Below are 230,686 nucleotides of genomic sequence, written 5' to 3' on the forward strand. Positions count from 1 at the left end.
ACCCACATCCAAAAGACAGCGCCCGGTCCCCCGTAGGCAATCCCCGTTGCCGTCCCAGCGACGTTCCCGACCCCAATGCGGCCGGATAAAGACATCGTTAACGCTTGAAAGGACGAGACCCCCGCGTCAGAGCCCTTCCCGGTCGTCACAAGCCGGATCATCTCTTTCACATGGCGAATTTGCAGGAAACGGGTGCGAATGCTAAAATACAAACCACAACAAACAATAAAACCAATTAAGAAAGGACTCCATAATAACCCGTTCACCGTTTCGACCATTTTTTCAACCAAACAAATCCCTCCTATATTTTTGTTGTATAACACGAGCCCAAATTATATTATAAATATCACAAATTTTTGTTTCAATAATTTTTTATAATAGGTTTTTTATATATTTTCTGGATATATCCCGCACTTCTCACCTCAGCATTACAAGAACAAAGGACATTTTATTTAGTTTTCTAACGTAACTCAGTATGGATATACTCATTTCGTTCTATACGCATAAGAAATATAAGGCATCTTCAAGACACTTTCAACCTCAAAGATGCCTGAACATCGAAGAAAAACAAAATGGATTACTTTTCCTACGCCCCCGCGATCTCTTCGGAATTTCGGTTAATCTCATCGATAATGCGAATAATCTTGCGCGCGTCGTCCATGTTGTCCTGAAACAGTTCAACGATGCTGCCGACGGTTTTAAACGGTTCTTCCTGCAGCACCCGCTTGTCCATGACTCCATTTTTCACAAAGTAATCGACGATCAATTTGACAAAGCGGCTTTGTTGGATGTTCAACCGTTCGCTTGATAAAAATTCGGAAAACGCTTCGTTGGCGGCCTGTGGGTCAAGGCCGACGATTTGGCGGACGAGCTTTGTAATCGGTGTGTCTCCGAATTCTCTTTTATAATCTTCCTGTGTGCCAAGCTCATTCCAAAGAATATGTTCCAACGTTTTTACGTCTTGGACGGTTAGCTTTTTATTATTTCGCAACTTGTAAATGGCCATCTGGTCGCGGTGTTCGTGCAGATAATGTTCCACCTTTTTCCGATAATTTTTCAGATCATTGACAGTAAACATCGGGCCGTTTTCTTTGACCTCTAAGACTTGGTCTTTAAAGTTCGTATAGTAAATTTTTTGCGTTTCTTTTTCAAGGAATTTGACTAAGTCACGCAACGCTTCGCGAACAGCTTCCAATTCGAAAATATCGGCTTCGCTCCAAAACTCTTCCGTCTGCACCTTTTCGATGATGTATTTTTGTTCCATCACTTGAGGAATGGAACCGAGTTTCGACAACGCCTCTGCGGTGCGAATCACACTCCGAATCGGCTTCGTCGCATTTTTCGTTTGCAGCTTCGCCAATTCGATCGTGTACATAAGCAAATCAAAGCGTTTCGCAAATTCATCGTCATTTAACGGGACAATCAACGGCGAAAGATGTTCTTTAATCTCATGAACATCGAGCGCCGTCAAACCATTCCACGCTTCCCTGTTTTGGAACTTGTGCACATACTGGATGTGCTGGCGCACGCGGAAATTTTCTTCATTGAGCTGACGAATTTCCGCCAGCACTTCGTCAATCAACTCATTGCGATGAGCAATATAGTCCTCTTCTTGGTGCTGTAAATGCTGCAATTCGTGAATGATGTCTACCTTCGTGTTAAACAGCCGCTCCGTTAAACTTTCCACCGCTTTTCCTTCGATTCCTTTCGGATTTTCGCGGAAAAACGCAAAGTTGCCGCAATAGTCGAAAATCAAAAAATGCGTTTTATCTTGCCCGGCTCCGAATAAGTCTTTGCATAAACGGGTTCCGCGTCCAATCATTTGCCAAAACTTTGATTTGGAGCGTACTTTCTTGAAGAACACAAGGTTGACGACTTCCGGAATATCCACTCCTGTATCGAGCATATCGACCGATACGGCAATCTGCGGCCATTTGTTACGGTCGGAAAAATCATCGATTAAGGTTTGGTAGTAGTTCACGCTGTAATCAATGACTCGTGCAAAGCCGCCCTTGTATTCAGGGAACAATTGATCAAAGCGCTCCACGATTCGTTCCGCATGGCGATGGTTTTTCGCAAAAATAATCGTTTTGCCGAGTTTGTCTCCGCCTTCGACGCGAATTCCTTTTTCCATTAAATCTCTCAGTACCGTATCAATCGTATCGTCGTTAAACAGCCATTCGTTTAACGCGGCACTGTCAATATCCTCGCCTACTTCATCATCAAATGTTTCTTCATATCGTTCTTTTTCTTCATCCGATAACTCATCGTAATGAATGCCTTCTTCGAGGAACTTTAATTTTGTTTCAATGGTACGATAATCCACTAAATAGCCGTCCTGAACGGCTTGATCTAACTCATAGGCATAGGTCGGCACACCGTTTTCCAGATCAAACACTTCATACGTATTGCGGTCAATTTCATCTTTTGGTGTGGCGGTAAGCCCAAGCAATATTGCGTCAAAATAGTCAAAAATAGCCCGATATTTCTTATAAATACTGCGGTGGGATTCATCGACGATAATTAAATCAAAATGGCCGACGGTAAAGAGGCGTTTGCCGTCTTTTCGTTTCGCTTCGTCAATCGCGTTCATCATTGTCGGGTACGTCGAAAACACCATGCGGCTTTCCTCTGGATTGTCTTTGTTATCGAGCAAATTGCAAAGCGTCAAGTTCGGAAGCAAATGGCTAAAGCTGTTTTTGGCTTGCGTTACCAGCGTTTTGCGGTCCGCTAAAAACAAAATATTTTTTACCCAATTGTGGCGAGTGAGAACATCGACAATCGAAATCGCTGTCCGAGTTTTGCCGCTCCCCGTTGCCATGACAAGCAATGCTTTGCGCCGTTTGTTCTCGAGCGCGTCACATACGGCTAACACCGCTTCTTTTTGGTAATATCGGTTTGTAATATTGTCATTGATTTTTACATTTCGTAACGGCCGCTTCATCGTGCGGCGGTCTATAAGCAAGCTTAATTCTTCCTTATTGTAAAAACCGGAAACCTTCCGCGCCGGATAGTTAAGGTCGTCCCAAATATACGTTTCAAAACCGTTTGTGTAAAAAATAATCGGACGTTGGCCGTGCATTTTCTCAATGCAGTCGGCGTACAATTTCGCCTGTTGCTTTCCTTTGTTCGGGTCAGCGGTTGTCCGTTTCGCTTCGATGACCGCCAGCGGCTTTCCGTTGTCGCCAAAAAGAACGTAATCGACATAGCCGACTCCTTCTTGATTCGGCATGCCAACGACAGGGTATTCAACAATAACGTCCTTTTTAAATTCCCAACCCGCCAGCTTCAAATCTAAATCAATATATTTCTTTCTTGTTTCCCATTCGCTTAGTTCATCGACTTGGAAGTGGTACTCTTTTGTATTCGCTTCCCGTTTGGCGGTGAGAAGAGCGCGGAGCTGTTCATTTTCTTTCATCATTTCCTCAAGACGCTTGTCTTTGGAGCTTAACCGTTCGTATAAATCTTTTAATTCTTCCGGACGCTCGCGCTTTTCCTCTCCGATTGGCAACAACGATTCATCAAAATCCGTAGCCGTATATTCATCTGAATAACAATAATCAATCCAAGACACAAACTGATGAAGATGATGCAGGGAAAGAATCGCTTCTTCCCTCGTAATCATCGAGTTCGTATGAACCGCGACATTTCCCAGTTTGACAATGTAACGCAACAACGGCAACAAGTCTTCATCAATAATGGACAAAAAGACGTTGTCATGAATCAAACTGGAAAGATTATCTTGATACGGAACTTTCAACGCGCTGTCAAAGCTGTACACCCACTTCACCGCGAGTTCCAGCGCACGGCGCGTTAAAATCGCGCACGTCGCTGGACTCACAACCAAACTTTTCTCCGCTTCTAAACACGCATTCGTAAAGCTCTCATAATGAGGCTTGCCTACTAAAAACTGAAAGTTGGATAACAACAATACCCCTCCCTTGATCAGCGCAAATTCCTTTTACATTTGCTTAATCGTTGAATAACTCTCCCTTAAACGCCCGTTGCATGAGGGAGTTGAAGTTTTTTTCTAACTCAACTAATCCTTTTTTAAAAAGTTCTCTTTGAGATTCTATTTTTTGTACAATCTCAGCAAATTGATCTTGGAGTTGTTTAGGAGGTATATATATTTTTATTGATTTTAGTTCCTCAGCATTGATATTTGCCATCCCTACGATATTTTTAGCCATTGAAAATAAAATACTTTTTCCGTACTTCGAGTTTAAGTACGCAGATATAAACTCGGCATTGGCTTTTTCATTAGGAATTACCTTAACTAAATATCCTGCAAAGGCCATTGGTTTTTCAAAGCGATACACAGCTGTTTTTCCTACTAGTTCTTTACTATTTGTTCTATTAAATAAAAGCTCTCCTTTATGAACCAGATATTTTTCAACTTCCTTATCATCTAAATCAACGTATTTAAGATCTGTGAGATCCCAATGTCCTTCATACGTAATATTGTTCATTCTCAATATAGGATATTTCCCTGTATCCTCGCTTGCTTTTTTGCTTGTACCATATTGTGTTTTTAGAGCTAAATCCTTTATAAAACCCATTGGCCATTTCTTAGGATTAGTAGCTGGATCTCCAAACACCTCTAAAAACACACTTTGCGTTAACTGGTCTAACGCTTCAATTTGGGCTTTTCTTTTAAAAATTATTTCTTCTGCTTGTTTAAGTAATTTAGATATTTTTTTTTGAATCGCTTTACTTGGTAGATCAATATCAATCTCACCGATATCACTTAAACGAATACTTGGATAGGATGAATCCAATACTAGACGACTTGGTGGATTAGCACGAAAAAAATAGTATAGATAATCCGGCTCTATCTCGTTAGAACAAATTATAGCTGCTAAGTGATTTACAATATACGCTTCATGAGTAGTTTTATATACTCTATTTTTTAATATACTCATTCCACTTTTTGCAAATAGAATCGTATTTTCCGGGACAAGAACCATTTTCCTATTTTGGGCAACGCTTTCTTCTATTTTTGGTAATTCCATTAAACTTTTTCCGTTACATAGCTCCTCTAAGTGTCCTGCTCTGATAAAAGGTTTTCCGTTATTCTCGCTAAATTCATTATCTTTAGGAGCTGTACTCCCTGATAACACTTTAGCAATTTTTTTTAGTTTTATTTTCATCATCAAGCACCTCTAGAATTTAAGCATATCTTCTAACTCTTTTATACCTTTTATTATTTCTTCTTCTAGCTTCTTTACTTTTTCAATTATTTCTATCGGTTGTTGATACTTCACTTCTTCATACTCAATTTCTTTATACTTGTTAATCGAAAGGTCATAGTCGTTTTCACGAATTTCTTCCACCGGCACGAAGAACGACTGCTCCGTGCGCTTCCGTTCTTTTTCCGCTTCACGGTTATGGAATCGCGCAATGATGTCCGGAATGTCGTTTTCTTCAATCGGAGTACGCTTGTCGTCCAATGAATAGCCGTCCGCTTTCATATCATAAAACCATACTTGATCCGTACCGCCGACTCCCGTTTTCGTGAAAATCATAATCGCTGTCGATACGCCCGCGTATGGTTTAAATACGCCGCTTGGCATCGAAATAATGGCTTCTAATTTATGATTTTCCACAATCTCTTTGCGGATGTCTTTATGCGCCTTCGAGCTGCCGAACAATACCCCGTCCGGCACAATGCACGCGCAACGTCCGCCCGTTTTTAAAATGCGTAAGAATAATGCCAAAAATAAAAGTTCGGTTTTCTTTGTCTTTACAACTTTTAACAAATCATTTGAAACTGCATCATAATCTAATGAACCTTTAAAAGGCGGATTGGCAAGGACAAGGGTGTATTTGTCCTTATCTTTGTTTTGTTCCGACAAGGAGTCGCGATATTCGATATTTGGATTTTCAATGCCATGGAGCATCATGTTCATCGCGCCAATCCGCAGCATCGTGCGGTCCATATCAAAACCGTAGAACATATGGTTATTAAAATGTTCTTTTAAACTTTGCACTAAAAATAAGTCACTGCGATGTTTGCGCAAATATTCGCCCGCTGCGACTAAAAACCCTGCGGAACCTGCGGCCGGGTCGACGATGATGTCTTCCGGCGTCGGTTTCATCAGCTCGACCATCATGTGAATGATATGACGCGGGGTGCGGAATTGGCCGTTCGTGCCTGCGGTGGCGATTTTCGATAACAAATACTCGTACAAATCGCCTTTCGTATCGCGGTCTTTCATCGGAATGCGGTCAATGCCGTCGACGATTTTGACGAGCATTTGCGGCGTCGGGATCATGAAAATGGCGTCGCCCATATATTTTGCATAGGCCGATTCCCGATTGCCGTGCAAGTTTTTGATGAACGGAAACACTTCATTGGACACGACATCGTACATATGGGCGGCTTCAAAATGTTTGAATTTGCTCCAGCGCAAGTGTTGCTTATCGGGAGGAAAGATGCGTTCCGATTCAATGCCGAGCAGCGCATCCTCCTGCTCGCGCTGTGTTTCGACTTCATCCAAGCCTTTGATGAACAATAAGTAGGTAAACTGTTCAATGACCGTCAGCGGGTTCGTAATTCCGCCCGTCCAAAACGTTTCCCATATTTTATCGACTTTATGGCGCAATTCGCCTGTGAGCATGGCTTCTATGTACCTCCTTGTGATTTCCAATCTCCATTATATACGGTTTTCGGTACAAAAGGGGGAAGAAAAATATGTTTTATGCCGGTTGACGCTCAGGAAGACAGAGGGTGACATTTGGGGCAAAGAAACTCCGACTGTGCTTTGCATGAAGCGGGAGTCGTTCACCATAACCGTTCGAGGAACACTTGCAAGTGGTGTGGATTCTCAATAGGATGGATCTCATCCAGCCCCCAGTTTTGCAGGCGGATGAAATCTTTATCATGTCATTCGTGTCGTCATGGCCGTTTGCCCAATTCGACTGCAAACAACAAGGCCGGATCCACCGGCCCGTTGTCTTATCTCAACCGAATTTTCGCCACACACTCCACATGCGCCGTGTGCGGAAACATGTCCACTGGCTGGACTTCGATCGTTTCGTAGCCGCCGTCTTCTAGGATGCGCAAGTCGCGGGCGAGCGTCGCCGGGTTACACGAGACGTAGACGACGCGCGGCGGTTTCATGGCGATGATCGTCTCAAGCAGCGCGGCGTCACAGCCTTTGCGCGGCGGGTCAACGACCAAGCAGTCGGCGCGGATGCCTTCTTCGTACCAACGCGGGATGACGTCTTCGGCGGCGCCGACTTCGAAGGTGACGTTTTGGATGCCGTTGAGTTTGGCGTTGCGCTTGGCGTCTTCGATCGCTTCGGGGACGATTTCGACGCCGTAGACGTGTTTCGCTTTACGCGCCAAAAAGAGCGAGATCGTGCCGATGCCGCAGTAGGCGTCGATCACCGTCTCCCGCCCGGTCAGCTCCACGTATTCGAGCGCTTTGTCATACAGCACTTTCGTCTGTTCGGGGTTGACTTGGTAAAACGAGCGGGCCGAGATGGCGAATTGAATGCCGCCGATGCGGTCGGTGATGAACTCGCTTCCCCATAACACCCGCGTTTTGGCGCCGAAAATGACGTTCGTCCGCTCGGGGTTGACGTTTTGCACGATCGATTTCACGCCCGGAATGGCGCGGACGATGTCACGGACAATGTCCTGTTCGTGGGGCAGATGGTCCGTGCGGGTGACAAGCACGACCATCACCTCGCCTGTTGCCGCGCCGTAGCGGGCGACAATATGGCGAAGAACGCCCTTGTGCGTGGTTTCGTCGTATGGGGGAATACCATAGCGCTCGGCGATGCGCTTCACGGCCTGGACGACGACATCGTTCGCCTCTTGCTGGATGAGGCAGGCGTCCATATCGATGATTTCATGCGTCCGCTCCTTGTAAAAGCCCGCCACCAAGCCCCCTTCGCGCTCGCCAACGGGCACTTGCGCCTTGTTTCGATACCGCCATGGGTTCTTCATCCCGATGACGGGATGGACGGTGACGCCTTCTAGCTTGCCGATGCGGGCGAGCACTTCTTTCACCTGCTTTTCCTTCGCTTTCAGCTGGCCTTCGTAGCTGAGGTGTTGCAGCTGGCAGCCGCCGCATTGGCGATAGACGGGGCACGGCGGCGCAACGCGGTCGGGGCTTGGTTCGTACAGCTCCACGAGGCGGCCGTACCCATACCCTTTTTTCACTTTGATCGCTTTCACCTTCGCCCGCTCGCCGGGAAGCGCGTGTTTCACAAACAACGGAAAGCCGTCGACTTTCGCCACTCCGAGACCGTCGTGGGTCAAATCCGTGAATACGACGTCATAATATTCATTTTTGGCGACTGGTGGTTGCTGCTTCGTCATGTCGTTCTCCTTTCTGCCGTTCCTCTGTATATGTAGCGTGCCCTTTATAGGGGAAAGGCATAAGAAAAGAACAGGCTTATCTTCCTGTTCTCACTTGTTCTGCCTTTTCTTTTGGCATCAATACGTCAATATGGCGGCGCAAATTGACGAACTCCCCTGGAAGCATGCCGCCGAATTCGCCGTCTAAGTTCAGCTGCATCGGCGAGTGCACTTTTACCCGGTTCGCTTTCGTGTAAATGACGTGCGGGTCGTTGATGTGCTCGCCGCGCGCCGCGAGGGTGACAAGGCGGATGAATTCGGCCAAGTTCGTTTTCTTGACGATGATAAAATCGAACAGGCCGTCATTCAATGATGAATCGGGTGCCAGTTTTTCAAACCCGCCGACCGAGTTCGTGAGCGAAACCAAAAACATCATAATCTCGCCTTCGAACAGTTTGCCGTCATACTCGATTTGCGCTTCGGTCGCCTTGATGGACGGCAACATCTCGATCCCTTTCAAGTAATAGGCGAGCTGGCCAAGCATCGTTTTCAGCTTGCTCGGCACTTCGTAGGTGAGCTCGGTCAGGCGCCCGCCGCCCGCGATGTTGATGAAATAGCGCGTTTTGTCTTCGTTCGTCACACAGCCGATGTCAATCGGGACGGGCTCGCCCGTGGCGATCACGTCGCACGCCCCTTCAATCGAACGGGGCACGCCGATGGCGCGGGCGAAATCGTTCGTCGTCCCAACGGGAATGACGCCCAGTGTCGGCCGATGCGGCTGATCGGCGATGCCGTTGACGACTTCATTGATCGTTCCGTCGCCCCCTGCGGCGACAACGAGATCAAATTCCCGCAGGACGGCCTGGCGCGCTGCTTCCGTCGCATCCCCCGGCCCTTCGGTGGCGTGGCACGACGTTTCATAGCCCGCCTTTTCCAACCGCACGAGCACATCAGGCAAATGGCGCTTAAACAGCTCCCGCCCTGATGTCGGGTTATAAATGATTCGAGCTCGTTTCATTATTCTCAACCTACTTCCTTTTTTCCATTCCACCCGTTCCCATCATAACGAAACAACGCTTCATGCGCAACTCCGACGAATGTCGTGAACAAGGCGGCGAGAAACAGCGCCCTCGGGTTCAAGCGAAGGGCGCTGTGGGAGGATAGGCATCATTCTGTTGTCTTCGCCTCTTGGGACGATGCTGGCGCACCGAGCGGCTGGACATGGGCCGCTCCACCCTGGGCGACGCTCTCGAGCAGCTGCTTCACATCGATGCCGGTTGACGCTTTCAACGTCTCCTGCAAGCTCGCCATTAAGTTCGTCGCATAGCCCGTGACGCGGTTGGCGCCGCCCCCCGCTCCTGAGCCGGTGTCGACGATCGTCAGCTTCTCGATGTTCGCAAGCGGGCTCGCCACTTGTTTCGCATACTCCGGAAGCATCTTGATGATCATGTCGAGCACCGCAGCCTGGCCATAGCGCTCGAACGCTTCGGCGATCTTTTGTTTCGCTTCCGCTTCGGCGAGGCCTTTCAGTCGGATGATTTCCGCTTCCGCTTCCCCTTTCGCTTTCTCCGCCTCGGCTTTTGCCAACCCGTCGAGTCGGACGCGCTCCGCTTCCGCTTTCGCCAGCGTTTCGACGCGGTACTTTTGCGCATCGGCTTCGGCGATTTGTTTCGCCTTTTCCGCCGCTGCTTTTTGCTCGATCGCATAGCGCTCGGCATCAGCTTTTTTCTTCACTTCTGAATCGTATTGCCGTTCGCGGCGCAAAATTTCTTTTTCTTCGAGCTCGATTTGTTTTTGCCGCTCGATGATTTTAATTTGCATTTGTTGAGCCGTCACTTCTTGTTTGGCTTTCGCTTCTTCGAGATGGTACGCCTGATCGGCGCGCGCTTTGGCGATATCTTGCTCTTGGCGGAATTCGGCGAGTTTGAGCTGGTTGATTTTTTCCGCCTCGGCGATTTCCGTCAGCCGCTCGAGTTCCGCTTTGCGCGCTTCCTTGTCCGCTTCGGCCCGCTTGATGCGCGTCTCTTTTTCCGCTTCGGCCGTCGCGATATCGGCGTCGCGCTTCACTTGGGCGATGCGCGGCTTCCCGAGCGCGTCAAGGTAGCCGTTTTTGTCGCGCACGTCTTTGATCGTGAACGAGACGATGACAAGCCCCATTTTCGCGAGATCTTGCGAAGCGACACGCTGCACTTCTTGCGAAAATTTATCGCGGTTTTTATAAATTTCTTCAACCGTCATCGACCCGAGGATGGAGCGAAGATGGCCTTCAAGCACTTCACGCGCTTCGTTTTCCATATCTTGGCGCGTTTTGCCTAAAAACTGCTCGGCCGCGGTCGCGATTTCGCTGATCGAACTTCCGACTTTGATGATCGCCACCCCGTCCGCCATGACGGGCACGCCTTGTTCCGTATACACTTCCGGCGTTTGCACATCGAGCTTGATCGACAATAAACTGAGCGGCTCAGCCTGCTGGAAAATCGGCACGACAAACGTGCCGCCGCCGCGGACGATTTTAATTTTGTTTCCCGATTCGTCCACGTGAACGTTTTTGCTTCCTAAGTAGCTGCCCGTCACAATGAGCGCCTCGTCCGGCCCGACGGTGCGGTAGCGGGCGATAAAAATGGCAATAAGTCCGACAAGAAGCAAGACGACGACGCCGATCACGACAAGCCATGGCGCAATAGTCATCACTTTTTCCCCTTTCTCTGTTTAAATCAAAGCATGATACGGATCGCGCTTCGCCACTACAGCGATGCCGTTTTCCATTTGCACGATGACGACTTCTTCCCCCGCAGCGATTTCCTCGCGATGGAGGCTTTTCGCTGGTTTCGCCACCGCCCCGCTTTTGCGGGAGATGAGAATTTCACCAAACCCATCAGGCGGCACCGGGACGATCACTTTGGCGAGCGTTCCCTCCAAATCGGCGTCCGTATATCCAAGTGACGCCTCAGCCGAACGGAGCGGCAAAAAAACGAAAAAGTGCAACAGCAACACAGCAACAAGCGCCGCGCCGATGGCAAGCCACAGAACCAAGCTCGATGCCCAGTCTGTGTACCATTCCGCCAGCAATCCGACCGCGCTGCCAACAATGAAAAACGATAAAACTAGCTGCGGACTGAACAGCGGATGATCGGGCAGATCGAAGATGCCATCAAGCACATCGCTGAAGAAAAAATACAAAACCGTCAACAACGCACTGACGACAAGCACCCATCCGTACACAACTTCAGGCGAATGGCTGAACAACTCCCCTCCCTCCTTTCCCCTTCGCTTATACATACGGCGAAGGCAGCCGTTGGTTTCATCATTTTTCCAATGTCATCAAAATTCGACAATCCTCCCTGATTTCCTTCTTCTAACAGCAGAAAAAATGCAGGGAGACCGGCAGGATTTTGCATAGTGCAAGGCGAATCAAGCTATGCGAATCTAAAAACATATCGGGAGGGAGACCATGTCAGAAACGCGCATTGACCACGATCGGCTGTTTAAAGAGTTGTTGAGCACCTTTTTTGAAGAATTTGTTCTCCTCTTCTTTCCTCACGTACACGAACAGATTGACTTTCACTACCTTTCCTTTTTATCAGAAGAAGTGCTGACCGATGTCACCGCGGGTGAAAAACATCGAGTCGATTTATTGGTCGAGACGAAGCTGAGAGGAGAAGACGGACTGATCGTCATCCACATCGAACATCAAAGCTACATCCAATCCTCGTTTTCAGAGCGAATGTTCATTTATTTCAGCCGCTTGTTTCAAAAACACCGCCGCCGCATTCTTCCGATCGCCATCTTCAGCTATGATGCCATCCGCGATGAACCATCTTCATTCACCGTTTCGTTTCCGTTTTTGACCGTTCTCGATTTCCGTTTTTTGACGGTGGAATTGTCCAAACTCCCATGGCGCACATACATCCGCCATGACAACCCGGTCGCTGCCGCCCTGTTAAGCAAAATGGGGTATAATGAAGAGGAGAAGGTGGAAGTGAAAAAGGAATTTTTGCGCATGCTCACCCGCCTCGAGCTCGATGAGGCGAGACAGCGTCTGTTGTTCGGCTTTTTCGAAACGTATTTGCGGTTATCGGAGGAAGAAGAAGTCCGACTGCGAGATGAGGTGAAGACCATGGAGGAGAAGGAGGCTGCCAAAGTCATGGAACTTATCGTGTCATACGAACAGAAAGGCATGGAAAAAGGAATGGAAAAAGGAATAGAGAAAGGAATGGAGAAAGCAAAGTTGGATGTTGCGAAACGAATGTTGGCAAAAGGATTTGATGCTGACACGATCCATGAACTGACCGGACTGCCGCTGGAAACGATTGAACAATTGAAGCCATGAGAAGGCAAACCCCTTCTCCCTGAATCATTCGGGTTGCCGCCCCCCATTTCTCCAAACTTTGGAACATCTTCAGGGAGAAGGTCTTTTCATCGTTCTTCGCTTTATTCCTCTGAAATCCCCAGCCGCTCCAAATCCCGCCCAAGCTGCCCCGTAAGCATGAGCCCGTACATGCGAAAATCGGCCCGAAGCGACCAAAACGGATGGCCGAAGGTGGCGGGCTTGTTTCCTTCAATGAAAAAGTGGCTGAACCAGGCGAGCGCATAGGCGGCCACTGGAGCGCCGAGCAGCCACCACGCATTCCTCGTCACGATCGCAATGATCACAAACAAAAACACGAAGCTCGTTCCGACAAAATGCCAGCGCCTTGTCGCCCGTTTGCGGTGCTGAGTCAAATAAAATGGCCAAAACTCTTCATAATCGCGGAATTCCATCTCCCTTTCCCCCTTTGATGGATGCGGCGCGCCGCCCACGAATGCCGCGAACGAGCAGCACCCAGTACCCGATCATGTACAGAAACAGCACAAGCGACAGCCACGCCCACCATTGCCCCTCGATGAGGGATTGCTGCCAGTAGGCGAACGGATCGACGCCGACCCTGGCGATCGTGTGAAAATTGTTCAGAAAAAAGAGCGGCACTGCGATCACCGCAACGAGCGAATACAAGCGGCGAACCGTTCCTTTCACTAGCATCGCCACACCGACAATCAAGGTGGCCATGCACATAATGTAGTACAACACGGACATCCATAGCGGCGCACTCGGGCCCATTTCAAATCCCTTTTCATCCGTCATAATGGCCATATTCGATGAGAACCAAAAGAGTTCCTTCCTGTTAGAACGATGTTCCCTTCCACTGTGAGGGAGCGGCTGCTCAAGTTCAACACACATTTGGCCTGCACCCACAAAGCTCCCCTTCATAATGAATTGTGTTTTCAAGTTGCGGGAAAGAGTGTGGGAACACAGAAGGACGTAACTCTTAGAACGGGATCTCCTCCATTTTTGGGATCATGCCCGCTCAGCTGCAGTCAGTTCGCTTTTGTTATGTTTAGCACTTGAGAATCAATACCTAATTTCTATATACATGCAACATGAAGAGTTAACTTCTCAGTCATCCTGCACACCCTAAGCGTTGCAGCACTTCCTGCGGACGTTCGTGGATGTCGTCCGCAAACCGAGCAATGGCCTGGACGATATCGTTTCGATGTTTGTGAAACACATTGGCGATCACGGTGTCTTTCAGCCATTTCCACAAGCTGAATGCGGGCGTGATCCAACACCAAGACGATGAGACGGTCTGGATCGCGCTCTTTGAGCATTCTCAAGAAATTCAAGAACGTCGCGGCATTGGCGCGGCAGTCGTTTGATGAAGCACCGTTTCGCCATCGTGGATGTTGACCGCGCCAAACCGCGATACGTGGGCATGATGGCCGAACGTCGGCACTTGTTTTTGGCGGCCGACTTCTGACCATGTGGACCGCAAGACATGGTAAGAGCGGATATGGGTTTCATCGATGTACAGAAGAACGGCATCTTCTGTGTCCTTGGTGATCAAGTTTTTTGATCAGATCCATTTGCTTTTCCAATTGCTTTTGCTCATCCGGGTTCCCTTTCGCCAGTGTGTACGTCGGTCGTGTCCACGACAGCCCTTTGCGGTGCAGGAGTTTTCGCAGCGCTTCGCGGGAAATGGAAACACCGAATTGCTTTGCGACATAGGATTGCAGGAGTTTGGTGTTCCACGCCGAGGCGACGTCCCAGCCCAGTTCGGCGGGAGTGGTGGTCAACACAAGCTGTTTGATCTTTTCCTGCTGTTCTTCGGTGAGAAACGGCTCTCGCCCGGGGGCGAAATCCCGATGAAGCAGGAGTTCAAGGCCGCCTTCGTTGAACAGCGACACATAATGGGAAACGGTTTGTCGGCACACGTTGACCATGGAGGCCGCTTCTTTGCCCGAATAGCCTTCCATGACGAGGCGAACGGCCATCACCCGTTGGCGAAGAAGGGTGTTTTTGATTTTCCATTCCTGTTTGCGAAGTGTCCGAGGTGTCCATCCGTGATCGTTGGTGATTTTGAGACGTTTCATGCAGAATTCCACTCCTTTTCCATACTTTTCCTTAGGGACAGTATAACCGGAGTGGGCACCGCTTATGCGAAGGTTAACTTTTCAATGAGCATGTATATACAATGAATGGTCAAAACATCAGCAACAATCTGCTGATCCATTCATGCAACGAACATACCAGGACACTGACCGCTCGCTTTCGTAAGCGTAAATCACGAATCATGCGGAAGACAACAACATGAGTCATACAAAAACGGGTCTCTTAATCATACGGTTCCTCTCCTACATGAATGATCGTTATCCGTTACATGTGAGGAAAATATTGTAGGTCATATTCATGTTCCCCAACAAGCGCAGTGGAGTGAAAAAAGAAAAAGATATACAAAACGAACCTGTCCCTGCTATAATGTCAATTGAAAAAAGAACCAATATTGGAGAAAAACGTTCATGAACGTTCAACAACATGCCATTGTCAACCACCTACATGTAGAATGGACGAATTTCGTTACCAATGGGTATTAGTGGATTTACTTAAGTGATAAATAATGACTAGGGGGTTTCTTGCACTTTTTCAACTAGACAGGGGGAGCAACAGATGCCAGATGTGACTATATCGATTTGGACTGCTGCAGTCGGCTTTTTTCTCGGTTTCTTGGCATACTTTTTTAAAAAATGGTGTCCTTCTTTATATGTACATATCCTCACTGCGATACTCGGAATCGGATGGATCGTCTATGTGTTCTTAGATCAAGGGTTTATAAAAACGGTGCCCATTTTTTTTATATTTGGATTTAGCTTTTTTAGCTCTCCGGTACCGGAAAGAAGCAAAACCCAATTGAAAGAGATCATCGATCAACTAAAAGAACAAGGTGCGAGAGAAATAGTCTTGTCTAAAAATAAAGAGCGCCTATTAGCGGATTTGTTATTTTCCGGATTTTTCATCGTCATTGCTGTTCTTTATTTCCTTTTCGGGCCGAATTCCGCGATTACGTTCATCCTTTTATATAGCTTCATCTCTCTTTTTGTTGGGCTGACAAAAAGAGTGGGACTGCTTCGCTCTCTCCGCCTTTTTTACGCAGAACACGAAGAAGCATTATATGCTGTATCTTTGTTTGAAACCAAAAAATATCCATTGAAGGAACTTTCAGAAGTAAGCGTTCAGACAAGGCCGGATGTGTTGCAACTATTCCAGCTTTTTTCTTTGTTCTCTCCTAATATGGACTATACGACCAGCATGGGGAAAACGTGGAAGTTATCTTTTTCCGGTGAAAAAGTTTATCTCACCCCTGATCCATTAGAATCGATGGATTTTCTCCTTAAAGGAGAAATACATAAAATGGAAGAGTTCGAAGTAAAGCCTTTTTATCATCCAAAAAATTGGAAACGACTTTTAGGAAAATGGTATTTTGCAGCAACGGTGAAAGGGGTGGGAGCTTATGCAGCCCTTCTCACACTGTTTACTTTGCTGGGGATCGGGCCGATCGCAACAACCGCTGTTATTATACTATTTTGGATATTCAATCTATGGATTTCGGATCGCGTATTGAAAATCGCTTTAGATATGAGGAAAATAGACGATCCCGATTTGCTGCCCATCATCGAGAAAGTCTTTTCACGTGCCGGCCTTTCTCATGTTGATATTTATGTTACGGAATCGGCCGAATATAACGGTTTTGCGATAGGTGCGAATATTGGTCGATCATTGGTAGCGTTAACTTCAGAAACGCTGAAACTTCCCCATGAAGCCATTGAAGGCATTTTGGCTCATGAGGCGATTCATGTGAAAAAGCGAGATGTCTTGATGGGACAGTTATTGCGATTTGCGTTGATCGGGTTAGTTTTTGCTGGTGTTTTCCTTATCCATGAAGCCTTTCCAAATTGGCTAGAACATAATCAAATCTTTGTTTTTCTCGGCCTATGGCTCTTGATTTTTCTGCTTCCTGCTTTCCAATCTCTATTCACACAGTGGATGGAAGTCCGGGCAGATCATTTAGGAGCAACGCTGTTGGACGGTGGGAATGCTCAAATGGCTAACAGTTTGACGATCCTGTGTGAATATCAAGATCGAGCATTGGAAAAGTCTGTAGGATACCACATTGATTTTAAAAACGAGCAAGAAGCAAATAAAAAGGACAAAAAAATCTCTTCCTTAGAAAGAGATTCTTGGTTTTTTAGATTTTTGGAATTCCAGTTTATGTCCCATCCGCCCATGTATTGGCGTGTTCATGCGCTTCAAACAACAGAAACCGAATGGAGCATCAGGAAAATCAAATTATGGTGGTGCAGCCGCTTCCGAGAGTCGTTGCCCAATTGAAACCGTAGGTGAGCAAACTTACTCATCTCCATGGACAACTGAGATCCCTTCGTGAGACTTCGCTGTTGTACATATGAGGCACGAACGTCCTTGTGGCTCGTAGTAGGCACGCCTATTCTAGCCAAGGAATTCGGTCCTTGTGACAACAGCAAACGAAGCCCTTCCTCCAACATCATTCCGAGCGAAGTGATGATTCGGATCATGGGGCCCCCTGTATTGCGGGCGCACCCACTCTCGGACATGCAACGGCTGCACGTCGTCCTGCCAGCTCTCGCAATATGAGCAGACTCGATACAAAAAGTGCTGACGACACGGAATCAACGTACAGCCGTCTCATTTCGCTTTATACTCCAGCATCATGAGCAAGCGCCGCACACGAAAATGAACATCGCCTCTTTCCAGCCGCTTCGGCTGAAAAGAGGCGATGTCTTCTTATGACTGGCTGCTTTCTCTCGCTTTTAAGGTGACGGATACGGTCGTCTCAAACCCATCGCGATAGATCGTCAGTTTGATGCGATCGCCCACCGATGTTTTCGTATACAAATAGTTGCGCAAGGCGCTGACGCTGTCGATTTTGTCGCCGTTGATGGCGACGATGACGTCTTTTGATTTCAGCCCGGCTTCCGCGGCTGGGGAGAACGGTTCGACGGACGTGACGGCCGCCCCGCTTGTGATGTTCGACGGCAATTTCAATTCATTCGTGCGGACGTCATCGGACAAATCCGCCACATCGACAAGCTGGACGCCAAGGTACGGGCGTTTGATTTTCCCATCTTTCATCAGCTGCTCGACGATCGGTTTGACGTTTTCGCTCGGGATGGCAAAGCCGAGCCCTTCGACGCCCGTTTCCGCGATTTTCATGCTGTTGATGCCGATCACCTGCCCCGCGCTGTTAATGAGCGCTCCGCCGCTGTTGCCCGGGTTGATGGCGGCGTCCGTTTGGATGACGTCGATTTCCCAATCCCCCGCTGACGTTGAGACGGGCATCGTCCGTTTGCCGCTGACGATCCCTTCCGTCACCGTCCGCGACAAATCAAGGCCGAGCGGGTTGCCGATCGCCGCGACAGGCTCGCCGATTTTCACCTTCGACGAGTCGCCGAAACTCGCCACGTTCGTCACCCCTTCAGCAGGGATTTTCAAGACGGCGAGGTCGGTGAGTGCATCCGCGCCGACGATCTCGGCTTTCACTTTTTTCCCGTTCGCGAGCGCCACTTCGACTTTGTTCGCCCCTTCAATGACATGGTTGTTCGTCACAATGTAGGCCGCATCGCCGTCTTTTTTAAAGATGACGCCCGACCCCGTCCCCGCTTCCGTATCTTGCGCTTGTTCGGAGAAAAAGTCGACTTGTTTTTGAATGTTGACGACGCCGACGACCGCATCGGCCACTTTATTAATGGCGGCGATCATGTTCGTGTTGACGTTCCCCGTCGGCTGCAGCGGCAGCGCCTCGCTTTTTGCGGTCGTTTCCGCTGTTTCCGTTTGGGAATTCGTTTCTCCATGCATCCATTTCGGCGCCACATACCACGTCGCCGCGCTCCCAATCACCGCCCCTGCGACGGAAGCGGCGAGCCACGATACGAAGCGGCCGCGGCGTTTCGGTTCTGGCGTTGGGGTTGGTTCAAATGGCATCACGTCCATGGGTCATCTCCTCCTTCATGATCCATGATGGAATATGCAGCATCTTCGAGCGAATGGCCGCCAAGCAGTGAAATGGCGGGCGAAATACGACGATGCCACCGACATCGATCGGCCTTGCATAAAGAGAAGACCAGCGTCGCTGTTTCTTTCGGTTGTTCTGATGCATCGTTTCATCCCTTCCTGCGTACGTTATGTCGTCTCCGGCGCTGGCGTCATCCGCTTCTGCTTCCGCCTCCGTCCCGCTGCGAGCGTGCGGATCGACAGGAAAATCCCCGTCGCGGTCAAGATGATCATCGCCACCGCCGCGACATCAACCGCCCAGCGGATGTCAAGCGAACCGATTCTCCCTTCGTGCAGCTGGCGGACGAACATCATGAGCGACGATCCGCCTCCCTCGGCGCGCGGTGCCATCGGGGCCGTAGATGCCCCCGCTCCCGACGTCTGCCCCGCCCCGAACGCGTTCATTCCTTCCTGCGCGGCGCGGTGCATCTCGCCGCGCTCCGCCTGGCCGATCAGCCACGGCTCGGATAGAAGGAGCCCCGTCACCGCCTCAACAAGCAAAAAGATCGAACTGATCAGCCCAATCCAAAGATGCAAATTCCTCATTTTCCTCATCGCCGTTTGCCTCCTTTTCCTCTTCGTCCATCATGATAGCCAAGGAAGGTGAAAAAATGGTGAAAATTCTTTTTGAGAGAACAGCCTTCTGCGCGGCGAATGGGCTGCGTTTTCACCGTTTTTTCACGAACGATTTGATATGATAAGAAGGAAGAGAGACAGAACGGGAGGAATGGCGATGAAAATTTTGCTGGCCGAGGACGATCTTCACCTAGGGGAGCTGATCGTTCACTTATTGAAAAAGAAAGGCATCGACCATATCGATTGGGTGCAGGAAGGGGAAGATGCGTACGATTACGCCATGGCGGAGTTTTACGATGTCGTCGTGCTCGATTGGATGCTTCCAAACGGCGATGGGGTGGACATTTGTCGACGGTTGAGGCAAAACGGCTACACAGGCGCGATTTTGATGTTGACGGCGAAAGACGCCGTCCATGACCGCGTCACCGGGCTTGAGGCGGGAGCGGACGATTACTTGGTCAAACCGTTTGAAATCGACGAGCTCGTCGCGCGGCTCAAGGCGCTCGCCCGGCGCACGTTCGTCCCGCTTCAAGAGGAAAAAGTGGCGTTTCACGGCTTCACCTTAAACCGGACAAGCCATACGCTCCATCGCGGCGATGAAGAGATTTTCCTCACTCCACGCGAGTTTCAGCTTCTCGATTTGCTCGTGCAAAACCAAGGGCAAGTCGTGCCGCGCGAAACGATATTGGACCGCGTTTGGGGGTGGGATGCCGATGTGTCAATGAAAACGATCGACGCGACAATCAAGCTATTGCGCAAAAAGTTGAAAGACGATGTCATCCAAACCGTTCGAGGAGTGGGGTATAAAATTGAAAAATAACTGGAGGGAATGGCGCGACTGGCTGCGCCGCCTAGGAAGCGCCGACTTGTTCCGCCGCGCCCATTGGCGGTTGACGGCGCTCTACAGCGGCATTTTCACGTTGTTTCTCGCCTTGTTTGTCATGATCGCCGCGGCCTTGTTTTACTGGATCGCTACCTCTGACCAAGAGCGGCGCATCAGCCGCCTCGCCGAGCAAGAGGCGAATACGATCGAACAAGTGCTGCTCAAGCAAAGCAATTTCGACTTGTTTGATGATGAAAATGTCATTTTGTTAAGCGAAGACCAACTCTTTTTTTACGTCATCGGCCCGGACGGGGGCCTGCTCGCCGGGGATGAAGTCCACCCGCGCCTGCGTCCGTATTTTTTAAACGCCTTGTCCCATCTCAAGGCAAATGAGCGCGCTCCCGTCTACATGAGCGTCTCTTTGCCGGAACATATGCCCGGCCTCGCGCGCGAAGCGGCCCGCGACTGGCGCGTGCTCGCCGCCGCCCGTCCGCTCGTCATCCACGGCGATTTCGTGGGCATGCTGTATATCGGCATGGACGTCACGTCGTTTTTCGGCGTGTTCCATTGGCTGCTCATTGTGCTCATCGGCTTGGCCGTTTTGTTTCTTGCCGTCGGCGTGGCGCTCAGCTTCTTTATGTCCAAGCGCGCGCTCGCACCGATTGAAGAGGCGTACGAGCGGCAGCGCCAGTTCGTCGCCGACGCCTCTCATGAGCTGCGGACGCCGCTCAGCGTCGTCTTCTCGTCCGTCGAGGCGCTTTCGCTTGAGGAGGATGTGATGAAAAACGACTTTGCCCGCCGCCTGCTCGACCGCCTGCGTGACGAATTGAAGCGAATCACGAAACTGATGAACGACTTGTTGACGCTCGCCCGCGCGGATGCGAAACACGCCGCGCTGGAGCTTTCAAAACAAACGTTCGATTTCCGCCCGCACGCCGAGCGCACGTTCCAGCTCATGTCGGAACTGGCGGCGAAAAAACAGATTACGATGCATTTTCACGCTCCCGAGCAAGCGCTCGTCACCGCTGACCCGGACAAATTGACGCAGCTGTTGTACATTTTGCTCGACAACGCGATCAAATACACCCCCGAAGGCGGCGAGGTGACGCTGTCGATCCGCACCGAGCCAAAGCACGTGTTCCTTTCCGTCAAAGACACCGGCATCGGCATCCCGCCGGAAGACATCGGCCGCATTTTCGACCGCTTTTACCGCGTCGACAAAGCGCGCTCGCGCCAACAAGGCGGCCACGGCCTCGGGCTGTCGATCGCCAAATGGATCGTCGACGCCCACGGCGGCGCGATCCACGTCCATAGTCAAATCGGGAAAGGAACCGAATTTCTTGTTCGTCTTCCTCGCTAAATCCAGGGGGCAAAACAGTAAGGCGAAGGCTTCCTTCCCCTAACAGAACGTGCCGTTGAGTGAGAAAAACGAAACATCATACTTTGTTGCTGTTGCAAACCGAACATATTCATGTTATGATTCAAAACGTAATGACCAAATTGTCCATTTAGTCAAAAATGAAGGATGAATGCCCATGTCGGATAAAAAACAACAAATTATTGATGCCGCCACTCAATCATTTTCGCTGTTCGGCTACAAAGCAACGACAATGGATCAAGTAGCGAAGATGGCTAATGTCGGCAAAGGAACGATTTATACATTTTTCAAAAGCAAAGAAGAGCTGCTTGACCATATCGTTTCCTCTGTTATATCCGAAATTAAGCATGAAGCGGATGCGGCTATGGATGATCGTTTGCCGTTCAGCGAAAACGTCCAACGCGCCTTGCAGCGTATTTTTACATTCCGTCAAGAACATGAATTAACCATCAAACTTTTGCAAGAAATGCGGGATATTGGCACCGCAGCTGTACAAGATGTGATGAAACGCCTTGATCGCGAAATGATTGCCTATATTCGCGAAAAAATTGAAGAAGCGATGGCAAAAGGGGACATTCGCTCTTGCGATCCAGAGTTAACGGCATTTTTCATGTTTAAAATGTACATCGCATTAAGCATTGAATGGGAAAAAGATCACGAACCATTGTCTCAACAAACCATTGCCGAACTGTTTGATCTGTATTTGCTGAAAGGATTGTCTCCATGATAATCCTTCTCTTTTCGGAGCGAAATGACTAAATGGACAAATCAGTCAGAATTATAAACAAAGGAGGTTCGGGCATGCACGCATTTCAATTATGGTTAAAAGAATGGAAGGCCATTCTGTCCAACCGCAAAGTGCTGATTCCTGTCATAGCTGTATTATTCATCCCTCTTCTATACAGCGGCATGTTTCTATGGGCATTTTGGGATCCATACGATCATTTGGATGAACTTCCCGTCGCTGTAGTCAACCAAGACAAAGGGGCGGTTCTCAACGGCAAAGAGATTCATCTTGGGGAAGATCTTGTCGAAAAGTTAAAAGAGAACAAGCAGTTTGACTGGCATTTTGTAACCGAACATGAAGGGGAAAAAGGGTTAAAAGAACAAAAGTATTATATGCTCATTCAAATCCCTGACGATTTTTCCCGGAATGCGACAACGCTGCAAGACGATCATCCGAAAAAACTGCAGCTCATTTACAAACCGAATGAGGGATTTAACTTTCTATCGGCACAAATCGGCGAAACTGCAGTTGAAAAAATAAAAAACGAAGTAGCGAACGCCATAACAGAAACATATGCCGAAAGCATGTTTGATACGATTCAAACTGTCGCTGACGGATTGACAAACGCGAGCGACGGAGCCGCACAACTGCATGACGGACTCAGCCAAGCACAAGACGGAACAAACCGACTGTATGATGGCATGAAAAAAGCACAAGACGGAACTGAAACGTTATATCACCATTTAGCGACACTCGCGGAAAAATCCGTGAGCTTTACTGACGGACTGCACCAAGCTGCCAGTGGCTCATTGCAAGTTCAAACCGGGTCCGAAGCGCTTTACAACGGGATGAAACAGATGACCGCTGGGCAAGAGAAACTCCTCTCCGGAGCAAAGCAGGCTCAGCAAGGAGCAGCGAATCTTGCTTCAGGGACAAGACGCGTATATGAGGGAATGCAAGCGCTCGACGCCCGCACTCCGCAGCTTTTGCAAGGATCTGAACAATTGAGCGATGGAGCAGCAAAGCTCACAGCTTCATTGGCTCAGTGGCAGGAAGGAGCCGAACAAGTTCACACAGGTGCGGCCCAAATCACAAGCGGTCTTAAGCAGTTGGGCGCGCAGCTGGACGTGCTCATCAAGACAACTCCTCAAGCGCAACAGAGAGCCGTATATGAGCAATTAAAAGAACAAATCATGAAACTATCATCGGGAAGCCAGCAAGTCGAAAACGGCCTTGCGCAGTTAAATAGCGGCGCCCAATCGTTGCACTCTGGAGCCTCTTCTTTGCACGAAGGAGCCCAACAGCTGCATGAAGGGCACATCGCTCTCGATCGCGGAGTCGATGAACTGCTTGCCGGTCAACAACAACTTGTCAATGGCGCAGACGCACTGGCGAATGGCCAAGAACAACTCGTCAGCGGCATGAAAACAATGTATGACAAAATGCAAGAAGCTGCACAAGGAGCAAGCCAGCTTGCCCATGGCAGTGGAACACTTTCTTCAGGCCTGCAAACATTGGCTCAAGGAGCGGATCAGCTTCAAGATGGTACGCGCCAGTTGAGGGACGGTTCACAACAAGTAGCGGCTGGAACGAAGGAATTAACGAACGGGACAAAACATTTGCAAGATGGTGTCAACCAACTGACAGACGGCTCGAAAGAATTGGCGGATAAATTGAAAGAAGGAGCCGAACAAGCAAGCGATGTCAAAGCCAATAAGGCTGTCTACGACATGTTTGCCCAACCAGTGAATCTCCACAAGGAAGAAATCAATAAAGTGCCGAACTACGGAACAGGGTTTACGCCGTACTTCTTATCACTTGGATTGTTTGTCGGAGCGCTGTTGCTTTCCATCGTCTTTCCGCTTCGCGAACCAGCGGAGATTCCGCGTTCACCATTGCATTGGTTTTTGGCTAAATTCGGCGTCTTGATCGGCATCGGGATTTTGCAAGCACTGCTGGCGGATGTCGTGTTGCTGGTTGGACTCGATTTACACGTAAAAAGCGTCCCGCTCTTTATCGTGTTTAGCATTGTCACTAGCATCACATTTTTATCTGTCATTCAATTTCTTGTTACCGTGTTCGGCGATCCAGGAAGATTTATCGCGATTGTCGTGCTGATTTTGCAATTGACAACAAGCGCGGGAACATTCCCGCTCGAACTGATTCCACGCTCGTTGCAACACTTTAACGCATGGCTTCCGATGACGTATTCGGTTTTCGGATTGAAAGCGGTCATCTCAAGCGGTGATTTCTCGTTTATGTGGGAAAACATCGGCAAGCTGCTTCTATTTGTTGTTGCCATGATGATGGGAACACTCGTTTATTTGACTATCCAACATCGCCGCCAATTTGCCACGGCCGTCGAACAAGCTTCTGAAGCGTAATTGCTTCAGAAGCTTGTTTTTTTCTATCGACCCTTGCCATCGTTATCATTCTTTCATGATTTCTCTCTGATGCAAGGGACAATGATGGAGAACAGTTTTTCATGTTCTTCCTCACATTTCAACTAATGATTCTTGAACGGTGAGACAGGCGTTATGAGCCGCTTCAGCGTTTTTTCGCAAACGGAACGTCGCCCTGCTTCAGGCGATGCAACAGGTGGAGGGCGTGGAGAATGCCAAATATATCAACGCATTCACAACCGCGTTGATATACTGCATAACCAAGTCTCCGACATCGCGGATTTCGATCGGAAACAGGCGGATGATGAGGACAGACACCGCGATGATGAGGAACGAACCGATCAGAGTACCGCCGAACCGCGCCTGCGGATGCCATCGAATTCTCGCCAAGCCGACGATCAACGAACCGATGGCAAACCCCAAAAACGAGCCGTACGCATAATATCCAACATAAAACGTCGGAAACAAAAAGGAAAACAACAACACCAACAAAGCGCCGCCCACATCAACCCCATACGACCGAACCACGTCTTCCCCTCCTTCGTCCCCACAATGTCAGAAAAAACAGATGCCCGTCAAAATCATCGTCCATCTCGCGGCGGATCCCCTATTCATGATATACTCAAAAATCCTTCAAAAAAATGTTCGCTTTTCACCTAATTTTCTCCTTCCCCCTCTACAATACAAACCGTAAGCCAGTCCACTGCCGAAAAAAGGAGGTGACGATGTGAAAAAGGCAAAAACGTTCCTATTCATCGCGCTCGCTGCTCTCGTTGGATGGAGCGCGTTTCATGTTCTGACGCCGCATGAAGTGATGGCGCACGGCCGTCCGGGCGTTCCATTTGCCGGCGTGCACGATGGATTCGGACATCACCATCGAGAGTTCGGCATGGGATCGCGCGAAGGCTGGATGATGGCAGGTTTGTTCATGTGGTGGCTCATTCCGTTTTTGCTCGTGGGCGCGGGGGCGATATGGCTCGCCGCGGCGCGGTCGAAGCGCTGGATCGGTTGGGCGCTTGTCGCTTTAGGCGTTGCTGCGATCTTGCCGAAATGGGTGTTGATTTTGCTTGCACTGGCCGCGGTGTACGCCTCGGGGCGGCGTCAAGCGCGCAAACCGTCCGCTGTTGAGGCGTTGATGCCAGCGGCGCCTTCGGTTTCCACCGATTGGCTCGATGAATGGGAAAAATCAATTCAAAAGGAGGATCAATCAAATGGGTATTTTTCGCCGAATGAAGACGATCGTTCTCGCTGAAGTGAACGAACAAATCGACCGCTGGGAAGACCCCGTCGCCATGACGAAACAATATTTGCGTGAACTTGAAAAGCAGCTCGAACGAGGGCGCCAGGCGCTCGCCCAGCAATGGGTCGCCGAGCGGCGCTATGAGACGCTCATCGCCCAAGCGGAGGCGACGATTGAAAAACGGAGCCGCCAAGCGAAACTGGCGCTCGAGCGCAACGAAGAAGCCGTCGCCAAACTCGCCTTGCGCGACAAGCTGTTGTATGAGAAAAAGCTGGAGGCGTACAAACAACAATACGACGCCATCAAAGCGAAAACGGCGGAAGTCGCCAACCGTCTAAACCAACTGCGCGAGCGGTACGACGAGCTCGCAGCTAAGCAGCTGGAGCTCGCTACCCGCGTTAACGCCGCGCAAGCGTTGAAGCAAATCGACTCGGCGCTCGCCTCCTTTTCCGCCGACGAGGCGCTGCGCGGATTCGCCCGCATGGAAGAGCGCGTCATCGCCTTAGAAGCCGAAGCGTCCGCCGCCCGGTTCGGGACGAATGCTGCGTTGTCCCCCGTGCCGTTTGAGGAAGAAGTGGAACGTGAATTAGCGAAATGGAAGGAAGCCCAAGCCAATAACGCCTAATCCCCTCCCCCTTTGACATAGATGACCCCCTTGCCGGGCAGGCAAGGGGGATGGTGTTTGTTCAGGGAAATGGCACCGCTCCCCACCGTCGCACGGCCTGACTCTCGCTTTCCCCCGTTCGGAAGCAAAATCGTTTCCTTTGTTTTTCCATCGTGGTAAAATCATTAGAGAAACGAAATAATACAGGAGATGACCTCCTATGAACTGGAAGCGAAGCGTCCGCGTTCTTTGGCTGTGCAATTTCATGGTTTCTGCCGGGATGACGATGGTCATTCCCTTTTTGTCGCTCTTTTTATGGCAAATGGGCGTCACTGAGCACCACGCCTTGAGCATCTGGACGGGACTTGTGTTTTCCGTCACGTTCCTATCAGCCGCTGTCATGGCGCCGATTTGGGGCATGTTCGCCGACAAGTACGGCCAGCGCGCCAACCTCATCCGCGCGGGGATTGGCATGGGGCTGATCACCAGCTGCATGGCGTTCGCCCATTCGCCGATGGCGCTGCTTGTTCTTCGCTTTTTGGTCGGCTTTTTCTCGGGATTCATCACCGTCTCGTTTTCGTACTTGGCGCGCGTCGTGCCAAAAGACCATAGCGGCGAGGCGCTCGGGACGCTGCAGACGGGAAGCATCGCCGGCAACGTCATCGGGCCGCTCATCGGCGGCGCCTTATCCGATTGGTTCGGCTTCCGCCCGGTGTTTCTCGTGACCGGGTTTTGCATTTTGGCGACATTGCTTCCTGTCGTCTTTTGGCTCGACAAAGACCCCGTCGCGCCGCAGACGCAAGAGCGCCATGCCAGTTTCAAAGAAGTATTCGCCCATCGGCCGCTCGTCATCTTGTTTGTCGCCACCTTTCTCGTGCAAATCGCCGTTCTTGGCGTCAACTCGATGATGACGATTTTCGTCCAGTCGCTCGTCGGCGATTCTCGCAATCTCGCATTTCTATCAGGGCTCGCCTCCTCGATCACCGGAATCGCCACGATCATCGGCGCACCGTATTTAGGCAAGCTCGGCGACCGGATCGGGCAGGAGAAAACACTGCCGATGTTGCTTCTGCTCTCCGGCCTGTTCGCCTTGCCGCAAGTATGGACGGACCATCTTTATGAATTGTACGTCTGGCGCTTCTTGCAAGGGCTTGTCGTCGGCGGGGTATGGCCTGCCCTTCAAGCGCTGATCAACGCGCAATGCCCGCGCCGCATCCAAGGGCGGGTGTTCGGCGTCACAGCCAGCTCCCGCTTTCTCGGCAACTTGACCGGCCCGACCGCCGCCGGCGCGGTCGCTGGGCTGTTTTCCATCGCCTACATGTTCGCGTTGTCCGGCCTCTTGCTCATCGCCACCGGCGCGTTGGTCGGCTACGCCAACCGCCAGGCGGCAGCGGGGGCGCAGTCGTTTGACATAAAAGAAAAACTCGCCGCTTGGAAACACCGCCTCCATAGCCGGCACTAAGCCCGGTCCGTTTCGCAACGCCGGCGAAGAAACGTCGGTTTTGCCAGACCTCTCATTCGAAAAGAGGCAGTGCTCCGCCGTTTTCCACTGATAGACGCCGCCCGGCGAAAAACGGACAGAGCCCGAAAGGCGGATTCCTTTCGGGCTGTTTTGTTGAGCCAACGCCACAAGCAGAGAGCCTTGTCCCCATGCAAACGATGCGATAATCTTGACTTTCATCCCTCTCCATGACCGCCGTCCAGCTGGCAAGACGGCTGTAGCCATTCTCACCACGCCCGTTTCATCCGTTCCAGCAGCGCATACGGAATCGCTTCCCCGATCCGCCCGTTGCGTCCGGTTGTCGTCTCCGCCATCGTGAGCGAATTCCAAATCGCTTCCTCGGTCGCCTCAATCGCCGCTTGGAACAGCTCATTCATAAGCGGCGCATCGTCGCGGATGAGCGGCGGGACCGATTGAAGGGCAGAATCGGAAAAATGCGGGATCGTGTAAGCGTTGGAAAACGCAATCACAATATCACCGCTCCCGTGATGGACGCAGCTTCCCGTCCGCCCGAGCCCCACCGTCGCCCGCCTCGCCAGCCGCTTCAACTGCCGGGCATCGAGCGGCGCATCGGTCGCGATGATCATCATAATCGACCCAGGCGGCACTTCCCGTTCATCGAACGCCGGCGGCACATACGGCACAAACCGCAGCTCCTCGCGCCGGCCGAAATTGCTCACCACCAGCGCCCCGACCGTATACATCCCGCCCGCGATCCGCGATGAACTGCCGACGCCCCCTTTCCAGCCGAAGCACATCATCCCCGTCCCCGCGCCGACCGCTCCTTCTTCCATATCTACCCGCGCTTCGGCAATCGCCTGTTTCGCATGCGCCTTCGTCACCGCCAGCGCCCGCGCCGCATTCAAATAGCTGTCATTGCATTCCCCGACGACAATGTTGGCCGACCCGGTCGTATCTCCGATCTCCGGCGTCATCGCAAGCATATACTCAAGCGTCCCTTGCCAGACAGCGCCGACACTGAACGTATTGGTCAGCATAATCGGCGACTCGATCGTCCCCAGCTCCTCGACTTGCACAAGTCCCGCGGTTTTCCCGAACCCGTTCAGGACAAAGCACGCCGCCGGCACCTTCTCTAAAAACCAATTCCCCCCATGCGGCAACACCGCCGTCACCCCAGTGCGGACCACCGTCCGTTCATCCCGCTCTTCACGAATCGTCACATGCCCGACCCGAACGCCGGACACATCCGTAATTTGATTCCGCTTCCCTGTCGGAAGCGTGCCGATCGAAAACCCGAGATCGCGAAGTTTTTGGCGCATCGATGTGAAGCCTCCTGTCGCGGTGGTTAGCTCTCTAACCTTAAAATAGAAAAACCAAAAATTTATAAAACCGTGATGCACAAAAAAGGGAGTTCCGTTCTTTTCATCACAAATGTTTACAAAGAAACCGGTTGGATGAGCAAACGTAGGTGTCGGTTTTCATTCGTTATAGGTACGATAAAAACAGCCAAAGCCAAAGAAGGCAGCTTGGGGTTTGAGTTATGTTTTAATCCGTCGTAGGTACGATAAAAACCAAAAACCGACTGCAACGACTCGAGTTTCTGATCATCAGTTTCAATCCCTCATAGGTACAATAAAAACCGATCATAGTTCCCTTGAGATTATCGCTGTGGTAGTTTCAATCCCTCATAGGTACGATAAAAACAATGCGCCGAACTATGATGTGCATGTCCGTATCATGTTTCAATCCCTCATAGGTACGATAAAAACTTTCCTAGCGAGTGGCGGGAGGCAGTAGAGTTCGAGTTTCAATCCCTCATAGGTACGATAAAAACCGACAGGCGTTTTCTTATGCTCTGAAAAGATGTTCGTTTCAATCCCTCATAGGTACGATAAAAACCCGGTTGAGCTGCGCCAGGACGATGATCGGGACGTTGTTTCAATCCCTCATAGGTACGATAAAAACTTGAGAAGGTGAAAGGGTATTTGAAGCGGCAGAAGGAGTTTCAATCCCTCATAGGTACGATAAAAACGCTTCTCATCCAATTGGTATCCCGAATTTAGGTGTGTTTCAATCCCTCATAGGTACGATAAAAACTTCATAGTACGATGAAAATGTAAAGCAAATAAAGTCGTTTCAATCCCTCATAGGTACGATAAAAACGCAAACATTCGTTCATGAACTGCTGCACGCCTGTTTGTTTCAATCCCTCATAGGTACGATAAAAACGTGTATGCTCCAAAAGTCGGTAATACAACGCAAGCATAGTTTCAATCCCTCATAGGTACGATAAAAACCCCAAAAAGTGTTGTCATATCAACCTTTTCCCTTCAACGTCATCATCAGAATAACACGTTTCGAAGATTCTGTCAATCAAGTTCAACCATGATGGCTGTAGGGATCAGGCGATCAAAACCAATGTCGTCGACCCCCTAGGGTTTTTGCACGATTGGAGGTCGACGACAATCAGAATGGCTCACTCGCTGATTAACCGAAACATGCCGAATCCTTGGGAATTGCGGCTGCCTAGGCCAACGTGGTATAGAAACGTCAGTTGTTCGGGAGAAGAGGAAAGACGATAATGGCCTAACCAGCCCGTAATATACATATCTTTGAATCGTGTTACCACTCGATGACGGTGGTGGACATGGACAGGCTGGATCACCAATCTCTCTGCTGGCTCGACGCCATAGTACGCTTCGTATTTATGGCGGAAATTCAGCTCCACGAGGTGGGGAAAGACGTCGTCGTCCGGCCCGAAAAAATGCGTTTTCTTTTTGCCATCGATCGTTTCATACGTGCTGTATACGGTCAGCGGGGAGAGCATGGCCACCTCGATGGTGTTTTGGGCAATTTCCACCTTGTCCATCTTCACGCTTTGGACCTCCACCGGCTGATCGTAAAGCCAAATCTCCCGCCGCAGCAACAACTGCTGCCCGAGCTGCTCGGTCAAATCCGGGAGAATCGTGTCGATATGCCATTGGAAATCGTCCAAAAATCGTATCGTTTTCTTTCCCCTATCCACTTCATGCCTTCCAACTAGACGGCTAAACGTAAACAGTTTAAACGATCGCTTCTCATGGCGGAAGCCGATCTCATGCAAAAACGTCGCGAATCGTTCACTTTCTAGCGAACGATACAACAGGCCTTGCAGCAAATGCTGATAATGAAGCGGCAGCGACACGGGGCCTTGCCGCCCGTTCATCGTAATGGTCAGTCTCATGTGAATACCCTGCCTTCTGTAGGTGAACTACCCCCACTTAATTTTCTAGCGAAAATTTGAAGTGGGGGCTTCCAAAGAAGTTTGACTGCTTCAAGCAATCCTTATTCTTTGAGGCGTGTCCACTTCGCCGCTAGAGCATAAGACACTCATAGAAGGCCGGTGAATTAATGGGGCATAGACTTCCCACATGTCGAATTTTGGAGGCCATTCTCCCCGCCGTTTGGCGCCAAAGGATGGGAAGACGAGCAGGACTTCCTGCTCCCAATTCCGGTTTTGCGCACGCCAAAGAGCCGGTCCCCCCTCGTTTTTTTCGAAACCGGCACAATCGCTTCAGATTTTGCACGACGGCGGTCAACAGTGCCTGTTCTTCCATGGCGTAAAGGCCCCGGCTTCGGGCCCGGTCCAGCCCGTGACATTCCTTCCCTTCGGCGAACACATGCTCACAACGCGTGCGAAGGGCTTGAATGGATCGATAGCCGCCCTGTTGTTGAATGAGCCTCGCTTGATTGCGAATCTGAACGTCTCGGACTTTCGCCTGGCGCTTTGCTTCCTGAGCGGGATCCTTCGCCCGGCGCTTCCAGGTTGGAATCTCCTCCATCTCCTTGCGGCGCAACGGCACGAGCGGTGTGATGCCTTGAACGAAGAGCGCTTCCAGATACTCGGTGGTGCCATACGCTTTGTCCGCAGACAAGGTCCGAATCGTAATCGACGGGTGGCGAAACTGAATCGAAGCCAGCTGCTCCAAACTCGTCTCCCGTTCCGCCGTTCCAGTGGCGAGGCTGGCCCGTCTGGATAAAATCACGCGCGACTGGACATCGATGACGTCGTGCACCAGATACCGAGGATACGCTTCCTGCCCTTTGCCTTTCTTGTACAACCGGGCATCCGGATCCGTCACGCTTCGATGGGTCCGGTTGGAAAACGTGGCTCCACGGAAGTTTCCCCGTTCTTCGGCATGGACGCGTTCCCCTGATTTTGGAGACGGAGAGGGTGGGTCGTCATCCGGATCCCGGGCCTCGGTCTGTTCATCTTCCCGGGCAGTGCGGGCCAGATAGTCTTCCAACGTCTCCACCGGAGCGAGCTTGACCTCCCGCAAGCTGTGGATCGAGGCATTCGCCCGCACTTGGGTGCCGTCAGCCGCCGCATGGACATCCGGCGAGACCAACCCCGCCGCGATGCATTGATCCACCACATAGGTCATCAGCCGGTCAAAGATTCCATGTTGGCGCCAGCGTTTCCGTGTTTTGACGAGCGTCGTTCGATCCGGCAGTGTGGGGTGATGAGGATCCGGATGGAGCACGGATTCAAAGTCGAGACCGCAAAACCACAAGTATCCGGCATGCATGGGGAGGATCTCATACAACTCCCGCTCAGAGTGGTCGAACAAATACGAGAGCAGCATTAGGCGAAGCAGCCGTTCCGGATCCGCCGCCGGGCGACCCGTTTTTTCCGTGTACAGGGGAGCCACCCAATCGTGAATGACGGAAAAGTCAACCGCTTCGTTGATTTGGCGCAAGATATGATGTGGAGGAACGAGTTCTTCCATGTCGATGACTTGAAACAGACGAGGCTGAGTCGAAGGGTTTTTGGGGGCTTTCATGATCCGCTCACGCTCCATTCCAACGATTTTTCTTCCTTTTTCGACATAAGCCCCCTAAATCCCTGCCTCAGGGTGTACTTTTTTCACCGGCCTTGTCGAAGGGTTTTTGGGGGCTTTCATGATCCGCTCACGCTCCATTCCAACGATTTTTCTTCCTTTTTCGACATAAGCCCCCTAAATCCCTGCCTCAGGGTGTACTTTTTTCACCGGCCTTCTAGGAAAAAAGACAAATCAAAACTTTGTCAATATTCCTCTCGGTAACATAAAAGAAAAACTAGAATATCTTTGTGAATTTTACGGCATTGAATTCTTGAAACAGGAAGAATCATATACGTCTCAAGCCAGCTTTTTTGACGGCGATGAGATTCCTGAATATAATGCCGACAATCCAAAAGAATATAAAACGCAATATGAATCTAGGAAAAAAGACAAATCAAAACTTTGTCAATATTCCTCTCGGTAACATAAAAGAAAAACTAGAATATCTTTGTGAATTTTACGGCATTGAATTCTTGAAACAGGAAGAATCATATACGTCTCTTTCCTTGTTTGGCAAGACTGATCAAACCAAAGAAAGATTTAAAGGCTTCATTGACCTTTTTTAAAATTTGCTGTGCCATGTTGCTGTTTAACAGCTTATAGTTTTCGTTAGTTTTTGCAAGATGATAGTTTTTCTCATAATTAAGAAATTCCTTGTGTTCAAAATAGTATTGTCTGACATTGTACAATCCGACGTTGTACATGTTCTTGGCAATATGGCACAGTTCTCGAAGAGTCAAGTATTCTTCTTTGGTCAAACCATTTAGCTGTTGTTTGATACAAAAATACATGTTTTCACCTCCCATCTAACTATATGATACTATATTTTACTGAATCTATCCTATTTTCAGCAAAATATAGTTAAGGCGATTCATCTCCCACTTACTCCGCTTCGCTTCGTTGAAGTGGGAGTCTTCTCGCCTAATTAAGATAAATGCCGTTCCTTCTTCATTATAAGATGAACTCATCCCCTCCCTTTTTCAACCCCATTTCTTCTCTTTTCGAGTACTTTTGGGTACGAAACGTGTAAAAAATGACCGAGTCCTCATCAGGATCCATCATTTGGCGCAGTTCCATCTTTAACTTTTCGTAATTCGCCGTTGTGATCTCCCCTTCAAACACCGAGTTTTGCACCCAATGAAGATATTTGCGAGCAATTTTCAACGCTTTGGCCACGCGCTTTTCGTTAAAATCGTACACGAGAATCACAAACATAGTGCTTCCACCTACCAACGAGCTGCATAAGGCTCGTACGTTTTTTCACCGAGAAGATGCTTTTGAACTTTATATAACTCAAGGCGAATGAGACGACGATACGATACAGACTTCCCCAGATGACGATGTTGAACCGTCGTCTGCATTTTCTTCTCCAATTCACTGACAAATAACTTTCTTCCTTCTTCATTTAACAAAATGCCGTCGGTTAATTTCTCAAAATGCTTATGCGACAACATATGTCGATTCACTAAGGTGAAAATCAAGCGATCGACAATGATCGGTTTAAAAATTTCCGCAATATCCAAATTCAATGAAAAGCGGCGAAAGTTCGTGCTATGCAAAAAGCCAATGCGCGGATCTAAATACGTCTTATAAATTTCACTCAAACACATCGTGTACACAATCGAGTTCCCAAAGCTAATCAGTGCGTTCAAACGATTATGCGGCGGCCGTTTGGTCCGCTTTTCAAACACAAAATCTGGATGACGGATGATGGTATCGAACGAAGCATAATACGCTTCACGAATATGACCTTCTGCCGCCATTAACTGCTCCACCGTTTCCGCCTGATTCAACCTCCCTTCTTCCCGTTCGATCGATTGCAGCGCTTTTTCCAATTCCTCCGGTTCAGAAAGGCGGGAACGGTAATACTTGAGCACCCGCTCCATTTGGCGGATGGAGCCTTGAACAAACAGGCGGGCAAGCTCTAATCGTTTGGCCGGATCAATGTAATGCTCCGCTTGCTTTACTATGACATGTCCGGAATTTAAATGTTCTCGCGGATAAAAGGAGCCGACGTAATAGCCATAATGATTAAAGTAATGAACGATGATCTCTTTTTGCGCCGCAAACTCCAAAAACCGTTTCGACACGTCCACTTCCCCGAAAATATAAATATCATTCCAGGCGTGTTGATTATCCAATAAAATCCAAAGGGTATAGAAAAAAGAGCACCTTTCCTGTAGAATGTGAGTAACGACACAAACAAACCCAGGAGGTGCTCTCTATGAACAAGCATACCACACTCCCGAATTTGATGCAAAAACTTGTTTCGGATGAAGAGATTCAACTGATTGCCGAAGCGGTTGGGTATCGTGATTCGTACGAACGTCTCTCTTTCCTTCATTTCGTTCGTTCGCCGTTTTTTCTCTGGGCAGCTTCCTCTCGATTGGAAATCCGGGATGGCCGCTGCTTTGTTTGAGTATGCCCAAATTTATGGAAGGCGTATGTCTAATTTTGGATAATCAACACTCGTGGATTATTTTATTTTCCTGTGAAGTTTGGTTTTCTTTTTTCCACGAATGCTGCTACACCTTCTTTGAAGTCCTCTGTTGTACGGAGCAAACCATATGCTTTTCCTTCAATTTCAAGACCTGCGCTAAGAGGTGTTTCATAGGCGGCATTCAGTACTTGTTTACATACTTTTAGCGCAAGTGGGGAAAACTTCATAAGTTCATCTGCAAGCGCATTGACTTCATTTTCAAGTTCTGCTTTCGGAACCACTTTTGTGATAAGTCCCCATTGATATGCTTCATCGGCTGGTATTCTTCTTGCTCTCATAATCATGTCTTTCGCGCGGGTTAATCCGGCTATTTTTGCTACCCTCTGTGTTCCCCCGCTTCCTGGAATCATGCCGAGATTCATCTCTGGCAGCGCCAGGAGTGTATCATCGGCGGCGATACAGAGATCACAAGCCATCGCAATTTCAAGGCCAACACCAAATGTATAACCTTGCAGTTGGGCGATTACCGGCTTTGGAGAGCGTTCCGGCGCCGCAACATTTACAGCAAGATGTGACAGTTCTTCTTGGTGTACTTCCATAAATTCTGGAATATTTCCACCCGCACTGAATGCCTTAGTGCCTTCTCCTTTAATGATGATGACACGAACGTCATCGTCTTTGTTCAACTCATCGAAAATTTCCGAAAATTGAGATCGTGCAAGCATACTGATATAGTTCATTTTTTCTGGACGGTCGAAAATAATAGTGGCCGTCTTTTTCTCCTTATTTTTTTCCACGCGAATGTGATCATATTGTTTTACTGCTTCCATCATTGCTTCCCCTTTCTTCATCTTAGAGTTATTTATTTTAATTACTGTAGATGAGTATTTTTCATTACAGTAATTTCCATTCCCTAAGAGACAAACAGGGGACCCCTTAGGCGACATGGAGCTGTTTTTTGATCACATCAATGGGAATATCTTGCTTTGCGGCGTCATAGAGGTTCATCACCAAAAGATGTACTTGCACCTGTCATGAAAGTATGTTAGCTGTTTCCAGCCGAACCCGCAGTGCAAAACGCTGGATATTTCGGTATCCGTATCCCCGACGTTTCATCAGCTTGATCTTGTTATTCGTTCCCTCCATCTTCCCATTCGAATAATGGGATAAAATGCACGATATCATTTCGTCTGTTCGTTTGACGAGTGATTTTGCGATGGCACGAACAACGGAACAAGGACAAAACAAATACCGATGAATCCAAGCCTTCAAGCGTCGTTTCGCCTGTTGCTCATCTTTGCTTTTGAACACATAGCGAACATGTTGGAGCGATTGGTAAACAGACTTTAAGTAATCGCTTTCATTACACCATTCTCGTATGATTTGACGTTCTTCCTCCGTCAATTTCTCTGGGCATTGGCTCAATAAACGGCAAACGTAACGAACATTTCCGTGTTTCTTGCCTCCTTTGCCCAAATATTTGCGACAACGTTCTAAAGCATCGGTAAACAGCTGAATGACATGGAAATAGTCGACGACATGTGTCGCCTCTGGGCAAACCCGTTGAATCGCTTTTTTCATCGCTGGAGCCAAGTCACTCACGACATACTGAACGGAACGAGACACATGAGCCAATGCACGCCCAATGGCTTCCTCGTTCTTTCCTGCTTCCATGGCATACACTTCTCCCGTTTCGGCATCCATGATCGCCACTCCATAGTCGTGCCCTTTTCGAAAAGCAAACTCATCGACACAAACCGCCTTTGGTTGGACGTCATTCGATAGGAAGGAAGGGGCATGGGTATAAAACCATCGTTCAACGGTCGTGTAAGGAAGCTTGAGCATACGAGCCACCGCCTGAATGGATGTTCCGATGCAAGATTGCGCGACCCATCGCTGAAAAGCATCCGTCGCCACACTTCGAGGAGAGATGGCTGGATACGACGTGCTGAACGTCACGCCACACGTGCTACAACGTCTGCGCTCGACAGGAAGTTCGATCCAAAAAATTCCGATTCGCTGAGCATAGCCATGCATCCATTGCTTCTTTTTGTCTGTCATTTTGATCGTGCGCTTCAAGCAGACAGGACATAACGGGCATTGTTCGGGTAGAGAAAGTTCGAAAATCCAACGTTCCCCTTCTTTTCGCACCTTTTGAATCAAAACATCTGGTAAATCGATGAGTTCTTTGATAAACTGAGAGTACATGCGAATTTCCCTCCATGGTTTGGTTTGGTCACCTTTACCATACAGGAAAATTCGCATTTTTTGTACCCTCTATGCACACCTACCTTAAATGATCAAGTACAACTTGTGGTGAAGAGCCATTCGACGACCGTCACGGTCGGGAAAAACCGCCTCCCATGGGCGCCGTATCACGGCGAACGCGCCGGAGTGAAGCTGCACGTCGCGTATTCGCCGGAATCCTCGCTGCCGGCAGACGTGGTGGAAACGACCGGACTGCGTCACGATGGCCCGGTGGGAGAACAGTTGACGAACGCTCAACAAGTGCTGGTGGAAGACCGGGCGTATTTCAAAATCGAACGCCTCGATCGATTTGTGGAGCAGCATCAGCTCTTTGTCATTCGAATGAAGGACAACATCGAACTTCATCAGAAAAAAAGCTTGAAACGCCTTTCCAGCACATCTTCATCGGTTCAAGCCGACTTCACGTGCCAGTTGGGGACGAAACAATGCCGATCGACCAAGCGTCACCGGGTAGTGATCTTTCGAGATGCAAATGGCCGCGACATTCGGGTCGTGACGAATCTCTTCCATGCGTCTGCGGAAACCATTGCCGACATGTACCAACAACGTTGGACCGTTGAAGTCTTTTTCCGCTGGGTAAAGCAATATCTGAATGTCCCAACCTTGTTTGGCACGACGGAAAATGCGGTATACAATCAGCTGTTTGGGGCGTTCATTGCGTATGTGTTGCTGCGATGGCTGTATGATCAAACCAAAAAACGGACGAACGTCTCTCTTTCCTTCATTTCGTTTGTTCGCCGTTTTTTCTCTGGGCAGCTTCCTCTCGATTGGAAATCCGGGATGGCCGCTGCTTTGTTTGAGTATGCCCAAATTTATGGAAGGCGTATGTATAATTTTGGATAATCAACACTCGTGATATCATTCGTATTTTCTACCGGTATATAACGTTTACGTCCTTCTGTTTCGAAATACAGGCTATTGTCTTTGCGACGAAGTTCACCATTTTGGAAAATATAAAGCGTCTTTTTCATTTCTATTCCTCCGCCCAACAATATTCACGGTAGGCGCATTTGCCGCAAAATGATATCTTTTTCGGCGGCGGTGGGACAGGCATTCGCACGATGCGACGGATGTCGGCAATGGCACGTTCTAACTCATGCCGCCCTTCCTCGGTCCATTCGACACATTCTTTTTTCCGCTCCTTTGGAAACAACAGTTCCCCTTCCGCGTAGATCCCCGCCTGTCTCAACGTATCTAAATAGTATAACAGCTGCATTCGAGCGCTTTTTAAATAGCTCAATGACTTCTTCACTTCTCCTATAATCAACTGGCCGTCTTCTTGACGGATGCGATCAATGACAATGGAACCTATCGATATTTCTTTCTTGTCTCTCTGGTAAGTTGTTTCAGAAAGAAATCTCCCAATTTCTATCGCTTCATCTTCTTGGTCTGGAGCAATCTGATGCTTCATCAGCCAAACTTCGCGCGGACAAATGTAATAGTACCAAATGTCCGTTCCCGTCACAGGCATTTCATATTCCATCGATCTCACCTACCAAATGAGCCCTTCACTTTTCGTCCGGTACCCGAGCGCCTCATCGTAAAAGTCTGACAGCGAATCGTGTCCCACATACCCGATCCCATGGACAATCGGCGGTTGGTGATCTACCCGCGCTGGAATCGCAATGACATATTGAAAAAAGCGGGTTTTAATATCAGAAAATCTCTTCCTCCGCTCCCACCGATCGCTGATTCGCAAAATGGTCTCATATTCACGAAACACTTCGCTCGCTTCCTCATCCAGCTCAATAAAGACATTGAGTTTTTCCCCTTCTCCTTCAATCAGGTGAAAATGCGACACAGGAAGGCGGTCAACGGTTTCTTCCCCATCAAAGTACAGCGTCATCATCCCTTTTAACAGCCGTTCGGACTCGTTATTGCTCATTCGTGCAGCCAGCGTTTCGAAATAGGCTGTAATCAACTGTAAAAATTCGCTTTCCTCTATTTTCGCTTTTCCTTTTAACAAAGCCTGTGTAATGTCTAAGCGGATCGCATCATAAATATAGCTCGCGTATAATCGCTTTTTGTTGTCTGTTAAGCGAACAATGTGCACCTTCCCTCCTCGCTGTCCGTGGCGGTTGCACCTTCCAGCTGCCTGCTGGATGGAATCCAAGGGGGCAAAGTCTCGGTAGACCACATCAAAATCAATATCAACCCCCGCCTCGATCAACTGCGTGCTAACGACAATCCGATACTCCCCGTTTTTCGCTGCCATGATCCGCCGCAGGCGTTCTTTTGGCGGAATATGAGTAGACAGAAACGTCATGTCCCCCTCATCTATGCCTTCGTCTAGAAAGGCACGGTATAAAGCTTTAGCACTCTCAATCGTATTCAAAATGAATAAGTACGTTTTTTCCCCATCCCACTCGATTTGCCGAGCAAACTCCTCGATCTCTAGCGGTTCGTCGATGTCTGGATGCAAGGTCACCCGGGAAAGCAGTTGAAAATAGGCCGATTCATTGACAAGGGAAACCGCTTCTGGAAACCATTTTGGATCCGTTGCCGAGCTGAAGATAAAATAACAGCCGAGTTCTTCCGCCATCGCAGCAAACAAGCGGCGAACAGCCAACCAATAACGATGAGGAACGGCCTGCACCTCATCGATGAGAATAATGGAATTGGCCAACCGATGAAATTTGCGCAGTGAAGCATTGCGGTGAGAAAAAATCGTTTCGAACAGCTGCACAAAGGTAGTCACAATCAATTCCGAATGCCAACCTTCCACCAACAGTTTCGCTGCCTCATAATCAGCGTCGTAACGCTCCTCATCTTGCCTTGTCACATAACGCATATCAGCCAGATGATGATGCGCAAGCCAAAGCTGGTGATCCTCCTGCATTCCGCTCGCAGCAAAAACGTCTTTTAGAACACTTGCCGTCTGGTCAATGATGCTGAGAAAAGGAAGACTGTAAATGATTCGGGGCGTCACCTGTTGACGGCGTTCGATTTCGTGGCGAAGACGCAAGGCAAAGTGGAGACCGGCTAACGTTTTTCCCATTCCGGTTGGCAAGTTCAACGAATACACATGATGACGCAAATCGATCGGCGCCTGATCCACTTCTTGAAACGCCCGCTCTCTCCATTCATTCAACTTCGTTTTCGGCCACGATTGTTGCTGCTTATAGCGCAGAATCAAATCAGCCGGAATGTCCTTGCGCCCGGAAAACGACCATGACTGCTTTTGCAAAATTCCAACTTCTGACTTATCTGCATCAATGAGCAGAGAGAAGAGAAACAACAGTTGCAAATATGGCACAAGCGAATCATTGCTTCGATTCCATTTCATGATCCAGCGGCGCAACGAGCGAGCTTCGGCAAAAAATCGTTCAATCCACGCTAACCACACTTCTTTCGTCCAAATCGCTTCTTGTCCAACACCCAAACAGGCCATCTGTTTGGATAGTGCGGAAAAGTCTGTTGCTTCAGCTTGACGTTTCAACAACGTCTTGGCCTCGTCCCCCATCCGCTTCAGTTCTTCCAGCCAATCGTCTAAATTCCCATGATGCCGCTTCACGACAAGAAACGCCAACAATCGCCAAAACTCATCCATCCCCTTTTCTTGTAAAAAAACCGCTACGAGGACAGCCGACAAAAGCGCATGGCTTTTTAATGCAGGCGGACCTTGAAAGGAATCCGGTGATTGGATGTATTGCTGGAAGAAGGCATGACTTTTGCCGATATCATGAAAAAGCGCAATCCACCGATTCACTTCCCCCAACTGTCCGGACTCAGCGAGACGGACGGACTTTTCAGACAAAAAGAGGGAGGAAAGCTGTTCCACCCCTCGCAAATGATCCGACAAAAAATAATGGGGATGAGAATACATCCTACTCTCCCTTTCCATTCGAATAGAAAAAGACAATCCGTTCTCCTTGCGCATTCTCCCAATAATAAGGGACCGAAGCGAGGAGCGGACGCGCCCCCGCCTCGAAAATCACTTCTTCATACCGAGAAACTACCCGTGCCGGATCCATCTCCCAAGCCACTCGTTCCTTGCGATACTCTTTTCCCGGCTCTACTTTCAGCGCTTGTATGTCTCTTCCTGGGATGACCGAACAAATAGGCACAGGCTCTTTGTCCATCGCTTCAACCCGATGAAAATCGTCTACAGCGACAAACCGTACATCTGCTAAACATTCACTCAATCCTAGACACGGCGTATAGACGCTTTTGTGCTGCCGAACGAAATCAACAAGCTGCGAAAATCGCTCATGATCGTTCATATATACGTAGCAACGGAAACGAGGAAAACGCAAAAACTCCACGCGAATTTGCGTTCGTGCTCCTTCCCGCCGTTGCTTCGGGACCCATATATTTCCTTTTGTGTTGACATAGTTGATGCCGACTCTCGTTTTTCGTACAGGTTCCATCAGGCGTACAGCCACATTCGTCGTCTCATGGTTAAACACCCGCAAATAGTCATTATCCTCTTTTCCCACTCCAACGATGGCGCCAAGCAAACCAAAAAGAGCCGTTGGGGGAATAAACGAGTGCGTCAGCGGCGAGGAAGTCGAATACATTTGGCGAAAATGGCCAAAATCGGCTCGAACATCAAATACAAGCACATTCATCGCACTCATTCCCTGTTACCGAATATCGACAGTGATTCCTTCTTTGCGCAAGCGCTCAGCCAGATTCTCACTGCACGCAAGCCTTCCGTCCTGACGCAGCTCGATGTTGGCGATGTGTTCTTTCTGTTGAACCAATACTTCAGCCAATCGCGACACATCGAGCACATAATCGCTGACATCCCGAATTTCCTCTTCCGCTTTTTCGGTGTGAAGAGAAATATACTTATCCAACTCTCCGATATGGAAGTACGGCTCTTGATAGACGACGCGAAGAAGCAACCGCGGAACATGTCCAACTTTCGAACGCGAAATTAAGTTTTTCGTACCTTCCCACATCGCTTCCATCAGCAACTCCACATCTTCTTCCGTTAATCCCGTGAAGCGCGCCGCCGCCTCATTGATCATCCCGTAAAAAGCAATGAGGGAATAAGGCAACACATATTCCTCACGGAACGTCTTTTGTGTCATTTGCCCACCTGAGGCAAACGCTCCGGTTCCTTTGATATACTCCATCTTCACCCGATGCAGCGATTGCCCCATTTTAAATTGGACCGGCCCTGTATGGGTAATTGAGCTTTTTTCCTTTTGATTTTTTTCGATCGGCAATGTCACGCCAAACAACCGCACATCAATGCATTGACGCAGCACTTCATCGTTGATGATTTTTTTCATTTCGCGTAAGGTCAGTTTCGATTTATCTAGTTTCTCGCCGTCTTTCACTAAAAAGTCTTCCGCCCGGGCCTTCGCATCTTGAATATACTCATCGTCTTGCGCAATTTCGCGGACAAAAATTTCTTGTTGACGATAGTCATATAAATAATCCCGAATCGTCCGTTTCAGCCGAACATCGGTGACAATATTCTTCCCCGTTTCCTCATCGATGCGCGGCTTGTTCCCGTCAACCGGATCGCCATTCGGGTTTGCCCATTGCACATCATACAAAAAGAGCAGCTCGGAACGGTGCTTGACCATATTATTTCTCCTCCTTGTTCGCTACGATTTCTTTGACCTTCCACGATAAGTTCATCCCGCAGGCGAAATAAAAATTCAATTCATCGACAGATAATTTCCATCTTGGGGAAGAGGATAGGAATAAATGGGAAATTTCTTCCGCCAACTGTCGATGGCTCGCATAGTAAGACTCGTATTCTTCGAGTTTTCCGATGACCTTCGGAAGCAGCCCTTTGATCGCCTTCTGGTCCATCTTCAACCCCATTAATTGCTTCACAAATGGCTTGCTTCCCCGTTTTTGTTGCTGGATGTCAAGCAACATTTGCGTCAATGCCCCCAACAGGAAAACAGCTTGTTTTTCCGGAGACTCCAGCTGTCCCCCGTACGCATCAAACAACTGCGCAAATTTCCCTTGCACCGCCTTCTCTCCTTTCCTGACCAGCACGCCCGCCTGCTCTAAAAAAAGCACAACCGCAAGCGCTTGACGTGTTTTGTTGACAAACGACCAATCGCCAGCCTCATAATCATAAAAATCAGCCCGAAGCTGCTCCATAAAAAAGGGAGCGAAAAACGAGATCGAAAGGGGCTTCTTTTGGAATACATACTCCACCACTTGCAAAAAGTACTTATCATAGACACCCGGCCGAAAAAAGGTGCGAAGAAAGCCAAAGTGAAAAGGATGGTCCCCTTCTCTATACAGAAGAGACTCCGTCGCTTTCTTCGCTTGAAACAATTCACTAATTCGCGACGGCAACACATCTTCAATCAATAACAAAATCCGCTCGGCACTTTGAATCTTCTGCAAGAACAACAGCTGAAGCGACAGGGAATTATCATAGTCTTGCATGAGCCCAAGCAAGTCTTCCTCCGTCGTCATAAAGGAATCTGCCTGCTCTTGATGAACGCGAATGTCTTTCTTTCCGTCTGTCAAATATTGAAGCAATTCATCCAATACATCCTTGCCAGCCGGAATGAGCAATGTCGGAATGACGAAATAAGAAAAACCGTAAAAGCGATAGTGCAAATGGGACTCCACAAACTTTCTTCCTTCTTCAATATGAGCTTTGCAAGATAAACAGACGGGGTAATTTCGCCACGCTTTGGCCTCGTCAAACCCTCCTGTAATAAATCCGGGCTTGTCCAACGTATAAAACCGAAACACGGATAATTTTCCGATGACCGTATCTTTGCGCTCCCCACAAATAGCGCATACTTGATCCCGAGCCGACAACTCCATATCTTTCTCGTGAACTAGATGCAAGAAAGCATCGCGAAACGGCTCACAGTCATATAAATAGGAGCCGTTAATTTTTAGAGAAATAAGGGAACGATCGGTTGAGAGAGAGAGTTTTTCCCTCAACTCCTGCAAGATCGCTTCCTTTTTTTGCACAAGCAATTGCTCAATCGCCCGAAGAACGGGATGATCCATTTTGCGGGTAACCGTTCGAAACCAGCCAATGACTTTTTGTTCATATGTATTTTCAATCGTTGTAATTTTCGCCGTCGGCGAATAGTTGGCTCCGCGAGACGAACCGGAACGAAACAAATATTTTTTGTAATCGCTTCCACATCCCTCAATCTCGCAACCTTCCCAGACAACATTCCCTTCTTCGTCCGCACGCACTGCAACAAGCACACAAGCAGGATAGCCGGGGTTCTCCACCAACTGATCCACCACTGACCCCTCTCCTTGCTTTTCAAGCACTATCTTCCCAATTTGGGCGATCGCTTCGATCAATCTATCACCCCTCCGCATCATGAGAACTAATTCCATTATACCATATTTCAGGAAATATGGTATAAAAATTTATAATATTTAGTGATTATAAATCATCGTTCAAACCACAGACGAAAAAATTGGCACATAGCCCACATAATCGTTATGCATCAAAACTCCGTAACGCTTGCCCAACTCCAAGAGGGGCCCACATAACTCCTGAAAAAATCTGTTTCACGCAAAACATCGATTAAGGAAAAAAAGGCCATGGACAACCTTTTTCCCTCCCCTATAAAAATCACGTGGTACGATTCTCACGGAACAAGCGGCTGAAGTCAAACTTCATGAAAAAAAGGCGGTGGATAACCGCCTTCTTCTTTCCCTCTTACTCATTCAACAGGAAACACCAGGATGAGATCGACCCCCTTTCCCTCTTACTCGCTCAGCAAGCTTCGAACCTCTTCTTCAGAAAGATCAACCAACCGGGCAATCTCGGCGGCCGTCATCCCTTTTTGCGCCATCGTCTCAATGAGCCGCTTCATTCCTTGCTTCATCCCTTGCTCAAGGCCGCGTTTTACCCCTTCTTCCAGCCCCTCTTTCTTCCCTTTTTGCTCGTAGGAGATGATCAGCTCCAACACTTTCTCTCGTTCTTTCGTTTCCATCGCCTTCACCTCGCTTTGCAGCTGTTGTTCCTCTTCCTCCGTCAGCTTCACGTACGTCTCAAAAAACCCAAGCAGCAGCCGCTGCCTTGCCTCATCGAGCTCCAACCGCACCAGCATGCGCAAAAACTCTTTTTTCAGCTCCACCTTCTCTCTTTCAGTATACCCCATTTGACTGAGCAGCGCAGCCGCGACCGGGTTGTCGTGCCGGATGTACTCCCGCCACTGCTTCTTCCGCAACGCCACCGGAAAAAAGCGAAACTGCAGCACTTCCCCAAACGGAAATTCCATCGAAAACACAGACGGTTCCTCGCGGAGAGAATCATAGTGGAAGACGGCGATCGGGACGATGCGGGTCCGGTAGGTTTCATACAAGCGGCTGAAATAGAGGAACATGCGCTCGGCAAACGTCGGCTGGACATACCCTTGCGTTTCCACGTGCACGATGATCAGCCCGTCTTCGCCTTTCAGCTTCGTCTCGACCAGCAGATCAACGCGGTACTTTTCGCCAGCCGTCACATCAGTAAACAGCTCTTCGGATAAAAAGGACAGATGGTGGAAATCGATATGCTCGTGCATGTCGGGGAAAAAGAGGAGCAGAAACTCTTCGAAAAACGTGCGGATCAGCTCTTTGAACAGCCGATCATGGTCAATCGCCATTCAATCACCTCACCTTGATGGTCTCTCTTTTTCTATTCGCCGTCCCCAAGGCGGCATCCTGCTCACAGTGAGAAATTCGTCATAGGTACGATAAAAACGGCAGAAGGAACTCCAATTGTCACGACCGGGATGACGTTTCAATCCCTTTATAGGTACGATAAAAACTTCACATTTTAAGACCGTACATATCCACAAAAAACTGGTACACTTTAGGTTCGCCTAGTTGTAGGATTTCGACCACCGCTTTTTTGACTTCTTCTTTCACCTGTGATGTCCAGACAGACGTTTGAAAGTACCATCGACTGATGATTTCATCCAATTTGTCCATGTTGTCCATGTTTTGAATGTAGCCGATCAAGTCATAGATCGTGATCATGGTTTCTTCACCCCCAGTTCATTCATTGCAACTATATACATGCTCATTGAAAAGTTAACCTTCGTATAAGTGGTTCCCACTCCGGTTATACTGCTCCTAAGGAAAAGTATGGAAAAGGAGCGGAATTCTGCATGAAACGTCTCAAAATCACCAACGATCATGGATGGACACCTCGGACACTTCGCAAACAGGAACGGAAAATCAAAAACACCCTTCTTCGCCAACGGGTGATGGCGGTTCGCCTGGTCATGGAAGGCTATTTGGGCAAAGAGGTGGCCTCCATGGTCAACGTGTGCCGACAAACTGTTTCCCATTATGTGTCGCTGTTCAACGAAGGCGGCCTTGAACTCCTGCTTCATCGGGATTTCGCCCCCGGGCGGGAGCCGTTTCTCACGGAAGAACAGCAAGAAAAGATCAAACAGCTTGTATTGACCACCACTCCCGCGGAACTGGGCTGGGACGTCGCTTCGGCGTGGAACACCAAACTCCTGCAATCCTATGTCGCAAAGCAATTCGGTGTTTCCATTTCCCGCGAAGCGTTGCGAAAACTCCTGCACCGCAAAGGGCTGTCGTGGACACGACCGACGTACACACTGGCGAAAGGAAATCCGGATGAGCAAAAGCAATTTGAAAAACAAATGGATCTGATAAAAAAAAAACTTGATCACCAAGGAGACAGAAGATGCTGTTCTTCTGTACATCGATGAAACCCATATCCGCTCTTACCATGTCTTGCGGTCCACATGGTCGGAAGTCGGCCGCCAAAAACAAGTGCCGACGTTCGGCCATCATGCCCACGTATCGCTGTTTGGCGCGGTCAACATCCACGATGGCGAAACGGTGCTTCATCAAACGACCGCTGCCAATGCCGCGACGTTCTTGGATTTCTTGAGAATGCTCAAACAGCGCTATTTAGACCGTCTCATGGTTTTGGTGTTGGATAACGCCCGCATTCACCATGCCAAAATGGTCAAGGAGTTTTTGCGGGAAGAAGGACAGTGTTTTCACTTTATTTACCTTCCTCCGTATTCTCCGCAACTGAACCCGATCGAACGCTTGTGGAAATGGCTGAAAGACACCGTGATCGCCAATGTGTTTCACAAAAATCGAAACGATATCGTCCAGGCCATTGCTCGGTTTGTCCACTACATCCACGAACGTCCGGAGGAAGTGCTGCAACGCTTAGGGTGTGCAGGATGAGAAGTTAACTCTTTATGTTGCATGTATATAGTAGACACAAGCAGATTTCCCGGTTCGCTGTGCCGAATCTAATCCCGGATTCCAGGCCTTCTTTGATCATCTGCCGAAGTTTCAATCCCTCATAGGTACGATAAAAACTGCGCACTCAACTAGGAGTGCCGCAAGCTGGGCTGCGTTTCAATCCCTCATAGGTACGATAAAAACGAGGTGTTGCGGTGAGCGTTGTTTTGCGGACGAGGCGTTTCAATCCCTCATAGGTACGATAAAAACGTGGAGCTTGGGGAGCTGGCGAACGAAGCAAGGTTCTTGTTTCAATCCCTCATAGGTACGATAAAAACGCCAAACCCTATCACCTGCTTTAGTGAAAGAGGCAATGTTTCAATCCCTCATAGGTACGATAAAAACAAGACGGATCCGCCGCCACTGTTGATATAGATGTTGTTTCAATCCCTCATAGGTACGATAAAAACCACTCCGCCCGACCGTCTCGGACGGAGGATAAAGGGTTTCAATCCCTCATAGGTACGATAAAAACATTGCGCGACGATGAAGCGTTTGTATTCGGTGAAGGTTTCAATCCCTCATAGGTACGATAAAAACCGAATACACTGCCGCCATAGCTGTCAATCCATACGGGTTTCAATCCCTCATAGGTACGATAAAAACAATTGCGCGACGATGAAGCGTTTGTATTCGGTGAAGGTTTCAATCCCTCATAGGTACGATAAAAACGTAGTATCTTTGTATTTGAGCGTCAAACATGTAGGTGTTTCAATCCCTCATAGGTACGATAAAAACGAACGGATATGTTTATATAACTGAACATGATGAGGTGTTTCAATCCCTCATAGGTACGATAAAAACCAATGTCAACGTCTACATATTCGGTATCAAATGTACGGTTTCAATCCCTCATAGGTACGATAAAAACCGACAAACTCATTGAATTGCTCAATGCAGAAACGTGGCGTTTCAATCCCTCATAGGTACGATAAAAACCCCAAAAAGTGTTGTCATATCAACCTTTTCCCTTCAACGTCATCATCAGAATAACACGTTTCGAAGATTCTGTCAATCAAGTCTATCCTTGATGGCTGTAGGGATCAGGCGATCAAAACCAATGTCGTCGACCCCCTGGGGTTTTTGCGTGATTGGAGGTCGACGACAAACGAAAGGCGGTTTGGTTATGAGCCGTTAAGCAGCTGTTGAATGACGTTGATTTTTTCTTTTTGCTTTTTGCTGGCGCTTTTTTCCCATTGGCCGATCCGTTGCCAATACGCAAGCAGCGCTTGAGCGGCCTGTTTGTTTTGTTGTTGGATGACTTGACTATATAGGATGTCTTTGCTGCGCTGCTGATCGGCTTGGCTGTCGGTGAGCTGCTCGATTTCAGCGACAAGCCGTTCTTCTGGGGAAAGCAGGGCAAGTTTTGCTTGCTCTTCTTCCTCGCGCTTCCGCTGTTCCAGCAATGCCTGCTCTTTTTTCCGCTGTTCAAGCCGCATCGTTTCTTTTCGGACAACGGGAAGAAATTCCGTTTCCGTCACATCCTCCACATCGATGAATCGGCCATAGCCCGATGATGTTTTCGATCCAATTCCCCATTCTGTCAGCGCCGCCTTCGTCCATGCCGCGGCTTCCTCCAGCAGACGCTTCGCCTCTTCATCGCTTTGTGCCGAGCGGTTTGCTGTCAAGTAGATCTCCACCTCAGCGGCCGTGACCGTCCAAAACGAAACAGGGACGGGCTTTTGGTCATCGGTCGCTGCCTTTTTCCCTTCGTAATACTCTTTCATATGCACAGCAAGGGCATCGCGGACGAGTTGCAGCCCATCGATGAGAAAAATATCGTGAAATTGAACCATGCCTTTCTTTTCTTGCGTTCCAAACACGTCCCTTCCGATCTTCTGTTCGGAAAGGCTTTTTTCTTCCCCTTGACCGTATGCTTCGATCCACCAGTGGCGGACAAGTCCTTTTACGCTCGAGGCGGGAATGTACGGCAGTCCGTATACGGGATGGATCGTCAATGAGGTCTCGCGGACATGGCCAGCACCAAGGCCATGGATGATTCGACCGGCAAGGCGTGCTTTGAGCTTTTTGACATGCCCGGTTTGCGCCCATGCAGCCATGGCGTGTTCACGCTGCGCCCGCAACTGTTCTCCCACTGCTTTGAGTTCTGGAAGGATCGGAACAGGCTTTAGTCGTTTGGATAACTCCCACACTCTTTTTTTATCGTTCCACTCATGTTCTAAAAAGTAATAGAGATGGTACGCCAAATGGGCCATGGACTTGCTGGCGGCCTGCATGACGTCCCGCGTGTCTTTTGGATGAAAAAGCATGCTCATTCCTCCTTACTCCGCCGTCCCGCCATCGTCCTTCGCCATCCCGTCGGCAAACTTGCGCATCCAATCAAGCAACGCGACCGCCTCCATCGTCCATAGCCGATATTCTGCACTCGATAAATGGACGATGACTTCCACCAACTCTTCATTCCCGCTTGGGAACTGGTCAGGAAACTGCTCTTTCATCCATTTTGCGAGCGTATGATAAATCACTTTATACTCGTTTTGTTTCTTTTTTTGGAAATAAAACGCCAATGTTTGCCCAAGGCCGTTCACTTGAATGAGAGACGGCATTTTTTTCACGTACGAACGATACGTTTCAAAATTCTCCCTTAACTGTTCTTTCGCCCGTTTGACCTCTTGGAACGCGAAAGCGGCGCGTCCATTCTCAATCCCAACCCGTTGCACCGTTTTTTTCATCTTTGTCTCCTCCATTTACAGCCAAATGGTTCTCATCATTCCACGTCCTAGCGTACTGTTTCCGCCCAATTGAAAGACAGACGGAAATTTCCCGCTTTTCACTAAATACTGTTCAATGTCGTTCGCGGTGGTCAGTCCATTGATTCCGTTGCCGCGCGCATGGCCAATATAAAGGAAGCTGTAAAAGAACGTCTCCGGCGGCACATTTTCTTCGTACCAAAGCGCCCCATTGTCCACCGTTCCCGTCTCGTGGGAAATGCGAATACGTGCATTGACTTCCGTCGATAGTTTGACAAAATCGACAAAATCATCGTCAGACAGCACGACAAGACGTTCTGGAAGACGGAGGCGGCTGTATTCGCCAATGAGAGTCGCTAACTGTTCGGCAAGCTGTTGGGCCTCTCGTGAAATCGTGACGTCGAACGTATATTCTTCAAGGACGATGCGTCCATTTACGGCCATCAACCGGTCACTGCTCACCGTATTTGGCGCTGGAACTGGAAGCGGTTGAAAAGCGTTCTCTTTGCTGATTGTTTCTTGGTGAATGCTCATTTCCTGATTCCAGCGTTCAAGTACGTGAGGGCATGTAATCCAAGCAAACACGCCGCGAAGCGATTTGACAGGGAACAATAGCACACGAGCGTCGCTCAATGCAATAGCGCTCGCCTGCGTGACACTTTCCTCCCCTCGGTCAGCTCCAAAAATAAGGTCGAGCTCCTTCTTTTCTTCCGGCAACGCTTGTACCATATGATACCGCACTGCTCCTTTGAGAGAGGAACTCTCAATCTTCGGGAAACCAGTATGTTTCTCACGCTGGATCGGCAAGTCGACAAGCCCAATTTCACTTCCACTTCCCGCGTGGACAGACGTAACCGCATGCAAAACAAACGGACGAACAATGGAATACATTACAACTCCTCCTCACTTTCACTGGCACTGGTTACAATCGCAAAGCCAAAACCTTCTTCGGCTCCTTCATCGGTCAGATGAATGCCGTCAAGGACCGAGAAAATAAGCGGCAGTTCCTCATCACGCTCCACCTTCACGTAAACGACAGAACCGGCCGGAACCATCCATTTCCGTGGTTTTGGGCGATGATGGACGATATCCCACCCACCGTACAGCTCTGGACGGCCAATGGCAGAAGCAAGCCATTCAACGGTTGCGCCATTCGGCCATCTCCAATGCACGCCGTCAAAGGTGGCAGGGCGGGAACCGTTTGAAAAAATGGCAGGGGACAAAAACACGACTTTCGCTAGTTTTGTCCGTTGAATCGTCTGTTCAAGGGTCTTCCTTTCGTCCACGCTCCATAAACGAAACTGCTCCGGCGTTTGCCGAATCGACCAAGGGCGGTTCTCACCGCCAATCCGCGCCCATTTCACGGCAGAAAAGTCCGGCTCATCACTGATGTAAGCAACCAGCGAGGCATCGCCTAAAAAGCGGCTTTTCTCCACCCGGTACAAAAATTTCTCGCGGGCGGTTCGTTTGCTGTCATCCAATTGAATGCCCACTTTCGCTTCGCGCACGATAAATGACGATAAGGATCGAAGCGAGGTGATCGGCTGACTAGCGAGTAACGCGCGTTTCCATTCATCGACAGAAACGTAGCGATGTTGCGAACTTTTTGTTTTCTCCCTCCGTGATGAGGCAAGCCGCCATCCTGGGGACGATGAAGCGGGTTTTCGATCCTTGACTAGCTCCAACGGATACGCTGTGAGCGACTCCCCTTCCTCAACGACTTGATAGTCAAGTGGGAGAGGCAAAAACAGCTGATCCCCATCCGCAAGCCCACAATAATGAAGGCGAAACGCCCCATGTTCGTTCGGCGTGCCCATCCATTGCTTCACATGTTCGTCTGCGCCTCTGGCAAAGTCCTCAAACGAACTGTGTGTGTAAATATACGCCGCCCGCAACGCCCCGTAAATCGTGTTCGGCCGCGGCGGAAACATGGGCTCCATGACGGTCGTTTCCCCTGCTTGTGTGGCATGATGATTTTTGAAAAAAAACGTATCGGTCGGCCTCAATGTCAGCTTGGTCATACGTCGCTCCCCTCGCTCCGTCTAAAAAAGGTCAACATCTTTAACAAATGCAAAAAATCATAGCCGCGTGGCACGGCATCATACAGCGCCATGAGCGCATCCGTATGGCTGCGCAAATCACGTTCCTTCCATTGATTCCCTTCTTTCACTGATCGCTTGAGCAGACGGCGAAGCTCAACGGCCAGCATGTCACGGTTTTCCCATTTCGGGCAGTCCTTTTCGTGCAACAACGGCGCAAACGCTTGGGTAAAGTGGAAAATAAAGTTCGGTGAGATTGAAGTCTTTAACAAGGCAACGAATTGTTCTAACCGGCTTGATGCCATTTTTCCTTTGATCATCCACGGAAGTATGGCTTCGGCAATCTCACCCGACCGAGTATGCACCGCCAGTGCCAAGGCGTCTTTTTGCTGATTCGTCTGTTCGTTACGGTACTGTTTCGCTTTTTGTTCGAGTGCTCTTGCCTCATTTAGCACATGCTGCAGCGGCGCTTTTTTATGGGCAATCACCAATCCGAACGAAGCCGTCGCCCCTTCCCCTAACCCTTGCTGTTCATCACTGAATGCCAAGCGAAGCAGCTCAGCGGCCTTTAACGCCTCATCGACCGGCAAAAAGGCGAGCACATCATCACCGCCTGCATAGACAAGCTCACCATGACATTGTTGTTCGACAATGCGAGGAACGACTTCTTTGGAAAAGCGAGCGAGCTTTTGACTCGTCCGGCTGTATTCTTCTTTCTGTTCTCCGGAAAACCATCTGCCCATGTTATCGCCATCCATCATAAGCACCGCGTAGTAATCGCCCGAACCGATGTCCAGCACAGATGGGAACGGCCGAAATGACGCTCCGAACAAGTCCGTGAAGTAATCACGGGCAACACGCTTCCCTAAACAAATGCCGCATAAAAACTCATTGTCTTTCACGCGGCCAACGCGCCGTTCATCTTCACCGTCTCCATCTCTTCCTTGAAACTTTCCAGCCCTTCTCTTCCACAAATTTGCCGTTTTCCTCTTGATTTCGCCGTAACGATCAAAATCGTCGATTTCTTCTAGACGCAGCGCCTCCCGTTCCTTGCAGACAGAACAAACAAGCCCTTGCTGGGGAACAGAGGCGTAATGTTTCTCATTTTTCAACGCGCCTAATCGGCGTTCAGCCCGTTCACGCACAGTTCGGAATGATGCGGATGGCTCATACGGTTCCGCCACCCAATAAACTTCCAAAAACGATTGCACTTGCTGCTCCACCATCGTTTCAAGCTGTTGCCGCTCATCGTCTGACAGATGCGGGAACATGCGTGAGACCGCTTGAAAACAGAAATCGAGAAACACATTGCGGACGTCTTGTTCGGTTTCCCGCAACCAACCGCAAACGTCAGTTTCTGTACCTTCCATAACCGCTGTTAGGCGGTTGGGGAGCGAAGCAACACGAAGTTCACGAAGCGAGAGCGTGCGCAGTTCCTCTTTTCCAACTAGCGGATAAATCATCTCACAGCCGGCACCATATTGGTAAAAGCGTTTCATCGCCTCTCTTACCAGATGCGACAAAATATAGCTTCCGCTCCAAAAATCTTCTGTTTTGCGGGCCGATGCAATAAACGACTGTACAGGTCCCACCGTAAAAAGAACAATATATCGATTCGTCATACCCTCACCCCAACGATTTCCAAAAACCGCTTCCGGTCTTGTTCGTAACGCGGCTCATTGTACCGCTGTTCATTCGTCCTCACTTCTGAGATGATCGGATAATACCGTCCGCCGATTTTCCTTACTGTGCACCATAATGGCGAAGCGAGCTTATCCCTTCCGTGCACAAAGCCGAGCGTTCCGTACCGATTGGCCTCATGGGACGCTTTTCCAAACCCCTTCAGCACTTCGCTCGCGCTATCTTTTCCTTCCCCGACCCAGACAGCGAATAATATCGGGTGGGGCGTCTTCACAGCTGCGGTTCGCGCTACGATGCAGCCGCGACTTGCGAAGGAAAACGCCGATGCCACCCCGAGATGGCTCAACACGGTATGTAAACTATTGGCGTATTCTTCAACAGTGTTCCACTCGTGTCCTGTCCACTGCACCGCCCCAAATCCGCGGCGCGATCGTTGTCCGATCCCGGCGAGATGAAGCATATACTGGAAATACCATTCATACATCTCCAACTTTGATTCATGCCGTTTCCGCACCGAAACCGTCACTGTCACTTCTTTTCCGGCTGAAAGGGCGGGCACAGTGAAGGAAGACGACTTGTGCGGCAAAATGTTTTCTTTTTTCGCTCCCTGCACCGTCTCTGACATCGATAGATGAACAGGAGACTGCTGCTTCATCACCCTCGTTCCACCAAACATGATTTCCTCTTCCCGAAGCAGGTCATTGACATTCGGCTGATCCTGGAGCGTACGCCAAAAATAGCGCCACACCCCCCGCAGCGACGGGAGGCGAAACTCGGCTTGGGCCCGCGGCTCAGCTCCATGAATGGCCGCTGGCGTCAACAATACAAGCTGATACGGCGATTCGACAACAGCGGTCGCCGTAGCCGATTCATAACGTTCCATCATCTGCTCCCCTTTACTTTGACATCGACTTTGCCAACATCGACATCCGCTCAAAAAATGAAGAAAATTGTTCAAACAGCGCAACCGCCTTCGGCATAAACTTTTCTGCTGGCAGCGGATTGGGACGTGTGCCCGCATGGTTGATATCGTTGCGCAGCTCTTTGATTTGGCCAAACGGCTTCAATTCCTCCCGATAAGAGTCAAGCGCATTCGCCATCCGCTCCACCAACTCGAACGAATGAACCCGCCATTCGTCCCTCGGAATCCGACGCAGCACGATTTGAATGGTCGAATGGATGTCATTCCGCACCTCTTCCTTGCGTTCATCGAGCGAAAACGCCCGGCAAATCGCCGTCACTGTGTTTTCCTCAAGCATCGTTAGCGCTGATTGGATGAGTCCATGATTCAAACACCACCGAACCGCTTGCCAACTGTTGATGATCGGATCATCACTAAAAATGGCATACTTCTTTTCCATTTCGTCAAGCAGCGGAACAAGCGGTTTGACCGCTTCGGTCGGCGCTGAACGGACACGCGCCAGTTGTTCGCGAAATTTCCGCACTTCCTCATCAATGTCCAAACTCCGGCACGTGCGGATCGCTTTTTCTGTCTGATCCAATTGTTTCGCTAACTTGTTTAACGCCGCCACCTCGTTGCGCAGCTCTCGGCTTGCCGTTGGATCACAGAAGACGTGACGGTTTTCCTTTTCCGTCAGCGCCCGAATCAACGCCGCATCCCCCGTACGCAAAAACTGGTCGACGCCATTCGTCCAATCAAGCAAGCTGGCCATGCTCGTCAAATTGACAATCGGCGCCAATCGCTCTTCTGGCGGCAGTTGCTTAACATCCATCGGGCGCCCCAGCACCTCAAACCAGCCATACACAATTGCCCCGATCTCGGCCTTTTTCACCAAGCGGGCATAATTCAACACAATGAGTGCTACAAACGGAATGGAACGAAAACTATGGGTAATATCGAAATAGATCGTATCCCCTTCCCCAATTTCTGACATAACGCGATCAAACAGCCGCCAATTGGTCCGTTCATCCTGACCGTTGTCAATGTCAACCATCTTCACATTCGCTTCAGGGGCGATGCGGCGGAAAGCGGTCATTAGTCCTTCCAGCTGCTCTTCCCCTCTCAAGCGGTCCTCTCCATTTCGCTCCCGCGCTTCTTTTGTCGCAAACACAATGACATCCATCGGTTGCTCGCCGTGCAACAGCTCGTACACCGCCGTCTGAACAAAACGGGTATACGAGGAAGTTTTTCCCTCATACGTATAAAAACAATATTCATAGTCACTTAACCCTAAAAATGACAACAACACATGTCTTCCCATCGTCATGATCCCCCCGTCCCTACCAGTTGCGCCGTCACATCCGAAAATGATGAATCGTCTTCATAAATCCCTTTTCCTCTCACCGCCTCCCGCTCATACCGGTCATGATCGAGCCATAAGTAATTGGCGTACAGGCGGTCTTCCTCTTCGACATACCGATAGGCGAGCCGAAACGCCGTTTGGCCGTTGCTTGCCCCTTTGTATAAGTGATATTTGGCTTTGCGCGGATCAATCGTTTCAAACGATTTTTCATGGTACAAAACCGAAGCGTCGCCTTCACGATATTTTAATTTTTTGACTAGTTCTTGCATCTGTTGGTACACAAATAGCGACTGATGACGATTATGCCGAAGCATATCGGCCACTTGCCGCGATACAAAATAAGACGTTTCAAAAAGATGCTTATACTTTTCATGCTCGAGCAAAAACTGGCCAAACGCGCTCAAACAAACGAACTCTGCATCCCGATAAAATAAGGAAGGGTATTGTTCAATGCATTGCTTTTCTTGATAGGAAAGCTCGTTCATCGCCACCAAATCCATTTGGCACTTGCGAAGCAACTCAAAATAACGGCGCACAAATTGTTCGTCGATGTGAATCGGTACGGGTGGAATTTCATGCAAAACTTGTCCATCCTCGTGCATATAAGCAGTTGGATAGTTTAAGAATGCCCCAACAATATAGCCAAGCGAAGTCATCACTTTATACCCGCCGATCGGCGCAAAACAAGTCGTCGATGGCTCGCCGTGCATCAGGGCATTCGCAACCTTCGACATATACTCTCCCAGCGTTTCTTGCAATCGCCTCCGATGGTTCACATCTACTTCTACATACACAACACGGACATTCGCTTTAAAATCCCGTTCAAGCAAATGGACAAGCATCGCCTCAACGACCCGCCCTCCAACCGTGTCCGTAACAATGAGAACGATCGTCGGTCTCTCTCCTAGTTTTCCTTGTCGATGAAGCTCGTAAATCATCGAATACTCTGCACAAACACGGTTAGGCTGCTGAGCGGCCTCATGAGCAAACTGCCGGGCATGGCGCAACCAACGATCTATCTTGCTTTGTTTTTGTTCATCCACGTCCCGGTCATGAATCCAAGAACGAATCTCCCCTAGCGTCTCGTCTCGATTCACCGAAAAGACATTCCTAGCCCCCGTCAATAACGAAACGCCGCATGTCAATACAATGTGCTGATACAAGCCAATCTCTCTCCTATTCTTCAAATCTCCATCTAGCATGAACAAACCAGGAAAATATATCTATTTCTATACCAATTTTAAACTATTTTCCAAAATTCAAGCAAGTGATTTTATTATTTTCTTAATTCATAACAAATCGGTGAATCCTCTACTGCGGAAAGACATTTTGGAAGGCTGGTGATTTAAGGGAGTAGGCCGCTTCTCAATAACGTTTCTCAAATAATAGAAAAAACTGTAGCATCGTTCCTTCTTTGCACACGTTCACCCATTGATCAAGGGAAACTGCTGTTTTTCACCAGCCTTCTGGAAAACTTCGCATAAAAAATGGGCTGAACTAGCGATTGTGGGTCAAAATTTTTCGAGGAAGATAGGGAAAGAAAAACAGATAGAAAGTGGAGGGATAAGGATCTTTCCGCAAAAATAGTGCGCTGACGTTCCGGTCTCTCATAGGTACGATAAAAACCATTTTGGACTCGGAGGCGGATGTGTTGGATGATCTGTTTCAATCCCTCATAGGTACGATAAAAACCCAAAAACCACCGCAGAAATGCTTCTTATGTACGCGCAGATTTCAATCCCTCATAGGTACGATAAAAACGTATCGCGACAGGACGACGCCAAGCGGCTGCGAAATGAATTTCAATCCCTCATAGGTACGATAAAAACGGCGGGTTAGCCGATTGCCCTCGCTAGAAAACCACGCATTTCAATCCCTCATAGGTACGATAAAAACTGATATTGCTCATCGATAGCACTTAATTTTGTTTCATTTCAATCCCTCATAGGTACGATAAAAACTTGTGAAGAAGTTTGCCGGAGCGAAAGGAAACGCGAAATTTCAATCCCTCATAGGTACGATAAAAACCTATCCACCCGTTTGCAACCCGGCGGACGGGTTATTTATTTCAATCCCTCATAGGTACGATAAAAACGGAAAACATATAGTGACGCTCGTAGGACAGCTCAGAAGCATTTCAATCCCTCATAGGTACGATAAAAACTGGGAACGGGAGAACACTGCTGAACGTGTCAAGGTGTTTCAATCCCTCATAGGTACGATAAAAACGCGATAAAAAAGTAGAGCGTGTTTTGGTGGCTAAAGTTTCAATCCCTCATAGGTACGATAAAAACCTCTGTTCTGAAAGGTGACGGATGAGACCTGGAATGTTTCAATCCCTCATAGGTACGATAAAAACCTCTGTTCTGAAAGGTGACGGATGAGACCTGGAATGTTTCAATCCCTCATAGGTACGATAAAAACTGATGACCTCCCGTTTTAAAAAATGTAGAACAAAAAGTTTCAATCCCTCATAGGTACGATAAAAACTATCGGGTAGTGGCTCGGTCTGTCCTTGTAAACTCGGTTTCAATCCCTCATAGGTACGATAAAAACGCCGATCTGCGTAGTATTCGGATTAGTCAAAAGGGTTTCAATCCCTCATAGGTACGATAAAAACTCATGCTCATAAATATCGTCCTCCTTCGTTATTGAACCGGTTTCAATCCCTCATAGGTACGATAAAAACATAAGGTCAAAATCATTTTTTTGTTCATCTAGCGTGTTTCAATCCCTCATAGGTACGATAAAAACATGATACTATCATGATACTTTTGACGTGTTTTTCCATTGTAGTTTCAATCCCTCATAGGTACGATAAAAACGTGAACGCGAACAGGAAATGTTCCACGACATCTAAGTTTCAATCCCTCATAGGTACGATAAAAACTGATCAAGAAATTGCTCGACACATTCAAATTGTCGCTAAGTTTCAATCCCTCATAGGTACGATAAAAACTGAGTCCAAAGTAGAGCGGTTGAAATCGTACCTGCAAGAAGTTTCAATCCCTCATAGGTACGATAAAAACTGCGATACCACTTTGTTTTATCGATCTTCAAGCTGTGTTTCAATCCCTCATAGGTACGATAAAAACGTGAACGCGAACAGGAAATGTTCCACGACATCTAAGTTTCAATCCCTCATAGGTACGATAAAAACTGATCAAGAAATTGCTCGACACATTCAAATTGTCGCTAAGTTTCAATCCCTCATAGGTACGATAAAAACCTTGTTCTTGTTGCGGTAGCGGGGTTATGACAACACTGTTTCAATCCCTCATAGGTACGATAAAAACGGACAGCTACCCTGCTAAACCGCATTGGGCACCGGAGTTTCAATCCCTCATAGGTACGATAAAAACGCCTGTTTCCTCGGTGTGTGAAAGAACGAATGGATACGGGTTTCAATCCCTCATAGGTACGATAAAAACCCCAAAAAGCGCTGCCATAACAAGCTTTCTCCTGCAACGGCAACTTCAGCATAACACGTTTCGAAGATTCTGTCAATCAAGTCTACCCTTGATGGCTGTAGGGATCAGGCGATCAAAACCAATGTCGTCGACCCCCTGGGGTTTTTGCGTCATTGGAGGTCGACGACAAACGAAGACTGCTTCCTAGCGTTTGGCGTGCCTTGTTTGCCGATTGCTGTTTGCCTAAGCGAGGGCAAGCGCTCGTCATGCGGTGAATAAAACCGGGGCGCCGCCTGCCCATCCATCGCAGGCAAGACGAATACAAACATTGGAATCCCAACACTTGCATGAACAAGGGCGAGTGCTAACTTTTTATGTCTCGAAGCAGTCGGCCGATGATCGCCTCTTGGTATCCCGCTTTTTCCGTTTTCGCCATCGCTTCTTTCACTGGCTGCAGCGGCGCTGACGCTACGGAGGCGAGTTTGGCGAGCCGCTCCGCAGGCAAGTGAACCGATGGGGTGGCGGCGAAGTAGTCATCGACGCTGTAGCGCCAGAGAACAGCCGCCGAGCTGTATCGCTCGAGAAAACGGTCGGCCATTTTCAAACCTTCCGGGTCAAAGTCGCCGGAGTAATGCAACTTGGCGCCTGAAGCTGCGAGCAAATCAAGGAGCCGCATCGTCGCTAAATTCATTTGCCCGTTCGTGCAGACAAGCGGGGCGTGGGTGTCAAGCAAGGTCGAGAAAACGCCCGCGTTTTCGACGACGTATACGATGCCGCCGTTGGCTGGATAGGCGCGAATGAGCGACAACACGTCCCTTAGCGGTGCATTCAATGCGCTGTTGGCTTCGACGGCAGCAGTGAAGACTGGGTGAGGGCCTTTCTTCGTTTCGGCCAACAAGTTGGCGCAGGTGGCAAAGTTCAAAATATCCTCGCGGAGCAGGCCAACGGACTGCAGCAATTCATTGACGCTCTCTACAGAGGTCACATCCCACTCACCTGGCACGGTCGCTTGCAAGGCCGACAGCAACACCTTGCCGGGGAGCGTTGACAGGTCAAAGGCGTGTGGATCGCCGGCGATGCGCTGGGCAAACAATGGGAGCCGCTCATACGAGCCAAGCGGCAAGCGGCGAAGGGCGGCGCCGGCAAGACGGATCGCCGCCGCCAACTCTTCGCGGTTTGCCTCATACGCCGCTTGGATGAACCGTTGGCCACAAATGTCTTCAAGCCAAGGGTGCTCGTGGGCGAGGTGCCCAAAAAACCGCTCCCGCTCCTTTTCGACTGCCTGGCGCTGTTCTTTTTTCGGCACGAGCGGCTCGCCGAAATAGCGCTCGAGCAGCTCGATGAGACCAACGCAGGCAAACCGTGTTCGTTCGAGTTGCTGTTCAAAGGCGGGCAGGGAAACGCGGGAAACGTCTCGGCCGAAAAAGGCGGCGATGACTTCGCGCTCGTTCTCGCTGAACGATGCCAAGGAGACGACGCCGCCAACACGGCCGAGCGACTCGTATTTCCGCTTCATTTCGACAAACAAGCGGCGAAAGCCCGGCTCGGAACGGAAAAAGGCAGCGGCCTCTTCGGCCCGGTTCATGTCTCGATCAACTCCCATTCTTCCTCATTCGCTACTAACTGTTTGATGCGCCCGTTCCAATAATACTGGATGACGGTGACAAACGGTGCATTGCGCGGACGGACGAGCTCGCAAATCGACAGGGCCGGCACGGTGTCGTAGTCACCCCAAAGCGCCTGCGAGTTCATGATGTAATTAAAGCCGAGCTGTTCAACAAGGCCGAACATCATGCGGATGTTGTTTTCATCGACGCCGGCGAACGCTTCATCAAGCGAGATGATGTACGGCGCATCATCGCCTGCTTCTTGATAGCGTGAATACGCCGCCGCAAACAGCGGAATGTACATCGCCAACGCTTTTTCCCCGCCGCTGAACCGATAAAAGCGCTGATTTGTCAGTTCGCGCTTCGGTTCGTGTTCTTTTTCATAGTAGAGGGTAAACGAAAACCATTTCCGATAGTCGAGCACTTCTTTTATAATTTGATGAAGCGTATTGCCTTGGCCGCGTTCCTCAAGCAGTTCGCGGGCGCGGGCGATTTTCGAGCGGAAATGGTTCGTCACCCGCTGCAAATCTTCCTCCTTGAGTAGCCGTGAATCCATCCGCAGCAACCCCACCAGCTCTTTCGTATCGAGCTCGTCTTCCGTCTCCGCCGTTTTCGGCTTCCATTGAATGGATAGAACGAGGCTCGATGACGTATCGATTTCGCTCATCCGCTTGTTCATGTCGTTCACCCATCGCTCCGCGCGTTGGATGCGGCTGCGCAAAATGCGGCCGACCGACTTTAAAATGACTTCCTCGTACAGTTCCCGGTCTTGTTCTTTCATATACTCGTGCTGCAACGCGATTTCCCGCTCAACTTCCGCCAAGACGACAGACGGCGTGGCACGCTGCCCTTTGTAGTCAAGGAAAATGACGTTTCGCTCTTGTTTTTCCCGCCAATCAACTGCTTTCATCGCCATTTCGTCGTCCGGCGCCGCGGTGCTCCATTCTTTCTCCTCGAACGGCAGCGATTCGAACGTCGCCCGGTATTCGGTCAAATTGGATGATTCTTGGAAAAAGATTGTGTTCAGCCGAGCCAGCAGCGAAGAGCGGCTGTCTTTCAATGTTCCCCCATACCGCTGTTTCGCTTCGCTCGCCTGCTCGCGAAGCGGGCGCGAACGGTCCAGCTCCACCAACTTGAGCGCCGCTTCACGGGCAAAGGCCTGCTCCCATGCGGCGGCCAGCTCGCGAGCGAACGTTTCCCGTTTCTCTCCTTGTTCCCGTTCTTCGGCAAGACGCGCAAGGCGCTGCTCGGTCCGCGCCCGCTCGTTGACTAGACGCGGAACTGCCTCGCGCAGGGTGTTAAGCCGCTCCCGCACGCGGGCGATTTCCGCGCGAATGTCATCCGCCCCCATTTGTTGGAGCGTTCGTTCGATCTCGGCCATGCGGAGCGCCAGACGTTCGTCTTCATCGAGCAGGCGATTCCGCTCCCCTTTGGCCTCATCGATGTCGTCGCGAAGCTCCTGCAGCTGCTCGCGCTGCTGGGTGATCATCGCCGCGACATAGAGCGCTTCTCGAACATGCACTTCCAGTTCATGCAAAAAGCGGAGATACGATTTCATCGCCAAGCGGGCTCGATCGCATCCTTCCACGGAAAACGCCACGTCAAGCCCTGCCGATTGCTCGCGCAACGTTTGCTTGAGGTGCTGCCACTCGCGAGCGAGACGGGATACTTTTTCTTGTTGCCGCTGCCAGTCGCGCTCTTTGCTTTCCGCGCGGCGGCGCGCTTCCTCCCGTTCCTCAAACGCCGCGCGCACATCGCGGTCCGATGGAAAGGCGGCAAACCACTCCGCCAATGCGGCTATATGAGCTTCCACCGCTTTGTGTTCCGCCTGCAGGCGGTCAAGCGCTTGCCGCAAGGAAGCGATCTCCTCTTCCAATGAAGCGATCTTCTCCATCCGCCACCGCCGCCTTGCCGCGCGGCCGATGAACATGGCGCGCTCGCGGGCGGGCGCATGACCGAGCACGAGACCAAGCGCATAGCGTCCGGCTTCATTAAGCGTCATGCCACTGTCTTGCGCCTCATCGGCAATGACGATACTGCGAAGCACGGCATCAATTCGCTCCGCAGCGACAGGCACATCTGCATCTGGCTGGAGATAATCGGCCAACGTATGCGCCATATGCACCGGGTTCGGGACGAGCACCCGGTCATACGTCACCGCCATATCGCGGTCAATGATCAGCGCGTCGAGCAGTCCGGCATGGGCGAGCGCCGATTCGATCCGCTCGCGGACAGGCTCGGGCACATGGTCGAAAAATTCGACTGCCGCATACAGCGGAACGGAAACAACTCCTTGTTGCTCCAACTCTGCGCGCATGGCGTCCGTCTGTGGATCGCGTTCCGGTTCTGGGTCTTGTTCCATCTGCCAATGGCGAAGCTCCTGGTCGCGCTCGGCGAGCTGGTCGCCAAGCAAGCGCATTTCGTGTTCAAGCCGCCATTTTTCATCGTTTTTCTTCCCGACGGCATCATAATACGCCGCCGTGAACGGCTGCTTGAGGTCATCGATGGAATATTGATCATACAAGCCGTCCGTCTGTCGCAAAAACGTCTGAATGCGCGCTTCGTCCACCGTGACGCCGCCGCGCTCCAGCCAAACGAGCACCGCTTGTTCCCACCGCTCTTTTTCTTGGTCAAGCAGTTCGTCCCATTTCCGGTATTGATGCCGCCATTCGTCAACTTCCCGCTGCAGTTCGCCCGCTTCTTTGCTTGCTTCTTCATAGCGCGCTTGCAGGCCTTCATGACGCCGCCAAAGGTCGGCGAGCGCTTCGAGTCGTTCCGCATGGCGGTCCGCTTCCTGCTTCCAAACCGTAAACGGAAACTCACGCTGTTGGTGATGATGACGGAAAAAATCGTCTTCATTCACTTCATGGCCGGCAAACGCCCCTTCGTCCGCGTCGGCGCGCAACTGCGCCAGCGTTTCTTCTACCTTCCGTTCCAGCTCATCGAGGCGCGCTTCCGCCTCATCGATTTGATGGCGGCGCTGCCGTTCAAGCCGCTCCTTCTCTTCGATTACCTGCTCTTGCCGCTCCCGCCGCCTCGCTAGGTCGCGCTGCTGTTCCTTTAACTCTTCGTGCTTTTCGGCTTGTTGAAAGACTTCATGGCCCGCAAGCTCCACTTCCCGTTCACGCAACACGTCTTCTTCCCGGCCGAGGCGGGTGATCTCCTCATCCAGCTCATCGAGCCGCTGCCGCGCTTTGTTCTCCTCTTCTGACCTTGCTCGCTGCTCAGCGGCGAGCTGTTCGGCTCGTTGGACCGCTTTCTCGTATTCCACGGCTTTTTCGGCAATCATATATTCATTGTAATGACGGTAATGGTCGCAAAGCCGCTTGAGCGCCCGCGCATCGCGCTCGAGCTGCTCCAGCTGCTGCTTTGCTTGGTCCATATTTTCAATCGTCTCGGACAAATGGCGCAATTCCTCATCGGTTAACGGCGGCAATGCGCTTTCCAAAATTTCGTAAATCACCGTCGGCTTGAAATCTTTCGATAATTTCGGGCTTCGCAATTGAATCAACAGCTCGATCAACTCTTGAAACGCCTCGAGCGATTCGAAGCGAAACACATGCTTATTGACGAGCTCCATATATTCTTTTTGCGTCTCGACCACCGTTCCCCCGGCGCCGAGCGCATCGGCGAGCTCGCGCTTTGTCAAAGGAATTTTCTCGCCCGTTTTTTCTTTTTTGTACAAGTCAACATCATGGCCGATGCGGCGGTTGTCCAAAATGACAAAGCCCCAAAAGTCGAGATTTTTTTGCCGTTTCGCTCGCAAGCCGATGCCGGTCGTGAGATATTGATCGGTTTCGGTCCGCTTATATTCGAGAAACAAATAGCCGGTCCGCTCATCGCGGTTGACGACATCTTTTTCCCCGAGCAAGTAATCTTCCATTCGCCGCGCCCGCGAACCGAACGGATCGAGCCGGTCGGGCGTCTTTTTCCCGTCAAGCAGCACCGGGATCAAGCTTTGCATCGTCACCGATTTGCCCGCTCCATTGCTTCCGCGCAAAAACAACTTTCCGTCAGCAAAATGAAAATATTGTTCATCATAATACCAGAAATTGATCAATCCCGCGCGATGCAACATCCACCGATCCGCCATCATAGTTCCCTCTCTTTCGCTTGAAAATCGTCCGGGTATCGCCCGCACAGCCGCCCAAGGAGCGGGTAGAGGACGACCATGCCCGTCTCGGGATCCGTGTCTGCCATTCGCCATGCTTTCAGCTCCGCCAACACCTCGCGGGCTAACTCCGCAAGCGATGCTTCGCGATGCGTCTTCCCCCATCCAGCTTCGTAGCGACGCTTCGTATCGGCGAGCGATTCAGAAAACTGCGCCGGCGTCAGCCAAAGGCGCCCGTACTCGTCCGGCGGAAAGGACGCCAACCGCTCGCGGACGACGGCGGCAAAATGAAGGATGATGTCAGACGTCCCTTTTAGATCGGGAAAGAGCGTATACGGCGCCTGCCGTTCCGGAATCGTCAACATGGCGACGTTTTTGTACAGCTCATATCGAAACGGCGTATGGGACTCAATATCCTCACGCAGCCGATGCCGGAAGTTGCGCAAGTAATAAAAATCTTGCTCGTCGCCTTCTGTTCGGTGTACAGCCGGTGATAAAAACAGCTTCCGGTACAGACGATGGCGCCGGTAATCTTGCGGCGCTGCTTTCCATTCTTCCGCCAACAGTTCATCAATCGACGTATATTGCAGCAAGTCTTTCGGATATGTGCGCATAAAGTAGCGCGCCAACACCGGCACTTCATAAAGCGCTTCTTCGTCCGCATGTTGCGCGAACGCTTCGATCTCTCCATCCATCCGGCGGATCAGTCCGATTTGTTCCGCTGTTTTCAGCACACGAATGAGCGCGCGCCGCTGCGAATAGTTCGTCCAATCGACCGGCACATCGCCCGGATACATAGCGCGGATTTCCTCGCATACATCGGAAAGCAAAAATTTTTCCTCAACCGCCTTGCTTTCAACATACGCCATCAAGCAGCAAAACAGCGCATAGTCGAGCGGCTCTTGAAACGACGGAATCCCCATCCACGGCTCCGGCTCAGCCGGAATTTTTTCGAGCTTCGCGAAATGCCGGTGCACGATCAAACGGTAGCCGAACTTCTCCTCGACGTATCTTTTGAGCACGTGTTCGCGTTCGCGGACAAGCTGATACCGTTCCGGGTCGGCGTCGCGGACGATCCAAAATTGTTCAAATAGCGCCGCCAACGCTTCTTTTGCTTTGTCATCAAACGCCGTCTCCATCTTCACTTCCTCCTTCCGCCATCACTTCGATTTCGTAGTTGGGCATCACAAGCGTTCCGTCTTCAGCATGAAGGCAAATCGTGTCGTCCCGACGAACAATGCGGATGTTCCAGCCGTTCTCCGTTTTCACGGTTGGCTGTTCTTTCCCCATCGCTTTGGCGATCCAGGCGAGCAACGTCTTCCGTACGTACGGGGTCACTTCGCCGAGTTCGGCCAGCACGATTTTTCCGTCTTTCACCAGCTGTTTCAGTTCGGCTTCCTCGCGTGCCTTCTCCTCCAAATAGCGGCGGCGCGCTTCTTCTTTTTCCCGCTTTTTCTCCTCGATCGCCTGCGGTTTCTTCTTTTCTCCATAATGGCGCACGCGCGGTTTCGTCACCCATTCCATCGGCGCCTCTTCCCAAACATCGCGATACATATCATCTGTCGCCTCATTGTCTGCGATCAGATGTTTCGTATGGAAGCAGCCGAACACGACCGCCGACAAACAGTGCGCCTCTTCGATCGAGGACAGCTTCGAAAACCAGCTCGCCAAGTGCAAATAATCGCCTTTGCGGCTGCGAAAGTGATGATGCCGCTCACCAAGCCGCTGCACGATGCGCGTCAAGCGACGAATCGCTTCGTTCGTCTGATGCTGCAAAAACGCCAGCTCGCTTTCGTGGCCGTCCCGACCTAAAAACCATTCGCGCAAACTGCGCCACGTCTCGCGCTTTTCTTCGATGCATTCGGCGCGCGACGGAGCGCTGTCGACAAAGCGTGGAATCGACCGCTCATAATCGACTACGTACTCAATGAACCGGTTCACCCCTTCGTCTGGAAGGTCTTCCAACAGCCGCTCAATTTGCATCGACGTCTTCTGTAAAGCGACGATAAAATCACGCAAATAGGCGGTAAATTGTTCCTTGTAAACGAGAAACGATTCCGCCGTCATCCGTTCTTCCAAATTTTCGCTATGCAAATAGGCGATATAATCGGCCGAATGGTGAATGATTTTTTTGAAATAATCAAACGTCTCCTCCCACACTTGGTGTATTTCATCTGGTTTTTCTTGGAAATTGGCAGAAATGATCGTTTCCATGCGGGAAAGGGATGCGTACAGACGGTCAAACCGCGTTTTCTCGAGCGAACCGCCGAACGAGTCGCCCAACTGTTCGAGCGTGCGAATCATTCGCTCTATTTCCACTGTGTACGGGCTGCATTGATAGCGAAAGCGTTTTTTCTTAAACTCCTCGATCGTCCGTACATGAGAAGTCTCTTGACGGGCGATCAAATTGTTCCATTTGACAAGCTGATCGAGGTCTTGCTGCAAATCATCCTCAGTATAATCGGCAAATTCGTTATGCTGTTTCAAAAACGCATACACTTCTTCAGGGAACAAATATTGCCGCATCCGTTCGTGCTGAATGTAGAAATACCGCAAAATCGCGCGGTAACGGTGCGCATTTTCCGCCGACAAATACTTTGTTTCGACAATTGGCTTCAACCAAGAAGCATCCATCCTCGTCCACCTTCGCCTCTCCTTTTTCTACTCATTATTGTAAGGTGTGGTTCTTTCTTTTGCTAGTGAAAGCTATTTTCCGAATTTTTCCCGCCATCCATGCGCTTTTTTTGTAAAATAGAGACCAAAAGGAGGTGAATCGACATGGAGGCGCTGTTGCGAAAAATTTTGCATGAGGTGAAAGCAACGCGCACGGCAGCCGAGTCGCTCAAACGGCGAGTCGGCGCTTTAGAGGGACAAGTCGCCCAGCTCAATGAACGAACAAGCGCCCTCGAGACGCAAGTCGCCCAACTCAATGAGCGGACGAGCGCTCTTGAGACGCAAGTCGCCCAGCTCAATGAACGAACGACCGCTCTTGAGACACAAGTCGCCCAGTTGAATGAACGGGCGAGCGCTCTTGAGCAGCAATTCGCCCAATTGAAGGAGCGGACGACCACGCCCGAACAGCGCATCGATTTGCTTTACAAGCGCACGGCGGAAACGAAGGCGGTTGCCGAAGCGCTTCGCCATGGGCAGGAAGGGCTGACCGCGAACTATGAGGCGATGGCTAACGACCTCCACCAAATGAAAGGCGACCTCACCCACGTCACATCGATCCGCGAAGACAAGGTGCTGCCGGCTCTCGCCGAACATGAAGCGGGACTGCACGTCCTCAACGCCCGCGTCTTCAAAACCGAAAGCATTCTTCACCACCTCGTCCATGCGTAAGATGATTCCTCAACAGATCATGAACCCACTCGTTTCGATGGATCCGGCCGCTTACCGCAGCCGGTTTTTTCCTCCTATTCAACCCGAACCTCTCGAATTCGGAGTATTCTGGAGAATTCGAGAGCATTCCCGAGCATTTGTAAGCATCGATGAGGAGAGAACACCTCTCACGGCGAGAGCAGGCGACAGGCGGATAGATCGGCTGATACCAAATTTGCCAGCTGCACCCAAATTGCGTTATCCTCTTTATTGTGACGCTTTTTCATCCCTCTGCGTCGTTTGGCCGCTTTTTCCCCTCTTGTGATATTATCCAAAAAAGGAGGAATCGTTTTGCGTAAATGGTTCATGTTATTGCTCGCTGTCGGGCTTGTGTTCGGACTGGCCGCCTGCAGCGAGAAACGTGATGCGAAAGGGCACATTGTGATTAGCGGAAAAAAATTTACCGAGCAGGTGATTTTGACGCATTTATTGGCTGAGTATGTGAAGGCCAACACCGATTTGGACGTGGAAGTGAGGGACAGTCTAGGCGGCGCCTTTATGCTGCAGCAAGCCATTGAAAACGGAGACGTCGACATGTACGTCGAGTACACGGGAACAGGGTATTTAAACATTTTAAAACAGCCGTACGATCCCGCAAAAACGCCCGAACAAATCTATAATGAAACGAAGAAGTTATATAAGGAAAAATACAACATCGCTTGGCTCAAACCACTCGGATTTAACAATACGTACGCATTGGCGATGCGAAGAGACCTTGCCGAAAAGCTCGGGGTCAAAACGTACTCTGATTTAGTGAATCATTCGTCTTCCCTCACCTTTGGGTCAGACGCCGAGTTTTTTGAGCGAAGCGACGGCTATGACGGGCTTGTCGATACGTACGGATTCCAGTTCAAAAAAACGGTCAACATCGATCCGGACTTGCAATACGAAGCGGCGAAAAACGGGGAGATTGACGTCATCACAGCCTACACGACGGATGCCCGCATCAAAAAATATGATCTCGTCGTGCTCAAAGACGATAAACATTACTTCCCGCCGTACCACGCCGTGCCGATCATCCGTCAAGACGTGTTGGACGCCAACCCAGGACTTGAGGAAGCATTAAACAAATTGGCCAACATCTTAACGGACGAAAAAATGATGGAACTGAACGGCGAAGTGAATTTGGAAGGAAAACGGCCGCGCGAAGTGGCGATAGACTTTTTGAAATCGGAAGGACTGATCGACTAGAAAGCGAGGAATGTGGATGATTCGATTTGAAAACGTCACAAAACAGTATGAGGATGGATTTGTCGCCTTAAAAAATATCAATCTTGAAATCCGTAAAGGCGAGCTTGTCGCCCTCATCGGACCGAGCGGCTGCGGAAAAACGACGACGATGCGAATGATCAACCGGTTGATCGAGCCGACGTCGGGAACCGTATATATCGATGGGCAAGACATTTCTGCGCTTGATCCGGTCGAACTGCGGCGCAACATCGGCTACGTCATCCAGCAAATCGGGTTGTTTCCGCATATGACGATCGCGGAAAACATCGCGCTCGTGCCGAAGCTGAAAAAATGGGAAAAAAGCGCCTATGAAAAGCGGGTCGATGAGTTGCTTGACCTCGTCGGCTTGGATCCATCGACGTTCAAGCACCGCTACCCGTCAGAGCTCAGCGGCGGCCAACAGCAGCGCGTTGGCGTTGTCCGCGCGTTGGCCGCGGAACCGGATATTATTTTGATGGATGAGCCGTTCAGCGCCCTCGACCCGATCAGCCGCGAACAGCTGCAAGATGACATCGTCCGCTTGCAAGAGGAGATTCATAAAACGATCGTCTTTGTCACCCACGATATGGACGAGGCGATTAAAATCTCCGATCGGATCGCGCTGATGAAAGACGGGGAAGTCGTCCAGTTTGCGACGCCGGACCAAATGCTTCGGCGGCCGGCGAACTCCTTTGTCCGCGAGTTTATTGGTGAAGACCGTTTGCTGACCCGCCAGACAGCCGTGCCGACAGCGGAAGATTTAATGTCCGATGCCGTCGCCACGATCGCACCGCGGCGCGGCTTGGCTGAAGCGTTCCGGCTGATGAAGGCGCGAAAGGTCGACAGTTTGGTCGTCGTCGATAAAAAGCAATCGTTTCTTGGCATCGTGACGCTCAAACAAATCGAGCAACGATACAATGAGGAACATTTGCTTGTCGCCGACATCGCCGATTACGATGTGACGACATTACAAAAAGAAGCGGATGTGACAGACGTCGCCGCCTTGTTCCAAGACCCGGACGTGCGCATCATTCCGGTGCTCGATGGCGACCGCCTTGTCGGCGGCATTACGCGCTCCAGCATGATGCGCGCGCTCGCTGAGTGGACGTTCCAGCAGCACGCATAAAGACATCAACCAAGGGCAGAGGGGGGCCGGTTCTCCCCAGAGGCCCGGTGATTTACGGGAGCATGCCGCTTCACAATATCATTTCTCAAATAAAAAACCTTGCAACATCGGTCCTGCTTTTCACATGTTCACTCATCGGCCACGGGAACCAGCTGTTTTTCACCAACCTTCTAGGAGGCTGGGGATTTAATCCTAGATACGGCTTTGCAATGTCATTTCTCAACTAGAAAAACTCTGATGCATCGGTCCTATTTTTCACATGTTCACTCATCGGTCAGGGGAACCAGCTGTTTTTCACCAATCTTCTAGTCTTGTGGACGGATGGAAGACGGCCGCACATCAAAAGCGAATCGGGTGTGATTGGCTCGATAGCCGCTCGTCTGAAAAGCAGGCGATCAGAAACGATTCGCCCGTTGGCAGCTGGTCGGTGTGGACGCAACTTCCCCTTCAGAATACGACGAGGCCCCCATTGGCGGCTGAATTCCGCTGATGACAAGGAGGCGGTTGGCTCGCCGCCTCTTTTTCACCAAAGAGGGATACCATGACAGCGGCGGCCCATCTGTCACCGTTTTTTCAATAAGGAAGACGACGATGAACGGGGCCGCTGCTTTTTCACCAAGGAGGGATACAATGGAATTATTGCGAACGTTTATTGAGCGACGAGAAGAGATTTGGATCGCTTTTCAAGAGCACGTACTGTTATCCGCGATTGCCATGGGCATTGCCATCGCGGTGGCTGTGCCGCTCGGCGTCGCGTTGACACGGTATCGCAAACTCGCCGAGCCAATCATCGGCATCGCCGCCATCATCCAAACGATTCCGAGCTTGGCGCTGCTTGGGTTTATGCTGCCGATTTTCGGCATCGGCAAACTGCCGGCGATCATCGCCTTGACGCTTTATGCCTTGCTTCCGATTTTGCGCAACACGTACACCGGCATTCTTGGCGTCGACCCGGCGCTCGTTGATGCCGGACGAGGGATGGGGATGACATCGCGGCAAATTTTATGGATGGTCGAGCTTCCCCTCTCGCTTCCCGTCATTATGGCCGGCGTGCGCACCGCGACGGTGCTGACGATCGGCGTCGCCGCTTTGGCGACGTTTATCGGCGCCGGCGGGCTTGGCGACTTGATCGACCGCGGCTTGCGCATCGCCGACAAAAACTTGATTTTCGCCGGCGCCATCCCAGCCGCCATATTGGCGATTGCCTTCGACTGGTTGCTGCGAAAAATAGAAAAGAAAGTGACACCCAAAGGGCTGTGATCAGCCCTTTGGCGCCGTCCCAGCAAAAATGCGAACACCGCGCCTCTGCCCTTCCATCTCGGAACGGCCGGAACAGGCTGGCATCAATACTAATGAATCTCTCCCTCAAGCCATGCGAGTAGGGAACGCATATTCGGAGGAAGAACAATCGTCAAACGCTTTCCATATACAACCCCCGCACTTTGAAAGCCACCCGCTCGCCGGGTGGCTTCTTCCTTCCTAACTATTTCACCCCCACCGTCTGGCTTTGGCGAATGGCTTGGCGCAAGTCGTCCAAAATGTCGTCAATCGCTTCGGTGCCGACGGACAGGCGGACAAGGCCCGGGGTGACGCCGGCGGACAGCTGTTCGTCCGGGCTCAGCTGCTCGTGCGTTGTGCTGGCCGGGTGGATGATGAGCGATTTCGAATCGCCGATGTTGGCCAAGTGCGAGAACAGCTTGACCGAGTCGATCAATGTTTTCCCGGCTTCGACGCCGCCTTTGATTTCAAAGGTGACGATCGCTCCTTGCCCGTTTGGCAAATACTTTTTCGCCAGCTCATGCGACGGATGGCTTGGAAGCCCTGGATAGCTGACCGATTCGACAGCCTCTTCCGCTTCCAAAAACTTCGCAACGGCGAGGGCGTTTTCGCTATGGCGCTGCATCCGCAAGTGAAGCGTCTCCAACCCTTGCAACAGCAAAAACGCATTAAACGGCGACAGCGCCGCCCCTAAGTCGCGCAACAGCTGAATGCGCGCTTTCGTGATGTACGCCGCTTCGCCGACGGCATCGACATACACCAGCCCGTGGTAGCTTGGGTCAGGTTCGGTGAACTCCGGAAACTTGCCACTTCCTTTCCAGTCAAACTTGCCGCTGTCCACAATCACGCCGCCGATCGAATTGCCGTGGCCGCCGATAAACTTCGTCGCTGAATGGACGACGATATCGGCGCCGAATTCAATCGGCCGCAGCAAGTACGGGCTGGCGACCGTGTTGTCGACAATGAGCGGAATGGCGTGGCGATGGGCGATGGCGGCGACCGCTTCGATGTCGAGCACATCGTTTTTCGGGTTGCCGATCGTTTCGGCAAACACTGCTTTCGTTTTGTCAGTAATAGCTTTTTCGAAGTTTTCCGGATCGGACGGATCGACAAACTTCACCGTAATGCCAAACTTGCGCAGCGTATGGGCGAACAAGTTGTACGTGCCGCCGTAAATGGACGAAGATGACACGATTTCATCGCCCGCTGAGGCGATGTTGATGAGCGAATAAAACACCGCCGCCTGCCCCGATGAGAGCGCGAGCGCCCCAACGCCACCTTCTAACGCCGCGATTCGCTTTTCAAGCACATCGTTCGTCGGATTCATAATGCGCGTATAAATGTATCCTTCCTCTTTCAATCCAAACAAATTGGCCGCGTGCTCACTGTCGCGGAAGACATACGAACTCGTCTGGTAAATCGGCACGGCCCGCGCGCCCGTTTCCCCATCCGGTTTTTGCCCGGCGTGGATGGCGAGCGTTTCCGGGCGGAATGTGCGTTCATTGCTCATCGTTTTCCTCCCCCTCGGTTTGGTTTCTTCCTCTCCCGCTCCTCTTGGTGTTGATATCCAACTAGTTTTATATAAAAATCTACCATTCCGATCAGGGGATGTCAATCAAGTTTTTTCAAAAGTCTAAAAAATCAATGAACGAAACAAGCCTGCGAATCGCAGGCTTGTCCGATGAGTTACCGCTTGTTGATTTCTTCGATGAGCAGCTTGTTGACAAGCGGCGGGTTGGCTTGTCCTTTCGTTGCTTTCATCACTTGGCCGACGAGGAAGCCAAGCGCGCGGTCTTTGCCGTTTTTGAAGTCTTCCACCGATTGCGGGTTGGCGTCGAGCACTTCGAGCACGATTTTGCGCAGCGCTCCCTCGTCGGAAATTTGCACGAGCCCTTTTTCTTTGACGATTTTCTCCGGGTCGCCGCCTTTTTCAACAAGCTCTTTGAACACTTTTTTCGCGATTTTCGACGAAATCGTGCCGTTTTGGATCAGCTTGATCATCCTAGCCAAGCTTTCCGGCGTCAAGGCGATGTCATGGAGCTCTTTTTGCTCGGCGTTTAAGTAACCAGATACTTCGACCATAAGCCAGTTGGACGCCAGTTTCGGGTCGGCGCCGTTGGCGACGGTCGCTTCAAAGAAGTCGGCCATTTCTTTCGTCAAGGTGAGCACTTTGGCGTCGTATTCCGGCAAGCCCCATTCCTCGATATACCGCTTCCGACGGGCGTCCGGCAGCTCCGGAATCGAGGCGCGGACGCGCTCTTTCCATTCGTCGTCAATATAAAGCATGACCAAGTCCGGCTCCGGGAAGTAGCGATAGTCTTCCGAGCCTTCTTTGACGCGCATGAGGATGGTCGTTTTTGTCGCTTCGTCAAAGCGCCGCGTTTCTTGACGGATGACGCCGCCCGAGAGCAAAATTTTCTCCTGCCGCTTCGCTTCGTACTCGAGCCCCATGCGGACGAAGTTGAACGAGTTTAAGTTTTTCAACTCCGTTTTCGTGCCAAATTGGTCCGATCCGATCGGCCGGAGCGAAATGTTGGCGTCGCAGCGGAGCGATCCTTCTTCCATTTTGCAGTCGGAAACGCCGGTATATTGGATGATCGCTTTTAATTTTTCCAAGTAGGCGTACGCTTCTTCCGGCGAGCGGATGTCTGGCTCGGAGACGATCTCAATGAGCGGCGTCCCTTGACGGTTAAAATCCACGAGCGAATAGCCGTCGCCCGTATGCGTCAGCTTGCCGGCGTCTTCTTCGAGATGGATGCGGGTGATGCCGATTTTTTTCTTTTTTCCGTTTACTTCAATTTCAATCCAGCCATTTCGGCCAAGCGGCTGATCGTATTGCGAAATTTGGTACGCTTTCGGGTTGTCCGGATAAAAGTAGTTTTTGCGGTCGAATTTCGTCTCGGTCGCGATTTCGCAGTTTAACGCCATCGCCGCTTTCATCGCAAACTCGACCGCCTGTCGGTTCAACACCGGCAGCACGCCTGGATACCCTAAGTCAATGACGTTCGTTTGCGTGTTCGGGGGCGCGCCGAACGCGTTCGGGCTGCTGGAGAAAATTTTCGATTTCGTTTTCAGCTCGACGTGCACCTCAAGTCCGATGACCGTTTCAAAGTTCATCACCTAACCCCCCCTTACAACACCGGTTTTTGCTTATGGTAGTCGGTCGCTTGTTCAAAAGCGTGGGCGACGCGGTAGACGGTGCTTTCATCAAAGTGCTTGCCGATAATTTGCAAGCCGACCGGCAAGCCATCGACAAAGCCGCACGGCACGGAAATCGCCGGTACACCCGCAAGGTTGACTGGAATCGTTAAAATGTCGTTCATGTACATCGTCAGCGGATCACTCGTTTTCTCGCCGATTTGAAACGCTGGCGTCGGCGTTGTCGGGCCGATGATGACGTCATATCGTTCAAATACGTTTTCGAAGTCGCGCTTGATCAACGTCCGAACTTTTTGCGCTTTTTTGTAATACGCATCGTAATAGCCCGAGCTTAACGCGAACGTCCCGAGCATAATGCGGCGCTTGACCTCCGCCCCAAACCCTTCGCTTCGCGTCAGTTTATACATATCGATCAAGTTTTTCGCGTTGTCCGTCCGATAGCCGTAGCGGACGCCGTCAAAGCGAGCCAAGTTCGCTGATGCCTCGGACGAAGCGAGCAAATAGTACGTCGCCAAGGCGTATTTTGAATGCGGCAGCGACACTTCTTCCCACGCCGCTCCAAGTTTCTCGAGCACATTGAGCGCAGCAAGCACTGACTGGCGCACGCCTTCATCGACGCCTTCACCTAAATATTCTTTCGGCACAGCGATTTTCAACCCTTTGATATCGCCCGTTAACGCCTCCACATAGTTCGGCACTGGAATGTTCGCTGAAGTCGAATCCATCGGGTCGACGCCCGCGATCGCTTGCAATACATACGCGTTGTCTTCGACCGTGCGCGTAATCGGGCCGATTTGGTCCAGCGACGACGCAAACGCAACAAGCCCGAAGCGCGAGACGCGTCCGTACGTCGGCTTCAAGCCAACAACCCCGCAAAACGCTGCCGGCTGGCGGATCGAACCGCCCGTATCCGAGCCGAGCGCAAACGGCACTTCGCCGGCCGCCACCGCCGCCGCCGAACCGCCGCTGGAACCGCCCGGAACGCGCTCTAAGTCCCACGGGTTGCGCGTCAGCTGAAACCCGGAGTTTTCCGTCGACGAGCCCATGGCGAACTCGTCCATGTTCAACTTCCCGATCGTGATCGTCCCTGCGGCATTCAACCGCTCCATGACAGTGGCGTCGTAAATCGGGTCAAAGTTGTACAAAATTTTGCTGGCGCATGTCGTACGCAGCCCTTTTGTGACGATGTTGTCTTTAATGCCGATCGGCAAGCCGAACAGCGGGTTCGTTTCTTCGCCTTTGGCGAGCTGGTTATCCAACTCTTTCGCTTTCGCCCGCGCCTGTTCTTCATTTAATGTTAAAAACGCTTGCACTTTCTCTTCCACTTCATCGATGCGGCGGTACGATTCGTCGACTAAATCGAAAATCGACACTTCTTTTTTCTTCAGCAACGTATGTAATTCTGACACGGAATGGTCAAAAAGCGACATAAATCCCCCTCCTTACTCTAAAATGGCCGGCACACGGAACTGGCCGTCTTGCTGATCTGGCGCGTTTTTCAACACTTCTTCGCGCGGCAGCCCCGGTTCTGGAATATCCTCGCGCATCACGTTTCTCATATCAAGCACGTGCGATGTCGGCGGTACGTTTTCCGTATCCAGCTCATTCAACTGCTCGGCAAACGTAATGATGGCATCAAGCTGTTTCGTAAACATCTCCGCCTCTTCCTCCGTAATCGCCAACCGCGCTAGGTCGGCGACGTGTTTGACTTGGTCAATGGAAATTCGCGACATAGTTTCACCTCCAACGAGTTCGACCTATCACAATACCATGATGATACCAAACTTTCATCGAATGAAGCAACAGTTGCCGCGTGTTCTGGGCGAGAATCAATCTACATATTCGCGATGCAAATGTTTCACAACTATGAACAAACTGGTGTCAGAGAATACTGGATTGTCGATCCGGTTCATGAGACCGTCGAAAAATATGCCTTGCAAGATCAAAAGTTTCACCAAGTGCAAGTGCACTATAAAGATGAAACGATTCCCCCTATATTTTTCCAAAACTCTTCATCTCATTGCCAAACGTATTTGCTTCCATGTGAACATCTCATATTTTAGATGCTACTGACAAAAACCGGGAGGATTGTTGGGCATCGATATGGAGTAAACCGTTGACAAACAAGGAATATGAAGGAGTTTGTCCGCCATGGATGTTCAAATTTTCTTGATTGACAACCCCGAACGTATGTACTATAATGGCCATAACAGACGAAAAAGGGGGGATCATGACGATGAGTGACGCTTTGCTCGCCCAAGTGCTCGACCGCCTAAGCGCCATGGATGGCACGCTGCAAAAGCTCGTAGAAGGCCAAGAGCGGCTCGAGCGAGAACAAATCGCCATTCGCCACGAACAAGAAGAAATTCGGAAAGAGCAACAAGAAATTCGGAGAGAACAGCAAGAAATCCGAAAAGAACAACAAGAGATCCGAAAAGAACAGCAAGAAATCCGAAAAGAACAGCAGGAAATCCGAAAAGAACAGCAGGAAATCCGAAAAGAACAGCAGGAAATCCGCTTGGAACAACAGCGTCTGAGCCAAGAACAAGATTCGCTTCGCGCCGGGCAAAAGGAATTGAACGGCATCGTGGCCGCTCTTCTCCACCGCCAAGACGAAACAGACGCCAAACTAGAAGCTCTCGCCGCCGATGTCCACCATCTTCACCAAGAATTTGCCTCATTGAAACAAACGGTGGACCGCCTCGAACAGAAAATGGATTCCCGCTATGAGCAATTGGCTGCCCAAATCGAAGACATCAAGCTGGACTTGAATTTTATCGCCCATCGCACCGTCGATAACGAACGCATCATCTACAAGCTTAAAGAAATGCTGTTCCGCTCATCTATTCCCAATACAGAAGGAGTTCGCCGCCATGAACGTCGCGTTTGACCATCTCGTTCATTTAACCGAGCGCCCCGAACAAGCGAAAGCAGCGTTTGAGCAATTAGGGTTTACGACCTCCCATGGCGGCCGCCATGAGGCATGGGGAACGTATAACGCGTTATGCTATTTCGCGCCGCTAAGCTACATCGAATGGATCGGCATCGCCGATGAGCAGACAGCGAACGCCTGCCAAAATCCGCTTATTGCCCAACTTGTCGCTGACCGTCAAGAGGGGAATGGCTTCTCCCAGTTTGCCTTTCGAACGAACGATATCCAACAGCTGGCTGCACAGCTCAAAAGCAAAGGATTCACTCCGATCGGGCCGTTCCCCGGCAGCCGCCAGCGCGATGACGGCAAGTTATTGACGTGGTCGATGCTGTTTATCCGAGACGATGCAGACGGCGCGTGCCGCTACCCGTTTTTCATCCAGTGGGACGAGCGCGATGACGTGCGGATGAACGAGCTGGCGCCGCTCATGCGCCATCCGATCGGATCTCCCTCCCTGTCGTCCATCAGCATCTATACGCTTGATCTCGACCGCGCCGTCAACAGCTACCGTCGGCTGTTTGATTTGCCGGCAGCGAATGTGGGGCGCGATGAGGCGGGGACCTATGCCGAACTAACGGTTGGCGGCGTCAGCCTCCGCTTTTACCAAGCAGACGAACCCCCGTCGACAAGGCCGTTTGCGTGCCGCATCGTCGGCAGCAAGCTGCAGCGCCGCCTCGAGCTGGCCGGAGGGACGTATATCTTTTCCGAATTGTGACCACACCCCACATATCCTCCTTTGCCGCTGAATAGGATGGAATAACCGCAGCTCCATCCAAGGAAGCTGCCCCATGGCAAAGGAGGATGGACACGTGGCGCATCCGTATGTTTCTCCGAGGCTGCCAATGGAGACGATGATCTCGATCATTCGAAACGGATTAAAGAAACCATCCGCTCCGAAAACGGTCGTCATTATCGGCGCCGGCATGGCTGGGCTTGTCGCGGCGTCATTGTTGAAACAGGCAGGCCATCGCATCACCGTTCTTGAAGCGTCTGGGCGGGTCGGCGGCCGAATTTACACGCTCCGCTCCGACTTCCGCGACGATCAGTATCTCGAGGCGGGCGCGATGCGCATCCCGCACACCCATCCATTGACATTGGAATATATCAAAAAATTCAACTTGCCGCTCCACCCGTTTATCAACAGCACCCCGCGCGACATTTTCTATTTTCGCGGCGTCAAAGCGCGCCTGAGCGAATACGAGCGGCATCCCGATCTCTTCGGCTTTCCCGTCGCCCCTCACGAACGGGGCAAAACCGCTTCCGAACTGTTGCAAATGGCCATTCGTCCGGTCATTCAATTCATTGAACAACATCCCGAACGACATTGGCCGATTGTCATCGAACGGCTCGACCGCTATTCGCTGGACGCCTATTTGCGCTACAACCCATTCGGCCCGAGGCTGTCGGTAGGAGCCATCGACATGATCAAAGCCGTTCTCTCGCTTGAAGGCTTCCCGGAATTGTCGTTTCTTGAAGTGTTGCGCGAACTGATGGTCTTGTTTACGCCGAACATTCGCTTTTATGAAATCGCCGGCGGCAATGACCAGCTTCCCAAAGCTTTTTTGCCGCAGCTGAAGGACGAGATTCTCTTTAGTCATAAAGTGCAAAAAATCGTCCAAACCCCAAACAACGTCACCGTCCATGCGACCCATACGAAGATTTTCCAGCCGTTTCAAATCACCGCCGATCGGGTGATCGTCACCATCCCGTTTTCGGTTTTGCAGTTTGTCGACATCGAACCGCGCCATTCGTTTTCCGAGAACAAATGGAAGGCCATTCGCGAATTGCATTATGCCGGCTCAACGAAAACGGGCATCCAGTTTAAAACAAGGTTTTGGGAAAAAGAAGGGATGTTCGGCGGTAAAACCGTGTCGGATCTGCCGATTCGATACACCCAATATCCGAGCCAAGGCATCGGCACGGCAGGGCCTGGCGTCGTCTTAGCGAGCTATACGTGGGAAGACGACACGATCCCGTGGGACAGCTTAAGCGATGAGGAGCGGCTTGAATACACGCTCAAAAACTTAGCCGTCCTCCATGGGGAACAAGTGTACCGCGAATTTGAAACTGGAACAAGCCATAGTTGGGTGCGCAATCCGTACTCGGGCGGCGCCTTTACGATGATGAAACCGAATCAAGTGACAGAACTCTCCCCTTATATCGCTCTCCCTGAAGGAAGGGTCCATTTTGCCGGCGAACATGCGTCCACCCACCACGGCTGGATTCAAGGAGCGATTGAATCCGGCATTTGCGCCGCCTATGAAGTAAACAAGGCACCGGCTTGACGAATCACCGGCAGCCTGCGCCATCGTTTCTATCGGCCATGAGAGATCAAATGGGCCGCCATTGGAGCCTAAAAGATCCGTCATCATCGCTGCCCGCGATGATGACGGAACAGGCTCATCCGCTCATACAGCGTCGGAACATCCTCGGCGCTCACGATCAGTTCCAGATCTTGTGGAGCGGCAAATCCATGCTGCACCGTATGGCGAAGCAAGTCAAGAAGCGGGTCGAAAAAGCCGTCGACATTGAGTAGGCCGATCGGTTTTTGGTGAAGGCCGACGCGCGACCACGAGAGCACTTCAAACAATTCTTCGTACGTTCCGTATCCCCCGGGCAGAGCGATAAACCCGTCGGCCGCCTCGTTCATTTTCGCCTTGCGCGTATGCATCGTATCGACGACCAACAACTCGTTCAGCCGATCATGCGCCACTTCCCGATCTTTCAAAAACTGTGGAATGATCCCGATAACGCGCCCTTGGTGGCTTAGCACGGCCTCAGCCACCTCCCCCATCAGCCCGGCCTTTCCGCCGCCGTAAATGAGCGTAATGCCGCGGCGGGCGAAAAACGCTCCGAGCTCCCGCGCCGCTTCTTTATACTTGCCGTTCTGTCCATAGCTTGATCCACAAAATACACAAATGGCTTTCATTGATATCCACACCTTTACCCGCGTATGTTTGGAACAAACGCCCCCATTTGGATCCCATCATGACAAAGGCAACCGTTCCCATCCGATCTCAAAAAGCTGTCTCTGAACCATCATTTTACCAATCCTTCGTCCGTCAAGCAAAGCGCCGCTTCTACCGATTCGCTCCATGTTAGGCCTCACATTTCGCACCCTAACAAGGTCAAAACAAAGGATTTTTTATTTAGTTTTTCAGAATAACTTTTTGACCAACACGACGAGCGATGGCTATCCTTTTTTTACCATCGCTGGTCGTTCCGTATGACAGACCTTTTTGACTTGAACGTTCATGAGAGAAAAACTCCTTCACTTTCCTTGTGTGTCAAGGATTCATTCGACATCGGAACGAAAAAATCCTCCCGATTTTCGTTGGGAGGGTGCGAAATGTGAGTTAGGCGAAACCGGTACGCAGTGTTATGGATTGCGCATTGATCGAATACAATCACCGCAGCCATGTTCACAGACTTGGAAGGCTCGTGAAAAACAGCGATCGCTCCTGGCTGACGTCGGATGACGTGAAACGAGAAGCTGATCACACAAGGTTTCCCTATTTGAGAAACAGGGCGGTGAAGCAACCTGCTCCTTGAAAAACATCATCGTTTGTCGCCGGCCTTCTAAACGCTTCATATCAGCAAAACATCCTCCCCAGCTGATCTGGAGAGGATGTCGTGCCATGGTTGGTTTGTCATCGATAAATATGCACAAACGGCTCGTTTACTTTCGCTTGACGTACAATAAGACTTTCTGGCTGGCCGGTTGAAGAGATGTAAACGTTGACCGTGATGTAATCCGGGAACTTCTCCATTACTAAGCCGGTGACATATTGCGTAAAACCGATCACTTCCATTTTACCATAAAACGGAATCGTTATGTTGATCGTCAGCTTTTGGAGATGATCGTTGACATACAGCCCTTTGCCGACGATGCCGGTGTAATTCGGGAAAAAGTCCTCAACGTCTGATTTAAAATTATTGAATTTCAGCCAATCGTCGCGGTGATTTTTTTCCGCTTCATCGGACGGGAATAAGTAATATTCCTCGTTCACCGCTTCCCACTTGTCAATCGTGCTGCTCCCTTCATCGACGTGGGTGACCGCGAAAAAATGCCCCGGAGTGACAGACGAGCGCGGCGCTTGCTTGTATAAGGCAATCGTGATCGGTACACTGCCAAGCCCTTTTATATTTCGCAGCCGTTTTAGCACCTCGGCGGCAATCTGTTTTCCTTCCCGTTCAATGACATCATCTTTGATTTTCACCTCGCGCGGGTAGCCTTGCTCAGTCGAGTAATAGTGAACGGAGTTGAGCGCCAATCCAATGGCAACACCGCCGAGTTTCACCTTATCGTTGTCCACTTTCACTAAATAGTCGTGCTCCAAAATGCTCGCCAAATAAATCGGACTTTGCTTGTTTTTTTGCTCGTTCGTTCCCGTATCGCTGATCGGCGGATTTAAGCCGATGTTGTCTTCCGGCTTCATTTTCTCTTCTTTTAGCTGATTGTTCGTCCGCTTCCGGGCGAGCCATTTTCCAACTGTCTCACCGTCCAAATATTGCCCCTCTTGGAACAAGTAATCGTCCGGGGAAAATTGTTCGGAGGCCAAGCGCATGAGCCCGGTCTCAAATTCATCGACATCAAGGCGCGTATTTAAGTCGTTGACGACCTGGCCGCGCGCCCCGGACGGTTTAAACGGCAAGACCACGCGGTAATGCGAATCGGAAATGTTGTATTTTGGAATGACGGCTTCTTGTTCTTTGCTTCCTTTGTTTTGCACAACTTCTTCGCCTTGGTCAAATTTTGGCGCACACGCAGACAACAAACAGAAGGAGGCGAGCCCGAGGACGGCGAGCCGCTTTCGGGCCCGCTTTGTCCAACGGCAGGCAACCAAGCTGCTAATGATTGAGATTCGTTTCATTGTTCCTCCCTGCTTATCTCTTGCAAAAATCGTGTTTCATCCCAAATCTCAATGCCAAGCTGCTGAGCTTTATCGAGCTTTGAACCGGCATCTTCACCGGCGATGACGATGTCGGTGCTGCGGCTGACGCTGCCGGTGACACGACCGCCGAGCCGCTCGATTTGTTCTTTCGCTTCATTTCGTGACATCGACGCAAGTTTGCCGGTCAGGACGACCGTTTTGCCGGCCAGCACCGATGAGGCTGGCGTTTCAGCCGTCCGTTTCCGTCCTTTGTATGCCATATTGACACCATAGGTGCGCAGCTCATTCAACAACTCAACCGCTTCCGGCTGGGAAAAATAAGTGGTAATCGAGTCAGCCATTTTTTCCCCGATCTCCGGCACGGCCATCAATTCGTCTTTTGTCGCTGCCTCGAGACGCTCCATCGTTTCGAAATGTTCGGCCAACAGCTGGGCTGCCTTCGCCCCGACATAACGGATACCAAGGCCGAATAACAGCCGCTCGAGCGAGTTTTGTTTTGACGCTTCAATCGCCGTCAGCAAATTCGCCGCTGATTTTTCGCCCATCCGCTCTAGACTGACAAGCTGTTCTTTCGTCAGCCGGTACAAATCGGCGACATCGCGGACAAGGCCGGCGTTAAACAGCTGGGTGACGACTTTTTCCCCCAGCCCTTCAATGTTCATCGCTGCCCTTGAGGCGAAATGGATGAGCCGTTCGCGCAGCTGGGCCGGACACTTCGGATTTAAGCAGCGGAGCGCCACTTCTCCTTCAAGGCGAACGAGTTCGCTTTTGCATTCCGGACAATGCGTCGGCATCGTAAACGGCACCTCGTCCCCGTCGCGTCGGTCCACGACGACGCCGACGACTTCCGGGATAATGTCGCCCGCCTTTTTAATAATGACAGCATCGCCGATGCGGATATCTTTCTCACGAATAAAATCTTCGTTATGAAGGGTGGCGCGTTGCACGGTCGTTCCGGCGACGCGAACCGGCTCCAGGATCGCCGTCGGGGTGACAACGCCGGTACGGCCGACATTCACCTCAATGCCGATCAGCGTTGTGACCACTTCTTCAGCCGGGAATTTGTAGGCGATCGCCCAGCGCGGGCTTTTCGCCGTCGCCCCGAGCTGCCGCTGTTGGGCAAACGAATCAACTTTAATGACGATGCCGTCGATCTCATATGGCAGCTGCGGCCGTTTTTCGTGCCACTCGTTGACAAACGCGATCACTTCATCGATCGTGGCGCAGCGCCGCCGCTCCGGATTCACTTTGAACCCGAGCGCCTGCAAGTAGCCGAGCGCCGCGCTATGCGAGTCAATGCCCAGCTCTTCGGCATTGGCTAGCCCATAGACGAACAAATCGAGCTGGCGCGAGGCCGCCACTTTCGGATCGAGCTGGCGGAGCGAGCCCGCCGCGGCGTTGCGCGGATTGGCAAACAGCTCTTCCCCGCGCGCTTGACGCTCCTTGTTGAGACGCAAAAACGACGCTTTCGGCATAAACGCCTCGCCCCGCGCCTCAAGCGACACCGGCTCGTTGAGACGCAGCGGCAGCGAGCGGATCGTCTTCAAATTTTCCGTAATGTCTTCCCCTGTCGTTCCGTCGCCGCGCGTCGCCCCCTGGACGAAATAACCGTCTTCATAGCGGACCGAGACGGCAAGGCCATCAATTTTCAATTCGCACACATACGCCGCCTCACCGACTTCTTGGCGGACGCGGCGGTCAAAATCGCGCAAATCGCCTTCGTGAAACGCGTTCGCTAAGCTCATCATCGGGACGCGATGCATCACCTTGCGAAACGCCTCAAGCGGCGGGCCGCCGATGCGCTGAGTCGGCGAATCGCTCGTTTTTAGCTCCGGATACTGTTCCTCAATGGCGATGAGCTCTCGCATCAACCGGTCGTACTCGGCATCCGGGACAGACGGCCGGTCAAGCACATAATATTCATATCCGTAGCGGTTTAACCGTTCGCGCAGCTCGGCCGCGCGCCGTTCGGCTTGTTGGCGGTCCATACGTTCACCCGTTCTCCTTTCTTACACTTTCTCAATCGGTGCAAATTTGGCGAGCAGCCGTTTAATGCCGGTCGGACTCGGGAAGGCGATGTCAAGTTCTTGATCGTCGCCGCCGCCGCGGACGCTGACGACTGTGCCGACTCCCCATTTCCGGTGGTTCGCCCGGTCGCCGACTTTCCAGCCCCCGACGGCGCCGTTTCCATGCGAACGCGAGACGGCCGGACGTGAAGCTGCTGTTTGGCGGCGCGAAGCCGTCTCAAGCAAATGCGCCGGAATTTCATCTAAAAAACGCGACGGCGGGTTCATTTGAATGTTGCCAAACAACGTCCGCATTTGCGCGCTCGACAACACGAGTTCTTCTTCCGCACGGGTGATGCCGACGTACGCCAGCCGCCGCTCTTCCTCCATCTCGTCTTCGTCATCAAGCGAACGGTTGTGCGGGAAAATGCCTTCTTCCATGCCGATCAAAAAGACGACCGGAAACTCGAGTCCTTTAGCAGCATGAAGCGTCATTAACACGACCGCATCCCCTTCTGCCGTTTGGTCGTTGCCGTTTAGCTCGTCCAAATCGGAAATGAGCGCCAAGTCGGTTAAAAAGGCGACGAGCGATTTATCATCGCTCACGTTTTCAAAATGCTTCGTCACCGATAAAAACTCATCAAGGTTCTCGAGCCGGCTTTGCGCTTCAATCGTTCGCTCCGCCTTGAGCATGTCGCGATAGCCGGATTTGTCGAGCACTTCTTCGACGAGTTCGGTAACGGAGACGTATTCCTGCAGCTGTGTCCATTGCTCGAGCTGGCCGCGGAACGCCGCGAGCGCACCGGCCGCCTTCGCGCTCAGGCTGACCATCTCGAGCTCTCCAAGCGCTTCAAACAGCGACAGCTCGTGCTCCGCCGCGTAGCGGACGAGCTTATCGATCGTCGAGGCGCCGATGCCGCGCTTCGGCACATTAATGATGCGAAGCAGGCTTAAATCGTCATCCGGATTGGCAATGACGCGCAAATAGGCAAGAATATCTTTAATTTCTTTCCGGTCATAGAACTTTAAGCCGCCGACAATTTGGTACGGAATGTTCGCTTTTAACAACATTTCCTCAATGACGCGCGACTGGGCGTTCGTCCGGTACAGCACCGCAAAATCGCTGTACCGGCGCGTCCCGCGCTCCACCGCCTCTTGAATGCGGCCGGCGACAAACTGCGCTTCGTCCGCTTCGTTCATCGCTTCGTAATAGATGATCGGCTTCCCTTCCGGATTTTCCGTCCAAAGCCGCTTCGGCTTCCGATTGACGTTATGTTCAATCACTTCGTTCGCCGCCTGCAAAATGCGCTTCGTTGAACGGTAGTTTTGCTCGAGCAAAATGACTTTTGCGTTCGGATAATCGCGCTCAAACGATAAAATGTTTTGGATATCCGCCCCGCGCCAGCGATAAATCGACTGATCGGCGTCGCCGACGGCGCAAATGTTTCGGAACCGCTCGGCCAGCTTTTTGACAAGCGTATATTGAGCGCGGTTCGTATCCTGATACTCATCAATGTGGATGTACTGGAATTTATATTGATAATATTGAAGCACGTCTGGCACGCGGTCAAACAGCTGGATCGTCGTCATGATCAAATCGTCAAAGTCAAGCGAATGGTTGCGGAGAAGACGCTGCTGGTATTCTTGATACACATCGCTGACAATGGTTTCGTAATACGTCGAGGCCCGCTTCGCAAATTGTTCCGGCGCGAGCAAATCGTTTTTCGCTCCGCTGATCGTGCCTAAAATCGTCCGTGGCTCAAATTTTTTCGGATCGATGTTCTTTTCTTTTAAAATCGTTTTGATCACCGAAAGCTGGTCGGTCGGATCGAGGATCGAAAAATTGCGGTTAATGCCGATGCGGTCAATGTCGCGGCGTAAAATGCGGACGCACATCGAATGGAACGTCGAAATCCAGACGTCTTCCGCCGCTCCGCCTAAGAGCGCTTGCACGCGTTCCCGCATTTCGCGCGCCGCCTTATTCGTAAACGTAATGGCCAAAATGTTCCATGGCGCGACATGCTTTTCCGCCATTAAATAGGCGATTCGGTGCGTCAACACGCGCGTTTTCCCGCTCCCCGCCCCGGCCATAATGAGCAGCGGGCCTTCCGTTGTTTTGACCGCCTCTTGCTGCTCCTTGTTTAGATGAGCGAGCAACTTTTCAGACAAAAAATTCATCGTTTCCACCACCAATAAAACATATGTTCTATTTTACACCATTCATCCCATTTTCGCCAGCGATCCGCTTGACCGCCTCCACCGTCGCCAGCGCGCTTTCAAACGAACTGTAAACAGCGTTGCCGACGACGACCGTATCGGCATAGCGGGCCATTTCCGCCGCCTGTTCCGGCGCCGTAATGCCGCCGCCGTAAACGAGCTGCGTTCGGCTGAGCACTCGTTTCACTTTTTCCACTAGCGCCGGATTGCCGTACACGCCGCTATATTCGAGATAAAAGATCGGCAGCTTGTACAGATGCTCAGCGAGGCGGGCATACGCCACGACGTCATCGTCATCGAGCGCTGTATCAGCCTCCGTCAGCTTCGCCGCCTTGCATTCCCGGTTTAAAATGCAATAGCCTTCGGCGAAAATTTCATCCCAATTCATGACGTCGCCATACTGTTTTACCGCCTCATGATGCCGTCCGATCACCCACTCGACATGGCGGCTGTTTAACACCATCGGAATGAAATACGCATCAAATCCCGGCGTCAACGCGTCCATATCGGTCACTTCGAGCGCGCATGGCACCGAGAAGCGACGGATGCGGGCCAATAAATCGAGCACGCCATCGAGCGTCACCCCATCCGTTCCGCCAACGATGACGGCATCCGTTCCGGACTCGCAAAGACGCTCAAGGCGCTCGTCATCGATCGGCTTGTTCGGGTCTAGTTTAAACACATGGCGCCAAGCGCGAATCTCTTCCATGACAAAATCCCTCCACGTCATTACTCCATTGTTTCATTATAACAAATCCACAAAAAGAAAAGGAGTTCCTTTTCAGATGGAAGGAATCTCCTTGCAGCGCTGGACGTTATGCTTCGTTGGCCGTCTCGTGTTCTTCCTCTTTAATGCGGTCAAGCGCCATCGCATAGGCGTCATTGCCGTAATTGAGGCAACGTTTGACACGCGAAATGGTCGCTGTGCTCGCCCCGGTTTCCGTTTCGATTTTATGGTACGTATACCCTTCGCGCAACATGCGCGCCACCTCGAGCCGCTGAGCGAGCGCTTGAATTTCATTCACCGTGCATAAATCGTCGAAAAAGCGGTAGCACTCCTCTACATCACGCAGCGATAAAATGGCTTTAAACAGTTGATCGAGCTCTCTGCCGCGCAGCTTATCAATTTGCATGCCTGTTTCCTCCTTACGTTTAGCGAGAAAATATTCTAATCCGCGGCAGCCATATATGTCTCTCCGAAAGCCGCCTGCGGACATTTTCTATCCACATCACCCCATCGGCCGGCCCCAGCCCTTGGTAAACAAAGCAGGCTGTCCCGTCATTTCCATTGCACGATCGCCAGTTCCGGAACGATGTGGATCCACGTCTTCCCCGGCACGAATCCGATCGGAACCCCGTCGCGGTACGGCAGCAACCGCCCATCGACGTTTTTCCATTCGATCGGCTGGATGACACCGTTTTGTAACAAGTAGCCTTTACCGCCGGACGTTACGTCAATGTCGCGCCGTCCGTAACTGTCGATCACCTGGTGGCGGGCGGCGACGATCATCACGTTTTGCACCGCGACCGGGTCATGCGTATCGTAATCGATCGTTTGCTCACCGCCGCTGTATCGGTAATACCCTTTTTGTTCCGGCGCATATCGGTATTCGACTTGGGCATACGCCCGGTGCGAATAGATAATGCGAACCGTCTCGGCCTTCTCCCCGCTTGGCTCATCGTCGCGAAACGGCAGCGGGGCAATATCAGCTGTCCACGCATATCCGTTTTGCTCGGCTCCTTTTTCAATGTCAGCGAACGTAATGTATGAGTTATGCGGCGCCTTGCGGAATGAGACGCGCTGAAACAGCGTGCCGTCATAGAACAATCCATTCAAATAGTCAGTCCCGCCCCGCTCAAGCCGCGTTCTTGCCTCCGGGCTCCAGCCATGGCAAACGTAAATCGCATGGTAGCCGTCGCTCAAATCAATATAGTAGTCGCGCGCACTCCGCACCGGTCCAACCCGCTCGGGCAGCTCGCTTTGATACAGCGCTAAAAAGCGGGTGATATCTCCCTCGGCGAGCACCTCATACACGATGTCCGCCTGGCGGAGGCCCGACTGCGGACGCGCCTTCGGATGATTGTTGATCATGACGCCGACAACGCGTTGATGAACGTCCCCCTCTGCCGGCAATCCGGTCAGCGGAAACGTTTGTTTTTCCTCTCCCGGGGACTCGGCCGACTGCTCGTGCACCGGATTTGGCTTGGCCGGCTCAGTTCGTTTTGGCCCGCTTTCAGCGGTGCAGCCGCCTAGTAACAGCACCGCGCAACTGATGGCAAACAGCCAGCGTTTCAATGGACACACAACCTTTTTCTTTTTTATTTTACCGCATTATCGAAGGAAAGAGTACCGTTTTGTGCATCACATCATAAATGCCGCGCTGGGTAATGCGCACGTATGGCAAATGAGTTGACTGTAAAAAGAGCAGCGAGTACACCGGATCCTCAAAATGATACCCACGTTCCCGCAAAAGACGGACGAATGTCTTTTCCTCGTTCATCAACGGTTTCATGTCCAAGGTGGACGTCATGCCGCCAAGCGGGAGCGGAAGCTCAAATAAAATGGTTCCGTCCTCAACGAGCACGATGCCGCCGCCGATGTCCTTCATCCGCTGAAAGGCAAGCATCATATCTTCTTTATGTTTGCCGATCAAAATGAAGTCGCCGGTGTTCGAATATGAGCTCGCTAACCCGCCGAGCGCCGATGAAAATCCTTTTAACATCGTATTGACGCGCCAGCGGCCGTTTCGGTCAAGCAGCACTAAAAAGCATTCGTCATGGTCGTGGCCTAACCGGTCGTGCGACGTATCGATCGACACGGAGTACGGCTTTAAAATGACCGCATTTTCCATGCGCAGCCCCATCGGCATCGAAAACTGCAAATCATCCCATTCCAACTCCCATGACAATGAAAGCGGCCGAATGCCAAACTGTTCCCATTTCGGTGCTGGCCATGCGCCTGACGGCTCCCCTTCCCGCTTCACCCATTCGCCTTTGGCAAGCACCTGCACCGGCGTCGGGTCATGGGCCGAGCGCAAGAAGTTGATATGCGCAATCCGGCCGGTAGCGATGCTGCCGTGAAGATGTTCAATGCCGTAATGACGGGCGGCGTTGATCGTCGCCATGGCATACGCATCAATCACCGGCACGCCATGCTCAATGGCGATGCGGAGCAGCTGATCTATGACTCCGTCTTCATAAAAGGCGGGCGGCGAACCATCGGTCGTCAATAAGCATTTGTCATAATACCGGATGCCAAGCGCTTTCATTTCCTCAAGCAGCACCGGCAAATCCGGGCGGATTGACGAATGGCGCAGCGTGACCGTATAGCCGTGCCAAAGGCGCAGGCGCACTTCTTTTCCCGTCATCGCTTCATGGTCTCCGTCTACACCAAAAAGCGCCATTTTCACCAGCGTTTTCTCCGACGCTCCCGGAAAGTGCCCCTCGATTTTACGGCGCCGCCGTTTCGCCTCTTGCATCCAGTAAAGAACGATGTCATCACCGCTGACGAGCCTAGGCCACGATGTCAGCTCACCGCCCTGAAGAACCGTTTCCTGATCCAGCCACCGTTTGATCCGAGCGTTTGACAGCTGCTCATCTTCGCGCTCTAGCTCCGTTTGCCCGTCAAAGCGGCACCACCAATACATCGAGGTTGGAAGCGCATTCATTTCTTGCAAAAATAAAAACGCCTCTTCATCGCCAGCTTGCAAAAGGAAAAATAAGTTATCATTGACCAGCGTCGTCGTCCCGCACGTTGCCGCATAACGGGCAAAGGAATGGGGATTATATAATTGAAATGGATGGACATGCGGCTCAATGTAGCCGGGGACGAGCACATACCCGCGGCAGTCGACAATTTCACATGATTCATCGACACGGTCGGGAAGCCGCTCTCCGGCGTACACAATACGGTCGCCATGTATCCATATATTCCCTTTCACCCACTCGCGGAAATAGGAATGCAAATACGTTGCGTTCGTTAATACTTTTGTCGGCGATTGTTTGCCATCAATCACCGCTGCCTGTTCGCGCAGTTCACTGCTTTTCCATCGGTAGCGTTGTTCGCCCATTGACACCCCGTCCCTTGTTTCCTAATCGTTCCATATAATCATTTTAACGCACGAAAGCGATTTTCACAATAAAAAGATAAGGAGGGACACACCAATGGCGAATATCGGCATTGTCAACGCACTGATCCGCATCACGTTCGGCTTAACCGTCGTCGCATGGGCGACAGCCCGGTTCGCCCGGCGGCCGTGGTGCACGTCGTATTTGTTTGCCATCGTGCTTGGAGCCATGAAAGTTGGCGAAGGGATTACCCGTTTTTGTCCGGTGACGGCCCTGTTTGACAATATGCAGCGCGAACGGCTGCTCGATGAACAAAAGGAAGCCGTTGTCAATCCGACATAAGCATAAACCGCTTCCGCACCTGTCAGGAAACATCGTTGAAACAACGTTGGGATGATCCGTTACGTCTCCGTACGGCTAAGTCGCTTCGTTTCACGCAAGAAAAGGTGTCCCGCGTCCGGGACACCTTCGATACAAAGGAGTGAATGAGGATGTTGCTTGAATATATGACCGATATGTCGTTTGTGTTGGCGACGTTGATCGGCGGCATTATCGCCCTGTCGTACGTGTATTTGCGGCGGAGGCGCGTTCGATAGCGCGCCGGCCGATGTCGCAGCGGTAAAACAGGCCGTCACAGTCAATTGCCGCCAATTGCTCGTATGCTTTTTCCTTCGCCTCAGCGAGCGTCGCCCCCTTGGCCGCCAGCAGCAGGACGCGGCCGCCGTTTGTATAGAGCGTTCCATCTTCCCGCTTCGTGCCGGCATGGAACAACAACGCATCCGGAGCGAGCCGCTCAAGTCCGCGGATGGCCGCCCCGCGTTCGTAAGCGCCTGGATAGCCTTTCGCCGCCAGCACGACGCCAAGCACCGCTTCGTCCGTCCACTCGAGCTCCAGTTCTTTTCCGTCCATCACTACCAAGATCGCCTGAAGCAAATCGGTTTTTAAGCGCGGCAGTACGACTTGCGCCTCCGGATCGCCGAACCGGGCGTTAAATTCAATCACTTTCGGCCCGGCTGGTGTGGCAATCAACCCGGCATACAGGACGCCGGTAAACGGTCGGCCTTCGGCCACTAACGCTTTGGCGGTCGGACGCAAAATCGTCTCCAAGGCGATTTGGACCGTATCGGCGGATATTTGCGGCACGGGCGAATACGCTCCCATCCCCCCAGTGTTCGGTCCCTCGTCCCCGTCATACGCCCGTTTATGGTCTTGGGCGATGGCAAGAGGATACACCTTCTCGCCGTTTACAAACGCCATAAACGAAAATTCTTCGCCTTCCAAATACTCCTCGACCACGACTTGGCTGCCGGCTGCACCGAATTGTCCGTCGACAAGCGCGGCCTTCGCTGCGGCCAGCGCTTCTTCCACTGTTTGGGCGACAGTGACGCCTTTTCCAGCGGCCAACCCGTCCGCTTTAATGACGATCGGCGCTCCTTTTTCCTCAATATACACTTTGGCTTGTTCATATGAGGAAAACGTCGCATGTTCCGCCGTCGGGATGCCGTATGTTTTCATAAGCTCTTTCGCAAACGCTTTGCTTCCTTCAATGAGCGCCGCCGCTTGGCTCGGGCCGAATATGCGCAGCCCTTCCGCCATAAAGCGGTCGGCAATGCCGGCGGCCAGCGGCGCTTCCGGCCCGACAATCGTCAAATCAATCTTGTTTTGTTTCGCAAACTGAACAAGCGCGTCAAGATCGAGTTCATCAATGTCGACGAGCTCTGCTACTTCCCCGATGCCCGGGTTGCCCGGCGCGGCATACAGCTTGCCAACAAGCGGGCTTTGCGCCGCCTTCCAAGCGATGGCATGCTCGCGCCCGCCGCGTCCGACTACGAGAATGTTCATCGTCTTCCTCCCCTTTTGCCGCCGTTTAATGTTTAAAATGGCGCACGCCGGTAAACACCATGGCAATGCCATACTCATCCGCTTTGCGGATCGAATCGGCGTCACGAATCGAGCCGCCCGGCTGGATGATGGCCGTAATGCCGGCTTTTGCCGCCGCTTCAACGGTGTCGTCCATCGGGAAAAAGGCGTCGGAGGCGAGCACCGCGCCTGCCGCCTGCTCCCCGGCTTGTTCAATGGCGATCTTCGCCGCGCCGACCCGGTTCATTTGTCCGGCGCCAACACCAACGGTCATGCCGTTTTTCGCCAGTACAATGGCATTGGATTTGACATGCTTCACAACGTTCCATGCAAAACGAAGCTGTCCGCGCTCTTCTTCGGTCGGCTCGCGCTTCGTAACGACATTCCATTCGGCGTCCTCAAGCGTATACGTATCGGCATCTTGGACGAGCAAGCCGCCGCTGACCGAAACGAGCGTTTTTTCCTTAACGTCGGGCGCCGCGAAATCAAGCGTCAACAGGCGGATATTTTTCTTTTTCATCAAAATGGTGAGCGCCTCGTCACTAAACGATGGCGCGATGACGATTTCCAAAAAGAGATCATGCATCCGCTCTGCCGTTTCTTTGTCCACTTCCCGATTCACCGCGATAATGCCGCCAAAAATGGACACCGGATCGGCCTCGTACGCTTTCGTAAACGCCTCAAGCAACGTCGCGCCGACACCGACGCCGCACGGGTTCATATGTTTGATGGCTGCCACGGCCGGCTCCTGAAACTCGCGAATAAGGTTGATGGCCGCATTGGCATCGTTAATGTTGTTGTACGACAGCTCTTTGCCGTGCAGCTGTACTGCTTTGGCAATCGAGAACGCCGCACCGAGCGGTTTGGCGTAAAACGCCGCTGATTGATGCGGATTTTCGCCATAGCGCAACGATTGTTTTTTCGTATAGGTGACGGTGAGCGATTCCGGGTACTCCTCGCCGGTAAGGTTCGTCAAATACTCGGCGATCATCGCATCATACGCCGCCGTATGACGGAACGCTTTCGCCGCCAATTTTTGCCGCGTTTCCGCTTGGATCGATCCGTTTGCTTTCAGCTCCTCGATGACCGCTCGGTAATCGGCTGGATCGACGACGATGGCGACATCGGCATAGTTTTTCGCTGCGGCGCGCACCATCGTCGGACCGCCGATATCGATGTTTTCAATCGCCTCAGCCAGCGTCACGTCTGGCTTCGCGATCGTTTGCTGGAACGGATACAAGTTGACGACGACCAAATCGATCGGACGGATGCCATGCTCCGCTAGCGCCGCCTGATGGCGCTCATCGCCGCGCACCGCCAAAATGCCGCCGTGAATGGCCGGATGCAGCGTTTTGACGCGCCCGTCTAAAATTTCCGGAAACCCGGTGACATCGGAAATCGAGATGACCGGGACACCAGCCTCCTCAAGCGCCCGTTTCGTCCCGCCTGTCGAAATGATCTCGACGCCGAGTTCGGCGAGCTGTTTGGCAAACGGAATGATCCCTTCTTTATTAGACACGCTGATTAATGCTCGTTTGACTGCCATCGTTCTCGATCCTTTCTTCTTGTTGTTCCGCTTCCCCTAGCAGCATGCGCAATACCGCCGGATATAACTCATGTTCGACCGCATGAATGCGCGCCTCAAGCGCTTCGATCGGCTCGCCGGGCACGATCGGAACAGCGCGCTGGGCGATGACCGGCCCGGTGTCCATCCCTTCATCGACATAATGGACGGTGACGCCCGTTTCCGACACGCCCGCCCGGTACGCCTGGCCGATGGCGTCTTTGCCTGGAAACGCCGGCAACAGCGACGGATGGATGTTGACGATTTTCCCTTCATAAGCGGAAAGCAAGGTCGGCCCGATCAAGCGCATATAGCCGGCTAACGCGATCCATTCAACTTGCCGTTCCTTTAACTTACGCAAAATCTCGTTCTCAAACGCCGCTTTCGACGGGTAGTCTTTCGGGGAAAACACGAACGCCGGCACGTTTTCGCGCCCCGCTCGTTCGATGACCTTGGCGCCCGGCCGATCGCAGACCAGCAGGGCGATGTCAGCCGGCAGCTCGCCGCGCTTCGCCGCATCGACGAGCGCTTGAAAATTCGTTCCGCTTCCGGAGGCAAACACGGCCAACCGCTTCATGCTTTGCCCCCTCCGGTAAACGACACGCCCGCTCCTTTTGCCACTTCGCCAATGATGTAGGCCGGCTCTCCTTGTTCGTCCAACCATTTCACAAGCGGCGCTGCCGTTTCCGGGCTGACGGCGAGCACGAGGCCAATGCCCATATTAAACACGGAAAACATCTCTTCTTCTTCAAGGTTGCCGTTGGCGCGCAAGAAGTCAAAAATCGGCAACACCGGCCACGAGCCGCGCTGAATGCGGGCTTCAAGCCCTTCCGGCAGCATGCGCGGAACGTTTTCGATCAACCCGCCGCCGGTAATATGCGCCATCCCTTTGATCGTAAACCGTTCAAGCACCGAACGCAACCGTTTCGCATAAATGCGCGTCGGCTTCAGCAGTTCCTCACCGAGCGGAACGCTAAGCGGCTCGTAAATTTTATCAAGCGACAGCTTTGCTTGTTCAAACACGATGCGGCGCACAAGCGAGTAGCCGTTGCTATGCAGGCCGCTTGACGGAAGGCCAATCAACACATCGCCTGCCTGGATCGTTTGCCCCGTCACCAATCGTTCTTTTTCGGCAATGCCGACGGCAAACCCGGCCAAATCGTACTCGTCTTCCGCGTACATTCCCGGCATTTCCGCCGTTTCCCCGCCGATCAAGGCGCAGCCGGCTTCGACGCAGCCGTCAGCCACCCCCTTGACGATGGCGGCGATTTTTTCCGGCACCGCTTTGCCACAAGCGATATAGTCAAGGAAAAAGAGCGGTTCCGCCCCTTGGACAACGATGTCATTGACGCACATCGCCACACAGTCGATGCCGATCGTATCGTGCCGGTCAAGCAAAAACGCCAATTTCAGCTTTGTCCCGACGCCATCCGTGCCGGCGATGAGCACCGGCTGGCGGTAGCCAAGCGCCGATAAATCAAACAAACCGCCAAACCCGCCAATTCCGCCCAACACTTCCGGACGCATCGTTTTTTGCACGTGCTGTTTCATGAGGGCGACGGCCTGATAACCGGCCTCAATGTCAACTCCTGCTTGTTTGTATGCTTTTGCCACGCTAAATCCCCCTTTTCTTCGCCCGCTGCATCCGAACGTGCGACAAGCATCTTAACGACCATTGGCTCCGTCCCAATGGAAGCGCGCCCACCTATCCTCGCTATCCGATTCCGGGTTGAAGCGCACTCATCATTTGACGGTCATGCACGGTCGGGCGATTTGGCTGACCCGGGTTGGGTATTGGCCGGTAAAACAGGCCAAACATTGTCCGCGCTGCGGCACACCTTCCGGGCGTCCGATCGCCGCCAGCAGCCCTTCTTGGCTAAGAAACGCCAACGAATCGGCGCCGATTAAGCGGCGGATGTCTTCGACCGTATGTTTCGCTGCAATCAGTTCTTCCTTTGACGACGTATCAATGCCGTAAAAGCAAGGGTGGGTGATCGGCGGCGCACTGATGCGCACATGCACTTCAACCGCCCCCGCTTCGCGGAGCATCGCGACAATGCGGCGGCTCGTCGTTCCGCGCACGATCGAATCGTCGACCATCACGACCCGTTTGCCGGCAACCACGCCGCGCACCGGCGACAGCTTCATTTTGACCCCTTGTTCACGCAACGCCTGTGACGGCTGGATGAACGTCCGGCCGACATAACGGTTTTTAATGAGCCCTAATTCGTATGGAATGCCGGTCGCCTCAGCATAGCCGATGGCAACCGAAATGCTTGAGTCCGGCACACCGGTGACAATATCGGCTTCGGCTGGCGCCTCGAGCGCCAACCGCTTCCCTAAATTTTTCCGCGCCGTGTGGATGTTAATGCCATCAACATGGCTGTCCGGGCGGGCAAAATAAATGTATTCCATGCTGCAAATGGATCGCGGCTGCTCCGGAGCAAACCGTTCCGAACGCACCCCTTCGCCGCTGATGATAAGCAGTTCCCCAGGCGCCACTTCCCGCTCGTACGTCGCCCCGATGACATCAAATGCGCACGTTTCCGAGGCGACGACATATGCCGAGCCGAGCCGGCCGAGCGACAGCGGCCGAAACCCGTGCGGGTCGAGCGCCGCATACAGCGCCGTTTCCGTCAGCAGCAAAAACGCAAACGCCCCTTCAATCTGGCTGAGCGCTTCTTTCATTTGCCCGACAAATGTCGGCGCTTGACTGCGGCGAATGAGGTGGGCGAACACTTCCGTATCCGATGTTGTCTGAAAAATGCTCCCTTGTGCTTCGAGCGCAAGCTTCAGCTCGATGGCATTCGTCAAGTTGCCGTTATGGGCGAGCGCCATCGCGTCGGTTTGCGAGCGGAACAGAAGCGGCTGGACATTCTCATAGCCGCCCCCGCCCGCCGTCGAATAGCGGACATGGCCGATCGCCGCCGAGCCGCAAAGCGCATCGAGCGTGCCGCTTTGAAACACGTCCGTCACCAAGCCAAGCCCTTTATGGCCAGACAAATTCCCACCGCCCGCCACCACGATGCCGGCTCCTTCTTGGCCGCGGTGCTGCAGGCTGTGGAGCCCATAATACGTGAGCCTGGCGGCGTCCTCATGCCCCCAAATGCCGAAAATACCGCACTCTTCGTTCAATCCTTTGATTTCAGCAAGCATGGAATAGCCCCTTTCCAGACGTTTCGCATGTCGTCGACCGAAAGGCGAATGACCGTTTCCCCATGTTCCCCGTTCACTGTCAGTATGCCGTCGTTCGTCACTTCCCCAATCTGTTTCGCTTCCACGAGCTGCTCAAATGCTTCTTGATGTTCTTTTTTCACCGAAACAACGAAGCGCGACTGCGTTTCGCTGAACAGCTCGCTCACTAGATCGCCATTGATCGTCACATTTGCGCCAAACCCGGAAGCGCCGATGACACACTCGGCAAGCGCAACCGCCAATCCACCTTCAGCGATGTCATGCGCGGACACCACGACCCCAGCGCGAATCGCGGTCAACAGCTGACGCTGGCGGCTTGCTTCCACTTTCAAATCAAGTTCCGGCGCTTTTCCAAAAATGCGGCCCTCTAACCATTTTTGCAACTCGCTGCCGCCAAACTCCGGTTTCGCCTCGCCGATCACATAAATCAAGTCACCTGCTTGCTTAAACGGCTGGGTCGTCACATGGGAAAGATCGTCAATGAGCCCAACCATCCCGACGACCGGCGTCGGATAGACCGCTTCACCGTTCGTTTCATTATAAAGGGAGACGTTGCCGCTCACAACCGGCGTTCCGAGCGCCCGGCACGCTTCACTCATCCCATCAACCGCTTTTTCGAGCTGCCAAAAAATGTCCGGCTTTTCCGGGCTGCCGAAGTTGAGGCAGTCCGTTATGGCGAGCGGTTTCGCCCCAGAGCAAACGACGTTGCGCGCCGCCTCGGCAACGGCAATTTTTCCGCCCATTTCCGGATCTAGGTACAAATAGCGCGAGTTGCAGTCCGTTGTGAGCGCGAGCGCCTTATTCGTGCCGCGAATGCGCACGACGGCCGCGTCCGATCCCGGAGCGACGACCGTGTTCGTCCGCACCATGTAGTCGTACTGATCGTACACCCATTCCTTGCTGGCGATCGTCGGCTGGGCGAGCAGCCCGAGCAATGTTTGATTGTAATCTTCAATGTGCGGAATATACGGCGGCATCGCTTGAAATTCGCGGTAATAAGCCGGCTCCACAGATGGTTTATGATATACCGGCGCGTCTTTCGCCAACGCGTCAACCGGAATTTCCGCCACTACTTCACCATGGAAAAACAGGCGGAGCATTCGATCGTCGGTCACTTTCCCGATCGCTTTTGCCTCTAAACCGTATTTCGCAAAAATCGCAGCGATTTCCTCTTCCCGGCCTTGCTCAACAACAAGCAGCATCCGTTCCTGTGATTCGGACAACATCATTTCGTATGGCGCCATGCCTGCCTCGCGCTGCGGAACGAGGTCTAAATTCATTTCGATCCCGAAGCCGCCTTTGCTTGCCATCTCGGCCGAGGAGCTCGTAAGCCCAGCGGCGCCCATATCCTGAATGCCAACTAACGCATCGGACTTAACCGCTTCTAGACACGCTTCCAGCAACAGTTTTTCCATAAACGGGTCGCCGACTTGCACGGCCGGGCGCTTCGCTTCCGATTGCTCGCTTAATTCCTCAGAGGCAAACGTCGCCCCATGGATGCCGTCGCGTCCCGTTTTCGCCCCGACATACATGACCGTATTGCCGACGCCGGTCGCCACGCCGCGTTGAATATCTTCATGGCGGATGATGCCGACGCACATGGCATTCACTAGCGGATTGCCTTCATACGCCGGGTCAAACTGCACTTCACCGCCGACGGTCGGGATGCCGATGCAGTTGCCGTACCCGGCGATGCCGGCGACGACGTGTTCAAACAAATAGTTAACGCGCGGCGACGTCAATTCGCCAAATCGAAGCGAGTTAAGCAGCGCAATCGGCCGCGCCCCCATCGAAAAGACGTCACGGATAATGCCGCCGACCCCGGTCGCCGCCCCTTGGTACGGCTCGATGGCCGACGGATGGTTATGGCTTTCGATTTTAAACGCCACCGCCAGCCCGTCGCCGATGTCGACAATTCCCGCGCCTTCGCCCGGCCCTTGCAGCACATGCGGGCCATCGGTCGGGAATTTTTTCAGCACAGGTTTGGAGTTTTTGTAGCTGCAATGCTCTGACCACATAACGGAAAAAATGCCCGTTTCCGTGTAGTTCGGCAGTCGGCCCAAAATCGCTTCAACGCGGGCAAACTCTTCGTCCGTCAATCCCATTTCACGATACAATTTTTGTTCTTTAATCATCGCCGCGCTCGGCTCAAGCAGTAACGACATGCATCTCCCTCCAATAATTGACGATCGATCGGAATAGTTTCAGTCCGTCCGCGCTGCCGAGCAAAGCGTCGACCGCCCGCTCCGGATGCGGCATCATGCCGAGCACATTGCCGCGCTCGTTGACAATGCCGGCGATATCCGCCAAGCTGCCGTTCGGGTTTTCCCCATGGTAGCGGAAGACGATTTGCCGGTTTTCGACAAGGCGCTGGAGCGTTTGTTCGTCGCAATAATAATTTCCTTCACCATGGGCGATCGGAATGGTAATCACTTCGCCCTTATCATAGGCAGAGGTAAACATCGTTTCATTGTTTTCCACGACAAGCTGCACCGGCCGGCAAATGAATTTCAGCCCTTGGTTGCGGCGCATCGCCCCAGGAAGCAGGCCGGCTTCAAGTAAAATTTGAAACCCGTTGCACACCCCAAGCACCGGTTTTCCGGCTTCCGCGGCTTGTTTCACGGCGGCCATCACCTTGGAAAAACGGGCGATCGCCCCCGAACGCAAGTAATCGCCGTATGAAAAGCCGCCTGGAAGCAAAATGGCGTCGAACCGATCGAGATTTTCTTCATCATGCCAAACGTATTCCACTTCTTCGCCGAGTTCATCGGCGACCGCATGGTACATATCGACATCGCAATTCGATCCCGGAAAGACAATGACGGCAAACTTCATCGGGCGACGGCCTCCTCGATTTCATAACGATAGTCTTCAATGACTGGATTGGACAGCAATTTTTCACACATTTCGCGAACGAGCTCATCGATATCGCGATCGCTATCGTCAATGACAAGCTCCATAAACTTACCGATTCTGACATCTTTCACTTCCGTATACGATAAGCTGTGCAGCGCCCCCTTCACCGCCGTCCCTTGCGGATCCAACACACTCTCACGCAACGTGACATACACTTTTACTTTATACATGCCGATTCTCCCCCTAACCGTTGTAAAATGACCTCATACGCCTCGGTTAAACTGCCAAGATCACGGCGAAATACGTCCTTATCCAGTTTCTCATTCGTCTCGGCGTCCCAAAGCCGGCACGTATCCGGCGACACCTCATCCGCTAAGAGGATCGCGCCGTCCGCCGTGCGGCCGAACTCAAGCTTAAAATCAATTAATCTCACTTTTCGCTCGGCAAAATGAGCGCGCAACACGTCGTTCACTTTCAGCGCTTCGCTTTTCAGCCAGGCGATCTCCTCGCGGCTCGCGAGCTTCAAAATCGCAATGTGGTCTTCCACGAGCAGCGGGTCGCCAAGGTCATCGTTTTTGTAGTAAAACTCGACAAGTGGAGTTTCAAGCGGAGTCCCTTCCGCCAAACCGAGGCGCTTCGCCAAACTCCCGGCCACGACGTTGCGGACGACGACTTCCAGCGGGATGATCGCTACACTTTTCACAAGCTGCTCGGTCGGCGACAATTTTTTCATAAAGTGATTGGGAATGCCTGCTTCTTTCAATTTCGTAAACAACAAACTGGAAATCTCGTTATTGAGCCTCCCTTTGCCGACGATCGTCGCCTTTTTCTCGCCGTTAAATGCCGTGGCGCTGTCTTTGTACTCCACCCAAAGGACATCCCGCTCATCCGTCGCGTAAATTTTTTTCGCTTTCCCTTCATACAACAGCTGCTGTTTTGTCGGCATCATGTAAGCCTCCATTATCCAGAAGATTGAAAATTTTTTGTGTAACCGGCCGGCATGAGGGCCAGCCGGCTTCCACTTACTCTAATCCTAAGCGGGCAAAAATCGTATCGACGTGTTTCAAATGGTGGCGGTAATCAAAGCAATCGTCGAGCTCTTCCTTCGTCAACTGGCTCGTAATCCGCTCATCCGCCTCAAGCAGCGAGCGGAACGGCACTTGTCGCTCCCACGCTTCCATCGCTTTCGGTTGCACCAAATCGTACGCTTCCTCGCGCGCCATCCCTTTGTCAATCAAAGCAAGCAACACGCGTTGCGAGTAAATGAGCCCGAACGTGCGCTCCATATTTTTCTTCATATTTTCCGGATACACCAGCAGGTTTTTCACAATGTTAGCGAACCGGTTCAACATATAGTTCAACGCGATCGTCGCATCCGGCAAAATGATGCGCTCGGCCGACGAATGCGAGATGTCGCGCTCATGCCAAAGCGGCACATTTTCATAAGCCGTCACCATATACCCGCGAATGACGCGCGCCATGCCGGTCATATTTTCCGAACCGATCGGATTGCGCTTATGCGGCATCGCTGACGAACCTTTTTGCCCTTTGGCAAAAAACTCCTCGACTTCACGCACTTCACTTTTTTGCAAGCCGCGAATTTCCACAGCAAATTTTTCAATCGATGTCGCGATGAGCGCGAGCGTCGCCATATAGTAAGCGTGGCGGTCGCGCTGCAGCGTCTGCGTCGAAATCGGCGCCGGCGTCAGTCCGAGCTTCTCGCACACATATTGCTCGACAAACGGGTCAATGTTGGCATACGTGCCGACCGCTCCGGAAATTTTCCCGACTTCCACCATCTTGGCTGCTTGTTCAAACCGCTCCAAATTCCGGAGCATTTCGGCATACCAAAGCGCCAGCTTCAGCCCGAACGTCGTCGGTTCGGCATGAACGCCGTGCGTGCGCCCCATCATGACCGTATATTTATGTTCGCGCGCTTTCTCTTTCAATACTTGAATGAAGTTTTCCAAATCGCGCCGCAAAATCGCGTTCGCCTGCTTTAACAAGTAGCCGAGCGCCGTATCGACGACATCGGTCGACGTGAGACCATAATGCACCCATTTTCGTTCTTCCCCAAGCGTCTCAGAAACGGCGCGGGTGAAGGCGACGACATCGTGGCGCGTTTCTTCTTCGATTTCCTTAATGCGGCGGATGTCAAACGACGCGTGTTCCCGCAAGCGGCGGACGTCCTCTTTCGGAATGACGCCAAGTTCGGCCCACGCTTCGCAGGCAAGCAACTCCACCTCAAGCCACGCCTTAAAGCGGTTTTCCTCCGTCCAAATGGCTCCCATTTCCGGTCTCGTGTAGCGTTCAATCATCTTCGTTCCAGCCTCCGATCTTGCCAAATTTGCCACGACTCGATTCGCCTCAGCGCTTCCTCAACATCGTCCGCCAGTACGGTCACATGGCCCATTTTTCGCTTCGGCTTCGCCTCATGCTTGCCGTATAAATGGAGATAGGCTGCGCCGCCGAGCGCCCCGATCTGCCCGATGGCCGGTCCGACGTGCTCCCCTAAAAGGTTCACCATCACAGCCGGCTTCAACAACTCCGTCGAGCCGAGCGGCCAGTTGCAGACGGCGCGGATGTGCTGGGCGAACTGCGACGTCGCACATGCATTGATTGTATAATGACCCGAGTTGTGCGGTCTAGGGGCCAACTCATTAATATAAATATCCCCGTCCGCCGTCAAAAACATTTCAACGGCCAGCGTCCCAACAAGCGAACACGATGTCGCCAGCGTCTTGGCGTAACGGACCGCCCTCTGCTCGATGTGTTGCGGGATCCGTGCTGGAACGATCGTTTGATGCAAAATGTTCTCGATATGAATGTTTTCCGCCACTGGAAAAACAGCCGTCTCACCATCGAGGTTGCGGGCGACAATGACCGACATTTCCTTCACAAACGGCACCCAGCCTTCCAAAATGCATGGGCCAAGCCCAAGCAAATCAGCCGCTTTGGCTAGATCGCCTTCGCCGCGCAGCACATATTGCCCTTTGCCGTCATAACCGCCGCGCCGCGTTTTCAAGACGCACGGAAAGCCGGTCATGGCAACGGCCTGTTCCAACTCATCCCATCCGTCCACTTCCCTATACGGCGCCACCGGCAACCCGGCTTCGACAATCGCCGCTTTCTCCAACGCCCGGTCTTGCGTCACCGCCAGCAGCCGGCTTCCTTGCGGGACATAGGCGTTTGCCTCCAGCCACTCAAGCGCCTGCGCATCGATATTTTCAAATTCGTACGTAATGACATCGCTCACGCGCGCCAGTTCAGCTATCGCATCCAAATCATGGTACGGCGCGGTGATTTCCACATCGGCCACTTGCCCGCACGGGGAATCAGGCGTCGGATCCAGCACGGCGATGCGAAACCCCATCTCACGCGCCGCGATGGCCATCATCCGGCCAAGTTGCCCTCCGCCAATAATGCCGATCGTCTGTCCTGGAACAATCCGCCGCTTAGTCAAGTTGATCACTGCTTTCCACGACTTGTTTTCGAATCGATTCTCTCCTTGCTTTGAGCACCTCCATATAGCGCGGATCAAACAGCCCGACGATCGACACGGCGAGCAGCCCCGCATTCGTCGCCCCTGCTTTGCCGATCGCCACTGTCGCCACCGGCACGCCGCCTGGCATTTGCACGATCGACAATAACGAATCGAGTCCGTTCAATGCCTTTGACTGCATCGGCACGCCGATGACCGGCAACGTCGTCTTCGCCGCCACCATCCCCGGCAAATGAGCCGCTCCACCGGCCCCCGCGATAATCACCTTAATGCCCCGCTCCTCCGCCGTTTCCGCATACCGGAACATTTCATCCGGCGTCCGGTGCGCCGACACGACTTTTTTCTCAAACGGGACGCCCAGTTCTTCAAGAATCGCACAGGCGTGCTTCATCGTTTCCCAATCTGAACGGCTTCCCATGATCACCCCAACTAGCGGGCTCATACGTTCCACTCCTTACCCTTAATAAACAAAGCCCAGAACATACATTCCCTCTTTTTAGGCGAGGGAAAGCATCGTTCTGGGCTTTCGCATTTGTCGATTAAGAAAAAAAGCCAAAACCGATCCTTTCCCTCATAGTCCAATCATTTACGGTGATTGGGTAGAGACTTTTGGGCCATATTCCCAAAATTATATGAGGGATACGTTTATGCACTATGAAGCTACTTTTATATTAGCAAGGTTTTTAACAAAATGTCAAGTTAAAATCGAACATTTATGATTATAAAAAGATAAATGTTCGTGTTTTTTTAAATCACCAAACGAATAAGAAGGCATATGATGAATGTGCGGAGGAGGGAGACGCCATGGCCAATGAAAACCCGTTTACACCGTTTTCCGATTGGACAAAGCACTGGCAGCAATTTTTCCAAAACGATTTTTGGGGAAGCATCCAACCGCTGTTGCCATCATCCAATAAATCATCTTCAGGAATGAATATCTACAAAAAAGACAACGAACTGCTCGTCGTCATCAGCCTCCCAGGGCTGGAGAAAATCGAAGATGCGGAAGTGTATGTATTACACAAGACGCTGGAAGTGAAGGCGACGATCAATCTCAACTTTAAAGGGTTTGATTTAGTGGAGGAAGGCATTTTCCAAGGCCGGTTTGAAAAAACCGTCCCATTGCCGTTCCCGGTAAAAGAAGACCGCATCGAGGCGACATACCATAACGGCCTGCTCTTCATCCACTTACACCGACTCATTCCCGAAGAGCCAAAAAAGAAAATAGTCATCAAAAAAGGCGAGTAACCGCCAACCGCTGCATAATAAAAAAAAGAGGGTGTCCCATGCCGTGCAGGACACCCTTTCGCGAGTTTCCGTTTCCTATCGCTTTATGAAAAAGGGGGTCTAGGAAACGATGATCACGCTTTACATTTTGGGGGAGAGGATTTAAAATGGCGTCATTAGAAATGACTCATTAAGAAATAGGCAAAAAAATGAGAGAACCAAACAGCTCCCTCATTTTTGCCTGCCTAGCAGCGACCTACTCTTGCAGGGGCGCTGGCCCCAACTACCATCGGCGCTGGAGGGCTTAACTTCCGTGTTCGGGATGGGAACGGGTGTTTCCCCTCCGCTATCACCACTAGGCAAGCGATTCAGTTTTGACATCATTTATTATACTTAAAAAACAAACGATGTCAAGAAGGAAATTCATTCCTTCAAAACTAGATAACCGTTTTGGGAAGAAGCCGCGGCGCTTCCGCTTTTTGTCTAGCTCCGGCCGCCATCGGCTCGCGACGCTTCGGTCCTGCTGCGGCGGCGACACATTGCATACGCTCCTGTGACACCACCCACGCAGAACCAAGCTTTGCTTGGTTCGAGCCTCCTCGCAGGCCCTCCAGCGCGTTTCGCCGATAGGCAGGCGGCCTCTGCTTTTCTAGGTTAAGCCCTCGATCGATTAGTATCCGTCAGCTCCACGTGTCGCCACGCTTCCACCTCGGACCTATCGACCTCGTCATCTTCGAGGGATCTTACTCGCCTAACGCGATGGGAAATCTTCCCATTACGGACAGGGGGTTCCCCCATTCGGACATCTCCGGATCAACGCTTGCTTACAGCTCCCCGGAGCGTTTCGGCGTTTGCCCCGTCCTTCATCGGCTCCTAGTGCCAAGGCATCCACCGTGCGCCCTTTCTAGCTTAACCAACAGCGCTTCTCGGCTTCTTCCTTTTGTGTATCGGTTATCTAGTTTTCAAGGAACGAGACTGCTTCTTGAATTTGCTTCTCTGCGGTCTTGCGTCGAGGAATTCAGCTTCTCTGAATTCGCTTGTAGACGCAGACGCAAATGAAGCAACCCCCTGAACCTGTCAGCAGACGCAGGCACAGGCGCTTTTGAAGGAATCTCTCATTCCCTCAAAACCGAACGAAACGAAAGCGCGGTGTATCGACAGTTGGCCATTACGGCCTTCGCTTTTCTTCATCCTTAGAAAGGAGGTGATCCAGCCGCACCTTCCGGTACGGCTACCTTGTTACGACTTCACCCCAATCACTTGCCCCACCTTCGGCGGCTGGCTCCCTTGCGGGTTACCTCACCGACTTCGGGTGTTGCAAGCTCTCGTGGTGTGACGGGCGGTGTGTACAAGGCCCGGGAACGTATTCACCGCGGCATGCTGATCCGCGATTACTAGCGATTCCGGCTTCATGCAGGCTAGCTTAACCTACAGCGTCTCGGCTTCTTCCTTTTGTGTATCGGTTATCTAGTTTTCAAGGAACGATTCGAAGGAATTCTCATTCCTTCAAAACTGAACGAAACGAAAGCGCGATTTGTTAATGGTCGGTCGTTCGCGGCCTTCCCTTTTCGTATTGTCTAGCTCCAGCGCCTGGCTCTCTTCTGCCAAATAACCTCTCTCTTCTGCCAAATAACCTTCCCCCTCGGGGTGCAAGCACCCCTGCGGGTGAAGAACATTTGGCTTCGAGAGCCGATCGCGGCGCTTCCGCTTTTCGTACTGTCTAGCTCCGGCCGCCATCGGCTCGCGACGCTTCGGCCCTGCTGCGGCGGCATAGCCTCCTCGCAGGCCCTCCAGCACGTTTCGCCGATAGGCGGGCGGCCTTCGCTTTTCCCCTTAGAAAGGAGGTGATCCAGCCGCACCTTCCGGTACGGCTACCTTGTTACGACTTCACCCCAATCACTTGCCCCACCTTCGGCGGCTGGCGGGTTACCTCACCGACTTCGGGTGTTGCAAGCTCTCGTGGTGTGACGGGCGGTGTGTACAAGGCCCGGGAACGTATTCACCGCGGCATGCTGATCCGCGATTACTAGCGATTCCGGCTTCATGCAGGCGAGTTGCAGCCTGCAATCCGAACTGAGAGCGGCTTTTTGGGATTCGCTCCCCCTCGCGGGTTCGCAGCCCTTTGTACCGCCCATTGTAGCACGTGTGTAGCCCAGGTCATAAGGGGCATGATGATTTGACGTCATCCCCACCTTCCTCCGACTTTTCGCCGGCAGTCCCTCTAGAGTGCCCAACTGAATGCTGGCAACTAGAGGCAAGGGTTGCGCTCGTTGCGGGACTTAACCCAACATCTCACGACACGAGCTGACGACAACCATGCACCACCTGTCACCCTGTCCCCCCGAAGGGGGAACGCCCAATCTCTTGGGTTGTCAGGGGATGTCAAGACCTGGTAAGGTTCTTCGCGTTGCTTCGAATTAAACCACATGCTCCACCGCTTGTGCGGGCCCCCGTCAATTCCTTTGAGTTTCAGCCTTGCGGCCGTACTCCCCAGGCGGAGTGCTTATCGCGTTAGCTGCAGCACTAAAGGGTGTGACCCCTCTAACACTTAGCACTCATCGTTTACGGCGTGGACTACCAGGGTATCTAATCCTGTTTGCTCCCCACGCTTTCGCGCCTCAGCGTCAGTTACAGGCCAGAGAGCCGCCTTCGCCACTGGTGTTCCTCCACATCTCTACGCATTTCACCGCTACACGTGGAATTCCGCTCTCCTCTCCTGCACTCAAGTCCCCCAGTTTCCAATGACCCTCCACGGTTGAGCCGTGGGCTTTCACATCAGACTTAAGGAACCGCCTGCGCGCGCTTTACGCCCAATAATTCCGGACAACGCTCGCCCCCTACGTATTACCGCGGCTGCTGGCACGTAGTTAGCCGGGGCTTTCTCGTGAGGTACCGTCACCGCGCCGCCTTGTTCAAACGGCGCTCCTTCGTCCCTCACAACAGAGCTTTACGACCCGAAGGCCTTCTTCGCTCACGCGGCGTCGCTCCGTCAGACTTTCGTCCATTGCGGAAGATTCCCTACTGCTGCCTCCCGTAGGAGTCTGGGCCGTGTCTCAGTCCCAGTGTGGCCGGTCACCCTCTCAGGCCGGCTACGCATCGTCGCCTTGGTGAGCCGTTACCTCACCAACTAGCTAATGCGCCGCGGGCCCATCCGCAAGTGACAGCCAAAGGCCGCCTTTCAACCGAAGACCATGCGGTCTTCGGTGTTATCCGGTATTAGCTCCGGTTTCCCGGAGTTATCCCGGTCTTGCGGGCAGGTTGCCCACGTGTTACTCACCCGTCCGCCGCTGACCAAAGGCCGCCTTTCAACCGAAGACCATGCGGTCTTCGGTGTTATCCGGTATTAGCTCCGGTTTCCCGGAGTTATCCCGGTCTTGCGGGCAGGTTGCCCACGTGTTACTCACCCGTCCGCCGCTGACCAAATCAAGGCAAGCCCTGATCCGGTCCGCTCGACTTGCATGTATTAGGCACGCCGCCAGCGTTCGTCCTGAGCCAGGATCAAACTCTCCAAAAAGAAAGTTGATTGGCTTCATTAGCGTCGACACCGAAGGTGTCGAAACGCTCGCGCTTCGTTTCGTTCAGTTTTCAAGGAACAAACTTATCCCTTCGCTTCAGAAATTCACTTTAATCAAAAGCGACTCTTATAATATATCATTTCTTTTTTCTTATGTCAATATGTTTTTTGTTTTTTTACCGCATTGATGCGGCTTTATTAATATAGCACCTCCTTTTTGATGTGTCAACGGTTGATTCAAGATTTTTTAGGTTACTATGAATAGTGCACACGCATTTCGTGCAACCAAAACGAATCTTGTGTTGATTTCTTTCCACGATGACCCGATCACTACACAGGCCAGTTCGGTTCATACAATTAAGATTCACCAGCGCCATGCGGATGCTCGCTTTCAACTTTATAACGAATCGTTTGCTAAACCTGATAAAACACCTATGCCACGAACACCTCTTGTCTCTCTTCCTTTTAGTTCTTTTTCGAATTCCCGTCAAATCTCCCGTGTGAATCACACTTTTGCTTCCAGAACTACTACACTGCGATATCTCGTGTCACTATTTTTTAAAATTAATATTTATTATCAATATTGAGTAAATATAAATGGCTGTGATAGGATTATTACATCAGCGTAATCCAACCAATCAAGCCAGGGGGAATTGCAGATGATTGTCACAAAAGAAGACTCCAAAGAGAACTTAAACCCGTACGAAGTCGCCAAAAAGCAGATTGAAACCGCAGCGGAAAAACTTGGTTTGGAGCCTCATATCGTTGAAATGTTAAAGCGTCCTATGCGTGTCCTGTCCGTGTCCTTTCCTGTGAAGATGGATGACGGTTCCATTCAAATATTTGAAGGCTACCGTTCCCAACACAACGATGCCTTAGGTCCAACTAAAGGCGGAATCCGATTCCATCCGGATATCACACTAGATGAAGTAAAAGCATTATCGATGTGGATGTCGTTTAAATGTGCGGTTGTCGGCCTTCCTTACGGGGGAGGAAAAGGGGGGGTTATTTGTGATCCGCGAACGCTAAGCACCGGGGAGCTCGAACGAGTCAGCCGCGGATTTATTGAGGCAATTTCGCAAATCATCGGTCCGGATAAGGATATCCCCGCTCCTGATGTATATACAAATCCACAAATCATGGGCTGGATGATGGATACATACAGCCGCATGAATCACGCTTTCTCTCCGGGAGTGATCACCGGAAAACCGCTTATTATTGGTGGTTCAAAAGGTAGAAATGAAGCGACGGCACGCGGCTGTGTCATTACCATTCAGGAAGCGATGAAAAAACTCCATCTGCCATTAAAAGGAGCTACGGTTGCGATCCAGGGATTTGGAAATGCAGGACGCATTGCGGCAAAATTGCTCGCTGAACTCGGATGTAAAATTGTGGCTGTCAGCGATTCAACAGGCGCCATCTATGATCCGGACGGATTAAATCTCGCAACAGTCGAACATGTAAAAGATCACCAAACTTTGCTTGACTATGGTGCCCAATACGAAATCGAGCCATCGCAGTTATTAGAACTCGACGTCGATATTTTAGTTCCAGCCGCCTTGGAAAACGCCATTACCGCTGCCAATGCCGATCGTATCCAGGCAAAAATTATAGCGGAAGCGGCAAACGGGCCAACTTCTCCGGAAGCAGACCAAATTTTGTCGGGCAAAGGCATTATGGTCATTCCCGATATCCTTGCTAATGCGGGCGGCGTCACTGTTTCTTATTTTGAGTGGGTACAAAACTTGATGAACTATTATTGGAGCGAAGAAGAAGTTAATCAGAAACTAGCCGATATCATGGTCCGAAGCTTCCACGCAGTTCACGAAACCGCTGAACAGTACGGGACAGATTTGCGTACTGCTGCTTACATCATTTCAATCAAACGAATGGCAGAAGCTATGAAAGCACGCGGTTGGGTATAACCGTTCTTCCATAAAACAAGGCAGCCTTCCAAGAGCCGGTAACACGGCTTTTGGAAGAACTGCCCTTGATTGTGAATGCCTATTCCCGCAAAAAGACGAAGTAACAAATAAAGACGACAAACAACACATACAACAACGGATGCACTTCTTTTCCGCGGCCTTTCAAAATCATCGTGATCGGATAGAAAATGAAGCCGACGGCGATGCCGGTCGCGATGCTGTAGGAAAGCGGCATCGTAATCAATGTAAAGAACGCCGGTACAGCTACCTCAAACTTCTTCCAATCGATTTCACCGATCGATGAAGCCATCAATACCCCGACGATAATGAGCGCTGGCGCAGTGACCGGCGCGGTAATGACGCTTAACAGCGGCGAGAAGAACAAAGCAAGCAGGAACAAAATCCCCGTCACGACCGCCGAAAACCCGGAGCGCCCTCCAGCAGCGACGCCAGCCGACGATTCGATGTATGACGTCGTCGTCGATGTGCCAAACACCGCTCCGACCATGACAGCCGTCGCGTCAACGAGCAGCGCTTTGCCGGCGCGCGGCAGCTTATTGTTTTTCAACAAACCGGCTTGGTTGGCGACCGCTAGGAGCGTGCCGGTTGCATCAAAAAAGTCAACGATAAAGAACGTCAAGACAACACCGAGCATTTTCCATGAGAAAATGTCCGGCAAGTGTTCGATCGCGACGCCGAACGTCGGTGAAATATCGGGAATGGCGCCGACAATTTGTTTCGGCACTTCAATTAAACCGAAGATCATGCCGACAACAGCGGTAATGACCATTCCATAAAAAACGCCGCCGTTCACTTTTTTCACCATCAAGACGACGGTGATAAACAAACCGAAAATCGCAAGCAGCGTATTGCCATCTTTTAAATCACTCAACCCAACTAACGTCGCGTCGTTGTTCACAATGATGCCGGCGTTTTGCAGGCCGATGAACGTAATGAACAGCCCGATTCCGGCACCAACGGCATATTTCAACTCAACCGGGATGGCATCAATAATTTTTTCCCGGATGCCCGTCAGCGTTAAAATCGTAAAAATGACCCCAGAGACGAAAACTCCTGCAAGCGCTGTTTGCCACGGAATCCCCATATGCAAGACGACCGTAAAGGCGAAAAAGGCGTTTAACCCCATCCCTGGCGCTAGGGCGATTGGATAGCGGGCGAGCACCCCCATCAAAATCGACCCATACGCCGCCGCCAAAGCGGTAGCAACAAATACTGCCCCTTGATCAATGCGCAGTTCATTCGGAAAATCTTTCACTGCGCCAAGCGACAACGTAAACGGGTTGACGAACAAAATGTACGCCATCGACAAAAATGTCGTCACCCCGGCGATGATCTCCGTCCGGTAGTTTGTACCGAGCTCGTCAAATTGAAAATATTTTCTCACGTCTGTCCCCCCTATAAAAAGTAAAAACGCTTCTGCAGCTACCAGAAGCGTTGACTAAGAAGGAATGACGAACATAGAGAGGACGTCGGCTCTCTATTTCACATCCCTCGTAGTCAAGCTATTTACGGTAGCTTGGTAGAAACTCCCGAGCCATATTCCCGGGATTATACGACGGAATTCGACAATATTGATGACTCCACGGCTATTGTATCAGCCTGAAAAGCAGCTGTCAAGAAAAAAGACGAACATTCCTTTGGAAATGTTCGTCTTTCGTTCGTCTTTACTCCCACTCGATCGTAGCTGGCGGTTTGCTTGTAATGTCGTAGACGACGCGGTTGACGTGCGGCACTTCGTTCACGATGCGCGTTGAAATGCGTTCCAGCACATCCCACGGAACGCGGGCCCAATCGGCGGTCATCCCATCGATCGATGTCACGGCGCGAATGGCAACCGTATAATCGTACGTGCGGGCATCCCCCATTACCCCGACGCTGCGGATGTCAGGGAGAACCGTGAAGTATTGCCAAATTTCACGGTCAAGCCCGGCTTTTTTCACTTCTTCCCGCAAAATCGCATCCGATTCACGGACGATTTCCAATTTTTCTTCCGTCACCTCGCCAAGGACGCGGATGCCAAGGCCAGGTCCCGGAAATGGCTGACGCCAGACAATTTCGTCCGGAATTCCTAATTGGGTGCCCAGTGCGCGCACTTCATCTTTAAATAGCGCATTGAGCGGCTCGATCAATTCAAATTTCATATCTTCCGGCAAACCGCCGACGTTATGGTGCGATTTGATCGTTTGCGCCGTCGCCGTGCCGCTTTCAATAATGTCCGTATAAAGCGTGCCTTGCACTAAAAATTCAATGCCTTCGAGTTTGGCTGCTTCATCGTCAAACACATAAATAAATTCGTTGCCGATAATTTTCCGCTTTTGTTCCGGGTCAGCGACCCCTTTTAATTTTGTCAAAAAGCGCTCCTTCGCGTCGACCTTAATAACGTTCATGTGAAACTGCTCGCGGAACGTTTTCATGACGCTTTCCGCTTCGCCTTTGCGAAGAAGGCCGTGGTCAACAAAAATGCATGTGAGCTGATCACCGATGGCGCGATGCACCAATACAGCAGCGACCGATGAATCGACCCCGCCGCTTAAGGCGCACAACACTTTTTTTCCGCCGACTTGCTCACGAATGCGGCGCACTTGCTCGTCAATGAAATTTTCCATCGTCCAGTCGCCGCGGCAGCCACATACATCGAAGACAAACCGCTTCAATACATCATTCCCATAAACGGAATGGCGTACTTCCGGATGGAATTGCACCCCGTACCATTTCCGCCGTTCATCACTCATCGCGGCGATCGGGCAGGAAGGACTTGTCGCATCGACGATAAAACCAGACGGCGGGGCTGTCACTAAATCGCCGTGGCTCATCCAGACAACTTGTTCGTCCGGCAGCCCGCGAAATAGCAGCGAGTCATTTTTCACCTGGATGAGCGCTTTTCCGTATTCGCGGTGTGACGCCTTTTCCACCTTGCCGCCTAAGTGGTGCGCCATCAGTTGCATCCCGTAACAAATCCCTAAAATCGGCAGCCCAAGCTCGAAAATTGCCGGATCGCACGCAAACGCTTGTTCATCATATACACTGTTCGGGCCGCCGGAAAAAATGATCCCTTTGGCGTTCAACGCGCGGATGTCTTCTGCACGAATCGTGTGCGGGTGCAGTTCGCTGTAGACGCCAAATTCACGGATGCGGCGGGTAATCAGTTGGTTATATTGGCTTCCGAAGTCCAATACGACGATCATTTCTTGGTTCATCTTATCCACCCCGTCCAAAAAATAAACGCTGCCATCGCCCAAATAAACATGATGAAGGCAGAATAGCAGCGTCTTCTGCCTTCATAGTCAGGCCGTTTACGGCGGCCCGGTAGAGACACGTGAGCCATATTCCCACGCATATATGAAGGGCTTTTGTTCTGTTCGTATGCAAATTTGAATTCATTCTATCAACTTGCCGGCAGGCGGTCAAGAGATCGTCCTTTTTATTAAATTTTCCCACAATTGGCGCGCCTCACGGATGTCGATCCGGCTGCTGTTTGCCCCGTAGATCGCTTGTTCATACGATTTTGTCAGCCGTTCCATTTCATCGGTTTCAAATAAACGATCCACTTGAATGGCGTACTGCCGCAACGTTTCATCTTCTTTTCGCCTCAGCCCGTAGTCATGCAGCTGACGCAACAACGCCAAGTAAGCAGGGACAAGCCATTCCGACCCGTCAACTTGGCGGCGGCGAAAACGAAGGAGCGTAAGGCGCGGCCACCATTTTCGTCTTGTCGCGTAAATCGTTCCACCCCATGCGGCCAGCATAGCGAACACGCTCAGCACCGCTTTCCATGACCAGATGCCGGCTAGCTTCTCCCACCAATGGGGGTCTTGCTCCGGCGACGATGGTTCAATCAATTGTTCGAGCGGCACGCGCGGCGTTTCCTGCTGTTCCGGTTGCAGTGGCGGCGCCTGTTGCTCTTCATTGGAAGCAGGAAGCGAAAAGGCATACGGGTTGACAAACCCTTGTGTGGGCTCAAACGGCACCCAGCCGACGCCTTCAAAGTATACTTCGACCCAGGAATGCGCGTCGTTGTTTCGCACTTCATAAAGCCCGGCTCCATTTTGCTCCCCGACCCACCGCCCTGATGTATAGCCTTTCACCCAACGCGCGGGGATCCCTAGACTTCGAACGAGCACGACCATTGAGGTGGAAAAGTTGTCGCAATACCCTTGTTTCGTTTCAAACAAAAACTGGTCGACATAGTCTTGATTGGCGCCTGGAACAGCAACATCTGTCGTTTCGTACGCATATCCGTTCATATGGAAGTACTGTTCGATGGCTTTCACTTGATCGTATACCGTCTCTTTTCCTTCGGTGATTTGCCTCGCCAAATCGCGCACCCGCCGCGGAAGCGTATCCGGCAGCTGCGTATAGCGCTTTAGAAAGGCAGCGTCTTGGACTGGGGGCGCGGCCCGCAATGCTTCAATTGGAAAGTCCGGCTCCATGTACGTAAGCATATACCGACGAACAGGAAGCGCGTTCGCATTCACATCGGTCGTATAAATCTTTTCTGTCGCCATATGCATGCGGTAGACAATGTGATCGGACGTTTGCACCTGTTGCAAACCGAGCGGATACACGAGATGGAACGCTTGGTCTTGACGGGTGATTTCCGCTGTCTGTTCCGTTGCATTCACTTTTTCGCTCCACCATTCATACTCCATTGGCATCCCGTTTCTAAACGATTGCACTTGTTCGCTTTGGAACACTTCCCACCCTTTTCCGGTGTAAACATCTTTCGTTTCTACCCGCCAATAATGGCGGCCCTCGTCTTTGGCCATGAACACCACCGTATCATCGGCAATAAACGGTCCGCCGAGGCGCGAGTCATTTTGTCCGTAGCCGATTTTCTTGACGCTAGTCGTTCCTTCCGTATCAAGCTCCTCTCTAGAGTCAGCGGCATAGCTATGAATAAACGCGACTGGGTCCGGCCATTGCGGCGGCAGTTTCGGCCCGATATATCCGGCGGCGACGGCAATGGCGGGAATAGATAGCGCCGCCGCCCGCCATTTTCCAATATGAAAATCTCTGCCTTTTGCCCGCAGCCGCTCTCCATGCAGCCAAGCGAAGGCGAAAAAACCGAGCGCCACAAGGCGAACAACCGCTTTGTTTCCACTGTAAGGGAAAAACGTATCCAACACGGCAATATAGCCAACCGTGAGCGCATAAGGAACAAACCACCGGTTTCGCCGCACGATAAGCCAGTGCCAAACAAACGAAGCCGCCCATAGAAGCACAAAGAAAGCAAGGGTGCGCACTGCAGCGTCCGGCATTGATGATGGCCTGTCACCGACAAGCCAGGCGGCGCCGCTATCCCAAAAGGTGCGCACGATGTTCGGAATCGACTGATCGTCAAACCATTCAGAGAGCGCCCTCCATATAAAGCTGATTTTGCCAAGGACAGAAAGCCAGATGGGAACACGCAGCGCATAAAAGAGAAAACAAATGACCACAAATATCGCGAATGTCCCGATATGCGCCGTGTCCGTCACTGTGCCAAGCGGCCAAAGCCATTCCGTGAGCAGCCAAGCCGCCAAAACGTTCGGCAACGCGGCGGATACCATGTTCTCCGCCTTCTGTTTCATCCGTTTCCCCCTCCTTGCTGAACGGGCTGCAACATCTGCGGGTCAATGCGCGATACATACACCCCGTTACGGCGGAGCCCGTCGGCCCAGCTCTGCTGCTCATGACTCCACTCGCGGCTGACGATATACAGCACAACATGGCGTTTGGAAGCGATCGCGCGCAGTTGCTGCAAAAGCGAAATCGATAACGCAGAAGTTACAATGACGCATCCGGCAGCCGACCGCCAATTCGTTTCTTCCGCCAACGTACGAACAAGCGGGTCTTTGCCCTCGCCGTTGACTTCCGCCAACTCGAGAAGAATGGACGTCCACTGTTCATCATGGCGGCGCGGTGCTAAGAATGAACGCTTTTTGCCGGCAAAGAGCAGCCCTGCCGGTACCCCTTGATCAAGGAGTGCCTTCGATACAGAGGCGGCCAACGTGACAAGTTCCTCAAACACTGGGGATGAGGCGCCGTCAAGCACAACAATCCACCCGTCATTGCGCTGTTCGTCAAACTCTTTTGTCATGAGCTCCTGCCTGCGCGCCGACACTTTCCAATGCACCCACGACATTTTATCGCCGGGCACATACTCGCGGGCACCGGCCGCCACCGCCATGTCGCGGTGAAGCGAAATCGGCCGCGCGGCTTTTCCGTTCGCAAACCATTCATGCACCGCTTCGAACGGCCATTCGATATAGCGCGGGTAGACGATCACCGTGCACGGAGCAGGGAAGGAGGCCGTTTTGTTTACCCATCCGAATGGATCACCCACCTCAAGGATGACCGTTTCCAATTGATGGCGGCCGCGCGGCAACTGAAGCGGCCATGTGCAAGACAGACGCCGGCGAAACGGCCAAGCGACTATCGCACCCACGCGCTTCCGTTCTTCCCCGACAACAGTGAGCGCCGCCAGCGGAATCGGCCACGGCAAATCGATGCGAACAGTAACAGGGACCGGCTCATCTGCATGATAGCGCCGAACCGGCACCGTTCGGCTCACTGCGGCGCGCCGAAGCGGGTATACCACGATCAAGAACGCATATAAACCGAACGGCAAAAAACTGTAAAACAAAAACCAACTGACAAATCCTCCTTGAAACATGGCGTATGAAAACAAGGCAGCCGCCAAAAGCAACAAACCGGCAAAAGCGAACCAATGGCGCCCATTCCGTTTCATCTTCATCGCCGTCCTTGCACCGGCACCGGCGTGCGGGCGATCAGCTGCGCAACGATCGTTTCTGCGTCAAGCTTGTCCCATTTCGCCTCCGGGCGAACGAGCAGACGGTGGGCGAGCACATGAGGGGCGAGTTGCTGTACATCATCGGGGATGACAAAATCGCGGCCGTGGATGAGCGCGTATGCTTGCGCTGCTTTCATCAAGGCGGCTGACCCGCGCGGGCTGACGCCTAAATAGACAGCTTCATGCGCACGGCTTTGCTGGACGAGCCTAACGATGTATCCTTTCACCGTATCGCTCACATGCACATCCGCTACCTTCCGCTGCAGCCCAAGCAATTCATCCAGCGTCATCACCGGGCCAATCTCCGCAAGCGGCTCCGTTTTTTCCAACCGGTTTAACATCTCGATCTCCTCATCAACCGATGGATAGCCCATCTGCAACTTCAGCAAAAACCGATCCAATTGTGCTTCAGGAAGTGGATACGTCCCTTCATATTCAATCGGGTTTTGCGTCGCCATGACAAAAAACGGCTGCGGCAGCACCCGGGTGACGCCATCGACCGTCACGCTCCCTTCTTCCATCGCCTCAAGAAGCGCCGACTGCGTTTTCGGCGACGTCCGGTTGATCTCGTCAGCGAGTACGATATGGGCGACAACCGGTCCGGGTTTATACTCAAACTGCCGCTCTTTCGGGTTATAGACAGAAACGCCAATCACATCGCTCGGCAACAAATCCGGCGTAAATTGAATTCGTTTCAACTCAGCTTGAAATGATTTCGCCAGCGCGCGCACGAGCATCGTCTTGCCAACGCCCGGCACATCTTCAAGCAATACGTGCCCTTTGGCCAACAGCGCTGTTAAACTAAGCACAATCACTTGGCGTTTTCCAACAATGACTTGTTCGACATTGCGAACAACTTGTTCGACGGAGGGAAGCAACGGTTCGTTCATTACATCAAACTCCTTTTATGGTGATCCATGGGACTTTTAGCGGTAGACAATATCTCGTTTAACTATTAATATAATATCGAATATACACAACTTTTGGAATCGATTTGCAACGAAGAGGAGGAGAAAAATGGGGAAATCGAAATGGACGATGATCGGCCCTGGGTTGATCGTCGCCGCCACCGGGGTTGGCGCCGGGGATTTGGTCGCGGCCCTTGTCGCCGGCACAAACTACGGCCTTGTTTTCATGTGGGCGATTATCGTCGGGGCTGTGTTCAAATTTGTGCTGAACGAAGGAGTCGGGCGCTGGCATTTATTAAGCGGAAAAACGATTTTCGAAGGCTGGCAGTCGATGGGGAAATGGGCGTCCGTCTACTTTGGGGTGTATGCGATCATTTGGGGATTTGTTTACGGAGCAGCGGGCACATCATCGTGCGCGCTAGCCATGTCGGCGATGATCCCCTCGATCCCGCTTTGGGCATGGGCGGTCATCCATGGCCTCGCCGGTTTTGCCATCACGTGGTCAGGACGGTTTCAGCTGTTCGAACGGGTAATGAACGTGCTCGTCGGACTGATGTTTGTAACCGTTGTCGGTTCGGCGCTCCTTGTGTTGCCGCAGCTGGACGATCTTTGGCAAACCGCCGTTCCCGAATTGCCCAAAGGTTCGCTTTTGTATGCTCTCGGGTTAATTGGCGGCGTCGGCGGTTCGATTACGATGGCGTCGTACGGCTATTGGCTGCAGGAAAACGGCTGGAAAGGCCGCGCCTACGTATCGCCGATGCGTTACGATTCCGCCGTTGCCTATATCGTAACAGCAATTTTTACATTGTCGCTCCTTATTTTAGGGGCCGCGCTTCTTTACGGAACGAATACGTCGATCAGCGGCGAACAAGGGCTTGTCTCGTTCGCTTCGATCATGGGCAATGAGCTGCACCCGGCCGCCCGTTGGCTCTTTTTGCTCGGCTTTTGGTCGGCATCGTTTACATCGGTCATCGGCGTTTGGAACGGCGTTTCCTATTTGTTTGCCGATTTTGTCCGCAACATGCGCAAAACATCGGTTGGCACTGAGGCACTCAACCAGTCGAAAGCGTTCCGGTTCTACGTCTTTTGGCTCACGTTCCCGCCGATGCTCTTGCATTTCATCGGCAAACCGGTCGGGCTCATTATTGTCTATGGAGCGCTCGGAGCGCTGTTTATGCCGTTTTTGGCTGTCACGCTGCTTTACTTGCTCAACTCCAAAAAAACGCTTCCGGATGAAGGTCGGAACCACTGGCTGTCGAATGCGTTGCTCGCCCTGTGCTTAGCGCTGTTTGCCGTCTTGTCGATTAATGAACTCATTCGCCTGTTTGCCTAACATTTGCCCGATGCAAAGCAGCCAGCTGGCAAGAAGACCGTCGCAACAGGAAAACGCTCATCCCTTGAATCAGGATGAGCGTTTTTGGCCTGCCTATTCGCTCTCGTCTGGTTCCCCGTTGTTTTGTGCCACTAAATCATCTTCTCCGGTCTCACCCATTCTTCGTACTGCTCGGCTGTCACATACCCGGTTTTCAATGCCGCTTCTTTCAGCGTCAATCCTTCGCGATGCGCAAGCTTCGCGATTTCCGCGGATTTGTCATAGCCGATATGCGGGCTCAATGCCGTCACAAGCATTAGCGAGCGGTCCACGTACTCTTTCATTTTCGTTTCGTTCGCCTCCAACCCTTGGGCGCATCGCTCATCAAACGAACGGATCGCATCGCCGAGCAGCTGCACCGACTGAATGGCGTTATAGGCAATGACCGGTTTGAACACGTTTAATTGAAAATTGCCTTGGCTTGCCGCAAAACCGATCGTGGCGTCGTTGCCGAACACTTGAACAGCGACCATCGTCATCGCTTCGCTTTGCGTCGGATTCACTTTCCCCGGCATGATCGAGCTCCCCGGTTCATTGGCTGGAATCGTGATCTCCCCGAGCCCGGAGCGCGGCCCGCTCGCCAGCCAGCGGATGTCGTTGGCGATTTTCATCAAATCCGCAGCCAGCGCCTTCAACGCCCCATGGACATATACGATCTCGTCATGGCTGGTCAGCGCGTGGAATTTGTTTGTTGCTGAACGGAACGGGTAGCCGGTTTGGGCGTGCAGCTGTTTGGCGACTTGTTCCCCAAACGATGGCGGTGCATTGAGCCCTGTGCCAACCGCCGTGCCGCCGATCGCCAAATCGAGCAGCTTGTCGGCCGCTTCGCTGATCATCATTTTGCTTTTCTCCAGCATCGTCCGCCAGCCGGAAATCTCTTGCCCGAATGTGAGCGGCGTCGCATCTTGCAAGTGGGTGCGCCCGATTTTGATCGTCTTCTCATATTGCCGCTCCTTGGCTGCGAACGTGGCGATCAATTCGTCGAGCGCCGGCAGAAGATGCGTTTGAACTTTCGCATAAATGGCGATATGCATCACCGTCGGGAACGTGTCATTTGAGCTTTGCGACATGTTGACGTCATCGTTCGGATGGATGCGTCCCTCGCTGTCACGGAGCAGCTCGTTCGCCCGTCTCGCCACCACTTCATTAACGTTCATATTCGTCTGCGTCCCGCTTCCTGTCTGCCAAACGACAAGCGGAAAATGCACATCCCACTGACCGGCCAAAATTTCGTCGCACGCCGCTACAATCGCCCGTCTTTTCGCTTCGCTCAGCTTTCCAGCCTGATGGTTCACGATCGCCGCCGCCTTTTTCAGCTCGGCATAGGCATAAATGAGTTCAAGCGGCATCGTTTCTTTGCCGATGCGGAAGTTTTGCCGGCTTCGCTCCGTCTGCGCCCCCCAGTATTTATCGGCCGGCACCTTCACCTCGCCGAGCGAGTCGCGTTCAATTCGTTCGTTCATCACGTCAGCCCCCTTTTGTTTAGACACTGTCCTATTACATGTTCATTCCCATTGTGGCCTAAAAGGTCGGCGAAAAAACAACATTCCCTTCTCCCAATAATTTTTATCAACCCAAACCGCCCCCATTTTAAGCGTGAACATAAATGGAAGAACGTTCACTATCCTAGTGTAACGTGCCAAAGGAAAAGACATAAAAGACACGCAGAGACGCCGTCATGTATATTTCCTCCTCACCCCGCCTTCAAACAGACAACCGAGCCAAAACAGTGAAAAAAACCGTTTTTACTGTTATAATAACGATAGACAAAATAGATAACAGCTAAGGGAAAAATTTCCAAAAAACATAAACAAGGAGGAATCTTTGATCATGAATATCCGAGAAAGCGAATTGCCAGGAATCGGGTACAAGTTTGAAATTATTACGCGAAACAAAGATAAGCTTGTCATTGTGATCCATGACGATGGGCGAAGGGAAATTTATCACTTTGACGCAGAGGATTATGATGAAGTCGTTAGCAGCGTGACCTTAAGCGACCAAGAAGCGCGCCAAATTGCAGGAATCATTGGAGGAATGGCATATAAACCAAAGGCGCTCGAAACGATTGAGTTTGCCTTTGACGATCTCATTATCGAGTGGTTTCAAGTGGAGCCAAACGCCCCCGCTGTAAATCAAAAAATTGGTGAACTTGATATTAGGAACCGTTTCGGTGTCACTGTCATCGCTATCAAAAAGAAACATTCACAAAAATCTCATAATCCCGGTCCAAATACATTGATTGAAGCCGGAGATACCTTGATTATGTCTGGAGAAAGACAGCAAATCAAGGAGATCATTAGTCATTTACTATCAAATAAGGAGTGATGGGAATAGATGAACCATTTAGTATTCGAAGTGGGAACAGCACTCGTCCTAGTCGCCATTGGGTCGATCATTGCCAATAAATTAAACTTCTCCATTATCCCGTTTTTGATCGTTATCGGCATGCTCGTTGGGCCCCATGCCCCTACCATCGGGATTATTGACCTCACTTTTATTCAAAGCAATGAAATTATCCAGTTTTTAGGTAGGATCGGGGTACTTTTTTTACTGTTTTATTTAGGGCTTGAATTTTCTGTCGGCAAACTGATTAAATCCGGAAAAAACATTGTGGTCGGTGGAAGCATCTACGTCACAATGAACTTTGTTTTAGGATTGCTTTACGGCAAGGCCGTCGGAATGCCATGGATGGAAACGGTTCTTATTGCTGGACTCCTCAGTGTATCGTCAAGTGCTATCGTAGCCAAAGTTCTTGTTGATTTAAGGAGAACGGCCAATCCTGAAACAGAGCTCATTTTAGGGATGATCCTTTTTGATGACATCTTCCTTGCCCTATTTTTGACGACGATGTCAGGGGTTTTGCTAGCTGGATCCACCTCCTTTTTCGGAATCAGCCTATCTGTTTTAACATCTGTTGCTTATATGTTGCTATTTTTTGTCATCGCTCGTAAAGGTGCCCCTCTGCTCAACAAATGGTTGAATATCAAATCCGATGAAATATTCATCATCGTCATCTTTGCTATTCTCTTTTTTGTTGCCGGCTTTTCCGAAACGATTCACGTTGCTGAAGCCATCGGAGCCTTACTGCTTGGACTTGTCTTTTCAGAAACGGAACACCGTGATCGAATTGAGCATTTAGTTGTTCCATTCCGTGACTTCTTTGGAGCGATTTTCTTCTTTAGCTTCGGTTTGAGTATTGAACCGTCAACGTTAATCGATGCGTTTTGGTTATCATTAGGGGCTGTCATCGTCACTCTAATGGCCAATATCGTGGCGGGAATGATTGCCGGAAGAAAGGCTGGATTGTCCTACAAAGCCTCTACAAATATTGGTTTGACAATCACCGCACGTGGAGAGTTTTCCATCATCGTTGCAAATCTGGGAATTACAGCAGGGTTAAGCCCGATATTGACACCTTTTACCGCACTTTACGTTCTCATGTTGGCCATATTGGGACCACTCTTTGCCAAAGAAAGCAAAAGCATATATAAACTGCTCAACAAAGTATTTAAATGGGAACAGAAGTTAACTAAGGAGAAGCGGAAGGAACGGCTGGAAGTTGCAGAAAAATAAATAACGGCGGCAACGTCCTTCTTTATCGCTCGCTTACCCCAATCCATCTCTCATTTTCTTTTCCCCGAGTGTGCGCTCAGTCACCGAATCAATGGCAACTCGGGGACGTATTCATGCAACGGATCGACCAAAGAAGCGTCTATATTCAAAAAGGGGGATTTTCTATTATGCGGAAACGATGGGCCCCGCTTCTTATTTTGCTTCTATGGCTTTCCGGCTGTTCATTCGGTGATATCAAGCCGCCTGAATTAACGTTGACCATCAACGGTGAAACGGTCGACCACCGGCTCGGGACTTACACGTGGTCAACAGGCCGGCGCGGAATTGTTGCCGATGCCGCCGCCCCACCGCTGCTCGTCAGAGAACTCAAGCCTCATCCCACCGTTTCGGGTGCAAAACTTCGCATCGAGTTTGACTACCGCCCATCAACACTCGAAGCCGGCGTATGGAATGATGATGATGTTGACTGGCAGCCGGTGCAACATGGAACGATCACACTGCCAAAACAACAAGGTTCGTACATCTACGTCATTCACGCTGCTTGGCAAGAGGGAGACGCTATTTACGCATTCCCTATCAACATCCGATAGAAAAACCCTCTCCCAAAAGAAAAGGAACACCGGGAAGTGACCCAGTGTTCCTTTTCTCGTTGTTATGTGGATTACATCATGCCGCCCATATCCGGCATGCCCGGATTGCCGCCTTTGTTTTCTTCCGGTTTGTCGGCGACAACCGCTTCGGTCGTCAATACCATCGCAGCGACAGAGGCAGCGTTTTGCAACGCCGAGCGAGTGACTTTCGTCGGGTCAACGATACCAGCTTCGATCATGTCGACCCATTCGCCCGTTGCAGCGTTGAAGCCGATGCCCGGTTTTTCGTTTTTCAGGCGTTCGACGATGATCGAGCCTTCCAACCCAGCGTTTTGCGCGATTTGGCGAACCGGCTCTTCGATGGCGCGAAGAACGATTTTCACACCCGTTGCTTCATCGCCTTCGGCTTCAATAGCAGCCACTTTGCTGTAGACGTTCATCAATGCCGTACCGCCACCAGCGACGATACCTTCTTCAACCGCCGCACGGGTCGAGTTGAGCGCGTCTTCGATGCGCAGTTTGCGTTCTTTCAACTCGGTTTCTGTCGCCGCACCGACTTTGATCACTGCTACGCCGCCAGCCAATTTTGCCAAACGTTCTTGCAGTTTTTCGCGGTCGAATTCGGACGTCGTTTCTTCAAGCTGCGCACGGATTTGGTTGACGCGTGCTTTAATGCGCTCGGAATCGCCAGCGCCTTCGACGATCGTCGTCGTTTCTTTCGTCACAACAACTTTCGACGCACGGCCAAGCGATGCAATCGTCGTCGATTTCAGTTCACGGCCAAGTTCTTCCGAGATGACTTCGCCGCCTGTTAAAATCGCGATGTCTTCGAGCATGGCTTTGCGACGGTCGCCAAAGCCAGGCGCTTTCACAGCAACGGCGTTAAACGTGCCGCGCAGCTTGTTGACAACGAGCGTTGCCAACGCTTCACCTTCGACATCTTCCGCAATGATCAAGAGCGGACGGCCATGTTGGACGACTTGCTCAAGAACCGGCAACAGTTCTTGAATGCTCGACACTTTTTTGTCCGTAATTAAGATGTACGGATTTTCAAGAACGGCTTCCATTTTTTCCGTATCCGTAATCATGTACGGCGAAACGTAACCGCGGTCGAATTGCATCCCTTCGACAACGTCGAGTTCCGTCGTGAAGCCTTTCGACTCTTCCAGCGTAATGACGCCGTCGTTGCCGACGCGTTCCATCGCTTCAGCGATCAATTGGCCGACTTCTTCGTCAGCAGCCGAGATCGCAGCCACTTGGGCGATCGATTCTTTTCCTTTGATCGGTTTGGAGATGGCTTTTAATTCTTCTACAGCAACCGCTACCGCTTTTTCGATCCCGCGGCGGATGCCCATCGGGTTCGCGCCAGCAGCAACGTTTTTCAATCCTTCACGGATCATCGCTTGCGCTAATACGGTAGCTGTTGTCGTCCCGTCCCCAGCGATGTCGTTCGTTTTGCTGGCGACTTCAGCGACTAACTTCGCGCCCATGTTTTCAAACGGGTCTTCGAGTTCGATTTCTTTCGCGATCGTTACCCCGTCATTCGTGATCAGCGGAGAACCGAATTTTTTCTCCAACACGACGTTGCGGCCTTTCGGGCCTAATGTGACTTTCACTGCGTCTGCGAGTTTGTCCACCCCGCGCAACATCGCACGGCGCGCTTCTTCGCTGAACTTAATTTCTTTTGCCATACCCCGTTACCTCCTTATGAATTGGTTAAACCGCATGCAAATAGGTTAATGATAAACTAGTTAAGTATGTTTTCGGAATGTTTATGTGATGAACGCATACATTAGCCAATGACAGCTAAAATGTCGCTTTCGCGCAAAATTAAGTATTCCTTGCCGTCATATTTGACTTCCGTGCCGGCATATTTCGAAAAGATGATGCGGTCGCCGACTTCGACTTCCGGCGCAACGCGTTGGCCGTTATCGAGCACACGGCCTGTACCGACAGCCACAACGCGGCCTTCTTGCGGTTTTTCTTTGGCCGTATCCGGCAGCACGATACCGCTAGCCGTTTTTTCTTCGGTTTCTACGACTTCAATGACAATGCGATCGCCTAATGGCTTCAACACGGGAAACAACCTCCTTAACGATAGTTTTCGCCGTTCTTATTAGCACTCATCATTATTGAGTGCTAACACACTTATAATATTAATGAACTTCTCTCCGTTTTGCAAGTAGGAAATACAAAAAAATAACTGTTTTTCTTTAATGCGAGAAGAAAGGATAAAATGGGCTGAACAGCTGTCAGTCCCAAGGTCGGCCGGCGCAAAACCCGTTTTCATTATTACACATTTCTAAAATCAATAAACAACGCTCGGCAATTTTTTTGCGGCGGTCGTGCCAACCTCGGCCGGCGCGCTTTTCTTATCATTTCGCCAAACATGTGCTACAATACGGATATATTTGAATAAAGGGGTAAGAAGATTTGAAACGCCATTACTGGTATATCATGATCACGTATATCGCCATGCAGCTGTCCGCCTTTATCGGTGTGCCGCTTCTTCGTGCTCTCGGCGTCGGCCAAGAGGCAGAAACCCGCTTGGAGGCGGCGCAGCTCGCTTCCGGGTATTGGGCGGTCATCAGCTTTCTGGCAGCCTTTGTCATCATTTTATGGCTGCTTCGCGGCGACCGCGATGAACGGGAGATGCGGCAATTGCCCCTCGCTTCGTCATGGATGTGGGCGATCTTTGGCGTTGTTTTGGCGCTTGCCGCCCAAAGCATCGCTGCTAACATCGAATGGCGTCTGCTTGGCATCGAACCAGGTTCGGAGAACACAAGGCAAATCATTAATATCATCCGTCTGACGCCGCTTTTAGTCATCGTCACTTCCGTGATCGGCCCAATTTTGGAAGAACTCATTTTCCGCAAAATCATTTTCGGTTCGCTTTATAAAAAATACAACTTTTGGCCAGCTGCGCTCGTGAGCTCACTTCTTTTTGCCGTCGTCCATATGGAGCTTGAGCATTTGCTTTTGTACACGGCGATGGGGCTGACATTCGCCTTTTTGTATGCGAAAACCGGCCGCATTTTCGTGCCGATTTTCGCCCATGTGGCCATGAATACGTTTGTTGTCACCGTTCAACTCTTGCTGGCTGATGAGTTGGAAAACATGATGCGCCAAGCCGAGCTGCCGCTGGCGGTCTGGAGGTTTTGGCTATGATGCGCCACCCTCGGCTGTTTTCGCTGCCGTACTTCATCCTAGGTGTCTTGTTTACGTATTTGGCGATCGAAAGCGCTCATGAAACGATTTGGAACGCCTCGACGATCGTCTTGGCGGCGCTCGCCGCTTTTGATTTTGGCACCGCCTTTCGCTTGTTGTTCACACCGAAACGATGAAGGGGCTGACCCAAAAGTCCGCCAAAAAGCGGACTTTTGGAGTCAGCCCTCTCTGGTTTTTGTATATTTTACCAAACGGAACAAAATTCCGACTCTGTTCTCCCCCTCATTTACGCCACCAAGGACAATCGCCCTTCTTTCGGTGGTAGTGGTTTTGGTGACTCTATTCTACCAGAAAAAAGGGCGATTCTTCTATATTTGAGGCAAAAAAGTGGGGGCTGATCCCAAAACGCATTCGCGTTTTGGGTCAGCCCCTTTTTGTTTGCTGCCGTCCTAACCGCTCTGTCACCGCTGTCCGCGTCCTTACTCGCCGCTTTCCTGCTCCGCCGCTAATTGCGCTTTTCGGTAGCCAACTTTTGCGACCCAAATGCTCCCTTCATATAAAAGCGTGAGCGGAATCATGACGATCACCTGCGAGAGCATATCGGGCGGTGTAATGACCGCCGCCAAAATCAGCAGCGCCAAATACGCATATTTGCGGATGCGCACGAGAAACTGCGGCGTAATGATCCCTAAGCGGGTGAAAAACAAAACGGCGATCGGCAGCTGAAACACGATGCCAAACGGCAGCACAAGCTGAAGCAAAAACTGAAAATATTCGTTAATGCCGATCATTTGTTGGATGCCGAGCCGATCGGCGAGCTCATTCATAAACCGGACGACGAACGGAAACAAGACAAAGTAGGCAAAGCCTACACCGGCTAAAAAAAGGAAAACCGATGCCGGAATGTAGCTGAGCGTCACCCTCCGCTCTTTTTCATACAACCCCGGGCTGACAAACGCCCAAACTTGGTACAGCAATACCGGAGCAGACAGCACAGCGGCAATGACGAAGGCAAACTGAAAATATACTTTAATCGGATCAGTGAGGCGGAAGGCGTTCATTGTCAACTCTTTCGCCTCGGCCGTTTGCTGTAAATACACAATGACATCATCGACAAAAAAGAAACTGGCGACGAGCGCCGCGGCAAAAAAGAGGAGCACAATGATCAGCCGCTTCCGCAGTTCGCCAAGATGTTCATACACCGACATTTCTTTGTCGTTCATCGTTTCCCCATCCTGCCTTGTCATCGGTCAGTTTTGTTTTCCTCATCATCGGCCAGCCCTTTCGTCGCGTCCTTAAACTCGCGCAGTGACTGGCCGAACGACCGCCCTAACTCCGGCAATTTTTTCGTTCCAAACAGCAACAAAATCACAAGGACAATCAAAATGTATTTCACGCTCTACTCTCTCCTTTATGATGACGATGGATAGTTTTTCAGAAAATAGACGAGCGACTGCAATTCAATAGCCAAATCGATATGATGAACGCGGATATGGTTCGGCACGTTCAACCGCGCGGGGGTGAAGTTTAAAATGCCTTTAATCCCCCGGGCGACAAGGCGGTCGGTCAGCGCTTGAGCGGCGGCGGCCGGCACGGTTAAAATGGCGACCGGAATATCACCGCGAAGCCGCTTCTCGAGTTCATCGAGATGATAAACCGGCACGCCGCCGACCGTCGTTCCCACTTTCCGCTCATCCACATCAAACGCCATCACGATCTTTGTATTGTTGTTTTTTGAAAAATTATAGTTTAAAAAGGCGGTTCCTAAATTTCCCACACCGAACAAGGCGACTTCCGTCACTTCATCCTCTTCAAGCGTCTGGCGGAAAAACGACAATAAATAATTGACGTTATACCCGTACCCTTTTTTGCCGAGCGCGCCAAAATACGAGAAATCGCGGCGGATCGTCGCCGGGTCGACTTTGACCGCTTCGCTCAGTTCGGCTGAGGATACACGCTGTTTTCCCGACGCATGCAAGTTCTTTAAAAACCGGTAGTACAGCGGCAGCCGTTTCGCGGTTGCCTGCGGAATTTTCGGTTGTTCGTTGCTCATAGTTTCATCCCCCAGCTAATCGGTTTTCCGTCGATAATGGCCGGACTTCCCGCCCGTTTTCTCGACCAAATACGTCGGACCGATGATCATCCCTTTATCGAGTGCTTTGCACATGTCATACACCGTCAACGCGCATACCGAGGTGGCCGTCAGCGCTTCCATTTCCACCCCTGTGCTCCCTTTCGTTTTCACTGTTGCGGTGATGACAAGTTTATATACATCCGCTTCGTTTTCCCAAGAAAATGCGATATCAACGCTTTTTAACATAAGCGGATGGCACATCGGAATCAGATCAGCCGTTTTTTTTGCCGCCATCACCCCGGCCACTTGGGCTACAGCCAACACGTCCCCTTTCTCGATGGCGTGATTCGTCATTTTTTTATAAATTTCTTCGCTGACGGTGACACTCGTTTTTGCCACTGCCACTCGTACCGTATCTTCCTTGTTCGTAATATCGACCATTTTCGCGCGTCCTTGTTCATTGAAATGAGTAAACGACGACAAGATAATCTCCTCCACTTATACACTATACACGATTTTTCATCATCTGTCTTTGACCGTTTTGGCGACATACGTTAAACTATTCCGAGAGGTGAAACGACATGATCATTTTGCAAGTGCACCAGCTCACGAAATATTTTGGCGCTGACCTTATTTTATCGAATATAAAACTAGAAATACAGTCCCGCGACCGAGTTGCCCTCGTCGGCCGCAACGGCGCAGGAAAATCGACATTGTTAAAAATCATCGCCGGAGAACTTTCTTACGACAGCGGCGAAATCATCAAGCCGAGCCATATCAAAATGGGCTATTTGGCGCAAAACAGCACGCTTGACTCATCACGCTCCATTTGGGACGAGATGCTTGAGGTGTTCGCACCGCTTCGCGCCATCGAAAAGCAGCTGTCCGAACTCGGCTCCCAGCTTGGCGACCCGGATGTGCTCGCTGACCCCGCCCGCTATGAAAAAACGCTCAAAGCGTATGACGAACTGCAAGAACAGTATAAAGAACAGGGCGGCTATCAATACGAAGCCGACATCCGTTCCGTCTTGCACGGGCTGCAGTTTTCCTCATACGATTATAAAACAATGCCCGTCTCTTCGTTAAGCGGCGGGCAGCGGACGCGTCTGGCCCTCGGAAAACTTCTATTGTCCAAGCCGGATTTGTTGATTTTGGACGAGCCGACCAACCATTTGGACCTTGAAACGCTCTCTTGGCTGGAGCAATATTTGCAGGCATATCCCGGCGCTGTCTTGCTCGTTTCCCATGACCGCTATTTTTTAGATAAAGTCGTCACCGAAGTATACGAGCTGTCCAACACGAAGCTCAAGCGGTATACCGGCAACTACAGCCGTTATTTGGAGCAGCGGGCCGAGCAGTATGAACAAGAGTTAAAGCGATATGAGAAACAGCAGGAAGAAATCGCCCGGCTGCAAGACTTTATCCAGCGCAACATCGCCCGCGCCTCGACGACCAAACGGGCGCAAAGCCGCCGAAAACAACTAGAAAAAATGGAGCGGCTCGAACGACCTGTTGGCGATGAAAAATCAGCTTCCTTTTCCTTCGCCATTGAACGGCCGAGCGGCCACGAGGTGCTCACTGCTGAAGAACTGGCCGTTGGTTACGACGAAGGGGCACCTGTCATCCGCCAAATCAGTTTTCGCATCACGCGGGGAGAAAGCGTCGCCTTAGTCGGACCGAACGGCATCGGCAAATCAACATTGCTAAAGGCGGTCGCACGGCGTCTTCCTGTCCAAGGGGGAAAGCTTCGCTACGGCTCAAACGTCCAAATCGGCTATTATGACCAAAATCAGGCTGACTTGTCATCAAATAAACGAGTGCTTGATGAACTGTGGGATGCCTACCCGGATAAAACCGAGAAGGAAATCCGCACTGTGCTCGGCAATTTCTTATTTTCCGGCGATGACGTCTTAAAACCGGTCTCGGCGTTAAGCGGCGGGGAAAAAGCGCGCCTGGCGCTCGCCAAACTGATGCTGCAAAAGGCGAATGTTCTCATTCTGGACGAGCCGACCAACCATTTGGATCTCGACAGCAAACAGGTGCTTGAGCAAGCGCTCATCGATTATCCGGGCACCATTTTGTTCGTCTCCCACGACCGCTATTTCATTAACCGGATTGCGACGAAGCTGTTTGAGCTATCAAGCGGCGGCCTCACGGAATATTTAGGCGACTACGATTACTACATCGCCAAAAAAGCAGAAATGTGCGAACTCGAGCGTCTCGACGCCCGCTTGGACAAAACGCCGGATGGCACTGAATCGGCCAAATCCGCTTATGAACAAGAAAAAGAAGAGAAAAAACGGCAGCGCCAACGCCAGCGCCGTCTAGATGAAATCGAGGCTGAGATCGAAACGCTTGAGGCGCAAATTGCGGAAGTAGAACAGCAGTTATGCGATCCGTCCGTTTATGGCGATTATGAAACCGTGCAACGATTGTCGCAAGAAAATGAGGAACGAAAACAGCAAGTCGAAACGTTATTGGCTGAGTGGGAACAGCTTTATGCTTCACTGTAACCGATCGCCCGCCCGTTATTTTGGCGGGCTGTTTTAGTTAGTCACACTATCCACAAAAGAATCCACAATTCCACCTATGAAATATAAGTTATTCACTAACTTTTCCACATTATCCACAAACCAAACTTTTCTTTTGTGCCAAAACCGTTGTGTATTGTTTTCCTTATATTTATGGTGTTTTCTCGTCTTTTCCACATTGTCCACAACCTGTGGATAAAAATATGCACAGTTCCTTTTCACTTAACTCAGCCAAAGCTTGTCCCTGTAAACAAAAAAGGCGGTTGCTCTCCTGCCGCAAGCAACCACCCTTCCTTCCTCTTTTGTTTCCTTTTTCAACTAAATGAGCGGCAAGCTCGGATTGGCGTTGAGGGCCAAATCAGATCGTTTGCCTTGCCAATACAACACCGTTCCTGCCGCCGCGATCATCGCTGCGTTATCGGTGCATAACGACAACGGCGGAATGACGAGCTCTACATTCGGAAGCTCCTTCATGTTGTCTTGCAGCGCGGACCGCAGTCCGCGGTTGGCCGCCACCCCGCCGGCCAGCAGCACTTGCCGGACACGGTACTGTTTCGCCGCCTGCACCGTTTTGGTCACCAGCACATCGACGACGCTCTCTTGAAAGCTCGCAGCCATCTGTTTCGGGTCAATCTCCTCGCCGCGCTGTTTTGCGTTATGAAGCGTATTGAGCACCGCCGATTTTAAGCCGCTGAAGCTAAAATCATACGATCCTTCCTCAAGCCACGCCCGCGGCAAATCGATTACTGGTTCTCCTTCATGAGCTAACCGGTCGATATGCGGTCCCCCTGGGTAGGGGAGGCCCAAAGCCCGCGCTACCTTATCATACGCCTCACCGGCGGCATCATCGCGCGTTTCGCCGATCACCGTAAACTTTCCGTGTCCTTCCATGTAGATCAGCTCTGTATGCCCACCAGAAACGACAAGCGCTAATAGCGGAAACTTCATCTCAGTCACTAGCCGATTGGCGTAAATATGTCCGGCAATGTGATGCACTCCGACAAGCGGCAGTCCGTGGGCAAACGCCAGCGCTTTCGCCGCATTCACACCGACAAGGAGCGCCCCGACAAGACCCGGCCCCGCCGTCACGGCCACAGCATCAAGGTCAGAAAACGATACCCCAGCTTGCCGCATCGCTTCCTCGATCACAATCGTAATTTGCTCGACATGATGGCGCGAGGCGATCTCCGGCACGACGCCGCCAAACCGCCGATGGCTTTCCATTTGCGAGGCGACGACATTCGATACAATGTCTTTCCCATTTTTCACAACCGCCGCTGCCGTTTCATCGCAGCTCGTTTCAATGCCTAATACGTATACGTCTTCATTCATATCAGCTTCACCCACATTACTAGCGCGTCTTCAAAATTATCAGGATAATACCGTTTGCGAATGCCGCCGTTGCGAAACCCGAGCTTGCGGTACAACGATTGGGCAACATGGTTGGACACGCGTACCTCAAGCGTCATTGTCACCGCTCCATGCTGTTTTGCGATATCCATGAGACGACGCATGAGCGCTTCGCCAAGTTTTTGCCCGCGAAATTGTGGCAACACGGCTACGTTTGTCACATGCGCTTCGTCGATGACAAGCCACATTCCGCCATATCCGATAATCCGCCCGCGGTGTACCATAACAATATATTTGGCATAACGGTTGTACATCAGCTCGTTGTAGAACGACTCGCGACTCCATGGCGCGGTGAACGATGCCTGTTCCACTTGTACGACCTCGTCAATGTCATGGATGGTCATTGGCCGAAATTGTACATCGATCCCCATCGTTTCTTTCCCCTTTTTGTTTCGCGAGCCATTTCGCCTCCGCTTCCGCAAGGCGGATATAATTCGGCACAAACGTATGAGCGTTCTCGCGTTCTTTTTCTTTGCCGAGCATCACCAGCTCGCTCGGGCGCGGCAACCCCAGCGATGGTGGGGCAACGTGAACCCGCTCGCCTAAATGGTTTCGAAACAATTCGCTATATAACGGCGCATCCGCACCAACGAACAATACATCCTCTCCCCGCTCACTTAACTGCCGAGCCCACTCACTTGCTGCCACAATCCGGTCCGCCTCAAGGCAACGGAGCACGCCGCCTTCATATCGGTAAAGCCCGGTATAAAGTTGTCCGCGCCGCGCGTCAAACAGCGGAACAATCACCCCAGGAAAATAACGGCCATTAGCAGCGAGCACTTCGAGGCTCGAAACACCAGCAATCGGGATGCCTAGCGACCAAGCGAGCGTTTTCGCAATTGTCACTCCGATCCGCACCCCGGTATATGACCCCGGCCCTTTAGCGACAACGATCAAATCGAGCTCGCCCGGGGCAACCTTACACTGCCGAAGCAGCGATTCAATGGCCGGCATCGCTTGGGACGAGTGATCTTTTTTCACATGCGTGATCAGTTCTCCTTTGATGATATCCCCGTCTGCTAAGGCAACGCCCAGCGGCATATTCGATGTGTCAATCCCCAATATTTTCATGACGCAAAAATCTCCTTACACAACTGCTCATAGCGATGTCCTAACGGTTCAAACACTAATTTTCGTTCATTGTCGCCCCGATGAAGCAAATGGATCGTCAATCGTTCGTTTGGCAGCTGGCCCGCAATCAAATGCGCCCACTCAACGACTGTAACGCCATCGCCGGCAAAATATTCGTCAAACCCGAGGTCTTCCCACTCATCTTCAAGCCGATATACATCCATATGGTAAAGCGGGAGTCTCCCCTCGTATTGCTTCATAATCGTAAACGTTGGGCTGTTGACATTTTGCCGAATCCCTAGCCCCTCGGCAAGCCCTTTCGTAAACGTCGTCTTGCCTGCACCCAAGTCTCCTTCCAAAGCGATCACCGTCCCTGGCTCCAGCCGTTCGGCAAGCCGGCGAGCGATCGCCCTCGTCTCTTCAGGAGAATGCACGATAAGTTCAAAGTGCTCCATCGCGTTCCACCTTATTCCATTTTATCATCTTCACTCTCGCTTTTGAAATTGTACCATAACAAAATATTCTGTTGCCACTCTCAACGCCAAAAATGATCATTCTCTGACAAGAACTAATGAGCGTTCCCCTTCTTACGATCACACTTGGAAGCCTCCGCTTCCAAGTGGAAGACGACAAAAAGGACTGTCCTGATCAGGCTGTTTGCTTAGCCCGAAGGACAGTCCTTGTATCATTAGGGTCATAAAAAGAAAAAAGGGAATTAGGCGTGTTGCTACTCCCTGGTGAATGCAATTGCCTAGCAGCGACCTACTCTTGCAGGGGCGCTGGCCCCAACTACCATCGGCGCTGGAGAGCTTAACTTCCGTGTTCGGGATGGGAACGGGTGTTTCCTCTCCGCTATCACCACTAGGCGATATGAAGTTGTGGGATCATTCCCTCAAAACTAGATAACCGTGTGGGGGAAGAAGCCGCGGCGCTTCCGCTTTTTGTCTAGCTCCGGCCGCCATCGGCTCCCGACGCTTCGGTCCTGCTGCGGCGGCGACACATTGCATACGCTCCTGTGACACCACCCACGCAGAACCAAGCTTTGCTTGGTTCGAGCCTCCTCGCAGGCCCTCCAGCGCGTTTCGCCGATAGGCGGGCGGCCTCTGCTTTTCGTACTGTCTAGCTCCGGCCGCCATCGGCTCGCGACGCTTCGGTCCTGCTGCGGCGGCGATAGCCTCCTCGCAGGCCCTCCAGCGCGTTTCGCCGATAGGCAGGCGGCCTCTGCTTTTCTAGGTTAAGCCCTCGATCGATTAGTATCCGTCAGCTCCACGTGTCGCCACGCTTCCACCTCGGACCTATCGACCTCGTCATCTTCGAGGGATCTTACTCGCCTAACGCGATGGGAAATCTCCATTCGGACATCTCCGGATCAACGCTTGCTTACAGCTCCCCGGAGCGTTTCGGCGTTTGCCCCGTCCTTCATCGGCTCCTAGTGCCAAGGCATCCACCGTGCGCCCTTTCTAGCTTAACCTACAGCGTCTCGGCTTCTTCCTTCTAGCTTAACCTACAGCGTCTCGGCTTCTTCCTTTTGTGTATCGGTTATCTAGTTTTCAAGGAACGATTCGAAGGAATTCTCATTCCTTCAAAACTGAACGAAACGAAAGCGCGATTTGTTAATGGTTGGCCGTTAGCGGCCGTCGCTTTTCGTATTGTCTAGCTCCAGCGCCTGGCTCTCTTCTGCCAAATAACCTTCCCCCTCGGGGTGCAAGCACCCCTGCGGGTGAAGAACATTTGACTTCGAGAGCCAATCGCGGCGCTTCCGCTGATCAACGCTTGCTTACAGCTCCCCGGAGCGTTTCGGCGTTTGCCCCGTCCTTCATCGGCTCCTAGTGCCAAGGCATCCACCGTGCGCCCTTTCTAGCTTAACCTACAGCGTCTCGGCTTCTTCCTTTTGTGTATCGGTTATCTAGTTTTCAAGGAACGATTCGAAGGAATTCTCATTCCTTCAAAACTGAACGAAACGAAAGCGCGATTTGTTAATGGTGGCCGCCTTTCAACCGAAGACCATGCGGTCTTCGGTGTTATCCGGTATTAGCTCCGGTTTCCCGGAGTTATCCCGGTCTTGCGGGCAGGTTGCCCACGTGTTACTCACCCGTCCGCCGCTGACCAAATAAGAGCAAGCTCTCATTCGGTCCGCTCGACTTGCATGTATTAGGCACGCCGCCAGCGTTCGTCCTGAGCCAGGATCAAACTCTCCAATAGAAAGTTGATTGGCTTTGTAAGCTTCGGCACCGACACCAAACGTGTCAAGCGGCCTCAGCTTTTCGTATTGTCTAGCTTCGGCCGCCATCGGCTCGCGACGCTTCGGTCCTGCTGCGGCGGCGATAGCCTCCTCGCAGGCCCTCCAGCGCGTTTCGCCGATAGGCAAGCGGCCTCAGCTTTTCGTTGCGCTTCGTTTCGTTCAGTTTTCAAGGAACAAGATTGATAAATCTTCTTTGACAGCTTCTCAGTTCAACTTCTTCATGGAGCGGGTGATGGGAATCGAACCCACGACATCAGCTTGGAAGGCTGAGGTTTTACCACTAAACTACACCCGCATATTATTCTGTTTAATATTCACCACGCACTTTCATGCCTCTTCCTCTGCTGGTCGATTCAAGGAAGTCAAATGCGTTGAGGCAACTCGTGGCCTACTCGATGAAGTTAAGGCTCGTGGCTGAGGTTTTACCACTAAACTACACCCACATATTATTTAAACTATCGGAATCGGGAAGACAGGATTTGAACCTGCGACCCCATGGTCCCAAACCATGTGCTCTACCAAGCTGAGCTACTTCCCGATCATGGCGCGCTCGAGAGGATTCGAACCCCTAACCTTCTGATCCGTAGTCAGATGCTCTATCCAATTGAGCTACGAGCGCAATATTTTTAAGAGCAACAGAATTTATTATAATAACTCAGTTCGTCTTTGTCAATATTTTTTATCCTAATAAAATAAAATGCGGTCGAGAGGACTTGAACCTCCACGGGGTTGCCCCCACTAGGCCCTCAACCTAGCGCGTCTGCCATTCCGCCACGACCGCGTGTTTATCAGTGCGGGTGGAGGGACTTGAACCCCCACGCCGTGAGGCGCCAGATCCTAAGTCTGGTGCGTCTGCCAATTCCGCCACACCCGCGAATATGGTGAGCCATGGAGGACTCGAACCTCCGACCCTCTGATTAAAAGTCAGATGCTCTACCTGCTGAGCTAATGGCTCATAGCGATCATAACACTCTAAGTACTAACGAGCTCTACCTGCCTCTTCCTCTACCAGCTGTTTCGAGGATGCTCGGTGCGTCGAGGCAACTCGCAGCGAATTCAAAGATGCAACGCTCGTTGCTGAGCTAATGGCTCATAGCGATCATAACACTCTAAGTACTAACGAGCTCTACCTGCCTCTTCCTCTACCAGCTGTTTCGAGGATGCTCGGTGCGTCGAGGCAACTCGCAGCGAATTCAAAGATGCAACGCTCGTTGCTGAGCTAATGGCTCATAGCGATCATAACACTCTAAGTACTAACGAGCTCTACCTGCCTCTTCCTCTACCAGCTGTTTCGAGGATGCTCGGTGCGTCGAGGCAACTCGCAGCGAATTCAAAGATGCAACGCTCGTTGCTGAGCTAATGGCTCATGATATGCCCTAAGCTAACAGCTTAGGGATATGTATGAAATAAGAATGGCTGGGCCAGCTGGATTCGAACCAGCGCATCACGGAGTCAAAGTCCGTTGCCTTACCGCTTGGCTATGGCCCAGCGATTGGTGTTATGGCGGTCCCGACGGGACTCGAACCCGCGATCTCCTGCGTGACAGGCAGGCATGTTAACCACTACACTACGGGACCGTGAATTCGCGGGAAGTCCCCGCGCTGTAAGTGACCCGTACGGGATTCGAACCCGTGTTACCGCCGTGAAAGGGCGGTGTCTTAACCACTTGACCAACGGGCCACGCGTATATCGAAAGTGGCGGAGAAGGCGGGATTTGAACCCGCGCGCCGTAAAGACACGACCTAACGGTTTAGCAAACCGTCCCCTTCAGCCACTTGGGTACTTCTCCATAAAATGGCTCCGCAAGTAGGATTCGAACCTACGACCTACCGGTTAACAGCCGGTTGCTCTACCGCTGAGCTATTGCGGAATGATGATGAAGAAAATGCATCCGAAACTTTCCCTGTCCCTTCCTCCACAAGCACATCTAATGATGCGGATGTTCGTCACAACTGACATTGTTTATTATATTGAGCAACCTGTTGTTTGTCAATATGTTTTTTTGTTGTTTGTTTCGCCGTTTGGCGACGGCTTTTATAATTTAGCATATGATTGTTTTGACTGTCAACCTCTTTTTTGTAAAAGGTTCCGCCTTGTTTCATCGTTAGCTGGAAGAGAGTTTGAGCCGGCCGTGGCAATGGCCGCAGACGTAGCGGTCGGTGTTCATTCGTTTTTTACGCTTGTATGTTAAGCCGCACGATGTGCAAATGTATGTATGGATCGCCTTGGGCGTTTTTGTTTTTTGTTCGAGCGGACGGCAATAGCGAGGCGCCCCCACTTTTCTCAACAGCTCGCGAAAGTCACGGTCGCGGTGGCGGTAGCCTTTCCCTTCAAGATGCAGATGGTAATGACATAGCTCATGTTTGATGATGGCAATGAGTTCTTCTTCGCCAAATCGGTCATAATGTTTTTTGTTCAGTTCAATGTTGTGCGTTTGCAGCACGTAGCGCCCGCCGACAGTGCGAAGCCTTGAGTTGAAGGAGGCGGTGTGGCGAAACGGTTTGCCAAATGTGCTTATGGAAATTTGCTCAACGAGTGCTTGCAACTGTTTTTGATCCATGGCAGGCGCCCCCTTTTATGTTTTTGGCACAGGACAATGTGCAGCTACATACATTATATACTACCTTTCCGTTGTTAGGGAGGTGACTGCTTTGCCTACGTGGCTAAAAAATCAGATGAGACGAGCCTATTATGAAAAAAACCGGGATCAAATTAAGCTGTTAAACCAATGTTGGTTTTTTTATCGGAGGAAACACTGTTCGTAGGAGGTTCATTCCTCTCACTGTCATGATCGTTAGAAGCGTCAATCCTTCAAGCAACCCAATGATACCGATGAACCTTTTTTTCCTCCCCTGTACTTTTTGCGATGCATGAATTTGGGCAGTCAGGCAACCGACTGCCCAAGCCTCGCAATGTTTATTGACTTTTGCCATAACGCTCGACGCGAAGCCGGGCCTGTTGAGCGTGACCCGCAAAGTTCTCGATTTCGCAGAGGCGGACGGCGTACTCGCCAATAAAAGCGCTCGCTTCTTTGCTTACTTTTTGGTAAGTGCATGTTTTCAAGAACTTCCCAACCCACAGGCCGCCAGTATAACGGGCTGCTTTTTTCGTCGGCAAAGTGTGGTTTGTGCCGATCACTTTGTCACCGTAAGCGACGTTTGTTTCAGGGCCAAGGAACAAGCTCCCGTAGTTTGTTAAATTCTCTAAGAAGTAATCCGGATTTTTGGTCAAAACTTGAACGTGCTCAAACGCCAGCTTGTCTGCCTCCCGCAAAGCTTCTTCCTCGTCCTCGACGACGATGACGGTACCGTAATCCCGCCACGCTACGCTTGCGACGTCAGCGGTAGGGAGCACCGCTAACTGCCGTTCGACCTCCTCCAACGTCTCCCGGGCTAACTTTTCCGATGTCGTAATCAGCACGCACGGAGAAGTCGGTCCATGCTCGGCCTGTCCCAGCAAGTCCGTGGCGACCATTTCGGCATCAGCGGTTTCGTCCGCGATGATCAATGTTTCGGTCGGACCAGCAAACAAGTCGATGCCTACACGGCCGTACAGTTGCCGTTTCGCTTCAGCTACATACGCGTTTCCTGGGCCGACTAACATATCGACAGGCTCGATCGTTTCCGTGCCGATCGCCATGGCCGCCATGGCTTGAACACCACCCAAAATATAAATTTCATCCGCTCCTGCCAAATGCATGGCGGCGACGGTCGCTGCGGGGATTTCCCCGCGGATAGGCGGCGTGCAGGCAATCACCCGTTTGACCCCTGCCACTTTTGCCGTTAGAACGCTCATATGTGCCGAAGCAACCATCGGGTAGCGCCCCCCAGGTATGTAGCACCCGACGCTGTTGACCGGGATGTTTTTATGGCCGAGGATCACTCCAGGCAGCGTTTCGACTTCAATGTCTTTTAGCGCTTTTCTTTGCTCCTCAGCAAATCGTCTAATGTTGCTTTGCGCGAATTTAATGTCCTCAATCGTTTGCTTCGGAACAGTGCTGATAATATCTAAGATTTGCTCCTCGGTAAGACGAAAACTCAGCGGAGACCAGTTATCAAACTGAAGTGACAGTTCTCGGACTGCCGCATCCCCCTCAAACTCAATTTTCTTAATTATCTGCCGCACAGTTTCCGCCACTTGCGCATCGTGCTGGGCAATTTCTTCTTGCGGCTTTCCTTGTTTTAAAAACATCGTCATTTCCTTTTCCTCCCTTTTTGCATGCGTATGCATTTTAGTAAATAGTTCAACTTTTTAGTATATTGAATACGTATTCAATTTGCGGCACAAGAAGGGGGCTCCCCCTATCTACAGAAATTTCAAATGTTTCCGCGGATTCTGTAAAAATAATAATGTAAAGCGCTTTCTTTTGTCAACTCCTTTTTTTCACACTTCCTCTTTCGACCAATATGCCTGGAAATAAAATCGATGACGGTTTCCCATCTCCTCCGTCTATTTCTACGAACAGTTTTGCCAGCGTCCATTCGATCATCTCATCAACAGGCTGCCTCCATGTTGTTAAACCGTAACTAGGCCAAGACGCCATTGTGATATCGTCAAAACCGATGACCGCCACGTCATCTGGAATCGATAATCCTATCGCTCTGGCGGCATCCATGACCCCTAAGGCCGTGATATCGTTAGCCCCAAAAATCACCTCGGGCCGCTCTCTTTTGCCTAATAGCCGCAAAGCAGCATTATATCCCCCTTCATAAGTAAACTCTCCGTCCTCGATGCAAAGTTCCGCTCCTCTCCCCATCAGAGCCTCACAAAACCCCCGCTCGCGGTCATCATTTGTCGAGGTGTTCTTGCGTCCGCGTATGTATGCCATCCGTCTATATCCGAGCTCGTACAAGTATTCGCCAATTTTTTTGCCCGCGGTATAATTATCGCAGCTCACCGAATGGCAAGGAAGGCCGTCCATGCGGCGGTTAAACAATATGACCGGTATGCCGTTGCTTGAAAGGGAGGCGATGATATTCGGCGATAACGTAGCATCAGTCACAATGACACCTTCGACATTGTATTCAAGAAATTCTGATATTTCATCTTGGTTGATCTCGTCGTTCTCCGTATGAACAAAAAGGACGTGGTAACCGTTGTCGCGCAACGCTTTTGTGAATTTCTCCAATATTTCAGGATAGAACGGATTTTGGATATCCCTCATCGCCAAGCCAATGATATTCGTTTTATTCATGATCAGTCCTCTAGCCAACGCGTTAGGTCGATAGCCAAGCTCCCGCGCCGCTTCAAGCACCCGCTTTCTCGTTTTCGGTGACACGCTCGAACCCGGGGTGAACACGCGAGAAACGGTTGATTGGGATACCCCTGCCTTTTTCGCTACTTCCATGGAATTGACCGGCTTTTTCTTCACCAACACTCCCTCCTCCTTCCAGCTGACTACAGCTGTGATAAGGGCATGCCAGCCTGTCAGAGCGCTCGCATGCCTCTGGGGGTTTGACCTCTCGGCTGAAATCTTAAGAACAAACGCCGCTTACTCTGGAGGCAGCATTGATAATGAAATTCTCCCTTTCGCCACATCGACGTGCTCGACCCATACTTTGACAACATCGCCGACGGAAACAATGTCGAGCGGATGGCGCACGTATTGTTTGCTGAGTTTTGAAATATGTACAAGCCCGTCCTGTTTGACACCGATGTCGACAAAAGCGCCGAAGTCAACGACATTGCGCACTGTGCCTTCAAGCTCCATGCCCGGTTTTAAGTCCTCCATTTTCAAGACGTCTTTGCGAAGCAGCGGTTTGGGCAGCTCGTCGCGCGGGTCGCGCTCCGGACGGCATAAAGCGTCGATGATGTCGCGCAATGTCAGTTCACCGATGCCGAGTTCAGCAGCCGTTGCTTCGATATCGATGGCTTGCAGCGCTTGGCGCAGTTCGCCGCTGCCGATGGCGTCGGTTGTAAATCCTAATGTATGCAATAGCTGCTTCACTTCTGCGTACCGCTCGGGGTGAATCGCCGTGCGGTCAAGCGGCTCCTCCCCGTCGGGAATGCGCAAAAAGCCGATGCATTGCTCGTACGTTTTTGCTCCAAGCCGCGGGATCGTTTTCAGCTCTTCACGGCTGCGGAATTTTCCTTGCTCTTCGCGGCGCTTGACGATGTTTTCCGACACCGTTTTCGTCAGCCCTGACACGTACTGCAACAACGAAACAGAGGCGGTGTTGACGTTGACGCCAACTTGGTTGACGACCGTCTCAACGACGAAACGGAGCGATTCGGCCAGCTTCTTTTGCGAAACATCATGCTGGTACTGGCCGACCCCGACCGATTTTGGGTCGATTTTGACGAGCTCGGCGAGCGGATCTTGAACACGGCGGGCGATGGAAACGGCGCTCCGCTCTTCGACTTGCAAGTCCGGAAACTCGGCGCGTGCAAGGTCGGAAGCGGAGTAGACGCTCGCCCCCGCCTCGTTGACGATGACATAAAAGATGTCACGCGCCACTTGCTTCAGCGTATCGGCGACAAACTGCTCTGTTTCCCGCGATGCCGTTCCGTTGCCGATGGCGATCATGTCCACATGATCGTCTTCAAGCAAGCGCAGAAGCTTTGTTCGCGCTTCCTCTTTCCGCTCCTGAGGCGGGTGCGGGTACATGACGTCGATGCGGAGCAGCTTTCCGGTTTCGTCAACGACGGCGAGTTTGCATCCGGTTCGGTAAGCCGGGTCGATGCCGAGGACCGTTTTTCCTTTTAACGGCGGCTGAAGAAGCAGCTTGCGCAAGTTTTCGGCAAAAATATGGATCGCCCGTTCTTCTGCCTTTTCCGTCAGCTCGTTGCGGATCTCGCGTTCAATGGCAGGCTCCATCAGCCGCTTGTATCCGTCTTCAACCGCTTCCGCCACAAGTGGGGCGGCGGGGGATGATTCATTGGCGATGGTCTTTCGCAGCAAGTAGCGAATGATCTCCTCGACCGGCGGTTTGACCGCTACGCGCAATACCTCTTCCTTTTCACCGCGGTTTAAGGCTAAGACGCGATGGGGGACGATTTTGGCGATCGGCTCTTCATAGTCGTAGTACATTTCGTAAACGTTCTTTTCGTCCTTTTCCGGCGCTTTGGCGGCCGAAGCGATCGTTCCTTTCCGACGCGTTTGTTCGCGCACCCATTGGCGAAGGTTGGCATCGTCAGCCATCCGTTCAGCGATGATGTCTTTCGCCCCTTGCAGCGCCTCGTCAACAGTGGCCACCCCTTTTTCGGCATCGACAAACGCCTCGGCCTGCTCTTCGGGAGCTGGAGCGGCGGGGAAAGAAAGAAGCCAGTCGGCGAGCGGCTCGAGCCCTTTTTCTTTGGCGATCGTCGCTTTCGTGCGCCGTTTTTGTCGGTAAGGGCGATATAGATCTTCGACTTGCTGCAGCTTCGTAGCGCTTATAATCATGTTTTTCAATTCTTCCGTCAATTTCCCTTGCTCATCAATCAACCGAATGACTTCTTCTTTCCGCTGTTCTAAATGCTGCAAATATTCCCATCGTTCGAGCACATCACGAATTTGCACTTCATCGAGCGCCCCCGTCATTTCCTTCCGGTAGCGAGCGATAAACGGGATCGTGTTGCCTTCCCGGTGAAGCGCGATGACATTTTCGACTTGTTTCGCCGCCAACTGTTGCTCGGTGGCGATGATTGAAATGAGCCGCTGTTCGTTCGTCAAGCGTTTCCCTCCCTTATGTATAGCGTCAGCCGAAATTCCTCTCCCGCTGATCGCTGGGCTGCGCCTTTCGCGCGCTTGAGGCTCGGAGTCTTCTTTACGAAACCAAATAAAAATGAAAGGACAGACCGTTATGAGAGCCGATCTGCCCGTCTTTGCCATTGACATAAAAATACCATAATAAAATCCAGCGTCGCACGTTCACCGCCGCTTCACCTATCCGCCCATTTGCCCTTGGCAAACAAAACATCGCTCCCTCCCGCTGTTTGACTCGCTAAGGCAGGGGGCTTCTTCGCACAGTGTCAAAAGTCGATCAAACCCAAGCTGATTTGCAGCGCCTCATCGACCTTATCCATCATTTCATCATCCAAGTGGGTAATTTTATCGGTCAACCGTTGTTTATCAATCGTACGAATTTGCTCAAGCAAAATGACCGAATCGCGCTCAAACCCGTAGCGTTTCGCATCGATTTCGACGTGCGTCGGCAGTTTCGCCTTTTGGATTTGCGCCGTAATCGCCGCGACAATTACCGTCGGACTGAAGCGATTGCCGATATCGTTTTGGATCACCAACACGGGGCGTACGCCGCCCTGCTCTGAGCCAACGACCGGGGAAAGGTCCGCAAAATAAACGTCGCCACGTTTGACAATCAAAGCATTACCCCCCGCTAACTAAGCGTTCAACGGTGTGGTCGGCCTCATATTCAGCATGAAACGCTTCAGAAGCAATAGATAAATTGATTTTGGCCATTTCCATGTAGCCTCGTCTCATCGCCTCGCGAATTTGCCGTTTTTTCCGCTCGCGAATATACATTTTCGTCGCCTGATAAATGAGTTCATTGCGATTGCCATTCTCCTGCTTTACGAGCCCGTCCAGTTCTGTCAGCAGCGACTGCGGCAAACGAACGATGATTTCCGTTGTTGCGCCAGATTCCGACACGAATCATACACCTCCACGAACTGCAGCCATTCATTGCTTCCATTTCATGATACCATTAAACAACGGCGCTGCAAAGTCATTTCTCCATTTTCTATCCTTTGTCTTCTGAAGCAGATTATGCACCGCTTCACCCGTGACAAACAGCATTTCTCACTTCCATTATACGCTTATTTCGGAAAAAAATACGGGGCACCCGATAACTGATTGTGCAAGGCACTTCGTAATTAATCGTTTCCAACTGGCGGGCGACATCATCGACTGAGATGGCTTCATCCCCTTGACGACCAATCAACGTCACCTTCGTGCCGATCGGCAGCGGCCCAGGCAGGCGGATCATGCATTGATCCATGCAAATGCGGCCGACAATCGGCGCCCTTTGCCCGTTCACGAGCACATGAAAATGTTGCAGACGACGGAGCCAGCCGTCCGCATAGCCGATCGGGATCGTGCCGATCCACTCTTCCACTTGCGCGGTATACGTCGCTCCGTAACTGACCTTTTCCCCCGGCTGCAGCTTTTTCACATGCACGAGGCGGCTATGGAGCGAAAACGCCTCCTTGAGTTCGTATGGAAGCAGCGGCTTGATGCTTGGCGACGGAGCGAGCCCGTACATGGAAATGCCGAAGCGGACCATATTGAACGCTCGATCGGGAAAGCGGAGCGCCGCTGCGCTGTTGGCACAATGAACGAGCGGCGGCCGCGACGGCAGCCATTCGAGCATACGCAAAAAGCGGCCATATTGGTAAGAAAGATAGTCTGTATTCACTTCATCAGCCGTCGCAAAATGCGTATATGCCCCTTCAAGGATAAAGGACGGGTGGCGATCAATCAGCGCCATGATGCGCTTTGTCTCCTCTTCGTTTTTCACCCCGAGCCTTCCCATTCCGGTGTCCATTTTCAAATGAAAGTGAACCGGGGCCGAGTCCGTGTAAATGGATGACGCCTCTTCTACCCAATCAGCGCGAAACACGGTTAAGGCAATGCGATGTTGGGCGGCTAGCGTCACATCGGCCGGGCGGGACGCCCCGAGCACTAAAATGGGCGCATTGATGCCTTTTTTCCTTAAGGCGAGCGCCTCGTCCAAAAAGGCGACGGCTAAGTAGGAAGCGCCGGCTTCTAGCGCCGTTTCCGCCACTTGGGCGTCACCATGTCCATAGGCGTTCGCCTTCACGACGGCCATCACCCGCGTTCCATCCGGCAAAAAGCGGCGCAAATTCGCAACGTTGTCGTAAATGGCATCCAAATCAATTTCCGCCCACGTATCGCGGTGAAAGTCGTCCATCCTCTCTCGCTGCCTTTCTCATCACGCAAGTTCGAAAGCGCTTGAATCTGTTTTCGTCCTTTCTTAGTTTACCACGTCTTTGCTGAAGAAGGAATAGGTTGAACGTCAGAAAAGCGCCTGAACGCAGCGGAAATCGAGAAACCTTGCTTCCCCCGCTTTTCATCCCGTTTAGTCCTATGCCGGCTAGAGGCGAGGCCTTTTTCACCGGACCGGACTCTCACGCCATGAAAAAATAAGGCGGCCTCCCGCCCTCAAAGCGGAAAGGCACGCCTTTTCGCAGGCTTCACGGTTATTTTGTTGCTTTTTCTTGCACCGAGCTGGCAACCATCACCATTTCTTCCGGTGTTAGATCATCAGAGGCGAGCGTAAATTCCACCCCGTTGTATGACCATGTCAGCGTTTGATCAGTGAGGGCACCGACCGTAAATCCTAAATCAACCGGATCCCCGTTGACAAGCACTGGCATGCTCGTGGCCGGGAGCACTTCCGCTTTTTCTTGAACGAGCGTAAACGATTTTTTGCCGCCGAATGTCATAATGACCCGCGTGCCGTCTTCACTTTTTACTTCTTTTTCCTCAAGCGCCTGGACGCCTTCCGGGAGCTGGCTCGGGTACATGACCTCCATCACTTGTTCTTTTCCTTCCGCCATCGCTGGCACTTCGAGGCGTGCACCGGTCATGTTTTTCGATGTGTCGAACGCATCATCATCGAATTTTTTGTTAAATTCAACATTGGAAAATTCCACTGTCAACAGCGCTTTTCGGTCTGTATCCATCACTTTGACCGAGACGGGCGCCAAATCTTTTTTGCGCAGTGTAATTTCTTGGGTCGGAACGACTTCGCTATTTGGATAGTTCGTTTTTGTCTCGAATACATAGTGGTCTTTCGTCGCTTTAAACTTCGCCTTTGAGTCACTCAAAATGTCTTTGACGAGCGATTCATACAAATACGCTTGACTGCTGTTTTTCGGCCAGTCGCTGACAAACTTGAAGCTTTTGTTGAGAGCCGGCGTAAAGACAAACACTCCCTCATCGTTGCGCAAAATCATTTGACTTTGCCCTTTGTCGGCGTTTTTCAAGCTGACGCGGTAGTACGACGGCTGCTTATGCCACACTTCCACATGATATACTTGTGGCTTCGCACCGGTGCGGAACGTCATTTTCGCCTCGGCTTGGTAGCCTGTCATGTCGTCCATCTTTTCATTGAGCGCTTGAAGCACTTCCTCCTGCGATTTCGACCCGCACCCAGCTAGAGCAAACAAAAAGATGATGCCGACCAATGCCAAAAGCACCTTTCTGCCCATCGCTTCAACCCCTTTGCCTCATATATCGATTTCTGCCTATGCACTACAATATATGAGACAACTTTCGAGAATATGCAGACTAGCCGTGGCAAGCGTCCGATGGTTCAGTCGGCCCGAAGCGCTCAATGACGACTTGGGCGACCGCATAATCGCGGCTATGGGAGATGGACAGATGAATGATCTCTCCGTCGCGGCGGGCAGCAATACTTGGCTTTCCATACGCATCGGAAACGACCTCGATGTCTTGAAACGATACATGTCGCCCAATCCCTGTCCCGAGCGCTTTAGCGTACGCTTCCTTCGCCGCAAATCGTCCGGCAAGAAATTCCACCTGTCTAGCAGGTGCTAGCCGGTCAAACTGCGCCTTCTCTCGCGGTGTTAACACCCGATCAGGGAGTTTGCGGTTGCGTTCAAGGAGCGACCGAATCCGTTCAAGCTCTACAATATCAATGCCGATACCGACAATCATCACTTTCTCCACCTATCCGTGCGATATAGTCGGACAAATTTTTTGCGCTTTTTGTGCATAAGATGGCTTATAGAAAACGGACATAACCTATCGGCGCATCGCCCCACCTGCAGGGGATGTGATGTTCAGCAAAGAAAGGAGACAAAGCTATGTTTCACCATGTAGGGGATGTCCGCTCACTCTTCCGTCTCTGTCCGGTTGTATCGATCGTGTTGCTAGCCCATATCGGTTTATGGTTTTTGTTCGTCCTTCCCCTCACGGTGCTTGAGCCCATTTGGCAACATGTCATCGGGACGAACGGCGCCATTCGCGACGGAGAGTATTGGCGGTTGGTTAGCCCGCTCGTGCTGCACTACGATTTCAACCATATGGCGGCCAACAGCCTTTCTCTATGGCTGTTCGGCCCGTGGCTGGAGCGTGCGCTCGGAAAAGGGAAATTTTTGCTTCTTTATCTCGGAGGCGGCTTCGGCGCCAATGTCGCCACCGTACTGCTTCTGCCGCCGATGTACAGCCACGTCGGGGCGTCAGGAGCCATTTTCGCCTTATTCGGCATGTATAGCTATCTCGCTCTATTCCGCCGTGACTTAATCGCCCCAAAGCACACCCGGCTGTTGCTGGTCATTGTCGCGATTCATTTGTTGCTTAGTTTGCTGGAACCGAACGGAAATCTCATAGCTCATCTATTCGGCTTCGCCACCGGCGGCTTGTTGGCTCCCTTTTTAGCCATCCGTCCCCAGCTGCCGACATTTCATGTGATCCGGCCATGAAAAAACGGCGCTTAATGCGCCGTAATCCGCCGTTTTTTCGTCCGGCCGCGCGCCGAACCGTCCGGGCGGCCGCCCCGCTTTTTCTCCCGTTTGACCGCTAAAGGCGGTTCTTCCGTCAACTTCACCGGCGTCGTGTCCGGTTCGCGCGTCAACATTTTCAGGCAGGCGGCGACGATCGTCACGGAGTCATGCTCTTCAAGCAATTCCTCAGCCGCTCGTTTGTAAAATGATAAATTTTCCGTTTCTGCCACGTTGAGGAGCTTTTCAATGGCGACGCGCTGTTGGCCTTCGAGCGCCTCATCGAGCGTCGGCGGTTTCATCCGCTCCATTTTCCGCTTCGTCGTCCGCTCAATATGATGGAGCTGGCCGATTTCCCGCGGTGTCACAAACGTCATCGCCATTCCTGTCTTGCCGGCGCGTCCCGTGCGCCCGATCCGGTGGACGTAGCTTTCCGGATCTTGCGGGATGTCAAAGTTATACACGTGCGTCACACCGGAAATGTCCAATCCGCGCGCCGCGACGTCGGTGGCAACTAAAATTTCAATTGACCCTTCTTTAAACTTGCGCAGCACCGACAACCGCTTCGCCTGGCTTAGATCGCCATGGATGCCTTCCGCCGCATAGCCGCGCAAGTTGAGTGCTTCAGCGAGTTCGTCGACGCGCCGTTTCGTGCGGCCAAACACAATCGCCAGCTCCGGCGCCTGGATATCGAGAAGCCGTGTTAAAATGTCAAATTTCTTTTTCTCGTGCACTTCCAAATAATATTGCTGGATATTCGGCACGGTCATTTCCTTTGCCTTCACCTTCACGAGTTCCGGATCGTTCATAAACCGCTCGGCAATGCGGCGGATCGGATCCGGCATCGTCGCCGAGAACAATAACGTCTGCCTTTCGGTCGGCACATGGCGCAAAATCGCCTCAATATCTTCGATAAAGCCCATATTAAGCATCTCATCGGCTTCATCGAGCACGACCGTATGCACATGTTCAAGGCGGAGCGTCCCGCGGTGAATATGGTCGATGATGCGGCCTGGCGTGCCGACGATGACGTGCGGTTGTTTTTTCAAGGCGCGAATTTGCCGCTCAATATCTTGGCCGCCGTAAATCGGCAAGACGCGCACCCGCTTGACCGCACCGATTTTATATAGTTCTTCCGACACTTGAATGGCAAGCTCGCGCGTCGGCGCGACGACGAGCGCCTGAACGGCCCCGTTTTTCACATCCACTTTTTCTACGATCGGGATGCCAAACGCGGCTGTTTTCCCCGTTCCGGTTTGCGCTTGGCCGATCACATCTTTATTTTGCAGGCTGAGCGGGATCGTTTTTGCTTGAATCGGGGTCGTTTCTTCAAATCCCATCCGCTCGACAGCTTTCATTACGTCCTGGCTTAATCCTAATTCTTGAAATGTCGTCAATGTTATCCAAACTCCTTATAAAAAATCGTCCCTTTATTCGTGAGAAAGGTTTGACAGTTATCATACCATGTTATGCCGTCATTTGCAATGAAAGGAGGGGGCGCACAAAAATTTTTCTGCCTCGGCAAACAATACGTGCCGGTCAGCGCCATGGCAGACGTGGTGATACGAATTCGGCAAAAACAGCAGCACTTTTTCTGCCGAACCGATGTTTTCATATAAGTAATAGGCGCTTTTGGGCGGCACAATCCCGTCTTTTTCTCCTTGTACGATGAGTACGGGCGCTTGGACGCGCGGAAGGCGGGGACGCACATGGCGGACGAGCTTGCGAAATTCCCTGACGGCCGAAAACGGAGTCGCCATCATTTTGTTTCGGTAGCGAAGGAACAATGGATGCTCTCGCGCTCCACGCCAGCCGTTGGCAAACATCTCACGGATGTCACGCCATAATTGGCGCGGGTTGACGTAATAAAACGCTGCACTCAACAGCACAAGCCTAGCGACCGGGTATTTTTCCGCCAAATGGACGGCGAGCACCCCACCCATTGAAAACCCGACAACATATACCGTATCGCAGCGGAGGCTAAGCGCCTGGAACGCTTGTTCAGCCGCTTCGACCCATCGGTCATATGTAATCCCTTTGAGCCGCAACTCATCTCCATGTCCCGGCAATATCGGCGTTTTCACAATCCAATCGGTCCGCTCCCGCAAATAGTCAGCTAGCGGCGCCACCTCTTCCGGACTCCCGGTAAATCCATGAATGCATAAACAGCCGATCATCATCCCCACCCCCCGGCTTGAGTGAAAAGCGGCGCCGGTGACGCCGCTTTTAGTTTTTCTCGACCCGTCCGATTTTACACCCAATAACCGAGCAGCTCTTCCAATCTCATGCCGCGCGATGCTTTCAACAGGACGATATCGTCTGCGGAGGCGATAGAAAGCACCGCTTCAGCCAATGCCGCTTTATCGTCAAACGCCTTCACCCGGCCTTGGCCAAAAGACGGCGCAGCGGCCGCAGCAATATGGCGCGCTAACGGTCCGTAGGTCAATACGTAATCCGCCATCTCCGGCCGCAGCATCTCCCCAATCTCTTGGTGGAACGTGACCTCGTTGTCGCCAAGTTCGAGCATATCGCCCAATACCGCGATCTTCTTTCCATAGCCGCCCAATTCTCCGAGCAGCGTCAACGCGGCACGCATCGATGTCGGGCTGGCGTTGTAGGCATCATTAATCACCGTAAAGCCGCGTTTCGTTTTCACGACTTCCGTACGCATGCGCGTCACTTGCAAACGGGAAAGAGCGGCGTCAATCTCCTCCCAACTGACGTCAAAAAAGCGGGCGACTGCGATGGCGGCCAGCGCGTTGTATACGTGGTGTTTCCCCAATACCGGCATAAACAGCATCCGGCCAGGGAGCGCGTTGATGGCAAACGACGTGCCCGCGGCTTCAATGCGCACAGCTGTCGGATAATAATCGTTGCCTTCGCCTTCCCCGAACGTCACAACGTGCCGGGGAAGCGGCAAGTTCGGCACGCGCTCGGCCAAAAGCGGCTCATCGCCGTGGTAGACGAACAAACCGTCACGGTGCAGCCCGGACAAAATTTCTAACTTTGCCTTGGCGATGCCTTCCCGCGACCCGAGCTCTTGCAAGTGCGATTCACCGATGTTGGTGATGACGGCGGCATTCGGCCGAGCGATCGTCGTGAGCCGCTCGATTTCACCAAATCCGCTCATTCCCATTTCCACGACGGCGATGTCTGTCCCTTCCTCGACGGCGAGAAGCGTGAGCGGTACGCCGATATGATTGTTTAAGTTTCCTTCCGTTTTTTGCACGCGATATCGGGTCGCCAAAAGAGCAGCAATGATGTCCTTCGTCGTCGTTTTGCCGTTGCTGCCGGTCACCCCGACGACGTTCAGCCCGAGCTGTTCACGGTAGCGAGCAGCGAGACGCTGCAGCGCCGAAAGCGTATCATCGACGATAATCACTGGAACGCTTTCCGGCGGCGCCCCTTCCGCTTCGGCCCATAGCACGGCTGCCGCCCCTTTTTGCACCGCTTCCTCCACGAAAGCGTGTCCGTTAAACGTCTCTCCAAGCAGCGGAACGTATAAGTTGCCGGCTTGGATCGTCCTTGTGTCGGTCGATACGCCGCTGGCGGAAATATTTTCCCACTCCGGATTCGTGCACCGGCCGCCGGCCATCTCGGCGATTTGCCGCACCGTCCGTTTCATCATTCGCTCCCACCCTCTTTTACTTTTCAAATGTGTACGTAATCATCTGCTTTTCTTGATGCCGTTCCAATGCCAGCGCAATAAGGCGCTCGATCAGCTCCGAGTATGGCACGCCGCTATGCTGCCAAAGGAGCGGGAACATGCTGTACGGCGTAAACCCCGGCATCGTATTAATTTCGTTAATATAAACGGTGCCGTCTTCGGCGAGGAAAAAGTCGGCGCGCACAAGCCCGGACAAGTCGAGCGCTTTAAACGCGGCAATGGCCATCGATTTGATCGTCTCATACTGCTCTTGCGTCACCTTGGCAGGAATAATCAACTCCGTTTGCCCGTCTTCATATTTCGCCTCGTAGTCGTAAAATTCCTTTTTTGGCACAATTTCTCCAACAACGGAACAAATCGGCTCGTCATTCCCGATAACGCCAATCTCAATTTCTCGGCCGACAATGGCCTCCTCGATAATAATTTTCCGATCATACTTAAAGGCCTCAGCAAACGCCGCTTTTAACTCGTCGCGCTGTTTGCATTTGGAAATGCCGACGCTCGAACCGGCGTTGGCCGGTTTGACAAAGCATGGGTAGCCGAGCGCTTGTTCGACCTGGTCATACACCGCTTCTTCGCCTTTTTTCCATTCATATTTCGTCACTGATACATACTTCGCTTGGCGCAGCCCAGCTTGGGCAAACAAGTTTTTCATCACCACTTTATCCATGCCGACGGCAGAAGCGAGCACCCCATTGCCGACGTACGGGAGGTTGAGCATTTCCAGCAGCCCTTGCACCGTTCCGTCTTCGCCGTTTGGCCCATGCAAAAGCGGAAAAATTACATCAATCGTTTCCTTGTCGCCCTCCGTTGCGGCATCTGACGCGGGGACTTGGTTTAACGATACGGGAATCATCGCGGTTGCCGTCGAAGTGAACTGCAACTGCTTTACCTCTTCGATCGGCCCAGTCAATCGTTTTCCTTTAATCCATTGCCCTTCCGGTGTAATATAAATCGGGATGACATCGAATTTATGAGGATCAATGGCGTTCATGACCGCCATCGCCGTCGACAAAGATACTTGGTGTTCCGGCGATTTACCGCCGTATAACACTCCGACTCTCGTTTTCATCATCGTTCCTCCTCTTTCCTTGGCCATCGTTCCTATTGTAACACGTTTCGCGCCCAACGGTCTGATATTTTATATGTACGATGCAGGTTGTTTCGCCACCTGCGCTGCAGCCATTCAGCACAAAAAATGCCATCTAACGTCCGTTAGATGGCTCGTCTACGGGCGAAGAACGCGCCAAGCCATGCGCTGCGGCATCGTTGCCACCATTTCCGCGAGCGCTTCTTGTCCCGTTTTTTCCACCCCGGCAAAATAGTCGGACACGCGGCGGAAAAACCGATTTTTTTCCACGTCATCGGTCAGCAGGCGGAATATGTTCCGTTCGCCATTGTCCGGCCCAGTCAAGTGATAAATTAAGCCGTTCCGCTGCAAATATTGCAAATTGATGCGTTCCTGTCCGGGCAAGCAGTCGATGGTGAAGATCGGAATGCGCTTATGGAGCAGCTCGCTGATGGTCACCCCGCCCGGCTTTGTAATGACCGCGTCAGCTTCATCATACAGTCGGTTCATCTCCTCAGGGTCGGCGATGTACGGAAGCGGGCGGATGTGAGGGAGCTGCCAGCTAGCAATTTCATGGTACAGCTGTTCATTGGCACCGCACAACACCGAATAACGAAACAATGTCGACGTTCGAGCCGCCCGCAAAAATGCCATCATATTGCCGAGCCCCTGGTTTCCGCCGGCGACGAGCACATGGGTTGGCCGCCTTCTCCGCCGGGCTTCCGGCATGTTCATAAATGTGTCATGAACCGGGATGCCGGTGACAATGATGCGCTCTTTATCGATCCCGTGTTTGGTGATCAGTTCCCATTTCGCCTCTTGATGGGGGACAAAATGATAGTCGATAAACCGCTTCCCCCAGATGCTGTTCATAAAAAAGTCCGTATAGACGTTCACAACCGGGACCGCCAACGCTCGTTTCCGCTTCAGCTGCTGCAAAATGCGCGACGGAAACGAATGGGTGCAGACGATTAAATCTGGCTGTTCTTGTTCCACCATCTTTTTCATTTTGCTTTCAAAATAAGGCAGCCACGGCTCAAACGAAACAAACTCAAGCCGCGTTGACTCCTGATACATAAACGTCTTGTACACGCGGTGGTATGAAGCGGGATGCGAGCGAATCCAGCGCAAATAAGCTTCTGACACCATTTTTTCCATCAGCTCATTGCAATAGCTCAAAAAATCGATTTTTTTGCTTTCAACCACCGGAAGCTGACGGCGCAAAAAATCGATCAGCGTGTCGGCTACTTTATGGTGTCCGGTATTCATTTGGAACAACGGCAAAAACAACACTTTCATCATCGATCGCACCCTTTAGCTTTCAAAAGATTTTTTTCGCCTCCGCTGCCCAATCCACGCCGCAAGCAAAAAGAGCAAAAACAACACCAATCCGGCAAGCGGAAAGGAAATGAGGGGGACATGGATATGACGGCCGAGCAATAGCCCGGCCAATGTCAGCGGAACGACCCAGCCCGCTGTCCCAACCATAGCGAACAAAACAAATGTCCGAAACGGGAATCGGCTCACCCCCGCCATATACGGACAGATTTGCCGCACTCCCGGGGCATAGCAGCCGAACAAAATGCCCCCATTTCCCGTAGCGGCGGAACCAATCGCGGGCCCGTTCCCACCGTTCACCTGTAATCCCGACATACTTGCCGTACTTTTGCACAAACGGCGCTCCCCACCATCTTCCGGCGCCATACGCGGCCACCATGCCGGCCATCGTTCCGCCCCAGCACGAGGCGAGCGTCGGCCAAAGCAGCAACTGCTCTTTGGCAACCACCACACCGACGAAAAAAAGCAAACTTTCCTCCGGTGCCGGGATGCCGACGATGCCGCAAAATAAAAACAAAAACAGCATCACATATCCGTATGACTGAACATAAGGCAACCATACGCTCGTATCCATAGCTCCCCCATCACATCGACGAGATTTGTTTGTTAGTTTGCGCGTTTCTCAGTTCTGTAATCGTCACCCAGCGCATCTTTTTCGCCGCTTCATCTTTGAACAGCAGCTCAAGAGCCGACAACATTTGTTCCGGCGCGCGCTTGTTGGCGCCTAACGCATCCCCGTTATCATGAAGCACGATGACCGCCCCGCCGCGCACGGCAGCGCGCAAGCGGCGGAACAACTCCATTGTTCCAATGTTTTCATTCCAATCCCCAAGAATATGCGTCCATAGCACCGTTGTATACCGTCTTTGCACGATGGGCGTCCAAACGTTAAAATGACCCCATGGCGGCCGGTAATAGATCGGGCGTTGATCCGTCGCCCGCTCAATCGCCGCGGCCGCCCGCCGCACTCCCCAATCGAGCCAAAGCGGCGGCAACAGCCAGTTGCTGATATGGCGGTAATTATGAATGCCGACTTCATGACCCTCTTCCACCATCCGCCGCACAATATGAGGATAACGCTCGACTTTCCGGCCGACGACGAAAAACGTTGCCTTTACACCATATTTCTTTAATAAATCCAACAGCCTTGGCGTATAATACGGGTCAGGACCGTCATCAAATGTCAAAGCAAGGCAGTCAGGCGCTGTTCCTTCACGAAACAGAAGAACCCGCTTTTGCGAATGACGATCGTCGGCACAATCCCGTATATCACGATTCCAGCGATCAAACAGCCAACAAGCCATGCCAACATCGTCTTCACCTCTCCGATAGTACTTTATCAATATTTGCTTCCTTTGAAAATAGGAAACTGAATATCTTCTTTGCTTTCATCCCATCCCAAAAGGAATGGGCTTTCTCGCGCGCCATTTGTCAATAAGCTGCTAGACTAATGATGATATATGAATTCGATGAAAAATCAAAAGGAAAATGATGAGAATTTCATGTAACGCCTCGCCTTTTTGACTCCCTTGATGGATACGAAATTTACCGCCGTTCGGTTTCCTCCATAAACGATGGTGAATTTGCTATAATACATAGGTATATGGCGCTTAGGACGTAAAAAGCGGCATGTCGATGGACTTGAAACGCCGCATGCGGCTGCCTCTTGAAAGGCGGCTTAGCAAAGGTGTTCATTAAACATCTTCACTATTGAGAAAAAGACAGGTGATCTGCATTGCGAAAGAAAATCGTCTTAACCGGCGGCGGCACGGCCGGCCACGTGATGGTCAACGTCGCCCTCATTCCGAAACTGAAAGAGCAAGGATGGGACATCGTCTATATCGGCTCCCATCAAGGAATTGAACGGGAGATCATCGGCCGCATCGACGGCGTCCCGTACTATTCGGTGTCAACCGGAAAACTGCGCCGCTATTTCGATTGGAAAAACTTCAAAGATCCGTTTCACGTCTTAAAAGGGATTTGGCAAGCGTACCGCCTGATCCAAAAAGAAAAGCCAGCGGTCGTGTTTTCCAAAGGCGGGTTCGTCTCCGTTCCTGTCATTCTCGGCGCCTGGCTAAACGGCGTGCCGTCAGTCATCCACGAGTCCGACTTGACGCCCGGACTCGCCAACAAAATCGCCATGCCGTTTGCGACGAAAATTTGTCTCACCTTTCCGGAAACAAAAGAGCACGTCCATGCCGACAAAGCGGTCTACGTCGGCGCCGTCGTCCGTGAAGAACTGAAGCACGGACGCGCGGAACAAGGGCGGATGCTTTGCCAGTTTGATGGCAAAAAACCGGTGCTGCTCGCCATGGGCGGCAGCTTAGGCTCAAAAACGATCAACGATACGCTGCGCGCCTGCCTGCCCGCGCTGCTTAGCAAGTTTGACATCATCCACATTTGCGGCAAAGGCAACGTCGATTCAAGCCTTGCTGACCAAAAAGGATACAAACAGTTCGAATACGTTAACGAAGAGCTGCCCCATCTGTTGGCCCTGGCCGATCTCGTCGTCTCCCGCGCCGGTGCGAACGCCATTTTCGAACTGCTCGCCTTGCGCAAGCCGATGCTGCTCATTCCGCTCTCCAAAGCAGCAAGCCGCGGCGACCAAATTTTAAACGCCCGCTCATTTGAAAAAGCGGGCTATGCGGAAGTGCTGATGGAAGAGAACTTGACGAACGAATCGCTGCAAGCGGCCATTCACCGCCTGTACGAAAACAAGGACCGCTACAAGAAAAACATGGAGCGGTCCGGCGGCACCGATCCGCTGCAAACGCTTCTTGCCGTCATTCAAGACACCGCCCGCTGACCAAAATAAGGCGATGCCCAGCGTACGTTCGTGAGGCATCGCCTCGGTTTTTTAGTAAAAACGCCGCCACAAATATGTTTGAAGAAACACTTTCGTTTTCCCTCTTCGTTCTTTCCCACCCGTTTGCCCCCAACTGCTCTGTAAATCAAAACCGCCCGGCGGGACAACCCGACCAGGCGGCACAACTAGAAGTACAGGAAATAAATGACAACTGCGAGCACAATCCGGTACACCGCAAACGGCACGAGGCGGATGCGATTGATGAGCCGCAGGAAAAAGCGGATCGCAAGCAAAGCGAAGACGAAGGCGCTCAAAAAGCCCGCAATGAAAAACGGGATGTCGGCAGCGCTGACATATTGCCAGTTTTTCAAGAGCGACAGCCCGCTTGCCCCGGCCATGATCGGAACAGCCATAATAAACGTGAAATCCGCTGCAGCGCGATGGCTCATGCCGACAAGCACCCCGCCGGCGATCGTCGAGCCGGAGCGGGAAAAGCCCGGCCATAAGGACAAACATTGCACTAACCCGACAAGAAACGCCTGCTTGTACGTGATTTGGTCGACCGTCTGCGCCCGCGCCGCCTTTTTGGCGAATTGGTCGGCAGCAATCATCAACAGCGCGCCAAGCACAAGACCGATGAGCACCGTTTGCGTCGAAAACAAATGTTCATCAATATAGTCTTCAAACAACACACCAAGCACCCCGGCCGGGAGCAGACCGATGATGACGTGAAGCAGCGTCAGCCGCGGCTTCCCGCCGGGATGGCGGCCGCGAACACCTAACAAGTCCAAAAACCGGTCTTTGAACACGACGACAGCGGCTAAAATGGAGCCGAGCTGGATGACGACTTTAAACGTATTGGCCGCGTATTTGCCTAAAAACTCCGTTGATTTCAACCAAAGATCATCGACAATAATCATATGGCCGGTCGAAGAAACGGGGGCAAACTCCGTCAACCCTTCCACCATTCCTAAAATGACAGCCTTTAACAGCTCAATCCAGTGCATTCCCTTCCATCCTTTCTGCGCGGGGTCGTCCTTTTCTATACATATGTATGGGCCAAGCGGCAAAATAGCACGCCTCCTTCGGCCGCGCCTGCTCTATTGTACTATAAATCATTCATTTCTACTACCCGCACTTTGCATTGGATGAACATCCGTTTGGTTATGAAACGGGGGCGGCCCGTTCATGCTGGCTAGGAGGCTGGTGATTTAATAGTATATACCGCTTCCCAGCACTGTTTCTCCAATAGAAAAACCTTGTAGCATCGGTTCTTCTTTTTATACGTTCACTCATCGATCAGGGGAAACTGCTGTTTTTTACCAGCCTCCTAGGAAGACGTCAGCTCCCCGCGCCGCTCCAAGTAATGATACAAGGCGCCGAGCAAGTTCGCGTCGTTTTTAAACTGGCACGCCGCCACAACCGGTCGGACTTTCGCGATCGGGACGAGCGACAACAGCGTTGAAAGCCGCTTGTTAATTTCGTCAACAAAATCAGGGCGGTTGCTAATGGCTCCACCTAAAATGATTTTTTCTGGGTCGTATGCGTATTGCAAGTTAAAAATGCCGTGGGCCAATGAAAAGTAAAACCGGTCGATCGCGTTTTGCGCGGCTTCATCGCCCCCCTCGGCCAACGCAAATACCGTTTCACCATCTAGTTCTGTTTCCGGTCTCCCCTTTTCCCTAGCCACCATCCGAATGAGCGCACTCGTCGCTGCCAGTTCGCTCCACGTTTTGCATTCAATCGTTCCGTTTGTATAGCGAACATCCATCAACATATAACCAAACTCCCCGCCGTGCAAATGCGCGCCCTTATGAATGCGCCCGTCTTTCACAATTGCCCCGCCGATGCCGGTGCCGACAATGACAAATGCGATATCGCGGCAGCCCCGCCCCGCTCCTTTCCAAAGCTCACCGAGCGCGGCGCAATTTGCGTCATTTTCCAGCTCAACCGGCAGTCCCGTCTCCCCGCCGAACACTTCTTTGAAATTGGGACCGTGAATGCAAGGCAAGGCGCTGCTCCCGCCGATGACACCGCTTTCGCTGTCGACGCTGCCTGCAGAACTGATCGCAATGCCGGAAAGTTCATAATGCGCTTGGGCTTGGCGGACGACCTTCAGCAAATCATCTCGAAATTGGCGAAAGGCATGACGTTCCGAACGATAACGCCCTTTTTCTAAAAAATCGCCGTGCTCGTTCATGACGGCATGTTTCACATATGTACCGCCAATATCAAAAACGATAAAGCAACGCATCGTTGACACCCCCGTTATGTATTTTCCTCTCTGCGAACGCCATTAGGCTTCGCTGTTTCCTTGTCTTTATGTATTCGCCGCCAAGGTAGCAGCTCCTCCCTGCCGCAATGACAGAAGCCGCTCCGTTGGCCGGAGCGGCTCGTTTCCATTATCGTTCATATCCCATCGACAACGCCTTTTGGGCGTTTCGGACATCATTGTGAAGAAGCTGGACAAGATCATACGCTGGGTAGTAGTTGCGCTCGTACATGTAATTGAACGCCTTTTCGTGCGTTTCGATCGCCTTTAGCAAATGCTTCACAAACGTTTTACGCAACACCGGGGTCGCCGTTTCCGTAATGGCCGCGGCATAGTTGCGCACAGACGTTTTCGCAAAACCAAGCAAGTCACCCGCATGCAAAGCGCGCTCGCCATCATCAGGATCGCGTGTTTCCTCCATCATTGGAGCAGACGGAATAAAGGCTAGCAGCTCGCGCACGTTCATCTCCAACCCTTGAATCGTCTCGACATACAGCCTTTTCAACTCCGGACAATCGATGTTGCCGACGGCCTTTTTCATTTTCATAAGCGCATTCGCTTGAAAAGCAATGAGTTCATGCAGCTCCAACGTTTCATGCCAAGCTAAATGGCGATGGCCGTGCATATGCCCGTGCATATGGTTCATCACGTTTCCTCCCTCAAAGATGTTTGTTGGCGCATTTCCATTTAATGTATATGTGTGTTGGAAGGAAACGGTCACCATCGTCCAACCCCCCTGCACGGTGAAAAAAGCACCACGCACTAGGCGAGACACCGTTTGACGATGAGATGGTTACAACCAATCGCCGCCGTCAAACCCATCGTCGACACCGATCCTATCCGCAACATCGTCGACCACGTCATCCACCGCATCACCCAGCAGCTCTTCCGCAATCATTCCTGCCAACATCCCAGCCGCAAACCCACCAATGGTCCCCGTCCATCCGTGTCCGCCATGGTGGTAACGAACCATCGGACGGCTGATCGGCAAGTGCATAAGTAATGCCTGCGCTAAAGCTGTCCCCGCTTACACTCAGAGCCAGTAAAATCATCGATCCTCATAACCACATCATCATTCCCCCTCTGCCGTACGATGTGCAAATTCGTACGGCAGAGGGGACTTTTTCACCATTCGACACGCATCGATTTCCGGGGAAATGTTTCTTCTTTTCTCGACATTATTCTCGCAAATGATAAGGCAATGCGGCGATGGCGACATCTTTTTTCATAATTAGGAAAAAGTGAAGAATCACTGCTGTTTGGTTACGCAAAAACGTATGACCTTCGACATTCGTCTATCCAATCATAATTTTCCCCTTCGGATAGCGGAACGGGTCCGGTTGGCGGCGCAGCGTAACCGCGTACGCGATCGTCAGCGGGCCGACCCGGCCGGCAAACATCGTTAAAATGATGGTGATTTTGCCGAAGGGGGACAATTCCGGCGTCAACCCCATCGACAGTCCGACGGTCCCAAACGCCGATGTCGCTTCGAATAAAATCATTAAAAAGTCTTTTCCGCTCTCGGTAATCGTCAGCACCATCGTGACAAACATGACGATAAACAGCCCGCTCATCGTCACCGTCAACGACTTGTACACCATATCATACACAATCCGTTTCCGATACAGAACGACATCTTCTTTCCCGCGCACTTGTGACCAAACCGCACCAAGCAATGTTGCCAACGTCGTCGTTTTAATCCCGCCGCCCGTCGAACCCGGAGAAGCGCCGACAAACATGAGAAAAATGATTAGGAACAAGGTCGGCTGCGTCAAATCAGGGATGTTAAGCGTATTCGAACCTGCCGTTCTCGGGGTGACGGCTTGATAAAAAGCAGACAACAACTTGCCGGATAGCGACAGCGGCGCCATCGTCTTCGGGTTGTTCCACTCGAGCAGCAAAATCAACCCCATGCTGATTAGCAGCAGCCAGGCAGTCGTCATGGCGACCACTTTCGTATGGAGAGAAAAACGACGCGTCTGCCGGTATTCGTACACTTCGTTCATGACGATGAAACCAATCCCGCCCAAAATGATCAACATCGGCACGACAAGGCTGACGACCGGGTCGTCCACGTACCCGGTCAAGCTGCGAAATTCGCCCATTAAATCGAAGCCCGCGTTGTTAAAGTTTGAAATCGCGTGGAAAAAGCCGAAATAGATCGCCCGACCGAGCGGCATGTCAAACGCAAACCGAACAGAAAGCAATATGCCGCCAATGCCTTCAATAATAACGGTGAAAATAAAAATGCGTTTCACCAATCGCACGATGCCTTCAATCGTCAAATTGTTCAGCGCCTCTTGCAGCACGAGCCGCTCTTTTAGTGAAATGCGCTTGCCGAGCAAAAAGGCAAACAACGTGGCAAACGTCATAAACCCGAGTCCGCCGACTTGAATGAGCGTCAAAATGACGAGTTGGCCGAATAACGTAAACGTCGTCCCGGTATCAACGACGACAAGTCCAGTTACACACGTCGCCGATGTCGCCGTAAACAACGCGTCTAAAAACGGCAGCCCCCTTCCATCAACAGTCGCTATGGGAAGCATAAGAAGCAGCGCCCCGGCGAAAATAATGAGCGCAAATCCCGACACGAGAATTTTCGGCGGGTCGAAAAACTTGCCTTTTGTATTCATCGGCATATCCCTTTCCCTTCATCCTTTTCATAGTTGTGGATGATGCATAGAAAAAATATACCAAAAACAAACGAGTTCGGGTACTGCAACAATTTTTATCATAACGTTCTCTTTGTCTAATAAAATGGGTAAAGGGCATGGCCACGAGCATCGGGACGTTTTGGGACGAACATTGAAACCTTTTTGTCTCCCATTCGTCTATATGAATGGGAATCCAACACCATATGGGGAGCAGACAACAAGGAAGGGGGCATACGGCAAGCCTTAAAAAACATTCCATTGACTTTTGGCAAGGGAAGTATTATGCTACTTGACATGGAGACGTTCCGATGTAAAATGATGTCAGAGTGCAAAGCGCGCTGCTCTGTGCAGCAGCTGTTCATATAAACATAGAAATCCATCGTTTAAGAATATGAAACAAAAGGAGGAGAAGAGGACGTGAAAACGATTGGGGAAAAGTGGCTAAATAAGTACCGTTCTCTCCCTAACCAATACATTGGTTTTTTTATTTTTGCGGTGCTCTTGTTTTGGCTGAAGACATATGTCGCCTATCTGGCGGAGTTTAACCTTGGCATTAGCAACTCCATGCAGGAGTTTTTGCTGTTTATTAATCCGGTCAGCTCAGCGGTATTTTTCCTTGGGCTGGCGTTCTTGGCGAAGGAAACGCGCTTCTATCGGTGGCTCATTATTATTAATTTCATTTTATCGTTCATCTTATACGCTAATATCGTCTATTATCGCTTTTTCAGCGATTTTATTACATTGCCGACGTTAACGCAAACGAAAAACTTCGGTGATCTAGGTGGAAGCATTTGGGAGCTGATTAGGTGGTATGATGTGTTCTATTTCTTAGACACGGCCATTTTAGCGGTCATCATTTTCTCAAAACGGTTCTCGCTCCCGCAAGTGCGGGCCGGCCGTTTCAAAAAAGGCATTGTATTTGCTTCAGCCATTCTGATGTTCAGCATCAATTTGGCGCTCGCTGAGGCTGACCGCCCGCAACTGTTGACTAGAACGTTTGACCGCAATTACATCGTCAAATATTTAGGTGTATACAACTATCTCATTTACGATGCGATCCAAAGCATGAAGTCGTCGACACAACGGGCGTTTGCGAACAAAAGCGACATCACGACGGTGCTGAACCACGTGCAGGCGACATACGCTGAACCGAATCCGAAATATTTCGGCGTGGCGAAAGGGAAAAATGTGATTTACATTCACTTAGAGTCGCTGCAAAATTTTATCATTAACTACAAGCTGCATGGGGAAGAAGTCACCCCGTTCTTGAACTCGCTCACCCGCGATCCGAATACGTTTTATTTTGATAACTTTTTCCATCAAACCGGACAGGGGAAAACGTCGGACGCGGAGTTTATGTTGGAAAATTCGCTGTACGGCCTGCCACAGGGCGCCGTCTTTACGACAAAAGGGCAAAATACGTACCATGCGGCTCCGGCTATTTTGCGTCAATATGGCTATACAAGCGCCGTTTTCCACGGCAACTACAAATCGTTCTGGAACCGTGATGAAATCTACAAGTCGTTCGGGTTTGATCATTTCTTTGACGCCAGCTACTATAGCATGAAAGACGAAGACGTCTTGAACTACGGGTTGAAAGACAAACCGTTCTTCCGGGAGTCGATCCCGCTGTTAGAGACGTTGAAAGAGCCGTTCTATGTAAAATTTATTACGTTGTCGAACCACTTCCCGTACCCGATCAGCGAAGAAGACGCTACGATCGCACCAGCGACGACGGGGAACGGCTCGGTCGACCGTTATTTCCAAACCGCTCGTTACTTGGATGAGGCTGTCAAAGAGTTCTTTGATTACTTGAAAAAATCCGGTCTGTACGACCGCTCGGTCATCATTTTGTACGGCGACCATTACGGCATTTCCGAAAACCATAACAAAGCCATGTCGCAAATTTTAGGCAAGGAAATTACACCGCATGAGCATGCCCAATTGCAGCGGGTGCCGCTGTTCATTCGCGTTCCGGGTGTCAAAGGCGGCACGATTCACGAGTTCGGCGGCCAAATCGACTTGTTGCCGACGCTGTTGCACTTGCTTGGCATCGATACGAAAAACTACGTCCACTTCGGAACGGACTTGTTGTCGCCGGACCATCAAGAAATCATCCCGTTCCGCAACGGCGACTTTGTCACACCGACAGTTACAGCGGTCAATGGGAAATACTATGATACAAAAACGGGTGAACCACTTGAAGAAACGCCGGAGATTCAACGCCTTGAACAAATCGTCCGCACGAAGCTCGATTTATCGGATAAAGTCGTTTACGGCGATTTGCTCCGGTTCTATACCCCGAAAGGCTTTGAGCCGGTCGACCCGTCAAAATACGACTATAACAACCGCGAAAGCGAAGAGGGAAGCGCTCAATAAGCGCCCCCTCTTTTTTTCTAGCGCTGCAGCAGCCGCTCGACAGCCCGCTTCGCATTCACGTAACCCGCCCCATATACGTTCGGGTCGCGCCCTTTCCATAAATCGGCGCCGTCTTTTAACGCCTCCTTGATCTCATCCGGCGTTGCACTTGGTTTCGCCTCAAGCAGTAAAGCTACAATACCGGCACAAATCGGCGTCGCCATCGATGTGCCGGACATCGTCATATAATAGTCACCGACCCGGTTTTGCTTATTCATCTTGTCAAGAAATGAACGCGGAGCGCGAAGTGAAATAATGTTGACCCCAGGGACGACGAGATCCGGTTTGGTCACCCCATATTCCGTCGGCCCCCGGCTCGAAAACGGCGCCACCGCATCATCGGTGCGCGTTGCCGCCGTATCACGGTCATCAAGGGCGCCGACGGTAATGATGCGATCACTAATGCCCGGGCTGGCGATCGTCCCATAATTTGGCCCTTCATTTCCTGCCGCCGCACAGACGACGATGCCGTTTTCCCATGCCCGTTCAGCGACTTGCACGAGCGGATCATCGTTTTCGGCCGGGAACGGCTGCGGCTCCCCGCCAAGCGACAAAGAAATAATATGAATCCGCTTGGCCGGGTTTTTCTTGTTGTAATCGATGCACCATTCGATACCGCGCATAATGGTTTCTAACGTCCCGCTTCCCGAGCGGTCGAGCACTTTGACGCCAACGACGTTCGCCTCATACGCCGGCCCGGCGTACAACCCGTCTGACATGCGCCCGTTTCCGGCGGCATCGCCGGCGCAGTGGGTGCCATGCCCGTTATCGTCATAGGGCGCCGTTCGTCCATTCACCAAATCAACAAACGCCGCAATCCGCCCCTCTAAATCCGGATGCGGGGCAATGCCGGTGTCGACAATCGCAATCGTCACCCCTTTGCCGCTCAGCTCGGTTCCATTGACGGTGACGTGTTTCGCATTCGCCGATGGCACCGCGTTGTTTAATAACGCCTTGATCGTGCGGTTAAGATACACTTTTTTCACTTTTGGATGCTCAAGCAGCTGCTCAAGCGCTGCTGGCGTCACTGTTGCGCTCCATAGCGGGACATGACGGAAATGGTGATGCATTTTCATGCGAAAATGATCCCGTTCCGCCTTGGCGAGCGCTTCGACCCCCTCGGCGTCGCTGACCTCGATAAGAACAGAAACGGTCCGCCATTTCCGCAGCCAGCGCTCGATCCAGCGGTGAAAAATGCACGGTATGCGTGTCATCGGCTTGTACATATTGACAAGCGCATGGCGGAGAGGACGGTCAAGCCGCCCCGCGTGACGGCGGGCTAACTGCACTATTGAATAGCCAAACATATCTTTTCCCCCTTCCTTTGTTTCTCGCTATACTCATATGACGGCTGAACAAAGGAGGAGGCGGCCTTTCCACTAGGACGAACGAACGAAAAAACGCTCGCCTAGCTGAAAACCAGGCAAGCGTTCCCGTCATTCCTCGACTTGCTCAAGCACAATCCGCTTCGCTCTTCCTAAATAATGCTCCACTTGGCGCAACACGTTTTCCGGTTCGACAAAGGCACCAACTTGCGTGCCATCAACGATGACGCGCGTTAAACGTCCGGTGTTTGGTGCACCCCCGTCCGGATCCCTAGGAGGAGGATTGTTCGGAGCACTCGCTTTCTTCCGCAATCCGAGCGCCCGTTCTAATCCGTTGACATGACCGCGGGCAATCGTCCGCAAAAATTCGGTGTCCGCCAATTTTTTTACGTCTTCCTCATTATCGATAAACCCGTTCTCCGTCAACACCGCAGGCATCGTTGTCTCCCTTAGCACATGAAAATTCGCTTTCTTTTTTCCGCGGTCACGGAATCGCGTCGCCCGAATCACTTCTTCATGCAGCACATCGCGAATGCGGGCCGTTCGGGAATTTTCCGACAGCTCGTGGTAAATGTAATCTTCGTATCCCGTGCCACCGCCCGCATTCACGTGGATCGAAACGTATAGATCGGCTCCCCAGCGGTTGGCCCGCTCCGTCCGTTCATCGAGCGACACCGTTTCATCTTTTGTCCGGCTCAACTGCACCGAAACTCCTTCGTACTCACTTTGTAAAAGGCGGCGCATCTCCAGGGCGATGGACAGCGTGATGTCCTTCTCCCGCAATCCGTTGCCGACTGCGCCGGTGTCTGTTCCCCCATGGCCGGGGTCGATGAAAATTTTCGGCATGCTTGCGTTCTTCCCTTCTTTCGTCCTCACGTTTTACTTATGGCAATACGAAAAACAGCACCTTATACTTCCCCTTATTTAATAAGATAAGCATCGGACTCGAAAAGGTGACAGGACAAACATCTGAATCACATCACTTGAACTATTGAATATCAGCGATCTGTTCATTTATGGTATAAGAGGGTGAGGAAATTAGTTCCAAAAGGGCTGTTCGTCTGCTTCCGCGGATGGGGCATACGGACTTGCCGCTGTTTGTGAAGCGCGGCTAACCTTCTTTTACGAAAAAAAACCGGCTAGCGGATCCTAGCCGGTTGTTCGTTTGCTTAACGGACGGATTCGTCGATCGAGCAGTTCCCGTCTGTGCATGTCCCGCCTTCGTCAGCGAGCGGCCGCAACGGTGAATCTTGCCGTTCCTCCTCCCACACTTTTTCTAGTGCCCGCCGGAACACATCGACCGGCTGAGCCCCGGAAAGGGCATACTTTCCATTCAGCACAAAAAACGGTACACCGCGGACACCGAGCTGGGCCGCTTCTGCCTCGTCTTCCCGCACTTGCTCTGTGTAGCGGCCGCCATGAAGCACCGCTTCCGCCTCGCTTCGATCAAGCCCGGCCGCTTCCGCGATGTCAAGGAGCACAGTGCGGTCGCTCATTCGCTTTGATTCGGTGAAATACGCGAAAAACAGCCGTTCGACGACATCATCAAGCTTCCCTTTTTCCTTCGCGTATTGCGCCAAGCGATGAGCATCAAACGTATTCGTCGGCTTCATCGTCTCGAAGCGGAACGTCAAGCCGACCGCTTCCGCCTGCCTGCCGATATCCGCGTTTGCCCGCTTCGCTTCTTCCACCGTAATTCCGTATTTTTTGGCAATGATTTCATGGATCGTCAACGGCGTCTCATTGGGTGCGTTCGGGTCGAGCTCAAAGCTGCGGAAGACGACCGTCACGTCGTTTCGGTGTGGAAACTGTTCCAGCGCTTGTTCCAAACGGCGCTTGCCGATATAGCAAAACGGACAGACAAAATCGGACCATACTTCAATTTTCATGGCCATCCTCCTCTACTGTTGACACGCTTCCCCTCCATTGTAGCCCATTGCCGGTCGAATGGCTAACAAAAGGCATGAGAGGGGACCTGCCCGCATAACATTGTACTACCATGTGGTTGGGACAAGGAGGGAAAATCTAATGCGTTCCGAGGAATTCGGCGCCTTTCTGTTGCGAATCGTCACCGGATTCATTTTTTTCGCCCATGGCTGGGTGAAATGGCAGCGAGGGCTCGAGGCGGCAGCTGATTCGTTTGCGGCGATGGGGCTTCCCGGCTGGCTCGCCTACATCGTCACGATTGTCGAACTGGCCGGCGGCTGGGCAATGATGCTCGGCCTCGGCACACGGCTGATGGCTGCGGCGTTTGCCGTCATCATGGTCGGAGCCATCGCCGCGGTGAAAGCCGACGCCGGCTTGCTTGGCAACGGCCGGGAAACAGGCTATGAATTCAATCTCGCCTTGCTTGCCATGTCGATGTATTTATGGCTGAACGGAAGCCGACTTTGGTCGTTGGACTCGGTCGTCAGGCGGCCGCGGGGCTGAACCGCTGGCACAAAAAACCGGTGTCCCGCTTCATGTGCGGGATACCGGTTTCTTCCTGATTCATCCTTTTTCCACTGTCAACTTCACAACGCGCTCGCCGACCGCCCGAATCAGTTCAGGCGGCAGTGGAAAGCTGACCGCTGCCGGGTCGGAAGCGACCGCCGGAATGGTTGCGGCAAATTGTTCTTCCGTGATCGGATAATCAGCAAAATCAGCCGGCAGCCCGATGTCATCACGCAAGCGGCGAATGCGCTCGATCGCTTTAGCGAGCAACACCTCTTCCCCTTGGCCGTGATCGTGAATGCCGAGCGCTTCAGCCAGCCGCTTCGCCTTCGGCAAATACAAATCAGGAATCATTTCCATGACGACCGGCAAAAAGACAGCATTCGCCAGCCCGTGCGGGATGCGGAACATCGCCCCGTACGCATGGGCGAAATTATGCACCGGGATGGCGTTTAACGCAAAGCTGAAAGCGGTGATGCCAAGCAAGCTTGCCTGCAGCATCTCCGAGCGGGCGCGGATGTTTCCACCATCGCGGACCGCCTGCGGCAAATAATCGTGAATTAGGCGAATCGCCTGCAAAGCGCATGCATCCGTAAGCGCGGTCGCCGTCAGCGAGGCGAGCGCCTCAATGGCATGGGTGAGGGCATCCATGCCGGTGAACGCCGTCACCTTCGGCGGCAGCCCGACTGTCAAATCCGGGTCGAGCACCGCCACATCGGCATTAATAAACGGATGGATGATGTTCGTTTTCAACCGCATCTCTTCATTATAAATGACCGCAATCGGCGACACTTCCGACCCCGTGCCGGCGGTCGTCGGGATGGCGATGTGCGGAATCGGCATGAATTGCGCTTTTGGAAACGACTCGTACAACAACCCGCCGGGAATGGCCTCTTTAATGTCGCGCAACCCTTTGAACAGAGCGTATTTCACCCCTTTAGTCGTATCCAACACGCTGCCGCCGCCGACGGCCAACAAAGCATCGGCGCCGACTTCGCGCGCATAGCGCGCGGCCTCATTGACGCATTCGCTTTCCGCATCTTGGCGGATATCTAAGAAGATGCCAGCCAGTTCCGGTCCAGTCCCGTGCGGCGTCAGCCGAAACAGATCGGCCACCTTCCCAACGACGCCGGCCTGCTCCAGACCGCGGTCGGAAAGCAGTAGCACCCGTTTCGCCCCCAGTCCTCGGAACAAATCCGGCACGAGTGCCCGGCTATTTGAGCCCGTATAAATCGCCGTGCGCAGCCAAAAATTCGCTAACGTCGTCATTCCCCGTCCCCCTTTTTATGCTTTTCTCATTGCGCCCAACTTCGAAAACAGCACTTGATACCATTTGCGCTTCTCGAGCTCCGGCACCATCGACGTATGCACATGTTTCAGTTGCGTGTAGGCATCAAGTGAATATTTGCCCATCTCGCGCCCGATGCCGCTTTGTTTGTATCCGCCAAACGGCGCGTCATTGCGCAGCATGTGCCAGTCATTGATCCAAACGACGCCCGCCCGCAAGCGCCCGGCGATGGCGTACGCCTTGTTGACATCGCGCGTCCAGACGCCAGCCGCCAGCCCGTAAATCGTATCGTTCGCCATCGCCACCGCCTCCTCCACGTCGTGGTAGCGAATGACAGACAACACCGGGCCGAAAATTTCTTCTTGGGCGATTTTCATGCTGTTTTTCACATTCGTAAAAATCGTCGGCGCGACAAAATGGCCGCCTTCACAGCCCGGGACATCCACCGCATGGCCGCCGCAGACAAGCGTCGCCCCTTCTTGTTTGCCAGTTTCAATATAGGATAGCACCGTTTCTTGTTGCCGCTTGGAAATGACCGGGCCGATATCCGTCGCCGGGTCAAGCGGGTGGCCGATTTGCAGCGTTTTTGTCAGCGCGACGAGCCGTTCGACGACTTCATCATGCATCCGATCCGGCACAAACAACCGCGTTCCCGATTCGCACAGCTGGCCGGAGTGCAAAAAGACGCCAAACAAGCTGCCCGGAATGGCGATCTCCAAATCCGCGTCATCAAGCAAAATGTTCGGCGACTTGCCGCCAAGCTCGAGCGTCACGTTTTTGACTGTCCCAGCCGCCAGTTCCATAATCCGACGCCCGACTTCGGTTGAGCCGGTAAACGCCACCTTGTCCACTTGCGGATGACGGACAAGCGCCTCCCCCACTTCCGCGCCCGGTCCAGCCACTACGTTGATGACCCCAGGAGGCACGAACGACGAAATGATTTCCGCCAGTTTAAGCGTCGAGAGCGGCGTATAGCTTGCCGGCTTGACAACCATCGTATTGCCCGTCGCCAGCGTCGGGGCGATCTTCCACGATGCGATCATGAGCGGCAAATTCCACGGCGTAATCGCTGCGCACACCCCGATCGGCTCGCGCCAAACAAAATTGTGCGCCGGTCCGGGAAATGGCGGAATCGGTAACGTTTCCGAAAAGGGGTACTCTTGAACGATGTTCGCCATCGTTTGGAACAAATCGACCGTCTGCAAAATATCAATCGAGCTGATGCGCCGGATCGTCCCTCCGCTTGAGATCGCTTCCAAATAGGCGAGCTCCTGGGCGTTGGCGGCAATGGCCTGAGCGATCGCATTCAGCACGCGCGCCCGTTCTTTCGGTTTCATCGTCTTCCAATCCGTCTCGTCAAACGCCTTGCGCGCCGCCTTCACCGCCCGGTCCACATCTTCCGCTGTCGCCTTCGCGACGGTCGCCACCGCCTCTCCGGTCGCCGGATTGTATACGTTAAACGTTTCCCCGCTGCTTGCCGGCTGCCATTGGCCGTCAATGAAAAGCGGAAAATGATGCACTTGCACATGAGTGGTCATGACGATTTCTCCCTTCCTTGTTTTCGACTCTCAACTTCTAGCCAACGTTTTCGCTTTCCTCAAGACCGAACAGCTCGTCAAACGGCTTCTCCTGCGCTTTTTTCAACACTTCCATCCTCGTTGCCAGTTGGCGGGCGGTGAAATTCATGATATCGGCATGGTGATCAGGGCCGAAAATCGAATCGCGAGCCGCTGCTTCCAACCGCTTTGCCTTTTGGTAAAGCCGAAACGGGAACGAATCCTCCTGCAGCCCGCGGCTGCCTGTTGTGACCAACGGCTCGGCACGACGCACGCTCACCACTCCTTTTCCATTTTTCTTGAAATGTCGGCTGGTGTTGTACTTCTGGATAGATGAACGCGGGGACAACCAATCAATGTAAAGGCTTACAAATAGGCTGTTGCGACAATAGGCGGGTTGCTGGCAAAAAGGCAGGTTGTAAAAATGACCAAAATGTTATGAATAGTCAATCATTTTCCCTCATTCTAGCAACCTTCCCTTTCTTTCGTCAACAAAAAGCGAATGACATTTTCCGACAATAACGCTAAAAAAACAGAGGGGGTCACAACAGCATCGAGACCTCCTCTGCCACGGCCGTATATCCGCATCGAGCTGATTTGTTATTCAATCTCTCGCACTCCTCTTGAAAGCCAGCACCTCGTTAGGACAGCACCTACTCCGGTCATGCCCGCACTTTTCCGTATTCTTTCCGCAGTTCGCTCGCGATGATGTTGCGCTGGATTTCCGAGGTGCCTTCGTAAATTTTCGTGATGCGGGCATCACGGAAGTAGCGTTCGATCGGGTAGTCTTTCATGTAGCCGAGGCCGCCGTGGATTTGCACAGCGAGATCGGCGATTTTGTTGTACACTTCCGAGCCGAACAGTTTGGCAATGGCCGCTTCTTTGACGACGCGCATCTTTTGATCGACCATCCAGGCGACGCGGTAGACGGTGGAGCGCAGCACTTCGATCAACATGCTCATTTCCGCCAACATATGCTGGATCGCTTGTTGCTCGATGATCGGCTTGCCGAACTGCTCACGCTGTTCGGCGTATTCCATGCAGTATTCTAAGAGGCGGATGCACGAACCGAGGTTGCGGGCGGCGAGACCCGCGCGGCCGTTGGCGAGGATTTTGAGAGCGTTGACATATCCCTCGCCTTCTTTTCCGAGCACGTTTTCGACCGGCACTTCCAAGTTGTCAAAAAACAGCTCGGCTGAATGCGATCCGCGCAGCCCCATTTTCCGCTCGACATTACCGACGATAAAGCCGGGGAAATCTTTTTCCACAATAAACGAGGTAATGCCTTTCGGGCCTTTTGACGGATCGGTGACCGCCATCACCGTAAACACGTGGGCGTCGACAGCATTCGTAATGTAATGCTTCGAGCCGTTAATGATGTAGCGGTCGCCTTTGCGGACGGCGGTCGTTTTAATCGCGGCGGCGTTCGAGCCGGCGCTCGGCTCGGTTAAGGCAAAGGCTCCGATCCATTCGCCTGTCGCCATTTTTGGCAAGTAGCGCCGCTTTTGTTCCTCGGTGCCGAGCTCGACGATGCCGACCGTACCGATGCCGGTATGGGCGCCGATTAATGTCGTATAGCCGTTATGCGTTTTCCCGAGTTCTTCATAAATGGCGCATTTGCCGACCATCGACAAGCCAAGGCCGCCGTATTCTTCCGGGATGCTTAAGCCGAACAGCCCCATGGCTTTCGATTTTTCAATAATATCTTCTGGAATGTGGTCGTTTTCTTCAATGTCCATGGCCACCGGCTCCACGACTTCTTTCACAAATTTACGGACGTTTTCTTTTAAAAATTCAATCTCGGCTGGCAACGTAAAATCCATCCTCTTCCCCTCCCCGTGATTCGATTCCATATTTTTGCGCCTTGCGCACAAGGGTCGACGCATCGACACCCAACAGCTTCGCCGCCCGCCGATACGTGCGCGCATGATGAAGCGCTTTGATGATGAGCTGGCGCTCGACGTCCGCCACCGCTTGTTTGAGCGGAACGACCTCGCTGACTGACACCGGATCGGCAGCCGTCGGCGGCTCAAGATGAAGCCATTTCGCCACGTGGTCTTCATCAACGACTGGCGAGGCCGAGGTCACAAACATGCGCTCAATGGCGTTGACGAGCTCGCGGACGTTGCCAGGCCAATGGTAGTCCATCATCATCGCAAGCGCCCTGTCGGTGAACACGAGCTGTTTTTGATACTTTTTAGCAAACCGCTTTCGATAATGGTCGACCAACAGCGGGATGTCTTCCTTCCGGTCGCGCAGCGGCGGAATGGCGATCGGCATGACGTTCAGCCGGTAAAACAAATCAGCTCTGAACCGCCCGGCGGCGACCAGCTCTTCAAGCGGTTTGTTCGTTGCGGCGATGATGCGGACATCGATCCGTTTGGGCGCCTCCGCCCCCAAGCGCATAATTTCCATCGACTGAAGCACACGAAGGAGCTTTACTTGCAGGTGAAGCGGGATTTCACTGATTTCATCGAGAAAAATCGTCCCGCCATCCGCCTGTTCAAAGTAACCCTTTTTTCCTTTTTTCGCCGCACCGGTGAACGCCCCGGGCTCATAGCCGAACAGCTCGGACTCCATCAACGTCTCCGGAATCGCCCCGCAGTTTACCTTCACAAACGGACGGCCGCTGCGCTCGCTCTGCTTCCAGATGAAGTTCGCCAACTCTTCCTTTCCGACGCCCGACTCTCCGGTCAAAAGCACGGTGACATCCACGGCTGCCGCCTGGCGGGCAATGGCGATCACGTGCGCCATCGCCGGCGCCCGGTAAATAAGGTCATCGCCTTCCTGCCGGCTTAACGTATGAAGGAGCCGTTTTGTCTCCTCGAGTTCGGCGCGAAGCTGCTCCATCTCGGTCATGTCTTTGACGTACACGACAACCCGCTCGCCCTGGCCGCCTTCCTCGATGATCGGCACGGCGGAGACGATCAACGTATTGCCGGTTTCCGCGCCTTGATGAAGCATGGAGCACGGCTGACAGCGGTCAAGCGCCTGGCGCACAACTTGGTCGAGCGGAGCGGGGATGCGCCCTTGTCCCGCATCCGGGAACAGCGCGGCCCATTTTTGATTTTGCCGGGTGATCGCCCCATTGCGATCCGCGATGGCGATGCCGTCGGTTGCTGCATCCATCACCGTCTGCAGCTCATTGGCAATGCGCTTCACCGTCTCAAGCTCGCTCGAGATGAATTCAATCTCGGAAATGTCTTGAAATACTCCGACCGCCCCCACAACTTTTCCATCGTCGACGATCGGCGACCGGTTCGTAATATAGACGCGCTTGCCGACGCGGTACTTTTCCGTACACCCTTGGCCGGTGCGCACGACATCGAGCAGGCCGGACGGCACGACGACATCGGTCAACAACCGCCCGAGCGCTTCTTCCTTCGTCGTCCGCGCCATCCGTTCCGCGGCCGGATTGATCGAGGTAATGCGCCCTTTTGCATCGATCGACAAAATGCCGTTATGGGCGGCGTTGAACATAGCTTCCAGCTGTTTTAAGCGAAGGCGGGACGCCTTTGCCTGCGCCGCCAAATACTGCTCTTTTGTCAATAGACCGGCCAGGCGGCCGCTCTCATCAACAACGGCGCGGAGCGGACTGCCGCCAAACGCGACTTCCTCAAGGCGCGCATGGACCGGAAGTGGCTGCGGCGGCCGCATCACCTCACGAACCGTTTTGCGCCCCTGGGCGAGGCCAAACAGCACGTCCTCGGCCGCCACCACCCCGACCATTTCTCCTTCACTGTCGCATGCGATGGCCCCGGCCATCCCTTGCTTGGCCAACGTGCGGGCCGCCTGCTCAAGGGAATCGCTTTCCCAAACAGCAGCGGTTGTTTTCCACATGATGTCTTCTATCGTCATCCCCCATCCCCCTGTCTCGCCTTCACTTTGTTTGGAAAAGCAAACTGCGTGCCAACAAATCAAGCGTCTAATTATTCAGAAAAATACATCTCCATTCTCCATCGTATCAAACCTTCCGTTGCAAAACAACAACGACTTGTTGCAAAAACGCAACAAACCTGCAGAATGTGTTGTGTTTTTGCCATTCAGACAGCCGGGATCGTTGCGTTTTCGCAACAGCATGGCGCTAGACAACTGCGAGGCAAAGGGCCGGGCTTTCTGAGGCCGCACCGGCCGTATGTCGGTCAGGTTGCAGCGTGGGATGCAGCGATAGGCCTGCGAAATATAGTCCGGGGTTCTCTTAACAGCGGGGCTGTGGCGGCCGCATACCTTGTCCATCCTGTTCTCCTTCTTTTTTCCATCATAAAACTTGTTTTTTCGATGAGAAAATTCATTGTCTTTTTTAAGAATTTCGTTATAATAAAGATTGTTAATGATAGTGATTTTCATTTTCTTAGTCCAAAAGGAGGTGGCCTCATGGTCCGCCTATACGCCGAGGAGTTGACCGTCCGCTACGATGACCGGACGATTTTTGAACGATTGTCCGTCCGCATTCCCGATCGGCAAATCACTGCCATTATCGGGCCAAACGGGTGCGGCAAGTCGACGCTGCTCAAGACGTTGACGCGCATCATTTCCCCACAATCGGGCGCGGTCATTTTAGACGGCCAAGCCATTTCCCAGCAACCGACGAAAGAGCTGGCGAAAAAAATGGCTATTTTGCCGCAGACGCCAGAAGCAACAGGCGGACTGACGGTCGCTGAGCTCGTGTCGTACGGCCGCTTTCCTTATCAAAGAGGATTTGGCCGTTTAACAAAAAAAGATTACGAAGCGATCGACTGGGCGCTTGACGTGACGAAAACAGCCGATTTGAAACACCGGCCCGTTGACGCCCTCTCCGGTGGACAGCGGCAGCGCGTTTGGATCGCCATGGCGCTCGCTCAAGAGACGGACATCATCTTTTTGGACGAACCAACGACGTATTTGGACATCGCCCATCAACTCGAGGTGCTCGAGCTGCTTGAACGGCTGAACAAAGAAGAAGGGCGGACAATTGTGATGGTGCTCCATGACATTAACCAAGCGGCGCGGTTTTCCGACTATGTGATCGCCATGAAGGCGGGCACGATCGTCAAAGCCGGGCCGAGCGAAGACGTCATTTGCCGTGAAGTGCTTCGCGACGTGTTTGGCATTGATGCTGACATCGGCCGCGACCCGCGGACGAACAAACCAGTTTGTTTTACGTATCATTTGCTGAAAGGAGTTTATTCATCATGAGAAAAACGTGGCTTTCCTTGTTGCTTCTTTTTACGCTCCTGTTAAGCGCCTGCGGCAACACAGCGGACGACAACAAGAACAACAGCGCTTCACCAGAGAACAAAAAACCGGAAACGGTGACGTACCAGTCGGAAAACGGACCGGTGGAAGTACCAGCTGATCCAAAACGCGTCGTCGTCTTATCGACGTTTGCCGGCCATGTTCTGACCTTAGACGTGCCAGTCGTCGGCGTGGATTCTTGGTCGAAAATGAATCCGCTCTTTGAAGAAAAACTGAAAGACGCGGAAGTCGTGACAGACGAAGACATTGAAAAAATTATGGCGTTAAAACCGGACTTAATTATCGGATTATCCAATACGAAAAACGTCGATAAATTAAGCAAAATCGCCCCGACCGTCACGTTTACATACGGAAAGGTCGATTATTTAACTCAGTTTCTAGAAATCGGTAAACTGTTAAATAAAGAAAAAGAAGCGAAAGCATGGATTGACGACTTCAAACAACGGGCACAACAAGCCGGGGAAGACATCCGGGCGAAAATCGGCGAAAACGCAACGGTCACCGTAGCCGAAAACTTTGATAAGCAGCTGTATGTGTTCGGCAACAATTGGGCGCGCGGCACGGAAATTTTGTATCAAGAAATGAAGCTGAAAATGCCAAAAGCGGTCGAAGAGCAGGCGCTCAAACCGGGCTATTACGCCGTTTCCCTTGAAGCGCTGCCGCAGTTTGTCGGCGATTACCTCATCTTAAGCAAAAACAGCGACGGCGATACATCGTTTATGGAAACGAACACGTTTAAAAACATCCCTGCTGTTAAAAACGGCCGTATGTTCGTCGCTGATGCCAAGGCGTTTTATTTCAATGACCCGATTACGTTAGACTACCAGCTCGATTTCTTTAAAAAGCATTTTTTAGGCCAATAATGACGAGACGGGGCGTTCACGGGCAGTGAATGTCCCGTCCTTTCTTGTGAAAAGGAGGAAACCGCCGATGGAAGCAAACCGCCGGCTATGGCCGTTTCGTTATACGTTTCTCTTCTCTCTTATCCTGCTGATGGCCATTTGGTTCGGATCTATGGCCATCGGCGTCGCTGATACGACATGGAGTGACGTATGGCGCGCGCTCTTTTCCGATGAACAAGGTAAACAACTGGACTTGATTCGCGAGCTCCGTTTGCCGCGGGAAACGGCGGCGGCCTTTGTCGGTGCCGGACTCGCCGTCGCTGGGGCGATCATGCAAGGAATGACACGCAACCCGCTCGCTGACCCGGGACTGCTTGGCCTAACCGCTGGAGCGAACGCAGCGTTGGCCATAACGATGGCCTTTTTTCCTTCCGCCCATTATCTCATCATCACGGTCGCCTGTTTGCTTGGGGCGGCTCTGGGAGCAGGGATGGTCTTTGGCATCGGCGCCGCCCGCAAAGGGGGCTTTTCGCCATTGCGCATCGTCTTAGCCGGCTCGGCGGTCTCAGCGCTTTTGTTTGCCGTCGCTGAAGGGGTCGGCCTTTATTTTCATATTTCCAAAGACGTTTCGATGTGGACATCGGGCGGGGTAGCCGGGACGTCGTGGAAACAGCTGTCAGTCATCATTCCGCTCATCGTGATCGGGCTCGCCATTGCCGCATGGTATTCGCGGCAGCTGACGATTCTTAGCTTGAGCGAAGACGTCGCCGTCGGCGTCGGACAAAAAACAACAGCCGTCAAAACGTGGCTGTTTTTCGCTGTGTTTTTATTAACAGGAGCGTCGGTCGCCATCGCCGGCAACATCACCTTCATCGGCTTGATGATCCCTCATCTTGTGCGCGCAATCGCCGGCGCCGATTACCGATTCACCATCCCGCTGTCGGCCACGGTCGGCGCGACCGGCATGATCGTCGCTGATACGGCGGCCCGCACGGTCAATGCCCCGTTTGAAACGCCAGTGGCAGCCATCGTTGCGGTGATCGGCTTGCCGTTTTTCCTGTTTGTCGTGCGGAAAAAAGGGAGGGGCTTTGAATGAGAATGCGCATCACAGCAGTGTTAGGTGTGCTTTTGTTGCTTATTGCCGCAACAGCCGCCATCGCGTTGGGCACCGGCGAAGCGCCGCTCTCGTACGGACGCATCGTGCCGACACTGTTCGGCTACGGTTCGATGCAAGAAGCGTTTATTTTGTTTTCTCTCCGCCTGCCGCGTATCGTGATTACGTTGCTCGCCGGGATGGCGCTCGCCCTATCGGGAGCGATGCTGCAAGGTATCACCCGAAATGAACTCGCCGACCCAGGCATATTGGGCATCAACGCCGGTGCCGGCGCAGGCGTCGCTTTATTCTTTTTATTTTTCCCGATTGAAGCCGGGACGTTTCTTTACGCTCTGCCGCTCGTCGCCTTCGTCGGAGCGCTGTTGACGGCAGCGGCCATTTACGCCGTTTCCTACAATCAAACAACCGGGCTGCAGCCGGTATCGTTCATTCTTACTGGGGTCGGGTTTTCAATGGCGCTCTCTGGACTCATGATCGTCCTCATTTCCGCCGCGGATCGAATGAAAGTCGACTTTATCGCCAGATGGCTTTCCGGAAACATTTGGGGCGATGATTGGCCGTTTATTTGGGCGATGCTGCCGTGGCTTGTCATCGGTGCATTGATCGGTCTGTACCGGGCGAAACGGTTAAACCTTTTGCATTTAGGCGATCCGGTCGCCATCGGTGTCGGCGTCCATGTTCGCCGCGAGCGGCTCGTACTGATGGCAACGGCGGTCGCCGTCGCTGCAGCGGCCGTCGCTGTAACCGGGGGCATTTCCTTTATCGGCTTAATGGCGCCGCACATCGCCAAAATGATCATCGGTCCGCGCCATGAGCGGGCCATTCCGGCAGCGATGCTCATCGGCGGCTGGCTGCTGCTTGCCGCTGACACGATCGGGCGCAACGTTCTCGCCGAACCGCTTCCGGCAGGAGTTGTTGTGTCATTCCTCGGTGCACCATACTTCATTTATTTGTTATTGAAGCGTTGAACCTTTTGATGGCCATGAGACGGATCAAGGATGACGGTTAAGCTCGTTCAACTGCCTTCATCTTCATCTCTACTCCCGTTTCACGTGGAAGCGGGAGGTTTTCCATTTGCGATGGGGAAAAGGGCTGCCTCCAAGACGAAAAAACAGCCTTGGGCGCAGCCCTTTTTGGCAAAACAATCCCCTAAAGAGGCCGGAATTAAGAAGCCCGGCGCCGCTTCCAAACGCGGACAGCTCCAATCAAAATGATCGCAGCAATAATGATATACACCACTTCGGCGTACATCCCTATCACTTCGGATACTTTCCCCCACGACTCACCGAGCGCCGCCCCGATCGAGATTAAAATCGTATTCCAAATGAGCGTTCCCAACACCGACAGCCAGAAAAACAACCAAATATTCATCTTCGCCATGCCGGCGGGAATCGAAATCAAACTGCGCACGAGCGGAATCATACGGCCAACGAATACCGCCCACACTCCGTAACGCTGAAACGTCCGGTTCGCCTTATCGATGTCTTCCGGCTTCACCTGCAACCATCCGCCCCAACGGTCAACGATCCGCTCGAGCCGCTCGACCGACAACAGCCGGCCGATGCCGTACAGCACCAATGCCCCGACAACCGAACCCGCTGTCGCTGCCGCAATGACGCCGGGAACCGTCAAGGTGGTATATGTCGTCATAAACCCGCCAAACGGCAAAATGACTTCCGATGGAATCGGCGGAAAGATATTTTCCAGTGCGATCATAAAAAAAATGCCGATATAGCCAAATTGCTCCATAAAATCAGTGATCCATGCCTGCACGGTTCCTTCCTCCATTCACTCGCTCTTCGTCTCTGTATGATGGGTATGCTCCATCCGCACCATCCTTTCCCTATCTTAGCAGAAAATCAGCGGCCGCCGCAAAGCAAAAAACAGAGCGAAAGACGGGTTCCTAAAAAAGCCGCTAGGGACAAACAATCGTCCTAGTGGCATCAATCAGGGAGCGAATAGAAGCGGAATCCCCCTTCCGTTTAACAAAGGATGTACAACATGAAGAGAGCTGACTCCAACAGCCCGCTTTTTGGCGGACTTTTGGGTCAGCTCCTTCTTCGCTTCACAGCATATACGCGTCAACGGTTTCTTTTCGATTCTCACTGTTTTGGACTGGCAGCCGGCCGAGACAAGACATTCACAATCCGTTCAAACGCCCAATCCAATTCTTCTTTTGTAATGATGAGCGGCGGTGCAAAGCGAATGACCGTCTCGTGTGTTTCCTTGCAAAGCAAGCCTTGCTCTTTCAGCGCCTCACAGTACGGGCGCGCGGGGCCATGCAGCTCAACGCCGATAAACAAGCCGCGCCCGCGAATTTCTTTTATATCGTCGTTTTGAATTTGTTTTAGTTTCGAAAGGAAGTATTCGCCAAGTTCAAGCGAACGCTCCGTTAGACGCTCTTCTTCAATCACTTCGAGCGCCGCGATCGACACCGCGCAAGCGAGCGGGTTGCCACCAAACGTCGAGCCGTGCGAACCGGGCTCAAAAACCGACAAAATATCGCGGTTGGCGACGACGCACGAGATCGGGAACACCCCTCCGCCCAACGCTTTTCCTAAAATATACATATCGGGCACGACGCCTTCCCAGTCGCAGGCAAACAGCTTCCCGGTCCGGCCGAGTCCGGTTTGAATTTCGTCCGCGATGAACAGGACGTTGTTCGCTTTGCATACGTCATACGCCGCTTTTAAAAATCCTTGCGGCGGGATGCGGATGCCCGCTTCGCCTTGGATCGGCTCAACAAGAAATGCCGCTGTATTCGGCGTGATCGCGGCTTTCAGCGCTTCGATATCGCCGTACGGGATGATTTTCACGCCCGTCAACAGCGGCCCAAACCCGCGTTTATAAGCCGGTTCGGACGACAGCGACACGGCGGCAAGCGTCCGGCCGTGAAAGTTTCCTTCACAAACGATGATTTCGGCTTGGTTGTCCGGGACGCCTTTGACGTCATACGCCCAGCGGCGCGCCGCTTTGAGCGCCGTTTCCACCGCTTCGGCGCCCGTGTTCATCGGCAGCGCCATTTCTTTTTTTGTCAATCGGCATACTTTCTCGTACCACGGACCGAGCTGGTCGTTATGGAACGCGCGCGACGTGAGGGTGACGCGATCCGCCTGCTTTTTCAGCGCCGCAATAATTTTCGGATGACGATGACCTTGGTTCACCGCCGAATAAGCGCTTAACATATCCATATAGCGGTTGCCTTCCGGGTCTTTCACCCATACTCCTTCCGCTTCCGAGATGACGATCGGCAGCGGATGGTAGTTGCGCGCCCCGTATTGTTCCGTCTTCGCAATGAGCTGTTCGGACTTTGTCGTCATCACAATCCCCCTTTCTGTTTCTCCCCCGATAGGAAAAGGGCGGCCGCGGCCGCCCCGGCATTAAAACATTTCCGACACCGTTTTCGCTTGCATATGGAGGATTAAGTAATCCGGACCGCCGGCTTTCGAATCCGTCCCTGACATGTTGAAGCCGCCAAACGGCTGATAGCCGACGATCGCTCCCGTGCAGCCGCGGTTGAAGTACAAGTTGCCGACATGGAACTCCTGCCGCGCTTTTTCGAGATTTGCCCGGTTGCGCGAAATGACAGCGCCTGTCAGGCCATATTCTGTGTTGTTCGCGATCTCGAGCGCATGGTCAAAATCGCGCGCTTTGGCGAACGCGACCACTGGCCCAAAAATTTCCTCTTGCATGATGCGCGCATTCGGATCGACATCGGCAAACACCGTCGGCTGGATGAAGAAGCCTTTTGCATCGTCTCCTTCCCCGCCGGTCATGAGACGGCCTTCCTGTTTTCCGATTTCGATATATTCCATAATTTTGTTGTACGCGTTTTGGTCAATCACCGGTCCCATAAACGTCGCCTGTTCCGCCGGGTCGCCGACGTTGAGCTGTTTTGTCAGCTCGACGACGCGGCTGAGCACTTGATCATACACATCTTCGACGATGATCGCGCGCGAGCACGCCGAGCATTTTTGACCAGAGAAGCCAAACGCCGAGGCGACGATCGATTGCGCCGCCAATTCCAGATCGGCTTCTTTGTCAACGACGATGGCGTCTTTGCCGCCCATTTCCGCGATGACGCGCTTCAGCCAAATTTGTCCCGGCTGCACTTTCGCCGCGCGCTCATAAATGCGGATGCCGACATCGCGCGAGCCGGTGAAGCTGATAAACCGCGTGCGCGGATGATCAACCAAATAGTCGCCGACTTCCGCGCCGCTGCCCGGGATGTAATTCAGCACCCCGGCCGGAAGCCCGGCTTCTTCGAGCACTTCCGCAAACTTGTACGCCACGACCGGCGTCGCGCTCGCTGGCTTTAACAGTACCGTATTGCCCGTCACAAGCGAAGCAACCGTTGTCCCCGCCATAATGGCAAACGGGAAGTTCCACGGTGAAATGACGACGCCGACGCCAAGCGGAATATAGAAAAAGCGGTTCGTTTCCCCTGGACGGCTTTCCACCGGAATGCCGTCTTTCAACTTCAACATTTGCCGCCCGTAATACTCCATAAAGTCGATCGCTTCCGCTGTATCGGCATCCGCCTCGCGCCACGGCTTCCCTGCTTCTTTCACGAGCCAAGCGGAAAATTCATGCTTGCGCCGGCGCACAATCGCCGCCGCCCGGAACAAAATATCCGCCCGCGCTTCCGGGCTCGTTCGGCTCCACGTGCGGAACGCTTCATCGGCGGCCTTCATCGCCCGTTCGGCGAGCTCTTGATTCGCTTTCGCCACCCGGCCGATCACTTCTGCCTTGTCCGCCGGGTTGATCGACGTGATTTTGTCCTCGGTCATGATGCGCTCGCCGCCGATAATGAGCGGATAGTCGCGTCCAAGCTCGGCTTCGACCTTTTCGAGCGCCGCCAAAAACGCTTGGCGGTTCGCTTCCACAGTAAAATCAGTGAACGGTTCATGTTTATACGGCTGCACCATCCATGTCATCCCCCTTATTAGGCAAAAAAAATTTCCACAATGAAACGCTTCCATAGTTATATTATGCAAAATTTTATGGCGTATTTCAACTTTTTCTTTTTGTCAACCATTGTCCTTTTCCTATTATCCCCGTTTCTTTCGCCTTTACACCTTCTGATTGGCCCTAGACTCCTCCTGGAAATCAACCGATCCATTCGTTCGATTGAATCCATCCTTCCCCTTTACTCAAGACCGGATGCAGCCTTTGCATCCTCCATAGCACCCTCCTTTTTTACGCAAAGGAAGGGTGCAAAAAAAATTTGCTTTATTTTCTGTACAGGAGCGAAGCGTGTGGTATAATAATTCCTAAAAAAGAGGGGTGCCCTATGTGAATCGCGACGTGGAAGCGCTATTATCGATCTATGAACAAATTATCGAGATGATCGACCTCGGCATTCACGCCGTCGACAAACAAGGCAAAACGATCATTTACAACCGGAAAATGCGCGACATCGAGGGCATGGACATCGAGGATGTGCTCGATAAAAATATTTTAGACGTCTTCCGCTTTGACCCGAAACAGCCGAGCACGCTGCTTCAGACGCTGCAAACCGGAGAAAGCACCGTCAATCAACAGCAGACGTATTTTAACAATAAAGGACAGGCCGTGACAACGATCAACCAGACGCATCCGCTGCGAAAAGACGGAAACATCATCGGGGCGGTGGAAATCGCCAAAGACGTCACCAAATTCCGCAAGCTCCTTCAAGAACAGCGGCACCGCGGGGAAACCGCCCACACGTTCACGCATATTGTCGGCCATAGCGCATCAATGCAGACGGCGATCCGGCTCGCCAAACATGCTGCCCGCTCCGATGCGCCTGTATTTCTCATCGGAGAAAAAGGAACCGGCAAAGAGCTGTTTGCTACAGGCATCCACCACGACAGCGGACGGCGGGCCAAACCGTTTTTAGCGCAAACGTGTTTGGCGCTCCCTGATGAATGGATGGAAGTGACGCTGTTTGGCAACGAAGAACAAGGTGATATTCAGCCTGGGCTGTTCGAACAAGCCGATGGCGGCACGGTGCTGCTCAATGACATCGACGCATTAAGCCTCCCGCTGCAAAAAAAGCTATATCGCTTTCTGCAAGACAAGCAATTTTTCCGTGTTCACGGCCGGGATCCGGTTCAGGCCGACGTCCGCCTAATCGCCTCAACAAGCGGTGATCCGATCGACGCTGTGCAGGCGGGACAGCTGTTTAAACCGCTCTATTACCAACTGGCTGTTCATTGCATCGTCCTGCCGCCGCTGCGCGAACGGAAGGAAGACATTTTGCCGCTGGCTGCCCATTTCATCGGCCAAGGCAATGAGCGCTACGGCTTGAACGTGCAACAGCTCGATGACGACGTGGAGGAGGCGTTTCTTGCCTACGACTGGCCCGGCAATGTGCGCGAACTGGAAACGGTGATCAATGAAACGTTGGAAATGATGGATGGCGGGGAAACGATCACATTCGACCATCTCCCAGCTTCTTTCCGCACAAAACTCACGCCCGACGCGCCGAGAACGGACTTTTTGTTTGATACTGAAGACATTCTGCCGCTCGAAAAGTATATGGAGGAAGTGGAAATTTACTACATCCGCAAGGCGCTGCAACATCACGGCTTCAACATTACGAAAACGGCCAAAGCGCTCGGCTTAAGCCGGCAAAACTTGCAATACCGCATCCGCAAATATCGGATTGATAAGGAATGGAGCTAAACAGCAAGACGGCGAAAAAACAGCCGTCGGGCAAAAAAAGCACACGTGCGGAATGATTTTGATCTTTCCCGCAACGTGTGCTTCACGTTGAAAAGACAGAAGCATCTCGTCTGATTCGTTCTTTGGCGATCCAAACCATTTATTGTCCAAGGCGAATAGCCGGCTGCCGCTTAGACAAAGGGCAATTGCTATGGACAATAAGGCGACATCCAATTCATACCCTGCGGTTTGTCCATTGCCCATGAAACCAGCTGGCAGCTTGACGGTAAAGATCGCCCCAAGCATTACGAAAGCAAGCAGCGCCGAAATCATTCTTGTTCCCAATCCTAAGATTAAGGCCGCGCCCCCAGTCAATTCAATGAAGGCGACAATATAACCGAGGACTCCGACAACACCGATGCTTTCAAACCAACCGGCTACGTTGCCAAGCCCCATTTGGAATTTGGCGATGCCGTGAATCAAGAACGTTAATCCTAAAACCATCCGCAAAATCAACAACGCCCATTCATATTTTTGCACCATCATTCGTTCTCCTTCCTTTTATCGCACCGCTTTTAACGCCCGACTCCATAATAAAAGCTCATCAAGCATCGCGTTGACTTGTTCCACATGAAATGCCTGTGGCTTAAACACGGTTCCATTCTCGAAATCGGTAAATAACGACAATGTCGGATGTGTACGGACATCAGCGATTTTTAGCTCGCCGCAAATTCCACGCAAATGTTCAGCGGCGCGAGCCCCGCCGGTCGAACCGTAACTGACAATTCCTGCTGCCTTGTTGTTCCAAGCTTCACGAGCCCAATCAAGCGCATTTTTTAACGCCCCGGTGATGCTATGATTGTATTCTTGGACGATAAATACGAATCCGTCAAGGCTAGCCAGTTTCTCATTCCAAGCAGCGATGCCCGGCTCCGTTCCATCTGTCGTTCCGAAAAACGGCAAGTTAAAATCAGCAATATCAACGATCTCATAATGCGCATCTCCGCGTTGATCAGCAAGCTCTTTCACCCATTTTCCGACTTGTGGGCTTACACGCCCTTGCCGAGTACTCCCTAAAATAATCCCGATACGCAATGTGTCGTTTGCCATCGTTTCTTCCTCCTTGGTCGCTTTTTTTAACAACTTTTCAAAAAAGCCCATGGTTTGCACCGCCTTTTCCTTCCTGATAATGAATGTTGCCCATACGTCTATGCGCCAAACCTCTATGGTGAAACTCGCAACACGATCCGATTTCCCGAAGGATCCGCTGTCACCAATGAGCCGTTTTCTTCCACAACCGAGGCGCCGATCTTCATTAACTGCACAGCAACCTTTTCTTTCGTTTCTTCATCCGGCAGCATCAGTGTAAATGAGTCAAGGCCTACGCTATTGGCTGGCGACATCGGGGCACCGACCCCATTCCATGTATTCAAGCCAATATGGTGGTGGTATTTTCCTGTCGAAAGAAACAGCGCCTGACGCCCGTATCGATTAACGACGTCAAATCCCAATCCTTCTGTGTAAAATTGTTCGGCTCGTTTTAATTCAGAAACGTGCAAGTGAATGTGCCCGATCAATGTCTCCTTCGGAAGGCCATGCCAAACCTCTCCTTTCCCGGCAGCGATCAAGCGATCCACATCCAACGGTTCCGTCGACATGGCTACCTCTCCTTTTTCCCATCTCCATGTTGAAAACGGGCGATCAACATATAGTTCAATTCCGTTTCCATCCGGATCCGCCAAATAAATGGCTTCACTTACCCAATGATCAGCGCCCCCTTGCAGCGGATAACCGATACGAAGCAAATGGTTCAACACTCTCCCTAAATCGGCTCGCGTCGGAAGCAAAATCGCAAAATGGTAAAGCCCTGTTGTCCGGCCGCGTTTCGGAATCACGTTTTCCGGCTGTTCAATAAACAACAAAACGGTCTGGCCATCTGCGGTCAACGAAGCGGTTCGATCAGTCCGCCCTAACACTTGAAACCCGATGACCTGTTCGTAAAACACGATGGAACGCTCGATATTTTCCACCTTCATGTTCACTTGACTAACGAATGTGGCAGGCTTGCGATGAAAATTCACGAAATCACCCCCTTGCCGTCTTTTTAAATAACAAATAAATATTAACTTACTTTATGTAAGTAAGTATATATTCGATACATACGTTAGTCAAGTAAATTTGTTTGTAAATGTAATTCATTTATCTGTAAAAACTCATTTATAATATACATAAAACAGAAAGCTGCGATCGGCGCAGTTCCTTCGCCCTACGTTCAACTCGACGCAAGATTGACGAGCGTTATGATGATTTACCAGCAGACAAAGCAGTTTATAATGAAGGTAAAGGAGATGAGTGAATTGGATAAGACACTTTGTCCTCGATTTGAAAAAGCCATGGGATTGTTAAGCCAACGGTGGACGGGCTTAATCATTTACCAGCTGCTTGCCGGCCCGCAACGTTTTTGCCATATTGAATCAGCCATCGGCGTAAGCGGCCGGGTCTTATCAGAGAGGCTAAAAGATTTAGAAAATGAAGGGATTGTCAAACGGGAAGTGTTTCCGGAGACGCCTGTTCGTATTGAGTATTCGTTAACAGAGAAAGGGCGAGCGCTGGAACCTGTCATGCGTGAAATTGAAAAATGGTCAAAAACGTGGCTTGCCCCCTAAACAGCGGAGGGATTTACAACCATGATCGACGCCCATATTCATCTCGATCAATATATGAACATCTGCGAACAAATCGAACGTTGGCAAGAGGCAGGCATTACCGGCGTCGTCGCCGTCTCAACCAACTTGCGCTCAAGTCACCGAACGCTGGAGCTCAAGCAACGGTTTCCGTCTTTCGTCTACGCCGCCATCGGCTTTCATCCGGAACAGCCGCTGCCCAACGCGGCCGATTGGAATGAATGGACGTCACTCATCAAGCAAGCACGGCCGCTTTTGTCGGCCATTGGCGAAGTCGGGCTGCCGTACTATTCTGCTGAAGCGTGCGCCAAACTGCCTGCCTATCATGACTTGTTGGCACAAATCGCTGCCATCGCCGTCGATGCCTCTTTGCCGCTCGTGCTTCACGCCGTCTACGACCGGGCCAAAACCGCCTTGGCCATCGTGCAGCAGGCTGGCGTCCGGCACGCCCATTTCCATTGGCTGAAGGCAAATCCAGAGACCGTACAACGCATCGTCCAGTGCGGCTACTACATTTCCGTCACTCCCGAGGTATGCTACCGCGAGCGCGACAAAGAGCTATTGTCCCTCATCCCGCTTGAACAGCTGCTCCTCGAAACGGACGGCCCATGGCCGTTTGCCGGTCCGTTTCACGGAAAACCGACGACGCCGTTATTGCTGTTTGACTCCGCCCGCGCCGTGGCGGCGCACTATGGCCAGGAGATGGACCAAGTCAAAACGGCCATCACCGCGAACACGAAGCGGCTTTACGGTGCGGCCGCCGCCATCTGACAAACCGTTGGACAATCCAGGGAAATCCCTGCTCAATCAAAAAGCCGAGCATGGTTCCCTTTAGCCCTGCTCGGCTTGACGCGTTTAGAAACGCATTTTCATTGTCCCGTCCGCAGCGCCTGTTGTTCATCATTGGCGATGGTGTCAGCGGCAGATTTTCCTTTCACTTGCTTTAATGTCGCCACGATGAGAAAACTGACAATGACCAACAACACCCACGAGCTGACTTTCCCGACATGAACGAGGCTCCACGCCTTCGCTTGGTTTGGATATTGCCAAGCCCCGAAAAAGGTGGCGATGTTTTCCGCGATCCAAATGAAAAAACCGATCAGCAAAAAGGACAGAACAAGCGGCATCCGATACCGAATTCCCCCGACCTCATACGCGACCCACGAGCGCCAAAAAACGAGGATCACAAGGCCTGCTAACCACCAGCGAACATCGATCCAATAATGGTGGGTAAAAAAGTTCACGTAAATCGCCGCCGCCAACGGAACGACCAACCCAAACGGCGGCCAGCGCACGAGCTCCACCTTCAGCCGTCTCCACGCCTGACAAAGATAGCTTGCGACGCTCGCGTACATGAAGCCGCTGTACAGCGGCACGCCAAACAGTTTCGTATATCCTTCCTCCGGATACGACCACGATCCCATATGCACCTTAAACAGCTCTAATGCAAGCCCAATCAAGTGAAAGACAGTAATGACTTTGAGCTCATCGCGCGTTTCCAGCCCGGATCGCACCATCCACCATTGCATGAGAAGGCAAATGACAAGCAGCCAGTCATACCGCGGCAACAAAGGAAGCGGCACGAGCTTCGTCAGCGCCAATGAAGCAAAAATAACGACCGGAAACACGCAGGACAACGCCTGCGCCCAACCGAAGCGAACAAGCTGCACAAACGCTTTGCTGAGCCGCGCTTTTCCAGAACAGAGACACCTCCGAACCGCAACCAGCCAGCAAGGCGGGCATTCCCCCGCCGCTGCCGCGTATTTCTCCCCTTTCAAGCCGTCCCCTCCCCCGCTTACGAATGCGATTCCCCTTCATCGCTTCGGTACTCCAAAATGTCCCCGGGCTGGCAGTCGAGTGCCTTGCAAATGGCTTCTAACGTCGAAAAGCGGATCGCCTTCGCTTTTCCGTTTTTCAAGATTGACAAATTCGCCATCGTAATCCCCACTTTCTCCGACAGCTCCGTGACGCTCATCTTCCGCTTCGCCAACATGACATCAAGATTCACGATGATCGGCATGTCATTCACCTCAAATCGTCAACTCGTTTTCTTGTTTGATGTCAACGGCTTGTTGCAGCAGCTTTTGCAGTACCGCGGCAAAGACAGCGATCACGAGCGACGCAAACGGCACCAGCAGCCCGACGAAAATGACCCCCGGAGCATCGTCCTTTTCGGCAAAAAGATAAAACAGCGGCAAAGCGAGCAGATGGAGCCCACAGATGACGACAGCGCAAGATTTGATCTTCTTTAACGCCTCGACCGACCGCTCAGAGAACGCGCTGTTTTGATCAATATACGTCAACAGCCGAAACGCCTGATAGAGCGCAAAATAAAACGGCAGCGCGGACGCCTCAAACACAAGATAAACGAAATACTTGATCCAAGGGAACGCCGGCACCAGCTTGACCGCCACCTTCGCAAGCGCCGGCACCAAAAACAAGCACAACGCCAGAACCGGAAGGCCGATCAACACCAAGGCCACCTTCAAAAAAAGCGTTTCTCGTTTCACCACAAGCACCTCACTGATTCGTTTTTGCTTTTATTGTAATCGTTGATTTATCGTTTTTCAATAAATAATTATTGATTTTAATGATATTCTTATTGTTAAACACGATAAAAAAGCATCCCCCCTGTGCGGAGGAATGCTTCGGTGCAAAAATGGAGACGGCAAAAAACAGCTATTCTTCATCGCCGTCCTCGCAAAAGAATAAACCGTTATCCAAAGATGTGATCGAAAACAGAATATGGATTTCGCCGCTTCATACCCCGAATCCACCTTTTTGATCATTATGAATGCGAAAGCACGCTTCGATGAGCTCCTTAGAAGGAAGCAGCACATCCCCTCTTCAAAGGGTGCAGCAAGACGTATTGTTGTTCAGAACGAGTGATCGACTAAGTATTACCTTTTCCCGATCATCCAACAATCGAATTTCCCATTTCGATGATTTTTCACCTTGACATATTACCTCAGGGCTTTAGAAGGCCGGTGAAAAACGGCTGCCACGAGCAAATATTCATTTGACACTAGACACAAAAATCCCCCCAATTTTGTTGGAAGGGTGTGAAATGTGAGGTAAATTTAATTTTTTGCAATCAAAAAAGAGTAACCAGTTTCGTATTTTGTAAGCAACCGGCTACTCTTCATCATCTAGATAATCTCCACTCGATACACATGAATGATTTGATAACCAATTTGCCAATTCTTTCTCACGTACTTCCTTTTTAGCAACCTTGATACACATTTCAAATAGTTCATCATCCGAAACAATTAACTCATACCCATTTTTCATCAAGAAAGAATATGCTGCCATCACCGCCGTCCGTTTATTGCCATCTAAAAAGTAATGTCCGGTTGCTATGGCAATCATGTAAACAGCAGCCTTTTCAAATAAGGAAGGGTACATTTCTTTTCCAAACAAGTTCACAAACGGCTTCTGACATACATATTCAATCATACCAGGGTCTTTCTCTCCAGGTATTCCGCCGTAGTGACGCACCATCTCATCGTGGATGTAGCGCAACTCTTCAGGATGAAGTTTTTCTACCATTAGTTTTTAGATAGTTTTTCTAGCACTTTATCGTAGCGCTTAATTCCTCTTTTTAAAATGGCATTAATTTTATGTGTATCAACGTTCTTTTTCTTATCATCCAATTCTTTCTGCAACATAGCCATTTCTTCTTCCTCCTTCCAGTCGCACATGCTATCACCACCCTGAAATAATATACGGTAATAGCATGTCCATGATTACTTTTAATTATAAGTTCAACCACTACGCTTTTCAATCATTATCTCAGAAACCACAATACTTCGTAAACATCCACTTGGCCATCTCATGCATTTCATCTTTCAATTTGACCATCCAAGATTTTAATGAGAAATGGGCAGGGCGAAAGTTGCGGGGATTTTCTGAAGCCCATGAAAGCCTTCAACGAATGTTTGAAGAACGTTACAATTAACCAAATAATGTAAATAGATGAGATAAGGGGATTCTCCCTTTCCACACAGGAGACTGAATATTCAGTCTCCTGTGTGGAGGAAACTATATAGATGCACCATGAAAAGTTAACTTCTCGATTACGCTGCACACCCCAGGCGTTGCAGCACTTCCTCGGGGCGTTCATGAATGTAGTCCACAAACCGGGCAATGGCTTGGGCGATATCGTTTCGATCTTTGTGAAACACATTGGCGATGACGGTGTCTTTCAGCCATTTCCACAAGCGTTCGATCGGATTCAGTTGCGGAGAATACGGAGGAAGGGAAAGGAAGTGAAAACACTGTCCTTCTTCCCGCAAACACTCTCTCACCATTTTGGCATGATGAATTCGGGCGTTATCCAGCACCAAGACGATGAGTCGGTCCGGGTAACGCTCTTTGAGAACTCGCAGGAAATCCAAAAACGTTGTCGCATTGGCCGCCCCTGCTGGATGAAGAACCGTTTCGCCATCATGGACGTGAACCGCGCCAAACAGCGATACGTGGGCATGATGGCCGAACGTCGGCACTTGCTTTTGATGGCCAACCTCCGACCATGTCGTACGCAGCACATGATACGACCGGATATGCGTTTCATCGATGTACAACAGGACGGAATCCGAACCGATTACGTTTTTTTTATCAGATCCATTTGTCTCTCGAAGTTTTTTTGCCGGTCCGGGTCTCCTTTTGCCAACGTGTAGGTCGGCCGGGTCCAAGAAAGCCCTTTTCGATGCAAGAGTTTTCGCAAGGCTTCGCGGGAAATGGAGATGCCATAACGGTGGTGCACATAGGATTGAAGGATCTTCGTATTCCACGCCGAAGCGATGTCCCAGCCCAGCTCCGCAGGTGTCGTGGTCAACACGAGGTGTTTGATCTCTTCCTGCTGTTCTTCGGTGAGAAACGGCTCCCGCCCAGGGGCAACATCCCGATGAAGCAGGAGTTCAAGACCGCCTTCGTTAAACAGCGACACATAATGGGAAACGGTTTGGCGGCACACATTGACCATGGAAGCAACCTCTTTGCCCAACTATCCTTCCATGACCAGGCGGACGGCCATCACGCGTTGGCGGAGATGAGCGTTTTTGATCTTCCGTTCCTGCTTGCGGAGTTTCCGGGGCGTCCATCCGTGATGGTCGGTGATTTTGAGACGTTTCGTGCAGAATTCCGCTCCTTTCCCATGCTTTTCCTTAGGAGCAGTATCACCGGAGTGGGCATCAGTTATACGAAGGTTAATCTTTTAATGAGCATGTATATAGTTTTACCGTTTGCTCCACTTTCGGTTTGGCACAGCCAACTAACACCAATAACAACAACGTAAGGACCACCGTCATTCGGATATGCTTCATAAAAACCCCTCCTTATATGTACGTATAAGCATCTTTCAAAAAGAAAAATATGATACTATACCCGTGGTGCTAGATAAACTTGATCAAGCATAAAAATAGCCCTTGCCTGGCGGATCTCCTGTAGAATGAAAGTGCAACCTACCATTCGAAAAGGAGAATCCCCATGCAAGAGCACTTTCATTTTACTGCAGATCGGGCCAAGATTCAAAAGCAATATGCCGCCATTTTCTTTTTTGTCTCCGCCCAACTGTCATTGATTCAGACGCATCTTCAACGCCGCAACCGCCATTTGGTAAAGCAAGAAGATAGCGTGATCATAGCGATTCACATTTTGGGGAAACTGCTTGGTTTTTCTTCCGAACGGGCATGGCATCGCTTTGTCACCGGAAATTTGTTCACAAACGGGCAGTTTCTTGAACGTTCCCGATACAACCGTCGTTGTCGGGCACTGCGCTTTGCCATCAAATGGATCCGCCATGAGCTGGCAAAACGCGGCCAACATCATGCCTATGCCGTGGTCGATAGCTTGCCGCTTCCATTGTGCCATGCTGCGAGAATGCATCGTGTCAAACGGTTTCAAGGAATCGCCGACATCGGGTATTGCGCTTCAAAAAAGCAATGGTACGACGGATGGAAACTGCACCTTCAAGTGACCGATCAAGGGTTGCCTATGGGCTATGTGGTGACGGAAGCCTCCTGCCATGATCGAATCGCAGTCGAAAGCGTGATAATCCAAATCCCTCATCCCTTTCACCTCGGGGACAAAGGGTTCATTAGCCGCGACTGGCAAAAAAGGCTGTACGAAGAATACCAAATGGCGCTTTGGACTCCGTCTCGAAAAAACCAGAAACATCGCCCGTCCGGGGCATGGGAGAAGTGGATCCAACAAAAACGCAAAGTGATCGAGACGGTGTTCTCGGGTCTGGTTGACCAATACCGGATCACAGAGATTCGAGCGAATTCCGTGATCGGATTTGAAGTAGCGCTCGATGGCATATTGTTAGCCTATTCGCTGGCCACACTCGGGCTAGTTGAGTTCTAACGCCCAACTAGCGCCACGGATATTACACCATATTTTTCATCTTGATAACTCCCCTTATATGTAAAATTTTTGTTTCGATTCTAATTTATCTCTTTTCGAAGCCTTGCTTGATCAATTAACTAACATTCACGATCCATTTCTCCTCTTTTGGCTCCAAATAAAAAATCGAGAAAAGCACCTTTAGGTACCTTTCTCGATTCCCTTCAATCCTATTTCCTTCTCCCTAATTGGAATCCCATCCTCGTTGCCAATCAAACTGAATTGAATTTGTTTCGCTTCGATACGATCGCGAGTATAAGGCTTTTTTGTCACTTACCAACAGCCTTTTCCCAACGAACCGCTCACTCCACCGTCACGCTTTTCGCCAAGTTGCGTGGTTTGTCGACGTCGCAGCCGCGATGCAGGGCGGCATAGTACGCGATCAGCTGCAGCGGCACGACGGAAACAAGCGGCGTAAGGTCCGGATGGACGGCCGGGATGACGAAGCGGTCGTCGTCGCCTTCCAAGCCGCGCATCGAGATGACGCATGGGTTCGCGCCGCGGGCGACGACTTCTTTTACGTTGCCGCGAATGCTTAAGTTGACGTGCTCTTGGGTGGCGAGGGCGATGACCGGCGTGCCATCTTCGATAAGGGCGATCGTGCCGTGTTTCAGCTCGCCGCCGGCGAACCCTTCCGCTTGGATGTAAGAGATCTCCTTCAGTTTCAGCGCGCCTTCCAAGCAGACGTAGTAGTCAACCGCACGGCCGATAAAGAAGCAATTGCGCGTCAGCGTCAAGTAGTCGCTCGCGATGTTCTCCATTTCCTCTTTCGCGTCGCATAGCATTTCCATCACATTGGCGACGATGGCGAGCTCTTTCGTCAGGTCAAAATTCAATTCGAGGCCTTTCGCTTTCGCCGCAGTCGCCGCTAAAATCGCCAACACCGCGATTTGCGCCGTGTAGGCTTTCGTCGAGGCGACGGCGATTTCCGGGCCGGCGTGCAACAAGAGCGTATAGTCCGCTTCCCGCGACAGCGTCGAGCCTGGGACATTGGTGATTGTAATGGCTTTATGGCCAAGTTTGTTCGTTTGCACGAGCACGGCGCGGCTGTCGGCCGTTTCCCCGCTTTGCGAGATAAAGATGAAGAGCGGTTTTTCCGACAGAAGCGGCATATTGTACGAAAATTCGCTGGCGATGTGCACTTCGACTGGAATTTTCGCCCACGACTCGATCAATTGCTTGCCGACAAGACCGGCGTGATAGCTCGTTCCGCACGCGACAATGTATAAGCGGTCGGCGTTCAGCACTTCGTTGATGATCGCTTGGTCAATCGTCAATCCGCCGTTTTCGTCTTGGTATTTTTGAATGATGCGGCGGATGACAAACGGCTGCTCGTCAATTTCTTTCAGCATGTAATGCGGATACGTCCCTTTTTCAATGTCGCTCGCATCGAGCTCAGCCGTAAATGACTTCCGTTCGACTGTTTCACCGTTTAGCGTTTGAATCGTGACGTTCTCGCTCGTGACGATCACCATTTCGCCGTCCATCAGTTCAACGAATTGGTTCGTCACTTGAAGCATCGCCATCGCATCGCTCGCCACGACGTTGAAGCCGTCACCGAGACCGGCAAGAAGCGGGCTTTTGTTTTTCGCCGCATACAACGTTTCCTCGTTTTCCGCGTCAATCATGGCGATGGCGTACGACCCTTTTAACAGCGAGAGCGTTTTGCGGAACGCCTCTTCCGTTGTCAGCCCGTCACGGACGAATTGTTCCACGAGCTGGACGATCACTTCCGTATCCGTGTCGCTTCGGAACTCGACATCAGCCAAGTAGTCGCGCTTCAGCATCTCGTAGTTTTCGATGACGCCGTTATGCACGAGCGTAAAGCGGCCGGACGCGCTTTGGTGCGGGTGGGCGTTCACCCGGCTTGGCGCCCCGTGCGTCGCCCAGCGCGTATGGCCGATACCGATCGTCGCGTTGACGTTCGGGTCAACGATGCGGCGCAAATCGGCAATCCGTCCTTTTTCTTTAAATACATGAACCCCGTTCTCATTTAATACGGCGATCCCCGCCGAATCGTAGCCGCGATATTCGAGCTTTTCCAATCCGCGCAACAAAATCTCTTTCACATCTTGATAACCGATATAACCAACAATGCCGCACATGGCCACATTTCCTCCTTTACCATCGGAGGCTGCCGCTAACGAGATCCTTCCATGTTCAGTTGTCAAAGAACAACGGGGCCTCGCCGTCGCTGCGGCAGACTCCCCCTTCTAGTTGCGCGATGACATCCTCCCCTTTGTGCAAAGGGTCACCCCTTTGTTTTAAGAGAGGACTTGCGGCTGTCATCGCTCCAGCCGGGAGGCATCCGCCGAAACCCTCGATAAACCTCCTCCTCGTCAACTAAGCGCGCTTCCGTTCCCGCGCTTAGTCCAGGCGCTTTTTTGTCGTCAAAACGAAGCAACAACCAACGATATTTGCGCTGTCTTTGTCCTACAAGCCGTTGCGACAAGCCGTCGTTTCACGATCTCCGCTCCGCTATCGCCTCCTTTCAGGGAAAGGGCAACAACGTTAATATTACAGCACATTCCCAGCGGCGTCAACTATCATCGATACATCCGTTTATATAAAATAACCTATGCATAAACGGAAGCGAACGTTCCGTTTATGCATAGGGCGGTTGTCCCATCGAATGATTATTCCACACCCATCTCATGGCGAATCACATTGACAATCCGCTCGACATAAGCACGGCAGGCTTCTTCAGTCGGGGCCTCGGCCATGACACGCACAAGCGGTTCGGTTCCCGATGGACGGACAAGGACGCGGCCGTTGCCGTTCATTTCTGCTTGCACTTCTGCGATAACCTTTTTGACCTGTTCGTTTTCCATCGCTTTTTCTTTATCCGCCACCCGGACGTTCACAAGCAGCTGCGGATACTTTTTCATTTCCCCCGCCAGTTCGGAGAGCGGCTTGCCTTTCATTTTCATAATGTTCACGAGCTGGAGCGCCGTCAGCATCCCGTCTCCTGTCGTGTTGTAGTCCAGGAAAATAATGTGTCCGGACTGCTCGCCGCCGAGATTGTAACCGTTCTTTTTCATTTCCTCGACGACGTAGCGGTCGCCGACCGCCGTTTGCACGCTTTGGATGCCTTGCGCCTCGAGCGCTTTGTAAAACCCGAGATTGCTCATGACGGTCGAGACGACGGTTTGATGCTTGAGGCGGCCTGTTTCTTTTAAATATTTGGCGCAAATGTACATGATTTGGTCACCGTCCACGATGTTGCCACGCTCGTCGACGGCAATCAGACGGTCGCCATCGCCATCAAACGCGAGCCCCACATCGGCTCCTTTTTCTTTCACAAACGCCGCCAGCGCCTCCGGATGGGTGGAACCGACTCCTTCGTTAATGTTGAGGCCGTTTGGGGAAGCGCCCATCGTGATGACGTCGGCGTCCAAATCAGCAAACAAGTAGGTGGCAAGCGATGAGGTCGCCCCGTGCGCGCAGTCGAGGGCAATTTTCATCCCGGAAAAGTCCTCATCAATCGTCTGTTTTAAATATTGCAAGTACTTCTGTCCACCTTCAAAGTAATCGTTGACTTGGCCGAGCGACGAGCCAATCGGCCGCGGCAGCATATCCTCTGGGCTGTCGATCAGCGCTTCAATTTCTTCCTCCTGCTCGTCCGACAGTTTAAACCCATCCGGCCCGAAAAATTTAATGCCGTTATCTTGCACAGGATTGTGGGAAGCAGAAATCATGATGCCGGCTTGCGCCCCGAGCGCTTTCGTCAAATAGGCGACGCCCGGCGTAGAGATGACGCCAAGGCGCATCACTTCCGCCCCAATCGAGAGCAGTCCGGCGACGAGCGCGCCTTCCAACATATGCCCGGAAATGCGCGTGTCGCGTCCGATCAACACTTTCGGACGCTCCGCACTTTTCGTCAGCACGTATCCGCCGCAGCGGCCGATTTTAAACGCCAATTCCGGCGTCAGCTCACGATTCGCTACTCCGCGTACTCCATCGGTGCCAAAATATTTACCCATTCGGTCACTCTCTCCTTACTGTACAATTTATTGTGCAACTGCTTTTTCACTAATCTCGACCATCGCCGTTTCCGCCGATGGCTCCCATCGGACTTGTTCGGGTTTGTCCCACCGGATAGGGACTTGGTGTTCACCGGCATCGAGCCCGCTGACATCGACATAGAGACGGACATCATCTTTCGTCAAACCGCGGACGATATCAGGCGGGCCGATGAGACGAACGTTAATTTTTCCGCCTAGCGGTTTCAAAAAATCAGCCTCGTACGAATCCGGCAAACCGACAACAGCAATCGGCACATCTTCCCATGTGCGCGCCTCGTCCGTTTCCACATCGATGTGCACCTTGATCTTGGTCGGCTCGACGCTTTTCACCCCGTCGGGGAGCGGAACATCAAGCTCTACTGTCGTATCATCCGTAATATCATCCAGATCGACCTTTAGCCCGTCGAGTTGTTGAATCTGGTCCAATACGCCTTTTGACCCGTAAATCGTCACCCGGTTCGGCTCCGGATTAACGCTAACAAGATGCACCCCATCCGGCAGCTCCCCGGTTGTTTGCACTTGAAGTGGCACGGTCTTGCTTGGGCTGTTTACCGGCACCGTCACTTCCACAACGGATGGCTGTGGCTCAACATCTATTTCATTACCGCGTCGGCTGTACACTCGAACCCGCACTTCCTTCGTCAGCGTTTCTGTCGCTCCTTCTAAGTCGACGATCGCTTTCACAAACGAAATCTCATCGATCAGCTCTTTCGCCCCGGTAATCATCACGGTGCCCGGTTCAACGGTCGGTTCCCCGACAGAATAACCATCAGGCATTTTATTTCGGTTAAAAAACTCGACGCCAACCGGAAAGCGTTTCGATACTTTTTCGCGGATCGTCACTTTCACCGAGGAAGGTTGAATGTTCACTTTCAGTTTCTCCGAGATGTCCTTGTATTTGATCGGCACCGTATACGTCCCTAACGGCAAATCGGTTAAATCGACGTACACTTCGAAATTCCGTTGCAGCGCCGTCGGCTTGACAATGCTTGCCGGACCTTGGAGCGTGACATTGACATATTTCGGCACGCCGGACACGATCAAGTTTTCCTCGTCATAATAAGCGACAACCGGAATATCGATCAATGTTTCCGTATCTTCCTGGCCAAATGTATTGCGTGTCTGCTCGCCGGTTTTCGCCCCCACATTAGCCGACATATACAGCATAATAGCCAGCAATAAAGAGACGACGCGAATAAACCAAGGATGGTCCATTAATTTATCCATGTTTCTTCCCCCTCCATTGCCAACGGGAAGAAGCGGCGGTCTTCGCAGCCGGAGCCAGCTCGCCTGTCAACAGTTCCCGGAATTCATCAATCGTTAAATCGCGGTACAGCTCGCCGTTTTTCGTTACTGACACCGCCCCCGTTTCCTCGGACACAACGACGGTGATGCTGTCGGTTACTTCACTAATGCCGAGCGCCGCCCGATGGCGCGTCCCGAGTTCCTTTGAAATGAACGGACTCTCCGATAGCGGCAAATAACAGGCGGCCGCAGCAATTTGATTTTTTTGAATAATTACCGCCCCGTCATGAAGCGGGGTGTTCGGAATGAAAATATTAATGAGCAGCTCCGGCGATACGTGTGCGTTTAGCATAATCCCGGTTTCAACATAATCACCCATCCCGGTCTCCCGCTCAATGGAAATGAGCGCCCCGATGCGCCGTTTTGCCATATACTCGGTCGCTTTCACGATCGCCTCGACCATCCGCAGCCGCTCTTCATCTTCATTGACAGTGCTGCGGGTAAAAAGGCGGCCACGGCCGAGCTGCTCGAGGGCGCGCCGCAGTTCGGGCTGAAAAATGATGATGATCGCGAGGAAGCCCCAAATGATCGCCTGATCCATCAACCATTGCAGCGTGGTGAGCCCGAGATAATTGCTCACAAAACGGACTAAAATAATTAAAAAAATGCCTTTTAACAGCTGAATGGCCTTCGTCCCGCGAATCATCATAATCAATTTATAAATGACATACCAAACAACAAGGATGTCGACGACTTTCAATAAGTACGACACGATGGGGAGCTCTTCGAAGGACATCTTCACACTTCCTTTATCTCTAATTCCAACCTTCTGATGGTCATGGAAAAAGCCATCGGACGATGGCTGCCATCATTCAAACGATTGGAGCGCACGGCTGGCCCTCTCTTTAATATTATACCAAATCCATTCGAACACTTGATTAATTTCTTTTACTTCCCCTGTCACCCGCCCGGCCGACGCCATATATTTCTCCCCGTGGATCACCGTCACATCCCCATCTACCGTTCCTTCAATCCGAATCGATCCGTTGCGAACGACGATATCCCCTTTGACCGTTTCACCTTTTGGCACGATAACTGTATGGTCGCGGATCATCACGTGTTCATCAGCCGAAACGGAAAACGCTCCTTTTTCCCCCCACGAGGAAGCCACGCTTCCCACCGTAAGAAAGAGAAACAACGAAGCAGCAGTCAGCAGCGGATGCCCGTGCAGCCAACGGCGCAGCCGCGCGGTCTTTCTCTCTTTCGGCATCGACTCCATCACCGATGCCATAAATGATGGCGGCGCGGTCACATGGGAGGCATATTGCAGAAAGGCGATCGTTTTTTTTAGCTCATGAAAATGGGCGGCACAAGCGGCGCACGAACGTAAATGCTCTTTTAACCGCAGCTCCTCCTCCGGCTGAAGATCGCCGTCAAGATAGCTATGCATGAGTGATACCATTTCTTTCGAACATTCCATAATCTCCCACCCTCTTATAAATGGCCCAGTTGCCTGCGCAACGCTTCACGGCCGCGATGCAGCCTCGTTTTCACCGTACCAACCGGCAACCCTAAAATTTCACTGATCTCCTGCAGCGACAAATCTTCCATATATTTTAGTACGATCACGCTTCGGTATTTCTCCGGCAGCCGCTCAATCGCCCGCTGGACTGTCTCCTGGAGCTCCAGGCTTTCCACCGCCTCTTCAGGTGACACTTCGCGGGAGGGAAGCTGGGCCTGCATCGTCAATCCGTCCGTGCCGTTCAATTCCTCATCCAAATACACATCCGGTTTCCGCTTCCGCAATTTGTCGATCGTTAAGTTCGTGGCAATGCGGTATAGCCACGTCGAAAACTTCATATCGGGATTGTACGTGTCAATATGAACGTAGGCGCGGATGAACGCTTCCTGCGCCGCATCTTCCGCCTCGTGGCGATTTCCGAGCATTCGGTAGCAAAGGCGATAAATCTTATCTTTATACAAATCGACAAGATCGGCGTATGCGTTTTGGTCGCCTTTTCGGATCGCCTTAATTTTTTTTTTAATAAATAGCTCCATAAAATACAATACCTCCGCCTTTACGGCTCATCTTATATTACGGCGCTTCATTGCGAAAAGTTTCATGCAACATGTTTATTGTACCATAGAAGTGAAAAAAGAGGGGAGGCCAAACGAATGGCAACCCCTCGTAGTCACAGCGAGGAAAAGTGAAGTTGAACGGCTCACCAAGCAACCTGTCAAATGAGTTTCTCTCCAAACAATGACCCCATCAACGCTACGGCGACAGAGGCGGTTTTGTTCCGTTCATCTAAAATCGGATTGACCTCGACAAATTCAGCGGAGGTAACGATTTGCGCTTCCGCGAGCATCTCCATGGCCAAATGACTCTCCCGATACGTTAGCCCGCCAATCACCGGCGTGCCAACCCCTGGCGCATCGCTCGGGTCAAGCCCATCCAAATCGAGCGACAGGTGGACGCCATCTGTCCGTTCTTTTAAATAGGCGATCGTTTCCTCCATCACTTTCGTCATCCCAAGCCGGTCGACCTCATGCATCGTATAAATTTTGATCCCTTTTTCACGAATAAACTTCTTCTCCCCGTCATCGAGCGAGCGAACCCCGATCAGCACGACATGTTCCGGTTTGACTTTCGGGCTGTATCCACTGATCCGTGTCAGCGCTGGATGACCGAAACCAAGGCTTGCCGCCAGCGGCATGCCATGAATATTTCCAGATGGCGACGTCTCCTCGGTGTTGACATCGCCGTGCGCGTCATACCAAATGACGCCGAGCCGCTCATAATGTTTGGCTACCCCAGCGAGCGTACCGATCGCGATGCTATGGTCGCCGCCTAACACAAGCGGGAAGCGCCCCCGTTTGACCACCTCATCAACAGCCGCAGCGAGCTTTTCATTCGCCTCCGCAACCGCTTTCAAATTACGAAGCTTTGCATCGCCCTGTTCGTGCAATCGCTCCGCCTTTCCGATTGGAATATCCCCTAAATCTTCGATATCGTAATGCAGACGTTCCAGCCGTTCGATCACACCCGCATAGCGGATCGCACTCGGTCCCATATCGACGCCTCGGCGCGTCTGCCCTAAATCCATCGGTACACCGATAATAGAGATTGATTTCATGCTGTCTTCCTCTCCTTTCCCGTTTCCCCTTATACCCTTATTGTAGGGGAAAGAGGGAGGATGACTCAACTCGACACTTTTTCGAATATTTATGCCATTTAGATTCCCCCGGCCTACTTCCGATTCCCTTGCGAAGTTGGAATATTCCGGACGAGATAGGAACAAAAAAAGCAGCCGACTTCATATTGTAAAGTCGACTGCTCTTGATGGAGCCTATCGGGATCGAACCGATGACCTCCTGCGTGCAAAGCAGGCGCTCTCCCAGCTGAGCTAAGGCCCCATTCTTCAAAGCGGAAGACGGGACTCGAACCCGCGACCCCCACCTTGGCAAGGTGGTGTTCTACCGCTGAACTACTTCCGCATCATGATGAGCCATGGAGGACTCGAACCTCCGACCCTCTGATTAAAAGTCAGATGCTCTACCTACTGAGCTAATGGCTCATGGTGATCATAACACTCTACGTACTGACGAGCTCTACCTGCCTCTTCCTCTACTAGCTGTTTCAAGGAAGCTCGGTGCGTCGAGGCAACTCGCAGTTAACCCGAAGATGCATTGCTCGTTACTGAGCTAATGGCTCATGGTGATCATAACACTCTACGTACTGACGAGCTCTACCTGCCTCTTCCTCTACTAGCTGTTTCAAGGAAGCTCGGTGCGTCGAGGCAACTCGCAGTTAACCCGAAGATGCATTGCTCGTTACTGAGCTAATGGCTCATGGTGATCATAACACTCTACGTACTGACGAGCTCTACCTGCCTCTTCCTCTACTAGCTGTTTCAAGGAAGCCCGGTGCGTCGAGGCAACTCGCAGTTAACCCGAAGATGCATTGCTCGTTACTGAGCTAATGGCTCATGGTGATCATAACACTCTACGTACTGACGAGCTCTACCTGCCTCTTCCTCTACTAGCTGTTTGATGCATTGCTCGTTACTGAGCTAATGGCTCATGGTGATCATAACACTCTACGTACTGACGAGCTCTACCTGCCTCTTCCTCTACTAGCTGTTTCAAGGAAGCCCGGTGCGTCGAGGCAACTCGCAGCGATTTCGAGGATGGAGCGCTCGTTGTCTCGTTTTATGTACAAAAAAATAATGGCTGGGCTAGCTGGATTCGAACCAGCGCATCACGGAGTCAAAGTCCGTTGCCTTACCGCTTGGCTATAGCCCAACGTCGTAAAACAAGTGCTGAATCTGATAATTATTATGCCTTTGTTGCACTCGATTATACATTTTTAAATCAACCGTCCTTAAAGGACGGTTGATTTAAAAAGGAGTGACCCGTACGGGATTCGAACCCGTGTTACCGCCGTGAAAGGGCGGTGTCTTAACCACTTGACCAACGGGCCAAAAATCGATGGAGCTTCCAACCGGGCTCGAACCGGTGACCTCTTCCTTACCATGGAAGTGCTCTACCTACTGAGCTATGGAAGCGTAAAAATGGCTCCGCAAGTAGGATTCGAACCTACGACCTACCGGTTAACAGCCGGTTGCTCTACCGCTGAGCTATTGCGGAAAGATGGAGAAACTATATATCGCCTAAATCTCCCCAATGTGCTTAATGATATAACATTGCCTAGCGACGACCTACTCTTGCAGGGGCGCTGGCCCCAACTACCATCGGCGCTGGAGAGCTTAACTTCCGTGTTCGGGATGGGAACGGGTGTTTCCTCTCCGCTATCATCACTAGGCAATGATTTATTGGTTTAGACATTAATTATTATATTCATGTTGTTGTTTTTGTCAACAGGAAGTTCATTCCTTCAAAACTAGATAACCGTGTGGGGAAGAAGCCGCGGCGCTTCCGCTTTTTGTCTAGCTCCGGCCGCCATCGGCTCGCGACGCTTCGGTCCTGCTGCGGCGGCGACACATTGCATACGCTCCTGTGGCACCACCCACGCAGAACCAAGCTTTGCTTGGTTCGAGCCTCCTCGCAGGCCCTCCAGCGCGTTTCGCCGATAAGCAGGCGGCCTCCGCTTTTCTAGGTTAAGCCCTCGATCGATTAGTATCCGTCAGCTCCACGTGTCGCCACGCTTCCACCTCGGACCTATCGACCTCGTCATCTTCGAGGGATCTTACTCGCCTAACGCGATGGGAAATCTGATCAACGCTTGCTTACAGCTCCCCGGAGCGTTTCGGCGTTTGCCCCGTCCTTCATCGGCTCCTAGTGCCAAGGCATCCACCGTGCGCCCTTTCTAGCTTAACCTACAGCGTCTCGGCTTCTTCCTTATTGTCTAGCTTCGGCGCCTAGCTCTCTTCTGCCAAACAACCTCCTCCCTTGGGATGCAAGCATCCCTGCGGGTGAAGAACATTTGGCTTCGAGATCGCCAGGATGGGATTTGTTAATGGTCGGCCGTTCGCGGCCTTCGCTTTTCGTATTGTCTAGCTCCAGCGCCTGGCTCTCTTCTGCCAAATAACCTTCCCCCTCGGGGTGCAAGCACCCCTGCGGGTGAAGAACATTTGGCTTCGAGAGCCGATCGCGGCGCTTCCGCTTTTCAGCGTTCGTCCTGAGCCAGGATCAAACTCTCCAATAGAAAGTTGATTGGCTTTGTAAGCTTCGGCACCGACACCAAACGTGTCAAGCGGCCTCAGCTTTTCGTATTGTCTAGCTTCGGCCGCCATCAGCTCGCGACGCTTCGGGCCTGCTGCGGCGGCGATAGCCTCCTCGCAGGCCCTCCAGCGCGTTTCGCCGATAGACGGGCGGCCTCAGCTTTTCGTTTGCGCTTCGTTTCGTTCAGTTTTCAAGGAGCGAGATCAATCGTGCCATCTTGCGCCGAGGAGCTCGGTTTTGTTAAGTTCACTCGCACACGCAAGCTTTGCTTTACTCCAAGTTTTGCTTTACTCTCACAAGAAACAGTCTAAACAACTTGTCTCTCGCAAGCAGCTTCTTTATACTAACACAAAGTGTTTTCGGTGTCAACTGTTTTTCTGTTTACAATCTTTTTGACTGCTCATCGCTGTCGAACAGCCAGTCCGATTAGCGACGGTTATTAATATAACACTTTAAAATAAAAAATGCAATACATTTTTCATCTGATATTGCAAGGAAATGATAGGATAGCGTTCCACCTCCATCCTCAGTTTTCTTCCTTGCCTCCATTGCCGCAAAGAGCATGGCAAATATGTTTCATAACGATGATGGCTGACTGCATAAGATGTACATAGGACAACTGTTTAAAGGGGGATGGACGCCTTGTTTTATGCGCTGAATGGGCGGACGTTGAAAAAAGCTCTCATTATTATTTGTTCCGCCTTTTTTACCGCTGTCGTTCTATACGCTTATGAGGTGAACCGTCCGGTTTTTTCGCTTTCTTCCGGACCAAAAGCGGTGTACAAAGTAGACAATGACCGTGACGAAGTGGCGTTGACGTTTGACATTAGCTGGGGAGATGAAAATGCCGACAAAATTTTAGACGTCTTAAAGCAGCATGGGATTAAAAACGCAACCTTTTTTTTATCAGCTTCCTGGGCCGAACGCCATCCGACTGTTGTGAAACGGATCAAAGAAGAAGGGCATGAAATTGGCAGCATGGGATATAATTTTGTCAACTACACAGAACTTGAGAACGCCAAAATCCGCCAGGATTTAATGATGGCGGAAAAAGTGTTTGATACATTGGGAGTTAAAAATGTCGAACTGTTGCGCCCACCAGGGGGGAACTTTAATAAAAACGTACTCAAAATTGCGGAATCTCTCGGCTATACTGTTGTACATTGGAGCATCGACTCGAAAGACTGGCTGAACCCTGGAACAGAGCAAATTGTAGCAAACGTTACGAACGATTTAGAGCCCGGGGATATTGTGCTTCTTCATGCCTCCGATTCGGCGAAACAAACTGCAAAAGCGTTGCCGAAAATTATTGCGGCGATGAAAGAAAATGGCTATAAAAACGCCAGTCTTTCCGAATTGTTAGCGAACGGTGAGGCTGAGAGCAAGGGGGTTGAGTGAACTGTTCACCGCTTAGCTAACGCTGGAAGCGAGGGCTTCCTAGTCCCATGACGAAAACCATCTCTCGTCTCCCTGAGCGTGGCTTCGGGTCGTTTCAGCCCTAGGCATCCGATGATTCAACGTTCTATCGTGCCTTGGATCATTTACGCATGAAAGGCTTCGCTTGAAAGTGAGGATTCTCGGTTCAAGAGGGTAAAAAGAACAGGCGGCGCCTTACTGCCACTTATTGTTTCGCGCCGCCTGTCAACTTATGCAGTATAAGAAGCTGGTACGCATTGCATACTAACAGTGGAATCAACATCAAATATAGCCAATCTTGGTCATTGATACGCAAAACCGGGAACCATTCAACGATTGTCACGACGACCATAAAGAATAAAGCTGGGACGAAAGCTCCTTTATTCGTTTGCACACTCTTGACATAGGCAACGGCCAATCCGACCGCTAAAACGAACAAAGCAGTCAGTATATAGGGGATAATCGACTCCCCGTTTGTTGCAAACGCCATGTAACGAAAGTACACTAAATCGAACAGCACAAACATGATCAAAACAAGCTGCACCGCATTCCATAGCGAACGGAAAATCCCAAGCCCAAAGCGGTGAACGGTCAAATAGGCAAAAAACCCCGCTTGGCTAATGACGCTAAAAATAAAGCCAACGCCAATATGCCATAGCAACACGGCCATAAACTCAACAATATCCAAACGCAGAAGAAGATGGCCGAACTCTTTCCAGTTCAAAACCATACCGACAGCTGCTGCAGCAATCCCCCCGATCAGCAGCGTAGTTAAAAATAAGCGCACCCATTTGCGGCTGTTCACAGTTTGCTTCATCCTCCATCATTTCATCATAATCCGCTTAACATTTTACCAGCGCCCTCTTGAAAAAGCCAGCTTCCGCTCGTCCAAATGCATATTTTTTTCGTCAACATTCATATTAAAGGTGAGGGATTTTTGCAGAAAGGAGCTCATTTTTATGAACAAGTGCATACCGCTCCTCTTGCTCAGTTTTCTCGTTCTTAGCTCTTGTGCTCCTCAAGAAATCAGCCCTCCTCCCCCGGACTATGAGCAAACGAAGAAAATGGTCGTCGACATTTTAAAAACGGACGAGGGGAAAAAGGCGATTCAAGATATTATGTCGGAAGACCAAATGAAGCAGCAGCTCGTTATGGATCAAACGGCTGTCAAAGAGACACTGCAGCAAGTGTTGACGTCTGATCAAGGAAAGAAATTTTGGGAAAATGCGTTCAAAGACCCGAAGTTCGCGGAAAGCTTCGCTAAAGGGTTGCAAAAAGAACACGAAAAAATGATGAAAGCACTCATGAAAGACCCCGAATACCAAGAAATGATGATCGACATCCTAAAAGATCCCGAAGTGCAAAAAGCGATGATCGATGTATTAAAAAGCAAAGAGTTCCGTCAGCATTTGCAAAAGGTGATCACAGAAACGCTAAATAGTCCGCTGTATCAGGCAAAAATTCAAGATATGCTAACCAAAGCGGCAGAAACGCTCCAACAGGGCGGAGGAAAACAAGGAGAGGAAGGCGGAGAAGGGGGAGAAGGAGAAGGGGAAGAAGGGGGAGGCGGCAACCAACAAGGTGGAGGCGGGTAATCAAACAAAAAGCGTCCGTGTGCCAAAAGCTGTCAACGCTCAAAGGGACGAGCGCAGGCGACTCAAGGCCATCGGACGCTTTGCTGTTTCAGCTGATTAGTATTTCGCAGCAATTTTACGGGCGATATCCATATAAATTTTCCCGATTGGATGATCTTCCGCATAGACGGACGGGGCGAAGTCGTCTTCATTCCAATCCGGCTGCTGAAGCGGCAGCTGCCCTAACAGCTCTGTTTGCAGCTCTTTTGCCAACTTTTCCCCGCCGCCTTTGCCAAAGACGTATTCCCGTTCGCCTGTTTTGCGGCTTTCGTAATACGACATGTTTTCGATGACACCGATAATCTCGTGCTCGGTGCGCAGCGCCATGGCTCCGGCGCGGGCAGCGACAAACGCGGCGGTCGGATGCGGGGTTGTGACGATAATTTCCTTGCACGACGGCAAGAGCGTATGTACATCTAGGGCGACATCGCCTGTCCCCGGCGGCAGATCAAGCAATAGATAGTCTAAATCGCCCCACTCGACTTCTTTAAAAAAGTTGTTGAGCATTTTCCCTAGCATCGGTCCGCGCCAAATAACGGGGGCGTTGTCCTCGACGAAAAAGGCCATCGAAATGACTTTTACCCCAAACCGTTCCACGGGGATAATCTTATCGCCCCTTACTGTCGGGCGCTCGGTGATCCCCATCATGTCGGGTACGCTAAATCCGTAAATATCGGCGTCGATCAACCCGACTTTTTTGCCAAGCCGGGCGAGCGCAACCGCCAAATTGACAGAGACGGTCGATTTCCCGACCCCACCCTTACCGCTGGCGATGGCGATATACGTCGTTCCTTGCTTATTCTCGCTATATTCCTCAATCACTTCTCGCGGCAGTTCGGCAAACCGCAGTCCGACAGAAGCGGCGCCTGCGTCTTTCAACTGCTGAACGATCGATGTTTGCACGCGGAGCTGGTCAGGCGTACCGATTTTCGCGAGCGCGATTTTTACGCTGACATGGTTCTTTTCTTCCTTGATTTTAATTTCTTGAATCGCGTTCGTTTCCTTAAACGTTTTGTTTAAAAATGGATCTTTCATTTTTTCCAAAATGGCCCGCACTTCGTTTTCCGTCAGCATCGTATTCACCAACCCTTTTCAAATCAATGACTGTTTCTATAATTGACTATACCATAAACTGTTGGGAAACCGCCATGTTCAGCCTCCATTCCCACTTACTTATAGTGGGAATGGGGATTTCTGGTTCCCTTTGGCAAAGAGCATGTTTAGCCGCCACTGTCCTACTCACAAAAAACCCCCCGCTATTCGCGAGGTGTGTGTTCGTTCGAAAAGTAGCGCAATACCCCTTTGTAAATGGAGGCGGCGAGCTGCGTCTGGTAATGGTCAGAGGCGAGCAGTTCCCGCTCGTCCGGGTTCGACAAAAATCCGACCTCCACAAGCGCGCCAGGTTTTTTCGCATGTTTCAGCAAATAGACCGTGTCAATCATTTTCGCCACCCGGTGAGTGTTTTCCAAGTTCCGCCGCAACTCAGCCTGAATAAATTTCGCCAGCCGCTCGTTTTCGATGAACGAGCCATAATAAAATGTCTGCGCTCCCCGCCAGCGTGGGGATGGGATGGCGTTTAAATGAATGCTGATAAATAGATCGGCATTCGACTTGTTAATGAATGCTGTTCGTTCATGCAAGTCCTCCGTTTTCCGCCGGCTGTAGCCGCGCGTTGACGGACTGGCCAAGTCGCGGTCCGTCTCCCGCGTCATAAGGACGAGCGCCCCTTGCTGCTGCAAGTAATCGCGCAATTTTTTCGCCACGTTGAGCGCGATTTCTTTTTCTAGCACCTCGCCGCCGACAGCGCCGCCGTCCGGTCCGCCGTGTCCGGGGTCTAATACGATAATTCTCCCCGATAACGGGAGATTCCAAGGTTTTGTCGATGTAAGATCAGAAAATAAAGATGGAAATAGCAAAAAACCGGTGATGGTGACGGCAGCAAAAGCGACCAGCCACTTCCACTTCTTTTTCATCGTTTCTCCTCCCGCGCGTTTCCCTTCTCTATCTTATATGGGACAAGGCGCGGGAATAGAACTCATTTAATGAAGTTTTAGCCGGCGCCGTTTTTTTCCCCGTTCAAATCCTTCTGTCCACCAGCTGCCGATATATTGCTCACATGCATAGTAAAGCGATTCGCTTCGGATGTCATCGTCGATATTTCCCCAAAAGCAAAGAAAGTCAAACAGCGTGTCGACCAAATATTTTTCCTCTTGGGCGCAGCGCTGGCGCACGCTGTCGGCCGGTTCCCCGTAATAGCCGAACCGGCTGTAATGGGCGCCGAGCAAGTACGCTTCAATGGCCAAGTCAATGCAGCCTTCCTCGACAACAGACGGGAAAATTCGATACATATGGTAGAAAGGGACAAAATGTTCAAGCACTTTGGCCCGCAATTTCTCGAGCGATAATTCCCGCAACATTTTTCGCTCATAGCGAAGCTGCTTTTCCTGCCTTTTCTCCGCCAATGAAGTGATGACTGCCATCGTTTTTCACGCTCCTTTACGATGTAGTGTTTAACGATCAGGCGCATTCATACGCGCGGACGAAAGGCAGAAATAAGCAAAAAGCCCAGCCAAATTGGCTGGGCTGGAGCAGAAGGATATGATTAACGTTTCGAGAACTGCGGAGCGCGGCGGGCGCCTTTGAGCCCGTATTTTTTCCGTTCTTTGACGCGGGCATCGCGCGTCAGCAAGCCAGCGCGCTTCAATACCGCACGGAATTCCGGATCCACTTCAAGCAGCGCGCGGGCGATGCCGTGGCGAATGGCGCCAGCTTGGCCAGCAAATCCGCCGCCTTGGACGTTCACTAAAACGTCATAGCTGCCGAGCGTCTCCGTCAAAACGAGCGGCTGTTTTACCATTTCGATGAGCGCTTCCGACGGAATGTATTCACGAATGTCTTGTTTATTGACGATGATGCGTCCATCGCCCGGGACGAGGCGGACGCGGGCAACTGAGCTTTTGCGACGACCTGTACCGTAATATTGTACTTGTGCCAAAATAAATACCCTCCCTTGTCAATTATCCGCGAAGTTCGTATACTTCCGGTTTTTGCGCTTGATGCGGATGCTCGCTTCCGCGGTAAACGTGCAGTTTTTTGAACATTTGACGGCCAAGGCTGCCTTTTGGAAGCATGCCGCGCACCGCCCGTTCAATCATTTGTTCCGGATAGTTCGTGCGCATCTCGAGCGCTGTTCTTACTTTCAAACCGCCTGGATGTAAGCTGTGGCGATAGTACAGTTTTTTCGTTAATTTTTTCCCTGTCAGTTCGACTTTGTCCGCATTGATGACGATCACGTGATCCCCGCAGTCGACGTGCGGAGTGAACGTCGGTTTATGCTTGCCGCGCAACAGCGCCGCTACTTCGCTAGCTAAACGGCCTAACGTTTTGCCAGCTGCGTCGACAACGTACCATTTACGCTCTACTTCATTCGGTTTCGCCATGTAAGTCGTACGCAATGTAGTTCCCTCCTAAAAGAAAAATGAACAAGTAAGTGGATTGTTTATTTCAACACGATTGCTGTCCGGGGCTAATCGTGGAAAATACATGCCATATGATATGATAGCTTGCCGGCGCGCCAATGTCAAGAAAATGTTACACGAGGATTCGTTGTCATGCCTCCACTTGCAGAAGCGGGCGTTTCCCGTTTCACTTTTAGGGGCATTGCGCACCAGATCTGTCTTCCATCCATTTCAGGCAAACGTTTGGCCTCCTCCCCATGCAGAGCGGGAGGGGGCAATCGCACCCGCGATGCTTGAGGAGTTTTTGGCTAATTGATGCGACAAACGGCAGCTCCTCTATTTATGGTCGAAACTTTCACGGTCATAGTACACATGCCATAAGTACAGCCCTTCGGCCGGTGCGGTTGGGCCGGCGAGCCGTCGGTCTTTCGCTGCAAGCAGCGACTTGATGTCGGCAGGGGGGCGTTTCCCTTGGCCGACCTCAAGCACCGTGCCGACGATGATGCGCACCATATTGTATAAAAAGCCGGTGCCGATAAAACGAAATTGAAGCATTGGGCCGTCCGCTTCAATTTCGGCGTGGTAAATGGTGCGCACACGATCCTCCATCGCTGTTTTGGCCGAACAAAAGCTCGTAAAATCGTGTGTCCCCTTCAGCAAGCCAAGCGCCTCATTCATGGCGTCTATGTGGAGCGGGTACGGGTGCCATGCGCAGTAATAGCGGCGAAATACGTCGCGCTCGGCCGCGGTCCATACGTTATAGCGATACTCTTTCGCTTTGGCGGAAAAACGGGCATGAAATGTGCTGTCTGCCTCGTCCACCGAGCGGACGGCGATATCGTCCGGAAGCTGAGCGTTTAACGCCTTTTTCCACTGCTCAGGGGAAAGAGCGAGCGGCGTATCGAAATGAATGACTTGCCCGTAGGCGTGGACGCCGGCGTCCGTCCTCCCCGAAGCTGCGACCCGCACGTCACTCCCTTTATGCATCCGCTTGAGCACTCCCTCGAGCTCGCCTTGCACCGTCCGTTTTCCCGGCTGAACTTGATAGCCGGAAAAATCCGTGCCATCATATGCTATCACACATTTCATCCGTCTTGTCATGACAGTCCTCCGCTATGAGCGTAATAGAAAAAGCAATACAGCCAATAGCGTAGTGGCGGCTAAAAAAGCAGTGTCCAACGGCTTCCAGACGAGCTGGCGAAATTTCGTCCGCCCTTCCCCGCCGCGGTAGCCGCGCGCCTCCATGGCTGTCGCCAGCTCGTCGGCCCGTTTAAACGAGCTGATAAACAGCGGCACAAGCAGCGAGACGATCGCTTTCACCCGTTCGGAAAAACGGCCGCCGGAAAAGTCGACGCCGCGCGCTGCCTGCGCCTTCATAATTTTTTCCGTCTCTTCCATGAGCGTCGGAATAAAGCGAAGCGAAATCGCCATCATTAAGGCGAGCTCATGGACGGGCACGCGCATTTTTTTGAGCGGCCCGAGCAGGCTTTCCACGCCATCGGTCACTTCAATCGGCGTCGTCGTCAGCGTCAGCATCGTCGTCATGAGCACAAGCAGCAAAAACCGCAACGAAATAAAGATCCCTTGCCGAATGCCGCCTTCATAAATGGAAAGAGCGCCGATCCGGTAAACAACGTCCCCTTCTTTCGTCATGAATACATGCAATAACATCGTAAACAAAACGACCCATAAAATCGGCTTTAAGCCGCGCATAATGAACGAAAACGGGATGCGCGACAGCGCCACAAAAGCGAACGTAAACAACGACAGCGCCGCATAGGTTGCCACATTGTTCGCCAAAAAAACGATGAGGACGTAGGCAAACACGATCAGCAGCTTCGCGCGTGGATCTAAACGGTGAACCAGCGAATGGCCGGGCACATATTGCCCGATAATCAAATGATTAGTCATGGACGCTCACCTTAGAAAACAATTGGCGGATGGCGTCAGCCGTCTGTTCGATCGTTAAGCATGGCGACGGAATGGTGACGCCAAACCGCTTTTCTAGCTCCTGCTTCAACTTGACCGTTTCCGGTACGCTTAAGCCGATGGCGGCAAGCCGCTCGGCGTCACGAAAAATCTCTTCCGGTGTTCCTTGGCCCCATACGGTTCCTTCGTGCATCACGACGATTTCATCCGCGTATTGGGCGGCATCTTCCATACTGTGGGTGACAAGCACGGTCGTGAGCTGTTTTTCACGGTGGAGACGATAAAACATCTCCATGATTTCTTTGCGGCCACGAGGATCAAGCCCAGCGGTCGGCTCATCAAGCACGATCACTTCCGGTTCAAGCGCCAGCACGCCGGCAATAGCGACGCGCCGCATTTGTCCGCCGCTTAAGTCAAACGGCGATTTAGCCAGCACGTCCTCGCTAAGCCCGACAAGCTTGATCAGTTCCTTTGCCTTTCGTTTCGCTTCGTCCTCGGGCACGCCGAAGTTGAGCGGACCAAAGCAAATATCTTTCTCAACCGTTTCTTCGAACAGTTGATGTTCTGGGAACTGAAACACAATCCCGACTTTTTTGCGCAACGGTTTGAGCTGCTTTGGCCGCCGGGTGCCGGTAATCGTCTCTTGGCCGATCTTCACCGTGCCGCTTGTCGGCTGCAGCAGGCCATTGAAGTGCTGAAGGAGCGTCGATTTCCCCGAGCCGGTATGGCCAACAATCGCGACATACATCCCGCCCGCAATGGCTACATTCACATCATACAGCGCCCGGCGGGCGAGCGGCGAACGGGCATTGTATACATGCTCTACTTTTTCGAATACAATGTCCATAGCTCTTCGACCAACTCCTCCGTCGTCAAGTGTCCTAAGCGAAGCGGAATGCCTCGCTCCCGCAAGCGGCTGCCCATTTTCACGGCAAACGGCAAATCAAGGCCGATGCGCTCGAGCTTGCCCCCAAGCCGAAAGATTTGCTCCGGCGTCCCTTCAGCCATGACCTCTCCTTTGTTCATCACGATGATGCGGTCGGCTTTCGCCGCTTCCTCCAAATCATGCGTGATCGACAATACTGTAATGCGCTGTTGCCGGTTCAAGCGGCGAACCGTCTCGAGCACCTCTTCCCGCCCGCGCGGGTCAAGCATCGATGTCGCTTCATCCAAAATGATCATATCAGGGCGGAGCGCCAAAATGCCGGCGATGGCGACACGCTGCTTTTGCCCGCCAGAAAGCCGGTGCGGCTCGTGCTCAAGAAACGACTCCATATGCACTTGGTGGACAGCTTCATGGATGCGCTCGACCATTTCATCGCGCGGGATGCCGTTGTTCTCGAGGGCAAAGGCGATATCGTCTTCGACGGTCGTCCCAACAAATTGGTTATCTGGATTTTGGAACACCATGCCGACACGGCGGCGTACATCCCAAACGGTCGTCTCATCAAGGGGGCGACCGAACAAGCGAATGGCGCCCCGCTCCGGCCGAAGCAGACCGATCAACAGCCGGGCGATGGTCGATTTGCCGGATCCGTTATGGCCGACAATCGCCAGCCACTCTCCGCGCTCGGCTTGGAAGCTCACGTTTTGCACCGCATACTCCGATTGATTCAGATAACGGAAATACACTCCTTCGATCGAAAGGATCGGTTCGGCCATAATGGTTTCTCCTTGCCTCGTCACATTCTCGACTATACTTTGCTAAATGATGGTAAACAAAAAAAGGGCATAGATCCAGTTCAAAAGAAACTGTCTCGCCCTTGTTGAAATGAAACCGTTACACGAGTTCGATAATGACCATCGGCGCCCCGTCACCACGGCGAGGACCAAGTTTCATAATGCGCGTATAGCCGCCTTGGCGATCTTGGTAGCGCGGCGCAATGTCGCTGAACAGCTTTTGCAGCGCATCTTGACCGGTTTCGCTGTTGGCGACTTCCTTGCGAATAAACGCCGCTGCTTGGCGGCGGGCATGCAAATCGCCGCGTTTGCCGAGCGTGATCATTTTTTCAATGACCGAGCGCAATTCTTTTGCCCGTGCCTCAGTCGTTTCGATGCGTTCGTTGATAATTAAGTCCGTTGCTAAATCGCGAAGCAATGCTTTTCGTTGAGAAGTCGTGCGTCCTAATTTTCTGTACGACATCGAATGTCCCTCCCTTGTAAAATAATATGTTCCTCATTGCCGTCATGATCGGTTGACGCCCAACGCGAAATCTATGGTAACGCGCGTTTCCGCCCCGCCGGCGGAAGCTGGTGCTTAATCGTCTTTACGCAAGCTAAGCCCCAGCTCGGCCAGCTTCGCCTTCACTTCTTCAAGCGATTTGCGGCCGAGATTGCGCACTTTCATCATATCTTCTTCCGTTTTTTGCGTCAGCTCCTGAACGGTGTTGATGCCGGCACGTTTCAAGCAGTTGTAGGAACGGACAGAAAGATCGAGTTCCTCGATCGTCATTTCGAGCACTTTTTCTTTTTGGTCGTCCTCTTTCTCTACCATGATCTCGGCATTTTGTGCTTCATCCGTCAGGCCGACAAAAATGTTCAAGTGCTCGGTTAAAATTTTCGCCCCAAGGGAAATGGCCTCTTTCGGCCCGATGCTTCCGTCGGTCCACACGTCAATCGTCAATTTGTCATAGTCTGTCACCTGACCGACCCGCGTGTTCTCGACTTGATAGGAAACTCGGGAGACCGGCGTATAAATGGAGTCGATCGGAATCACGCCGATTGGCTGGTCTTCGCGCTTGTTCGCCTCAGCCGGGACATACCCACGCCCCCGTCTGGCGGTCATGCGCATGCGCAGGCGACCGCCTTCCGCCAGCGTAGCAATATGAAGGTCCGGGTTTAAAATTTCTACATCGCTGTCGTGAGTAATATCGGCAGCCGTGACAACTCCTTCCCCCTGCACATCGATTTCCAACGTTTTCTCTTCGTCTGAGTAAATTTTCAACGCTAACTTTTTAACATTCAAAATGATGGCTGTCACATCTTCGACGACGCCCTCAATCGTTGAAAACTCGTGCAGTACACCGTCGATTTGCACCGATGTCACAGCCGCACCAGGGAGTGAAGACAATAGGATACGACGTAAGGAGTTCCCTAAGGTTGTACCATATCCACGCTCAAGCGGTTCGACTACGAATTTGCCGTATTTGGCATCTTCGCTCAGTTCGACCGTTTCAATTTTCGGCTTTTCAATTTCAATCATCGATTATTATACCCTCCTTCAAAACGTCGAGACCCCGACCAAACGGTACACGCCTAATAACATTCCCCCATGAATCTAGATCTACGCTTGCCGGCGGACGAAGCCGGCTCCCCTGCCATGGTCTTTATCATATCCCATTATTGACAATGGTTCAAATTCTATACAGGGGCGTTACACGCGGCGACGTTTTGGCGGACGGCATCCATTGTGCGGGATTGGAGTGACGTCTTTGATCGCCGTAATTTCCAATCCGGCTGCCTGCAACGCACGGATCGCTGCCTCGCGGCCAGCCCCCGGACCTTTCACGTTCACTTCGACCGTTTTCATGCCATGCTCCATCGACGCTTTCGCCGCTGCCTCTGCGGCCATTTGCGCCGCAAACGGCGTCGATTTACGCGAACCTTTGAATCCTAATGCGCCAGCGCTCGACCAAGCAATGGCGTTGCCATGAACGTCCGTAATCGTTACGATCGTGTTGTTGAAAGTCGAACGAATATGGGCAATGCCCGTATCAATGTTTTTTCTTACGCGGCGTTTGCGAGTGTTTGTTCTGCGTGCCATTCGTCAAATGACCTCCTTTGCTTGATTATTTCTTCTTGTTCGCTACCGTACGGCGCGGGCCTTTGCGCGTGCGGGCATTGTTTTTCGTGTTTTGACCGCGAACCGGCAATCCGCGGCGATGACGCAGGCCGCGATAGCAGCCGATTTCCATTAACCGCTTAATGTTTAACGATACTTCACGGCGCAGATCGCCTTCCACTTTCAAGCGGCCAACGATTTCACGAATGCGGCCAAGCTCCTCTTCCGTCAAATCGCGAACGCGTGTATCCTCCGATACGCCTGCCTCTTTTAAGATTTTTTGCGCAGTCGGTTTGCCGATCCCATAAATGTATGTTAACGAAATGACTACTCGTTTATCGCGCGGAATGTCGACACCTGCAATACGTGCCATATTGTACACCTCCTTGGAAATTACCCTTGACGTTGTTTATGTTTCGGATTTTCACAAATGACCATTACTTTGCCGCGTCTGCGAATGACTTTGCATTTTTCGCAAATCGGTTTGACAGATGGTCTCACTTTCATGTTGTTTACCTCCCTATTAAACGGAGTGCATTCTTTATTTATATCGATACGTAATCCGTCCACGCGTTAAATCATAAGGCGACAACTCGACCGTCACTTTATCGCCAGGCAAAATGCGGATGAAGTGCATGCGGATTTTGCCGGACACATGGGCCAACACCGTGTGCCCATTTTCTAATTCTACACGAAACATCGCATTTGGCAATGTTTCAATGACGGTGCCTTCCACTTCAATTACATCGTCTTTCGCCATCGAGCGGCTCTCCCTCCTTCGAATGAGTAACATTGTGTTACGCAAAACCGAACGGACATCAGGCGGGCGATATCTACATCAGCTCCTCATAGCGGTTGCCACGGCACTCGGAGCTTTTAAGAAACGGTTAAAATTTCATAGCCATGCTCCGTAATAACAATCGTATGTTCGAAATGGGCACACCGTTTTCCGTCCACCGTGACGACAGTCCAATCGTCAGCCAATGTTTTCACGTAACGGCTGCCCGCATTGACCATCGGTTCGATGCATAAGGTCATCCCCGGCCGCAAAATCGGTCCTTTGTTCGGTGGACCGTAATGAGGGATTTGCGGGTCTTCATGTAAGTGTTGACCAATTCCGTGCCCGACATACTCGCGGACGACGGAAAAATGGCGCGCTTCGACATACGTTTGAATCGCATGGGAAATGTTCGTCAAACGGGCGCCTGGCTTCGCCTCGGCGAGCCCGACATACAACGATTGTTCCGTCACGTCAAGCAGCTGCTTTGTCTCGGCGTCGATCTCTCCAACTGGATACGTCCAGGCTGAGTCAGCATGATAACCTTCATACTGAGCCCCCACATCAACCGTAATAATGTCGCCCTCACGCAACATGCGATCGCCGGGAATTCCGTGCACGAGTTCCTCATTCACCGAGGCGCAAATGCTCCCCGGAAACCCTTGATATCCTTTAAACGACGGAATGGCGCCATGGGAACGAATCACTTCCTCCGCAATGGCGTCCAGTTCCTTTGTCGTTACCCCGGGGCGAATATGCTTTCTCAGCTCTTCTAAGGTAAGGGAAACGATTTTTCCCGCCTCGCGCATCAGGGCAATTTCATGCGCGGTCTTATAAATGATCATCGAGCGAGTCCCCCGAGCAATTCGCGAATGTCGGCAAATACTTTTTCCATTTCTTGTTCGCCGTTAATGTGGCGCAAATAGCCTTTTTGCTCGTAGAAATCGAGCAATGGCTTCATTTGTTTCGTATTGACTTCAAGCCGATTGGCCACCGTCGCTTCATTATCGTCAGCGCGCTGGTACAGCTCGCCTCCGCACTTGTCGCATACGCCAGGCTGAGCCGGCGGGTGAAAGACAAGATGGTACGTCGCTCCGCAGTTGCGGCAAATTCGTCTGCCTGTGAGGCGCTCCATTAACACGTCTTGGCGAACATCGATATGGATGACATAGTCAAGCGTGCGGCCGATTTCAGCCAGCATCGTTTCCAGCGCCTCCGCTTGGGCGACCGTGCGCGGAAACCCGTCAAGCAAAAAGCCGTTTTGGCAATCGTCTTTGCTCAACCGTTCACGGACGATGCCGATCGTCACCTCATCAGGAACAAGGTCGCCGCGATCTATATATTGTTTCGCCTGCAGCCCTAACGGTGTCCCTTCTTTGATCGCCGCCCGAAACATATCCCCGGTTGAAATGTGCGGAATTCCATACGTTTCTACAATCTTCTCGGCTTGCGTGCCTTTGCCGGCACCTGGCAGCCCCATCAGCACTAAATTCATCCTAACTCCCCCTACCGGCAAGAACTGGCCACTCTTGCCTTCTTTATTTGATGAATCCTCGGTAATGGCGTTTTACCAGCTGACTCTCAAGCTGTTTCATCGTCTCAAGAGCCACGCCGACAACGATGAGCAAGCTCGTACCGCCGATTTGTGCGGAAGGCGGCAAGTTCGCAAAGTTCACAAAGAACACGGGCAGCACGGCAATGGCCGCTAAAAAGAGCGAACCGACCAGCGTCAATCGGTATAAAATTTTCGTGACATACTCTTGCGTATTTTTTCCAGGGCGGATGCCTGGGATATAGCCGCCTTGCTTCTTCAAGTTATCGGCCATCTGTTCCGGGTTGACTTGAACAAACGCGTAAAAGTACGTGAACGCGATAATAAGCACGACATAGATCGTCATGCCAATCGGATGAGTATAGTCAAACGTTCGGCGAATCCACAATGTTACGTCATTCGTGCCAAAAAACGATGCAATCGTCGGTGGTGCAATTAAAAACGATACGGCGAAAATGACCGGAATGACCCCGGCTGGATTCACTTTGAGCGGCAAGTGGGTTGAATGACCGCCGACCGGGTTTCGGCCTTCAAGCCGTTTGGCATATTGAATCGGTATTTTCCGGAACGCCTGCTGAATGTAAATAACGCCAACAATCACAGCGACCACTGCTAGCGCTACGAGCAGCAGCCGGACGATGCGCAAAAACAAGTCTTCTCCGACATTTTCAAATTGTTGGGCGTAAATCTGGTTCAAGATCGTCGGAATGCCGGAAACGATCCCCGCAAAAATAATGATCGAAATCCCGTTCCCGACACCTTTGGCGGTGATCTGTTCGCCAAGCCACATTAAAAAGGCTGTGCCAGCGGTCAAGACAACCGCGATCAACAAATACGTGCCAATGCCCGGATTTTGAATGAGCATCCCGCCGGCCAAATTGTTGAAGCCGTAGGACATGCCGAGCGCCTGGATAAATCCAAGCACAATCGTAAAATAGCGGGTAAACTGAGCTAATTTACGCCGGCCCATCTCGCCTTGCTTCGACCATTCCGTGAATTTCGGAACGACGTCCATTTGCAGCAGCTGGACGATAATGGATGCCGTAATGTAGGGCATAACCCCCATGGCAAAAATCGAAAAGTTTTGCAGCGCCCCGCCGCCAAAAATGTTCAGGACGCCGAACGCATTTAGTTCATCTTGCAGTTTTAATACATCGGTGTTCACGCTCGGAACAGGGATGAATGTTCCGATGCGGAACACGATGAGCATAAGAAGAGTGAAAATGATTTTGTTTCGAATATCACTGACGCGCATAAAGTTGGAGATTGTCCGAAACATTAAATCACCTCAGTTTTACCGCCAGCCGCCTCAATGGCCTCTTTCGCCGATGCCGAGAACTTATGCGCTTTGACCGTTAACTTTTTCTCGATTTGGCCTTTGCCTAAAATTTTCACGCCCGACTTCAGCTTGCTGATCACACCTGTTTCAAGCAGCAATTCCGGTGTAACTTCCGTGCCGTCTTCAAAAATGTTCAGTTTATCTAAGTTGACTACCGCGTATTCTTTTCGGTTGATGTTCGTGAACCCGCGTTTCGGCAGGCGGCGGAACAAAGGCGTTTGGCCCCCTTCAAAACCAAGGCGAACCCCTCCGCCGGAGCGGGCTTTTTGACCTTTATGACCGCGGCCAGACGTTTTGCCGTTGCCCGAACCGATCCCGCGGCCGACACGGACAGCTTTCTTCCGGGAACCCGGCGCTGGTTGCAATTCATGAAGTTTCATGGCGAAGCACCTCCTTATGATCCCATTTATTCTTCGATTTCTTTTACTTTCACAAGGTGAGCGACTTTATTAATCATCCCACGGATGGCAGGGTTGTCATTATGAACGACCGTTTGATGCATTTTCCGCAAGCCGAGTGTTTTCACGGTAATGCGTTGGTCTTCCGGACGGCCAATCACGCTGCGCGTGAGGGTAATCGCCAATTTTTTTGCCATGATCGTTCCCTCCTTATCCTAACAGTTCCTCGACTGTTTTGCCGCGCAATTTTGCTACGTCTTCGGCGCGTTTTAATTGCTTTAATCCGTCGAACGTTGCGCGCACCATGTTGATTGGCGTGTTCGAACCGATCGATTTCGACAAAATGTCGCTGATGCCTGCCAGCTCCAATACCGCGCGAGCCGGACCACCGGCGATAACCCCGGTACCTTCGGAAGCCGGTTTTAAAATGATTTCCCCAGCACCAAAATGGCCGATGACTTCATGCGGAATCGTCGTGCCAACGATCGGCACTTCCATTAAGTTTTTCTTCGCATCTTCAATCGCCTTGCGGATCGCTTCCGGAACTTCTTGCGCTTTCCCTGTGCCAAATCCGACATGGCCGTTCTTATCGCCGACGACGACTAAAGCCGAAAAGCGCAGGCGACGTCCGCCTTTCACGACTTTTGCTACACGGTTTACCGCGACTACACGCTCTTCCAATTCAAGTTTGTTTGGATCGATACGACGCATCGTTGTCCCTCCTTTAATTAGAATTCCAAGCCGGCTTCGCGGGCGGCATCCGCTAATGCTTTAACCCGTCCATGATACAAATACCCGCCGCGGTCGAACACGACTTGTTTAATGCCTTTTTCTAACGCCCGTTTGGCGACAAGCTCGCCGACTTTTTTCGCCGCATCAATGTTGTTTGTCGAATCTAAACCGAACTCTTTATCCAATGTTGAGGCGCTGACAATCGTTGCCGATTTCGTATCGTCGATAATTTGGGCGTAAATATGTTTGTTCGAACGGAACACGCTCAACCGCGGACGTTCAGTCGTGCCGACGATTTTTTTGCGGATGCGCGCGTGTCTTTTTTTACGGACCGCGTTTCGGTCAACTTTCGTGATCATCGAATGTCACTCCTTTCGCTTCGCTATGCCGCGTTATTTACCAGTTTTGCCTTCTTTTAAGCGCACAAGTTCGCCTTCGTAGCGAATGCCTTTGCCTTTATACGGCTCCGGCGGACGCACGGCGCGAATGTTGGCTGCCAGTTCACCGACGCGCTGCTTGTCTGCCCCTTTGACGATGATTTTCGTCGCTGCAGGCACTTCAATTTCAAGCCCCTCTTCCGGTTCAATTTCGACCGGGTGGGAGTAACCGACGCTTAATACAAGTTTTTTCCCTTGTTTCGATGCACGGTATCCGACACCGACAAGCTCAAGTGCTTTTTCATAGCCTTTCGAAACGCCTTCGACCATGTTAGCGAGCAAGCTGCGCGTCGTGCCATGGAGCGCGCGGTGATGTTTTTCATCGCTTGGGCGCGTAACGGTGATCACATTGTCTTCAACGTTGATCGTAATATCCGGGTGGAACGTGCGGGTTAATTTCCCTTTCGGCCCTTTGACCGTAACGGTATTGCCGTTCACAGTAACGGTGACACCGGCAGGAATTTCAATTGGTTTTTTGCCGACACGTGACATGTCAAACACACCTCCATTCTTGAGCGAATAAATTACCAAACGTAGGCGATTACTTCGCCGCCCGTGCCTTTTTGACGAGCTTCTTTATCCGTTAAAATGCCTTGCGACGTCGAAAGAATGGCGATCCCTAAGCCGTTTAAGACGCGCGGCACTTCGTGGGCTTTGACGTACACGCGCAGCCCCGGTTTGCTGATGCGTTTCAGCCCGGTAATGACGCGTTCGTTGTTCGGACCGTATTTCAAGAAAATGCGGAGAATCCCTTGTTTGTTGTCTTCGATATATTCCACATCACGAATAAACCCTTCGCGCTTTAAAATCTCGGCGATTTCCCGCTTGATTTTCGAAGCCGGGACTTCGAGTTTTTCGTGACGCACCATGTTCGCATTGCGGATGCGAGTCAGCATATCAGCAATTGGATCTGTCATCACCATTTTGTTTTACCTCCTTCCCAATCAATGGGTTGATTACCAGCTGGCTTTTTTAATGCCTGGAAGTTGACCTTTATATGCGAGTTCACGGAAACAAATACGGCAAAGTTTAAATTTGCGGTAAACCGAATGCGGGCGGCCGCAGCGCTCGCAGCGGGTGTACGCTCTTACTTTAAACTTCGGCGTCCGTTTTTGTTTCGCGATCATCGATTTTTTAGCCACGATTTCGCCTCCCTTGCGTTATGGGATCATTATTTTTGGAATGGCATGCCGAGCAACGTTAACAGTTCACGCGCTTCTTCATCCGTGTTGGCCGTCGTGACGATCACGATATCCATGCCACGCACTTTGTTGACTTTATCGTAGTCGATCTCTGGGAAAATGAGCTGTTCTTTAATGCCAAGCGTATAGTTGCCGCGCCCGTCAAACGCCTTTTTCGATACGCCGCGGAAGTCGCGCACGCGCGGAAGCGAGACCGAGATCAATTTATCGAGAAATTCATACATCCGTTCGCCGCGCAAGGTGACTTTCGCGCCGATCGGCATTCCTTGACGGAGGCGGAAGCCGGCGATCGATTTTTTCGCGCGCGTCACAACCGGGCGTTGGCCAGCGATCAATGTCAACTCTTCTACGGCGCTGTCTAATGCTTTCGGGTTTTGCACCGCATCGCCGACACCCATGTTAATGACGATCTTTTCGATTTTCGGAACTTGCATGATCGATTTATAGTTGAACTTGCTCATGAGAGCAGGCACGACTTCTTTTAGATATTTCTCTTTCAGGCGGTTCATAAAGGTACCTCCTTTCTTGCATCACGGTTATTTATCTAAAATCTCTCCGGATTTTTTCGCATAGCGCACTTTTTTGCCGTCGACAATTTTGTAGCCGATGCGCGTCGGTGCGCCTGTTTTCGGATCTAACGGCATCACTTTGGAAACGTGGATCGGCGCTTCTTTTTCAATAATGCCGCCTTGCGGATTTGCTTGCGACGGTTTCGCGTGCTTTTTCACGATGTTGACACCTTCAACGATGACGCGGTTTTTCTTCGGAAATGCCGCTAGGATGACGCCTTGTTTGCCTTTGTCTTTGCCGGAGATTACTTGCACTTTATCACCTTTTTTTACATGCATCGCATTCGCACCTCCTTGAAACGTGATTCCGTTCCATTAAATAACTTCCGGAGCTAAAGAAATGATTTTCATGAAGTCTTTATCGCGCAATTCGCGGGCAACCGGCCCAAAAATACGCGTGCCGCGCGGGCTTTTGTCATCACGGATAATGACGCAGGCGTTTTCGTCAAAACGGATGTACGAACCATCTGGACGGCGTACCCCACGCTTCGTGCGGACGACAACCGCTTTAACGACTTGACCTTTTTTAACAACGCCACCTGGCGTCGCATCTTTAACCGTAGCTACAACGACATCACCGATGTTCGCGTAGCGGCGGCCCGAACCTCCGAGCACTTTAATGACAAGCACTTCGCGTGCGCCAGAGTTATCAGCTACTTTTAAGCGAGATTCTTGTTGAATCATCGACGAAACCTCCTTTCGGAATTATCTCCCCGAACTAAGTGAAGAACGATTACAGAACAACTGCCTTTTCGACGACTTCGACTAAGCGGAAGCGTTTCGTTGCCGACAGCGGGCGAGTTTCCATAATTTTTACGATGTCGCCGACTTTCGCAACGTTGTGTTCATCGTGTGCTTTATATTTTTTCGAGTATTTCACGCGTTTGCCGTATAACGGATGTTTTTTGTACGTTTCAACTAAAACGGTAATCGTTTTGTCCATTTTGTCCGATACGACCCGTCCGACGTACACTTTGCGTTGATTGCGTTCGCTCATTCCGCAAACCTCCTCTCAAACATTATTTATTGGCAGCGAGCTCGCGTTCGCGAATGATCGTTTTCATACGGGCGATGTCTTTGCGCACTTGGCGGATGCGCGCCGTGTTTTCCAGTTGGCCTGTCGCCAGCTGGAAGCGAAGGTTGAATAATTCTTCCTTCAACGATTGAATTTTTTGCTCGATTTCGGCAGTGGTCAAATCACGGATTTCTTTCGCTTTCATTACGCTTCACCACCAGTTTCTTCACGTTTTACAAATTTGCATTTGATCGGAAGCTTGTGAGAAGCCAAACGCAATGCTTCACGTGCCACTTCCTCGGAAACACCGCCCACTTCAAACATGACTTTGCCCGGTTTGACAACAGCAACCCATCCTTCCGGCGCCCCTTTACCGGAACCCATCCGCACTTCAAGCGGCTTAGCTGTATACGGTTTGGATGGGAAAATGCGAATCCATACTTTCCCGCCCCGTCTCATGTAACGAGTCATCGCCCGGCGGGCTGCTTCGATTTGTCGGTTTGTAATCCAAGCCGATTCCAATGCTTGCAAGCCGAATTCACCGAAATGAACTTCCGTACCGCCTTTCGCGCGGCCTTTCATCCGTCCGCGATGTTCGCGGCGATATTTGACGCGTTTTGGCATTAACATGATTATTTTCCTCCTTCCTCAGCCTTTTTCTTTGTCGGAAGGACTTCCCCACGATAAATCCATACTTTGACGCCGATTTTTCCGTACGTGGTATCCGCTTCTGCCGTCGCATAGTCGATGTCAGCGCGCAGCGTATGGAGTGGAACCGTCCCTTCGCTGTAATGTTCCGAACGAGCGATATCGGCACCGCCTAAACGGCCGGAAACCATCGTTTTAATCCCTTTCGCCCCAGCGCGCATCGCCCGTTGAATGGCTTGTTTTTGCGCACGGCGGAACGAAACGCGGTTTTCCAACTGGCGAGCGATATTTTCAGCAACGAGTTTCGCGTCCAGATCCGGCTTTTTAATTTCGACGATGTTAATATGGACACGTTTGCCCGTCAATTGCGCGAGTGCTTTGCGGAGCGCTTCAACTTCTGAACCGCCTTTCCCGATGACCATGCCCGGTTTGGCTGTATGGATCGTTACGTTGACGCGGTTCGCTGCACGTTCAATCTCCACGCGGGAGACGGCCGCGTCTTGCAGGCGTTTGTTAATGTATTCGCGGACTTTTAAGTCCTCGTGCAACAGATCTCCATAGTCTTTTTCCGCATACCATCTCGATTCCCAGTCACGAATGATGCCGATGCGCAGACCGATCGGGTTGACCTTTTGACCCACGGATTATCCCTCCTTCTTTTCTGAAACGACGATTGTAATGTGGCTTGTGCGTTTATTAATGGCGCTTGCCCGTCCCATCGCGCGCGGACGGAAACGTTTCAGCGTCGGGCCTTCATCTACGTACGCTTGAGAAACAACTAAGTTGTTGATGTCCATGTCATAGTTATGTTCAGCGTTGGCAACAGCCGATTTCAACACTTTCTCGATGATCGGGGAAGCGGCTTTCGGCGTGTGACGCAAAATGGCGAACGCTTCACCGACTTCTTTCCCGCGGATCAAATCAATGACTAACCGCGCTTTACGAGGGGCGATGCGAACGGTTCTCGCAACAGCTTTAGCTTGCATATTCAGAACCTCCTCTCATTACCGTTTTGTTTTCTTGTCATCGCCGGCATGGCCGCGGAACGTGCGCGTCGGCGCAAATTCACCAAGTTTATGCCCGACCATGTCCTCTGTAATGTAGACCGGTACATGTTTGCGGCCGTCATATACGGCGATCGTATGGCCGACAAACTGCGGGAAGATCGTCGAACGGCGAGACCATGTTTTGATCACTTGTTTTTGCCCAGTTTCATTGAGCTTTTCAATTTTTTTCATCAAATGTTCATCGCAAAATGGACCTTTTTTCAAGCTGCGACCCATAAGTGAACCTCCCTTCTTAATTGCACTCGTTCATTACTTCTTGCGGCGACGGACGATGAATTTATCCGATTTGTTTTTCTTTTTGCGCGTTTTGTATCCGAGCGTCGGTTTGCCCCATGGCGTCATCGGCGATTTGCGTCCGATCGGTGCTTTCCCTTCACCACCGCCGTGCGGGTGATCAACCGGGTTCATAACCGAACCGCGAACTGTCGGGCGGATGCCTAACCAGCGAGCGCGCCCTGCTTTCCCGATGTTGACAAGTTCGTGTTGCTCGTTGCCTACTTCACCGACTGTGGCACGGCATTTGCCTAAAATCATGCGCACTTCGCCAGAAGCTAAACGAATGATAACGTATTTACCCTCTTTCCCGAGCACTTGCGCCGATGTGCCGGCTGCACGCACCAATTGACCGCCACGGCCTGGTTTCAGCTCGATGTTGTGGACGAGCGTACCGACCGGAATGTTCTCAAGCGGCAGCGCATTGCCAACTTTAATGTCTGCGTCCGGGCCGGACATGATTTCCATGCCGACTTTTAAGTTTTTCGGCGCGAGAATGTAGCGTTTCTCGCCGTCAGCATAGTTGATGAGTGCAATATTCGCCGAACGGTTCGGATCGTATTCGATCGTAGCAACGCGTCCAGGAATTCCGTCTTTGTCACGTTTAAAATCGATAATCCGGTATTGGCGCTTATGGCCACCGCCTTGATGGCGAACCGTGATTTTCCCTTGGTTGTTGCGGCCCGCTTTTTTCTTCAACGGGGCAAGCAGCGATTTTTCCGGCTGATCTGTCGTAATTTCCGAGAAATCAAGCACCGTCATGCCGCGACGGCCGTTCGATGTCGGTTTATACTTTTTAATCGCCATCGGTATGTCCCTCCTTCGTCATGAATATTACACTTCGAACAGTTCGATTTCTTTGCTGTCCGGCGTCAGCGTTACGATCGCTTTGCGGCGGCGGTTCGTGTAGCCGCTGTAACGGCCGACGCGTTTAAATTTCCCTTTATAGTTCATAATGTTGACTTTCTCAACTTTGACGCCAAAGATTTTCTCAACAGCGTCTTTCACTTCCGTTTTGTTCGCTTTGACGTCCACTTCAAACGTATATTTCCGTTGCCCGACCAAGTTCATCGTATTTTCCGTGATGATGGGGCGCTTAATAATGTCGCGAGGGTCTTTCATTATGCAAGCACCTCCTCTACTTTCTCCACGGCCGCCTTCGTAATGACGAGCTTGTCGTGGTTTAACACGTCAAGCACGTTGATGCCGTTGGCAGAAACGACTTTGACGCCCGGGATGTTGCGCGCCGACAAATAAACGTTTTCGTTCAGCTCGTCGGTCACAATGAGCGCCTTCCGGTCAACCGCGAGGTTAGTTAAAATTTTTACCATTTCTTTCGTTTTCGGTGCTTCAAGCGACAGTTGGTCCAATACAACAATGTCGTTTTCCAGCACTTTCGAAGACAGTGCCGATTTAATGGCTAAACGGCGAACTTTTTTCGGCAGTTTGTAGCTGTAGTCGCGCGGAACCGGACCAAAGACCGTACCGCCGCCGCGCCATTGCGGAGCGCGAATCGAACCTTGACGGGCGCGTCCAGTCCCTTTTTGACGCCATGGTTTGCGGCCGCCGCCGCTCACTTCAGCGCGATTTTTCGTTTTGTGTGTTCCTTGGCGCATCGAGGCGCGTTGCATAATGACTGCTTCGAACAATACGTGTTTATTCGGTTCAATCCCAAAAACGGCATCGTTTAATTCGATTTCTCCGATCGTCTGACCGTTTTGGTTATATAATGCTACTTTTGGCATTACGTAGTTCCTCCTTTCTTGGCCAAGTGTTATTTCGCCTTCGCTTTAACGGCGCTTTTCACGATGACTAACCCTTTTCTCGGGCCTGGTACGTTGCCTTTAATGAGCAGCAAGTTGCGTTCCGGGTCAACTTTGACAATTTTCAAGTTTTGGATCGTGACCCGCTCACCGCCTGTGCGGCCTGGCAGGTTTTTCGTTTTAAATACGCGGTTCGGCGCGATCGCCCCCATCGAACCTGGACGACGATGGTAACGGGAACCGTGAGCCATTGGTCCGCGCGATTGGCCGTGACGTTTAATAACGCCTTGGAAGCCTTTCCCTTTGGAAATGCCCGTGACATCGACGATGTCGCCTTCACTGAAAATGTCAACTTTTACTTCTTGGCCAACTTCATATTCATCCACGTTGGCGCCGCGGATTTCACGAATGAAGCGCTTAG

General features: G+C 51.6%; 211 protein-coding genes, 18 tRNA genes, 4 rRNA genes, 12 pseudogenes, 3 CRISPR repeat arrays, 3 riboswitches and 4 other annotated features (2 of these 255 cut by a window edge). Of the genes and pseudogenes, 48 read left to right on the plus strand and 197 right to left on the minus strand.

The window, feature by feature from the left end:
• The 8 genes from B9L21_RS14015 to B9L21_RS14050 all read right to left on the minus strand — a co-directional run.
• Positions 1-290 carry the 5' end (the start) of an alanine/glycine:cation symporter family protein gene (locus B9L21_RS14015; protein ID WP_063166831.1) on the minus strand. Its footprint begins 1,180 nt before the window's first position, so only the first 290 of its 1,470 coding nucleotides appear in the window; it begins with the start codon at positions 288-290; its stop codon lies beyond the left edge, outside the window.
• A 296-nt stretch (positions 291-586) separates the two neighbouring features.
• Positions 587-3,928, minus strand: a complete 3,342-nt coding sequence (locus tag B9L21_RS14020) for a DEAD/DEAH box helicase family protein (protein ID WP_063166832.1) — start codon at positions 3,926-3,928, stop codon at positions 587-589.
• Between the two features lie 43 nt (positions 3,929-3,971).
• Positions 3,972-5,150, minus strand: coding sequence for a restriction endonuclease subunit S (locus B9L21_RS14025; RefSeq protein WP_168157893.1), 1,179 nt, complete (start codon positions 5,148-5,150; stop codon positions 3,972-3,974).
• A gap of 12 nt (positions 5,151-5,162) precedes the next feature.
• On the minus strand, positions 5,163-6,620 hold the full coding sequence (locus B9L21_RS14030; protein ID WP_063166834.1) for a type I restriction-modification system subunit M: 1,458 nt from the start codon (positions 6,618-6,620) through the stop codon (positions 5,163-5,165).
• A 338-nt stretch (positions 6,621-6,958) separates the two neighbouring features.
• The gene (gene rlmD / locus B9L21_RS14035) at positions 6,959-8,332 is read right to left on the minus strand and encodes a 23S rRNA (uracil(1939)-C(5))-methyltransferase RlmD (RefSeq protein WP_063166835.1); all 1,374 of its coding nucleotides are present in this window, start codon (positions 8,330-8,332) and stop codon (positions 6,959-6,961) included.
• Between the two features lie 76 nt (positions 8,333-8,408).
• Positions 8,409-9,329 carry a diacylglycerol kinase gene (locus B9L21_RS14040; protein ID WP_015373870.1) on the minus strand — a complete coding sequence of 307 codons (921 nt, stop codon included), beginning with the start codon at positions 9,327-9,329 and terminating at the stop codon, positions 8,409-8,411.
• A 149-nt stretch (positions 9,330-9,478) separates the two neighbouring features.
• On the minus strand, positions 9,479-10,999 hold the full coding sequence (locus B9L21_RS14045) for a flotillin family protein (RefSeq protein WP_063166836.1): 1,521 nt from the start codon (positions 10,997-10,999) through the stop codon (positions 9,479-9,481).
• A gap of 21 nt (positions 11,000-11,020) precedes the next feature.
• A complete protein-coding gene (locus B9L21_RS14050) occupies positions 11,021-11,557 on the minus strand; it encodes an NfeD family protein (RefSeq protein ID WP_063166837.1) in 537 nt (178 codons plus the stop codon).
• 205 nt (positions 11,558-11,762) lie between these two features.
• Here B9L21_RS14050 and B9L21_RS14055 point away from each other — a divergent pair, with 205 nt between their 5' ends.
• Positions 11,763-12,641 (plus strand): Rpn family recombination-promoting nuclease/putative transposase, encoded by an 879-nt coding sequence (locus B9L21_RS14055; RefSeq protein ID WP_063166838.1) that lies wholly within the window; start codon positions 11,763-11,765, stop codon positions 12,639-12,641.
• Positions 12,642-12,742: 101 nt separating this feature from the next.
• Here the strand turns inward: B9L21_RS14055 and B9L21_RS14060 are convergent, their stop codons facing one another.
• From B9L21_RS14060 to B9L21_RS17740, 3 genes are all read right to left on the minus strand, one after another.
• Entirely contained in the window at positions 12,743-13,072 is a 330-nt protein-coding gene (locus tag B9L21_RS14060; RefSeq protein ID WP_063166839.1) for a DUF962 domain-containing protein, read from the minus strand.
• The gene (locus tag B9L21_RS14065) at positions 13,053-13,409 is read right to left on the minus strand and encodes a hypothetical protein (protein WP_225995674.1); all 357 of its coding nucleotides are present in this window, start codon (positions 13,407-13,409) and stop codon (positions 13,053-13,055) included. Before B9L21_RS14065 ends, B9L21_RS14060 begins: the two co-directional genes overlap by 20 nt.
• Before the next feature lie 737 nt (positions 13,410-14,146).
• On the minus strand, positions 14,147-14,719 hold the full coding sequence (locus B9L21_RS17740) for an IS630 family transposase (RefSeq protein WP_063166840.1): 573 nt from the start codon (positions 14,717-14,719) through the stop codon (positions 14,147-14,149).
• 574 nt (positions 14,720-15,293) lie between these two features.
• Here B9L21_RS17740 and B9L21_RS14075 point away from each other — a divergent pair.
• A complete protein-coding gene (locus B9L21_RS14075; protein WP_042382517.1) occupies positions 15,294-17,012 on the plus strand; it encodes a M56 family metallopeptidase in 1,719 nt (572 codons plus the stop codon).
• 432 nt (positions 17,013-17,444) lie between these two features.
• On the opposite strand, the gene B9L21_RS14080 is transcribed toward B9L21_RS14075, so the two are convergent.
• The 3 genes and pseudogenes from B9L21_RS14080 to B9L21_RS14090 form a co-directional block, all read right to left on the minus strand.
• Positions 17,445-18,650, minus strand: a complete 1,206-nt coding sequence (locus tag B9L21_RS14080; protein ID WP_063166841.1) for a S1C family serine protease — start codon at positions 18,648-18,650, stop codon at positions 17,445-17,447.
• The gene (locus B9L21_RS14085) at positions 18,631-18,816 is read right to left on the minus strand and encodes a hypothetical protein (protein WP_063166842.1); all 186 of its coding nucleotides are present in this window, start codon (positions 18,814-18,816) and stop codon (positions 18,631-18,633) included. Before B9L21_RS14085 ends, B9L21_RS14080 begins: the two co-directional genes overlap by 20 nt.
• A 23-nt stretch (positions 18,817-18,839) precedes the next feature.
• A pseudogene (locus B9L21_RS14090) lies at positions 18,840-19,277 on the minus strand (PepSY-associated TM helix domain-containing protein); the annotation flags it as partial.
• A 166-nt stretch (positions 19,278-19,443) separates the two neighbouring features.
• Between B9L21_RS14090 and B9L21_RS14095 the strand changes: the two are divergent.
• The 4 genes from B9L21_RS14095 (at position 19,444) to B9L21_RS14110 (ending at position 24,598) form a co-directional block, all read left to right on the plus strand.
• Entirely contained in the window at positions 19,444-20,106 is a 663-nt protein-coding gene (locus B9L21_RS14095; RefSeq protein ID WP_015373859.1) for a response regulator transcription factor, read from the plus strand.
• A complete protein-coding gene (locus B9L21_RS14100) occupies positions 20,060-21,469 on the plus strand; it encodes a sensor histidine kinase (RefSeq protein ID WP_396231417.1) in 1,410 nt (469 codons plus the stop codon). Before B9L21_RS14095 ends, B9L21_RS14100 begins: the two co-directional genes overlap by 47 nt.
• 175 nt (positions 21,470-21,644) lie before the next feature.
• Complete coding sequence (locus B9L21_RS14105) at positions 21,645-22,214, plus strand: TetR/AcrR family transcriptional regulator (RefSeq protein WP_063166844.1); 570 nt, start codon at positions 21,645-21,647, stop codon at positions 22,212-22,214.
• A 74-nt stretch (positions 22,215-22,288) separates the two neighbouring features.
• Positions 22,289-24,598 (plus strand): YhgE/Pip domain-containing protein, encoded by a 2,310-nt coding sequence (locus B9L21_RS14110; RefSeq protein ID WP_063166845.1) that lies wholly within the window; start codon positions 22,289-22,291, stop codon positions 24,596-24,598.
• Between the two features lie 198 nt (positions 24,599-24,796).
• Here the strand turns inward: B9L21_RS14110 and B9L21_RS14115 are convergent, their stop codons facing one another.
• Entirely contained in the window at positions 24,797-25,144 is a 348-nt protein-coding gene (locus B9L21_RS14115; RefSeq protein ID WP_015373855.1) for a hypothetical protein, read from the minus strand.
• A 199-nt stretch (positions 25,145-25,343) separates the two neighbouring features.
• Here B9L21_RS14115 and B9L21_RS14120 point away from each other — a divergent pair, with 199 nt between their 5' ends.
• The 3 genes from B9L21_RS14120 (at position 25,344) to B9L21_RS14130 (ending at position 27,922) form a co-directional block, all read left to right on the plus strand.
• Positions 25,344-25,868 carry a hypothetical protein gene (locus B9L21_RS14120; protein WP_063166846.1) on the plus strand — a complete coding sequence of 175 codons (525 nt, stop codon included), beginning with the start codon at positions 25,344-25,346 and terminating at the stop codon, positions 25,866-25,868.
• Positions 25,828-26,481, plus strand: coding sequence for a PspA/IM30 family protein (locus tag B9L21_RS14125; RefSeq protein ID WP_063166847.1), 654 nt, complete (start codon positions 25,828-25,830; stop codon positions 26,479-26,481). The genes B9L21_RS14120 and B9L21_RS14125 overlap by 41 nt, the downstream gene beginning before the upstream one ends.
• A 199-nt stretch (positions 26,482-26,680) precedes the next feature.
• Positions 26,681-27,922, plus strand: a complete 1,242-nt coding sequence (locus B9L21_RS14130) for an MFS transporter (protein WP_063166848.1) — start codon at positions 26,681-26,683, stop codon at positions 27,920-27,922.
• Between the two features lie 266 nt (positions 27,923-28,188).
• On the opposite strand, the gene B9L21_RS14135 is transcribed toward B9L21_RS14130, so the two are convergent.
• From B9L21_RS14135 to B9L21_RS14145, 3 genes are all read right to left on the minus strand, one after another.
• Positions 28,189-29,241, minus strand: coding sequence for a P1 family peptidase (locus B9L21_RS14135; RefSeq protein WP_063166849.1), 1,053 nt, complete (start codon positions 29,239-29,241; stop codon positions 28,189-28,191).
• A gap of 155 nt (positions 29,242-29,396) precedes the next feature.
• A CRISPR array of direct repeats spans positions 29,397-30,219; the repeat unit is 30 nt; unit sequence GTTTCAATCCCTCATAGGTACGATAAAAAC.
• A gap of 179 nt (positions 30,220-30,398) precedes the next feature.
• Complete coding sequence (gene cas6 / locus B9L21_RS14140; RefSeq protein WP_021321901.1) at positions 30,399-31,145, minus strand: CRISPR-associated endoribonuclease Cas6; 747 nt, start codon at positions 31,143-31,145, stop codon at positions 30,399-30,401.
• 130 nt (positions 31,146-31,275) lie between these two features.
• Entirely contained in the window at positions 31,276-32,763 is a 1,488-nt protein-coding gene (locus B9L21_RS14145; protein WP_089135008.1) for an IS5-like element ISGka1 family transposase, read from the minus strand.
• A gap of 196 nt (positions 32,764-32,959) precedes the next feature.
• Between B9L21_RS14145 and B9L21_RS14150 the strand changes: the two are divergent.
• Positions 32,960-33,148, plus strand: a pseudogene (locus tag B9L21_RS14150) (RNA-guided endonuclease TnpB family protein); the annotation flags it as partial.
• Between the two features lie 136 nt (positions 33,149-33,284).
• Here B9L21_RS14150 and B9L21_RS14160 read toward each other — a convergent pair.
• The 3 genes and pseudogenes from B9L21_RS14160 to cas1b all read right to left on the minus strand — a co-directional run.
• Positions 33,285-33,575, minus strand: a pseudogene (locus B9L21_RS14160) (RNA-guided endonuclease TnpB family protein); the annotation flags it as partial.
• A gap of 160 nt (positions 33,576-33,735) precedes the next feature.
• On the minus strand, positions 33,736-33,999 hold the full coding sequence (gene cas2, locus B9L21_RS14165) for a CRISPR-associated endonuclease Cas2 (RefSeq protein WP_063166851.1): 264 nt from the start codon (positions 33,997-33,999) through the stop codon (positions 33,736-33,738).
• A gap of 11 nt (positions 34,000-34,010) precedes the next feature.
• Positions 34,011-34,904 (minus strand): annotated as a pseudogene (gene cas1b / locus B9L21_RS14170) (type I-B CRISPR-associated endonuclease Cas1b); the annotation flags it as partial.
• Positions 34,905-35,102: 198 nt separating this feature from the next.
• Here cas1b and B9L21_RS17420 point away from each other — a divergent pair.
• Positions 35,103-35,246 (plus strand): annotated as a pseudogene (locus B9L21_RS17420) (IS4 family transposase); the annotation flags it as partial.
• A 19-nt stretch (positions 35,247-35,265) separates the two neighbouring features.
• Here B9L21_RS17420 and B9L21_RS14175 read toward each other — a convergent pair.
• The gene (locus tag B9L21_RS14175) at positions 35,266-36,054 is read right to left on the minus strand and encodes an enoyl-CoA hydratase/isomerase family protein (protein ID WP_063164908.1); all 789 of its coding nucleotides are present in this window, start codon (positions 36,052-36,054) and stop codon (positions 35,266-35,268) included.
• Positions 36,055-36,256: 202 nt separating this feature from the next.
• Entirely contained in the window at positions 36,257-37,432 is a 1,176-nt protein-coding gene (locus B9L21_RS14180; RefSeq protein WP_063164805.1) for an ISL3 family transposase, read from the minus strand.
• A 120-nt stretch (positions 37,433-37,552) separates the two neighbouring features.
• Here B9L21_RS14180 and B9L21_RS14185 point away from each other — a divergent pair.
• A pseudogene (locus B9L21_RS14185) lies at positions 37,553-38,335 on the plus strand (IS4 family transposase); the annotation flags it as partial.
• Between the two features lie 11 nt (positions 38,336-38,346).
• On the opposite strand, the pseudogene B9L21_RS17975 reads toward B9L21_RS14185, so the two are convergent.
• From B9L21_RS17975 to B9L21_RS14220, 8 genes and pseudogenes are all read right to left on the minus strand, one after another.
• A pseudogene (locus B9L21_RS17975) lies at positions 38,347-38,463 on the minus strand (subtype I-B CRISPR-associated endonuclease Cas1); the annotation flags it as partial.
• Positions 38,464-38,465: 2 nt separating this feature from the next.
• A complete protein-coding gene (cas4, locus tag B9L21_RS14190) occupies positions 38,466-38,975 on the minus strand; it encodes a CRISPR-associated protein Cas4 (protein WP_063166853.1) in 510 nt (169 codons plus the stop codon).
• A gap of 9 nt (positions 38,976-38,984) precedes the next feature.
• Complete coding sequence (locus tag B9L21_RS14195) at positions 38,985-41,318, minus strand: CRISPR-associated helicase/endonuclease Cas3 (RefSeq protein ID WP_063166854.1); 2,334 nt, start codon at positions 41,316-41,318, stop codon at positions 38,985-38,987.
• 1 nt (position 41,319) lies between these two features.
• Complete coding sequence (cas5b, locus tag B9L21_RS14200) at positions 41,320-42,063, minus strand: type I-B CRISPR-associated protein Cas5b (protein ID WP_063166855.1); 744 nt, start codon at positions 42,061-42,063, stop codon at positions 41,320-41,322.
• Between the two features lie 15 nt (positions 42,064-42,078).
• Positions 42,079-43,035, minus strand: coding sequence for a type I-B CRISPR-associated protein Cas7/Csh2 (gene cas7b, locus B9L21_RS14205; protein ID WP_063166856.1), 957 nt, complete (start codon positions 43,033-43,035; stop codon positions 42,079-42,081).
• Position 43,036: 1 nt separating this feature from the next.
• Positions 43,037-44,752: a TIGR02556 family CRISPR-associated protein gene (locus B9L21_RS14210; protein WP_063166857.1), complete on the minus strand. Its 1,716-nt coding sequence runs from the start codon at positions 44,750-44,752 to the stop codon at positions 43,037-43,039.
• A 413-nt stretch (positions 44,753-45,165) separates the two neighbouring features.
• Positions 45,166-46,050: an Rpn family recombination-promoting nuclease/putative transposase gene (locus tag B9L21_RS14215; protein ID WP_021321902.1), complete on the minus strand. Its 885-nt coding sequence runs from the start codon at positions 46,048-46,050 to the stop codon at positions 45,166-45,168.
• 166 nt (positions 46,051-46,216) lie between these two features.
• Positions 46,217-46,426: a hypothetical protein gene (locus B9L21_RS14220; protein WP_042382650.1), complete on the minus strand. Its 210-nt coding sequence runs from the start codon at positions 46,424-46,426 to the stop codon at positions 46,217-46,219.
• A 131-nt stretch (positions 46,427-46,557) separates the two neighbouring features.
• On the opposite strand from B9L21_RS14220, the gene B9L21_RS18145 reads away from it, so the two are divergent.
• The gene (locus B9L21_RS18145; RefSeq protein WP_063166858.1) at positions 46,558-47,133 is read left to right on the plus strand and encodes an IS630 family transposase; all 576 of its coding nucleotides are present in this window, start codon (positions 46,558-46,560) and stop codon (positions 47,131-47,133) included.
• Positions 47,087-47,626 carry an IS630 family transposase gene (locus B9L21_RS18150; protein WP_063166859.1) on the plus strand — a complete coding sequence of 180 codons (540 nt, stop codon included), beginning with the start codon at positions 47,087-47,089 and terminating at the stop codon, positions 47,624-47,626. The genes B9L21_RS18145 and B9L21_RS18150 overlap by 47 nt, the downstream gene beginning before the upstream one ends.
• A gap of 108 nt (positions 47,627-47,734) precedes the next feature.
• A CRISPR array of direct repeats spans positions 47,735-48,625; the repeat unit is 30 nt; unit sequence GTTTCAATCCCTCATAGGTACGATAAAAAC.
• Between the two features lie 185 nt (positions 48,626-48,810).
• On the opposite strand, the gene cmr6 is transcribed toward B9L21_RS18150, so the two are convergent.
• From cmr6 to B9L21_RS14285, 13 genes and pseudogenes are all read right to left on the minus strand, one after another.
• The gene (cmr6, locus tag B9L21_RS14230; protein ID WP_063166860.1) at positions 48,811-49,956 is read right to left on the minus strand and encodes a type III-B CRISPR module RAMP protein Cmr6; all 1,146 of its coding nucleotides are present in this window, start codon (positions 49,954-49,956) and stop codon (positions 48,811-48,813) included.
• A 12-nt stretch (positions 49,957-49,968) separates the two neighbouring features.
• A complete protein-coding gene (gene cmr5, locus B9L21_RS14235) occupies positions 49,969-50,379 on the minus strand; it encodes a type III-B CRISPR module-associated protein Cmr5 (protein ID WP_063166861.1) in 411 nt (136 codons plus the stop codon).
• 15 nt (positions 50,380-50,394) lie between these two features.
• Entirely contained in the window at positions 50,395-51,288 is an 894-nt protein-coding gene (gene cmr4 / locus B9L21_RS14240; RefSeq protein WP_063166862.1) for a type III-B CRISPR module RAMP protein Cmr4, read from the minus strand.
• The gene (locus B9L21_RS14245; protein ID WP_063166863.1) at positions 51,288-52,418 is read right to left on the minus strand and encodes a type III-B CRISPR module-associated Cmr3 family protein; all 1,131 of its coding nucleotides are present in this window, start codon (positions 52,416-52,418) and stop codon (positions 51,288-51,290) included. The genes cmr4 and B9L21_RS14245 overlap by 1 nt, the downstream gene beginning before the upstream one ends.
• Positions 52,415-54,058, minus strand: coding sequence for a type III-B CRISPR-associated protein Cas10/Cmr2 (cas10, locus tag B9L21_RS14250; protein ID WP_063166864.1), 1,644 nt, complete (start codon positions 54,056-54,058; stop codon positions 52,415-52,417). Before cas10 ends, B9L21_RS14245 begins: the two co-directional genes overlap by 4 nt.
• Entirely contained in the window at positions 54,055-54,960 is a 906-nt protein-coding gene (cmr1, locus tag B9L21_RS14255; protein ID WP_063166865.1) for a type III-B CRISPR module RAMP protein Cmr1, read from the minus strand. Before cmr1 ends, cas10 begins: the two co-directional genes overlap by 4 nt.
• A gap of 13 nt (positions 54,961-54,973) precedes the next feature.
• Positions 54,974-56,299 (minus strand): TIGR02221 family CRISPR-associated protein, encoded by a 1,326-nt coding sequence (csx2, locus tag B9L21_RS14260; RefSeq protein ID WP_063166866.1) that lies wholly within the window; start codon positions 56,297-56,299, stop codon positions 54,974-54,976.
• A gap of 2 nt (positions 56,300-56,301) precedes the next feature.
• The gene (locus tag B9L21_RS14265; protein WP_063166867.1) at positions 56,302-57,504 is read right to left on the minus strand and encodes a putative CRISPR-associated protein; all 1,203 of its coding nucleotides are present in this window, start codon (positions 57,502-57,504) and stop codon (positions 56,302-56,304) included.
• Between the two features lie 433 nt (positions 57,505-57,937).
• A CRISPR array of direct repeats spans positions 57,938-59,772; the repeat unit is 30 nt; unit sequence GTTTCAATCCCTCATAGGTACGATAAAAAC.
• A 149-nt stretch (positions 59,773-59,921) separates the two neighbouring features.
• Entirely contained in the window at positions 59,922-60,080 is a 159-nt protein-coding gene (locus B9L21_RS17755) for a hypothetical protein (RefSeq protein ID WP_156485827.1), read from the minus strand.
• Between the two features lie 35 nt (positions 60,081-60,115).
• Positions 60,116-61,336 (minus strand): TIGR02679 family protein, encoded by a 1,221-nt coding sequence (locus B9L21_RS14270; RefSeq protein ID WP_063166868.1) that lies wholly within the window; start codon positions 61,334-61,336, stop codon positions 60,116-60,118.
• Entirely contained in the window at positions 61,333-65,451 is a 4,119-nt protein-coding gene (locus B9L21_RS14275) for a TIGR02680 family protein (protein WP_063167420.1), read from the minus strand. Before B9L21_RS14275 ends, B9L21_RS14270 begins: the two co-directional genes overlap by 4 nt.
• Positions 65,396-66,608: pseudogene (locus B9L21_RS14280) on the minus strand (TIGR02678 family protein). Before B9L21_RS14280 ends, B9L21_RS14275 begins: the two are co-directional and overlap by 56 nt.
• Positions 66,592-68,103, minus strand: coding sequence for a TIGR02677 family protein (locus B9L21_RS14285; protein WP_063166870.1), 1,512 nt, complete (start codon positions 68,101-68,103; stop codon positions 66,592-66,594). The pseudogene B9L21_RS14280 and the gene B9L21_RS14285 overlap by 17 nt, the downstream one beginning before the upstream one ends.
• A gap of 144 nt (positions 68,104-68,247) precedes the next feature.
• Between B9L21_RS14285 and B9L21_RS14290 the strand changes: the two genes are divergently transcribed.
• The 4 genes from B9L21_RS14290 to B9L21_RS14305 all read left to right on the plus strand — a co-directional run bounded on the left by B9L21_RS14290 (position 68,248) and on the right by B9L21_RS14305 (position 72,445).
• Complete coding sequence (locus B9L21_RS14290; protein WP_063166871.1) at positions 68,248-68,811, plus strand: hypothetical protein; 564 nt, start codon at positions 68,248-68,250, stop codon at positions 68,809-68,811.
• Between the two features lie 345 nt (positions 68,812-69,156).
• Positions 69,157-70,041 (plus strand): glycine betaine ABC transporter substrate-binding protein, encoded by an 885-nt coding sequence (locus B9L21_RS14295; protein ID WP_082816610.1) that lies wholly within the window; start codon positions 69,157-69,159, stop codon positions 70,039-70,041.
• Between the two features lie 16 nt (positions 70,042-70,057).
• Positions 70,058-71,185: an ABC transporter ATP-binding protein gene (locus tag B9L21_RS14300; RefSeq protein WP_063167421.1), complete on the plus strand. Its 1,128-nt coding sequence runs from the start codon at positions 70,058-70,060 to the stop codon at positions 71,183-71,185.
• Between the two features lie 630 nt (positions 71,186-71,815).
• The gene (locus B9L21_RS14305) at positions 71,816-72,445 is read left to right on the plus strand and encodes an ABC transporter permease (protein ID WP_063166873.1); all 630 of its coding nucleotides are present in this window, start codon (positions 71,816-71,818) and stop codon (positions 72,443-72,445) included.
• 223 nt (positions 72,446-72,668) lie between these two features.
• On the opposite strand, the gene B9L21_RS14310 is transcribed toward B9L21_RS14305, so the two are convergent.
• The 4 genes from B9L21_RS14310 to gatC all read right to left on the minus strand — a co-directional run bounded on the left by B9L21_RS14310 (position 72,669) and on the right by gatC (position 77,355).
• Positions 72,669-73,973 (minus strand): homocysteine synthase, encoded by a 1,305-nt coding sequence (locus B9L21_RS14310; RefSeq protein ID WP_063166874.1) that lies wholly within the window; start codon positions 73,971-73,973, stop codon positions 72,669-72,671.
• Positions 73,974-74,149: 176 nt separating this feature from the next.
• A complete protein-coding gene (gene gatB / locus B9L21_RS14315) occupies positions 74,150-75,580 on the minus strand; it encodes an Asp-tRNA(Asn)/Glu-tRNA(Gln) amidotransferase subunit GatB (protein ID WP_063166875.1) in 1,431 nt (476 codons plus the stop codon).
• Between the two features lie 14 nt (positions 75,581-75,594).
• Positions 75,595-77,052, minus strand: coding sequence for an Asp-tRNA(Asn)/Glu-tRNA(Gln) amidotransferase subunit GatA (gatA, locus tag B9L21_RS14320; protein WP_063166876.1), 1,458 nt, complete (start codon positions 77,050-77,052; stop codon positions 75,595-75,597).
• A 12-nt stretch (positions 77,053-77,064) separates the two neighbouring features.
• Positions 77,065-77,355: an Asp-tRNA(Asn)/Glu-tRNA(Gln) amidotransferase subunit GatC gene (gene gatC, locus B9L21_RS14325; RefSeq protein WP_020958508.1), complete on the minus strand. Its 291-nt coding sequence runs from the start codon at positions 77,353-77,355 to the stop codon at positions 77,065-77,067.
• Positions 77,356-77,475: 120 nt separating this feature from the next.
• Between gatC and B9L21_RS14330 the strand changes: the two genes are divergently transcribed.
• From B9L21_RS14330 to B9L21_RS14345, 4 genes are all read left to right on the plus strand, one after another.
• Positions 77,476-77,685 (plus strand): Uma2 family endonuclease, encoded by a 210-nt coding sequence (locus tag B9L21_RS14330; RefSeq protein ID WP_225995675.1) that lies wholly within the window; start codon positions 77,476-77,478, stop codon positions 77,683-77,685.
• A gap of 167 nt (positions 77,686-77,852) precedes the next feature.
• Positions 77,853-78,512 carry a hypothetical protein gene (locus tag B9L21_RS14335; protein ID WP_063166877.1) on the plus strand — a complete coding sequence of 220 codons (660 nt, stop codon included), beginning with the start codon at positions 77,853-77,855 and terminating at the stop codon, positions 78,510-78,512.
• Positions 78,496-79,269, plus strand: coding sequence for a VOC family protein (locus B9L21_RS14340; RefSeq protein ID WP_063166878.1), 774 nt, complete (start codon positions 78,496-78,498; stop codon positions 79,267-79,269). The genes B9L21_RS14335 and B9L21_RS14340 overlap by 17 nt, the downstream gene beginning before the upstream one ends.
• Positions 79,270-79,363: 94 nt before the next feature.
• On the plus strand, positions 79,364-80,839 hold the full coding sequence (locus tag B9L21_RS14345) for a flavin monoamine oxidase family protein (RefSeq protein WP_082816578.1): 1,476 nt from the start codon (positions 79,364-79,366) through the stop codon (positions 80,837-80,839).
• An 83-nt stretch (positions 80,840-80,922) separates the two neighbouring features.
• Here the strand turns inward: B9L21_RS14345 and B9L21_RS14350 are convergent, their stop codons facing one another.
• The 8 genes from B9L21_RS14350 to B9L21_RS14385 form a co-directional block, all read right to left on the minus strand.
• A complete protein-coding gene (locus B9L21_RS14350; RefSeq protein WP_063166879.1) occupies positions 80,923-81,483 on the minus strand; it encodes a TIGR00730 family Rossman fold protein in 561 nt (186 codons plus the stop codon).
• 721 nt (positions 81,484-82,204) lie between these two features.
• Positions 82,205-83,428, minus strand: a complete 1,224-nt coding sequence (locus B9L21_RS14355; protein ID WP_063166880.1) for a CamS family sex pheromone protein — start codon at positions 83,426-83,428, stop codon at positions 82,205-82,207.
• Positions 83,425-85,437: an NAD-dependent DNA ligase LigA gene (gene ligA / locus B9L21_RS14360; RefSeq protein WP_063166881.1), complete on the minus strand. Its 2,013-nt coding sequence runs from the start codon at positions 85,435-85,437 to the stop codon at positions 83,425-83,427. Before ligA ends, B9L21_RS14355 begins: the two co-directional genes overlap by 4 nt.
• A gap of 21 nt (positions 85,438-85,458) precedes the next feature.
• Positions 85,459-87,633: a DNA helicase PcrA gene (gene pcrA / locus B9L21_RS14365; protein WP_063166882.1), complete on the minus strand. Its 2,175-nt coding sequence runs from the start codon at positions 87,631-87,633 to the stop codon at positions 85,459-85,461.
• Between the two features lie 28 nt (positions 87,634-87,661).
• A complete protein-coding gene (locus B9L21_RS14370) occupies positions 87,662-88,381 on the minus strand; it encodes a heptaprenylglyceryl phosphate synthase (RefSeq protein WP_063166883.1) in 720 nt (239 codons plus the stop codon).
• A gap of 106 nt (positions 88,382-88,487) precedes the next feature.
• Positions 88,488-88,805: a YerC/YecD family TrpR-related protein gene (locus B9L21_RS14375; protein ID WP_063166884.1), complete on the minus strand. Its 318-nt coding sequence runs from the start codon at positions 88,803-88,805 to the stop codon at positions 88,488-88,490.
• Positions 88,806-88,951: 146 nt separating this feature from the next.
• Positions 88,952-89,968: a DUF3048 domain-containing protein gene (locus B9L21_RS14380; RefSeq protein ID WP_063166885.1), complete on the minus strand. Its 1,017-nt coding sequence runs from the start codon at positions 89,966-89,968 to the stop codon at positions 88,952-88,954.
• A 28-nt stretch (positions 89,969-89,996) separates the two neighbouring features.
• Complete coding sequence (locus tag B9L21_RS14385; protein ID WP_063166886.1) at positions 89,997-91,742, minus strand: adenine deaminase C-terminal domain-containing protein; 1,746 nt, start codon at positions 91,740-91,742, stop codon at positions 89,997-89,999.
• A 94-nt stretch (positions 91,743-91,836) separates the two neighbouring features.
• Between B9L21_RS14385 and B9L21_RS14390 the strand changes: the two genes are divergently transcribed.
• Both B9L21_RS14390 and B9L21_RS18305 read left to right on the plus strand, forming a co-directional pair.
• Positions 91,837-92,082 (plus strand): DUF2892 domain-containing protein, encoded by a 246-nt coding sequence (locus tag B9L21_RS14390; protein ID WP_063166887.1) that lies wholly within the window; start codon positions 91,837-91,839, stop codon positions 92,080-92,082.
• 149 nt (positions 92,083-92,231) lie between these two features.
• Positions 92,232-92,336, plus strand: a complete 105-nt coding sequence (locus B9L21_RS18305) for an EYxxD motif small membrane protein (RefSeq protein WP_327054892.1) — start codon at positions 92,232-92,234, stop codon at positions 92,334-92,336.
• Here B9L21_RS18305 and purD read toward each other — a convergent pair.
• The 12 genes from purD to purE all read right to left on the minus strand — a co-directional run bounded on the left by purD (position 92,290) and on the right by purE (position 105,159).
• Positions 92,290-93,582 (minus strand): phosphoribosylamine--glycine ligase, encoded by a 1,293-nt coding sequence (gene purD, locus B9L21_RS14395; protein WP_063166888.1) that lies wholly within the window; start codon positions 93,580-93,582, stop codon positions 92,290-92,292. The two genes, B9L21_RS18305 and purD, sit on opposite strands and share 47 nt — an antisense overlap.
• 25 nt (positions 93,583-93,607) lie before the next feature.
• A complete protein-coding gene (gene purH / locus B9L21_RS14400; RefSeq protein ID WP_063166889.1) occupies positions 93,608-95,146 on the minus strand; it encodes a bifunctional phosphoribosylaminoimidazolecarboxamide formyltransferase/IMP cyclohydrolase in 1,539 nt (512 codons plus the stop codon).
• A complete protein-coding gene (gene purN, locus B9L21_RS14405) occupies positions 95,112-95,741 on the minus strand; it encodes a phosphoribosylglycinamide formyltransferase (protein WP_063166890.1) in 630 nt (209 codons plus the stop codon). Before purN ends, purH begins: the two co-directional genes overlap by 35 nt.
• Entirely contained in the window at positions 95,738-96,778 is a 1,041-nt protein-coding gene (gene purM / locus B9L21_RS14410; protein ID WP_063166891.1) for a phosphoribosylformylglycinamidine cyclo-ligase, read from the minus strand. Before purM ends, purN begins: the two co-directional genes overlap by 4 nt.
• A 129-nt stretch (positions 96,779-96,907) precedes the next feature.
• Entirely contained in the window at positions 96,908-98,320 is a 1,413-nt protein-coding gene (purF, locus tag B9L21_RS14415) for an amidophosphoribosyltransferase (protein ID WP_063166892.1), read from the minus strand.
• Entirely contained in the window at positions 98,296-100,524 is a 2,229-nt protein-coding gene (purL, locus tag B9L21_RS14420) for a phosphoribosylformylglycinamidine synthase subunit PurL (RefSeq protein ID WP_063166893.1), read from the minus strand. The genes purF and purL overlap by 25 nt, the downstream gene beginning before the upstream one ends.
• The gene (gene purQ, locus B9L21_RS14425; RefSeq protein ID WP_063166894.1) at positions 100,508-101,194 is read right to left on the minus strand and encodes a phosphoribosylformylglycinamidine synthase subunit PurQ; all 687 of its coding nucleotides are present in this window, start codon (positions 101,192-101,194) and stop codon (positions 100,508-100,510) included. Before purQ ends, purL begins: the two co-directional genes overlap by 17 nt.
• On the minus strand, positions 101,191-101,445 hold the full coding sequence (gene purS / locus B9L21_RS14430; RefSeq protein ID WP_063166895.1) for a phosphoribosylformylglycinamidine synthase subunit PurS: 255 nt from the start codon (positions 101,443-101,445) through the stop codon (positions 101,191-101,193). Before purS ends, purQ begins: the two co-directional genes overlap by 4 nt.
• Positions 101,433-102,161, minus strand: a complete 729-nt coding sequence (gene purC / locus B9L21_RS14435) for a phosphoribosylaminoimidazolesuccinocarboxamide synthase (protein ID WP_063166896.1) — start codon at positions 102,159-102,161, stop codon at positions 101,433-101,435. The genes purS and purC overlap by 13 nt, the downstream gene beginning before the upstream one ends.
• A gap of 76 nt (positions 102,162-102,237) precedes the next feature.
• Positions 102,238-103,533 carry an adenylosuccinate lyase gene (gene purB, locus B9L21_RS14440; RefSeq protein WP_063166897.1) on the minus strand — a complete coding sequence of 432 codons (1,296 nt, stop codon included), beginning with the start codon at positions 103,531-103,533 and terminating at the stop codon, positions 102,238-102,240.
• On the minus strand, positions 103,530-104,756 hold the full coding sequence (purK, locus tag B9L21_RS14445) for a 5-(carboxyamino)imidazole ribonucleotide synthase (RefSeq protein WP_236933428.1): 1,227 nt from the start codon (positions 104,754-104,756) through the stop codon (positions 103,530-103,532). Before purK ends, purB begins: the two co-directional genes overlap by 4 nt.
• Positions 104,671-105,159: a 5-(carboxyamino)imidazole ribonucleotide mutase gene (gene purE / locus B9L21_RS14450; RefSeq protein ID WP_063166898.1), complete on the minus strand. Its 489-nt coding sequence runs from the start codon at positions 105,157-105,159 to the stop codon at positions 104,671-104,673. Before purE ends, purK begins: the two co-directional genes overlap by 86 nt.
• Before the next feature lie 112 nt (positions 105,160-105,271).
• Positions 105,272-105,373: riboswitch (purine riboswitch) on the minus strand.
• A 148-nt stretch (positions 105,374-105,521) separates the two neighbouring features.
• Between purE and B9L21_RS14455 the strand changes: the two genes are divergently transcribed.
• On the plus strand, positions 105,522-105,965 hold the full coding sequence (locus B9L21_RS14455) for an Hsp20/alpha crystallin family protein (protein WP_063166899.1): 444 nt from the start codon (positions 105,522-105,524) through the stop codon (positions 105,963-105,965).
• Between the two features lie 222 nt (positions 105,966-106,187).
• Here B9L21_RS14455 and rrf (B9L21_RS14460) read toward each other — a convergent pair.
• The 3 genes from rrf (B9L21_RS14460) to B9L21_RS14470 all read right to left on the minus strand — a co-directional run bounded on the left by rrf (B9L21_RS14460) (position 106,188) and on the right by B9L21_RS14470 (position 109,458).
• A 5S ribosomal RNA gene (rrf, locus tag B9L21_RS14460) occupies positions 106,188-106,304 on the minus strand.
• A gap of 302 nt (positions 106,305-106,606) precedes the next feature.
• Positions 106,607-106,706, minus strand: a sequence feature (23S ribosomal RNA rRNA prediction is too short).
• A gap of 744 nt (positions 106,707-107,450) precedes the next feature.
• Positions 107,451-107,573 carry a hypothetical protein gene (locus B9L21_RS18155; protein WP_264151693.1) on the minus strand — a complete coding sequence of 41 codons (123 nt, stop codon included), beginning with the start codon at positions 107,571-107,573 and terminating at the stop codon, positions 107,451-107,453.
• Between the two features lie 208 nt (positions 107,574-107,781).
• A 16S ribosomal RNA gene (locus B9L21_RS14470) occupies positions 107,782-109,458 on the minus strand.
• Between the two features lie 659 nt (positions 109,459-110,117).
• Here B9L21_RS14470 and B9L21_RS14475 point away from each other — a divergent pair.
• Positions 110,118-111,383 carry a Glu/Leu/Phe/Val family dehydrogenase gene (locus B9L21_RS14475; RefSeq protein WP_020958481.1) on the plus strand — a complete coding sequence of 422 codons (1,266 nt, stop codon included), beginning with the start codon at positions 110,118-110,120 and terminating at the stop codon, positions 111,381-111,383.
• A gap of 79 nt (positions 111,384-111,462) precedes the next feature.
• Here the strand turns inward: B9L21_RS14475 and B9L21_RS14480 are convergent, their stop codons facing one another.
• The 5 genes from B9L21_RS14480 to B9L21_RS14500 all read right to left on the minus strand — a co-directional run bounded on the left by B9L21_RS14480 (position 111,463) and on the right by B9L21_RS14500 (position 119,087).
• Positions 111,463-112,788 carry an NCS2 family permease gene (locus B9L21_RS14480; protein WP_063166900.1) on the minus strand — a complete coding sequence of 442 codons (1,326 nt, stop codon included), beginning with the start codon at positions 112,786-112,788 and terminating at the stop codon, positions 111,463-111,465.
• Positions 112,789-112,878: 90 nt separating this feature from the next.
• Positions 112,879-112,980, minus strand: a riboswitch (purine riboswitch).
• Between the two features lie 88 nt (positions 112,981-113,068).
• Positions 113,069-114,601 carry a glutamine-hydrolyzing GMP synthase gene (guaA, locus tag B9L21_RS14485; RefSeq protein WP_063167424.1) on the minus strand — a complete coding sequence of 511 codons (1,533 nt, stop codon included), beginning with the start codon at positions 114,599-114,601 and terminating at the stop codon, positions 113,069-113,071.
• Between the two features lie 64 nt (positions 114,602-114,665).
• Positions 114,666-114,767: riboswitch (purine riboswitch) on the minus strand.
• Positions 114,768-114,808: 41 nt separating this feature from the next.
• Positions 114,809-116,974, minus strand: a complete 2,166-nt coding sequence (locus tag B9L21_RS14490) for a DUF3488 and DUF4129 domain-containing transglutaminase family protein (RefSeq protein WP_063166901.1) — start codon at positions 116,972-116,974, stop codon at positions 114,809-114,811.
• Positions 116,971-118,140 carry a DUF58 domain-containing protein gene (locus B9L21_RS14495; RefSeq protein WP_063166902.1) on the minus strand — a complete coding sequence of 390 codons (1,170 nt, stop codon included), beginning with the start codon at positions 118,138-118,140 and terminating at the stop codon, positions 116,971-116,973. Before B9L21_RS14495 ends, B9L21_RS14490 begins: the two co-directional genes overlap by 4 nt.
• Complete coding sequence (locus tag B9L21_RS14500; protein ID WP_063166903.1) at positions 118,137-119,087, minus strand: AAA family ATPase; 951 nt, start codon at positions 119,085-119,087, stop codon at positions 118,137-118,139. The genes B9L21_RS14495 and B9L21_RS14500 overlap by 4 nt, the downstream gene beginning before the upstream one ends.
• A gap of 127 nt (positions 119,088-119,214) precedes the next feature.
• Between B9L21_RS14500 and B9L21_RS14505 the strand changes: the two genes are divergently transcribed.
• Positions 119,215-120,438, plus strand: coding sequence for an Nramp family divalent metal transporter (locus tag B9L21_RS14505; protein ID WP_063166904.1), 1,224 nt, complete (start codon positions 119,215-119,217; stop codon positions 120,436-120,438).
• 131 nt (positions 120,439-120,569) lie between these two features.
• On the opposite strand, the gene fumC is transcribed toward B9L21_RS14505, so the two are convergent.
• Positions 120,570-121,940, minus strand: a complete 1,371-nt coding sequence (gene fumC / locus B9L21_RS14510; RefSeq protein ID WP_063166905.1) for a class II fumarate hydratase — start codon at positions 121,938-121,940, stop codon at positions 120,570-120,572.
• A 367-nt stretch (positions 121,941-122,307) separates the two neighbouring features.
• On the opposite strand from fumC, the gene B9L21_RS14515 reads away from it, so the two are divergent.
• From B9L21_RS14515 to B9L21_RS14525, 3 genes are all read left to right on the plus strand, one after another.
• Positions 122,308-122,802 (plus strand): cation:proton antiporter regulatory subunit, encoded by a 495-nt coding sequence (locus B9L21_RS14515; RefSeq protein ID WP_062898321.1) that lies wholly within the window; start codon positions 122,308-122,310, stop codon positions 122,800-122,802.
• Between the two features lie 9 nt (positions 122,803-122,811).
• Entirely contained in the window at positions 122,812-124,050 is a 1,239-nt protein-coding gene (locus tag B9L21_RS14520; RefSeq protein ID WP_063166906.1) for a cation:proton antiporter, read from the plus strand.
• A 167-nt stretch (positions 124,051-124,217) separates the two neighbouring features.
• Positions 124,218-124,640 (plus strand): hypothetical protein, encoded by a 423-nt coding sequence (locus tag B9L21_RS14525; protein ID WP_063166907.1) that lies wholly within the window; start codon positions 124,218-124,220, stop codon positions 124,638-124,640.
• Positions 124,641-124,711: 71 nt separating this feature from the next.
• On the opposite strand, the gene groL is transcribed toward B9L21_RS14525, so the two are convergent.
• Together groL and groES are read right to left on the minus strand one after the other, a co-directional pair.
• A complete protein-coding gene (gene groL / locus B9L21_RS14530; protein WP_063166908.1) occupies positions 124,712-126,331 on the minus strand; it encodes a chaperonin GroEL in 1,620 nt (539 codons plus the stop codon).
• A 101-nt stretch (positions 126,332-126,432) separates the two neighbouring features.
• The gene (gene groES, locus B9L21_RS14535) at positions 126,433-126,717 is read right to left on the minus strand and encodes a co-chaperone GroES (RefSeq protein ID WP_008882016.1); all 285 of its coding nucleotides are present in this window, start codon (positions 126,715-126,717) and stop codon (positions 126,433-126,435) included.
• Between the two features lie 356 nt (positions 126,718-127,073).
• Between groES and B9L21_RS14540 the strand changes: the two genes are divergently transcribed.
• A complete protein-coding gene (locus B9L21_RS14540) occupies positions 127,074-127,808 on the plus strand; it encodes a CPBP family intramembrane glutamic endopeptidase (protein WP_063166909.1) in 735 nt (244 codons plus the stop codon).
• Entirely contained in the window at positions 127,805-127,984 is a 180-nt protein-coding gene (locus B9L21_RS14545; RefSeq protein WP_063166910.1) for a YdiK family protein, read from the plus strand. Before B9L21_RS14540 ends, B9L21_RS14545 begins: the two co-directional genes overlap by 4 nt.
• 303 nt (positions 127,985-128,287) lie before the next feature.
• Here B9L21_RS14545 and tatC read toward each other — a convergent pair whose 3' ends face one another.
• Genes tatC through moaC form a run of 4 tightly spaced genes read right to left on the minus strand, consistent with a single transcriptional unit; the run spans position 128,288 to position 130,365 of the window.
• On the minus strand, positions 128,288-129,031 hold the full coding sequence (gene tatC, locus B9L21_RS14550; protein WP_063166911.1) for a twin-arginine translocase subunit TatC: 744 nt from the start codon (positions 129,029-129,031) through the stop codon (positions 128,288-128,290).
• Between the two features lie 20 nt (positions 129,032-129,051).
• On the minus strand, positions 129,052-129,204 hold the full coding sequence (tatA, locus tag B9L21_RS14555; RefSeq protein WP_063166912.1) for a twin-arginine translocase TatA/TatE family subunit: 153 nt from the start codon (positions 129,202-129,204) through the stop codon (positions 129,052-129,054).
• A 15-nt stretch (positions 129,205-129,219) separates the two neighbouring features.
• A complete protein-coding gene (locus B9L21_RS14560; RefSeq protein WP_063166913.1) occupies positions 129,220-129,861 on the minus strand; it encodes a redox-sensing transcriptional repressor Rex in 642 nt (213 codons plus the stop codon).
• 15 nt (positions 129,862-129,876) lie between these two features.
• A complete protein-coding gene (gene moaC, locus B9L21_RS14565) occupies positions 129,877-130,365 on the minus strand; it encodes a cyclic pyranopterin monophosphate synthase MoaC (protein WP_063166914.1) in 489 nt (162 codons plus the stop codon).
• A gap of 98 nt (positions 130,366-130,463) precedes the next feature.
• Here moaC and B9L21_RS14570 point away from each other — a divergent pair, with 98 nt between their 5' ends.
• Positions 130,464-132,395: an ABC-F family ATP-binding cassette domain-containing protein gene (locus B9L21_RS14570; RefSeq protein ID WP_063166915.1), complete on the plus strand. Its 1,932-nt coding sequence runs from the start codon at positions 130,464-130,466 to the stop codon at positions 132,393-132,395.
• A 336-nt stretch (positions 132,396-132,731) separates the two neighbouring features.
• On the opposite strand, the gene tsaD is transcribed toward B9L21_RS14570, so the two are convergent.
• From tsaD to B9L21_RS14660, 17 genes are all read right to left on the minus strand, one after another.
• Positions 132,732-133,745, minus strand: a complete 1,014-nt coding sequence (tsaD, locus tag B9L21_RS14575; RefSeq protein ID WP_063166916.1) for a tRNA (adenosine(37)-N6)-threonylcarbamoyltransferase complex transferase subunit TsaD — start codon at positions 133,743-133,745, stop codon at positions 132,732-132,734.
• A complete protein-coding gene (gene rimI, locus B9L21_RS14580) occupies positions 133,742-134,194 on the minus strand; it encodes a ribosomal protein S18-alanine N-acetyltransferase (RefSeq protein ID WP_063166917.1) in 453 nt (150 codons plus the stop codon). Before rimI ends, tsaD begins: the two co-directional genes overlap by 4 nt.
• Complete coding sequence (gene tsaB / locus B9L21_RS14585) at positions 134,154-134,894, minus strand: tRNA (adenosine(37)-N6)-threonylcarbamoyltransferase complex dimerization subunit type 1 TsaB (RefSeq protein WP_063166918.1); 741 nt, start codon at positions 134,892-134,894, stop codon at positions 134,154-134,156. Before tsaB ends, rimI begins: the two co-directional genes overlap by 41 nt.
• Positions 134,891-135,349 (minus strand): tRNA (adenosine(37)-N6)-threonylcarbamoyltransferase complex ATPase subunit type 1 TsaE, encoded by a 459-nt coding sequence (gene tsaE / locus B9L21_RS14590; RefSeq protein WP_063166919.1) that lies wholly within the window; start codon positions 135,347-135,349, stop codon positions 134,891-134,893. Before tsaE ends, tsaB begins: the two co-directional genes overlap by 4 nt.
• Positions 135,350-135,643: 294 nt before the next feature.
• A 5S ribosomal RNA gene (gene rrf / locus B9L21_RS14595) occupies positions 135,644-135,760 on the minus strand.
• A gap of 376 nt (positions 135,761-136,136) precedes the next feature.
• Positions 136,137-136,236 (minus strand) — a sequence feature (23S ribosomal RNA rRNA prediction is too short).
• 524 nt (positions 136,237-136,760) lie between these two features.
• Positions 136,761-137,050 (minus strand) — a sequence feature (16S ribosomal RNA rRNA prediction is too short).
• A gap of 307 nt (positions 137,051-137,357) precedes the next feature.
• A tRNA-Gly gene (locus B9L21_RS14605) sits at positions 137,358-137,431 on the minus strand.
• A 169-nt stretch (positions 137,432-137,600) separates the two neighbouring features.
• Positions 137,601-137,674 (minus strand) — tRNA-Pro (locus B9L21_RS14610).
• A gap of 4 nt (positions 137,675-137,678) precedes the next feature.
• Positions 137,679-137,755 (minus strand) — tRNA-Arg (locus B9L21_RS14615).
• 79 nt (positions 137,756-137,834) lie between these two features.
• Positions 137,835-137,917 (minus strand) — tRNA-Leu (locus B9L21_RS14620).
• Between the two features lie 11 nt (positions 137,918-137,928).
• A tRNA-Leu gene (locus B9L21_RS14625) sits at positions 137,929-138,010 on the minus strand.
• A gap of 5 nt (positions 138,011-138,015) precedes the next feature.
• A tRNA-Lys gene (locus tag B9L21_RS14630) sits at positions 138,016-138,091 on the minus strand.
• 458 nt (positions 138,092-138,549) lie between these two features.
• Positions 138,550-138,624: transfer RNA gene (locus tag B9L21_RS14635), tRNA-Gln, on the minus strand.
• Between the two features lie 13 nt (positions 138,625-138,637).
• Positions 138,638-138,713 (minus strand) — tRNA-Asp (locus B9L21_RS14640).
• Between the two features lie 31 nt (positions 138,714-138,744).
• Positions 138,745-138,816, minus strand: a tRNA-Glu gene (locus B9L21_RS14645).
• A gap of 16 nt (positions 138,817-138,832) precedes the next feature.
• Positions 138,833-138,925, minus strand: a tRNA-Ser gene (locus B9L21_RS14650).
• A gap of 6 nt (positions 138,926-138,931) precedes the next feature.
• A tRNA-Asn gene (locus B9L21_RS14655) sits at positions 138,932-139,006 on the minus strand.
• Positions 139,007-139,240: 234 nt separating this feature from the next.
• Complete coding sequence (locus B9L21_RS14660; protein WP_063166920.1) at positions 139,241-139,696, minus strand: SprT family protein; 456 nt, start codon at positions 139,694-139,696, stop codon at positions 139,241-139,243.
• A 91-nt stretch (positions 139,697-139,787) separates the two neighbouring features.
• Here B9L21_RS14660 and cmpA point away from each other — a divergent pair, with 91 nt between their 5' ends.
• Positions 139,788-139,901 (plus strand): cortex morphogenetic protein CmpA, encoded by a 114-nt coding sequence (gene cmpA, locus B9L21_RS14665; RefSeq protein ID WP_089135018.1) that lies wholly within the window; start codon positions 139,788-139,790, stop codon positions 139,899-139,901.
• A gap of 151 nt (positions 139,902-140,052) precedes the next feature.
• Here cmpA and hisD read toward each other — a convergent pair whose 3' ends face one another.
• The 8 genes from hisD to acpS form a co-directional block, all read right to left on the minus strand.
• A complete protein-coding gene (hisD, locus tag B9L21_RS14670; RefSeq protein ID WP_063166921.1) occupies positions 140,053-141,333 on the minus strand; it encodes a histidinol dehydrogenase in 1,281 nt (426 codons plus the stop codon).
• A 172-nt stretch (positions 141,334-141,505) separates the two neighbouring features.
• The gene (locus B9L21_RS14675) at positions 141,506-142,507 is read right to left on the minus strand and encodes a LacI family DNA-binding transcriptional regulator (RefSeq protein ID WP_063166922.1); all 1,002 of its coding nucleotides are present in this window, start codon (positions 142,505-142,507) and stop codon (positions 141,506-141,508) included.
• Between the two features lie 120 nt (positions 142,508-142,627).
• Positions 142,628-144,790 carry a Tex family protein gene (locus B9L21_RS14680; RefSeq protein ID WP_063166923.1) on the minus strand — a complete coding sequence of 721 codons (2,163 nt, stop codon included), beginning with the start codon at positions 144,788-144,790 and terminating at the stop codon, positions 142,628-142,630.
• Between the two features lie 299 nt (positions 144,791-145,089).
• The gene (gene ndoA, locus B9L21_RS14685) at positions 145,090-145,440 is read right to left on the minus strand and encodes a type II toxin-antitoxin system endoribonuclease NdoA (protein ID WP_003253417.1); all 351 of its coding nucleotides are present in this window, start codon (positions 145,438-145,440) and stop codon (positions 145,090-145,092) included.
• A 4-nt stretch (positions 145,441-145,444) separates the two neighbouring features.
• Positions 145,445-145,726 carry a CopG family ribbon-helix-helix protein gene (locus tag B9L21_RS14690; RefSeq protein WP_020958454.1) on the minus strand — a complete coding sequence of 94 codons (282 nt, stop codon included), beginning with the start codon at positions 145,724-145,726 and terminating at the stop codon, positions 145,445-145,447.
• Positions 145,727-145,853: 127 nt separating this feature from the next.
• The gene (gene alr / locus B9L21_RS14695) at positions 145,854-147,008 is read right to left on the minus strand and encodes an alanine racemase (protein WP_063166924.1); all 1,155 of its coding nucleotides are present in this window, start codon (positions 147,006-147,008) and stop codon (positions 145,854-145,856) included.
• A gap of 289 nt (positions 147,009-147,297) precedes the next feature.
• The gene (locus B9L21_RS14700; protein WP_063166925.1) at positions 147,298-148,311 is read right to left on the minus strand and encodes a LolA family protein; all 1,014 of its coding nucleotides are present in this window, start codon (positions 148,309-148,311) and stop codon (positions 147,298-147,300) included.
• A gap of 79 nt (positions 148,312-148,390) precedes the next feature.
• Complete coding sequence (gene acpS / locus B9L21_RS14705; protein WP_063166926.1) at positions 148,391-148,780, minus strand: holo-ACP synthase; 390 nt, start codon at positions 148,778-148,780, stop codon at positions 148,391-148,393.
• 149 nt (positions 148,781-148,929) lie between these two features.
• Between acpS and B9L21_RS14710 the strand changes: the two genes are divergently transcribed.
• Positions 148,930-149,547 carry a rhomboid family intramembrane serine protease gene (locus B9L21_RS14710; RefSeq protein ID WP_063166927.1) on the plus strand — a complete coding sequence of 206 codons (618 nt, stop codon included), beginning with the start codon at positions 148,930-148,932 and terminating at the stop codon, positions 149,545-149,547.
• 11 nt (positions 149,548-149,558) lie between these two features.
• Here B9L21_RS14710 and B9L21_RS14715 read toward each other — a convergent pair whose 3' ends face one another.
• The 7 genes and pseudogenes from B9L21_RS14715 to B9L21_RS14745 all read right to left on the minus strand — a co-directional run bounded on the left by B9L21_RS14715 (position 149,559) and on the right by B9L21_RS14745 (position 156,951).
• Entirely contained in the window at positions 149,559-150,923 is a 1,365-nt protein-coding gene (locus B9L21_RS14715; protein ID WP_409071366.1) for a DEAD/DEAH box helicase, read from the minus strand.
• 117 nt (positions 150,924-151,040) lie between these two features.
• Positions 151,041-151,742, minus strand: a complete 702-nt coding sequence (locus B9L21_RS14720; RefSeq protein WP_063166929.1) for an alpha/beta hydrolase — start codon at positions 151,740-151,742, stop codon at positions 151,041-151,043.
• Between the two features lie 74 nt (positions 151,743-151,816).
• Positions 151,817-153,193 carry a UDP-N-acetylmuramoyl-tripeptide--D-alanyl-D-alanine ligase gene (locus B9L21_RS14725; protein ID WP_063166930.1) on the minus strand — a complete coding sequence of 459 codons (1,377 nt, stop codon included), beginning with the start codon at positions 153,191-153,193 and terminating at the stop codon, positions 151,817-151,819.
• A 16-nt stretch (positions 153,194-153,209) separates the two neighbouring features.
• Positions 153,210-154,304 carry a D-alanine--D-alanine ligase gene (locus B9L21_RS14730; protein ID WP_063166931.1) on the minus strand — a complete coding sequence of 365 codons (1,095 nt, stop codon included), beginning with the start codon at positions 154,302-154,304 and terminating at the stop codon, positions 153,210-153,212.
• A 156-nt stretch (positions 154,305-154,460) separates the two neighbouring features.
• On the minus strand, positions 154,461-155,603 hold the full coding sequence (locus B9L21_RS14735; RefSeq protein ID WP_063166932.1) for an MGDG synthase family glycosyltransferase: 1,143 nt from the start codon (positions 155,601-155,603) through the stop codon (positions 154,461-154,463).
• A 12-nt stretch (positions 155,604-155,615) separates the two neighbouring features.
• Positions 155,616-156,213 (minus strand): annotated as a pseudogene (locus tag B9L21_RS14740) (DedA family protein).
• Between the two features lie 10 nt (positions 156,214-156,223).
• Positions 156,224-156,951, minus strand: a pseudogene (locus B9L21_RS14745) (polysaccharide deacetylase family protein).
• A 423-nt stretch (positions 156,952-157,374) separates the two neighbouring features.
• Here B9L21_RS14745 and B9L21_RS14750 point away from each other — a divergent pair.
• Positions 157,375-158,445 (plus strand): undecaprenyldiphospho-muramoylpentapeptide beta-N-acetylglucosaminyltransferase, encoded by a 1,071-nt coding sequence (locus B9L21_RS14750; protein ID WP_063166933.1) that lies wholly within the window; start codon positions 157,375-157,377, stop codon positions 158,443-158,445.
• Positions 158,446-158,630: 185 nt separating this feature from the next.
• Here B9L21_RS14750 and B9L21_RS14755 read toward each other — a convergent pair whose 3' ends face one another.
• The 5 genes from B9L21_RS14755 to B9L21_RS14775 all read right to left on the minus strand — a co-directional run bounded on the left by B9L21_RS14755 (position 158,631) and on the right by B9L21_RS14775 (position 163,350).
• The gene (locus B9L21_RS14755; protein ID WP_063166934.1) at positions 158,631-159,452 is read right to left on the minus strand and encodes an undecaprenyl-diphosphate phosphatase; all 822 of its coding nucleotides are present in this window, start codon (positions 159,450-159,452) and stop codon (positions 158,631-158,633) included.
• Between the two features lie 323 nt (positions 159,453-159,775).
• The gene (locus tag B9L21_RS14760; RefSeq protein ID WP_063166935.1) at positions 159,776-160,699 is read right to left on the minus strand and encodes an ROK family protein; all 924 of its coding nucleotides are present in this window, start codon (positions 160,697-160,699) and stop codon (positions 159,776-159,778) included.
• A 148-nt stretch (positions 160,700-160,847) separates the two neighbouring features.
• Entirely contained in the window at positions 160,848-161,354 is a 507-nt protein-coding gene (locus tag B9L21_RS14765) for a spore coat protein (protein WP_082816611.1), read from the minus strand.
• Between the two features lie 156 nt (positions 161,355-161,510).
• On the minus strand, positions 161,511-161,690 hold the full coding sequence (locus B9L21_RS14770) for a hypothetical protein (protein WP_264151726.1): 180 nt from the start codon (positions 161,688-161,690) through the stop codon (positions 161,511-161,513).
• 322 nt (positions 161,691-162,012) lie between these two features.
• Entirely contained in the window at positions 162,013-163,350 is a 1,338-nt protein-coding gene (locus B9L21_RS14775) for a TrkH family potassium uptake protein (RefSeq protein WP_063167426.1), read from the minus strand.
• Positions 163,351-163,788: 438 nt separating this feature from the next.
• Here B9L21_RS14775 and B9L21_RS14780 point away from each other — a divergent pair, with 438 nt between their 5' ends.
• Positions 163,789-165,750: an LTA synthase family protein gene (locus tag B9L21_RS14780; protein ID WP_063166937.1), complete on the plus strand. Its 1,962-nt coding sequence runs from the start codon at positions 163,789-163,791 to the stop codon at positions 165,748-165,750.
• A 17-nt stretch (positions 165,751-165,767) separates the two neighbouring features.
• Here B9L21_RS14780 and B9L21_RS14785 read toward each other — a convergent pair whose 3' ends face one another.
• The 3 genes from B9L21_RS14785 to B9L21_RS14795 form a co-directional block, all read right to left on the minus strand.
• Entirely contained in the window at positions 165,768-167,096 is a 1,329-nt protein-coding gene (locus B9L21_RS14785; RefSeq protein WP_063166938.1) for a S8 family peptidase, read from the minus strand.
• Between the two features lie 129 nt (positions 167,097-167,225).
• Positions 167,226-167,960 (minus strand): N-acetylmuramoyl-L-alanine amidase family protein, encoded by a 735-nt coding sequence (locus B9L21_RS14790; RefSeq protein WP_063166939.1) that lies wholly within the window; start codon positions 167,958-167,960, stop codon positions 167,226-167,228.
• A 323-nt stretch (positions 167,961-168,283) separates the two neighbouring features.
• On the minus strand, positions 168,284-169,003 hold the full coding sequence (locus B9L21_RS14795) for a DsbA family oxidoreductase (protein ID WP_063166940.1): 720 nt from the start codon (positions 169,001-169,003) through the stop codon (positions 168,284-168,286).
• Positions 169,004-169,142: 139 nt separating this feature from the next.
• On the opposite strand from B9L21_RS14795, the gene B9L21_RS14800 reads away from it, so the two are divergent.
• Positions 169,143-169,544: a DoxX family protein gene (locus B9L21_RS14800; protein ID WP_063166941.1), complete on the plus strand. Its 402-nt coding sequence runs from the start codon at positions 169,143-169,145 to the stop codon at positions 169,542-169,544.
• 60 nt (positions 169,545-169,604) lie between these two features.
• On the opposite strand, the gene B9L21_RS14805 is transcribed toward B9L21_RS14800, so the two are convergent.
• The 6 genes from B9L21_RS14805 to B9L21_RS14830 all read right to left on the minus strand — a co-directional run bounded on the left by B9L21_RS14805 (position 169,605) and on the right by B9L21_RS14830 (position 176,627).
• Entirely contained in the window at positions 169,605-170,816 is a 1,212-nt protein-coding gene (locus B9L21_RS14805; RefSeq protein ID WP_063166942.1) for an iron-containing alcohol dehydrogenase, read from the minus strand.
• 15 nt (positions 170,817-170,831) lie between these two features.
• Positions 170,832-172,373 (minus strand): aldehyde dehydrogenase family protein, encoded by a 1,542-nt coding sequence (locus B9L21_RS14810; RefSeq protein WP_063166943.1) that lies wholly within the window; start codon positions 172,371-172,373, stop codon positions 170,832-170,834.
• A 37-nt stretch (positions 172,374-172,410) separates the two neighbouring features.
• Positions 172,411-172,665 (minus strand): hypothetical protein, encoded by a 255-nt coding sequence (locus B9L21_RS14815; protein ID WP_063166944.1) that lies wholly within the window; start codon positions 172,663-172,665, stop codon positions 172,411-172,413.
• A 388-nt stretch (positions 172,666-173,053) separates the two neighbouring features.
• Positions 173,054-174,214 carry an acyl-CoA dehydrogenase family protein gene (locus B9L21_RS14820; RefSeq protein WP_063166945.1) on the minus strand — a complete coding sequence of 387 codons (1,161 nt, stop codon included), beginning with the start codon at positions 174,212-174,214 and terminating at the stop codon, positions 173,054-173,056.
• Positions 174,186-176,249, minus strand: a complete 2,064-nt coding sequence (locus B9L21_RS14825) for a sigma-54-dependent Fis family transcriptional regulator (protein WP_063166946.1) — start codon at positions 176,247-176,249, stop codon at positions 174,186-174,188. The genes B9L21_RS14820 and B9L21_RS14825 overlap by 29 nt, the downstream gene beginning before the upstream one ends.
• A gap of 75 nt (positions 176,250-176,324) precedes the next feature.
• Positions 176,325-176,627 (minus strand): hypothetical protein, encoded by a 303-nt coding sequence (locus B9L21_RS14830; protein ID WP_011229705.1) that lies wholly within the window; start codon positions 176,625-176,627, stop codon positions 176,325-176,327.
• A 138-nt stretch (positions 176,628-176,765) separates the two neighbouring features.
• Here B9L21_RS14830 and B9L21_RS14835 point away from each other — a divergent pair, with 138 nt between their 5' ends.
• The 4 genes from B9L21_RS14835 to B9L21_RS14850 all read left to right on the plus strand — a co-directional run bounded on the left by B9L21_RS14835 (position 176,766) and on the right by B9L21_RS14850 (position 180,550).
• Positions 176,766-177,566 carry an ABC transporter ATP-binding protein gene (locus B9L21_RS14835; RefSeq protein ID WP_063166947.1) on the plus strand — a complete coding sequence of 267 codons (801 nt, stop codon included), beginning with the start codon at positions 176,766-176,768 and terminating at the stop codon, positions 177,564-177,566.
• The gene (locus B9L21_RS14840; protein ID WP_063166948.1) at positions 177,563-178,489 is read left to right on the plus strand and encodes an iron-hydroxamate ABC transporter substrate-binding protein; all 927 of its coding nucleotides are present in this window, start codon (positions 177,563-177,565) and stop codon (positions 178,487-178,489) included. Before B9L21_RS14835 ends, B9L21_RS14840 begins: the two co-directional genes overlap by 4 nt.
• A gap of 67 nt (positions 178,490-178,556) precedes the next feature.
• On the plus strand, positions 178,557-179,564 hold the full coding sequence (locus B9L21_RS14845; protein ID WP_063166949.1) for a FecCD family ABC transporter permease: 1,008 nt from the start codon (positions 178,557-178,559) through the stop codon (positions 179,562-179,564).
• The gene (locus B9L21_RS14850) at positions 179,561-180,550 is read left to right on the plus strand and encodes a FecCD family ABC transporter permease (protein ID WP_063166950.1); all 990 of its coding nucleotides are present in this window, start codon (positions 179,561-179,563) and stop codon (positions 180,548-180,550) included. Before B9L21_RS14845 ends, B9L21_RS14850 begins: the two co-directional genes overlap by 4 nt.
• A 196-nt stretch (positions 180,551-180,746) precedes the next feature.
• Here the strand turns inward: B9L21_RS14850 and B9L21_RS14855 are convergent, their stop codons facing one another.
• The 3 genes from B9L21_RS14855 to pruA all read right to left on the minus strand — a co-directional run bounded on the left by B9L21_RS14855 (position 180,747) and on the right by pruA (position 184,510).
• A complete protein-coding gene (locus B9L21_RS14855; protein WP_063167427.1) occupies positions 180,747-181,355 on the minus strand; it encodes a DedA family protein in 609 nt (202 codons plus the stop codon).
• Between the two features lie 329 nt (positions 181,356-181,684).
• Complete coding sequence (locus B9L21_RS14860; protein ID WP_063166951.1) at positions 181,685-182,902, minus strand: ornithine--oxo-acid transaminase; 1,218 nt, start codon at positions 182,900-182,902, stop codon at positions 181,685-181,687.
• Positions 182,903-182,962: 60 nt separating this feature from the next.
• Positions 182,963-184,510 (minus strand): L-glutamate gamma-semialdehyde dehydrogenase, encoded by a 1,548-nt coding sequence (gene pruA, locus B9L21_RS14865; RefSeq protein ID WP_063166952.1) that lies wholly within the window; start codon positions 184,508-184,510, stop codon positions 182,963-182,965.
• 367 nt (positions 184,511-184,877) lie between these two features.
• On the opposite strand from pruA, the gene B9L21_RS14870 reads away from it, so the two are divergent.
• A complete protein-coding gene (locus tag B9L21_RS14870) occupies positions 184,878-186,251 on the plus strand; it encodes a sigma-54 interaction domain-containing protein (protein ID WP_063166953.1) in 1,374 nt (457 codons plus the stop codon).
• 117 nt (positions 186,252-186,368) lie between these two features.
• Here B9L21_RS14870 and B9L21_RS14875 read toward each other — a convergent pair.
• The 3 genes and pseudogenes from B9L21_RS14875 to B9L21_RS14885 form a co-directional block, all read right to left on the minus strand.
• Positions 186,369-186,773, minus strand: a pseudogene (locus B9L21_RS14875) (DoxX family protein); the annotation flags it as partial.
• Between the two features lie 18 nt (positions 186,774-186,791).
• Positions 186,792-187,391 carry an NADPH-dependent FMN reductase gene (locus B9L21_RS14880; RefSeq protein ID WP_063166954.1) on the minus strand — a complete coding sequence of 200 codons (600 nt, stop codon included), beginning with the start codon at positions 187,389-187,391 and terminating at the stop codon, positions 186,792-186,794.
• A gap of 62 nt (positions 187,392-187,453) precedes the next feature.
• Entirely contained in the window at positions 187,454-188,311 is an 858-nt protein-coding gene (locus B9L21_RS14885) for a VOC family protein (RefSeq protein WP_063166955.1), read from the minus strand.
• A gap of 276 nt (positions 188,312-188,587) precedes the next feature.
• On the opposite strand from B9L21_RS14885, the gene B9L21_RS14890 reads away from it, so the two are divergent.
• On the plus strand, positions 188,588-188,896 hold the full coding sequence (locus B9L21_RS14890; RefSeq protein WP_063166956.1) for a winged helix-turn-helix transcriptional regulator: 309 nt from the start codon (positions 188,588-188,590) through the stop codon (positions 188,894-188,896).
• 21 nt (positions 188,897-188,917) lie between these two features.
• Positions 188,918-189,685: a TatD family hydrolase gene (locus tag B9L21_RS14895; protein ID WP_063166957.1), complete on the plus strand. Its 768-nt coding sequence runs from the start codon at positions 188,918-188,920 to the stop codon at positions 189,683-189,685.
• A 98-nt stretch (positions 189,686-189,783) separates the two neighbouring features.
• Here the strand turns inward: B9L21_RS14895 and B9L21_RS14900 are convergent, their stop codons facing one another.
• The 7 genes and pseudogenes from B9L21_RS14900 to B9L21_RS14930 all read right to left on the minus strand — a co-directional run bounded on the left by B9L21_RS14900 (position 189,784) and on the right by B9L21_RS14930 (position 194,033).
• On the minus strand, positions 189,784-190,692 hold the full coding sequence (locus B9L21_RS14900; RefSeq protein WP_082816582.1) for a DUF817 domain-containing protein: 909 nt from the start codon (positions 190,690-190,692) through the stop codon (positions 189,784-189,786).
• A gap of 17 nt (positions 190,693-190,709) precedes the next feature.
• Positions 190,710-190,934, minus strand: a complete 225-nt coding sequence (locus tag B9L21_RS14905; protein WP_031406132.1) for a helix-turn-helix domain-containing protein — start codon at positions 190,932-190,934, stop codon at positions 190,710-190,712.
• A gap of 10 nt (positions 190,935-190,944) precedes the next feature.
• Positions 190,945-191,424 (minus strand): DUF2975 domain-containing protein, encoded by a 480-nt coding sequence (locus B9L21_RS14910; protein WP_082816583.1) that lies wholly within the window; start codon positions 191,422-191,424, stop codon positions 190,945-190,947.
• A gap of 625 nt (positions 191,425-192,049) precedes the next feature.
• Positions 192,050-192,463, minus strand: coding sequence for a type II toxin-antitoxin system death-on-curing family toxin (locus B9L21_RS14915; RefSeq protein WP_063166959.1), 414 nt, complete (start codon positions 192,461-192,463; stop codon positions 192,050-192,052).
• Positions 192,463-192,588 carry a hypothetical protein gene (locus tag B9L21_RS18160; RefSeq protein WP_257722312.1) on the minus strand — a complete coding sequence of 42 codons (126 nt, stop codon included), beginning with the start codon at positions 192,586-192,588 and terminating at the stop codon, positions 192,463-192,465. The genes B9L21_RS14915 and B9L21_RS18160 overlap by 1 nt, the downstream gene beginning before the upstream one ends.
• Before the next feature lie 402 nt (positions 192,589-192,990).
• Positions 192,991-193,608, minus strand: coding sequence for an IS630 family transposase (locus B9L21_RS17445; RefSeq protein WP_143424859.1), 618 nt, complete (start codon positions 193,606-193,608; stop codon positions 192,991-192,993).
• A pseudogene (locus B9L21_RS14930) lies at positions 193,518-194,033 on the minus strand (helix-turn-helix domain-containing protein). The gene B9L21_RS17445 and the pseudogene B9L21_RS14930 overlap by 91 nt, the downstream one beginning before the upstream one ends.
• A 368-nt stretch (positions 194,034-194,401) precedes the next feature.
• Between B9L21_RS14930 and B9L21_RS14935 the strand changes: the two are divergent.
• Positions 194,402-195,280 (plus strand): IS982 family transposase, encoded by an 879-nt coding sequence (locus B9L21_RS14935; RefSeq protein WP_063166960.1) that lies wholly within the window; start codon positions 194,402-194,404, stop codon positions 195,278-195,280.
• Between the two features lie 341 nt (positions 195,281-195,621).
• On the opposite strand, the gene glmS is transcribed toward B9L21_RS14935, so the two are convergent.
• The 16 genes from glmS to B9L21_RS15015 form a co-directional block, all read right to left on the minus strand.
• On the minus strand, positions 195,622-197,424 hold the full coding sequence (gene glmS / locus B9L21_RS14940) for a glutamine--fructose-6-phosphate transaminase (isomerizing) (protein WP_063166961.1): 1,803 nt from the start codon (positions 197,422-197,424) through the stop codon (positions 195,622-195,624).
• Between the two features lie 531 nt (positions 197,425-197,955).
• Complete coding sequence (gene glmM, locus B9L21_RS14945; RefSeq protein WP_063166962.1) at positions 197,956-199,302, minus strand: phosphoglucosamine mutase; 1,347 nt, start codon at positions 199,300-199,302, stop codon at positions 197,956-197,958.
• Positions 199,303-199,329: 27 nt separating this feature from the next.
• Complete coding sequence (locus B9L21_RS14950; RefSeq protein WP_063166963.1) at positions 199,330-200,571, minus strand: YbbR-like domain-containing protein; 1,242 nt, start codon at positions 200,569-200,571, stop codon at positions 199,330-199,332.
• Complete coding sequence (gene cdaA, locus B9L21_RS14955; protein WP_063166964.1) at positions 200,564-201,385, minus strand: diadenylate cyclase CdaA; 822 nt, start codon at positions 201,383-201,385, stop codon at positions 200,564-200,566. Before cdaA ends, B9L21_RS14950 begins: the two co-directional genes overlap by 8 nt.
• Before the next feature lie 72 nt (positions 201,386-201,457).
• Positions 201,458-202,069, minus strand: coding sequence for an anti-sigma-W factor RsiW (rsiW, locus tag B9L21_RS14960; protein WP_063166965.1), 612 nt, complete (start codon positions 202,067-202,069; stop codon positions 201,458-201,460).
• Between the two features lie 14 nt (positions 202,070-202,083).
• Positions 202,084-202,647, minus strand: a complete 564-nt coding sequence (gene sigW, locus B9L21_RS14965) for an RNA polymerase sigma factor SigW (protein WP_063166966.1) — start codon at positions 202,645-202,647, stop codon at positions 202,084-202,086.
• Positions 202,648-202,826: 179 nt separating this feature from the next.
• Positions 202,827-203,726: an arginase gene (rocF, locus tag B9L21_RS14970; protein WP_063166967.1), complete on the minus strand. Its 900-nt coding sequence runs from the start codon at positions 203,724-203,726 to the stop codon at positions 202,827-202,829.
• 207 nt (positions 203,727-203,933) lie between these two features.
• Positions 203,934-204,006, minus strand: a tRNA-Ala gene (locus B9L21_RS14975).
• 9 nt (positions 204,007-204,015) lie between these two features.
• Positions 204,016-204,087, minus strand: a tRNA-Gly gene (locus tag B9L21_RS14980).
• A 7-nt stretch (positions 204,088-204,094) separates the two neighbouring features.
• Positions 204,095-204,167, minus strand: a tRNA-Lys gene (locus B9L21_RS14985).
• A gap of 652 nt (positions 204,168-204,819) precedes the next feature.
• Positions 204,820-204,894 (minus strand) — tRNA-Gln (locus B9L21_RS14990).
• Positions 204,895-205,000: 106 nt separating this feature from the next.
• Positions 205,001-205,072: transfer RNA gene (locus B9L21_RS14995), tRNA-Glu, on the minus strand.
• Positions 205,073-205,081: 9 nt separating this feature from the next.
• Positions 205,082-205,157 (minus strand) — tRNA-Thr (locus B9L21_RS15000).
• A 7-nt stretch (positions 205,158-205,164) separates the two neighbouring features.
• Positions 205,165-205,239 (minus strand) — tRNA-Asn (locus B9L21_RS15005).
• Positions 205,240-205,297: 58 nt separating this feature from the next.
• Positions 205,298-205,414, minus strand: a 5S ribosomal RNA gene (gene rrf, locus B9L21_RS15010).
• A 303-nt stretch (positions 205,415-205,717) separates the two neighbouring features.
• Positions 205,718-205,817: a sequence feature (23S ribosomal RNA rRNA prediction is too short), on the minus strand.
• A 133-nt stretch (positions 205,818-205,950) separates the two neighbouring features.
• On the minus strand, positions 205,951-206,136 hold the full coding sequence (locus B9L21_RS15015) for a hypothetical protein (RefSeq protein WP_089135016.1): 186 nt from the start codon (positions 206,134-206,136) through the stop codon (positions 205,951-205,953).
• Positions 206,137-206,916: 780 nt separating this feature from the next.
• Here B9L21_RS15015 and pdaB point away from each other — a divergent pair.
• A complete protein-coding gene (gene pdaB / locus B9L21_RS15020) occupies positions 206,917-207,672 on the plus strand; it encodes a polysaccharide deacetylase family sporulation protein PdaB (protein WP_082816612.1) in 756 nt (251 codons plus the stop codon).
• 223 nt (positions 207,673-207,895) lie between these two features.
• On the opposite strand, the gene B9L21_RS15025 is transcribed toward pdaB, so the two are convergent.
• A complete protein-coding gene (locus tag B9L21_RS15025; RefSeq protein WP_063167430.1) occupies positions 207,896-208,495 on the minus strand; it encodes a KinB-signaling pathway activation protein in 600 nt (199 codons plus the stop codon).
• 154 nt (positions 208,496-208,649) lie between these two features.
• Here B9L21_RS15025 and gerD point away from each other — a divergent pair, with 154 nt between their 5' ends.
• Positions 208,650-209,285 carry a spore germination lipoprotein GerD gene (gene gerD / locus B9L21_RS15030; protein ID WP_063166969.1) on the plus strand — a complete coding sequence of 212 codons (636 nt, stop codon included), beginning with the start codon at positions 208,650-208,652 and terminating at the stop codon, positions 209,283-209,285.
• 96 nt (positions 209,286-209,381) lie between these two features.
• On the opposite strand, the gene B9L21_RS15035 is transcribed toward gerD, so the two are convergent.
• The 38 genes from B9L21_RS15035 to rplC all read right to left on the minus strand — a co-directional run.
• Entirely contained in the window at positions 209,382-210,398 is a 1,017-nt protein-coding gene (locus B9L21_RS15035) for an Mrp/NBP35 family ATP-binding protein (protein WP_063166970.1), read from the minus strand.
• Positions 210,399-210,580: 182 nt separating this feature from the next.
• Positions 210,581-211,297, minus strand: coding sequence for an N-acetylmuramoyl-L-alanine amidase CwlD (gene cwlD, locus B9L21_RS15040; protein WP_063166971.1), 717 nt, complete (start codon positions 211,295-211,297; stop codon positions 210,581-210,583).
• Between the two features lie 66 nt (positions 211,298-211,363).
• Complete coding sequence (locus B9L21_RS15045) at positions 211,364-211,804, minus strand: YbaK family protein (protein WP_063166972.1); 441 nt, start codon at positions 211,802-211,804, stop codon at positions 211,364-211,366.
• A 122-nt stretch (positions 211,805-211,926) separates the two neighbouring features.
• Entirely contained in the window at positions 211,927-212,319 is a 393-nt protein-coding gene (rpsI, locus tag B9L21_RS15050; RefSeq protein WP_020958388.1) for a 30S ribosomal protein S9, read from the minus strand.
• A 22-nt stretch (positions 212,320-212,341) separates the two neighbouring features.
• The gene (rplM, locus tag B9L21_RS15055) at positions 212,342-212,779 is read right to left on the minus strand and encodes a 50S ribosomal protein L13 (protein ID WP_008881912.1); all 438 of its coding nucleotides are present in this window, start codon (positions 212,777-212,779) and stop codon (positions 212,342-212,344) included.
• A 339-nt stretch (positions 212,780-213,118) separates the two neighbouring features.
• Positions 213,119-213,883: a tRNA pseudouridine(38-40) synthase TruA gene (truA, locus tag B9L21_RS15060; RefSeq protein WP_063166973.1), complete on the minus strand. Its 765-nt coding sequence runs from the start codon at positions 213,881-213,883 to the stop codon at positions 213,119-213,121.
• A gap of 12 nt (positions 213,884-213,895) precedes the next feature.
• Positions 213,896-214,693 carry an energy-coupling factor transporter transmembrane component T family protein gene (locus B9L21_RS15065; protein WP_063166974.1) on the minus strand — a complete coding sequence of 266 codons (798 nt, stop codon included), beginning with the start codon at positions 214,691-214,693 and terminating at the stop codon, positions 213,896-213,898.
• Entirely contained in the window at positions 214,686-215,558 is an 873-nt protein-coding gene (locus B9L21_RS15070) for an energy-coupling factor ABC transporter ATP-binding protein (protein ID WP_063166975.1), read from the minus strand. The genes B9L21_RS15065 and B9L21_RS15070 overlap by 8 nt, the downstream gene beginning before the upstream one ends.
• The gene (locus tag B9L21_RS15075; RefSeq protein ID WP_063166976.1) at positions 215,534-216,373 is read right to left on the minus strand and encodes an energy-coupling factor ABC transporter ATP-binding protein; all 840 of its coding nucleotides are present in this window, start codon (positions 216,371-216,373) and stop codon (positions 215,534-215,536) included. Before B9L21_RS15075 ends, B9L21_RS15070 begins: the two co-directional genes overlap by 25 nt.
• Before the next feature lie 118 nt (positions 216,374-216,491).
• The gene (gene rplQ / locus B9L21_RS15080) at positions 216,492-216,854 is read right to left on the minus strand and encodes a 50S ribosomal protein L17 (RefSeq protein WP_033008689.1); all 363 of its coding nucleotides are present in this window, start codon (positions 216,852-216,854) and stop codon (positions 216,492-216,494) included.
• A 114-nt stretch (positions 216,855-216,968) separates the two neighbouring features.
• A complete protein-coding gene (locus B9L21_RS15085) occupies positions 216,969-217,913 on the minus strand; it encodes a DNA-directed RNA polymerase subunit alpha (protein WP_008881918.1) in 945 nt (314 codons plus the stop codon).
• A gap of 171 nt (positions 217,914-218,084) precedes the next feature.
• Positions 218,085-218,474, minus strand: coding sequence for a 30S ribosomal protein S11 (rpsK, locus tag B9L21_RS15090; protein WP_008881919.1), 390 nt, complete (start codon positions 218,472-218,474; stop codon positions 218,085-218,087).
• A gap of 25 nt (positions 218,475-218,499) precedes the next feature.
• Complete coding sequence (gene rpsM / locus B9L21_RS15095; RefSeq protein WP_008881920.1) at positions 218,500-218,865, minus strand: 30S ribosomal protein S13; 366 nt, start codon at positions 218,863-218,865, stop codon at positions 218,500-218,502.
• Between the two features lie 20 nt (positions 218,866-218,885).
• A complete protein-coding gene (rpmJ, locus tag B9L21_RS15100) occupies positions 218,886-218,999 on the minus strand; it encodes a 50S ribosomal protein L36 (protein WP_003247619.1) in 114 nt (37 codons plus the stop codon).
• Between the two features lie 34 nt (positions 219,000-219,033).
• Positions 219,034-219,252: a translation initiation factor IF-1 gene (infA, locus tag B9L21_RS15105; RefSeq protein ID WP_008881922.1), complete on the minus strand. Its 219-nt coding sequence runs from the start codon at positions 219,250-219,252 to the stop codon at positions 219,034-219,036.
• Positions 219,253-219,368: 116 nt separating this feature from the next.
• Positions 219,369-220,115, minus strand: a complete 747-nt coding sequence (map, locus tag B9L21_RS15110) for a type I methionyl aminopeptidase (protein ID WP_063166977.1) — start codon at positions 220,113-220,115, stop codon at positions 219,369-219,371.
• A complete protein-coding gene (locus tag B9L21_RS15115; RefSeq protein WP_063166978.1) occupies positions 220,112-220,765 on the minus strand; it encodes an adenylate kinase in 654 nt (217 codons plus the stop codon). The genes map and B9L21_RS15115 overlap by 4 nt, the downstream gene beginning before the upstream one ends.
• Before the next feature lie 43 nt (positions 220,766-220,808).
• Positions 220,809-222,101: a preprotein translocase subunit SecY gene (gene secY / locus B9L21_RS15120; RefSeq protein WP_063166979.1), complete on the minus strand. Its 1,293-nt coding sequence runs from the start codon at positions 222,099-222,101 to the stop codon at positions 220,809-220,811.
• Positions 222,101-222,541, minus strand: a complete 441-nt coding sequence (gene rplO, locus B9L21_RS15125) for a 50S ribosomal protein L15 (protein ID WP_063166980.1) — start codon at positions 222,539-222,541, stop codon at positions 222,101-222,103. The genes secY and rplO overlap by 1 nt, the downstream gene beginning before the upstream one ends.
• A 26-nt stretch (positions 222,542-222,567) precedes the next feature.
• Positions 222,568-222,756 (minus strand): 50S ribosomal protein L30, encoded by a 189-nt coding sequence (gene rpmD, locus B9L21_RS15130; RefSeq protein ID WP_063166981.1) that lies wholly within the window; start codon positions 222,754-222,756, stop codon positions 222,568-222,570.
• Between the two features lie 13 nt (positions 222,757-222,769).
• Entirely contained in the window at positions 222,770-223,270 is a 501-nt protein-coding gene (gene rpsE, locus B9L21_RS15135) for a 30S ribosomal protein S5 (RefSeq protein ID WP_063166982.1), read from the minus strand.
• A gap of 17 nt (positions 223,271-223,287) precedes the next feature.
• The gene (gene rplR / locus B9L21_RS15140; RefSeq protein ID WP_063166983.1) at positions 223,288-223,650 is read right to left on the minus strand and encodes a 50S ribosomal protein L18; all 363 of its coding nucleotides are present in this window, start codon (positions 223,648-223,650) and stop codon (positions 223,288-223,290) included.
• A 33-nt stretch (positions 223,651-223,683) separates the two neighbouring features.
• On the minus strand, positions 223,684-224,220 hold the full coding sequence (gene rplF / locus B9L21_RS15145; protein WP_063166984.1) for a 50S ribosomal protein L6: 537 nt from the start codon (positions 224,218-224,220) through the stop codon (positions 223,684-223,686).
• A 32-nt stretch (positions 224,221-224,252) separates the two neighbouring features.
• A complete protein-coding gene (gene rpsH, locus B9L21_RS15150) occupies positions 224,253-224,651 on the minus strand; it encodes a 30S ribosomal protein S8 (RefSeq protein ID WP_008881931.1) in 399 nt (132 codons plus the stop codon).
• Between the two features lie 33 nt (positions 224,652-224,684).
• Positions 224,685-224,870, minus strand: coding sequence for a type Z 30S ribosomal protein S14 (locus tag B9L21_RS15155; protein WP_003247599.1), 186 nt, complete (start codon positions 224,868-224,870; stop codon positions 224,685-224,687).
• Between the two features lie 29 nt (positions 224,871-224,899).
• Complete coding sequence (gene rplE / locus B9L21_RS15160; RefSeq protein ID WP_063166985.1) at positions 224,900-225,439, minus strand: 50S ribosomal protein L5; 540 nt, start codon at positions 225,437-225,439, stop codon at positions 224,900-224,902.
• A gap of 27 nt (positions 225,440-225,466) precedes the next feature.
• Complete coding sequence (rplX, locus tag B9L21_RS15165; protein WP_063166986.1) at positions 225,467-225,778, minus strand: 50S ribosomal protein L24; 312 nt, start codon at positions 225,776-225,778, stop codon at positions 225,467-225,469.
• Positions 225,779-225,814: 36 nt separating this feature from the next.
• Positions 225,815-226,183, minus strand: a complete 369-nt coding sequence (rplN, locus tag B9L21_RS15170) for a 50S ribosomal protein L14 (protein WP_011229630.1) — start codon at positions 226,181-226,183, stop codon at positions 225,815-225,817.
• Between the two features lie 49 nt (positions 226,184-226,232).
• On the minus strand, positions 226,233-226,496 hold the full coding sequence (rpsQ, locus tag B9L21_RS15175; protein WP_063166987.1) for a 30S ribosomal protein S17: 264 nt from the start codon (positions 226,494-226,496) through the stop codon (positions 226,233-226,235).
• A gap of 22 nt (positions 226,497-226,518) precedes the next feature.
• A complete protein-coding gene (gene rpmC / locus B9L21_RS15180) occupies positions 226,519-226,719 on the minus strand; it encodes a 50S ribosomal protein L29 (protein WP_063166988.1) in 201 nt (66 codons plus the stop codon).
• Positions 226,719-227,144: a 50S ribosomal protein L16 gene (gene rplP, locus B9L21_RS15185; RefSeq protein ID WP_011229627.1), complete on the minus strand. Its 426-nt coding sequence runs from the start codon at positions 227,142-227,144 to the stop codon at positions 226,719-226,721. The genes rpmC and rplP overlap by 1 nt, the downstream gene beginning before the upstream one ends.
• A 2-nt stretch (positions 227,145-227,146) precedes the next feature.
• Positions 227,147-227,803, minus strand: a complete 657-nt coding sequence (gene rpsC / locus B9L21_RS15190; protein WP_063166989.1) for a 30S ribosomal protein S3 — start codon at positions 227,801-227,803, stop codon at positions 227,147-227,149.
• Between the two features lie 3 nt (positions 227,804-227,806).
• On the minus strand, positions 227,807-228,148 hold the full coding sequence (gene rplV / locus B9L21_RS15195; RefSeq protein WP_063166990.1) for a 50S ribosomal protein L22: 342 nt from the start codon (positions 228,146-228,148) through the stop codon (positions 227,807-227,809).
• Positions 228,149-228,166: 18 nt separating this feature from the next.
• Positions 228,167-228,445, minus strand: coding sequence for a 30S ribosomal protein S19 (gene rpsS / locus B9L21_RS15200; RefSeq protein WP_003247570.1), 279 nt, complete (start codon positions 228,443-228,445; stop codon positions 228,167-228,169).
• 33 nt (positions 228,446-228,478) lie between these two features.
• The gene (gene rplB / locus B9L21_RS15205) at positions 228,479-229,309 is read right to left on the minus strand and encodes a 50S ribosomal protein L2 (protein WP_063166991.1); all 831 of its coding nucleotides are present in this window, start codon (positions 229,307-229,309) and stop codon (positions 228,479-228,481) included.
• Positions 229,310-229,336: 27 nt separating this feature from the next.
• A complete protein-coding gene (gene rplW, locus B9L21_RS15210; protein ID WP_008881942.1) occupies positions 229,337-229,624 on the minus strand; it encodes a 50S ribosomal protein L23 in 288 nt (95 codons plus the stop codon).
• Positions 229,624-230,247, minus strand: a complete 624-nt coding sequence (rplD, locus tag B9L21_RS15215; RefSeq protein WP_063166992.1) for a 50S ribosomal protein L4 — start codon at positions 230,245-230,247, stop codon at positions 229,624-229,626. Before rplD ends, rplW begins: the two co-directional genes overlap by 1 nt.
• A 29-nt stretch (positions 230,248-230,276) precedes the next feature.
• On the minus strand, positions 230,277-230,686 hold the 3' portion of the coding sequence (gene rplC, locus B9L21_RS15220; RefSeq protein WP_063166993.1) for a 50S ribosomal protein L3. 226 nt of this gene lie beyond the right edge of the window; the window shows 410 of its 636 coding nt (coding positions 227-636); the start codon falls outside the window, past its right edge; it ends in the stop codon at positions 230,277-230,279.

This window comes from Geobacillus uzenensis (assembly GCF_002217665.1).
Classification (GTDB): domain Bacteria; phylum Bacillota; class Bacilli; order Bacillales; family Anoxybacillaceae; genus Geobacillus; species Geobacillus subterraneus.

What these genes read in the sequence shown, in the direction of transcription:
- B9L21_RS14025 (WP_168157893.1), bottom strand. Translation starts at nt 5,150, where the DNA reads ATGAAAATAAAACTAAAAAAAATTGCTAAAGTGTTATCAGGGAGTACA.
- B9L21_RS14030 (WP_063166834.1), bottom strand. Translation starts at nt 6,620, where the DNA reads ATGCTCACAGGCGAATTGCGCCATAAAGTCGATAAAATATGGGAAACG.
- rlmD (WP_063166835.1), bottom strand. Translation starts at nt 8,332, where the DNA reads ATGACGAAGCAGCAACCACCAGTCGCCAAAAATGAATATTATGACGTC.
- B9L21_RS14040 (WP_015373870.1), bottom strand. Translation starts at nt 9,329, where the DNA reads ATGAAACGAGCTCGAATCATTTATAACCCGACATCAGGGCGGGAGCTG.
- B9L21_RS14045 (WP_063166836.1), bottom strand. Translation starts at nt 10,999, where the DNA reads ATGACTATTGCGCCATGGCTTGTCGTGATCGGCGTCGTCGTCTTGCTT.
- B9L21_RS14055 (WP_063166838.1), top strand. Translation starts at nt 11,763, where the DNA reads ATGTCAGAAACGCGCATTGACCACGATCGGCTGTTTAAAGAGTTGTTG.
- B9L21_RS14060 (WP_063166839.1), bottom strand. Translation starts at nt 13,072, where the DNA reads ATGGAATTCCGCGATTATGAAGAGTTTTGGCCATTTTATTTGACTCAG.
- B9L21_RS14065 (WP_225995674.1), bottom strand. Translation starts at nt 13,409, where the DNA reads ATGGGCCCGAGTGCGCCGCTATGGATGTCCGTGTTGTACTACATTATG.
- B9L21_RS17740 (WP_063166840.1), bottom strand. Translation starts at nt 14,719, where the DNA reads ATGAAACGTCTCAAAATCACCAACGATCACGGATGGACACCTCGGACA.
- B9L21_RS14075 (WP_042382517.1), top strand. Translation starts at nt 15,294, where the DNA reads ATGCCAGATGTGACTATATCGATTTGGACTGCTGCAGTCGGCTTTTTT.
- B9L21_RS14080 (WP_063166841.1), bottom strand. Translation starts at nt 18,650, where the DNA reads ATGGACGTGATGCCATTTGAACCAACCCCAACGCCAGAACCGAAACGC.
- B9L21_RS14085 (WP_063166842.1), bottom strand. Translation starts at nt 18,816, where the DNA reads ATGCATCAGAACAACCGAAAGAAACAGCGACGCTGGTCTTCTCTTTAT.
- B9L21_RS14095 (WP_015373859.1), top strand. Translation starts at nt 19,444, where the DNA reads ATGAAAATTTTGCTGGCCGAGGACGATCTTCACCTAGGGGAGCTGATC.
- B9L21_RS14100 (WP_396231417.1), top strand. Translation starts at nt 20,060, where the DNA reads ATGTCATCCAAACCGTTCGAGGAGTGGGGTATAAAATTGAAAAATAAC.
- B9L21_RS14105 (WP_063166844.1), top strand. Translation starts at nt 21,645, where the DNA reads ATGTCGGATAAAAAACAACAAATTATTGATGCCGCCACTCAATCATTT.
- B9L21_RS14110 (WP_063166845.1), top strand. Translation starts at nt 22,289, where the DNA reads ATGCACGCATTTCAATTATGGTTAAAAGAATGGAAGGCCATTCTGTCC.
- B9L21_RS14125 (WP_063166847.1), top strand. Translation starts at nt 25,828, where the DNA reads ATGGGTATTTTTCGCCGAATGAAGACGATCGTTCTCGCTGAAGTGAAC.
- B9L21_RS14130 (WP_063166848.1), top strand. Translation starts at nt 26,681, where the DNA reads ATGAACTGGAAGCGAAGCGTCCGCGTTCTTTGGCTGTGCAATTTCATG.
- B9L21_RS14135 (WP_063166849.1), bottom strand. Translation starts at nt 29,241, where the DNA reads ATGCGCCAAAAACTTCGCGATCTCGGGTTTTCGATCGGCACGCTTCCG.
- cas6 (WP_021321901.1), bottom strand. Translation starts at nt 31,145, where the DNA reads ATGAGACTGACCATTACGATGAACGGGCGGCAAGGCCCCGTGTCGCTG.
- B9L21_RS14145 (WP_089135008.1), bottom strand. Translation starts at nt 32,763, where the DNA reads ATGGAGCGTGAGCGGATCATGAAAGCCCCCAAAAACCCTTCGACTCAG.
- cas2 (WP_063166851.1), bottom strand. Translation starts at nt 33,999, where the DNA reads ATGTTTGTGATTCTCGTGTACGATTTTAACGAAAAGCGCGTGGCCAAA.
- B9L21_RS14175 (WP_063164908.1), bottom strand. Translation starts at nt 36,054, where the DNA reads ATGGAAGCAGTAAAACAATATGATCACATTCGCGTGGAAAAAAATAAG.
- B9L21_RS14180 (WP_063164805.1), bottom strand. Translation starts at nt 37,432, where the DNA reads ATGTACTCTCAGTTTATCAAAGAACTCATCGATTTACCAGATGTTTTG.
- cas4 (WP_063166853.1), bottom strand. Translation starts at nt 38,975, where the DNA reads ATGGAATATGAAATGCCTGTGACGGGAACGGACATTTGGTACTATTAC.
- B9L21_RS14195 (WP_063166854.1), bottom strand. Translation starts at nt 41,318, where the DNA reads ATGTATTCTCATCCCCATTATTTTTTGTCGGATCATTTGCGAGGGGTG.
- cas5b (WP_063166855.1), bottom strand. Translation starts at nt 42,063, where the DNA reads ATGAATGTGCTTGTATTTGATGTTCGAGCCGATTTTGGCCATTTTCGC.
- cas7b (WP_063166856.1), bottom strand. Translation starts at nt 43,035, where the DNA reads ATGGTCAAGCACCGTTCCGAGCTGCTCTTTTTGTATGATGTGCAATGG.
- B9L21_RS14215 (WP_021321902.1), bottom strand. Translation starts at nt 46,050, where the DNA reads ATGGCGATTGACCATGATCGGCTGTTCAAAGAGCTGATCCGCACGTTT.
- B9L21_RS14220 (WP_042382650.1), bottom strand. Translation starts at nt 46,426, where the DNA reads ATGATCACGATCTATGACTTGATCGGCTACATTCAAAACATGGACAAC.
- B9L21_RS18145 (WP_063166858.1), top strand. Translation starts at nt 46,558, where the DNA reads ATGAAACGTCTCAAAATCACCAACGATCATGGATGGACACCTCGGACA.
- cmr6 (WP_063166860.1), bottom strand. Translation starts at nt 49,956, where the DNA reads ATGCTTTTTCATCCAAAAGACACGCGGGACGTCATGCAGGCCGCCAGC.
- cmr5 (WP_063166861.1), bottom strand. Translation starts at nt 50,379, where the DNA reads ATGAAAAAAACGGTGCAACGGGTTGGGATTGAGAATGGACGCGCCGCT.
- cmr4 (WP_063166862.1), bottom strand. Translation starts at nt 51,288, where the DNA reads ATGTATTCCATTGTTCGTCCGTTTGTTTTGCATGCGGTTACGTCTGTC.
- B9L21_RS14245 (WP_063166863.1), bottom strand. Translation starts at nt 52,418, where the DNA reads ATGACCAAGCTGACATTGAGGCCGACCGATACGTTTTTTTTCAAAAAT.
- cas10 (WP_063166864.1), bottom strand. Translation starts at nt 54,058, where the DNA reads ATGACGAATCGATATATTGTTCTTTTTACGGTGGGACCTGTACAGTCG.
- cmr1 (WP_063166865.1), bottom strand. Translation starts at nt 54,960, where the DNA reads ATGGAACGTTATGAATCGGCTACGGCGACCGCTGTTGTCGAATCGCCG.
- csx2 (WP_063166866.1), bottom strand. Translation starts at nt 56,299, where the DNA reads ATGGGAAGACATGTGTTGTTGTCATTTTTAGGGTTAAGTGACTATGAA.
- B9L21_RS17755 (WP_156485827.1), bottom strand. Translation starts at nt 60,080, where the DNA reads ATGTTTGTATTCGTCTTGCCTGCGATGGATGGGCAGGCGGCGCCCCGG.
- B9L21_RS14270 (WP_063166868.1), bottom strand. Translation starts at nt 61,336, where the DNA reads ATGAACCGGGCCGAAGAGGCCGCTGCCTTTTTCCGTTCCGAGCCGGGC.
- B9L21_RS14275 (WP_063167420.1), bottom strand. Translation starts at nt 65,451, where the DNA reads ATGGCGGATCGGTGGATGTTGCATCGCGCGGGATTGATCAATTTCTGG.
- B9L21_RS14285 (WP_063166870.1), bottom strand. Translation starts at nt 68,103, where the DNA reads ATGGATGCTTCTTGGTTGAAGCCAATTGTCGAAACAAAGTATTTGTCG.
- B9L21_RS14290 (WP_063166871.1), top strand. Translation starts at nt 68,248, where the DNA reads ATGGAGGCGCTGTTGCGAAAAATTTTGCATGAGGTGAAAGCAACGCGC.
- B9L21_RS14295 (WP_082816610.1), top strand. Translation starts at nt 69,157, where the DNA reads ATGTTATTGCTCGCTGTCGGGCTTGTGTTCGGACTGGCCGCCTGCAGC.
- B9L21_RS14300 (WP_063167421.1), top strand. Translation starts at nt 70,058, where the DNA reads ATGATTCGATTTGAAAACGTCACAAAACAGTATGAGGATGGATTTGTC.
- B9L21_RS14305 (WP_063166873.1), top strand. Translation starts at nt 71,816, where the DNA reads ATGGAATTATTGCGAACGTTTATTGAGCGACGAGAAGAGATTTGGATC.
- B9L21_RS14310 (WP_063166874.1), bottom strand. Translation starts at nt 73,973, where the DNA reads ATGAGCAATGAACGCACATTCCGCCCGGAAACGCTCGCCATCCACGCC.
- gatB (WP_063166875.1), bottom strand. Translation starts at nt 75,580, where the DNA reads ATGAACTTTGAAACGGTCATCGGACTTGAGGTGCACGTCGAGCTGAAA.
- gatA (WP_063166876.1), bottom strand. Translation starts at nt 77,052, where the DNA reads ATGTCGCTTTTTGACCATTCCGTGTCAGAATTACATACGTTGCTGAAG.
- gatC (WP_020958508.1), bottom strand. Translation starts at nt 77,355, where the DNA reads ATGTCGCGAATTTCCATTGACCAAGTCAAACACGTCGCCGACCTAGCG.
- B9L21_RS14330 (WP_225995675.1), top strand. Translation starts at nt 77,476, where the DNA reads ATGTTTCACAACTATGAACAAACTGGTGTCAGAGAATACTGGATTGTC.
- B9L21_RS14335 (WP_063166877.1), top strand. Translation starts at nt 77,853, where the DNA reads ATGACGATGAGTGACGCTTTGCTCGCCCAAGTGCTCGACCGCCTAAGC.
- B9L21_RS14340 (WP_063166878.1), top strand. Translation starts at nt 78,496, where the DNA reads ATGAACGTCGCGTTTGACCATCTCGTTCATTTAACCGAGCGCCCCGAA.
- B9L21_RS14350 (WP_063166879.1), bottom strand. Translation starts at nt 81,483, where the DNA reads ATGAAAGCCATTTGTGTATTTTGTGGATCAAGCTATGGACAGAACGGC.
- B9L21_RS14355 (WP_063166880.1), bottom strand. Translation starts at nt 83,428, where the DNA reads ATGAAACGAATCTCAATCATTAGCAGCTTGGTTGCCTGCCGTTGGACA.
- ligA (WP_063166881.1), bottom strand. Translation starts at nt 85,437, where the DNA reads ATGGACCGCCAACAAGCCGAACGGCGCGCGGCCGAGCTGCGCGAACGG.
- pcrA (WP_063166882.1), bottom strand. Translation starts at nt 87,633, where the DNA reads ATGAATTTTTTGTCTGAAAAGTTGCTCGCTCATCTAAACAAGGAGCAG.
- B9L21_RS14370 (WP_063166883.1), bottom strand. Translation starts at nt 88,381, where the DNA reads ATGGAAGAGATTCGCGCTTGGCGCCATGTGTTTAAACTAGACCCGAAC.
- B9L21_RS14375 (WP_063166884.1), bottom strand. Translation starts at nt 88,805, where the DNA reads ATGCAAATTGATAAGCTGCGCGGCAGAGAGCTCGATCAACTGTTTAAA.
- B9L21_RS14385 (WP_063166886.1), bottom strand. Translation starts at nt 91,742, where the DNA reads ATGGGCGAACAACGCTACCGATGGAAAAGCAGTGAACTGCGCGAACAG.
- B9L21_RS14390 (WP_063166887.1), top strand. Translation starts at nt 91,837, where the DNA reads ATGGCGAATATCGGCATTGTCAACGCACTGATCCGCATCACGTTCGGC.
- B9L21_RS18305 (WP_327054892.1), top strand. Translation starts at nt 92,232, where the DNA reads ATGTTGCTTGAATATATGACCGATATGTCGTTTGTGTTGGCGACGTTG.
- purD (WP_063166888.1), bottom strand. Translation starts at nt 93,582, where the DNA reads ATGAACATTCTCGTAGTCGGACGCGGCGGGCGCGAGCATGCCATCGCT.
- purH (WP_063166889.1), bottom strand. Translation starts at nt 95,146, where the DNA reads ATGGCAGTCAAACGAGCATTAATCAGCGTGTCTAATAAAGAAGGGATC.
- purN (WP_063166890.1), bottom strand. Translation starts at nt 95,741, where the DNA reads ATGAAGCGGTTGGCCGTGTTTGCCTCCGGAAGCGGAACGAATTTTCAA.
- purF (WP_063166892.1), bottom strand. Translation starts at nt 98,320, where the DNA reads ATGCTTGCTGAAATCAAAGGATTGAACGAAGAGTGCGGTATTTTCGGC.
- purL (WP_063166893.1), bottom strand. Translation starts at nt 100,524, where the DNA reads ATGTCGTTACTGCTTGAGCCGAGCGCGGCGATGATTAAAGAACAAAAA.
- purQ (WP_063166894.1), bottom strand. Translation starts at nt 101,194, where the DNA reads ATGAAGTTTGCCGTCATTGTCTTTCCGGGATCGAATTGCGATGTCGAT.
- purS (WP_063166895.1), bottom strand. Translation starts at nt 101,445, where the DNA reads ATGTATAAAGTAAAAGTGTATGTCACGTTGCGTGAGAGTGTGTTGGAT.
- purC (WP_063166896.1), bottom strand. Translation starts at nt 102,161, where the DNA reads ATGCCGACAAAACAGCAGCTGTTGTATGAAGGGAAAGCGAAAAAAATT.
- purB (WP_063166897.1), bottom strand. Translation starts at nt 103,533, where the DNA reads ATGATTGAACGCTACACGAGACCGGAAATGGGAGCCATTTGGACGGAG.
- purE (WP_063166898.1), bottom strand. Translation starts at nt 105,159, where the DNA reads ATGAGCCCGCTAGTTGGGGTGATCATGGGAAGCCGTTCAGATTGGGAA.
- B9L21_RS14455 (WP_063166899.1), top strand. Translation starts at nt 105,522, where the DNA reads ATGGCCAATGAAAACCCGTTTACACCGTTTTCCGATTGGACAAAGCAC.
- B9L21_RS14475 (WP_020958481.1), top strand. Translation starts at nt 110,118, where the DNA reads ATGATTGTCACAAAAGAAGACTCCAAAGAGAACTTAAACCCGTACGAA.
- guaA (WP_063167424.1), bottom strand. Translation starts at nt 114,601, where the DNA reads ATGAACCAAGAAATGATCGTCGTATTGGACTTCGGAAGCCAATATAAC.
- B9L21_RS14490 (WP_063166901.1), bottom strand. Translation starts at nt 116,974, where the DNA reads ATGAAACAGAAGGCGGAGAACATGGTATCCGCCGCGTTGCCGAACGTT.
- B9L21_RS14495 (WP_063166902.1), bottom strand. Translation starts at nt 118,140, where the DNA reads ATGAAGATGAAACGGAATGGGCGCCATTGGTTCGCTTTTGCCGGTTTG.
- B9L21_RS14500 (WP_063166903.1), bottom strand. Translation starts at nt 119,087, where the DNA reads ATGAACGAACCGTTGCTTCCCTCCGTCGAACAAGTTGTTCGCAATGTC.
- B9L21_RS14505 (WP_063166904.1), top strand. Translation starts at nt 119,215, where the DNA reads ATGGGGAAATCGAAATGGACGATGATCGGCCCTGGGTTGATCGTCGCC.
- fumC (WP_063166905.1), bottom strand. Translation starts at nt 121,940, where the DNA reads ATGAACGAACGAATTGAACGCGACTCGCTCGGCGAGGTGAAGGTGCCG.
- B9L21_RS14515 (WP_062898321.1), top strand. Translation starts at nt 122,308, where the DNA reads ATGAATATCCGAGAAAGCGAATTGCCAGGAATCGGGTACAAGTTTGAA.
- B9L21_RS14520 (WP_063166906.1), top strand. Translation starts at nt 122,812, where the DNA reads ATGAACCATTTAGTATTCGAAGTGGGAACAGCACTCGTCCTAGTCGCC.
- B9L21_RS14525 (WP_063166907.1), top strand. Translation starts at nt 124,218, where the DNA reads ATGCGGAAACGATGGGCCCCGCTTCTTATTTTGCTTCTATGGCTTTCC.
- groL (WP_063166908.1), bottom strand. Translation starts at nt 126,331, where the DNA reads ATGGCAAAAGAAATTAAGTTCAGCGAAGAAGCGCGCCGTGCGATGTTG.
- B9L21_RS14545 (WP_063166910.1), top strand. Translation starts at nt 127,805, where the DNA reads ATGATGCGCCACCCTCGGCTGTTTTCGCTGCCGTACTTCATCCTAGGT.
- tatC (WP_063166911.1), bottom strand. Translation starts at nt 129,031, where the DNA reads ATGAACGACAAAGAAATGTCGGTGTATGAACATCTTGGCGAACTGCGG.
- B9L21_RS14560 (WP_063166913.1), bottom strand. Translation starts at nt 129,861, where the DNA reads ATGAGCAACGAACAACCGAAAATTCCGCAGGCAACCGCGAAACGGCTG.
- B9L21_RS14570 (WP_063166915.1), top strand. Translation starts at nt 130,464, where the DNA reads ATGATCATTTTGCAAGTGCACCAGCTCACGAAATATTTTGGCGCTGAC.
- tsaD (WP_063166916.1), bottom strand. Translation starts at nt 133,745, where the DNA reads ATGAATGAAGACGTATACGTATTAGGCATTGAAACGAGCTGCGATGAA.
- rimI (WP_063166917.1), bottom strand. Translation starts at nt 134,194, where the DNA reads ATGGGGATCGATGTACAATTTCGGCCAATGACCATCCATGACATTGAC.
- tsaB (WP_063166918.1), bottom strand. Translation starts at nt 134,894, where the DNA reads ATGAAAATATTGGGGATTGACACATCGAATATGCCGCTGGGCGTTGCC.
- tsaE (WP_063166919.1), bottom strand. Translation starts at nt 135,349, where the DNA reads ATGGAGCACTTTGAACTTATCGTGCATTCTCCTGAAGAGACGAGGGCG.
- B9L21_RS14660 (WP_063166920.1), bottom strand. Translation starts at nt 139,696, where the DNA reads ATGGATCAAAAACAGTTGCAAGCACTCGTTGAGCAAATTTCCATAAGC.
- hisD (WP_063166921.1), bottom strand. Translation starts at nt 141,333, where the DNA reads ATGACGATGTTTTTAAAACAAGGAAAGCCGCAAGAAGAAATTGCCCAG.
- alr (WP_063166924.1), bottom strand. Translation starts at nt 147,008, where the DNA reads ATGGACGACTTTCACCGCGATACGTGGGCGGAAATTGATTTGGATGCC.
- B9L21_RS14700 (WP_063166925.1), bottom strand. Translation starts at nt 148,311, where the DNA reads ATGGGCAGAAAGGTGCTTTTGGCATTGGTCGGCATCATCTTTTTGTTT.
- acpS (WP_063166926.1), bottom strand. Translation starts at nt 148,780, where the DNA reads ATGATTGTCGGTATCGGCATTGATATTGTAGAGCTTGAACGGATTCGG.
- B9L21_RS14710 (WP_063166927.1), top strand. Translation starts at nt 148,930, where the DNA reads ATGTTTCACCATGTAGGGGATGTCCGCTCACTCTTCCGTCTCTGTCCG.
- B9L21_RS14715 (WP_409071366.1), bottom strand. Translation starts at nt 150,923, where the DNA reads ATGAAAGCTGTCGAGCGGATGGGATTTGAAGAAACGACCCCGATTCAA.
- B9L21_RS14720 (WP_063166929.1), bottom strand. Translation starts at nt 151,742, where the DNA reads ATGATCGGCTGTTTATGCATTCATGGATTTACCGGGAGTCCGGAAGAG.
- B9L21_RS14725 (WP_063166930.1), bottom strand. Translation starts at nt 153,193, where the DNA reads ATGATGAAACGGACGGTGCGGCAAATCGCCGAGATGGCCGGCGGCCGG.
- B9L21_RS14730 (WP_063166931.1), bottom strand. Translation starts at nt 154,304, where the DNA reads ATGAAAACGAGAGTCGGAGTGTTATACGGCGGTAAATCGCCGGAACAC.
- B9L21_RS14735 (WP_063166932.1), bottom strand. Translation starts at nt 155,603, where the DNA reads ATGATGAAAGTGTTGTTTTTGCCGTTGTTCCAAATGAATACCGGACAC.
- B9L21_RS14755 (WP_063166934.1), bottom strand. Translation starts at nt 159,452, where the DNA reads ATGCACTGGATTGAGCTGTTAAAGGCTGTCATTTTAGGAATGGTGGAA.
- B9L21_RS14760 (WP_063166935.1), bottom strand. Translation starts at nt 160,699, where the DNA reads ATGCGTTGCTTTATCGTTTTTGATATTGGCGGTACATATGTGAAACAT.
- B9L21_RS14765 (WP_082816611.1), bottom strand. Translation starts at nt 161,354, where the DNA reads ATGCACGGGCATATGCACGGCCATCGCCATTTAGCTTGGCATGAAACG.
- B9L21_RS14770 (WP_264151726.1), bottom strand. Translation starts at nt 161,690, where the DNA reads ATGGTTCGTTACCACCATGGCGGACACGGATGGACGGGGACCATTGGT.
- B9L21_RS14775 (WP_063167426.1), bottom strand. Translation starts at nt 163,350, where the DNA reads ATGAATACAAAAGGCAAGTTTTTCGACCCGCCGAAAATTCTCGTGTCG.
- B9L21_RS14785 (WP_063166938.1), bottom strand. Translation starts at nt 167,096, where the DNA reads ATGTTTGGCTATTCAATAGTGCAGTTAGCCCGCCGTCACGCGGGGCGG.
- B9L21_RS14790 (WP_063166939.1), bottom strand. Translation starts at nt 167,960, where the DNA reads ATGCCGAAAATTTTCATCGACCCCGGCCATGGGGGAACAGACACCGGC.
- B9L21_RS14795 (WP_063166940.1), bottom strand. Translation starts at nt 169,003, where the DNA reads ATGAAAATTGAAGTATGGTCCGATTTTGTCTGTCCGTTTTGCTATATC.
- B9L21_RS14800 (WP_063166941.1), top strand. Translation starts at nt 169,143, where the DNA reads ATGCGTTCCGAGGAATTCGGCGCCTTTCTGTTGCGAATCGTCACCGGA.
- B9L21_RS14805 (WP_063166942.1), bottom strand. Translation starts at nt 170,816, where the DNA reads ATGACGACGTTAGCGAATTTTTGGCTGCGCACGGCGATTTATACGGGC.
- B9L21_RS14810 (WP_063166943.1), bottom strand. Translation starts at nt 172,373, where the DNA reads ATGACCACTCATGTGCAAGTGCATCATTTTCCGCTTTTCATTGACGGC.
- B9L21_RS14820 (WP_063166945.1), bottom strand. Translation starts at nt 174,214, where the DNA reads ATGGATTTTACGTTGCCAGCCGAGATTGAATTTTTAAAAGAAAACGTC.
- B9L21_RS14825 (WP_063166946.1), bottom strand. Translation starts at nt 176,249, where the DNA reads ATGACGATAGAAGACATCATGTGGAAAACAACCGCTGCTGTTTGGGAA.
- B9L21_RS14830 (WP_011229705.1), bottom strand. Translation starts at nt 176,627, where the DNA reads ATGGACAAGGTATGCGGCCGCCACAGCCCCGCTGTTAAGAGAACCCCG.
- B9L21_RS14835 (WP_063166947.1), top strand. Translation starts at nt 176,766, where the DNA reads ATGGTCCGCCTATACGCCGAGGAGTTGACCGTCCGCTACGATGACCGG.
- B9L21_RS14840 (WP_063166948.1), top strand. Translation starts at nt 177,563, where the DNA reads ATGAGAAAAACGTGGCTTTCCTTGTTGCTTCTTTTTACGCTCCTGTTA.
- B9L21_RS14845 (WP_063166949.1), top strand. Translation starts at nt 178,557, where the DNA reads ATGGAAGCAAACCGCCGGCTATGGCCGTTTCGTTATACGTTTCTCTTC.
- B9L21_RS14850 (WP_063166950.1), top strand. Translation starts at nt 179,561, where the DNA reads ATGAGAATGCGCATCACAGCAGTGTTAGGTGTGCTTTTGTTGCTTATT.
- B9L21_RS14860 (WP_063166951.1), bottom strand. Translation starts at nt 182,902, where the DNA reads ATGACGACAAAGTCCGAACAGCTCATTGCGAAGACGGAACAATACGGG.
- pruA (WP_063166952.1), bottom strand. Translation starts at nt 184,510, where the DNA reads ATGGTGCAGCCGTATAAACATGAACCGTTCACTGATTTTACTGTGGAA.
- B9L21_RS14880 (WP_063166954.1), bottom strand. Translation starts at nt 187,391, where the DNA reads ATGGGCTTTTTTGAAAAGTTGTTAAAAAAAGCGACCAAGGAGGAAGAA.
- B9L21_RS14895 (WP_063166957.1), top strand. Translation starts at nt 188,918, where the DNA reads ATGATCGACGCCCATATTCATCTCGATCAATATATGAACATCTGCGAA.
- B9L21_RS14905 (WP_031406132.1), bottom strand. Translation starts at nt 190,934, where the DNA reads ATGCCGATCATCGTGAATCTTGATGTCATGTTGGCGAAGCGGAAGATG.
- B9L21_RS14915 (WP_063166959.1), bottom strand. Translation starts at nt 192,463, where the DNA reads ATGGTAGAAAAACTTCATCCTGAAGAGTTGCGCTACATCCACGATGAG.
- B9L21_RS18160 (WP_257722312.1), bottom strand. Translation starts at nt 192,588, where the DNA reads ATGGCTATGTTGCAGAAAGAATTGGATGATAAGAAAAAGAACGTTGAT.
- B9L21_RS14935 (WP_063166960.1), top strand. Translation starts at nt 194,402, where the DNA reads ATGCAAGAGCACTTTCATTTTACTGCAGATCGGGCCAAGATTCAAAAG.
- glmS (WP_063166961.1), bottom strand. Translation starts at nt 197,424, where the DNA reads ATGTGCGGCATTGTTGGTTATATCGGTTATCAAGATGTGAAAGAGATT.
- glmM (WP_063166962.1), bottom strand. Translation starts at nt 199,302, where the DNA reads ATGGGTAAATATTTTGGCACCGATGGAGTACGCGGAGTAGCGAATCGT.
- B9L21_RS14950 (WP_063166963.1), bottom strand. Translation starts at nt 200,571, where the DNA reads ATGGATAAATTAATGGACCATCCTTGGTTTATTCGCGTCGTCTCTTTA.
- cdaA (WP_063166964.1), bottom strand. Translation starts at nt 201,385, where the DNA reads ATGTCCTTCGAAGAGCTCCCCATCGTGTCGTACTTATTGAAAGTCGTC.
- rsiW (WP_063166965.1), bottom strand. Translation starts at nt 202,069, where the DNA reads ATGGAATGTTCGAAAGAAATGGTATCACTCATGCATAGCTATCTTGAC.
- sigW (WP_063166966.1), bottom strand. Translation starts at nt 202,647, where the DNA reads ATGGAGCTATTTATTAAAAAAAAAATTAAGGCGATCCGAAAAGGCGAC.
- rocF (WP_063166967.1), bottom strand. Translation starts at nt 203,726, where the DNA reads ATGAAATCAATCTCTATTATCGGTGTACCGATGGATTTAGGGCAGACG.
- gerD (WP_063166969.1), top strand. Translation starts at nt 208,650, where the DNA reads ATGAACAAGTGCATACCGCTCCTCTTGCTCAGTTTTCTCGTTCTTAGC.
- B9L21_RS15035 (WP_063166970.1), bottom strand. Translation starts at nt 210,398, where the DNA reads ATGCTGACGGAAAACGAAGTGCGGGCCATTTTGGAAAAAATGAAAGAT.
- cwlD (WP_063166971.1), bottom strand. Translation starts at nt 211,297, where the DNA reads ATGAAAAAGAAGTGGAAGTGGCTGGTCGCTTTTGCTGCCGTCACCATC.
- B9L21_RS15045 (WP_063166972.1), bottom strand. Translation starts at nt 211,804, where the DNA reads ATGGCAGTCATCACTTCATTGGCGGAGAAAAGGCAGGAAAAGCAGCTT.
- truA (WP_063166973.1), bottom strand. Translation starts at nt 213,883, where the DNA reads ATGACAAGACGGATGAAATGTGTGATAGCATATGATGGCACGGATTTT.
- B9L21_RS15065 (WP_063166974.1), bottom strand. Translation starts at nt 214,693, where the DNA reads ATGACTAATCATTTGATTATCGGGCAATATGTGCCCGGCCATTCGCTG.
- B9L21_RS15070 (WP_063166975.1), bottom strand. Translation starts at nt 215,558, where the DNA reads ATGGACATTGTATTCGAAAAAGTAGAGCATGTATACAATGCCCGTTCG.
- B9L21_RS15075 (WP_063166976.1), bottom strand. Translation starts at nt 216,373, where the DNA reads ATGGCCGAACCGATCCTTTCGATCGAAGGAGTGTATTTCCGTTATCTG.
- rplQ (WP_033008689.1), bottom strand. Translation starts at nt 216,854, where the DNA reads ATGTCGTACAGAAAATTAGGACGCACGACTTCTCAACGAAAAGCATTG.
- B9L21_RS15085 (WP_008881918.1), bottom strand. Translation starts at nt 217,913, where the DNA reads ATGATTGAAATTGAAAAGCCGAAAATTGAAACGGTCGAACTGAGCGAA.
- rpsK (WP_008881919.1), bottom strand. Translation starts at nt 218,474, where the DNA reads ATGGCACGCAGAACAAACACTCGCAAACGCCGCGTAAGAAAAAACATT.
- rpsM (WP_008881920.1), bottom strand. Translation starts at nt 218,865, where the DNA reads ATGGCACGTATTGCAGGTGTCGACATTCCGCGCGATAAACGAGTAGTC.
- rpmJ (WP_003247619.1), bottom strand. Translation starts at nt 218,999, where the DNA reads ATGAAAGTGAGACCATCTGTCAAACCGATTTGCGAAAAATGCAAAGTC.
- infA (WP_008881922.1), bottom strand. Translation starts at nt 219,252, where the DNA reads ATGGCGAAAGACGATGTAATTGAAGTGGAAGGCACCGTCATTGAAACA.
- map (WP_063166977.1), bottom strand. Translation starts at nt 220,115, where the DNA reads ATGATCATTTATAAGACCGCGCATGAAATTGCCCTGATGCGCGAGGCG.
- B9L21_RS15115 (WP_063166978.1), bottom strand. Translation starts at nt 220,765, where the DNA reads ATGAATTTAGTGCTGATGGGGCTGCCAGGTGCCGGCAAAGGCACGCAA.
- secY (WP_063166979.1), bottom strand. Translation starts at nt 222,101, where the DNA reads ATGTTTCGGACAATCTCCAACTTTATGCGCGTCAGTGATATTCGAAAC.
- rplO (WP_063166980.1), bottom strand. Translation starts at nt 222,541, where the DNA reads ATGAAACTTCATGAATTGCAACCAGCGCCGGGTTCCCGGAAGAAAGCT.
- rpmD (WP_063166981.1), bottom strand. Translation starts at nt 222,756, where the DNA reads ATGGCAAAAAAATTGGCGATTACCCTCACGCGCAGCGTGATTGGCCGT.
- rpsE (WP_063166982.1), bottom strand. Translation starts at nt 223,270, where the DNA reads ATGCGTCGTATCGATCCAAACAAACTTGAATTGGAAGAGCGTGTAGTC.
- rplR (WP_063166983.1), bottom strand. Translation starts at nt 223,650, where the DNA reads ATGATCACGAAAGTTGACCGAAACGCGGTCCGTAAAAAAAGACACGCG.
- rplF (WP_063166984.1), bottom strand. Translation starts at nt 224,220, where the DNA reads ATGTCACGTGTCGGCAAAAAACCAATTGAAATTCCTGCCGGTGTCACC.
- rpsH (WP_008881931.1), bottom strand. Translation starts at nt 224,651, where the DNA reads ATGGTGATGACAGATCCAATTGCTGATATGCTGACTCGCATCCGCAAT.
- rplE (WP_063166985.1), bottom strand. Translation starts at nt 225,439, where the DNA reads ATGAACCGCCTGAAAGAGAAATATCTAAAAGAAGTCGTGCCTGCTCTC.
- rplX (WP_063166986.1), bottom strand. Translation starts at nt 225,778, where the DNA reads ATGCATGTAAAAAAAGGTGATAAAGTGCAAGTAATCTCCGGCAAAGAC.
- rplN (WP_011229630.1), bottom strand. Translation starts at nt 226,183, where the DNA reads ATGATTCAACAAGAATCTCGCTTAAAAGTAGCTGATAACTCTGGCGCA.
- rpsQ (WP_063166987.1), bottom strand. Translation starts at nt 226,496, where the DNA reads ATGAGCGAACGCAATCAACGCAAAGTGTACGTCGGACGGGTCGTATCG.
- rpmC (WP_063166988.1), bottom strand. Translation starts at nt 226,719, where the DNA reads ATGAAAGCGAAAGAAATCCGTGATTTGACCACTGCCGAAATCGAGCAA.
- rplP (WP_011229627.1), bottom strand. Translation starts at nt 227,144, where the DNA reads ATGTTAATGCCAAAACGCGTCAAATATCGCCGCGAACATCGCGGACGG.
- rplV (WP_063166990.1), bottom strand. Translation starts at nt 228,148, where the DNA reads ATGCAAGCTAAAGCTGTTGCGAGAACCGTTCGCATCGCCCCTCGTAAA.
- rpsS (WP_003247570.1), bottom strand. Translation starts at nt 228,445, where the DNA reads ATGGGTCGCAGCTTGAAAAAAGGTCCATTTTGCGATGAACATTTGATG.
- rplB (WP_063166991.1), bottom strand. Translation starts at nt 229,309, where the DNA reads ATGGCGATTAAAAAGTATAAACCGACATCGAACGGCCGTCGCGGCATG.
- rplW (WP_008881942.1), bottom strand. Translation starts at nt 229,624, where the DNA reads ATGAAAGACCCTCGCGACATTATTAAGCGCCCCATCATCACGGAAAAT.
- rplD (WP_063166992.1), bottom strand. Translation starts at nt 230,247, where the DNA reads ATGCCAAAAGTAGCATTATATAACCAAAACGGTCAGACGATCGGAGAA.